The organism is Pseudarthrobacter sp. S6 (genome assembly GCF_050156575.1).
Taxonomy (GTDB): Bacteria; Actinomycetota; Actinomycetes; order Actinomycetales; family Micrococcaceae; genus Arthrobacter.
The window spans coordinates 227,074-453,286 of the sequence record NZ_CP189581.1; the positions used below are offsets into that span (position 1 = coordinate 227,074).

The following is a 226,213-nucleotide window of genomic DNA, read 5'->3' on the forward strand; positions in this document are numbered from 1 at the left end:
TGGTCCACACCACCGGCATTCCACGGATGGCAGCGCACAAGGCGGCGGGCCGCAAGCCAGCTGCCCTTCACTGCCCCATGGACAGTGATCGCCTCGAGGGCGTACGCCGAGCAGGAAGGAAAGAAGCGGCAAACCTGGCCATACAAGGGGGAAATCACCTTGCGGTAGGCCATGAGCAGCAGAATAAGAATGTTTCTGGGCAGGTTCCAGAGGAAGGTGCCCACAGCGGCAGCAACCGGCTGGAGGTAGTGGACGACGGCGGCAGTTACCTTACGCACGCGGTGTCCCCTCCTGTGTTGTACCGGTTGAACCGTTTACAGCAGCCCTCGGAAGGCGGCTGTCCAACCGGCTCATGGTTGATTCCAGTGCGGCGTTGTAGTCCGCCAGCAGTTGATCCCAGCTGGCGACAGCGGACGCAGGCAGGGCCCGGACCACTATGGCGAACCCGGTACCGTACTCGCGCAGCGAGGCAGCACCGGCTTCTCTCAGTCTTCTCTTAACGAGATTCCTGACCACAGCGTTCCCGACACCTTTGGAAACGATGAACCCGATCCGGCTGGGTTCGTCGGCAGCAATAGCTGCCGCATATAACACTACGTTCCGGCGTCCATTGCGGACACCGGAACGTACGGTTGTTGAAAAATCGGTTGCAGTCCTCAAACGGTTACGGGTGGCCAGCACCTTAAACTCGCAAAGAAAAGTTTACCGACGAGTCAGTATCTAGGCCGACAGTTCGGTGCGGCCCTTGCCACGACGGGCTGCCAGGATGGCACGGCCGGCACGGGTACGCATACGAAGGCGGAAGCCGTGCTTCTTGGCTCGACGGCGGTTATTCGGCTGAAAAGTCCGCTTGCTCACGTTAGTTACTCCAGTGGATCAAAGGTGCGCCCACCCGATCAGTAAAAGGGGAAGAACTGGCCGACGCTAAGTTTTGTATGTGCATGCTTCCCCCGGCTGCTCAAACGCGGTGCGTCAGAGAGATTCAGAAGAGGTCAAAAAGCGTACACAAAGGACTTCACAACGTTAGGGCAAAATGCCTGCCAGAGTCAAACCGGGGTACCCCTGGGTCCCTGGTCCAGGCTGTGGTTAACCTGACCCCACAGCCTGTGGATGAAGTGGCTCACAGGCCCTGTTTTCGAACCACAACGGTGTAATTATCCACAAGCTACTTCCCAGCTATCTTCTGGCCTTTTGATCCCCTAGAGTGACTCAGTGGCCGATTATCCACGGACTGTGCATAAACCTGTGGATGAAGCTGAACCAGCATCCTGGTTCGGGACTTGGGGCTGCACGTAATGCAGGCACGCAAGTTTGAGGAACTGATTGATGACAGTAGACGAAGCCAACCACGCCAATACTGTCGGAAGTTCCTGGCGTCGGGTTGTGAGCCTGCTTGAGCAGGACGACCGCGTATCGCCACGGCAGCGGGGCTTTGTCATCCTGGCGCAGGCGCAGGGCCTGATCGGATCCACACTCCTGGTGGCAGTGCCCAACGAACTGACCCGCGAAGTCCTCCAGACACAGGTCAAGGACGCCCTGGACGATGCCCTCCACAACGTCTTTTCCGAGGACATCCGCTGCGCAATCGACGTGGACACCGACCTGGTGCCGATCCACAAAGAGCCGGAACCCGTCGTCGAACCTTCCTACTCACCAGACCAGCTGATCGAACAGAAGCCGCAGCCGATGCTGCCGAGTACTTCGCACGAATTCGGCCGGCTGAACCCCAAGTACGTCTTCGATACCTTCGTGATCGGCTCGTCCAACCGCTTTGCCCATGCAGCCGCCGTGGCGGTGGCCGAAGCGCCCGCCAAGGCCTACAACCCGCTGTTCATCTACGGTGATTCCGGACTGGGCAAGACCCACCTCTTACATGCGATCGGCCACTACGCCCGCCGCCTGTACAGCGGAATCCGGGTCCGGTACGTGAACTCCGAAGAGTTCACCAACGACTTTATTAACTCCATCCGCGACGACGAAGGTGCCAGCTTCAAGACCACGTACCGCAACGTGGACGTGCTGCTGATCGACGACATCCAGTTCCTGGCCGGCAAGGACCGGACGCTGGAGGAGTTCTTCCACACGTTCAACTCACTGCACAACAACAACAAACAGGTGGTCATCACCTCGGACCTGCCCCCCAAACAGCTGGCAGGGTTCGAGGACCGGATGAAGTCCCGCTTTGAGTGGGGCCTGCTCACCGACATCCAGCCGCCCGAACTCGAGACCCGGATCGCCATCCTGCGGAAGAAGGCCCTCAGTGAAGGCCTTTCCGCCCCGGACGATGCCCTGGAATACATCGCCTCCAAGATCTCCAGCAATATCCGCGAACTCGAAGGCGCACTGATCCGGGTCACGGCATTCGCCAGCCTGAACCGCCAGCCGGTCGATGTGGCATTGGCCGAAATGGTCTTGAAGGATCTCATCACCGACGACGGTGCCCAGGAAATCACATCGAGCCAGATCCTGATCCAGACAGCCGAGTACTTCAAGCTCAGCATGGAAGAACTCTGCAGCAAGTCACGGACGCGCACGCTGGTGACCGCCCGGCAGATCGCCATGTACCTGTGCCGCGAACTCACGGACATGTCCCTGCCGAAGATCGGCCAGGAGCTCGGCGGCCGCGACCACACCACAGTGATCCACGCCGACCGCAAGATCCGTGAGCTGATGGCGGAGCGTCGTGTGATCTACAACCAGGTCACCGAACTCACCAACAGGATCAAGCAACAGCAGCGCAACTCCTGAGCCGTCGCCTCTATACCTTATTAACAGGTGCATGTGGATAACCCTGTGGATAGTTAAGGGGACAACCACGCTTAATGGGCTTAAAACCCTTAAGGCGCCTGTGGATCAGCCAAAACCCAAAAATTGTTATCCCCATCCACAGCCTGTTTAAAACCCGCTTCGCCCACAATCCATGAACAGGCATTGACCTCTGGATCCTGCGGCCGGATCGAGTTATCCACAGTATCCACAGCAGTTATTAACACTACTAATCCCAAGAAATTGATTTCCCTCAAATAACAACCTCGATGCGCACTCCGAACCGTCCCAGGCCCGAGGGCCTTAGGACCCCAGTCGTCCAGTCCGGGGATGGGTTAATCAGCGCTCTTCCAGCTAAGCTGTCAGCAGCGCTCCCATCCTCGGGTTTCTTAGTGGTTCAGCAATCGAAGAACCATGCAGGTTCCGTGTGTTGGGGCGCCCCCATTTTTGGGCTCCCTATGGAGTTTCCGGTTCAAACAAGGCAGCAGCAATGAAAGGCGGCACCCTTCCGTGAAGTTCAGAGTCGAACGGGACGTCCTGGCAGAAGCCGTCACCTGGACAGCCCGGTCGTTGTCTCCGCGGCCGCCGGTTCCAGTGCTGTCGGGCCTGCTCCTGAAGGCTGAAGCCGGCACGGTCAGCCTCTCGAGCTTTGACTACGAAACCTCCGCACGGTTGGAAATTCCGGCGGACATCACCGCCGAGGGAACCATCCTCGTTTCCGGACGCCTCCTGGCGGACATTTGCCGAAGCCTTCCATCCGCTCCTGTCGTTGTGGAAACCGATGGCAGCAAAGTCACACTGACCTGCCGCCGAAGCAGCTTCCACCTGGCCACCATGCCCGAGGCTGAATACCCGCCCCTGCCTGCCTTGCCCGCCATCAGCGGTACCGTCCCGGGTGACGCTTTTGCCCAGGCCGTGTCCCAGGTCATCATTGCGGCCAGTAAGGACGACACCCTCCCCATCCTCACCGGCGTCCGCATGGAGATCGAGGATGACCTCATCACGCTCCTGGCCACTGACCGCTACCGTCTGGCCATGCGCGAAGTGCCGTGGAAGCCCACCACACCGGGAATTTCCACCAGTGCCCTGGTCAAGGCAAAAACCCTGAACGAAGTGGCCAAGACCCTTGGCGGCAGCGGCGACATCAACCTTGCCCTTGCTGACGATGACAGCCGCCTGATCGGCTTCGAAAGCGGCGGCCGCACCACTACGTCTCTGCTCGTCGACGGCGATTACCCCAAGATCCGTTCGCTTTTCCCGGATTCCACGCCGATTCACGCAACCGTCCAGACGCAGGAACTTGTGGAAGCCGTCCGACGTGTGTCGCTCGTGGCCGAACGCAACACACCGGTTCGCCTCGCCTTCACCCAAGGACTGCTGCATCTGGACGCCGGCACCGGCGAAGATGCCCAAGCTTCCGAAGAGCTCGAAGCACAGCTCTCCGGTGATGACATCACGGTCGCATTCAACCCGCACTACCTGGTGGAGGGCCTTGCCGTCATTGAAACGAAGTACGTCAGATTCTCCTTCACCACTGCGCCGAAGCCCGCCATGATCACGGCCCAGGCAGACGCTGACGGTGAGGACCAGGACGACTATCGATACCTGGTCATGCCAGTACGCCTCCCCAACTAGTCCCCACCGCCCCCTCGCCTCGCAAGCTCGGCCAGGGAACCCTGGCGGCGTGGGTCCAGGCAGACGTTGTCGTTCTGGGCCCCAAAACGACAACCGACACCCACTGCAGAAATGAGACTCCCGTGCACATCGGACTGATCGGCCTTGGCAAGATGGGTTTCAACATGCGCGAACGCCTGCGCGCGGGCGGCATCGAGGTCACCGGCTTTGATCGCAACCCGGAGGTTACCGATGCTGCCTCCGTGGATGCGCTGATTGCGGCCGTTCCGGCCCCGCGGCTGATCTGGGTCATGGTTCCGTCAGGCGACATCACCGATGCGGTCATCAGCGAGCTCGGGGACAAGCTCGACGCCGGCGACCTGGTTATCGACGGCGGCAACTCCCGCTTCACGGAAGACCAGAAACATGGTGCCGCGCTGGCTGAGAAGGGCATCCGTTTCGCCGACTGCGGTGTTTCCGGTGGAGTGTGGGGTCTCAAAAACGGGTACGGACTAATGGCCGGCGGCGATGCCGCCGATATAGGACGGGCACTGCCGGTTTTTGATGTCCTGCGTCCCGAAGGCGAGCGGGCGGACAGCTTTGTCCATGTCGGCGGAATCGGTGCAGGACACTACGCGAAGATGGTCCATAACGGCATCGAATACGGCCTGATGCAGGCCTACGCCGAAGGCTACGAATTGTTGGCCGCCAAGGACATTATTGACGACTTGCCCGGTACGTTCCGCGCTTGGCAGAAGGGCACCGTGGTCCGGTCCTGGCTGCTGGACCTCATGGTCAAGGCGCTGGACGAGGACCCAGGGCTGGAATCCATCGATGACTACGTCGAGGATTCGGGTGAGGGCCGCTGGACCGTTGAGGAAGCCATCGCCAACGCTGTTCCTGCACCGGCCATCACTGCTGCACTCTTTGCGCGCTTTTCCTCCCGCGAAGAAAACTCGCCGGCAATGAAGATGGTTTCAGCGTTGCGCCACCAGTTCGGCGGGCATCCCGCCCGCCCCGCCAAATAACATCCACCCCGGGACCCGCCGGTTCCGAGAATTGTCGAACACCGCGTGTACCTAGAACACCTTTCGCTCACTGACTTCCGCAGCTACGCCCAGGTTGACCTACCCCTCGAACCGGGTGTCACCGTGCTCGTCGGGGCAAACGGCATCGGCAAAACCAACCTCATGGAAGCCATCGGGTACCTGGCCACGCTCAGCTCGCACCGGGTGAGTTCCGATGCCCCGCTGCTGCGGTTCGGCACGGACCGCGCGCTGGTCCGTGCCCGCCTGGTCCGGGGCGAACAGACCACGGTCCTGGAACTTGAGATCAACGCCAGCCGCGCCAACCGGGGGCGCATCAACCGAAGCAATCCAGTCCGGGCCAGGGACCTCCTCGGAATCTGCCAGACCGTGCTTTTCGCGCCCGAGGACCTGGCATTGATCAAGGGAGATCCGGCCAACCGCCGCCGATTCCTCGACGAGCTGCTGGTCAGCCTAGTGCCCCGCCATTCGGCGACGCGAACGGACTACGACCGTGTCCTGAAGCAGCGCAACGCCCTGCTCAAATCCGCGCGCGCCGGAAAGTTCACTGCCGGACATGAGGCCACCCTCGATGTCTGGGACCAGCACATGGCCCGGGCGGGTGCCGAGCTGCTGCACGCACGGCTGGAACTGGTTGACCTGCTGCGCCCGCACCTAGCCAAGGCGTATGCGCAGCTCACGGACGGCTCCAAGGAAGCCAACGCCATCTACCGTTCCACACTGCAAAACCTGATGGACGACGACGGCGGCGCGGCACCGGGTGCCGGCGGCAGTCTGATGGTGGAAGGGTGCGTAGCTGCCGAAGATCTGCGGGACCTGACCGTTGAGGACCTCACCGGACGCTATATTCAGGCCTTTGCAGCATCCCGCCGCAAGGAACTTGACCGCGGAATCTCCTTGGTGGGGCCGCACCGGGATGAGCTGGAACTGGTCCTGGGCGAAGCGCCTGCCAAGGGATATGCCTCGCATGGCGAGACCTGGTCCATGTGCCTCTCCCTTCGCCTTGCCTCGTACTACGTCATGCTCGATGACGCCAGGACCGGCGGGTCTGCCCCGATCCTCATCCTCGATGACGTTTTCGCCGAGCTGGATGTACAGCGCCGGCGTAAACTGGCCGCAATAGTCTCCGGCGCGGAACAGGTCCTGGTGACCGCCGCCGTCGACGCCGATATCCCGGAGGAGCTCTCCGGCCGGCGGGTGAAGGTCATTCCGGGAGGAATCGTTGAATAAGGATGAAAAGAGCGGGCTGCAGCCCGGCAGGGATCCTGACAACATCGATGCCCCGCAGGCTGCGCTGAACCGCATGCGGGAGGCTGCGGCAGCGCGCGGTGAAATCCGTCGCAAGGCACCCCCGAGGGCCGGCGCCGCTAAAACAAAGGGTGGGATCCGGGATACGCGAGGTTTCCGCCAGTTCCACTCCACCGGCCGGGATCCGTTGGGGCTCGGCAAAGTGGTGGGACGCTTAGTGGCCGAACGAGGCTGGAGCTCGCCGGTAGCGGTGGGGTCGGTCATGGCGGAGTGGGCCACGCTGGTTGGCCCGGAGATTTCAGCTCACTGCACCCCGGAGAGTTTCACCGATACCACCCTTCACGTGCGCTGCGACTCGACGGCCTGGTCCACGCAGCTGCGGCTGTTGAGTAACAGCCTGCTGGAGAAATTCCGCACGGAACTGGGCGATGGCGTGGTCACCAGCATCCAGGTGCTGGGACCGGCGGCACCCACCTGGCGCAAGGGTGGACGTACCGTCAACGGCCGCGGGCCGCGGGATACTTACGGCTAGCAGCCGCCGTCGGCTCTTGAATATTCGTCCGGCGGCGTGTAGGGCGGTCTAACGACCACGGAGCGTATAGGCATCCGGAGGCGGGACCTCGAGGGCGCCCAGGGCTGGATCAATGGCCTCGCATAGGCATATCCGGGTCCCGCGACGCCTGCTGGAATGCGGGTTTGGGGCTCATTTCACGATAGAATCACAGCAGATAACTGGGCGCCGGTGAAACGTTGACTGAGTCCGTTTTCCGCACGCTCCCCGCAGGCGGACTTCGGTCCCGCACGTCGATGTATCCGTCAGTGCCATCAGCTTGTGCCTGTTGGCGGATGCTTTCCCAAGGAAGGCCGCCGCCGGCCATCATCGAAAAAGAGGAGTCGACAGCACCTGTGGCTAACGACAATACAGATACCCAGGCAGTGGAACGCGCAGCGGAGGACGTACCTACCCCCGACACGCCGGCGGAGACCGTGACACCCCGGGAGTACGGCGCAAGTGACATCACCGTACTTGAGGGCCTCGAAGCCGTCCGGAAGCGCCCGGGCATGTACATCGGTTCCACCGGGCCGCGTGGCCTGCACCACCTGGTCTATGAAGTGGTGGACAACTCTGTTGATGAGGCGCTGGCCGGGTACTGTACGCACATCGAAATAGTCCTGCAGGCCGACGGCGGTGTCAAAGTTGTTGATGATGGCCGCGGAATCCCCGTGGACATGCACCCCACCGAGCACAAGCCCACTGTTGAAGTTGTTATGACCATCCTGCACGCCGGCGGCAAATTCGGTGGCGGCGGTTACGCAGTCTCGGGCGGACTCCATGGCGTGGGTATTTCCGTGGTGAACGCGCTCTCCAGCAGGGTGGACACCGAAGTCCGGCGGCAGGGCAATGTCTGGCGGATGTCGTTCGCCGACGGCGGCAAGCCCCAGGGAGGTCTGGTCCGGGGCGAAGAGTCCGCGACGACCGGCACCACCCAGACTTTTTACCCAGACGCTGGCATCTTCGAATCCACGGAATTTGATTTCGAGACGCTCCGCGCCCGCTTCCAGCAGATGGCCTTCCTGAACAAGGGCCTGCGGATCACCCTTACGGACGAGCGCACCGCAGCGGCGCACGGGGACGCCGATGAGGACCTTGACCTTGATGCTGTGGTCACCGAAGGTGAAGTCACTGCCGAACACCGCACCGTTGTGTACCAGTACGACGACGGCCTGCTGGACTATGTGAAGCACCTGAACTCGGGCAAAAAGGTTGATGTTGTCCACGAGGACGTCATTTCCTTCGAAACCGAGGACACGGAACGGCACATCGCACTGGAAATGGCGATGCAGTGGACCAACGCGTATTCCGAGAGCGTCCACACCTATGCCAACACCATCAACACCCACGAAGGCGGCACGCACGAAGAAGGATTCCGCGCCGCGATGACCTCCCTCATCAACCGCTACGCGCGGGAGAAGAGCATCATCAAGGAAAAGGATGACAACCTCACCGGTGACGATATCCGTGAAGGACTTACAGCGGTCATCTCCGTGAAGCTGGCCGAGCCGCAGTTCGAGGGCCAGACCAAGACCAAGCTCGGCAACTCCGAGGTCAAGGGTTTCGTCCAGCGAGTTGTCACCGACGGCCTGGGCGACTGGCTGGAACGCAACCCCGGCCCCGCCCGCGACGTCATCCGCAAGGCCATTTCCGCGGCTCAGGCGCGGATGGCTGCCCGGAAGGCCCGGGACAATGCGCGCCGCAAAAGCCCGCTGGAGTCTTTCGGGATGCCCGGAAAGCTGTCCGACTGTTCCTCTAAGGATCCCGCCCGCTGCGAGGTATACATCGTGGAGGGCGACTCCGCCGGTGGTTCCGCCAAGCGCGGACGCAATCCTGAAACCCAGGCCATCCTGCCACTGCGCGGCAAGATCCTGAATGTGGAGCGGGCCCGGCTCGACAAGGCCCTGGGCAACACCGAGGTCCAGTCCATGATCACTGCCTTCGGCACCGGCATCGGCGAGGACTTCGACCTCAGCAAGCTCCGGTACCACAAGATTGTGCTGATGGCCGATGCTGACGTTGACGGCCAGCACATCACCACGCTGCTCATGACGCTGCTGTTCCGCTACATGCGTCCGCTGATCGAAAACGGCTACGTTTACCTGGCGCAGCCCCCGCTGTACCGGATCAAGTGGTCCAACGCGCCGCACGACTACGTCTTCAGCGACAAGCAGCGCGATGCCAAGCTCCTGTCCGGGCAGGCCGCCGGCCGCCGTATTCCGAAGGACAACGGCATCCAGCGCTACAAGGGCCTGGGCGAGATGGACTACACCGAGCTGTGGGACACCACCATGGACCCGGACCACCGAACCCTCCTGCAAGTCACCATGGACGATGCCCTTGCAGCGGACCAGACCTTCTCCACACTGATGGGCGAAGACGTGGAGTCCCGCCGAAACTTCATCCAGCAGAACGCCAAGGACGTCAGGTTCCTGGATATCTGACCGGTTCACCGAGTAGATATTCCAAGTCCGACATATACCTGAAACGGAAAATATACGATGAGTGACGAGACACCCGAGAACCCGGCGGAATCCGCCGATCTTCCGGAAACCGTTCTAGAAGGCGATGTGCTGGTTGACCGTGTGGAGCAGGTGGACCTGCAGACGGAAATGCAGCGATCGTACCTGGACTACGCCATGGCCGTTATTGTGGGCCGCGCCCTTCCCGACGTGCGCGATGGCCTCAAACCCGTTCACCGCCGCGTGCTGTACGCGATGTTCGATGGTGGCTACCGGCCGGAACGGTCATTCAACAAATGCGCCCGTGTGGTGGGCGAGGTCATGGGCCAGTACCATCCCCACGGCGACACCGCGATCTACGATGCGCTGGTCCGCCTGATCCAGGACTGGACCATGCGGTACCCGCTGGCCCTGGGCCAAGGCAACTTCGGTTCGCCCGGCAATGACGGTGCCGCTGCCCCGCGATACACCGAAACCAAAATGTCCCAGCTGGCCATGGAGATGGTCCGGGACATCGATGAGGAAACCGTCGACTTCCAGGACAACTACGACGGCAAAAACCAGGAACCCACCATCCTGCCGGCGCGTTTCCCCAACCTGCTGGTCAACGGTTCCTCCGGCATTGCCGTGGGCATGGCCACTAACATTCCGCCGCACAACCTCCGCGAGGTGGCTGACGGCGTCCAGTGGTACCTGGCCCACCCGACGGCCAGCCGCGAAGAACTACTCGAAGAGCTGCTGCTCCGTATTAAGGGACCCGATTTCCCGACCGGCGCCACCATTCTCGGCCACAGGGGCATTGAGGACGCGTACCGGACAGGCCGCGGATCTGTCACCATGCGCGCCGTGGTCAACGTTGAGGAACTCCAGGGCAGGACGTGCCTGGTTGTCACCGAACTGCCGTACCAGGCCAACCCGGACAACCTGGCCATCAAGATCGCCGAACTGGTCAAGGATGGGAAGATCTCCGGCATCGCGGACCTCCGCGACGAGACCTCAGGCCGCACCGGCCAACGGCTGGTCATTGTGCTCAAGCGCGACGCCGTGGCCAAGGTGGTGCTGAACAACCTCTACAAGCACACAGAGCTGCAGAGCAACTTCTCCGCCAACATGCTGGCCATCGTGGACGGGGTTCCGCGCACGCTGAGCCTGGACGCCTTCATCCGCCACTGGGTAACGCACCAGCTAGACGTTATTGCGCGCCGCACCCGCTACCGCCTGCGCAAGGCCGAAGAAGAGGCGCACATCCTGCGTGCCCTCCTGAAGGCCCTGGACGCCCTTGACGAAGTCATTGCACTCATCCGTGCGTCCAACACCACCGAAGCCGCGCGCGACGGACTGATGCAGCTGCTGGACATCGACGAACTTCAGGCCCGGGCCATCCTGGACATGCAGTTGCGGCGCCTTGCAGCCCTGGAACGCCAGAAAATCCAGGACCGCCATTCCGAACTCGAGGCCCTGATCGCCGAGTACAACTCGATCCTTGCCTCCGAGGAACGCCAACGCGACATCATCAGCAGCGAGTTGGGCGAGATCGTGGCCAAGCACGGCGATGACCGCCGGACCAAGATCCTGATGGGCTTCGACGGGGATATGTCCATGGAGGACCTGATCCCCGAAGAGGAAATGGTTGTCACCATCACCCGCGGCGGTTACGTCAAGCGCACACGCAGCGACAACTACCGGTCGCAGCAGCGCGGCGGCAAGGGCATCAAGGGCGCCCAGCTCCGAGGTGACGACGTAGTGGAGCACTTCTTCGTGACCACCACGCACCACTGGCTCCTGTTCTTCACCAATCTTGGCCGGGTATACCGGGCGAAGGCCTATGAACTGGTGGAGGCCGGCCGTGATGCCAAGGGCCAGCACGTAGCCAACCTGATGGCTTTCCAGCCGGACGAACACATCGCCCAGGTCCTGGACATCAGGGACTACCAGCAGGCTCCTTACCTGGTGCTGGCCACCAAACGCGGACTGGTCAAGAAGACCCGCTTGGAGGACTACGACACCAACCGTTCCGCCGGTGTCATCGCGATTAACCTGCGCGACGAGGACGAACTGGTATCCGCCCAACTGGTCTCCGAAACGGATGACCTCATGCTGGTGTCCCGCATGGGACAGTCCATCCGCTTCACCGCCACCGACGATGCCCTGCGTCCCATGGGCCGGGCCACGTCCGGTGTCACCGGGATGAAGTTCCGCGAGGACGATGAACTGCTGGCGGCCGACGTCGTCACGGACGGATCCTTTGTCTTTGTCGTCACTGAGGGCGGGTACGCCAAACGCACCGCGGTGGAAGAATACCGCTTGCAAGGCCGCGGCGGCCTCGGCATCAAGGTGGGCAAGTACCAGGAGGAGCGGGGCCACCTCGTGGGCGCCCTGATTGTCCAGGAAGAGGACGAAGTCCTGGTGGTCATGGAAGGCGGCAAGGTTGTCCGTTCATCGGTGGCCGGCGTACCTGCCAAGGGCCGCGACACCATGGGCGTTATCTTCGCCAAGCCGGATAAGAATGACCGCATCATTGAGGTGGCCAGGAACAGCGAACGCGGCCTCGAGGGCGAAGAATCCGCGGACGATGACGTAACGTTGGCTGATGAGGCCGGGTCCGCCGAAGGATCCGGAGGGTCAGCATCAACAGCAGAAACATCACCGGATGTTGAGTCAGAGCACGCCTCCGGCGACGCTGAGCCGAACGAAGACTACACCGGAGGTAACGAGTGAGTAATCCCGACTCATATCCCAAACCGAGCAGCAATGTCCCCGGCGGCACGCCGCCGCCCGCGGCCGCCCCACGGGTGAACAACCCCGTCCGTCCGCAGCAGCGCCCAGCGGCTCCTACCGGTGCGCCGGGCCAGCGTCCCGCCGTTCCCGGCCAGCGCCCTGCGCAGGATCGGGTTCCGGCAGGCCAGAACGGCCAGCGTGCCGGGCAGGGCAGGCCTCCGGGAGCACAGACCAGCCATCGCCCAGTGGCGGGCCGGTCTCCGCAGGGCCAGCCCGGCCTGGTCAAACCTGCACCCAAGGCCAAGGTCAGGCGTGCACGGCTGCTGGTGAGCAAGGTGGATCCCTGGTCGGTCCTGAAGATGGCATTCCTCCTGTCGGTGGCGCTGGGAATCGTCACTGTCGTGGCCGCGATCGTCCTCTGGACGGTCCTGGACCTCACCGGAATCTTTGACCAGGTGGACAGCCTCCTGGGCACCCTGGCAGGTTCCGAAGGCGGCGGGTTTGAACTGAAGAAGGTCGCATCTCTGGGCCAGGTGGCCTCTTTTGCTACGATCATCGCCGTGGTGAACGTTGTCCTGCTAACGGCGCTGTCGATGCTCTCAGCGGTGCTTTACAACATCTCCGCAACGCTCGTTGGCGGCATCGGCGTCACCCTTACGGACGACTGAAAACCCATATTTTCACCGGAAATTCTCCGGCGAAATGCCTCGATTTGAGATCGGGCCGGGATGTGCTGTAAAGTCATGTCTCGGCCCGATGAGGCATCGGGGCGTATAGCTCAGGCGGTTAGAGCGCTTCGCTGATAACGAAGAGGTCCCAGGTTCAAGTCCTGGTACGCCCACGGAACCTGTGCAGGTTCGAAGGAAGGTTTGGTTTGCTTCACGGCAAACGGGACCGGAAAGGGGAGCATGTGAAGAAGTTGCTGGTACTTGCAGCTGCAATCGCAGGCGTCCTGCTCTACAGGAAAGCACAGGAATCCGAGGCCCGGAAAACAGTCTGGAGCCAGTCGACCGACAAGGTCGAATAGGCCGGATTCCCGGATCGGGAGCTTGTAGAATGGTCCTCGGTTCTAGGGTATGATTGACGGGTTGCTTCTTATGGGGGCATGGCGCAATTGGTAGCGCACCTGCTTTGCAAGCAGGGGGTTCGGGGTTCGAGTCCCCGTGCCTCCACCATAAGGAAGTCCCGGACAGCTGAAAAGCTGTCCGGGACTTTTTCGTTCACACAGAACAGTAGGGTTGAACGGTGAACCTCCTTCTTGCGGCCCTTGGGGTCCTGGGCGTAGCTTCGTCCGGGCCTTTGATCGCGGCCACCCTCGGCGCCACCACCGTCAGCGCCCTCGCCATCGCCTTCTGGCGCAATGCCATCGGGGCCGCAGTGATGGCCACCCCCACCCTGGTCCGCGAACCCCGGCAGTTCGGCCGGATCACCGGTCCCGAGTTCCGTTGGTCGCTGTTCGCCGCCATCGCCCTGGCCCTGCACTTTGCCTGCTTCATCACGTCCCTCCAGCTCACCTCCGTGGCTGCTGCCACCGCCCTGGTCTGCCTGCAATCGGCCTGGATCGCCGTATTCCAGCTCTTCCGCGGCATCAGGCACCGCTGGCAGGTGCTGGCAGGGCTCGGGACCGCCTTTGCTGGCGTTGTCACCATTACCGGGTTCGACATGGGGTCCTCACCGGACGCGCTTCTGGGCGATCTGCTGGCCGTTGCTGGCGGGGCTCTGGCCGGTCTCTACACGCTTGCCGGCGGCAGGGCCCGCCAGACCATGACCACGGGAACGTACACCACGCTCTGCTATGGGATGTGCGCGGCCTTCGTGGCGGTACTGGCGCTCTTCAGCGGCCAACCGCTGGTGGGGTTCGACGCCGCTGGCTGGGTAGGGGTCCTGGCCATCACCGTGTGTGCCCAACTAGTGGGCCACACCGCCTTCAATCACCTGCTGGCCACTATGAGCCCGCTGCTGGTGTCGATGATCATCCTGCTGGAAATCCCCGGCGCAGCCGTGCTGGCCGCGGTCTTCCTGCACGAGACCCTGCCGGGCGGCACCTACGGCGGGCTGGGGCTCATCCTGGTGGGGCTCGCCGTCGTGGTTCTGGGACAGATGTCAGGCTTACGGAATCGCAGGGACAGCTCCGGCCCGCATGCGGATGAGCCGCAGTCGGGCCGTCTGGCTGACCTTGGAACGGACTGAGGCCAGGCCCTCGAGGCAGGACGAGGGTTCGAGCTTACTGTCCGCCACGGCGGACAGGCTGGGCGGTGTTGACCGTGTGGATCGCCCGCAGGAGCTTCGCCGGGAAGTAAACCGAGAAGAACACCACCATGGGTGCCTTGAGGGCCATCTTCTTGACGTTGTGTGCCTTGTACGTGCGGTCGAAACGGGTCACGTAATACCGGTAGTCCCGCGGTGAATCCTCAAGCCGGCGGGCGGACATACCGGAGACCATCTGGGGCCAGTACTGGACCTTGAGTTCGTGGTCGGCGAGGTGCAGAGAGAGATCGATGTCCTCGTGCATCTCGTCCTTCGCGTCACGGCAGGTTTCGTCCCGGATGGTTTCCCATGCCGTGGCGCGCAGGGCCATGTTGGAGCCGAACAGGAAGTGGTACTGGTGCTTGGCGAGTTTGAGCATCAGCTGGCGCATCTTGTCGTCTGCCTTGAGCCCGAACCGGCGCATCGGCATGTCGTAGTAGACCACCGGTCCGGTGGCTGCCTGGACTGTCGGGTCAAAAAAGGCCTTCTGGACCTGTTCAACCCAGTCCGGCTCGACAACCGAATCCGCGTCAATGCGTCCCAGGATGTCGCCGGTGGCGTGGTTGAGGCCAAAATTCCGGGTGGGAATCAGGCCCTGGTCCCGGTCCTGGCTGAGCAGGATGATGGGACTTTCCGGATACTCCAGCTGCATCTGCGCCACGATGGCGGCGGTGCGGTCAGTGGAGAGGTTGTCCACCACGATGATTTCGTGGGCCGGCACCGACTGGTAGACGGCAGCGATGAGGCACTGCCTGATGACACTTTCCTCGTTGTACGCCGGGATGACAATGGACACGCGGGGCAGCTCTGCTGCGTCGTTCAAGGCATCCCCAGAGGATTGATCGGCTGACATCAGTCCAAATTTAGCACCGATCGTGATTCGACCTGCCAGCGGCTGGGTCCGGTCCGGACAAACACTGGGAAAACGCTGAAAGGGCCCCGCGCCAGGCGGAGCCCCTTCATATGGATGGCGCTGTGGCGCCGGACGTCCTAGTTGCTGCCCTTGTCCGCGGAACCGTTCATGTTGGCCGCGATGTTCTTGATGGCGGTCTTGGCATCCGTGGATGCCGCGTCTGCCGCGTCTGCCGCGTCTGCCGATTCATCGGCGACGTGCTTGGCCTTCTCGCCAGCGTCGTCCACGGTGTCCTTCGCGTCCGTTGCAGCATCCTGCGCCTGGTCGGCCGCGGCGCTGGCGGCCTTGCTGGCTGCGTCCTCGGCCGTGTCCTTGGCGTCGTTCACCGTGGTGGCAGGAACCGGCGCAGGGGTGACCGGAGAAGGGGTCTTCCACGGGTCTTCCACGGGCTTGGAGGCTTTCCAGGCGGCGACGCCGGCGGCGACGGCTGCGGCGATGATGCCGAATACCAGCCAGCCGCGCTTCCTGGGCTTCTGTGGCTGGGCGATCTGGACGCCGACAGCCTTACCGGCTTCATGCGCGGCGGCCTTCAGCTGGGTGCCGGCCGTCTGCGCCTGTTCCTGGAGGGAATGCACAACGCCGGAATCGGCAAACCGCTGGGCGACGGCATCCACGTGGGACGGCGCGCTTTCCAAGGTGCGGTGCACGGCGTCGGACGCGTGGCCGATCTGGTCCGAAAGGCGCGGCAGGTACTCCACCACCACGCGGTCCCGGGCGTTCTGGATAACGGGAGTGGCCTTGTCCAGTGCCTCATGCAGGCGTGGCGTGGCGACCTCAACGGCGTCGTGAATTTTCGGGGCGAGCTGGGCGAGACCCTCCTGGATGCGCGGTGTCACTGTTGCGACGCCGTCGGCAAGGTTGTGGGCCGCGGTCTTAAGCCCTTCCTGGATCCTGGGAGATGCGGTGTCCAGGCCATGCTGCAGGCGGGGAACTGCCCAATCCACTGCTGCTTCCACGCGGGGGGATGCCCAGTCCTTGGCGTTCTCAACTGCGCTGCTAACTGACTGTTCAAGGTCACGGGCAATACGATCCGATTTCTTCACAACTACCTCCCGATTAATGTGACGGTTCTGTTGTTAGCCTACGTGCCATGACCTGCACGGGCTATTCTTCCAGCGGATTTCCGGCTGATTTCACCCAGCGCGGAACTGCCCGTCCTGCCCCTTCCGCGTTGACCTGCCGTGAAAGAATGGGCGGTATGACTGCAATCGCAACTGCAAAAGCAACCATCCACACCAGCCTCGGCGACATCGTCGTTGATCTCTTCGGCAACCATGCGCCGAAGACGGTCAAGAACTTCGTTGGCTTGGCCACCGGTGAGCAGGCCTGGACCCACCCCGAGACCGGCGAGGACAAGACGGGCACGCCGCTGTACGACGGCACCATCTTCCACCGCATCATCAAGGACTTCATGATCCAGGCCGGCGATCCGCTGGGCCGTGGCGTGGGCGGACCGGGCTACAAGTTCGACGACGAAATCCACCCTGAACTCAGCTTCAACGCCCCGTACAAACTGGCCATGGCCAACGCCGGCATCCAGGCGGGCAAGGGCACCAACGGCTCACAGTTCTTCATCACCACCATCCCCACCGACTGGCTGCAGGGCAAGCACAGCATCTTCGGTGAGGTTGCTGACGAGGACTCCAAGAAGGTCGTCGACGCCATCGAGGGCGTCCGCACCGGTATGGGCGACCGCCCGGTTGAGGACGTCACCATCAACAGCATCGACATCGAGCAGCTCTAACCATCACATGAGCTACGGAATTCCGGCGGCTGAGCCGTCCGCGCAAATTCCGGTGTGCCCCAGGCACCCGGACAGGCCCTCCTATGTGCGCTGCCAGCGCTGCGGGCGCCCAGCATGCCCGGACTGCCAGCGGGCGGCCGCCGTCGGATTCCAGTGTGTTGACTGCGTCAACGAAACCAAGCGGACGACGGCGGCCGTCAAGACTGTCTACGGCGGCGCCGTGGCAACCGGCAAACCGGTGGTGACGTTTGGAATTATCGCCCTGTGTGCGGTGATGTACGTTCTGCAATGGATAGTTCCCGACGAGTGGATCTACCAGAACCTGGCGTTCGCCAATGTGTTCGCCAGCCCCGAATTTGGTGAGTTCGAACCCTGGCGGATGCTGACGGCGGCTTTCCTGCATTCACAGGGATTCATCCTCCACATTGTGCTGAACATGTACATGCTGTGGATTTTCGGCCAGGCACTCGAACCGCTCCTGGGCCGGGTCCCGTTCCTGGCTTTGTATCTCATCTCTGCCATCGGGGGGTCCGTAGGCTACCTTCTTCTGACCCCCGGCTATGTGCCGGGGGTGCCTCTTGCCGGCGTGGTGGGCGCCTCCGGCGCCATCTTTGGCCTGTTCGGCGCGATGCTTCTGGTGCAGCGGCACCGCGGCGGGGATACGCGGCAGTTGTGGATCCTGATCGCCATCAACGGCGTGATCGGATTTGTGGTCCCACAGATCGCCTGGCAGGCCCACCTGGGTGGCCTTGTCACCGGCGCCCTCTGCGCTGCCGTGATTGCTTACATGCCCCGTGGACCTCGGCAACGCCTGCTGCATGCGGCCGGACTGGCCGGAGTGGTTCTACTGCTGGCCCTGGTGAGCTGGCTCCGCGTCACGGCGGGCTGACTGCCCGGGTCCGCCGACCCACTTCTGGATTCCTTCCTAGACCCCGGTGTCCCATTGGACACCGGGGTTTTCGCTGCGCCCAGCAGGCCGTGGCAGTCGCAGGCCACGGCCGGTACTCCCAGTTATCCACAGGGCTTATCCACACTGTTGGTAACTTACACGGGTGTAGTTCAGGATTGCGATGTTTCCCTGGGCCCGGATGTCCGCTCTTTTCCCGGCATTGATCCTCCAGTTATCCACAATTGTGGACAACCCCTGGGGATGTGCCTGTGGTTAAGTGGAAAAACCCGCCTCTTTGACCCGACCTGTGGATAACATGGCCGTTTCCGGCAGTACAGCCCTGCACGAAGGGATTTGCGTGGCCCGTATCAACAGGGTTGTTCACACTTTTCACAACTTACAGACATGTAGTCAAACTTCGGTATTTACCGGGCTGGGGCATCTGAGGAGGTCGCCCCGACCCGCTCTGTGGATTGTTGTCCACAACTGTGGACAAGTTGTGGGTAGTCCAGTGTTAGTAAGTGGAAAACACCTGCCCGTGCGAGGGCCTTCGTACGCAGCAACCGAACACACAGGCTCCCAGCCAGGAGGACCGCCTTGAGCGCCGGCGCTACGACACAGCACATCTACCTCGACAGGCAGCACCCCGCGGTATGGCGTGCCCTCAACGGTCTTGGGGTGTAAGCGCGCGAAGCCGCCGGGATTGACCCGCGAAGCCGCCGGGAGTGACCGCAGGACCCTCGCCTGATCAATTCGCGGGAGACGGCGGCCCTGTTCACGGACAAGGATTGGGCGGCCCTGGCACTGCAATCACCAGTCACCATCCGGTTCGCCGCTACCGCTGAGCGGGCGATTATCCACAGCTAATCCACACTGTTAATAACTGTTCGTCCGAGCGACTTGGATCCGGGTCCCGTGGACCATGGCCTGCACGGGATGTCATGGCTTTCGGCCCGGGAAAGTTATGCACAGTGTGGATAACTTTCCCAACAGCTGGGGAGAACTTATCCCGGAGGAATGCTAGGTCAGCCGACGGCGGGGCCCCCGCCCACCAGCCCGGCTGTTGCCGGTCAACCCTGCCAGACGCCTGAGGAACCGCGCCGGTGGCTGTGCAGAAGATGGGTGTCCACCATGCCGATGGCTTCCATTAGGGCGAACATGGTGGTGGGGCCAACGAACGAGAACCCTTGCTTCCGCAGCGCCTTGGACAGCGCCACCGATTCCGGTGACTGCGTGGGGATCTCCGCGTGCGTTACCGGCTGGGGAGTGGTTGTGGGCTGGAACTGCCAGACGAAGGCAACCAGGCCTTGCCGCTCGCGCAGCGCGATGGTGGCCTGGGCATTGGCGATAGTGGCCCGGATCTTGAGCCGGTTGCGGACGATGGCGCGATTCTGGAGCAGGCGCTCGACATCCGCTTCCGTAAAGGCGGCAACAGCGTCCGGCTGGAAGTCGAGAAAAGCCTGACGGAAGGCAGGGCGCTTTCGCAGGATCGTGGCCCAGGAGAGGCCTGCCTGGAAACCCTCAAGACAGATGCGCTCGTAGAGGCCCTGTTCATCCCGGACGGGCAGGCCCCATTCGGAGTCATAGTATTCGCGCAACAGCGGATCCACGGCCGCCCACGGCGGACGGGTGAGGCCGTCGTCGCCCAAAACAGTTCCGTACATACCCTCGTTCCGTGGCTGGGCGGCGGCCGCGGGAGTCATGTGGGTCCTGCGGTCAGCGTCAGGAACGCCAGCGCGTGGTCATCAGGAAGCCAATGATGGCAATGCCGAAGCCGGCCACAATGTTCCACGACGCCCAGGCCTGGACAGGGAACCGGCCCTCGCTAATGTAAAACGTGATGATCCAGAAGAGCCCGATGATCATCAGGCCGAACATCACTGGCTTGAACCAGACAGCGTTGGGCTTATATGTCTGCGCCCCGGAAGCGGGCTGCGTGGCGCTGGAAGTCTTCTTGCGAGGCTTTGACTCGGGCACGTGCTCTCCTTGGCGGACTGGAGCAAGCTCGGCGTCGCGGGCTTGATATCCTGCAAGAAGGAAGTTGCCAGCGGTCAGCGCGATCTTGGTCAAATCTGGATTCTTACTAGCAGTCAATTCTAGCCGTAGTCAGGGCACGCAAATGCCCATCGCGGCCACCCCGGAGGAGAACGCGTGGTAGTGCAGGAAAAGGCGAGGCGCGCCGCCAGGAGGCCCGCCCGTGCGGCGTCCGCCCGCGCTTCCATTCTGCGTGGGACCGTGCAGGTGCTCGGCGAGCTGCTCATCACGGCCGGCATTGTTCTCCTGCTCTTTGTGGGCTGGCAGCTGTGGTGGACCAATATCGAATCCGACGCCAAGCAGAGCGCGGTCATCAAGGAATTCGCCCAGGGGCTCCGCGGCACAGTGGCCGCAGCCCCGGAACCGGACCCCACGGCAGCGCCCGTGGATTATGGCACTCCAGCCGTTTCCCCGGCGCCGGGCCATGCCGGCACCATCGGCATCATGTACATCCCGCGGTTTGGCCCGAACTATACCCGGCCCATCGTGCAGGGAACCACTGGGGATGTCCTGGATACGCTGGGGCTCGGCCATTACGCCAACACGGCGATGCCGGGCGCCGTCGGGAACTTCGCCGTCGCCGGTCACCGGCAGACCCATGGGGCCGTCCTGGACAACATCCACACCCTTGTTCCGGGGGACAAAATCTACGTCCAGACCAAGGACGGCTATTACATTTATGTCTTTCGCAACAACCAGATTGTGATGCCGTCCCGGACGGATGTCCTGGAACCGGTCCCCACGCGCCCCGGCGTCACTCCCACCGAAAGCTTTCTCACCATGACCAGTTGCAACCCGCGTTTCGGCGCCGAGGAACGTATCATCGCCTACGCGCGGCTGGACAGCTGGCGGCCTGCTTCGGCGGGGCCGCCGGCCGAGATCGCCGCACAGGTCGCGGCAGCCGTTGGAGGAAACTGAATATGTACGGCTGGATTTTCCGCCACCTTCCGGGCCCCCTCTGGCTGCGGATCATCACGTCGCTGGTGCTCATCTCCGGCGCACTGATCCTGATGGTTCAGTTTCTGTTCCCCTGGATGTCCGGGTTCACCGCATTCACCGACTCAACGATTGGTTCTGCAAGCCAGCCATGACCACAACTAAAATCCTGGTCGTAGACAACTACGACAGCTTTGTTTACACCCTGGTTGGCTACCTCCAGGAACTCGGCGCCGAGACCACAGTTGTCCGCAATGACGATGTGACCCTCGCTGAAGCTATCGAGATGGCCCAAACGCGCGACGGCGTCCTCATCTCACCCGGCCCGGGAAACCCTGCGGAGGCGGGTGTGTGCATTGAGTTGATCAAGTGGTGCGGCGCGAACAGCAAGCCGATGTTTGGCGTGTGCCTGGGCCATCAGGCCCTGGCTGAAGCCTACGGCGGCAGGGTGACGCACGCGCCGGAGCTGATGCACGGCAAGACCTCGCTGGTGGAGCACAACGGCACCAGCGTCTTCGCCGGACTCCCCTCCCCCGTGACAGCGACGCGCTACCACTCGCTGGCAGCGGTAAAGGACACCATTCCCGACGTTCTCGAGATCACCGCGGAAACAGCGACCGGCGTCGTGATGGGCCTACAGCACCGCACTGCACCGTTGTGCGGCGTGCAGTTCCACCCTGAGTCGGTCCTGACCGAAGGTGGCTACCAGATGTTGGGCAACTGGCTTGAGTCCCTGGGCATGGCGGGGGCCGCCGCCCGTGCAGCCACGCTGAGCCCGCTCATCCAGCACTGACAGGCACCCACCCTCAAACAACGCGGGGTCACTTCGCGCCCATGTTCCCCTTCGGGATGGGCGCGAAGTGACCCCGCGTTGCTCTTAAGGAGCGGGTGCGGGTCAGCCCTTCTTGGTAGCGGTGGGCGTGGCGGTTGGCGTAGGTGTGGGCGGCGGGGCCGGTTCCTTGGCCACCACAATGTTGATGGTCTTGCCCTGATCGACGACGGCGTTCACGGGGTCGCTTTGATCCGTGACCCGGCCCGCCTCCACCTGTGAGTTCTCCACTTCCTGGACGTTGGGGACCAGGCCAAGTTCCTTCAGCGCCGTTTCCGCCTCGGCACGCGTGCGGCCGCGCAGTTCAGGCATGGACACCTTGCCGGTGGAAATCACGATCTCCACCGTGGTGCCCACGCCCACCATCTGGCCCGGTGCCGGGCTCGTGGTAATCACCCTGCCGGCAGGAACGGTGGCGCTGTTGGCGGTGGTGGTGGACGCGGCGCCCTGCAGGCCGCTTTGGCGCAGGATGTCACGGGCCGCTGCCTCCGTTTGGCCCGGTAAGGTCTCCGGAATCTTGACGGCGCTTGGGCCCTCAGAAATGTTCAGGATCACCTCCGCGTTGGGATCAACCGACGTTCCAGCCACCGGGTCCGTGCCGATGGCCGTACCGCTGGGAATGGTCTCGTGCTTGTTCCGCTTGATCTTTGGGCTGAGTTTGGCAACATAAAGTTCCTGCAGGGCCGCCGATTCCGTCAGCGACGCCACCGCCGGGACCACCACTTGGGGCGGCGGGGGCGCAGGCCGGTTGACGATGCTGTACAGCCAGAAACCGCCGCCGCCAAGGATCAGCAGGGTGAAGATCACCAGGATAGCCATCCACGTACGACGACGTGACTTCTGCCGGGCGGTCCGCTCACGTTCCGGTGCGAAGCCCAGGGGAAGTTCGTCGACATCTGACGGTTCGTGTACGGCGGCCGCCATGACGCCGAATCTCCCGTCAGTGCGGGTGTCGTCCGCGTTACGCTGCCGGCCGGTGGGGACATCGTCGAGGAAACCTGCACCGGTGAGCCCGAACGCCTCTGTCACAGGCGGGCGTTCCGGCGCCGGAACATGATCGTTGGGATCGGTGGGGGCTTCGGTTGCGGCCAGCGCGGGCACGGACACGCCCGCCCGCGCGGCGCGTAGCGCACGCCGGAACGCAGCTGAGTCCTGGAAACGGTCCGTCCGGTTCTTCTGCAATGCCTTGGCCAGAACACTATCCAAGGCGGCCGAAACCTCCGGGTTCACAGTGCTGGCTGGCTCCGGAATTTCCCTGACGTGCTGGTACGCCACGGAGACGGGGCTGTCACCCACGAAAGGCGGCCGGGCGGTGAGCATTTCGTAGAGCAGGCAGGCAGCAGAGTAGAGGTCGCTGCGCGCATCCACTGTTTCGCCCCGGGCCTGCTCGGGCGAGAGGTATTGGGCAGTGCCCACCACGGCCTGGGTCTGCGTCATGGTGGCCGATGAATCGGCGATGGCCCGGGCAATTCCGAAGTCCATGACCTTCACGGAATTGGAGCCTTCGCAGATCATCACATTGGCGGGTTTGATGTCGCGGTGGACGATGCCTGCCTTGTGGCTGTATTCGAGTGCAGAGAGCACACCCAGGCAAAAGTCGATGGCCTGGTCAATGCTGACTTCCTTGGCCCGGATCAGGTCTCGGATGGTCCTGCCCTCGACAAACTCCATCACGATGTAGGGCACCCGGACACTGTCGTCCGAGCCATCCGGAACGGTGTGTTCGCCGGTGTCGTAAATAGCCACGATGGAGGGGTGGTTCAGCGCCGCTACCGACTGCGCTTCGCGTTTGAACCGCGCCTGGAACTGCGGATCCCTGGCCATGTCCGGGCGGAGAAGCTTGACGGCAACTGTCCGGCCCAACCTGGTATCGACTCCGCGGTGGACATCCGCCATCCCCCCGCGGCCGATCATTCCGCCGAGTTCGTAGCGGCCGCTCAGGACGCGCTGATTATCCACCGGGAGGCTGTCCTCCCGGTGCAGCGGAGTGCGGGGTGAGTCATTCACTGTCAGTCAATCCTGACGACTAGGGGCCGCAGGTAGGGGGCAAGCCCTGCACCTGGCCGGGGTTGCAGCTGGGCAGGACGGACGTCGGCCCGGCCGAGGCAGCCGGCGAGGCGGCCGGCGACGACGGCGGAGCGGTCGGCGTAGTGGCGGGGGCAGGAACGGCGTAAGTCACGGTCACTTCAGCCCCCTTGGGCACGGTGCCCGTGGGATTAACCTGCAACACCGTTCCCGCAGCGGAAGTACTCTGCTGCGGGATGACCCGCACGGACAGGCCCATGGTTTCAAGCGTCCCTTGGACCTGACGGTAGTCCTTCCCGAGGTATGCCGCCGAAATGATGTCCACGGTGCTGGGCGTGGGCGTCGGCGTGGGCGCGTCAGTGGTGCGGCTGGGGGTGGGCGTGGCGGACGCCGAGGTCTTTGACGGGCTGGCGCTGGTGGACGGCGGGTTGCTGGATGCCGGGTTAGTGGTGGTGTTGGCCGGGTTAAAAATCCCCTGCTGCGTCAGGAAGAACCCCACCAGCGCGAACAGAACCAGCACGATCAAGGCGACCAGCGGCCACGTCCAGGGGCTCCGGCCGCGACGCTCGGGCTCATCCTCCGGTTCGTCGTCGTACTTTTCTTCCTCCTGCACCCAACTGCGCTCCGCAGCCAGGGCGTCCGCACGCGAAAGCGTGCTGCCGGCTCCGGTGGCTGTGCCCGCGGCCGCGGCGCCGACTGCAGCGCCACCGGCAGCGGCACTAAGCACGGGCAGGGCGGACGTGGACGTCGTGTTGCTGTCCTTGTGGGCGATAACACCCGTGGGCGCTGTGGCAATGTCCACCGGTGCCGTAATGGGGCCGGTTGTCGCTTCGAAGAGCAACATGCCGGGAACCGCGGCATGCGCGGCATCAATGTCGCCGTTGCGGATGGCCTCGGCGGCTTCGGACAGCTTGATGGCGTTGGCCGGACGGTTCTTGGGGTCCTTGGCCAGCATGGACATCAGCAGTGCGCGGACCGGTTTGGGCAGGGTCTCCGGAAGCGGCGGCGGGGCGTCGTTGACCTGCGCCAGGGCAATGGCGATCTGGGATTCGCCGGAGAACGGCCGGTGCCCGGTGAGGCACTCGTAGCCGATCACGCCGAGTGAGTAGATGTCCGAGGCACCGGTAGCGGTCTGGCCGGTGGCCTGCTCGGGGGCGAGGTACTGGGCGGTTCCCATGACCTGGCCTGTCTGCGTTAACGGGACCTGGTCGGCCAGACGGGCGATGCCAAAGTCGGTGACCTTGACCCGGCCGTCGGGGGTGATCAGCAGGTTGCCCGGCTTGATGTCGCGGTGGACCAGCCCCTGGGCGTGGGCGACGGAAAGGGCGCGGGCGGTCTGCGCCATCATGGACAGCGTCCGGTCCGGGGACAGTACCTGCTCGTGCTCGATGATGCTGCTCAGCGGCTGGCCCGGAACGAGCTCCATGACCAGGTAGGCGGAGCCATCCTCCTCGCCGTAGTCAAAGACATTGGCGATGCCCACGTGGTTCAACAGGGCGGTGTGGCGTGCCTCCGCGCGGAACCTCTGGAGGAATCCGGGATCACCGGTGTATTCCTCCTTGAGTACCTTGATGGCGACAATCCGGCCCAGGACCTGGTCCTTGGCCTTCCAGACCTCGCCCATCCCGCCGATCGCAATCCGCGTGGTCAGCTGGAATCTGCCGCCGAGGGTGATTCCCGTTGTAGGCCTCACTTATTCAACACCGCCTCAAAAATCTTCTTCGCGTTCGGACTGGTTAGCTGTGCACCGGTGGTGATGTCTACGCCCTCCATGGCGATGGTGACGCTCACCTCCGGGTTGTTCGCGGGGGCAAACCCGGTGAACCAGGAGTTGTTCAGGCCGTTGCCCAGTTCGGCGGTTCCGGTTTTGCCGGCCACCTGAACACCGGGGACAGCCGCGCCGCGGGCGATGCCCTGGCTCACCGCGCTGGTCATCCATTCGGTGATCTGCCGGGCAATCTCCGGCGTGGTGGAAGTCCGGAGCGCTTCAGGCTTGGGTTCGTCAATGACACGAAGGTCCGGGGACCGCACGGTCTTGACAAGGCTGGGGCTCATCTGGACGCCGTTGTTGGCGATGGCGGCGGTCATCATTGCGATCTGCAGCGGCGTGGCGCGCACGTCCTTCTGGCCAATGGCGGACTGGGCCAGGCCTGGCCCGTCCAGTTCATCGGGGAAGCCGTTGCCCTTGGCGTAGGCGAGCTTGAGCTGATCGCCAAGTACCTCGCCGAAGCCGAACTTTGCCGCCTGCTCGGCGATGGCGTCGCGGCCCAGGTCGAGGGCAATTCTGGCGAACGGCGTATTGCAGGACTGCTGCAGGGCGAAGGCAAAGCTGGCCGTCTCCTGGGTGTAGCAGTTGCCCCCGGCGTAGTTCGGCAGCTTGTACTGGATCCCCGGGAACGGCATCTCGGCTGGGTTGGGGAGCACGCTGTCCTTGTTGTACTTCCCGGAGGCGAGGGCCGCAGCGGTATCCACCAGCTTGAACACTGACCCCGGAGCGAGCAGTTCGCCCGTGGGCCCGCTGACATTCTGGTTCAGGTTGATGCCGGGGACCTTGACCAGCTCATTGATGTTGGTGTTTTCGGCTTTCGAGTCCTGGGTGGCGATCAGGTTGGGGTCATAGGACGGTTTGGACACCATGGCCAGGATGGCGCCGGTCTTGGGGTTGGTGACCACAATGGAACCTCGCTGGCCGTCCGGAATGAGGTCGTAGGCAAGCTTCTGGATAGCGGGATCGATGGTGAGTTCCACCGAAGCCCCCTTCGGCTGGCTGCCCAGGAAGAGCTGGCCGATGCGGTCGAAGAACTGCTGGTCTGAGCTGCCAGCCAACTGGGCGTTCATCGCAACTTCCAGGCCGGTGGCACCATAGTTCTTCGAGAAGTAGCCCGTGATGCCTGCATACAGTGCCGGCTGCGCGTAGGTGCGCTGGAACTTGCAGACCTCGGAGGTGCCTTCCACCGATTGGGCGACCGGGTTTCCGCCCACGATGATGGCGCCGCGGTCGTTGCAGTAATTCTGCAGAATGGCGCGCTGGTTCAGAGGGTGGTCCTTGAGGTCATCGGCACCCACCACCTGGACGAAGCTGATAGCGCCGAAGATCAATGCAAACATGGCGATCGCTGCCACCCAGGAATTCCGGATTGCCTGGTTCACGCTTGTTTCACCGCCTCGGTGGGAGTATCAATTCCTGCAGATTCCGCAGCGCCGCCGGGAGGAAGTGGCGTGGTGTCCACCGGACCCCGCGCAGTATGGGAAATCAGCAGGAGCAGGCCCACGATGATCCAGTTGGCCAGCAGCGACGAACCTCCCGCGGCGAGGAACGGCGTGGTCAGACCGGTCAATGGAATCAGCCGTGTGACTCCGCCGATCACCACGAAGCACTGAAGGGCGATGGCGAAGGAAAGTCCGCAGGCCAGCAGTTTCCCGAAGGCATCCCGGGTGCCCAGCGCCGCCCGAAACCCTCGGGTGAACAGCATGACGTACATCAGCACCACGGCGAACAGTCCGATCAGGCCCAGCTCCTCGCCGATGGACGCGATGATCATATCGCTGTTGGCGAAGGGGACCAGGTCCGGCCGGCCCTGGCCCAGGCCGGTACCCACTAGGCCGCCGTTAGCCATGCCGAAGAGTCCCTCGATGACTTGCCGGCTGCCGGTCTCGTAAACGTCCGGGCTGAAGGCGTTAATCCAGCCGTAGATGCGTACTTCGACATGGGAAAATACCTGAGCTGCCACGAAACCGCCGCCTAAGATGAGGCCCAAGCCGATAACCACCCAGCTGATACGGCTGGTGGCCACGTAGATCAGCACGATGAACAGGCCAAAGAACAGCACGGAGGAGCCGAGGTCCCGCTGGAAGATCAACACGCCGATGCTCACCAGCCAGGCGGTTATCATGGGCCCCATGTCCTTGAACCGGGGGAACTGCAGCGGGCCGATCTTGCGTCCAGCCAACAGTATGAGGTCCCGGTTGGAGGACAGATAACCGGCGAAGAATATAGCGAGGGTGATCTTGGCAATCTCACCCGGCTGGAACGTCAACGGACCCATCCGGATCCAGACCCGGGCGCCCAGGATTTCGCCGGCCGAGATGCCGGGCACCAGCGGAAGAATGAGCAGGAGCGCGCTCACGGCCAGTGAGATGAAGGTGAAGCGGCGGAGCACCCGGTGGTCCTTTAGAAACCAGATCACGCCGACGGCCACTGCCATGGCGATCAGGGTCCAGCGGAGCTGGTTGTTCCCGGTGTCTTCCCCGGGGGCGTCGAGGCGGTGGATCATGGCAAGGCCCAAGCCGTTAAGTGCAACAACCAACGGAAGTATGACCGGATCGGCATATTTAGCCCGGATCCGCAGAACCACGTGGAAGAACAGGGCTGCCACCGCGAGGAGGCTGGACTGGAACCAGAAATCGGAGTCGAACGCCTTCTCCTGGTCAACGCCCACTAACATGTTGGCGCCGATGCCCACAGACAGGGCGAGAATCAGCAGCAACAGTTCCACGTTGCGCCGGGGTTTGGGTACGGTGCTGAGCTGGCTCACTGGCCTCCCTCACAAGCGGTAGTGGGGCTGGGCGAGGCGGACGGGGACGGCGTCGCCGCAGGAGTGGCTGCGTCCGACGATGGGGCAGGCGCCGTGGGTGTTGCAGCCGGCGCAGTAGTTGGGGCCGGAACGGGCGACGGGGTCAGGCACTCATCCGGCGGAGCAATGGTACCGGTGCCTTCGAGGTTCTTCACGATCCGCTGGGCATCGTAGAGATCACGCGCGGGAACTGTCTGGCGGACGCGCTGCTGGGAGAACTGGGGCAAGGAGTCCATCTGGATCTCTGTTACGGCTTCGAGGGTGGAAAGCTGGATGGGGCCAAGCCGCTGCGATACACCGTTATAGATGGCAACGCGGGAATCGTATTCCCCGATGTAATAGCGGGTCTGGGTCCAGGCATAGCCGAGCCAGAGGCCAACGGTCAGCACCACCAGCACGGATGCGGCGATGGACAAGGTGACCCAGCGGCGGGGTTTCGGCCGCCCCAGGGCGGCGTCATCCGCCTCTGCCGCGGGAGCGTCGGCCTTGTGCGTCAGGACGGTGGCGGCCCGCCTGGCCACGGTGCGGCCGGCAATGGTGGGAATGGAGCCGGACTCGGCCGCGGTGGCCGCAGCACCGACAAGTTCGTGCGGGCGCGATGCGAGTTCCTGCCGCAGGACTTCGGCCGAAAGGTGCTCGCCGAGATGGGGGTCGGTGGAGGGCGGGGGTTCCGCGGCCACTGGCTTTTCGGCGGCTTTGTCGGCTGCGGGGCTTTTGACGTCGGACGCCTCTGGGCCCGGTGAAGTGCTGGCCGCTTCGCTGTCAGCGGCAGGGGCTTCGGTGGCCGGCTGCGAGGGGACGATGTCGACGGCGGCGGTACTGACGTCGTCGGGCGTTTCCTCGGTGATTTCCACCATGACGACGGTGACGTTGTCCGGTGAGCCAGCTTCGAGCGTGAGGTTCACCAGGGTTTCGACGCACTCGCGGAGGTCCTTTGTCTCGCGGACCGTCCGCTCCACCACGTGTCCGGCCACGTAGTTGAGCCCGTCGGAGCAGAGCAGCCAGCGCTCACCGGGCTGGACGTCCAGGGTGTCCAGATCCAGCTCGGGGCTGGCGTCGACGTCGCCCAGGACGCGCATAAGGACGTTTTTGTGTGGGTGGGTTTCGGCTTCTTCGGGGCGGAGCCGCCCCTCATCGATCAGCCGCTGGACGAACGTGTGGTCAATGCTGATCTGGGCAAATTCGCCGTCGCGCAGGCGGTAGGCCCGGGAGTCGCCGATATGCGCGAAATGTAGCTTGCCTTCTGCCAGAAGCAGGGATGTAACGGTGGTGCCCATGCCGGCCAGCTTGGGGTTGATGTGGACCAGCTCGGAGAGCAGGGAGTTGGCCGTCTGGATTTCGTCGGCGAGGACCGTGCCAGCATCGCCGTCGTGGTCGTCGTGGTCCAGGTGCAGCATGTCCAGCACGGTGGCGGCAGAGGCGACATCGCCGCCCGCGTGGCCGCCCATTCCGTCCGCGACCACCGCCAAATGGCGTCCGACGTACGCCGAGTCATCATTTTTGGCTCGAATGCGTCCCACATCCGAGCGCGCTGCATAGCGCATGATGAGGGGCCGCTGGACGGGCGTGGCCTCGCCGGCGGGAAGATCAGCGGCCATTGTTATGGCCTCAATTCGATGACCGTCTTGCCGATTCTCACGGGTACGCCAAGTTCAACGGGCAGGGCCCGGGTAAGTTGCTGGTCGGCCAGGTACGTGCCGTTGGTGGAGCCCAGGTCCTCGATAAACCAGCGGCTGCCCTGCGGGAAAAGCCGCGCGTGGCGGCCGGAGGCGTAGTCGTCCTCGAGAATCAGCGTGGCTTCCTGCGCGCGGCCCAACAGGATGGGGCTGGCGGCCAAGGGGATGGTGGTTCCCTTAAGCGGGCCTTCGGTGACCACCAGTTGGTGGGCCTGCTGCCTGAGGGTCTGCGGCGGAGCCTCGGCCAGATCTGGATTCTTGCGGACCTGCCGGGCGGTCGGAGTGCCGGCGGCAGCTTTGCGGCCCACCATCAGGTCCCGGCGCATGGCCGAAACTATGCTGAAGATGAGGACCCAAAGCAGGATCAGGAAGCCAAACCGCAGCGCAGTGATGGTCAGGTCGCTCACGGGCGGCCCCCAGGGTTGGCGGGAAGCAGGCGGAAGATGATCTTAGTCCGTCCCATCGTGATGGTGGAGCCGTCGGTCAGTTCGGTGCTGTCCGCCACCTTGTGGCCATTGACGTAGCTGCCGTTAGTGGAGCCGAGGTCCACGGCGCTGGTGACACCGTTGGTGGTGCGGATCTCGAGGTGGCGGCGAGAGACGCCGGTGTCGTCAACCAGAATGTCAGCCTCGGAAGACCGGCCCAGGACGATGGATGCGGCATTGAGGGAGTAGCGCTGGCCGTCGATATCCAGAACGGGCTGCAGCCGCAGGGGCGGGCGGCCGGGGGCCGCTGGCAGGTTGGGCCTGGCTGGCGCGACGCCGGGGCCGGCTTTGGACTTCTCGGTGGAGGAGATGATCTCGAAGTCGCCGGCGCGCAGCTCCTCGGACCGGCGGAAGGAGATCCGTACCGAGCCCTGCAGGGTGTAGCCCTGGCTGCGGACGTGGTTGATGACGACGTCGCAGAGTTCTTCGGCGAGTGGTGTGCCCCATTCCTGCGCCCTCGTGAAGTCGCCATCACTGAGCTGGACGTCGAAGACGTTCGGAGCCAGGATGCGGCCGGCGGCGATCGTGAGGGCTTTGTTGTCCACCTCGCGGCGGAGGCGGCTGGCGATTTCCACAGGTTCCACCTGGGCGCGCGAACCGGTGGAGAAGACACCGCGGACGGCCTTTTCAATACCGCGCTCGACCTTGTCCAGCAATCCCATGGTCCTTCTCCTTTCCCCCCGGCTGCGGGGCAGTTTTCGTTCCGGAACTCAACCAACAACGCAGTTCAGAACCCAGTGGCCTGCCTGGCAGTGGCAGGCACTACTACATCAGATACTACTGGGCAGGCCTGTAAATGACCTTAATCCGCAACGGCCGGGCCGCTGGAAAAGCCCGTTCCGGGACCCCGGAAGGCGCACTCCCGGCGGGGAATTTGACCGCGTCCGGAGCTCAATTGGTGTTTTGCCGCCGATGTCCGTTATGCTTGATCTCGCTGCTTTTACACGGTTGCGGATCCGGTAAACCGGCCGTTATTCATGGAAAAGAAGTTGCGCGCGAGTGGCGGAACGGCAGACGCGCTGGCTTCAGGTGCCAGTGTCCGAAAGGGCGTGGGGGTTCAAATCCCCCCTCGCGCACGCAAATCCAGAAAAGCCCCGGTCTTAGGATCGGGGCTTTTCTGCGTCTAAGCTCCATCACGGGCGAAGTCCCGGGATTCGTGCCGGGTGGCAGCGGTTCTACTTCCTTAACGCCCCGAAGCCCACGATAAGGGCCTCAAGCCCCAGGCTGAACGCCTCGTCCGCAGGTTTCTCGTGCCCCTGCGCGGCGAGGCTCCGGACTGCTCCCGTGAAGCTCGGCGTCGATTCGGCCATCCGGCCGGATTCGAAAATGTCGGCGGGGGCGGTGACGTCGTAAGCGGATCCGAAGATGAATGATTCCAGGGCCACGATGGCGGACACGATCCGCTCCTCCGGGAATCCGGCTGTCCGGAATCCGGCGCTGACGGTCTCATACATGGCGAGGGTCTGGGGTGCGTCCGTCACGGGAAGTACTGCGATGACGGGAATCAAGGGCGTGTGTTCCGCGAAGACATCCCGGTAACTCCAGGCCCATTTCCGCACTGCCGACTCCCAGGGCTCCGCGGCGAACGCAGTCACGTCCACCAGGGCAGCGAGGTGGTCTTCCACGAGCAGGAGCACGTCCCGCTTGGATTCCACGTGGTTATAGAGGGCCGACGGCGCCACGTGCAGTGAGCGGGCCAGTGCGGCCATGGTGAGGCCGTCGTAGCCGTTCTTGCCGATGAGCCGCAGGGCTGCGGCGGTGATGCCCGCAAGGTCCAGGACGGCGGCGGCCGGCCGCCCCGCGCGACGTCGCGACGCACCGGTTTTCGGCGCGGGGTCGTGCTCCTGGATGCTGGGTGACTTGGCTGGTGACGCCGGCATTGCTGGCCTTTCTGCGGGCAGTATCCCCAGCATTATTCCACCGGTCTCTTCCTCGCGGGCCGCGCAACAGCTATAGTTCTACTAAATGAATGACATTCATTTAGTGGTTCGCATCACTCAAGTGACCACAGAGAGGACATCATGCTGAATCTTGACCGCGACGTTGTAATCGTCGGCGCGGGACCGTCCGGGCTCACCGCTGCCCGCGAGCTGAAGAAGGCCGGCCTCAGCGTGGCAGTGCTGGAAGCACGGGACCGCGTGGGCGGCCGGACCTGGACCGACACCATTGACGGGGCCATGTTGGAAATCGGTGGCCAGTGGGTCTCCCCGGACCAGACTGCACTGCTGGAGCTTCTGGACGAGCTCGGCCTGAAGACATACTCCCGCTACCGTGAGGGCGAATCCGTCTATGTCGGCGCCGACGGCACGAAGACCCGCTACACCGGCGATTCCTTCCCGGTCAGTGGAGCCACCGGGGCGGAAATGGACAAGCTGATCGGCATTCTGGACGTCCTCGCCGCGGAAATCGGCGCCACCGAACCCTGGGCGCACCCCAAGGCCCGTGAACTGGACACCATTTCCTTCCACCACTGGCTGCGCGCCAATTCGTCCGACGAGGAGGCGTGCAACAACATTGGCCTGTTCATTGCGGGCGGCATGCTCACCAAGCCGGCACATGCCTTCTCGGCGCTGCAGGCGGTGCTGATGGCAGCCTCCGCCGGGTCCTTCAGCCACCTCACGGATGAGAGCTTCATCCTGGACAAGCGGGTCATCGGCGGGATGCAGCAGGTGTCCCTGCTGCAGGCAGCGGAACTGGGTGCCGACGTCGTACTTAACAGTCCGGTGCGCACCGTCCACTGGGGGGACGACGGCGAAGACGGGCACCACGTCAGTGTCGTTTCGGAGCGTGCCACCGTGAATGCGCGCTTTGTGATCATGGCCGTGCCGCCGAACCTCTACGCGCGTGTCTCCTTTGACCCGCCGCTTCCGCGGCGCCAGCAGCAGATGCACCAGCACCAGTCACTGGGCCTGGTGATCAAGGTCCACGCCGTCTACAGCACGCCGTTCTGGCGTGAAGACGGACTCTCCGGCACTGGCTTCGGTGCCGGGTCGCTGGTCCAGGAGGTCTACGACAACACGAACCACGCTGATTTGCGCGGAACGCTGGTGGGCTTCATCTCGGACGAAAAGGCCGACGCCGTCTTCGAGTTGAGTGCCGCCGAACGGAAGCGCGTGGTCTTGGAGTCCATTGCCGGCTTCCTGGGGGATAAGGCCCTGGCACCAGAGGTCTACTACGAATCCGACTGGGGCTCCGAAGAATGGACCCGGGGCGCGTACGCAGCCAGCTACGATCTGGGCGGCCTGCACCGTTACGGCAAGGACCAGCACACCCCCGTGGGCCCGATCTACTGGTGCTCCTCAGACCTCGCAGCGGAGGGCTACCAGCATGTTGACGGGGCCGTCCGCATGGGCCGGCGCACGGCGGCGCGCATCGCTGCGGCGGCGGGTGTTGCAGCCAATGCGGGCGCATCCGGTGCAGAACATATGGCCGCTGTCGACTGACAGCAGCACCGGCTCCAATCCATTCAGCGTCGAATGAACTACGAGAGGCAAGGCCATGGTTCCCAAAGAAGTGACAGTACAGACAGTCAGCGGCGTGGACAAATGGCCTGGCTGAAAAGGGCCTGAGCGGGAAGGGCCTGAACGCCGGCGCGGTGGGGCTGGTGGGCGCCGTCGTGATCGGGGTTTCCTGTATCGCGCCTGCATACACGCAGCCCGCGGCGCTGGGGCCAACGGTATCGGAGGTGGGGGTTCAGCTGCCGGCGATCTTCCTGGTGGGCTTTATCCCCATGATTCTGGTGGCGTTCGGCTACCGGGAACTGAACTATGCCATCCCCGACGCCGGCACCTCGTTCACGTGGGCATCGCGCGTCTTTGGTCCGTGGATCGGTTGGATGGAAGGCTGGGGGCTGATTGCGGCCACCATCATTGTGCTGGCCGGTACGCCGATCCCAGCCGGTCCGCGACGTCCGCTACCCCGCCGCGGCCTACCGAGGCTTCCTTTATTCAGGAGCGTGGATGGGGGGAGCAATTAGGCTCTTGAGCATTTGTCGTTCTGCAACGTTCAGTCGGTCATTGAGGTTCTTTTGGGCCTCATCGATCTTTCCGGCCAGAACCAGGTCACAGAATTCCTGATGTTCGTGCAGTTCGTCGCCCATGACGTTCTCGTCAGCTTCCTGGTGTGTCATGGCGAGCCGGAGGCGTCTCATGAGCGAAGCGTGCGTCTCAGAGAGTATGCGGGATTTGAGGAAGCTGACGGTTGTTACATGGCTGAGCTTGTCGGCTTCAACGAACCCGACCACGTCACCGTTGGTCACGGCGTCCTTCATTTGGGCAATGGCGTCTTTGAGTTGAAGGAGTGCTTCCTCTGGAGCGCCGTCGGCAGCCTTCACGCCAGCTAGTTCAAGGACGCGGCGTGCTTGGTAAATCTCCCTAACGTCCTCGGGGTCCAGGGTGAGGACTTCCAGGACCCGGGAGGCAGGATTGCGAACGAGTAGCCCTTCTAGCTCCAGGGAGTTCAAGGCTTGGCGGACAGTGGCACGCGAAACGCCGAGTTCAGTTGCCACGGCATCTTCCGTGACCCGCGTTCCCGGGAGTATTTCGCGGGTCAGGATCTGCTGCCGAAGCGCCGCGGTGCTCAGCTCAGTTGCGGTCATACGTCGGATTTTGTTCACAGGGTGCTCCTACTGTCTTCGGCGGTGGCGGGTCCGTCCAGCCGGGACCCGCCACCACTTATCTAGTCACGATCCTAGGTGTTCCTGGAGCGTGGATTTATCGATTACTGTTGCCCGGGCTGGCGGGGCGCGGCCAGAACCTGGTGGGGGTAGCTGTCCAGGAGCCTGGTGGGCCGGAAACTATCGAACAGCGGCTCGGGCTCGTCAAACACTTCCGCAGCGACTGCCGATCCCAGGAACGGGGCCAGGGTCACGCCACTGTGGGTAGCAACGAGGTAAAGCCAGGGCCTGGAAGGGACGGCGCCGATGACACTTTGCCCATCAGCAGGCATTGCTCGGACTCCGACATGGAGTTCTGTGATTTGGGCGTTTTCGGTGTTTTTCAGGATGTGTTGGAGCCTGTCGATGAATTCCTTTGCCAAGTCCGATTCCAGAGCGGGGACCGAACCAACTGTCGCGGTCACATCGAGATCGAGTGCTTGCAGCAATAAACGACCACCGCCGTCGGGGCGGATGTTCAGCTTTGGGCTGGTGAGCATCCGGTCTATGGCTACGGGCAGGGGGTTTGTGACCGCAAGGTAGCCGACGGTCACATCGCCCGGCTCTTGGTACTCGGCAACAACCGGACCCAATCCCGCGGCTGCTGTGATGTCGTTTGTCCACCGTCCAACAGCGCTGATCACGTGGTCTACAACGATGTTGCTGCCGTCGCTAAGGCTGACGTTCACGCCGTCGGTCATCTCTTCGAAGGATTCCACGTTCGCTCCGATGCGCAGACGGACGCCGAGTTGTTTGGCCCGCTGGAGCTGGTGACGTATGTACAGGGTGGGGTAGCAGTGCGCTTCGTGCGGGAAGTAAACAGCAGCGCTGCAGTCCTCAGGGACGATCAGGTCAGGAACGAGTTCGTTGGCCGTTGAACTGCTGATGCCTGCTGCTTCGTACCCGAGCTGCACAAGCCGTTCCAATCGGTGTTGGAGTTCGTTGGCGTGCTCAGGCGTGGCTGCGAGTTCGATGTGACCGGTGGGCCGGAACCAGTCCGCGCCCGTGCCGGCAAGGCGGTGGTGTGCTTCGAGGCCGGCGCGGTTGAGTTCGTAGTAGCCTACGGGTTCCTTGCCATTCGAGTTTACCCATGCATATGAGGTCGAAGACGTCCCAGAGCCCGGGGCATTCTTGTCGATCAGGGTTACTTCAGCCCCACGGGCAGCTGCCTCGGCGGCGATGGACACGCCAATTATTCCCGCTCCGATTACGGCTATTTTCATTGATGGTTCCTTCTGCGGTGGTAATGCTGTGGTTTAGAGGACTTTGCTGAGGAAGGCTTGGGTGCGTTCCTCCTGGGGGTTGCTTAGAACATCTTTGGGCCGGCCGCTTTCGACAACGACGCCACCGTCCATGAAGACGACGGAGTCCGCGACTTCGCGTGCAAAACCCATCTCGTGCGTCACAACGATCATGGTCATTCCGGTGGAGGCGAGGTCATGCATGACATCCAGTACCTCCCCGACCAGTTCGGGATCCAGCGCCGAGGTGGGTTCGTCGAACAGCATGAGCTTGGGTTCCATTGCCAGCGCACGGGCGATGGCAATGCGCTGTTGTTGCCCGCCGGAGAGTGACCCGGGGTAGGCGTTGCGCTTGTCGGCAAGACCGACCCGCTCGAGCAGACGTTCGGCGCGTTCCCTAACCCTGGCCTTCGATTCCTTTTTCACGCCCACGGGCGCCTCCATGATGTTCTGGAGAACCGACATGTGCGGGAACAAGTTGAACTGTTGGAATACCATTCCCACTTCCGAGCGCATTTTCGCTATGGACTGGGGGCGGAGTTCGTGGAGAGCCCCGTTGTGTTCGCGGTAACCAACCAGGTCGCCGTCGACGGTGATGCGCCCCGCTGAGGCAGTGTCGAGGTGATTGATGAGGCGCAGGAAAGTTGACTTTCCAGATCCTGAAGGGCCGAGAAGGGTGGTTACTTCTCCGGCTTTGACTTCCAGGTTGATGCCTTTGAGTACTTCGTTGTGCCCGAAGGACTTCCATACGTTCGTTGCCTTAACCATCACTTTTGGTGTCTGGGTCATCGAGTTCTCCTAACGGGCCGGGGCATCATTGGTGCCGCGCCTTTTTTGCAGTTCAATAAATCGGCGCATGATGCTCAGACCCTGTGCACGGGTGCTTTTGTTGTAGTGGCGTTCGGTGTAGTACTGGCCGATGGTCATGAGGGTCGTGACGATCAGGTACCAAATGGATGCCGTGATCAGGAGAGGTATGGTCTGGAAGTTTTCGGCGTAGATGAGTTGGGTCGCGTAGAGCAGCTCAGGGAAGGACAGCACGCTGACCAGCGACGTCGTCTTCAGCATGGAAATGACGTTATTGGCCGTCGGCGGGACGATGACGCTCATCGCCTGGGGGAGTATTACTCGACGCAGGGTGCGCATGTTTGACATACCCAGCGCGTGTGCTGCCTCCGTCTGTCCCTTGCCGACCGAGACGATGCCTGCCCGGACGATTTCAGCCATGTAGGCGGCTTCGTTCAGTGCAAGCCCAAGGATCGCGGCTACGACGGGAGTGATCAGTGAGTTGGTGTCCGTCGAGAAGAGGGGTTCTGCTCCGGGGATGCCGAGGGCAAGCGTGGGATACAGGGCTGAGATGAAGCCCCAGAACAGCAACTGAACGAACACCGGAGTTCCGCGGAAGAACCAGATGTAGAGGCCGGCCGCCCCATAGAGCGCCGGGTTGGTGCTCAAGCGCATGACTGCCAGGATCACTCCGAGGACTACGCCCAGAAGCATGGCGATGAAGGTCAGTTGCAGGGTATTCACCAAGCCGTCAAGCACCCGGGGAGAGGCGAAGTATTCACCGACAATGGGCCAGCCGAAGTTGGGGTTCGTCGCGACGGACTGAATGACTAGAACCGCCACCAGACCCATCATTATGTAGGACGCCCAGCGGCCAGGCCGCTTGAGCTTCTTGACTTTCTCCGGGCTTCGCTGTCCGACGGAAACGTCGGGGACAGTGAGTCCGTTCATGCTTGTGTTCACGAAAGAGCTCCGTTGATTTCAGATTTTTCGATCTTGATATCGCCCAGGTTCCACTTGTTCAGGATGGATTCGTAGGTGCCGTTGCTGATCAGTTCATTGATCGCGGCGTTTATCGCTGCAGTCAGTTTGCTGTCCTTGGGAAGCGCCACGCCACCGGGGTTGGGGTTTTTCAAGAGAGGGCCCACGGACTCGAATTTTGCCGGATTCTTCTTCGCGGCATCGGCGATAGGCGGTGCGTCGGTCAGGACTCCATCGATCCTGTTGCTCTGCAGAGCGAGCTGGGCCTGCGGAGCCGTTTGGTAGACGTCGGCAGTGGGCGCGGCCTTGCCGGCGGCCTTGCAGGATTCCTCCTGGGCGGGCAGGAAGGTGGTCTGCTGTAGCGAGCCTCTGATCACGCCGATGCGTCCGCCGCATGTCTGTTCTGCGGTGAGTTCCTTGGGGTTGCCCTTGCTAATCAAGAGAAGTGTGCCGTTCCAGTAATAGGTAGCGAAGTCCACGGTCTCCTCCCGCTTCTTTGTGTCACCGATGGAAGACATGGCCATGTCCACTTTGTTTGCTGCCAGCGACGGGATCAGTGCGTCAAAGGATGTGGGAACGAGTTCAACGTCCAGGTCCAGCAGGCCGCCGATGGCTTTTGCCAGGTCAGGGTCGAGCCCAATGATGGTCTTTCCATCTGCGTCAGTGGATTCGAAGGGAGCGTAGGTCGGATCGGTACCAACGCGAATTTTTCCTGCCTGCCGGATGTTCTCGGGCACCATCGCCGCGAGCTTTGAATTCACCGCAGGGGCTGAGGACGTTGCAGACGATTGAGGAGTCGAGCCGCCGCAGGCAGTGATGGACATGACTCCGGCCGCCACTGCTGCGATGGCGATGTTGCGATATTTGGCTTGCATATTTCAGCCTATCTTCCTAGTATCAGACTGTCTGACAGTTCAAGTGTCAGACGTCACAGCCGATACGTCAAGATGCTCCCGAAAAAACACCACAAAGAGGATTGATTACCCATGCTCAAAGAAGAGATCAGGACGCCCGCAGCGCCCCTTCCGCTAGGAAGCTACTCCCAGGGGGTGCGGGTCGGGGATCACTTGTACCTGACGGGGCAATGCGGGTTCGACCCCGTTTCCCGTGAACTGGTGAGCGAGGATGCCGGCGAGCAGACGCGGCAGGCGCTGACAAACCTGCGGAGTATTATCGAGGCTGCCGGCGGAACGATGTCCAATCTCGTGACGGTCCGTGTGTATATCAGCAGCGATGACGACTGGCCGGAAGTCAACGCCGCGTACGGCGAATTCTTCGAACACCCCTTCCCCGCTCGCACCACGGTCCCTGTCGGTCTTGGCGACGGAATCAGGGTCGAAATCGACGGAATCGCTGTCTTAGCGTAGCCACGCATATCACCGATTAGGGAATTGCGACTCGTTCGTCGGTGTACGCTGGCTGAGGCTCCGTTGAGGGGCAATCTATCGACTTCATGTCAGCGGTTTGCCCGTCATAGCCGTACCTGGCACACGAACCGCCCGTTCGATGCTCCGCCCAAAACCCACCGCTTGTCGTCACATGATCCCGTAAATAGATGTCAGCCGTTGGGTAACCGCCGGTTGCCGGCGTGACCGAATAACACCCGGCATCGCCTTCTCCAATTGTCGAACCAGTTCAGTCGAACCAACTTCTGTGCCGTGAATTATCCGCGCGTATATTGCTTATTTATTTTAAGTCATGCAAAGGGTGGCCGAGCTTCTGTTTGTGACAGGAAGTCGAGGGGGTTTCTAGCCGGGCATGCTCACCGTCACTAGAAAAGAAGCATGCTTACCAATAGGCTGGCGGAGGGGAGTTTCCCCTTCGACCAGAACGAGGTGAGAGCATGACGGATACTGAGAACATCAGCAAAGTTACGGACATCATCAACGATGCGCACATCGGTATGTTGACCACCATCAACGAAGAGGGCGCCCTGGTCAGCAGGCCGCTGGCGGTCCAGGACGTGCAGGAGGACGGAGACCTCTGGTTCTTCACGGGCCGGGGCACCTCGCAGGTCTCACACATTCAGGCCGATCCGCGGGTCAATGTTTCCTTCGGCAGGCGCACCGAGTGGGTGTCGGTGGCCGGTACCGCCGAGGTGGTCACGGACCGGGCCAAGATCCACGAAATGTGGAACCAGGTAGTTGAAGCGTGGTTCCCGGACGGACCGGATACCCCGGAGGTTTGCCTGCTCCGGGTGGACTCGGAATCCGCAGAATACTGGACCAGTCCGGGCGGGACGGCCGCCACCGTCCTCCAGTGGGTTAAGTCCAAAGTGACGCACAGCCGCATGAGCGTCGGCGAAAGCGGCAAGGTGGAGCTTTAGGGACGGCAGGACTCCAGCGACGGCGACACAGTCGTTAACGTCCGACGGCGGGAAGTCCGGCGGGGATCCCGGCAGCCCGTTCCGCCGCAGCGAGGGCAAGGCCAAAGCGGACGACGGCGGGAGCGTAGCCCTGGTGCGGCACGGGCCGCAGCTGTTCCGCCTCCCTCATGGCGCGGATCAGTGCGGACGTCTCGGGCAGCCGGACGTCCGTCATGGCGGGGTAGTCGATGCAGCAGGCGGGGTCCAGCTCGTAGCGGCTCCACCGGGCCAGAAGTGCGTCATGTACAGCCTGCGCCGCGGTGTGCGCGGGCTTGTCCTGCCTTTGCTGGCGGCGGCGTTCCTGCCACGCCAGGATTTGGGGACTGCCCCAGTACGCGGCCACGCCCGCCCCTGTCCCCAGCACAGCCAGGATTGCGCCGGACCAAGGTGACGCAAGTGTGGGAATGAGGATCGCCGGGATTGCCACGGCAGACCCCATAAAAACGTCCCAGAATACGGGGTCAGGGGCGTGGACGGCAGGGTCCGGCGTCGAATGCCGGCGGACAGCCAGGACAGTGGCGGCCACGGCGCACACCAGCACTGCACCCCAGAAGCCCAGCTGCAATGCTCCAAACAGGACGGATTCTGCGAATGCCGGCACTGCGGCACCTCCCCGCGTCAGGCCCGGCCCAGGATTCCGGGTTGCTCCTTCCATTGCAACCCTTCCGGGCGCCGGGGTCAATGGCGGGACCTCCTGCGCCGGCCGTGATTCGTGCCGGAGGTTCCCGCGCCTGCCGCGGGCCGGTAGCTTGAGACCATGAGACTGAAAATGTGCAGCATCCATGTCCAGGATCCGGCCGCAGCCCATACGTTCTACATCGGGACCCTCGGGTTCGAGACGCTGATGGCGATGCCCGAGTACAACCTGTTCATCATCAAGGATCCCGGCGCCGATGCCGGGTCTGTGGGGCTGCTGCTGGAGCCCAGTGACAACCCGATCGGTGCGAACTACATGAACGCCCTCCATGAGGCCGGGATCGCGGCCATCACGTTCGGGGTTCCGGATGTGCAGGCCGAGTACAGCCGGCTGCTGGCCGCAGGCGTGACCTTCCAAGGCGAACCATCAGAGGATCCGTCCGGGATCAGTGCAGTCTTCGACGATGGCTGCGGCAACTTCGTGCAGCTGCACCAGGACTGACGTTCCCCAACGCCTATGAACGGCGCTGGCTACTCGGCCTGGGCGCGGGCCTTCTTGGCGTTCTTCTTGGCTGCCTCGTCCTTGACCCGCTGGGCTTCGGTACGGACGGTGGCGTGGGTGGAGCGCTCAGTGACCAGCCACGCCGGGGGAGCCTGCAGCAGCGCGGTGATTTCCGCCGTCGTGAGCGCTTCCTCAACACCGCCGCGGGCCAGACCGCTGATGGAGACGTTCAGCTTCTGGGCCACAACCGGGCGGGGGTGCGGGCCGTTGCGGCGGAGTTCCGCGAGCCACTCCGGCGGGTTGGTCTGGAGTTCGGCGAAATCGGCGCGGCTGATGGTTGAATCCTGGAACTCCTGCGGTGTTGCCGGTAGGTAGATGCCAAGCTTCTTGGCAACGGTGGCCGGCTTCATGGACTGGGAGTTTGCAGAGGTCATGATTCAAGGGTATCTGGCTGCCCGCCTGAAAGGCACCAATACTGCACCCGTCCCGCACCATCTCAGTACCAGTCCCGCCCCATCTCAACATCAGGTCCGGCATTGCGGGGCCGCGTGGGCGGTACTGTGAAGACGTGCCCGCAGTCAATGAATCCCCGCAGAACGCCACTCCCGACGAATCGCCGGAGCAGGAGGCGCCCCGCGTGCTCCGCTTCGCCTATGTGGCCGGCGTGACCCCGGGCAAGTGGATCCGCCGCTGGGAAGAGCGCGTGCTGGACATCCCGCTGGAGTCGTTTGTGTCCGACGACGGCGCCCAGCTTTCCGTATTGGGTGACGGTTCTGCCGACCTCAGCTTCGTGCGGCTTCCGGTGGAACGCGAGGGCCTCAATGTGATTCCCCTATATGAGGAGCAGCCCGTGGTGGTGGCGCCCAAGGGCCACGAAATTTCAGTGTTTGAGGAAGTGGCCTTGGCCGACCTGTCGGCAGAGACTTTCCTGGATGTCGCCGAAATGGGTGGCCCGGAGGCGGCCCTGCAGGTGGTGGCGTCCGGCGCTGGCCTGGTGATCCTTCCCATGTCCGTGGCCCGGCATTTCAATGTCAAGGACACTGTGGCCCGGCGGCTGACAGGTGCCCCGAGCACGGAGATCGCGCTGGCCTGGCCGAGCGATTCCACGGACGACATCATCGAGGAGTTCATCGGGATTGTCCGCGGCCGCACGGCGGCAAGTTCCCGGCAGCCTTCGGCCCAGCAGGAGAAGCCCAAGAAGGAACCGAAGCCGGACCGGCGCGGCCCCGCGGTTAAGAAACCGAAGGTGGCCCAGCGGTACGCCCCGAATCCGGACAAGGGCCGCGGCAAAGGCTCCCGCAAGAAGGGCAAGCGCTAAAGCGCTGCCCCAGGATCTGGCCTCTACTTGGTGCAGGCGTCCTGGAGGGCCTTGACGGAGTCGGCTGGAACCTGGTCGCCGGAGTCGGCGATCTGGCGCAGCGGGGTGGTGATCGTGGCGACCTGGGAGGCGCCATCGCTGACGGCCTTGTTCGCGGCGTCCTGCACCTGGCCGCAACCGTTCAGGGCAATCATGAGGGTGGCAGCGGACAGGGCGACGAGGTGAAGTTTCATCCACGCAAGACATCCACCGATGGGGTGAACTGGAGGACCTTCGGTGACGGGGTTAGTACCGCACCCAACACCAAGATCACGGGACTCCCTCGGGAAAACCGAATACCTGGTGCGGATCGCCGCGGTCAGCGAGCCCGGCACCGGAGCCTGGTTGACCACCCCGGCTACGACCAAGTAGCCCCACTTGCAGCCAGCCGGCGGCCGCTGCGACTCTGCCATTACGGAGAGGCGCGGCGGCCGTTCGCGTGTGCAGACATAACTCCGTACCCCCTCCGCCTAAGCACCGCTATGCGCCGCCGGCGGTGCAAGCGGCGCGGGGAGTCCCCGCTTCTTCTGTAGATTGGATCCATGCCGATGAATGCCGCGCTCGAAGGGATCTCCGACGAGGTCCAGGCCACCCACGCCCACACCGGATCGTGGGTGGCTGCGGTGCTGCGTTCGCGTATCTCGGCCGGCAAAATCGCCCCTGGAACGAAGCTCTCCGAGCAGAAGCTTTCCGAGGTCCTGGGCGTCTCACGGAATACGCTGCGGGAGGCTTTCACGGTCCTCGCCGGTGAGTCCGTGGTGCAGCGCATTCCCAATCGCGGCGTGTTCGTGTCCGCGCCCCAGGCCGAGGATGTCCGTGAAATCTACCGGGTCCGCCGGCTGATCGAGCCGGCGGCCGTGCTGTGGGGGGAATGCCCCGCACAGACCCTGGATGCCCTCGATGCCATCATCGACCGGGCCCGCGCCGCCCTGAGCGCGGGGGCCGTGACGGAGATGGCCGATGCCAATCAGGACCTGCACAAGGCGCTGGTGGCGCTCTCCGGGAGTGCGTCAGTAGATGAACTTATGGACAAGGTCCTCGCCCAGATGCGGCTGGTTTTCCACGCCATGGCAACCACGTCGGACTTCCACAGCCAGTACGTGGAACGCAACGCCGCCCTCGTAGCGCTGCTGCACGCCGGCCGCCGGGAAGAGGCCGCGGCAGAGTTGCGCCTGTACCTGGATGTTGCCGAGCACGAACTGCTGGCGCAAATCGGAGCCCAGTAGCCTACGGCACCTGATACGAGGTGTCCCGTGCGTCCGTAATCAGCATGTGCCCCGGGGCATGGCCAATGGCCAGTGCCGGCCGGGACTCCATCACGGCGGCCTGCGGTGTCACCCCGCACGCCCAGAAGACCGGGATGTGCCCGTCCGGGATCCGAACCGGGTCGCCGAAGTCCGGGAGGCCCAAATCCGCAATGCCCAGTTCGGCGGGGTTGCCCACATGGACCGGCGCACCGTGCACGGCCGGATAGCGGGAAGTGATGCGGACGGCGTCGGCCACCTGGGAGGCCGGAACGGGCCGCATGGAGACCACCAAAGGGCCGGCCATTTGTCCGGCCGGTTCGCAGCGGACCGACGTGCGGTACATGGGCACGTTCACTCCCTGGTCGATATGGGCCACCCGGATGCCGTTGTCCTGGAGAGCGGATTCGAAGGTGAAGCTGCAGCCCACAATGAATGTCACGAGGTCATCGCGCCAGTGGTCCGTGATGTCGGTTGGCTCGTCGACCTTCCGGCCCTCCCGGTACACCACGTACTTGGGCACATCGGTGCGGATATCCCCTCCGGCCAGCAGCGCACCGGAGGTCGCGCCGGCGTCCAGCACGCCCAGGACGGGGCAGGGCTTGGGGTTGCGCTGCGCGAACAGCAGAACATCGAAAGCCTGCGCCTTGGGCACGATGATCAGGTTGGCCTGCGCGTAACCGCTGCTCCAGCCGGAGGTGGGCGTCACGAGACCGCCGCGGAACAGGGCCCTCGCCTCCGCCGGGAGCAGCCCCGCCGGGTTTGCGGGATGGCCGACGGTGGACGGCACGTTCACCTCACGTAGTTTCATGGGTTCTAGGCCCACAGCTTGGCCAGGCTGGTCAGGGAGCTGTAGCCAAGGAACAAGGTCAGCAGCCAGGCCACGATGCCAATGACAAGCAGGCCCTTGGGGTAGACGTAGCCCTGCATGAGGTCCCGGCGGCGCCAGGCCACCCAGAGCAGCACTCCGAAACCGACGGGGAGGATGAGGCCGTTGAAGGCACCCGCGAAGATGAGGAGCTGCTGCGGGGCCTGGCCGATCAGCAGGTAGGCCACGGTGCAGAAACCGATGAAGCCGACGGTGATCAGGGATCGGGTGCGGGCTTTGGTGCCGGACTTCGTCACGAAGGAGACCGAGGTGTACGCCGCGCCGATCACGGAGGTGATGGAGGCAGCCCACAGGATGACACCGAAGACCCGCATGCCGATATCTCCCGCTGCGGCCTGGAACGCGGAGGCGGCCAGGTTGCTGCCGGTCAGGGCCACACCGCCGGCGACGACGCCGAAGATGGCCAGGAAGAGCAGGATGCGCATGACGCAGGTGACCAGGATCCCCACGATCGAGCTCTGTGTGATTTGTTTGACGTTTTCAACGCCGGTGACGCCGGTGTCCAGCATACGGTGGGCACCCGCATACGTGATGTAGCCGCCGATCGTTCCGCCGATGAGGGTTGTGATGACCAGGAAGTCGACCTTCTCGGGCATCACAGTGTTCTTGAGGGCCTCACCCAGCGGCGGCGCGGAAACCACTGCCACATACAGCGTCATCAGGATCATCAGGGCACCGAGGATCACCACGATCCGGTCGAGGGCCACGCCGGCCCTCTTGCTGAGGAAGATCAGGATCGCCAGGACGGCAGACACGGCCCCGCCGATTTTGGGATCCAGGCCCATCATGGCGTTGGTGCCGAGCCCGGTTCCGGCGATATTGCCGATGTTGAAGACGATCCCACCCGCAAAGACGAGCGCGGCGAGGAACCAGCCGACGCCGGGAAGGACCTTGTTGCCGAGCTCTTGGGCCCGCAGGCCGGAGACGCCGATGATCCGCCAGACGTTCGCCTGTACGGCAATGTCGACCAGGATGGAGACCAGGATCGCGAAGGCGAAGGCGGCGCCGAGCTGGACGGTGAAGGCTGTGGTCTGGGTGATGAACCCCGGGCCGATGGCACTGGTGGCCATGAGGAACATGGCGCCCAGCAGGGCGGAACGCCGGGCGGCCGGTTTGAGGGCGGCCTTGACGGGGGTGGTTTCCATGGGGGTCCCAACAGTTGGGTGACTGGCGTCACAACGATTGTCTCCCGCAACTGTACCGACTGTTGAACAATCTGCGCAAGGAATTGTTCAACAATTTTAAAGACACTGTTCCGGTCCCGGTGAACTGCTCGGCCCTGGGGGTAAGGTCGCTCAGTCGCCGTGGACGGCGCGCTGCTTCTCCTCCGAATTATTCAGGTAGGCCAGCAGCAGGTCCCCGGCGCGGTCCAGTTGGCCGGCCTCCAGGGCGTTGAAGATTTCCTCGTTATCGTCGAGGTAGCTGCGGTAGAAGTGCGCATCCACGGTGGCCTTGTGAAAGAACAGCCGCATCTCGGCCAGCACCTGGGCCATGATCGAATTGAGGCGCCGGCTCTCGGCCAGCGCCACGATGGCCCCGTGGAAATGCTGGTTCGCGCTACCGAGGGCCTCCTCGTCGTCCGCTGCCGCCGCGGCCCTGCCTTCCTCCACAGCCGCGCGGACAGCGGCCACCCGCTCGGGGCTTCCGCCGCCGCGGATCGCGGTCACCTCGATGAACCGGCGCACGGTGTAGACGTCATGGATCTCGCCCGGCCCCAGGGTCGCGACGAACACGCCCCGGTTGGGATGCCGGATCACCAGCCGCTCGGCCGCGAGCTCGGCAAAGGCCTCGCGGATGGTGTTGCGGGAAACGCCCAGCTCCTCGGAGATGGTCGATTCGGTCAGCCGCTCGCCCGGCAGCAGCAGCCCCTCCGCCAGCTGCAGCCGCAGCTCGGCCGCGACCCGGTCCGCCACGGAGGGGGTGGCCACCCGCAGGCGGGCCGCCGGCCCCAGGGTCGCGCTGGCCTTGCCGGAGGCCTTGCTGCTTCCGGCGGGGGCTGAGCCGGGAATGCCAGGGAATCCTGAGTCGGCGATCGTCATAGATGCGAATCTACACGATCGTCACATCGTGGAATTGTTGAACAATTCCAGGATTTGGTGCATCCTAGATAGAGGAACTTCATGAGACGAGGATCACAAATGGCAACCATCGACCTGAACAGCGACGTCGGCGAATCCTACGGACGCTGGAGCCTGGGAGACGACACGGCGATGTTCCGCTCGGTTTCCAGCGCGAACGTGGCCTGCGGATTCCATGCCGGCGACCCCAGCGTGATCCGGAAGACCTGCCGCGAGGCGGTGGCCGCCGGCGTCGTGATCGGCGCCCACGTAGGCTACCGCGACCTCGCAGGTTTCGGCCGCCGCTTCCTGGACATCGACCCGCTCGAACTCGCGGACGACGTCGTCTACCAGATCGGCGCGCTGCAGGCCCTGGCCGCCGCAGAAGGCGGCAAGGTGACCTACGTCAAGCCGCACGGCGGCCTGTACAACGCGATCGTGGCGCACACCGCGCAGGCGAAAGCCGTCGTCGACGCCGTAAAATCCGTCGACCCTAACCTGCCCATCCTGGGCCTGCCAGGCTCGGAAGTGCTCCGCCTGGCCGAGGCCGCCGGGCTCCGCGCCGTAACCGAGGGCTTCGCGGACCGGGCCTATAACCCGGACGGCACCCTCGTGTCCCGCACGCTGCCCGGGGCGGTCCTGCACGACCACGCGGAGGTCACGGAGCATGTCCTCCGGATGGCCTCCGATTCCGCCGTCCGCACCATTGACGGCTCCATCCTGAAGATCCGCGCAGAGAGCATCTGCGTGCACGGCGACTCCCCGGGAGCCGTCACGATGGCCGCCGCAGTCCGCGAGGCCCTGACCGCCGCCGGCATCGGCACGGCCGCATTCGCCCACGCCTAAGCGACGCGGATCCAGACCAAAGCACCGGCAACGATGAAGGTAGCTGATGATTGAGACAGCGGGGGAAACCCTGGCAGTACAAAAAGCGGCAGTACAAAAAGTCCGTTCTGTGCGGGCGGTGGGAACCCGCGCGGTGCTCGCCGAGCTCACCGGAACCCAGGACGTGCTGGCACTGCAGGCGCTGCTTCTGGAGAACCCGCTGCCGGGCCAGCTGGACGTCCTCGCCGCGGCCGAGACGGTGCTGGTCACGGCGGACTCGCCGGTCTCGGCCCGGCGGATCGCCGCGCGGCTTATCCGGTTCGACCTCATCGCGCCTGTGCAGCGGGACGGCGGGCTGGTGGTCATCGACACCGTGTACGACGGCGAGGACCTCGCCGAGGTGGGGGAGCTCACCGGCCTCGGAACCGAGGGCGTTATCGCAGCCCACACCGGGCAGATCTGGACCGTTGCCTTCGCCGGCTTCGCCCCCGGCTTCGGCTACATGGTGGGGGAGAACCAGGCCCTCGAGGTGCCGCGGCGCAGCTCGCCGCGCACCGCCGTCCCCGCCGGATCGGTGGCGCTGGCGGGCAACTACTCCGCCGTGTACCCGCGACGCTCGCCCGGCGGCTGGCAGCTGATCGGCCGCACCGGCGCCGCCATGTGGGACCTGGACCGGGAGCAGCCCGCCCTGGCCGCCCCCGGCCACCGCGTCCAGTTCCGAGAGGTCCGGGACGCCGTGTCGCTGGCCCCGGGACGCCCCGCCGAGGTTGCTGCTTCCGACATGACGTCTGGCCTGCGGGTCGTTTCGCCGGGCCTGCAGAGCCTGATCCAGGATCTCGGCCGGTACGGCCACTCCGGCCTGGGCGTCTCCGCCGCCGGCGCGCTGGACCGGGCGTCGCTGCGCCGGGCCAACCGCCTCGTCGGAAACGCGCCGTCGGCCGCCGCCATCGAAACCGTTGCGGGAGGCCTCGCGGTGCAGGCAGTCGGGGACCAGGTCCTCGCCGTCGCCGGTGCCCCCTCGGACCTGACCATCGCGTCGCCGTCCGGGGATGACCTCGAGCCGGCCTGGCGCACCGTCCCGATCGCCACCCCCTTCGCCCTGCTCGACGGCGAAACGCTGACCATTGGCGCGCCGCAGAGCGGTTTCCGCAGCTACCTCGCCGTCCGCGGCGGCGTGGACACCGCCCCGGTGCTCGGCAGCCGCTCCACCGACACCATGTCCGGGATTGGCCCGGCACCGCTGGCTGCCGGCCAGCTCTTCGCCGCCGGCGGGGAGACCGAATCCGGCGTCGTCGGGCACCCGGAACTGCAGCCCGACTTCCCGGGCGCCGGCGTCACCGTGCTCGACGTCGTTCCCGGCCCGCGCGCCGACTGGTTCGACGCCGCAGCGCTGGCGTCCTGCTGCGGCCAGGACTGGGAAGTGAAACCGCAGTCCAACCGCGTCGGCATGCGCCTGCAGGGAACCCCGCTGCAGCGCACCCGCCAAGGCGAACTTGCCAGCGAGGGCACCGTCGCCGGCGCCCTGCAGGTCCCGCCTGAAGGGCTCCCCGTGCTCTTCCTGGCGGACCACCCGATCACCGGCGGCTATCCGGTGATCGCCGTGGTGGTCGACTCCCAGCTGGACCTCGCAGCCCAGGTCCCGATCGGCGGTACGATCCGCTTCCGCTGGGCGGACGCCAGCACCACCGAACACACCACCCCGAAGAAGAAGTGAGTAACTGATGCGCAAGGTCCTGATCGCCAACCGCGGTGAAATCGCCGTCCGGATCGCCCGGGCCTGCAACGACGCGCAGCTGGCCTCCGTCGCCGTCTACGCGGACATCGACGCCGACGCCCTGCACGTCTCCGACGCGGACGAGGCCTACGCCCTGGGCGGCAACTCGCCCGCGGACACCTACCTGAACATCCCCAAGCTCCTCGCCGCCGCGGCCGAATCCGGCGCCGATGCCCTCCACCCGGGCTACGGCTTCCTGTCCGAGAACGCCGGCTTTGCGCAAGCAGTCCTGGACGCCGGCCTGACCTGGATCGGACCCGCCCCGGCGTCCATCCTCCAGCTGGGCAACAAGATCACGGCGCGCGAGATCGCCGTCCGCGCCGGTGCCCCGTTGGTGGCCGGCAGTGACGGCCCGGTGGATTCGGCCGCGGAGGTCCGCAGGTTCGCCGAGGAGCACGGCCTGCCGATTGCCATCAAGGCGGCCTTCGGCGGCGGCCGACGCGGGCTGAAAGTGGTCCGCGAGATGGACCAGATCGAGGAGTCCTTCGATTCCGCGGTCCGTGAAGCGGTGGTGGCCTTCGGCCGCGGCGAGTGCTTTGTGGAGCGCTACCTGGACCGGCCCCGCCATGTGGAGGCCCAGGTCCTGGCGGACCAGCACGGCAACGTGGTGGTGGTGGGCACCCGCGACTGCTCGCTGCAGCGCCGGCACCAGAAACTCGTGGAGGAGGCCCCGCACCCTTTCTGACCGAAGAGCAGACCCAACGACGCCGCCAAGGCAGTGTGCCGCGAAGCCTCTTATTCGGGGGCCGGGACGGTGGAGTTCCTGGTGGCCGCCGACGGTACCGTCGCGTTCCTCGAGGTGAACACGCGCCTGCAGGTGGAGCACCCCATCACCGAGGAGACCACCGGCGTGGACCTGGTCCAGGAGCAGTTCCGGATTGCCGCAGGTGAGCGGCTGCGCTTTACCGCCGATCCCACGCCGTCCGGCCACTCGTTTGAATTCCGGCTCAACGCCGAGGACGTGGGCCGGGGCTTCCTTCCGTCGCCCGGCACCATTGCCACCTTCAGCGGCCCGACAGGTCCCGGCATCCGGCTGGACTCCGGGGTCCGCTCCGGCTCCGTCGTGGCGCCGCAGTTCGATTCCCTGCTGGCCAAGCTGATCGTCACCGGAGCCGACCGCCAGCAGGCACTGCGGCGGGCCCGCCGCGCCCTCGCGGAAATGGAGATCACCGGCGTGGCCACCGTCCTGCCGTTCCACCGGGCCGTTGTTCGGGCGCCGGACTTCACGTCCGAAACCGCGCTGGGCATCCACACGCGCTGGATCGAGACTGACTTCGTGGATTCCATCGCGGCGGATCCGGAGTTCGGCACGTCCGTTCCGGACGGTGAGCGACGCACGATTACCGTCGATATCGACGGCCGGCGCCTCGCCGTCGGCCTTCCCGCTGACCTGCTGGATGGCTGGGCGCGCTCCGGTGCGGGCGTCCCGGCCGGGGTCTACCTTGATGGTGCTGGTCTGGATGGTGCTGCCGCCGGAGAGGCGGATTCCGGCGAGCTGCGCGCGGACATGGCCGGGACTGTGGTGAAGTGGCTCGTCGAGCCGGGCGCCGAGGTGTCGGCGGGCGACGCCGTCGTGGTTCTTGAGGCGATGAAGATGGAGACCCAGGTGACCGCGCACCGCGCCGGTACGCTGACCGGGATCCGCGCAGACGCCGGCGCCGTTGTGAGCGCCGGGGCTGTGCTGGCGATGATCGGCTGAGCCGTTCGGGCCTGGCTTCAGCAGGAAGGCCCGGCAGGAGGAATGCGCTGCCCTGGTCACAATGGGTGGCGTCGATTCGACAGCGGTCGCCCGGGGTGTTTCGCTGCGGGACTCTGATAGTCTTCAGTCATCCACGGGCCTCCCGGTCGCCTTTTGACCGGTTGTAGATAACGAGTGGGAGCTCGCGATTTATCGCGAATGATTGGGAGCCTTTAATGCATCTGACGCCACGCGAAAGCGAAAAACTGATGATCGTGGTTGCTGCCGACCTCGCACGACGGCGGCAAAAGCGCGGACTCAAGCTCAACCATCCGGAATCCATCGCGATTCTTACGTATGAGCTGGTCGAGGGCGCCCGTGACGGACGCCGGGTCGCGGACCTCATGAGCTACGGCACCACCATCCTGACCAGGGACGATGTCATGGAAGGTGTCGCCGACATGATCCATGACGTCCAGGTCGAAGCGACGTTCCCGGACGGCACCAAGCTCGTCACCGTCCACAACCCCATCCGCTAGGCGAAGGAGAACCCCCATGAAACCCGGCGAATACATCCTCCGCCCGGAGCCCATCACGTGCAATGCGGGCCTCATTCCCCGCTCCCTCCCCGTGATCAATCGCGGTGACCGCCCCATCCAGGTGGGGTCCCACTATCATTTCTTCGAGGTGAACGACGCCCTCGAGTTCGACCGGGATGCGGCGCACGGTTTCCGGCTGGACATCCCCGCGGGTACGGCGGTGCGGTTCGAACCCGGGGATGAAAAGACTGTCAACCTGCTCGCGTTCTCGGGCGATCGTGCAGTCTACGGATTCCGGAACCGGATCAACGGCCCGCTCGAGCCGAGCCGCGGCCTGATCTCCCTTCAGGATGACACCAAATGAGTTTCGAGCTGAGCCGCAAACAGTACTCGGACCTCTACGGCCCCACCACGGGCGACGCCGTCCGCCTGGCCGACACAGATCTGTTCCTCGAGATTGAACACGACCACACCAACTACGGTGAGGAAGTCGTGTTCGGCGGCGGCAAGGTCATCCGCGACGGTATGGGCCAGAACGGCCAGCTGGTCCGGGACGAAGACATCCCGGACACCGTGATCACCAACGTGATCGTGCTTGATTACTCCGGCATCTACAAGGCCGATGTGGCCCTGCGCGACGGGCACATCTTCAGGATCGGCAAGGCCGGCAACCCCCAGATTTCCCAGGGCGTGAGCATCACCATCGGCGTCGCCACGGATATCATCGCGGGCGAAGGCAAGATCCTCACCGCCGGCGGCATTGACACACACGTGCACTTCGTGAGTCCGGATCAGGTCCCGGTGGCCCTGGCGTCGGGGATCACCACGCTGATCGGCGGTGGCACCGGCCCGAGTGAAGGGACCAAGGCCACCACCGTGACGCCGGGCGCCTGGCACATTTCGCGCATGCTTCAGGCCGTGGAGAACCTGCCGATCAATATCGGCCTGCTCGGCAAAGGCCACGCCAGCGCAATCGAGCCGCTCGCGGAGCAGATCCGGGCCGGCGCCATCGGGCTGAAGGTGCACGAGGACTGGGGCTCCACCACGTCCTCGATCGACATGTCGCTGCGGGTTGCCGATGAGTATGACGTGCAGGTGGCCATCCACTCCGACACCCTCAACGAGTGCGGCTTCGTCGAAGACACCATCCGGGCCATCGATGGCCGCGTCATCCACACGTTCCACACCGAAGGCGCCGGCGGCGGGCATGCCCCGGACATCATCAAGATCGCGGCGCTGCCCAACGTCCTGCCGGCGTCGACCAATCCCACCCTGCCGTACACGGTCAACACCATCGACGAACACCTCGACATGCTGATGGTCTGCCACCACCTGAGCCCGGACATCCCCGAGGATGTGGCCTTCGCCGATTCGCGGATCCGCAAGGAGACCATCGCCGCGGAGGATGTGCTGCACGACATGGGCATCTTCTCCATCACCAGTTCCGATTCCCAGGCCATGGGCCGGGTGGGCGAGGTGGTCCTGCGGACCTGGCAGGTGGCGGACGCCATGAAGCGCCAACGCGGAAAGCTCGACGGCGATCCCGAGGTGGGAGACAACTTCCGGCTCAAGCGCTACGTGGCCAAATACACGATCAACCCGGCGATCGCCCACGGCATCGCGGACTCGGTCGGCAGCATCGAGGAGGGCAAATTCGCCGACCTCGTGCTCTGGGACCCGATGTTCTTCGGCGTCAAGCCCGAACTCGTGCTCAAAGGCGGGCAAGCGGTCATGAGCGTTATGGGGGATCCCAACGCCTCGATCCCCACCCCGCAGCCACGCACACTGCGCGGCAACTTCGGGGCACTCGGCACCGCGGTACACACCTCTTCGATCACGTTCCTTTCCCAGGCCGCCATTGCTGCCGGAGTCCCTGAACAGCTGGGCCTGCGCCGCGTGATCCGGCCAGTGAGCGGGATCCGAGCCCTCACCAAGGCAGACATGAAACACAACGGCGCGACACCGGATATCGGGGTCGACCCGGAAACCTACTCGGTGACTGTCGACGGCGAGCCGATCACGGCGGAGCCCTCGACGGTACTGCCCATGGCGCAGCGCTACTTCCTCTTTTAGACACATATCCCTAAGGGGGCATATATGATCATCGACCACATCATCGCCAACCGGCACGATCTCCCCGACGGCGAGCTGGCCGGCCTCCACGAGGAGCAGGTCCTGCTGCCGAGCGCGGAACTCGTCAAAAAAATCCAGCGCGTGACCACGGACCACGGGCGTGAGCTGGGCATCCGGCTCAGCGATGCCGCGGGCCCGGTGCAGGATCTCCGCGACGGCGACATCCTGTTCCGCGACCGCAAAACGGTCATCGTGGTGACTGCCCTGGCAACGGACGTTCTTGTTATTGCCGCACGCAGCATCCGTGAAATGGGGGTCGTGGCGCACAACCTCGGCAACCGCCACATGCAGGCGCAGTTCTTCGACGCCGACAGTGAATATGCCGCCGAGGTGATGGTGGTGCAGTACGACCACACGATCGAGGACTACCTGATCCACGTTGGCGTGCCGTACTCGCGCCAGGAACGTGTGGTGCCCGTGCCGTTCCGCCATGCCGAACACACCCACTGAGCGCGTGAACGAACCGCCGCCGTACCTGCTGCCGCTGTTGCAGCTCTCTGACTCCGCGCTCCCCACCGGCGGGTTCAGCCATTCCTTCGGGATGGAGACGTTCCTGGAACGCGGGCTCATCGACGGCGAAGCGAGCTTCGCCAGCTGGCTGAGCCAGTTTGTGAGCATCCAACTGACCTACAGTGACGGATTCGCCCTGCGCCTGGCGTTCGAGGCGTCCACCGTGGACGAGATTGCCAGGGTCGACCGGATGATCGCCGCGGCGGCACTGCCCCGGGAGGTCCGCGAAGCAGGGACCAAGATGGGCGCACGGATGCTGGCCATCGCCGGAACCGTGGCGCCGGGTACACAGCTCGCGGACTACGCGGCCGACGTCGGATCGGGGCGTTGTGCCGGGCATCCAGCTGTCGCGTTCGGTGTTGCCGGCCGGCAGCTGGGCGTCCCGCTGGAGGAATTGCTGGCAAGCTACCTCTTCACGGCGGTCACGTCCCTGACCCAAAATGCCATCCGCGCCATCCCCATCGGGCAGGATGCCGGGCAGCGTGTCCTGCTGGGAACGCATCCGAAGATCATGGACGCAGTCCGCCGGATCCAGGCACTCGATGCCGACGACTTCGGAATCACGGCCCCCGGCCTCGAAATCGCCCAGATGCGCCACGAACGCCAGCGCGTCCGCATGTTTATGTCTTAGCAGTCCGCGGTTCGCCGCACCCAATAGGTAGCAAGGAGCACCATGAAACTCATCAAAATCGGCGTGGGCGGACCTGTCGGCGCAGGCAAGACCCAGCTTGTGGAACGCCTGACCCGCCACCTCAGCGCCGAGATTTCGATGGCCGCGATCACCAACGACATCTACACCATCGAGGACGCCAAGATCCTCGCGGCCAACGGGATCCTGCCCCTGGACCGCATCATCGGAATCGAAACCGGCGGCTGCCCGCACACGGCCATCCGCGAGGACACGTCGATGAATTCGGCCGCTGTGGGGGAGTTGCGGCTGCGCCACCCCGGCCTCGAAGTCGTCTTCATAGAAAGCGGGGGAGACAACCTCTCTGCCACGTTCAGCCCGGAGCTCGTGGACTTCTCGATCTACATCATCGATGTGGCGCAGGGCGAGAAAATTCCGCGCAAGGCCGGCCAGGGCATGATCAAGTCCGACTTCTTCATCATCAACAAAAAGGACCTGGCCCCGTATGTGGGGGCTGACCTCTCCGTGATGGAGGCTGACACGCTCGAGTTCCGCGGCGACAAGCCGTACTGCTTCACCAACCTCAAAACCGACGAAGGCCTGGAGCACGTCATCAACTGGATCAGGCGCGACGTGCTCATGCTTGATCTCCGCCAGTGACGGTTGCGCCTGCGGCCGAACTCCCGGTGCGCCGCGCCGCCGTCGAACTCGCCGGTACGCTCGCGCTCACCGTGGGTGTGCGGGGCGAGCGCTGCATCGCCACCAGCCAGTACCACCAGGGGGCGCTGCGTATTCTCCGCCCACACTACCTCGATGACACCGGCCAGGTCTGCTACGTGGCGGTCAATCCCGGGGGCGGGTACGTCGGTGGCGACGAGTATGAAATCGACATCGCCGTGGAAGCAGGGGCCCGGCTCCTGCTGACCACGCAGTCAGCGACGAAGGTCTACCGCACGCCCGGGAATCGGGCCGAGCAGCGCACACACATCCGGCTCGGCCCCAACGCGAGCCTGGAATCTGTGCCGGACCCGCTGATCGCCTACCGCGGCGCAACCTACCGGCAGGCCACTGTGGTTGAGATGGATGGCAGCGCCTCGCTGGTGATGGCCGAGATCGTCACCCCGGGCTGGTCGCCGGACGGCGCCCTGTTCGGTTATGACGAGATCCGTCTGCGGAACGAGATCTCGGTCAACGGGCGCCTGGCGGTGCTGGACAACCTGCTGATCCGCCCGCTGACCGGTGCCGCCCCGCTGGACGGCATGGCTTTCCTCGAGGACTACACCCACGTCGGTTCCCTCCTGGTCATGGATCCCCGTGTGGACGCTGCGCTGCTGAACGAGCTGCATGAGGAGCTGCTGCCATTGGTCGGCGCGTGCAACCTGGGCATGTCACTGCTTGACGGCGGCCTGGCCATCCGGGCCCTGGCCCGCGCCACCGAGCCGCTGGACGCAGTCATCCGCGCCGGCATCGACTTCCTGCGCTTCCGCTGGCACGGCCAGCCCCGCCTTAACCTTCGAAAGTACTAAATGAAAGCGGTCTTGAACCACCACGAGCGGGAAGCCCTCCCGACGGCCCGCCGCTTGGCGGTGACGTTCGCGGCTGTCGCCGCCCTTCACGTGGTGATGCTCGCGCTGCTGGCCGATTCCCTGCGGACAAACCAAAACACTGTGGTGCTCGGCCTACTCATCACCGCTTACCTTGCCGGTGTGAAGCACAGCTACGACTGGGACCACATTGCGGCGATTGACAACTCCACCCGCCGCTTCGCGGCCCAGGGCCGCAGCCCCGTCAGCGTGGGCTTCGCCTTCAGCATGGGCCACAGCATGGTGGTTGTGCTTGCCGGGGTACTGGTGGTCAGCGGTGCCGGCATCATTCAGGACGCACTTAGTGACGGATCGTCCGCGAACATGGTTTTGAGTATTACCGGGGCATCCGTCTCGGGCCTGTTCCTGCTGACCATCGGCGTTTACAACGCCGACGCGTTCCGACGTACCGCCCTGTTGTACCGCCGGGTCAAGGACGGTGCCACCGTCACCCGCGAGGAATTGGCCCCGACCGGTCTGGTGGCCCGCCTGCTCGACAAGCCGCTCTCCCGGGTTAACCGCCCGCGCGACATTTTTGTCCTGGGGTTCCTTTTCGGCCTCGGCTTCGACACGGCCTCGACCATCGCGTTCCTGCTCCTCACGGCGACGGCCGCCCTGGCTGGCATCTCGCCGGTCGCGCTGATGGCCCTGCCCTTCGGCTTCATGGCGGCGATGACGCTGTGCGATACGGTGAACGGCGTCGCCATGATGAAGATGTACCGAAGCGCCGTTGTGGACCCCCGGCGCCGTATCGGCTTCAACATGGTCATCACCGGTGTGTCCGCAGCCTCTGCCCTCTTCATCTCGGTCATCACCATCGCCGGCGTACTGCACGCGATGCTCGGACTCACCGACCCGGTGACCACGTTCCTGGCCGAGCTCGAACTGGGCCACGCCGGGCTGGTCCTCGTGGCGCTGTTGCTGTTTATCTGGGCGGCGTATACCTGGGTCCGCCGCCCCGGCGGATCCGCCTCAGCCACAACGGGCGCAAACCCGCAGGGATAGGGCCCGACGGCGGGATCACGGCTTGGTCCCGCCAGCGGGACCGTTGGGCCGCGCTACTCGGCTGATGGCCGTTGCCGTTGCCGTTTCGTCGCCGACCGCTGTTCCTTGGCGGCGAGGCGACGGCGGTTCGAACCCCGGGTAGGTCTGGTCGCCCGGCGCTTGGGGCCTTCGGGTGCCAGGCCTTCTGCCACCAGCTCGGTGAGCTTGGCCAGGGCGGTCTCGCGGTTGCGCAGTTGGGAGCGCTGTTCGGAGGAGGCCACGGTGATGATTCCGGTAACGAGGCGTGGTCCCAGACGTCTCAGCAGCATCTGCCGTTGGTCATCCGAAAGGGCGGCGGAGCCGGCGATGTTCCAGGAGAGTTCGGCGCGGCTGTCCGTCGTGTTGACGTGCTGACCGCCTGGCCCGGACGAGCGCGAGAACCGCCAGCGCAGCTCCGACGCGGGAATCGTGAGCGCGGGTGACACCTCCAGATCCATGCAACCAGCGTTGCACACTATGGGCGTGATCCACGCCGTCCAGGCCCGGCCCCGACGCAGTTGGGCGCACGCTCTTAAACCTGGTGTTGGTAGATGTCGCGCCGGTGGCCCATGGCGACGACCAAGACGATCAGCTGTGCGTCCCGGATCTCGTAGATGATCCGGTAGTCGCCGGTACGGACACGCCAGTCGCCGCTGTTTCCGGAGAGCTTCTTGGCTCCTGGGGGACGCGGCGTCGCGGCGAGCAGTTCGATGGCGGCTTGGATGCGTCGGCGTGCGTCGGGCGGAAGCTTGCGCAACTGCCTGACAGCGGCCGGAGCAAGCTGCACGGCATAGCTCACGCCAGGCCCAGTTCCGCCTTGACTTCCTCCCAAGGCACGGGGCCGTTGCCCGTCTCGGCCATTTCGTTCCGCGCAGAGTTCGCCGCGCGGAGATCCTCCAGGTCCTCGGCAGCCTCGATCAAGCGGGCGAGATCCTCGGCGTCGATCAAAGCGGCCACGCGGCGTCCCCGGCGTAGCAGGTACACCGGTTCATGATTCACCCGCGCGGTATCGACCGCTTCCGAAAGCCGGCTGCGTGCGTCGGTCACAGTCATCTCACTCATGACTGTATTTTAGTCCCAATCCGCCGAAACGTACATAAGCGCTACTAGGGCGAAAATGACCCTCCGCCACGCCCGTCGGGTGCAGCGGAGGGAGGTACTGCCAGACCCCTGACAGGCAGGGCCCTCGCTAGGTCCGGTATGAACGGGTTGTATTGAACGTGAACCCCAGTCCTGCCCCTACCCATAGACCGGAGCCAGCGTGTCCGCCGTCGTAACCCCGATTTCCGCACGCGAGCAGGCAGTCGGCCGCCCCCTCGCGATTGTGCTTGGTTTGCTGACCATCTTCGGTCCCATTTCCATGGACCTCTACCTGCCGGTCCTCCCGGCGCTCACCGCCGAGCTTCAAAGCACGACGTCGGTGGCCCAGTTGACCATCACCGCGTGTCTGTTGGGCCTCGCCATCGGTCAATTGGTGGCCGGGCCCCTCTCCGACCGGCTGGGTCGGCGGATGCCGCTGCTGATCGGCGTCGTTGCCTACACAGTCACCTCGATTCTCTGTGCGCTGAGCCCGACCGTCGAGACGCTCATCATCGCGAGGTTCGTTCAGGGTCTGGCCGGAGCCGTGGGCATTGTCATTTCGCAAGCCGCCGGACGGGACGTCTACTCGGGTGCCAAGCTGATCCGCTACTACGGCCGCCTCACGGTTCTCGGCGGACTGGCCGCCATCATTGGTCCGGTCATTGGCGGGCAATTGGCCACCGTGACCGACTGGCGCGGAGTGTTCCTGTTCCTCGCCGCCGTCGGGGTCGCGGTCCTGGTGGCGTCATTGGTGGTCTTCAAGGAGACCCTGCCCGCGAAACGGCGGGTGACCGGAGGCCTCTCCCATACCATCCAGGATTTCCGCCGGCTACTTGCCGACCCGGTGTTCGTCGGCGCCGTGCTGATCACCGGGTTCACGTACTCGGCGGTCTTCGCCTATTTGAGCGGGGCAACATACATACTCCAGGGCACGTATGGGCTCTCCCCGCAGGGTTACTCGTTTGCATTCGGCCTGAATTCACTGGGCTTTATGGTTTTCGGGTTTATAGCCGGCCGGCTCGCCGAACGGGGGTCCGAACGTGGGACACTCACCGTGGGCCTGATCATGACTGCGGTTCGCGCCCTGGGGCTGCTGGCGACGGCGCTCCTGCACCTGCCGCTGATTGCAATTATTTTGTCCGTTTTCACCATGGTCAGCGGGGTTGCTGTGACCAGCCCGCCGGCCACCTCGCTGGCACTTAAGGATTATCCCGACATTGCCGGGACGGCCTCCTCATTGCTGGGGCTGGCCCGGTACGCCTTCGGAGGGATCGCCGCTCCCTTGGTGGGCATCGGCGGCGCCACCGACGCCGTTCCGTTCGGGACAGTTGCAGCCGTTTCCGCGGCAGCGGCCGTCCTTTGCCTCAGGCTGGTCAAAAGGGGCGGCGCAGCCCAAGTGTTATCGGCCGGAGGTAACTCACCCCGCCCGCTCCACCGCCGCCAGGATCGCCTGCCCCAGCTCCACGGGTTTGGTGAACTGGGGCCAGTGCCCGGTGGGAAGGTCCACGTACTCGACGTCGCGGATGCGAGCCAATTCCTCGGTGAAGGGGTGGCTGGCGTCGATCCATTCCGTCAGGAGCGATGACGGGAATTCGCACGCGATCACCGTGGCGGGGACGTTGTAACGGCGGATGTCATGCAGGCGCTGCCGGCCGTAGGCCACACCCTTGGGCTGCGGAATGGCTCGGGCCCGGAAAGACGCGCGGAGCTCGCCGGTGAGGTCCACCAGGTCGGCGTCCTCGAATCCGTCCCACGGCGGCAGCGGCACGTCGTCGCCGTCAGTGGGCAGCTCGTCATTTATGGCGCCGCCCTCGCCCAGAGGTCCGCTGTCCACGTAGATGTTCCTTGCCACCCGGTCTGGCCGCGCGTCCGCCACCGCGTGGATGATCGCGCCCCCGCCGGAGTGCCCCACGAGGACCACTTGCCCCTCGAGGCCATCAACGAAATTTACGACGGCGGCAATATGGTCCTGGAGGCTGATGCCGGCCCGGGGTGTATCGACAGATTCGAGACCGGGCAGCGTCAGCGGATGAGTTGCGTGCCCGGCCGCCTCCAAGGCAGGCGTCACCTCCTCCCACGATGAGGCGTCCAACCAGAAACCGGGGACCAGGATGATGTCCATGACGGAACCCTACTCCGCGCCCCCGGCACTCGGTAAGGCATTAAGCAAGGCGCCGGGTACAGCCGGCACAGACAAACCGCCGTCGCGCATTGCGGCGACGGCGTCGGTCAGCGGCACGAATTCCGTGTCGTGTGTGACCATCACGGTGGCCACTTTGAACTCGTCCGTGACCCGGCGAAGCAGCCCGACGATGGAGGCGCTGCGCGCGTGGTCCAGCGCGGCCGTCGGCTCGTCCACCAGCAGTACTTTTGGACTGCCCATCAGGGCCCGGGCAATGTTCACCCGCTGCCGCTGCCCGCCCGAGAGCTGATGCGGGCGCTTGTCCGCGGACTCCGCCAAGCCCACAAGGTCCAGCAGCTCAAGAGCGCGCGAACGCGCGGCCTTCAGGGACTTGCCGCGCAGGTGGTGGCCGATCATCAACTGCTCGACGCCGGTCAGGGAGGCCAGGAGGTTGGGCTGCTGGAAGATGATGCCCACCTTCTCCCGGCGCAGCGCGGTCAGTTCCTTGTCCTTCAGTCCCGCCGTGTTGGTCCCGTCAATGACCACGTCCCCACTGGTGGGGCGGACCAAGGTTGCCGCCACGGCCAGGAGGCTGGACTTGCCCGAGCCGGACGGGCCCACCAGCGAAACCATCCGGCCTGCCGCGACCTGGAGGCTGACGCTGTCCAGGGCCTTGACGGTTCCGCCGCCGTCCGGGTATTCGAGGGTGACGTTGGTGAGGGCCAGCGGCGGGCGGGCCAGGAGGGAGCCGGCAGTTGGCGTGGCCAGGAGTGCAGGTGTGACAGACATGGGAAGTACCTTTCGGAGGGTGAAAAAGGAGTTAGTTGCCGCCGAGAGCGATCAGCGGATCGACGGTGGTCACCTTGCGGACTGCCAGCGCGGCGCCTGCCATGCCCAAGGCCACAATTCCCAGCACGGGCAGCAGCGTGGTGGCTGGCGTAACCAGGAACGGCGCCGCCTGGGCTGCGGCGAACCCGCCAAGAATTCCGACCGCCCCGCCCAGGCCAGCACCGGCCAGCAGCACAATGGCGGCCTGGGTCATGGCGTCGCGGAGCACGTAACCTCCGGACGCGCCCATGGCCTTGAGGACCGCGATATCGCGGGTGCGCTGAACCGTCCAGACCGTCAGGAACGCCACGATCACCAGCGCCGAAATCCCATAGAGGAATGCCTGCATCAGCATCAGCGACCCGTTTTCGCTCTTGAAGGAGCCCAGCGCCTGGAACGATCCTGTGCGGGTGGTGCTGACAGTCTGCGCCATCGCATTGGCCGACTCCTGGTCCACCTCGGCGCCGTCTTGGTAGGTGACCGCCACGACGGTCGCCACCGGAGTGCTCCCCGGCGCGCTGCCGGCAACCGGAGCCAGATGCGCCACCTCGGCCCAGGTGGGTAGCGCTGTCCACACCACGCCGGTGTGCGAATACCACTGGTCATCCACGACGGCGGTGATGGTCAATTCAGTGCCACCCACCGTGGCCGTGTCTCCGACGTCGAGCGAGAGATCTGCGGCGACGGTCGCGCCGATCACTACCGATCCTGCCTTGACCGGCGACGGCGCCAACTGCCCGTCCTCGGCAACGCCGAACACCGCCACGTTGGTGGTGCCGCCGTCGCCGCCCTGGAGGCGGGACTGGCTGATACCCAGGGCCTCGGCCCGGGCCACCCCGGCGGTGCCCCTCCAGCTGTCCACCTGCGCTGCCGTCACCTCGCTCTCGGTGAAGGACGCCGTGGGCTGGTTGGCGCCCGGGGCGCCAAAAACGATGCTGTCCACCGGCTTGGCCTCAGCGCCGGAGCCAGGACCAGACCCTGCACCCAGCTTCCCGATGGCGGACGTGGACTGGTCGCCCAGCCCGGCGGTGAGCCCGGACAGCAGCACCAACAGCAGTGTCACCAAGGCCACCACGCCGCCCATCAGGGCAAACCTGCCCTTGGCGAACCGGATATCGCGAATAGCGAGAAACACGTTGTACTTCCTTCAAGTGGGGTGGATTTCCTTCTGATTCCACTCTCCGGCGCATCGGCCCAACCCACATCGGGGACTTGGTTGAGCCGGGCGGGACAAAGGGCTGACGGAGCGGTCAACCTTTTGGTTGATCCGTAGGCCCCCGCCGGCGCATAAGCTGATGAAATGCCTGCCGCGGACCCACAGACCACCACGTCGGGGGCTGCCATCCTGCGGTTCCTGCGGGTGACGCTTCATCTCAGTTTTGCCGTGCTGCTGCTGGTTGCCATCCTGCGGCTCCATTTGGCGGCTGGCGCGGTGGGCGCGGCAGCCGGCCAGCGCCTTGCCTGGTCCCTACTCGCACTTGCCTTGGCGGCCGCGTATCTCGCCGGCACCATCTTGGAAAAGCGCTTCGCCGCCGGCCGTTCCAGCTTCAACCCGCACCCCTACGCCGCCCCTTGGCTGGGCCTTGTCACGGTGCTGTGGGGCGTCCTCCTCGCGGGCAGCGCCGAGTTTTCCTGGGTCGCCTTTCCGCTTTTCTTCCTCCACCTGCACGTCCTCCCGCGACGGATTGCGCTGCTCACCATAGCCGCGATGACGGCCGCCGTTGTTGCCTCGCAGTGGGTGGCCAGCGGACTGCCGTCACCCACCCTCCCCATGGTCCTGGGACCGGGGCTGGGTGCCGTTTTCGCCGTGGTCACCGGGCTCGCATACCGCGCTCTCTACGAGGAGAGCGAGGCGCAGCGGCTGGCCGCGGACGAACTCCGGCGCACCCGGGCCGAGTTGGCCAAAACCCAGCACGACGCCGGTGTCGCAGCTGAACGTGAGCGCCTGGCCCGCGAAATCCACGACACCCTCGCGCAGGGCCTGTCCAGCATCGTCCTGGTGGCGAGGGCGGCGGAGAAGTCCCTGGCCGGCGGCGATCTTGCCGCCGCCGCCGAGCGGTTCGCGCTGGTGCAGCAGACGGCGTCGAAAAACCTCGCGGAGGCCCGCAGCTTTGTCCGCGGCCTCACCTCGCCGCAGCTCCAGGAGTCGTCGCTACCGGAGAGCCTGCAGCGGCTCTGCGCCGAAACCGAAACTATGGCGGCCGCCCGCGGTGACGGACTCCGCTGCCGCTTCGAGCTCGTGGGCAACCCCGCTGAGCTGCCGCCGCAGTACAGCGTCACCCTGCTCCGGGCCGCCCAGGCCAGCCTGTCCAACATCCGGCTTCATGCCAAGGCAAGCACCGCCGTCGTCACCCTCGCGTTCCTCGGGGACGAGGTCACACTGGACGTGTACGACGACGGCACGGGCTTTGTGCCGGAGGCGCCCGGTACCGGCGTGTCCGGCCGGGCGGACGGCAGTGGGTTCGGGCTGCGTTCGCTCGCTGCCCGGGTGGGTGAGCTGAGCGGCTCGGTGGACGTGGAGACGGCACCGGGCGAGGGGACCGTCATCGCCGTCCGGCTGCCGCTCACAGGCGGGGCGATACCCGGACAGCAGTTGCCCGGCCCGGGAGGGGAAAACTGATGGGGGAGCTCCGCATTCTGCTGGTGGATGACCACCCTGTGGTCCGCGCGGGCCTGCGAGCCATGCTGACCGAATTCGAGGACTTCAGCGTGGCTGCCGAGGCCGCCGACGGGGACGCTGCGCTGCGCGAACTCGCACGGCTGCGGACGCTGGGGGAGCGCGTGGACGTGGTGCTGATGGATCTGCAGATGGGCGCCGGGATGGATGGTGTTACCGCCACGGCAGCGATCCGCAAACTGGAATCCCCGCCACCGGTCCTGATCCTGACCACGTACGACACCGAGGCGGACATCCTGGCTGCCGTTGAGGCGGGCGCCAGTGGCTACATGCTCAAGGACGCCCCGCCGGAACAGATCCGCCAGGCGGTGTTGTCAGCGGCGGCCGGCCAGACGGCGCTGGCGCCCAAGGTTGCGGCACTGTTGATGTCTCGGATCAGCAGCCCGGAAACCGCCCTCACAACCCGTGAGGTCCAGCTCCTTGAACTGCTGGCCACCGGCCTGACCAACCGCGCCATCGCCCGGCGGCTCTTCATCTCCGAAGCCACGGTCAAAACACACCTCGTGCACATCTACGGCAAGCTCGGCGTGGACAACCGGACTTCCGCCATCGCCCTGGCCACGCAGCGGCGAATTATCCGCACGCCGGGCCTGTAACGGTTCCATATTCGGCGTGCATTGCTCCGTCGTCAGGGGAACTTTGAGGTGATCCGATCAGCTGGGGCCGCGTCATTAAAACTTCCTCACGAGCATTTATCAGCCGCGGGTGCTGGAGTCCTTTGCGGACTTAACGATCGCACCGTGGCCCTGAAGGAACATTTTTCGGCCGCCACCGTCATCGGTCCAGACCCAGATGATGGAGAAGTCCGCCGTGGCGGCATCCACAACCCCGGTGCCGGTGAGTGTTCCTTCGGCGAAGCTGACCTGCTCACCGACGACAAACCTCGGGTGGCGGATCCGGTTCTTCTTCCTGCGAGAGGATGTGAGGCTGCTAGGAGCCATCATCGGGTGGCTCCAGCGGCGCTGGGAGCGGTCATTTGGTGGTGATTCATAGGCATCCTTCGGTCGCATGTTGGCTCTGCCAGCTCATTACAACCCTGCCCGCTGCTCCCAGGTCACGCTCTGTGGACGTGGTGGGTCCAGCCTAACCGGGAGTAAGTTCGCGGTGCCTTCCGAACCCAATGCGACCAAGCATCATTTCCCTCTAGCTGGCTGACAGCAACGCGACCGTATATTCAATTGGTCGCGGATAACGTTACAGCCGCTCGCCGAACAGCGGCAGGCTTCGGGCGCTGCGGCGTGCAAAGGGCGGCGTGACGCCTCATTGTGTAACAGGGGGTCCGCCCGCCCCCAGCATGCTGGGGCAGGCCGCGGCCCAACTGCTAAAATGGCTGGGTTGTAGACCGGCCTATAGCTAGTCCAGCCAGCGCCGTAACGTAAGTAGGGGACCACACACGAGATGACGGCAGGCGGTTCGCACATCAGCACTACGAAGAAGTTCCCCGGTCCGTCGAAAAAGACAGCCGCCGGCGCGGAGTTCCCGAAGTCGGCTGCGACCGCCGTAGTTCCCCCCACGAAGCCCCGGGTGTACGTCGCCACCGGGCAGGGGTTCCTCGGCGCCCTCATGATGTTTGTTGGTTCGATAGGAACGGGCTGGATCGCCAACGGCTCACCCATGATCCGCCAGCCGGTGGTCATCGCCCTGCGGACCGAGGGCTGGGGCGTGACGCTGTCCACCGTGCTCCTGACCGTGGGGGCCATGCTCCTGATGCGGTCCTGGCTCAGGCTGGGCCAGCGGCTGGGTGACTGGGGCGAACACTCGCTGCGGTCGGTGGTCATAGCCATCTCCGCCTGGTCCCTGCCGCTCCTGCTGGCCGTCCCCATTTTCTCCCGTGATGTCTACGCCTACACCGGCCAGGGCCGCCTGGTCATGGAGGGGCAAAATCCCTACACCGTGGGCATCTCCACACTCAACAACTGGTTCGCCCTTGGCGCGGACCCGGCCTGGGCAGAGAACAGGACCCCCTACGGGCCCTACTTCCTGTGGCTCGCCCGCGGTGTTGTGCAGCTGACAGGGGCCCAGCCCGACGTGTCCGTGCTGCTTTTCCGCCTGATCGCCGGCTTCGGGGTTCTGCTCTGCGTCATCTACGTGCCGAAGCTGGCAGCACTGCACGGTATTAACGGCGCGCGGGCGCTCTGGATCGCGGTGGCCAACCCACTGTTCCTCATCAGCTTCGTGGCCAGCGCCCACAACGATGCGCTGATGGTGGGCCTCGCCGTCGCCGGTGTCTATTTCGCCGCGACGAAGCGCTACTTGGCCGGCATCCTGCTGGTCACCGCCTCCATCGGGATCAAACCGATCACCGTGCTGCTGCTCCCGTTCATCGGGGTGATGTGGGCTGGGCCCGCCGCCTCATGGACGCGGAAGTTCCTCATTTGGGGCGCGACGGCGGGAATTAGTTTCGCCGTGCTGGCCGTCAGTGGGATTCCCTACAACCTCGGGTTGGGCTGGGTGTGGGCCATTATGGACCCGACTCCTGGGTACACCGGGTATTCGCCGTCGGGGTTCCTGGGGCAGCAGGTCGAGTTCCTCGGCAATGTGCTGGGACTGCCGGGCGGCACCATCGCGGACCTTTTGCGGACGGGCATGAAGTGGGCGGCTATAGGCCTGGTGCTGCTGCTGATGTTCCGTGGCGATTACTCGCGGGCGGTGCGCCGGCTGGCCCTGGCGTTCGCTGCCGTCGTGATGCTTTCGCCCATCATCCAGCCCTGGTACATTCTCTGGTTTGTGCCGTTCCTGGCTGCCACCGGCATCCGGAACGACTGGCAGATCCGGTGCCTCTACGTGGGCGTGACGTTCTTTGTGGTGTTCGGCGCGCAAGACCAGCTCTCGGTCTGGTCCTTTGTAGAGCTGGCCGTTGACGCGTCGTCTTTGGCGTTCGTGACGGCGCTGCTGTTCACGTTCTACCTCCTGGTCCTGGACATCCACACGCGAAAGCTGCTGATCGAGGGCAAACCCTCGGACTGGGCCCGGCGTGGATGGGGCTGGGTGCAGGAGCAGAGGCGCAGGGCCCGCTGAGGCGCGCCCTGCTGGTTGCATCCCTTGCTCTATGTCGGCACGCAAGAAGGTAGAAGCTTGTCTGTTACAGCACGAATGTTCAAGTCAACCGTTCTTGACGAAGGGCCTGGGCCTTTTTTCGAACGCGCAGGCAATAGTCTTGAGGAAGTGTCCCTGACGGGCCGAAATCGGGAGACTGGAGAGTGAGCTATGCGGGTATCCGCTGAAGATCGAAAAGAACAGCTGATTTCAGCGACAGTTGAACTTATGCGTCGTGAGGGCGTTCAGTCCGTGACCATCCGGGCCATTGCCAAGGAGGCTAACGCTCCGCTGGCTACAGCACATTATTGCTTCAGCAACAAAGAAGAGCTGATGGAGGCGGCCGCCGAGGCTTGGTTTAAGAACTTGAGCCGCTTCTCAAGCGACGTCCCGGTCCATTTAGGCCTTCGCAAGGCTGTGGAACAAGTAGCCGAAGGCTACTGGCGCGCCCTTGAGGAAGAGCCCGAAAGCATACTTTCGGAGATTGAACTCATTTTGTGGGCAACACGCAATGCCGCCGTAAGCCCGCTGGCCGGGAGGATTTATCCCGCTTATGAAGTGGAGCTCGGAAATATGTTCGCTTCCGCCGCCCAAAACACCGGCGAACAGTGCCTCATGGAATTCGCTACGCTGGTCAGGATCTTTTTGATGATTTACGACGGAGCGGCCATTCAATACATGACCGACCCGAAGGCCGCCGATCATCGCGCCCACTTCTTTATGATGATTGACGCACTTCTCCTCAAAGCCGGCGTCTGAACCGGCGAGGCCTCAGGCGGGCACCTTGGTGTCGGAACGGTCGGCAGGGGACGTGGCGACCGCAGGCAGGGATTTCAGCCCGGCCGCGCAGCCCACAATCCCGGCGATGAAGAGCACTTTCAGGACACTGAAGGGTTCGACGCCGGTGGCCATCGCCCAGCCCACCGTCAGGGCCGCCCCGATTCCCACCCAAACGGCGTAAGCGGTGCCGAGCGGGATGCTGCGGATGGCCAGGCCGAGGCCGATCATGCTGAGGGTGGCCGTGACGGCGAAGACCAAGGTGGGCAGCAGGTGGGTGAATCCATCGGAATTGCCCAGGGCGGTGGCCCAGACGGCTTCCAGTACGGCGGAGGCGAGGAGCATCAGCCAGGCGGCGGAACGCTTGGTCATTACGCCACCACCTTGAGGCCAACCACGCACGCGGCGATGCCGGTGAGCAGCAGGAGGCGGGCCGTCGTCGGGGGTTCAGCCTTGGTGAGGATCGCGTAGGCGGAGGTCAGCACCACGCCCACGCCTACCCATACCGCGTAGGCGGTGCCGGTGGGGATGGACTGCATGGCGAGGGCGAGGCCGGCCATGCTGGCGAGGACGGAGACCAGGAAGAGGAGGGCGGGGGCGAGCCGGCGCCGGCCGGAGGCCTGGAAGGTCCGGTGCAGGGCTGCGGCCCAGACGGCCTCCATCGACCCGGAAAGAATGAGAATCAACCACGACATAACAGATCCTTTGGCCTCGCTTGCAGGAACCGACGGCGGGTGGCCGGGCCGGAAGTCAGTCTCAAGATCAATCTCCCCGTGGGTTGGTGCCGGGGCCTCCCGCAGTGTTCACCGGGGATCAGCACCTACGCCATGGTGGCGAACATGAGGGCCATGATGGCGGCGCCGAGGGCTTCGAGGCTGTGTTTTTTTCGGGGAGAGTGGGCGGTCTTGTTGGGATCCGTGGTTGCCGGTTTCCGGGTGCGCAGAAGGAGGGCGATGAAGATCAGCGCCGCGGTTGCGAAGATGATTGTCAGCGGGGCGGCGAGGCTGGGTAGGTGATCGAGGGTGGCAGTGGCGCGGGGTAGCTGGGGAATTGAGTGGTGGGCGTTGGGCAGTGGCATGGCTTCTGCGGCGCCGGGGGTGATGTGGCTCGTCATCATGGTGATCATGAGGGCGGCGCCGGCCATGCTGACGCTGTGGTAAACGCATTTCAGGCGGCTCAGGCTGCCTGTGCAGAGTATTTTGAATTCGGGCCGGGCGACGGCCTGGATAATGAACCAGAGCGCTGCGCCGGTGAGGACGGCGATCTGGGCGAGCATCGTGGAAGGTGCGAGGTTCCAGAGCATGGCGGCCATCAGGAGGTTCATGAGGGCGTGGAGGCTGTTGTTGATACGTTCGGTGAGTTGGTCGGGCTTGGTGGCCTGCAGGAGGTGGTAGCTTCCACTGAGCAGCAGGACGGCTGTGAGGGTCCAGGTAATTGCGGGGATATTGAACACGCGGATCACACTCTCGCTACAGGGTTTGGGTTAGGTGCAGGCGGTCCCCGGTGCTTTGGTTACAGCACCGGGGACCGCCTGTTTGAGGTTGTTCGTTTTTCCAGCTTTAGCTCAGATGTCTGCTTCTTGGCTTCCCTGAAGCTGGGCCGGGCTTATTTGTCGGTGGTGCAGCATGTTGCGGTGTTTGTTGTTTCGGTTCGGTTTTCGTTGGTGGGGAGGTTGAGGGTGGGGTTTTGGTCGAAGAAGCCGTGGGGTTCGAGCATGAAGCCGATGTTTTGGCGGGGCATGATGGGCCAGTCTTCGAGGCGGACGACGTGGTGCATGCCGAAGGTGTACCAGACTACGAGGTCCTGGTCCACGATGTTCCGGTCTGCTTGGGTCCAGATGTGCAGGCCGTCGTCGGCGCCGGTGGCCTGGTTGGGGAATTCGCCGGCGGCGAAGCGTTCGGTCCGGTCGTAGGCGGTGACCCAGAGGTTGTTCCGGGCGAACTGGGCTCGTTTGCTGACGTAGGACTCATCGCCGGCGGCGAGCTGGATGCCGTCGGTGGGGATGAGGCGGTAGGCGACGGGTTCGTCCACGATGTTGCGGCTGTCGCGGTTGGCGATCTTCCAGAAGCGGTGTTTGGAGGAGTCGGTCTTGCGGATGGCTGCCTGTTCGGTTTCGAGGAGCCGGTCCACGGCTTTGAACGCGGTGTGGGTGGGGTTGTGTTCGGGGATTTCCATGTCCACTTCGTAGACGGCGTTTGTGGGTCCGTCGATTTCGAAGTCCATGCGGACGTTGAACATGTGCTGGTGGATCGGGGCGTAGAGTCCGTCGTTGTTCAGGGTCTGGCCGTAGGGGCTCTTCTCGCCGGGCTTCTGGCCGGCGGTGGAGAGGATGCCGGTGGCCTTGACGAGGAACTCGATGCTGCCGTCGAGGAAGAGGTGCCAGTAGAAGGCGTACTCGTAGTTCGCGACGGTGGCGATGAAGGAGATCACGAGTTTGCGGCTGCGGCGGGTTTCGGTGGTGCCTTCGCGGAAGTCGAAGTGCTTCCAGAGGATCGAGTCGTCTTCCTCGTGCATGCAGATGGCGTTCTCGATGGTCAGCGGGTTGCCGTGGCTGTCGGCGGTGATGCCGTCGAAGTACTTGATCTCGCCCAGGCAGTCACAGCCCAGGGTCAGGGAGTTGGCCATGTTCCCGATGTTGTATTCGCCTGAGTCGAAGGCGTTCTTTTTGGCCTGGACGGGGGCGGTGTCGCCGTAGGGGACGACCATTTCCGAGAGTGAGGCCCTGTTGATCACGGGGCGTTCGACACCCTTGTTGCGGAACTTCAGCTGGTGCAGGACCAGGCCTTCGCGGGGGGTGAACCCGACGCGGAAGGACCAGTCGGCCCACTGGACGTGGTTGCCGGTGACGGTGAAGGACGCGCCTTCGGGCTGGGTGATGGAGATGGGCTTGAGGTCGGTGCGGGCCTCCCCGACGTACTTGGGCAGGTAGTTGCCGCTCGCGGACGGGACCGGGATCGCCTGGTCGTCTTCGACCTTGACGACCTCGCCGGAGTTCAGGTCCACGATGACGACGAAGTTCTCGATCGGGTGCGCGTACGGGCTGTCATCTGCCTCCTCGCGGACGAAGACCAGGGCGCGCATCAGGCGCCGGCCCTGATCGTCTTCGCCGAAGTAGCCCACGGACCAGGGCTCGAAGCAGACCAGGGACATGTCGGTGATGCCGCGCTTGGCCAGGGCGGCCTGGACCTCGGGGTCCTTGCGGCAGCTCTCTTCACCTTCGGCGAATTCGTCGAGCATGAACGGGGGGTGGATGTGCGCGGCCAGCTGCGTCCATTTGGAGACGATGCCCGAGTCCAGATCCACGATCGCTTCGTAGGAGCGTGCCTCGGCCCGGTCGACGAGGACCGCGTCGGCCTCGCGGACCGTTGCCGCGCCGGACCGGAGCAGTTCCTTCTCCGGCTCGCGCAGCTCAATACTGATGAAGCGGAACGATTCGGCCGCGGCCTGGCCATCCTTCAGGATCGCCGCGGCCCGGGAAATCTCCTCGCGGGAGAGCGGATCGAGAGGGTGTGCTACCCCTACCTCGGTGTGGATTTCAGTGGTGAGAGTCATGGTTTTCTCCTTGGTTCTTTCTTGAGGATGAGATCCCTAAGGACTGATAGGCGAGTTGCCCCGTGACATGGGTGGCGTTTTGCGAATACTTGGCAGTCCACTCATATGCTTGAAAGCCGCCTGGAGGATGCCGGGCCTTGCCGGCGGAGCTCAACTCCGAACTCCACTGACGTGATGCCGGTCACGTGTTCCTCTTGCAGCCAAGCTACGTGAAATAAATCATTTAGTCTAGCTTTTTTTATGCATATTCTTTTATTGCCTGTTTATGGCGCGATGCCGGGGTTTAGCGGGCGAGCAGCCAGTCAGATGCAGCTTTGCGGTAGCGGATGATGCCCTTGTATTCGGCCATGTCGTCCGGTAGTTCGGCCAGCACATGGCCCATCTTTTCCCGCCACGCAGGTACCCGGGCAATGTCGGTGAGCGGCAGGAGATGGGTCCGGACCAGGAACAGCAGGGCACCGGAGTGCGGGAGACGGATCAAATGCTGCACTTCCACCCGCAGGTGTAGCTTCTCCGGCATGGCAGGATCGTCGGCTATGGTGGTGCGGTCGGGGCCCCATTCAGGGTACGTTTCCGTGGAGGTATCCATACGCCGGCCTATGGTCATGGTCCAGTTGGTCCGCCGAAATTGTTCCCCGGGCTGCAGGCGCAACAGGAACTGCTCGGCCCGGCTGGTGATGCGTTCTTCCTTCACCCGCGGGACGGGATGGTGGATTTCAAGAAAGTTCATGCCGACGTCGAAACCGAATGACCAGTCGGCGGCGAAGGTCACCAGGCCGGCATCAAGCCACAACGTGTCTTCGCGGATATCAAGAAGAATGATGTCGTCCTGGATCTGTGTGCCGAGGAACCGCAGTGGCCCCTCCGGCAACGAGCTGTCGTCTCCGACGGTGAATTCCACCTCGAGGTCCTGCAGACCGTTACGCCAACGGCAGATGTTCCCTTCCCGGTGGAAAGACATCGTATCCGGGTAGTCTTCGGCCATGGAGGACAGCAGGGTGGTGAGGGCGTCCCACACCGCCGTTCGCATGTGGGGGAGGACATTCACGCGGGAAGGGTCGCGGGTCAGCACCTTGGCGCGCTCGGCCAGTTCATCCAGATAGTGTTCGTCGATGTCCACGAGATGGGCGCCCCAGGCGCCCGCCTCTGTCGGCGCTGTCTTGGTGGCTGGTTCGACGTTTGCGCTGTACCGGTAGGTGTCAGAGGCAAAAGGAAAGGGAAAGCGCCTGATCCGTTCCGGGAGGAGGGCGGCGTCAGGATCGGTTTCGATGATCGTGCTACTCAAAGGTCCAACTCCAATTCTGGGTCGTTGCTACGCGAAACGCAGCACATCATTGTGGTGTTCGCGGCCTTTTCCTGCTCGGATAGGTAAAGATCCCGGTGCTGGGGTGCGCCGCGAAGCACCGGCAGGACGCATTCGCCGCAGATGCCTTTGCGGCACATATTGGGGATGCTTTGCCCTGCTGTTTCAAGGGTCTCCAGCAGCGAAACGCCGGCTGGAACTTCCAAGCGAACGCCGCTGCGTGCCAGATGCACCGTAAAGGGTTCGCCCGCGTCCAGTTCAGCTGCGCCAAAGGCTTCTGAATGGAGCCGGGCGGATGACCAGCCATGGCCTCGGGCCTCTTCCAGGACCGCATCCATGAAGACAACCGGACCGCACACGTACAGGTGGGTTCCGACGGGCTGTGTTATGAGCGCTTCCGCCAGAACGTTTTGGAAACTGCCCCGGTCAGTGCACTCGACCAAAGCGGTCAATCCGGGCCCGAGCAGTTCCCGCGCTTCCGCTACGTGGGCGCCGGCGTCTGGCCGGTGCACGTAGATCATGGTTGCTGTGGAGCCCCGTTCCACCGCGGCCCTGGCATGTGAAAGAACCGGCGTGATCCCGATTCCTGCAGCAACAAGCAGATGATGCGTCGCTGTTGATGCGGGAGCAAAAGCACTCCGGGGGCGCGCAACATAAACACGATCACCGACGCAAAGCCGGTGCATGGCTAAGGAGCCGCCGGCTCCTTCGCCGACCCTCAGGACAGAGATGCTGTATTCGGACGGCGCGTTGCCTGAGCCTGTCAGTGAGTATGCATTGACGCCGTTTCCCCATTGGACCACAAGGTGGCTCCCCGGGACATAGGAGGGCAACCTTCCACCTTCCGGGGCAGCCATCGTGATGCTGACAATCGATTCCGTCTGGCGGCTGACGTTTGTGACCTCCAGCTGGAGGCCTCCTTCCACCGCCGGGTGGACGCGGGGCTGGAGCGCTATGGCGGTCATGCTGCCTCCTCGGCGTGGGCTGAGTAGCCCAGGTATGCGCCTCTTCGTCGGGAAAAATGATCAGCGATGGTCAAGGTGGTGGCGCATCCTTGACACTTCACCTCGGTGCCGGCCGCCTCATCAACGGTGGTGGTAAGGCAATGCGGGCAATAAACAAACCGGGGTCCGGTTTCCTGGGGCAGGAGGGTTACCTCCTCGCCCAGAAGTCCGCAGTCTGCGGCGGCTGCTGCGGCTGCACGGATATCCGTCGGAGGGCCTGCGAGTATCAGACGGACGCCTACACGGGAACCGCTGAACACAGACTTGAGTTCCGAGAGGCTCTCGGCGGTTGCCGATTCGAAATGGAGATCGTACCGGGGCTGGCCATTGGTGTCTGGAAGTGCGGTGTCATCTGAGGATCCGAAAGATACACAGATGACACCGCGGAAACCAGGTTCCAGGCCGTTGCCAGCTGCTGGCGGCATGGACGCGGAACGCATGGTCGGTCCTTAGGGTGCGAAGGTGCGGTCGCCGGCGAAGAACCCCAAGCCGTACTCCGGGGTTTCGAACTTGACGGTGGTGCCCTTGGGGAAGAACAGCACGTCGCGCTCCTTCGCGTGCGTCACTTCGCCCGTGGTCTGGTCCGTGAGGATGAATTCACCCTTGATGACGACCTTCATTTCGTCGTAGGTGTACGTGTACACCAGCGGCTCAGAGGCCTTCAGCTCAAAGAATCCGGCGCACATGACCGACCCCTCGGGGTTGTGGAGGGAATCGCCGATCGCGGCGACCGTCCCCGGCTCATCCATGGACGGGAGGCCGATAAAGCCGTTCTCTACCTTGTGGATCGATCCGGCCTTGGTCAGTGTTCCTACGAGGGTGGTTTCCATGGTGTCTCCTTTGACTAGTGGTGTGTGAAAGTGGGGGTTCGGGGAGAGGTCGTCCTCAGGGATAACCAACTGAGCTCTACTCCGAGCCCATCTGGTGTGATGCGAGTCACGCTCCTTGTCCCATCTGCAAAGCTACGGGACATAATTCATCTAGTCCAGTCTTTTTTAAGAAATTACGCCCTGGGATTTAGTTTTTCTTTTTATGGGCCGCTATTGACAGGCAAGGAACCGCCGCAAAGCGCAAACGGTGGATGCCGGGCCCTCGTAAGGCCCGGCATCCACCGTGAAACAAGCACCTACCACTGTCCGGCCGGGTGGGCCAGGGGGACCACGACGCCTCTACTACCCCGTCATGCGTCAACCCCGGTGGACATGATCAGGAAACGTGCGCAGGACTCTTCCGATGGAAGCCCTGGCCGGTTCCGTCAGCTGGGATTTGGAACCCTTTGAAGATCGCCGGCGTCCTCGTCTGACGAGGGAGCAGTGGCTGATTTGTCTTTCAACCGGCGGGATTCACGCTGGGTATAGAACCAGATGGGTATGTAGAGGGATAGTACGAGGAAACCAACCCAGGTCGAGGTCCAGCCGACCTCCAGGCTGTTCAGGTAGACCACGCCGGCCAAGCACAAAGGGAGATTGAACAGGCCAAAAAGCAGGGCGACCTTTTTCCAGCCCTTGGGTGCTCTGAACGGCCGTTCCAAATTTGCGAAGGCCGGGTGATTCTTAGCCCTCACATAGGCGAACAGGCTGATGCCGTTGGCGCAGGTGTAACCAATTGCGGACGCCGCAAGTATTGCCGCCGGGGTTCCCATGGAAATCAGCACCAAGTTGAAAGCCCCGATGACCAGCATGGCAACAAAGGGAGTCCCTTGGCGGTTTGTCTTGCCGAAAACCCTGGGGAGGTTGCCTTCGCTCGACATAGAGTGCATAGCGCGGGAGGAACCCAGGTACGCCGTCTGGATTATGAGGACCATGGCGGCGATCAGCATGATGATGGTGACCATAGTGCCGGCTTGCCCAAAGACGGCCTGGGCCACTGGAATCAGGGGCGATAGGGGTTCGGCGAGTACGCCCTCAACACCGAGCACGCCGATCACTGCAGATTGCACTAAAACAAACGAGAAGAAGCAGATGATGCCGCACGCATAAAGCGCTTTGGGAACATCCCTGGACGGGTTTTTGTATTCGGGACCGTAGATGGCTGCCGTTTCCCAGGCGCAGGCACTCCACTGTGCGATCGCAAAGATGCCAAAGAGAATCAGGATGTGGTGCATGTCCCAGGCCCAGTCGGCCGGCATCCAGCTGCCGGTGATGTTTGACAGCTCGACTTTCCCGGTAGCGAAAGGCGCTACGGTCAGGACAACTAGGGGAATTAGAGAGAATGCGGCCAGGACGTAACCCAGTTTGGCGCCATCCTTAAGGCCGAACCAGTTGACGACGAACAACCCGGTGAAAATCACCAGACCCGAGATCAGAGCGAGCTGATACTCGGTAAACGTCTCAGCCAGCACCGGAAACAGCCCATGCAGATAACCACCGACCAGGATTGAGAAAATTGCCAGTACAGGGTTCCAGGCAAACCAGTAGCTCCAGGCACTGAAGCCCCCGATCAGCTTGCCTTTGTCGTACTTGCCCTTGTAGTTCTCCGTCCGGAATACATGCTGGGCGAACCCCGGCAGGCCGGACGCCTTGGGAAAAGTGGTGGCCATCTCGGCATACGCGGTGCTCTGCATGAAACCCTGCAGGACCGATATCCCCCAGATGAGAATTGCTGCGGCAGACACATACATCGGCAGATAGCCCAGTGAGGGCAGAATCAGCAAGGGTACACCCAAGGCAATGGCCAAACCCTGCTTCCAGTCGATCGACCTTTCCAGGTCATCGCTGCCGTCTAAACGATTTTCACTCATAAAATCTCCCTAAAACTACTCTAGTCGTCTCTGACTTCTTCGTTATGGAACTCTTTTTCTTGAATCTTCCAGTGGCGGTGCAAGAACACATCTGTCCAGCCCGGCATGGGGTAACACGGCGCTACCCGGCAGCACGATCTTGCAACTGCATGAAGGTCCGGACGGCGGACTGGCAAGTACAACGAGGCAGGCTCCGGTGCGCGCAGTGGTAGCGCCAACGTGCTAGGCCGACAGGTGCGGCAGGGGGGTCGCTCGCAAAAACACCTTCAGGGTTGAGCTCTCGTGACGTGGACAAGGGTGTTGTCCGAGCCCGGGAAATTCTTCCTCTGGTGCCGAAAGACTCGTGACTGCTCCGATGTATGGCATGTGAAACAGATCACCACCAGAGGTTACATCCTAAAAGCTCTATTGCGATAGCTTTTATTCGCCGAACTTTTCCAGCTTCGGTGCAACCGACGTTGACCCGTGCCTGGGAAAGTTCGCCACTAGACAGCGAAAATCAGGGAAAGCCCAAGGTGGGGGACGTCCAGGGCCATCCGATGCTGGTCGGGAACGCCGGATTTAATCCGCTCACCAACGAGGTATAAACCGGAGTTGCCGAGAATGACGCGGTTGCTGGCATTGACGAGGGCCGCATCTCCGGGAATGGCGCGCAGAGTGGGCATGATGAGGGGTTCCAGGTCCCTGATCCGGATGTCGCATGCGGCCACGCCCGTGAAACGCCCGTGAACAGAAAGCGGGGCCGCAAATGTCAGGATGTATTCCTCGAAGCCGAGGAAATCCACATATGGCCCCCATACACTCTGCTCACCTGTGGAAGCGGCGGTGGAAAAGAACGGCAGCTTCTCATAGTCGTAATATCGGCTGCTGCCTGGAGTCATGTCGAGGTCGAGCCTGCCGATGGTGCCGTGTTCCTTGCGGGCCCACCAGTCCAAAGCCGGCACCCCCTCCTCGATGGTTTCCACGGCGAAGAAGGTCCCGGCCCCGGCTGCGTAACTGTTCTTCGTCAGGAAATCCCGGGGATATTCATCCAATCCCTTGAGGACCGCCTTGCCTGCTTTGGACTTGCCGGCGAGATTTCGTTCAAGGAGGGAAGAAACGTCGCTGGAGAGCTTCTTGACCTCCGTGCAGACGCCGCTCATCCAGGAAGAAAGGTCAGATGCAGCATGTACGACTTCAACGGTGGGCTTCATTGACCATCCTGGTTTGATTGGGCATAGCCGAGGGTCAGTTTCTGGTCTATCAGATGAAAAATGTTCCGCCTGATGTGCTCAAGGATAAGGTTTTGGGCCTTCTCCGGCTGGTCTTGGGCTACTGCCCGGACCAATTCCAAGTGTTCTGCGGTTGCCTGCTCGGGGTCAAATGCCACCGTGAGGGGAGTCCAAAGCTGCTGGACTGTTTCTTCCTGAAGCCGTATTTCCGCGTTGGCGAGCCTCGGCGATTGCGCGGCTATTGCCAGCTCGATGTGGAAGCGGCTGTCAGCCGGTGCACGCACTTCGGGGGTGTCGGCCAGAATTAATGCCCGCGCAAGTTCCTGAAGGCGCTCGAAGTCGTGTGCTTCTGCGCGCTCACAGGCCAGACGGACGGTGGTGGCTGCAATAGCGGAATGTTCGTCACCGATGTCACGTATTTCCGAAATTGACGTCGAGAGGAACCAATCCCGAATGACGTCCTTCTGCGTACGAGGCTGGTTGAGCACGAAGGTTCCCCCACTTCGGCCCCTGCGGGTCTCGACGATCCCCCGCTCGCGCAGATCCCCCAAAGCTTCGCGAAGAGTGGCGCCGCCAACCCCAAACATTTCCGAGAGGGCCGCTTCGGGTGGCAAGCGTTCGCCCACTTTAAGCAGCCCAAGGCCGATGGCTTTGGTAATTCTGTCCACAATCGCATCGGCCCTCTCGATTTCGGGCAGGGACCGATAAATCTGGGACTGGATTGATGACGGCGAGGCCAAAAGTCTGCGCTCCGGAAAATGGGTACGGGTCGATCAGTGACAAGCAGTCCCGAGTACGTGAGTGGACTTAACTTGTTCTCCAGAGTCTATGCAATGAATCCTTCAAAACTGCGGCTTTTCGGCACTCCCTGGCCTGCGGCTCGGCACCACCAATCCTAAAGTGTAGTCAGAACCGTCAAAAAACAGTGTTACCCCCGCCCTTTCGCTTCGGGAGTATGGATACCAACCACAAAGCATCGTTCGACCGGATCCCGGCCGACGACCGAATGGAAGGGACAAATCGTGACTCCGACAGCAAATGCAACGCTCACCGGATACAGCACCACCGGTGACATTGTCCGGAATCTCGCTCTTGTACAGGACGAGATCGCGGAGACAGCGGCCAAGATCGACGAGCAGCAGATCGCCGACGTGGCCCGCCACCTTAGCCACCCTGGCCGGGTATTCGTCGCCGGAGCCGGCCGAAGCGGCCTGGTCCTGCGGATGGCCGCCATGAGGCTGATGCACCTTGGCCTGAACGTCCACATCGCCGGTGACACCACCACGCCCGCAATCGCCTCCGGTGACCTGCTCATGGTGGCCTCGGGATCGGGAACGACCTCGGGAGTAGTCAAGTCAGCGGAAACAGCGGCGAAGGCCGGAGCGCGGATTGCCGCGTTCACCACCAACCCGAGTTCACCTCTCGCCGGGCTCGCTGACTCGGTGGTGATCATTCCCGCCGCACAGAAGACCGACCACGGCTCCAGCGTTTCGCGCCAGTACTCCGGCTCTCTCTTCGAGCAGGTACTGTTCCTCGCCACTGAAGCACTGTTCCAGTCCCTGTGGGACAACACCGATGTACCGGCCGAAGAGCTTTGGCTCAGGCACGCCAATCTCGAATAATCGAACCCTCAATTTTCCACACCCACCTGTAGTTCACGACAGAAAGAAAACAACACCATGAAGCTCCAAGTTGCTATTGACCTCCTGACCACCGAAGCCGCCCTCGAACTCGCTGGCCAGGTCGCCGAATTCGTTGACATCATCGAGCTCGGTACCCCGCTGATCAAGGCCGAAGGCCTCTCCGTCATCACCGCGATCAAGAACGCCCACCCGGACAAGGTCGTCTTCGCTGACCTGAAGACCATGGACGCCGGCGAACTCGAAGCCGACATCGCGTTCAAGGCCGGCGCTGACCTGGTCACCGTGCTCGGTGCAGCCGACGACTCCACCATCGCTGGCGCCGTCAAGGCAGCCAAAGCCCACAACAAGGGCATCGTCGTTGACCTCATCGGCATCGCAGACAAGGTCACCCGTGCCAAGGAAGTCCGCGCCCTGGGTGCGAAGTTCGTTGAGATGCACGCCGGTCTCGACGAGCAGGCAAAGCCCGGCTTCGACCTGAACGGCCTGCTCCGCGCCGGCGCCGAAGCCCGCGTTCCGTTCTCCGTAGCAGGCGGCGTGAAGCTGGCCACCATCGCAGACGTCCAGAAGGCCGGCGCCGATGTCGCCGTCGCCGGCGGCGCCATCTACGGTGCAGCCGACCCCGCACTGGCAGCCAAGCAGCTCCGCGCCGCCATCAGCTAACCAGCCGGTTGACGGTGTCGTCCCGCACTCCTAACAGCCGCGGGACGCCACCTCCTGGCTCCAGGACCTTGTGTTTGGGGCCTGCAGCCCGGAATATCTTTATCTGTACTGCCCGCGGAGATACGTCCCCGCGGGCAGTACGGTTCAGTGCTGAATTCGATTCCAAGGACACCACGCCCCAAATGATGTGGGGTTGGCGCATGGGCCCACTCAACCCCATGGGAAGGAACTGTTCATCATGCGTAGTCAGGCCACACACAATTTGGAAGTAGTTGTAACCGAGCCGAGCCGTCTTTACGAATCGCTCGACGATGCCGAGGCCGCCCTCCGGCAAGTAGCCAGGTCCCACGGCTATTCGGGCATTCTGGTCACCCGCCACACTCCCGGCCGGTACACCCTTGCGCTTAGCGACACCGTTCCCTACGGTGAGACCCGCGAGCTGATCCTCTCCTAACCGCCGGTCCGCGGCCGCACCACCCTGTCGAAAGTTAGAAGCCACCATGTCACTTACCAACGTTGATTCAAGTGCGAGGCTCGGGCACAAGTCCCGGGCCAATCCGTTGCGGGATCCGCGGGATCGTCGACTGAACCGGATTGCCGGTCCGTCCTCGTTGGTGCTCTTTGGAGTGACCGGTGACCTTGCCCGTAAGAAGCTCATGCCGGCGGTGTATGACCTGGCGAACCGTGGGTTGTTGCCGCCGAGCTTCGCGTTGGTGGGTTTCGGCCGCCGCTCCTGGTCTGATGCGGAGTTCGCGGCCGAGGTGAAGGCTTCGGTTCAGGCGTATTCCCGGACCCCGTTTGATGGGGCGGTGTGGGACCAGCTCGCCGAGGGTATCCGTTTTGTCCAGGGCGAGTTCGACGGCGATGATTCGTTTGAGCGGCTCGGTGAAGTCATTGATGAGCTCGATCAGACTCGGGGAACGCGGGGTAATCACGCGTTTTACCTCTCGATTCCGCCGAAGGCGTTTGAGCAGGTCTGCCGGCAGCTTTCCAAGCATGGGCTCGCGCAGGCCGAGGTGAGAAGTGGCGGCGGGTGGTGATCGAGAAACCGTTCGGGCATGATCTGGAGTCTGCCCGGGCGCTCAATGAAATTGTGGAGTCGGTGTTCCCGCCGGATGCGGTGTTCCGGATCGATCATTACCTGGGGAAGGAAACGGTCCAGAACATCCTGGCGTTGCGGTTCGCGAACCAGTTGTTCGAGCCGTTGTGGAACGCGAACTACGTGGACCACGTCCAGATCACGATGGCCGAGGACATCGGCACGGGCGGCCGGGCCGGGTATTACGACGGCGTGGGTGCGGCCCGGGACGTGATCCAGAACCATCTGCTGCAGTTGCTGGCGTTGACGGCGATGGAGGAGCCGATTTCCTTTAACGCGGACGATCTGCGGGCGGAGAAGGAAAAGGTCCTTGCCGCGGTGAAACTCCCGGAGGATTTGTCGACGCATTCGGCGCGCGGGCAGTTCGCCGGTGGCTGGCAGGGCGGGGAACAGGTCCAGGGTTATCTGGAGGAAGAGGGTATCCCGGCGGATTCGAAGACCGAGACGTTCGCTGCGATCCGGGTCGATATCCATACCCGCCGCTGGGCCGGTGTGCCGTTCTATTTGCGGGCGGGTAAGCGTTTGGGGAGGCGGGTGACGGAGATCGCGGTGGTGTTCAAACGCGCCCCGAACCTGCTCTTCCGTGACCATGGTGAGGATGACTTCGGCCAGAACGCCGTGGTGATCCGGGTCCAGCCCGATGAGGGTGCGACGATCCGGTTCGGGTCCAAGGTCCCGGGCACGCAGATGGAAGTCCGGGACGTGACCATGGACTTCGGGTACGGGCATTCCTTCACCGAATCGTCTCCGGAAGCGTATGAGCGGCTGATCCTCGATGTGCTCCTGGGCGAGCCGCCGTTGTTCCCGCGGCACGCGGAGGTGGAGCTGTCCTGGAAGATCCTGGATCCTTTTGAAGATTACTGGGCCGGGCTCACTGAACAGCCCGAACCCTACGCCCCGGGGTCCTGGGGCCCTGCTTCGGCGGACGAGCTCCTTGCCCGCGACGGACGAACCTGGAGAAGGCCATGATTGTAGATTTGCCGGACACCACCACCTCGAAGATTTCCAAGAAGATCACCTCCTTGCGCGAGCAGGGCGGTGTGATCGCCCTGGGCCGGGTCCTGACCCTGGTGGTCGTGACCCGGTCTGGGCTCGAGGAAGAAGCGATCGAGGCCGCGAACGAGGCCAGCCGGGAGCACCCCTGCCGGATCATCGTCCTCGCTGACGCCGGCTCTGAGGCCCCGGACCGGCTCGACGCGCAGATCCGGGTCGGTGGTGACGCCGGCGCCTCGGAGGTCATCGTGCTCCGCGGCTACGGCGAACTCGCCCACGAGTCCGAATCCCTCGTCGCGGCCCTGCTGCTCCCGGACGCCCCGATCGTGGCCTGGTGGCCGCACGGGGCACCGGCGAACGCCTGCGAAACCTCCGTGGGCCGGATCGCGCACCGCCGGATCACCGACTCCGCGAACGAAACAGATCCTCAACTGGCGCTGGAAAACATCCGGGCCACCTACAAGGCCGGGGACACCGACCTCGCCTGGACCCGGCTGACGAACTGGCGGATCCAACTCGCGGCGGTCCTGGACCAGGTGGACTCCTCACCCGTCACCGCCGTGGCCGTCGAAGGCGCTTCCGACTCCCGTCGTCACGATCCTGCTCGCGGCCTGGCTGACCCTGGCCCTGGACGCGCCCGTGACCATCGTCGCGGACCCCGCCGGGACCGGCATCCGCCGGGTAAGGCTCACCCGCCACACCGGCGACGTGCAGCTCTTCCGCCCCGGACTCTCCGTCGCGGAACTCACCCAGCCCGGCCAGCCCGCCCAACGCATCTCCCTGCCACGCCGCAGCCTCAAAGACTGCCTCGCCGAAGAACTCCGCCGCCTCGACCCCGACGAAGTATTCGGCGAAACGGTTCGCAGTCTAGGTAGTTCCAGAGTGCATCAAGCCAGCAGCGTGACATTCACCTGCAGCGGGGAGCCAGAACGTAACCGGGACCGCGTGTCACTGATCGCCGTATAAAGGGACCCCGACTCACCAGATCCACCCGGATCCAGAAAAGGAACACAAAGTAATGGTTCACAAAGTCAAAGCGGTCATCGCCAGGGAGAAGAATGCCCCGGTTTCGGTGGAGACTATCCTGGTCCCGGATCCCGGGCCGGGGGAGGCCCTGGTGGACATTCTCACCTGCGGGGTCTGCCACACCGACCTGCATTACAAGCAAGGCGGCATCGGCGATGAGTTCCCCTACCTGTTGGGCCACGAGGCCACCGGTGTGGTCAGCGCCGTCGGTCCCGGCGTCACCGAGGTGGCCCCCGGCGACCGAGTGATCCTGAACTGGCGTGCTGTCTGCGGTGAGTGCCGGGCATGTGCCAAGGGCCAGCCGCAGTACTGCTTCAACACGCACAATGCCACGCAGAAAATGACGCTCGAGGACGGTACGGAACTCTCTCCCTCGCTGGGCATTGGCGCCTTCGCGGAAAAGACGCTGGTTGCTGCCGGGCAGTGCACAAAGATTGATGACGACGTCGATCCTGCCGCCGTCGGGCTGCTCGGCTGCGGTGTGATGGCCGGCATCGGTGCCGCCATTAACACGGGCGAGGTCAAGCGCGGCGAATCCGTAGCCGTAATCGGCTGCGGCGGCGTGGGCATCGCCGCGATCGCCGGCGCAAGGCTCGCAGGTGCCACCACGATCATTGCGGTGGACATCGACGCCAACAAGGTGGAGATGGCTAAGTCCCTTGGAGCCACCCACGGGGTGAATTCCGGCGAGGAAGACCCCATCGAGGCCATCCGGGCATTCACGAACGGCAACGGAGCGGACGTGGTGATTGACGCCGTCGGACGTCCTGAAACGTACAAGCAGGCGTTTTACGCCCGCGATCTCGCCGGCCGCGTGGTGCTGGTGGGTGTCCCGACGCCGGGCATGTTGCTTGAACTGCCACTGCTGGACGTCTTTGGGCGGGGCGGTTCGCTGAAGTCCTCCTGGTACGGGGACTGCCTGCCTTCCCGCGATTTCCCGATGCTCGTGGCGCACTACAAGCAGGGCAACCTTGACCTGGATGCCTTCGTCACCGAACGGATCACCATCGATCAGGTGGAGGACGCCTTTGCCAGGATGCACGAGGGCAAGATTCTGCGCTCGGTTGTTGAAGTACAGACTCTGAAGGAGCTCTCATGACAGTCACCATCGAAAACCTGGTCACCTCGGGCACTTTTACGCTCGACGGCGGCACCTGGGACGTGGACAACAACGTCTGGATCGTGGGCAACGAGGATGAGTGCGTGATCATCGACTGCCCGCATGACGCCGAGGCGATCATCAACCAGGTCCGCGGCCGGAAAGTCCTGGCCATCCTGCTGACCCACGCGCACAATGACCACATTGGCGCCGCGCGGCAGGTCGCGGACGCTGTCGGCGCCCCGATAGTCCTGAACCCGGACGACCTGGTCCTCTGGAAGCAGGTCTACCCTGATTCTGAACCGGACCGGTACCACGGGGACGGTGACGTGTTCGAGGTGGGTGGCACCGCGCTGTTGGCCATCCACACCCCGGGCCATTCCCCGGGCTCCACCTGCTTTTACCTCGAGAGCGAGGGAACCGTCTTCACCGGCGACACCCTCTTTAACGGTGGACCGGGAGCGACGGGACGCTCCTACAGCGACTACCCCACGATCCTGATGTCCATCAGGGAACGTCTTTTGACGCTCCCGACCGAGACGGTGGTTCGCACAGGCCACGGCGACCACACTACGATCGGAGCTGAACGGGAAACGCTGGCTAAGGTTTCCCGTTAAGCAGGGCCCTTGAACAGCAGCATCCCGTTGAGGCGCGCCAGGACAGCTGGCGCGCCTCAATGGGCGTTTTGGACATGAACGGCGCGAGCCGCAAAGGAAGTTGGACCAATGAAGTTCGGTAAGCAGCCAGCCCCCGTAGCAGACATCAACGAGGACAACCTCGCAGTCCACAAACCCAAAACGGAAGCGGCCGGAGTCAAAGCCGTGATGGTGGCACTGGAGCGGGCCGTGGCCCAGGCTGGCGTGACACGGACGGCGCAGTCCCTGCTGCGGCTGAATCAGCAGGGCGGGTTTGACTGCCCGGGCTGCGCGTGGCCGGAATCTGCCACGAAGCGCAAGGCGGCCGAGTTCTGCGAGAACGGTGCCAAAGCCGTGGCTGAGGAGAACACCCTCCGCACGGTTGGGGCAGAGTTCTGGGCCAGGCATTCCATCGCCGAACTGTCCGGGAAAACGGAGTACTGGCTCGGTAACCAGGGCCGGCTGAGCGAGCCGGTGGTGATCCGGGAAGGGGAGACCCACTATTCGCCGATCTCCTGGGCCGAAGCGTTCGACCTGATTGGCGAGCACATCCGGGCCTCCACGCCGGACCGGTGCGTCTTCTACACGTCCGGCCGCACGGCGAACGAGACGGCGTTTATGTACCAGTTGTTCGCGCGGGCCCTCGGCACGAACAACCTGCCGGACTGTTCCAACATGTGCCACGAGTCCTCGGGCTCGGCGCTGAACCCGACCATCGGCATCGGCAAAGGGACCGTGTCCCTGGAGGACATCCACGACTCCGAACTGATCTTCGTCGTAGGGCAGAACCCCGGCACCAACCACCCCCGCATGCTCTCGGCGTTGAAGGAGTGTAAGGACAAGGGCGGCAAGGTGGTGGCGGTCAACCCGCTGCCGGAGGCCGGGCTGTTCAACTTCAAGGATCCGCAGACCGTCTCGGGCGTGGTGGGCGGCGGCACGCCGCTGGCCGATGAGTATCTTCAGATCAAGGTGGGCGGTGACCTGGCACTGTTCCAGGCACTGGGCCACCTGCTCCTGGCGGAGGAGGAACGGAACCCGGGCACCGTCGTCGACCGCTCATTTGTTGACGCTCAAACCGACGGGTTCGATGCCTACCGCGACGCCCGCGGCGAGCTGGACTGGGCGGACACTGAGAAAGCCACGGGCTTGTCCCGGGAACAGATCGAAACCGTAGCCGGGATGCTGGTCCGGTCCAAGGCCACCATCTTCTGCTGGGCCCTCGGTGTCACGCAGCAGCCGCACTCGGTGGACACCATTAAGGAAATGGTCAACGTCCTGCTCCTTCAGGGCAACTTCGGCAAGACCGGCGCCGGCGCCTGCCCGGTCCGCGGCCACTCCAACGTCCAGGGCGACCGGACCATGGGCATCTGGGAGAAACCGAAGGAATGGCTGCTCGAGGCACTGGACACCGAGTTCGGTATCCGGTCCCCGCGGCACCACGGACACGATGCGGTGGAAGCCATGGAGGCGTTCGAGCGTGACGAGGTGGACGTTTTTGTCTCCATGGGCGGCAACTTCTCGCTCGCCTGCTCGGACACCGAAACCCTGGAAGCGGGTATGCAGCGGATCGGCCTGACGGTGCACATCTCCACCAAGCCGAACAGGTCCCATGTGGTGCATGGCCGTACGTCCCTGATTCTGCCCACGCTGGGCCGGACCGACAAGGATGACAAGCATCCCAAAGGCGCGCAGTTCCTGTCCGTGGAGGACTCCATGTCCGTGGTCCACTCCACCCAGGGCAGGCTGGTGCCGGTCTCCGATCACCTGCTCGCCGAACCGGTCATCGTGGCGCGAATGGCAGAGGCCACCTTCGGGCCGGACCACCATGTGGCCTGGAAGGCGATGGCCGAGGACTATGACGTGGTCCGTGACCATATCTCCCGCGTCCTGCCCGGCTTCGAAGACTTTAATGCGCGGGTCCGGACTAAAAACGGCTTTGTGCTGCCTAACCCGCCGCGGGACACCCGCTCGTTCAAGACGGACATCGGGCGCGGCCGCTTCACGGTCAGCCCGCTGGAATACCTGACCCCGCCGGAGGGCCACCTGGTACTGCAAACCATCCGCAGCCATGACCAGTACAACACCACGTTCTATGGCCTGGATGACCGGTACCGCGGCATTTCGGGCGGCCGGCGCGTGATTCTGGTTCACCCTGAGGACCTGGCCGAACTCGGTTTCAAGGACCGGGACTTGGTGGATGTGGTGAGCACCTTCCGCGGCCACGACCGGCAGGCGGACAAGTTCCGCCTGGTGGCCTACCCGACGGCGAAGGGCTGCGCCGCGGCGTACTTCCCCGAAGCCAACGCCCTGGTCCACAAGGAAAATGTCGCCAGGGAATCCAACACCCCCGGCTTCAAAGCAATGTTCGTCCGGTTCGTGCCACACCCGGGTGAAGCCGGAGTGGCCGTTGAATCGGCTTCCCTTGAGGCTGCCGCTGCCGTCTAGGGAGCAGCAGAACGCCCCAGGGGCTCCTGACCTGGTGAGCCTGGTGCCGGGGGAGCGCGTTTTGGTGGTGCTGAGGTGCTGTCGGAGTAGGAGCCCGACTCCGCCCCAGCGGCCTCGCTGTCGGTACGCCGCAGACATTCCCCACAGCCTCCCGGCCACCGGCTTCACAGCTCCCGGAAGTTTCCTGTCGCTTGCCAGCGGGATGGGACCACCGCTTTGCCACGAGTATGGGACCACGTGCACCAGTGGTAGTTGTTAATACGGCGCCCCGGCTTTGTCAGCGCTGCTCCCACCCATACTGGCGCCTCCCGGAACAGACTGCCCTCAGCTCCTGCCAGCCCCGCTGCGACCGTCTGGCGGTGGTGGTCTCTCACCTCCACTCGAATCAACAGCGACTCACCGCGCACGAAGCCCGCTTTGAACGCCTTCGCCATCACTTTCAGCGACCGTTTCCCGGCAACTGAAAGCTACTAAATGAAACGCCGGATAATTGGGTCAGCCGCTGCGCTGTCGTGAACCGTCCGACTTTGTCACGGCTGCTCCCACCTTGACCACCAATCCGTGGATCAGGCTGCCGTCAGCTTCAGCCAGCAACTACGATTACCAGCCGACGAAGGCCTTCCACCTCCATTCGAACTACAAGCGCCTCGCGGCGCACCACCGTAAATGAGACAGTCACGTCCTGCGACAGAACATGATTAAAAGTCTTTGGCCAGCAAGAATGCCCGAAAACTCAACAAATCACCTACCCGGACCCTCGGTCACCGTCAGGAGCCCTGGTCCCCGAGTGAACCAGTTCAAAGGAGACGGGGCCGTTGTCGAGCCTGGCAGCGATTCGCGGCGTACGGAGTGCCGGGTTCGTTCTGTTTGGGCGTCTGATCAGAACAGGAAGGGTGCGAGTCGCGACGTCATTTCACGGGCCGCCTCCGTGTATTCGCAGATATGGGCAAAGCGTTCTGCCGGGCTGGAGAGGCAAAGGGCTGCGCCTGCCGGCCCGTTGGGCAGTCCTACTGGAAACGCCAGGCTGGCGGATCCCTGTTCTAGTTCGTTGATTTCCGAAGCATGCCCCTTCAACCTTATTTCCGCGAGTTGTTGTTCCAGTTGACCCCTGTCCGTGATGGTGTGTTGTGTCAGTTGCATCAGCGGCCCATTCGGGAATGGGGGGGCCGAATCGGCAAGTTCGGCAAGCATCAGTTTCCCTGCGGCAGAGCTGTGTGGGTACCGCAGCATTTCGTATACGGAGTGGATCCGATAATCCGGATCCTCATCTGCGATTCTGAGGGATGCGTTCCGGAACATAATTAGGTGCACTGCGAACCGTTTTCCACTCCGGAATTTCTCTATGACGTTACGGGCCGTGGTGGGAACGGTGGGGGGAGTCGCTGCCGTTATCAAACCCGAAAGGGCGTGCCCGAGGGCGAATCCGCGGAGGTCAGACGTGCGGACCAGATATTCGTCCGCGACGAGGGAGTTCAGTGTCCGGTAGACGGTCGTCTGGGGCATCTGCAAGGTATCCGTGATCTCTTTAGCCGTAGTCCCCGTTCCGAGCCGCGCCACGATCTCCAAGATTCTGAACGAGTTAAGCGCTGCACCGGAGTGCGTTGCCCTGTAGCTCATTGGCTGGGCCTGCCACGAAACAGGTCTAATTCACGAGTCTCGTCGTAGATGCCAACAGACGCCAGGCGCTCGGGTAACCGGATGCGAAGGAACATGGCATAAATGACGCTGGCGAGGATGACACCTCCGTAGATGACGGCATGCAGGTTGCCGGTGCGGGCCGATGCCGCCGCAGCCGTCCAGAGCACTGCCCCCAGGGTTACGGAGGAGGCTACCCCCAATATCCAGCTGCCGTAAGTGTTCTCTCCTATACGGCGCAGGAAGAAGGGTAGGGATGCGCTGGCAAGGATATAGGACCCAAGGTATCCGTAGGCACCTAGGGTGAAGAGGTCCACGAGGCCCCGCTCAGGACTGGTGCCAGAGAGAATGATTGCGATTGGAATGATGGCGACTGCCGGCATTATGCAAATGATTGCCGCCGACGGGGTTCGAAAGGCGGGATGGGTCCGGCCGAATATTCGCGGCGCAACCCCTTCTCTGCCCATACAGAAGATTATCCGGGCGAGGGCGTTCACTGATGCGATCGTGCACGCAAACCACGACGCTGCGATTCCCAAGTCAAGGACTGCGGCGAACAGGGGGGAAGTCTGGGAAAACAGGTCAGAAAGCGGTGTGGAACTGGCCGCGATGCTTGGAGCTGCCCCTTTGAGCGCCACGTCCTGGGCGGTCACCGCAAGAAGATAAAGCACGCCCGCCAGGATGGGGGTCCACGTGATGGCCCTTGGGACAGAGACGAAAGGCCTGTGCGCCTCGCCTCCCAAGGTGGTGGGGCTTTCAAAGCCGACAAAGGCACTGACGGCCACCACGATTCCGATCGGTAATACGTCGAAATTTCCGGTCCAGACAAACAAACTCTGGATACTCACCTTCGGTGCGTGAAAGATGAAATAGGCAAGCATGAGAACCGCGAGTACTCCAATTGAAATGATTTCCATTAGCAACGTGGACCACGCGGATATCTGGATTCCCCTAACCATAAGGAAACAGGCGACGCACGCCGTGGCAAGGATAACGAGCACATTGACAACCTTGGAATCTGCGGGGGTAACCCCGAGGTTGACGAAGAGCTGAACGACGTATGTACCGACAACCAGCAGACCGGCCATGGCCACGACAGCGTAACCGAACATTGCGGACCAGCCAGCCGTAATTGCAGTCCGCTGGCCAAGTCCTTTCGCCGTGTAGCTGTAGAGGCCGCTGACGGCGGCCATGCGCTTTGCCATTGGCCTCAGACAAAACGAAACCAAGACCATGACCGCCATGGCTACGCCGAATGTCAACACGAGGTTGGGTCCATTGGATCCAAAGACAAGACTCGGAATGACAGACATGGCCCCCGCAGGCGCCACGGCGGCTATTGCCTGTGCAAAAACCGGCAGGAAGGACAGCTTCCTGCGGTTCAGACCCTCCACTGGAGAGCGTGGAGTGATGAAGCGATCAGCACGGGCAGACACGGGGTACCAACTTTCCCTCAGGTAATAACGCTTGACTTGCTTGCTGGAGACGCAAGTCACAACCCTGAGGTGCCAAACATTAGCATCTGCAGCTCCCGCCACGATGCTCGGATACGTGTTCCGAAATGTTTCCAACATGTTAACTGCGGTGGGAAAACTTGACCCTGAAGTTCCCATGGCAATAGCCGCAAAAGGGTCGCCTACATGAACTCTTTGGCGTAATTTTTTCTACACGGACGGAATGTAAGTGACTGGCATCACGTCGACGGGGTTCAAGGTAGAGCTCCATTGGCCCTTAGCAACTTAAGGGATGCCGGTTCACCGGGGCCCGGAACTTGCAGGTCAGCTGCCGGCTGCCGCAAGCTCATGCCCGGCATCCTCCAGGCGGCTTTCAAGCATATGAGTGGACTGCCAAGTGTTCGCAAAACGCCACCCATGTCACGGGGCAACTCGCCTATCAGTCCTTAGGGATCTCATCCTCAAGAAAGAACCAAGGAGAAAACCATGACTCTCACCACTGAAATCCACACCGAGGTAGGGGTAGCACACCCTCTCGATCCGCTCTCCCGCGAGGAGATTTCCCGGGCCGCGGCGATCCTGAAGGATGGCCAGGCCGCGGCCGAATCGTTCCGCTTCATCAGTATTGAGCTGCGCGAGCCGGAGAAGGAACTGCTCCGGTCCGGCGCGGCAACGGTCCGCGAGGCCGACGCGGTCCTCGTCGACCGGGCCGAGGCACGCTCCTACGAAGCGATCGTGGATCTGGACTCGGGCATCGTCTCGAAATGGACGCAGCTGGCCGCGCACATCCACCCCCCGTTCATGCTCGACGAATTCGCCGAAGGTGAAGAGAGCTGCCGCAAGGACCCCGAGGTCCAGGCCGCCCTGGCCAAGCGCGGCATCACCGACATGTCCCTGGTCTGCTTCGAGCCCTGGTCCGTGGGCTACTTCGGCGAAGACGATCAGGGCCGGCGCCTGATGCGCGCCCTGGTCTTCGTCCGCGAGGAGGCAGATGACAGCCCGTACGCGCACCCGATCGAGAACTTCGTCGTCATCGTGGACCTGAACTCCGGCGAGGTCGTCAAGGTCGAAGACGACCAGGCGATCCCGGTCCCGTCCGCGAGCGGCAACTACCTGCCCAAGTACGTCGGGGAGGCCCGCACCGACCTCAAGCCCATCTCCATCACCCAGCCCGAAGGCGCGTCCTTCACCGTCACCGGCAACCACGTCCAGTGGGCCGACTGGTCCTTCCGCGTCGGGTTCACCCCCCGCGAAGGCCTGGTCCTGCACCAGCTGAAGTTCCGCAACAAGGGTGTCGAACGCCCCGTGATCAACAGGGCCTCACTCTCGGAAATGGTCGTCCCCTACGGCGACACCGCCCCCGTCCAGGCCAAAAAGAACGCCTTCGACTCAGGCGAATACAACATCGGGAACATGGCCAACTCCCTGACCCTGGGCTGTGACTGCCTGGGCGAGATCAAGTACTTCGACGGCATCACCGCCGACAGCCACGGCAACCCGCTGACCATCGAGAACGCCATCTGCATGCACGAGGAAGACGACTCGATCCTCTGGAAGCACTTCGACTTCCGCGAAGGCACCACCGAAACCCGCCGCAGCCGCAAACTCGTGATCTCCTTCATCGCCACCGTCGCGAACTACGAGTACGCCTTCTACTGGCACCTCTTCCTCGACGGCAGCATCGAGTTCCTCGTCAAGGCCACCGGCATCCTCTCCACCGCCGGCCAGAAGCCCGGCGAGAAGAGCCCCTACGGCCAGACCCTGAACAACGACGGACTCTACGCCCCGATCCACCAGCACATGTTCAACGTCCGCATGGACTTCGAAATCGACGGACCCACAAACGCCGTCTACGAAGTGGACATGGAAATCCCCGAACACAACCCCACCCACACCGCGTTCAAAGCCGTGGACCGGCTCCTCGAAACCGAACAGGCAGCCATCCGCAAGACCGACTCCTCCAAACACCGCTTCTGGAAGATCGCCAACCGCGACAGCCGCAACATCGTGGACGAACCCGTCGCCTACCGCCTCATCCCCACCGACGGCATCCAGCTCGCCGCCGGCGATGAGTCCTACGTCAGCAAACGAGCCCAGTTCGCCCGGAACAACCTCTGGGTCACCGCCTACGACCGGACCGAACGCTTCGCCGCCGGCGAATTCCCCAACCAGGCCACCGGCGCCGACGACGGCCTGCACATCTGGACCCAAGCAGACCGGAACATCGTGGACCAGGACCTCGTAGTCTGGTACACCTTCGGCATGCACCACGTCGTCCGCCTCGAAGACTGGCCCATCATGCCCCGCCAAAACATCGGCTTCATGCTCGAACCCCACGGCTTCTTCGACCAAAACCCCACCCTCAATCTCCCCACCAACGCCACTACACCTGCCTCCGGCGGCACCGGATGCTGCTCCGGACACGAATCATGAGTACCCAAAGTCCCCGCACGGATGCTCCCGCCAAGCGTGGCTCCCAGCCGGGCAAGCTGAAGGCCAACACCCTGGGCCTCTGGGATGTGGTGTTCATGGCGGTCGCGACGTCCGCGCCAATTACGGTGATGAGTGGAAATGTCCCGTTTGCGGTCGGCTATGGCGTAGGAACAGGAACCCCGGCAACATATATTTGGGCGACGGTTATCCTGACGGTCTTTGCGGTCGCTTATGTCTCCATGGCCCGCTATGTGACTTCAACAGCGGCCTTCTACGGATTTATTTCCCGCGGTTTGGGACGCGTGCTTGGCCTCGGGACTGGTTTCATGGTCACCTTCAGCTACATCGTCTTTGAAGCTAGCATCATCGGTATCTTCTCTTACTTCGGGCATCTGGCCTTCCAGGACCAACTCGGACTGGATGTTCATTGGGTTGTTTTCGCCGTGGTTGGGATCCTCCTCATCGGGTTTTTGACCTATTTCGAGATCAGCCTCGCAGCGAAAATTCTTACATTGCTGCTGGCCACTGAGATCGGGATACTCGCTGTCATGGCCTTCGGCGTGCTCTTCCATGGCGGAGGTCCGGACGGGCTGATGCCTGAGACGCTGAATCCGGTTAATATCTTCCTTCCGAACGGTCTGCAGGTCGCCGCGCCGGGTCTCGCGTTGTTCATCGCGTTCTGGTCCTGGACCGGATTTGAATCGACGGTCATGTACGGGGAGGAATCGAAGAACCCGAAGAAGATTGTCCCTATCGCAACGTTGATCGCGGTCACGGGAGTCGGCGTCTTCTACACGTTCGTCTCCTGGATGTCCGTCGCCGGGAACGGCGCCGACCAAGCCATCGCTTTGGCCCAAAGCGCCAATCCGCTCGACATGTTCTTCCACCCCACGGACGTCTTTGTCGGGCACGGTTGGGTCTTGGTCATGGAATGGCTGATGATGACCGGATCCTTCGCTTGTGCGATGGCCTTCCACAACGCCGCAGCACGGTACATGTACTCGCTGGGACGTGAAGGAATCCTGCCCAGCGTACTTGGCAAAACGCACCTGAAGCATGGGTCGCCGCACATCGCGTCATTCCTCCAGACGGGCATTGCAATCCTGTGGATTCTCGGGTTCTGGTTCTTCAATAAGGATCCGTACCTGGATGTCTTCGTTCTGCTGGCGGTGCTCGGGACATTTACGCTGCTGATTGTGCAGACCGTCACCATGGCCGCCGTATTCAACTACTTCCGGAAGCACCACCCGGAAGAAAACATATGGCGCACCAAAGTCGCACCCGTTCTCGGTGGAGTGGGGATGCTCGGTGTTGTCGTCCTGATGTGCATGAACTTGGACACCGCTGCCGGTCCTGCAGCATCGTCCCTGCTCTTCAAGCTCATCCCCTACATCGCTGTTGGACTCTTCGTCGCGGGGGCAGGCTTGGCCCTTTACCTGCGGAAGGCCAATCCGCTCAAGTACGAAACCATCGGCTACGTTGTTCTCGCCGAAGACGGTCACGGCCCGGTCCTGGACGAAGAAGAGCCAGAGCCGATGCGCCCGATCGATCTCGAACGCATCAGGGAACTGGAGCGGAAGAATCCGTTGGGCGTACTCGAACTGACTGATGAAGATGAACTAGAACTGGAGAGGCGAAAGCCTTAACGAGAGAGGCGCAAGCCTCAAACAGTCGGTCCCCGGTGCTGCGGCAGCATCGGGGACCGACCCCGTTACCAACTCAAACCCCACCAGCGAGAGCGTGATGCGCGTGTTCAATATCCCCGCAATTACTTGGACCCTCACAGTCTTCCTGCTGGTGAGCGGAAGCTATCAGGTCCTGCAGGCGGCCAAGTCCCAGCAGCGCACGGACCAGATCAACAAGTGCCTCTATGCCCTGATGAATGCCTTGACGGTGACCATGTTATGGAACCTTGCACCGTCGACCATGCTTGCTCAGGTCGCCGTCCTTGCCGTTGCGGCACTATGGTTTTTCATCCAAGCGGTTGCACGGCCGGAATTCAAGACAATCTGCGCGGGCAGTCATGGCCGCCTGAAATGCGCTTACCACGGCATCACCATGGCTGCCGCTGCTCTCATGGTCGCCGTGATGGGTCGCGTAACCATAGGGGAAAATGTCGCGCCAAGCGGAACGTCGATGCCCCACGCCCAGCACGCGATGATGGTCCAAATCCACCGGATGCCGTCCGCAACACTTGATCACTCACCTGACGTCGCCATCTTCTTGACGATAGTCTTCGGAGTAGCGGCGGTGGTTTTTACCGTTCTCCTCCTGCGTTTCCGGGTACCGGCAACCACACTCCCCAAAACAGCTGATTCCAAACCGTCTGTCAAGGCAGAACAAGCACTGGAAGCCCTCGGCGCCGCCGCCATGGCCCTAATGTTTGCCACCATGTCCGCATGATGGCATACTCACGGCGTCATAAGCTTGGCGGCCAAGAAACTCCTCCCGCCAAATAGCATCCATCCGGTTACCTCGAGCGCCCGGTCCCCAGCTTGCTACGTCCCGGGCCGTCGCTAAATTACGAAATAACCCGAGCCCGCATCCGGATGTTTCTCGAGCTGTTAATGGTCCGGTTGCCGGAATTCTGACCTGCCGGCCAGCCGGCGGTAGTGCAGCGATGGCCCCCTCCGCCAGTATTAGGCTGCCATTGCGTCGTAGTTCTTGGACGAGGCAGGCACGGCCCCGGTACCGCCGGGTTCCTTAAATCACTACCGGAGTCCGTGGCTGTGTGCCAGGGCGATAGCTTCGGTGCGTGAACCTACCTCGAGCTTCCTGAACAGGTTGCGCACATGGAACTTGACCGTGTTCTCGCTAATGCCGAGCGTGGAGGCGATGGTCCGGTTGCGCTCTCCGGCGACAAGGTGCTGGAGGACTTCGAGTTCCCGGGCGGCAAGGTCCCATCCCGCGACATCCCCGGCCGGGCGTGTCGTTTGCATGTCCAGGGGGAGAGTGACAAATACGTCCGCACCCCAGCCCGGCATGACGTCGATCCGCAGTGATCCGGTGAGCGCCTGGACCCTGCGGTCCAGGCGGGCGATGCTCGGCGCGTCGGCTTTGAGCGCACCCCGGCCGTCGTCGCGGACGTTGATCAGCAGGTTTTCGCCGTCGCAGTCCCATTGCGTCCGCACCCTGCTGACGTCCGGTTGTTCCGTCATGGCCAGCACAAGTCCGCGGACGATTGCCCGTGCCGCGTGGGCAACTTCGCCTGGCAGAGCCCGTCCATTCAGCGGCGGTTCGATAAATTCAATCTCAATGCCGCTGTAGCGTGTGAGCGGCCGCAGGTCCTCCCGCAGGCGCTCGAATGCCTTGGCCACGGGCTCTTTCACCAGGTCTGTAGTGCGGTCGCTGTGGGTCCGGATCCCGATCAGAGCTTTGGCGGTGAGGTCGATGACGGTTGTGCGGGCCGCCGCGTCCTCCAGCGAGGAGGAACGAAGGGCAGCCAGGAGTGTCTCCAGTGTGGTGGAGTGCACATCGGTCAGTTCCGCGGTCACGCGGAGGCGTTCAGCGGATGCCGCCCGCGATTCGAGCAGGTACGACGGCGGCGCATCGGCCACCTTCTCCCGGATCCGCCGCGCTGTAAGGCGCCACAGATACGTCACCAGGTCCAGGCCGGCGTTGCGCCCCGGAGCGGCAGGGGGATCGGTAAGGACCAGGAGGGCGTTGCTCGAGGCGTGTTTCAGGGCGAGCACGGGGCGGGTCTTGCTGGCGAGCTCGGCTTCCCCGAACCAAGGTCCCTCATCCTTAAGGGTGGCGCGGAGCGTATCCAGCTCGGCGATGGAGACCCGGGAAATGATGTCTTCGTCGCCAGCCTTCTTCTGCGGACGGCCTGTGCAGTCTTCCGTGAAGATCACAAGCGCGCTGCTTCCCATGTAGGGGAGCGTGGCATCACGCAGGCGCTCCGCTATCTGGGCCAGAGGGGCGTCGGCCAATGCTGCCACACTCTGCAAAAGCGGCCACGGCAGGTCTGGTAGGGCCACGGTGAGTTCTTTCAGGGATGGGTCCGGCGCTGCACTCATCCAGACATCATACCGGTGCGGAAACGTCCTTCCAACCCAAAAGGGTAGTAAGAACCGTCAGAAAACAGTGTTACCCCTGCCCATTTGGTTCGCGATTATTGATATCAACCAGAAAGTATCCGTCCGGCCGCTGCAGGCCGACCAGATCCGAAAAGGACAAACCGTGAACCCGACGACAAATGTGGTACTCCCCGGCACTGCCAATTCAGCAACACTCAACTGGACGCCCGAGGACGAGCGCGCCGTAGACACCGCCCGTGTTCTGGCGGCGGACGCTGTGGAGAAGGTCGGCAACGGCCACCCCGGCACCGCCATGAGCCTGGCCCCGGCCGCGTACCTTCTTTTCCAGAAGCTGATGCGCCACGATCCCCGCGACCCGGACTGGCTGGGACGTGACCGTTTCATCCTGTCACCCGGCCACTCCTCCCTGACCCTTTATGTCCAGCTGTTCCTGTCCGGCTACGGCCTGGAACTGGACGACCTCAAGGCGCTTCGCACCTGGGATTCGCTGACCCCGGGCCACCCGGAGTACAAGCACACCGCCGGTGTCGAAATCACCACCGGCCCGCTGGGCCAGGGTCTTGCTTCCTCGGTGGGCTTCGCCTACTCACAGCGGCGGATGCGCGGCCTGTTCGACGCCGACGCTGCCGAGGGCACGTCCCCGTTTGACCACACCATCTGGGTCATCGCCTCCGACGGTGACATTCAGGAAGGCGTGACCTCCGAGGCTTCCTCGCTGGCCGGCCACCAGGAACTGGGCAACCTTGTAGTTGTCTACGATGAGAACCACATCTCCATCGAGGACGACACTGACATCTCCTTCACCGAGGATGTCCTCAAGCGCTACGAGGCCTACGGCTGGCACACCCAGCGCGTCGACTGGACCGAGACGGGCGAGTACGTCGAAGACGTCCAGGAGCTGTACTCTGCACTGCTCGCCGCAAAGGCCGAGACGTCCAAGCCGTCCATCATCTCGCTGCGCACCATCATCGGCTACCCGGCACCCAAGAAACAGAACACCGGCAAGATCCACGGTTCAGCCCTGGGCGCCGAGGAAGTCGCAGGCCTCAAGGAGGTCCTGGGCTTCGATCCGGAGAAGTCCTTCGAGGTGGACCAGGACGTCCTGGCCCACGCCCGTGCCGTCGTCGACCGCGGCGCTGCCGCCCGCAGCGAATGGGATTCCTCATTTGAGGCGTGGCAGTCGGCCAACCCTGAGGGCGCCGCATTGCTGGAGCGGATCGAAGCCAAGACGCTTCCCGCCGGACTTGATGCAGTCCTGCCGGTCTTCGAAGCTGGCAAGGATGTCTCCACCCGGGCAGCGTCGGGTAAGGTCCTGAACGCACTCGGACCGGTCATGCCGGAACTCTGGGGCGGTTCGGCTGACCTCGCCGAGTCCAACAACACCACCATCGAAGGCTCCGCCTCCTTCATCCCGGTTTCCCGCTCCACCGATGCATGGAAGGGCAACCCTTACGGCCGCGTCCTGCACTTCGGCATCCGTGAGCACGCCGCGGCGTCGATCGTGAACGGTATCTCGCTGCACGGCCGGACCCGGGCGTTTTCCGGTACGTTCCTGATCTTCAGTGACTACCAGCGCCCGGCCATCCGCCTCTCGGCTCTGATGGGTGTCCCGTCCATCTACGTGTGGTCCCACGACTCCATCGGCCTGGGCGAAGACGGTCCCACCCACCAGCCGGTGGAGCAGCTCTCTACACTGCGCGCCATTGTGGGCCTGGACGTAGTCCGCCCCGGCGACGCCAACGAGGTGGGCATCGCATGGAAGACCATGCTGGAGAACCACGAAAACCCGGCCGGCATCGTCCTGACCCGTCAGAACATCCCCACCTACGCCCGCGGCAACGGTGCAGCACAGGGTGAGACCTTTGCTTCCCCGGCGGGCGTCGCCAAGGGCGGCTACGTCCTCGCCGAAGCGGCCAAGGACGGTGCAACCGTTCCGGCCGACGTGCTGCTGATCGCTACCGGCTCCGAGGTCCAGCTGGCCGTCCAGGCCCGCGAAGCCCTCCAGGCCGAAGGCATCGCCGCCCGCGTCATCTCCATGCCCTGTGTCGAGTGGTTCAACAAGCAGGACGCGGCCTACCGCGAATCCGTGCTCCCCGCAGCTGTCAAGGCACGCGTCTCGGTCGAAGCCGGCCTGGCCCTGGGCTGGAGGGAATTCGTTGGCGATGCCGGCCGTTCCATCTCGCTCGAGCACTACGGCGCTTCGGCAGACTACAAGCGCCTGTTCCAGGAGTTCGGCATCACCGCGGAGGCTGTCGCCGCCGCCGCCAAGGACTCCCTGGCCGCTGCCCGCAACTGACCTTTACCTGCACTGCGGCCAGCGCCGCGGGACGGCCTCATGGGGGACGTCCCGCGGCGCGGCCGCGAACTGTCACCTGTCCACAATTTTTGAAGGAAGAAGCCATGACCAACGCAACCCCCACCGCCCAGCTGTCCGACGCCGGCGTGTCCATCTGGCTCGACGACCTCTCCCGTGAGCGTCTCGCCAGCGGCAGCCTGCAGAAGCTCATCGACCAAAAGAATGTGGTGGGCGTGACCACCAACCCGTCCATCTTCCAGGCTGCGATCACCTCCGGCTCTGACTACGACGCAAAGATCGCCGCACTTGCCGCGCAGGGTGCCGGCGTCGAAGAGACCATCTTCGAAATCACCACCACCGACGTCGCTGACGCCTGCGATCTCTTCGCACCGGTGGCAGCAGCCACCAACGGTGTTGACGGACGCGTTTCCATCGAAGTTGACCCGCGCCTCGCCTGGGACACGGCCGGCACCATCGCCGAAGCCAAGAACCTCTACAAAAAGGTGGACAAGGACAACGTCCACATCAAGATCCCGGCAACCCTTGAAGGCCTCGAAGCGATCACCGCTACCCTGGCCGAGGGCATCAGCGTCAACGTGACCCTGATCTTCTCGCTCGAGCGCTACCGCGCCGTCATCAACGCGTTCCAGTCCGGCCTGGAGCAGGCTAAGGAAAACGGCCACGACCTGTCCACGATCCACTCGGTGGCCTCGTTCTTCGTCTCCCGCGTGGACTCCGAGATCGACAAGCGCCTCGACGCCATCGGCACCGACGAGGCCAAGGCCCTCAAGGGCAAGGCAGGCGTAGCCAATGCACGCCTGGCCTACCAGGTCTACGAGCAGCTCTTTTCCACCGACCGGTGGGAAGTCCTGGCCGAAGCCGGCGCCCGTCCGCAGCGTCCCCTGTGGGCCTCCACCGGTGTCAAGGACCCGGCCTACCCCGACACCCTGTATGTCACGGGACTGGTTGCTGCCGACGTCGTCAACACCATGCCGGAGAAGACCCTCGACGCCACGTTCGACCACGGCGTGGTTACCGGTGACACCATTACCGGCGCCTATGCCGAGTCCAAGGCCGTCCTGTACGCACTGGACGCACTGGGTATTTCCTACAACGAGGTGGTTGCCCTCCTCGAATCCGAGGGCCTGGAGAAGTTTGTAGCCAGCTGGAAGGAACTGCTGGCCGACGTCGAAGGCGCCCTCGCCGCCGCCCGGAAGGCATCCTGATCCGAGCTCTGACAGCTACCGAAAGGCAGACACCATGTCCGCATCACCTCTGAAATGCTGCATCAACCCCAGCATCCTCTCGGCCGACTTCGCCAACCTCGAGGCCGAGCTTGCCCGCATCAGCAACGCAGATGCCGTGCACGTGGATGTCATGGACAACCACTTTGTGCCAAACCTGACCATCGGCCTGCCTGTTGTGGAACGGCTGCAGAAGGTCAGCCCCGTCCCGTTGGACGCCCACCTGATGATCGCCAACGTGGACCGCTGGGCGCCGCTGTACGCCGACGCCGGCCTGAGCTCTGTGACGTTCCACGTGGAGGCATCAGATGCCCCCATCAAACTCGCCCGGGAACTCCGCGCCCGCGGAGCCAAGGCGGGCATGGCACTTCGCCCGGCCACTCCGGTGGAACCGTACCTGGACATGCTCTCCGAACTGGACATGCTGTTGATCATGACGGTGGAGCCGGGCTTCGGTGGCCAGGCATTCCTGGACGTCATGCTGCCCAAGATCCGTCGTGCCCGCGCGGCAGTGGACGGTTCGGGGGTGAACGTGGCCATCCAGGTGGACGGCGGCATCACCGAGGAAACCATCACCCGCGCCGCGGAGGCCGGTGCCAACGTCTTTGTGGCCGGATCTGCCGTATACGGCAAGGCCTCACCTGAGGACGCCATCGAGTCGCTGCGCGCCAACGGGCAGCTCGCTTTCGGCTAACTACGCCGCACAACAACAACACCGCACCCCACCAGTCTGAAGGACCCTCATGCGCGTTCACATCGCAACCGACCACGCCGGTATGGAGCTTAGCTCTCACCTCATCACCGCACTGTCAGCCAGCGGCTATGAGATGGTAGACCACGGGCCAGCGGCCTACGACGCCGAGGACGATTACCCGTCGTTCTGTATTAACGCAGCAGCAGCCGTTGTGGCCGATCAGGCCGCCGGCGTTGACGCCCTCGGGATTGTGCTGGGCGGCTCGGGCAACGGTGAACAGATCGCGGCGAACAAGGTCAAAGGCGTGCGCGCGGCCCTGGCATGGAACCTCGACACAGCGAAACTGGCCCGCGAACACAACAACGCCAACGTTGTGGCAGTGGGTGGCCGCCAGCACACCGTTCAGGAAGCCACCGAACTGATCAAAGCGTTCCTGGCAGAACCCTTCAGCAACGCCGAGCGCCACGAACGCCGCATCGGCAAGATCGCCACCTACGAATCCACCGGCGAGGTTGCCGAGTAGCTTCATTTCACCGAGGCCCCGCGCAATCCTTTCGAAGGACTGCGCGGGGCCTTGGGACTGTTTGGCACGTGCTTGTGGCAGGCGCGCCCAAAAACAAAATCCACTTGAGGAGTCACCATGCCCATTGCAACGCCAGAGATTTACTCCGAGATGATCGATCGTGCCAAGGCCGGGGGTTTTGCGTTTCCGGCGGTCAATGTGACGTCGTCGCAGACCCTGAATGCGGCCATTCGCGGGTTCGCCGAGGCTGAGTCCGATGGCATTATCCAGGTTTCCACCGGTGGCGCAGCGTACTGGTCCGGCGCATCGGTGAAGGACATGGTTGCCGGTTCGCTCGGCTTCGCCGCCTTTGCCCGCGAAGTGGCCAAGAACTACAACGTCAACATCGCGCTCCACACCGACCACTGCCCCAAGGACAAGCTGGACAGCTTTGTCCTGCCGCTGCTGGCCGCTTCCGAGGCCGAGGTCAAGGCCGGCCGCAACCCGATCTTCAACTCGCACATGTGGGACGGCTCGCACGAGGCCCTCGAGGACAACCTGCGCATCGCCCGCGAACTGCTGGCGCGTGCCGCCGCCGCCAAGATCATCCTCGAGGTCGAAATCGGTACCGTCGGTGGCGAGGAAGACGGGGTGGAGAACGAGATCAACGAGAAGCTGTACACCACCACCGAAGACGCCCTGGCGACCATCGAAGCCCTGGGTGCTGGCGAGAACGGCCGTTACCTGACGGCGCTGACGTTCGGCAACGTCCACGGTGTGTACAAGCCCGGCGGCGTGAAGCTGCGCCCGGAGCTGCTCAAGCAGATCCAGGCCGAGGTGGGCGCCAAGATCGGTAAGGAGAACCCGTTCGACCTCGTGTTCCACGGCGGTTCGGGCTCTTCCGATCAGGAAATCGCTGACGCGGTCTCATATGGCGTGATCAAGATGAACGTCGACACCGATACCCAGTACGCGTTCACCCGTCCGGTGGCCGGGCACATGCTCGCCAACTACGACGGCGTGCTGAAGATCGACGGCGAAATGGGCAACAAGAAGACCTATGACCCCCGCGTCTGGGGCGCCTCAGCCGAGGCCGGCATGGCTGCCCGCATCGTCGAGGCCGCCCGCCAGCTCGGCTCCCTCGGCAAGACGTTCTAGCCCAAGAGGGCTGGGAGCCAAGATCCCTCACTTCAGTACGATCCGAACCCACTAAACTGCGATCGGGCATGAAGCCGCACTTCCGGGGCAGAGAGCCTGAAAAGGAGTATTCAATGAGCGAGAAATTGCGTTGGGGTGTCCTGGGCACCGCACGCGTCGTCCGCAAGACCATTCCGGCGCTGCAAGAAACAAAAAACGGTGAAGTCGTAGGTATTGCGTCCCGTACCGAGGAAAAGGCCAGGGAGTACGCCGATAAGCACGGCGTGCCCCAGGCGTTTGGTTCGTATGAGGCGCTGCTCGCTTCCCCGGACATCGACGCTGTCTATATTGCCCTGCCGAATGCGTTGCACCTCGAGTGGATTCTTAAAGCCTTGGATGCAGGCAAGCACGTCCTCTGTGAGAAGCCTTTGGCGATGAGCGCCGTCGAGTGCGAGGAGATTGCGCGCAAGGCCGACGAGACCGGGCTCAAAGTCTTAGAAGGCTTTATGTACCGTTTCCACCCACGTTTCGAAAAGCTGCAGGAGTTGCTTGGAGCCAGTGCGGTGGGCACGTTGACCTTTGTCCACGTTGCGCACTCCTTTGATGCGGGCGGGGACGACAACATCCGCTGGTATGCAGGGCTCGGCGGCGGCGCACTTTTCGATGCTGGGTGCTACTGCGTCAACATGAGCCGGATGGTCACGGGGCGGGAGCCGGCTCATGTCGCCGCCTTTGGCAACTACCGTGACGCCAACGACGACGGTCGAATCGACACCAGCATTGCGGGCATGCTCCGCTTTCCCGCCGGCGCCACCGCGCTTTTTGATACGGGAGTGAACCTCGAGCGCCGTAACTTCTTGGAAATCACGGGCACCGGGGGCCGGCTTTACCTGGAGAATCCTTTCGGGCTGCTGGAGGAGGATTCGGTCCTGGAGGAGCATCACTTCGGGCAGGACACGATTTTTCACAAGATCAAGGGCGGAAACCACTTCGTCCGGATGGGCGAACACTTCGCCGGCAGCGTTCTCAACGGAACCCCGCTCCGCTACGACCTCACGGACGCGGCAAACAACGCCCGGGTGTTGGAAGCTCTCGACCAGGCAGCGAGGAAGCAAGAGGAGGCGTGACCCAGAGCAGCAAGCGCACCACAGACTCAACTCCCGCGACCTACGTAGGAACCCCAGTTAGCAAAGGACACACTATGGCGTCTCATGACCGCTTCGCACGGCTCGACCGGCCCGTTGACGAGCACACGCCGGAGCTGCGCAGCACAACGGGCGGGGCCCGCACCGTGACTGTCCTGCGCTGCACTGCCGTCCTGTTTGACTGCGACGGGGTGCTCGTCGATTCGGACACCGCCGTTGTGCGTTCCTGGACCCGATGGGCGCACGAGATGAACCTGGACCCAGAAGAAGTCCTCCCTACCGTTTACGGACGACGATCGGTCGATACCGTCGCACAATTCGTCTCCCCGTCGAAGCGCCCAGCCGCCGTGGAGCTGATCGACGCACTGGAAATTGAAGACGCAGCTACCGCCACCGCGATCCCCGGCGCCGCCGAGCTCCTGGCAGCAATACCCGCTGGCCGGTGGGCTACAGTGACCTCCGCGTCACGCGACCTGGCCCACGCCCGCCTGTCGGCCGCCGGGCTCACCGCTCCCGAGGTACTGGTAACCGCCGGCGACGTCAGACACGGCAAACCGCACCCAGAAGGCTATCTGGCCGCAGCACAACGTATTGGCGTGCCGGCAGATCAGTGCGTCGTGGTGGAAGACGCCCCCGCCGGCATTCGCGCGGCGCGTGCGGCTCAGGTGGGACACGTCCTTGGCGTCGGTAGCCGTGGCTTCGGCGAACATCAGCCGGACGCCGCAGTACCTGATCTGCGGTCCGTGGGCTGGACCAGTGCCGGCCTCGAAATCCAGTAAACAAACAAATATTAGGTACACGCCAGCCTGACGTCCGGCTCGTGATGGACGCCCAGAAGAATCCTGCTGACCGGAGAGGGGCCTGCACTCGTATCGGTGCGCAGCCGGGCCCCCCGGCCGACACGAGCCGCGGCTGGGTCCGGACGGAAGAGATCGATCAGGGCGTGCGTCCCGGCACCACCACCGATAACGCCACCCGGTTGGCAGAGTTGGAGCGCGAGGTTAGCTGAGTTGCGGCGGGCGAACGCGCTCCGGAGATCAGCGTCGGCTTTCTTCGCGGCGGAGCTCGACCGCCCACTCCGCTTACTCCGGAGCCTAGGCACGCCCCGAGTACAAACGGGCCGTCAGCGACGCTGTGAAGCCGGAGGCGATCATCCTAGGTGCACAGCGAAAATTACAGTGTCTACGCGGCCAGGAAAGTATACGCAGGTCGCAATCGTGCCAGCCACAAGGTGGCTCGCTGCCCCGTGGAACGGCTGATGCGCCGGTCCGGGCTCCAAGGCGTGCGTCAAGCCAAGCGACCCCGCACGACCGTGCCAGGTCCTTTGTCTCAGCGACTGGCAGACCTGGTCCGGAGGCAGTTCAATGCGCCGGCTCCGAACTGCCTGGGGGTCGCAGACGTATATTCGAACGTTTTCCGGATGGGTGTACGCGGCCTTCGTGCTCGATGTTTTCTCCCGCCGCGTGGTCGGCTGGCAGCTCTCCACCACCATGCGCACAGCCCTGGCGCCGGATGCGTTGGAGAGGGCTTCAAGACCGAGCAACGACTGGAACGCCGCCATCACGCGGGGCAGGACGGGGTCCGTGGCGCCGGCCTTTTTGGGGGCCCGCTGGTTGTGGGTGAGGATGGCCCGGAGGTGCTCGACCGCCGACGTCTTGGGAATATCGTCGAAAGCTTGGTGCGAGAGCTCGATCTCTCGGTCACCGATCTGTTTGAGCAGCGCCGCGGACCGGCCACCGTGGCTGCGCAGCCACGGTGCAGATGCTCTCGGGTCGCGTGGACCCGGTCAATATCTTGATCAGGCGTTTTAGCCGCAGGTCGGGCAAGTCATTCGGCCTCGCGGCCGCAGTTGTCACAGGTGAGGTCAGTCGTGATGCTGGCGCACTCGCGACAGGTGTCTTCGCCTGCATCGGTCCGGCACGGAAGCATCCTGTCGGCACCGCAGAGCGGGCATTGATCGTATTGCTGGGTTGCGTTCGTGAAGCAGATGCCGCAGGTGCGTCCGACTGGACAGGAGACCCGGATCTTGCCGGTGGTCTACCCGCAGCGGTCGCAGCCCTCGCTCGTCCTGTTTGAGCGGGGATTTCGTTGGCCTCGACCTTGAAAATGTCGCAGAGTGCGACCAGGACCTGGAACCAGCTGGAGGGGCCCTTGGTGCATTCCAAAATGCCTGATTCGGCATCTTTCTCGTCCCTCCGCAGATGGCTTTCGCGAGTGTCCATCTGCTGTCCGGTCGCTTCAGGGCAAGGACCCCGATCGTCCAGTTCCGTGACGTTCGCCGCAGTCGCTTCTCGCATCGATATGCCATCGAGGGGTGGCGGTGGAGATATCAGGGCTCAGAGCTCGGCGTATTTGAAGGAGTGTGACTCCAGGCCTTCGGGGTTGGGGCCGTAAATGGTGACCATCCGAGCGTAGACGGGTGCCCAGTAACGGCCTGCTCGTCCGGGATTTACGCGTGCAGAATCTCCCGGCCTCAGGATGACAGTCTCGCCTTCGCTCTGGATATGAAGTTCGCCCTCCAGTACAAAGTTCGTCTCTGAATGGGGGTGGAAGTCCTCCCAGGCGCATGCGTCCAGTTCCCACTCGGAGAGTATGAAGTCGTCCCATGGGCCTTTAGGATGAGAATTTATGAACCTGCAGCGCAATCCCTGCCATTTGTCCTGCATGGCTTCCAGGGACTTCGCTGGCCAGAAATCGATCGCTTCGCCCGTCGTCACTGTCGGGAGCTGAGGAGTGTATGTAGCCATATCTTTTCACCGTTTCTTTAATAGGGAATCTACTTCTGGCATACCTTGTTGAATGTGAGGAACGTGTACCAACGTGACGCAGGTCACTGGTGTTAAAACTGTGACATGAACGTGCGTTCAAGTCAACGGTTCAACGCGAAGATGGCGAACCTTTCTTGGGTCACCCGATAGGCTTATGGAAGCTCCGCCGGTTGGCCGAAAGGGAGACTGGAGAGTGAGCTATGCGGTTACCCGCACGAGAACGAAAAGAACAGCTGATTGCAGCGACGATTGAACTTATGCGTCGTGAGGGCGTTCAGTCCGTGACCATGCGGGCTATCGCCAAAGAGGCTAATGCCCCCTTAGCCATGGCAAATTATTGCTTCAGCAATAAAGAAAACCTCATGGATGCTGAAATCGAACTCATTTTGTGGGCCACACGCCATGCCGATGTCAGCCCGTTGGCCACTAAAATCTATCCTGCCTGTGAAGTTGAGCTGGGAAATATATTCTCCTCCGCCGCCCAAAGCAGCGGGGAACGGTGTCTCATATTCGCTGTAAGGGCCTTTTTGATGATCTACGACGTAGCGGCCACTCAGTACCTGACCCGGCCCGAAGGCTGCTGATTCACGAGCCTTGTTCAGGGGCGGGCAGTTAGAGGCCTTGTGGTCCTGGCCCACCAAAGAGCGGCCCGCACGGGAAGAGCCGTCCGGAACGTGCTTTCGGACGTGTTCATCGCACGGGGTGTAATGGGCCTCAAATGGCGTGGACGTGATGCGGTTGGTGAGCGAACATGGTGGGCAACAAAGTTGCCCACCATGTTCAGAGTGATTTCGGCGTCACCGAGCGAACCTGCCGTTGCGTGTGGCCATTGAGGAACTGGATGGCTTCATCACGAACGTCCCCATCCGTGTCCTGCGCCGCCTTGAATTGGGGACTGCGTAATCAGTCACTGCCTCAACCCGTACTGTCATCATTTCCGGCTGCCAGCTCATCCGCAGGCTCCGCCTATGCGAGGGTACCGGTGGTCGGCGGTGCCGGCTGGGTGATGAGGGTGGGGTGGTCGTACTCGTTCGAGTAGGTCAGGAAGCTGTGGTGGGCCTCGTAACGGATCAGTATGTCCTCCATGATCTGCTGCGGTGTCACGCCCATCAGGTCATAGCCCTCCGAACCGGTCTGCGAGAACACTTCCACGCGGTAGTAGACATCGGTTTCATGGCTCTTATGCCTGCCAAATTTCGGCACCGAAGCTTCCACGGCCTGTATCTGATAGTGGAAGTCGCGGTGGTCCGGGATGGTTACCACGATCACATGGCTGGGGACGCCGGTGTGTTCGTTCGGGAGGGTTTGCAGGGTTGCCTCATGGCCCTGTTTCGTGAACTCCTCGAGAGCTTCGGCAAGCGCGGGTTTGGCGGTGGCTTCAATAAACGCTGCCACGTCGTTCTTGGACGGGTAGGAGCGTACCCGTGCCAGCCGCTGGCCCCAGGTGCGGTCCGCCACGTGACCGCCGTGCACCGCCATCGATTGCCGCCGCAGCGCCCGGCCCTCACGATCGGCCTTCTCCATCCGCAAGGCCTTTGTGAAGGAGGCCATGACCAGCCAGGCGATGATCGTCACCGGCAGACCGAAGATCAGCGTGGCGTACTCCATGGTGGTCACGCCGCCGGCCACCAGCATCGCGATGGTCAGCATCGCGGTAACCAGGGCCCAGAAGATCCGGAGCCACTTGGCGCCATCCTGGGTCGCATTGGTGATGTGTGAAGAGAAGTTGGACATCATCATGGCGCCGGAGTTGGCGCTGGTGAGGTAGAACAGCATGCCGGACAACGTGCCCAGCCCGATCAGAAGAGGCGCTCCGGGGAACATCCCAAGCAGCGCGTACCAGCCTTCCTGCGGGCTGGTAATGGCCAGCTGCGCGAACGCCTCATTCCCGTTCAGTACCTCGTGCAGGGCACTGTTACCGAAGATGCTCACCACCAGGAAGTCGCACAGAACCGGGAAGGTGATGGCGGCGATGACGAACTCCCGCAGCGTACGTCCACGCGAGATGCGGGCCAGGAAGAGCCCCACGAACGGGCCCCAGGCCAGCCAGAATGCCCAGAAGAACAGGGTCCAGCCACCCATCCATTCCGAGCCGCCTTCCTGGTACGCGAAGGTCTGCAGGGTGCGTTCGGGCAGGGTGAAGACAAAGCGGCCGATGTTCTCCACCAGGGAGTTGAGCAGGAAGGAGGTCTGGCCGGTAACCAGCATGTACACCAGAAGCGCTGCGGCGCTCCAGATGTTCAGCTCCGCGACCCAGCGGATCGCTTTGTCAACGCCGGAAGTGCACGCGGCGATGGTCAGTATGACGGCGACAATCACCAGCGCGATCTGCAGCGCCAGGCCTTCTTCGAGACCGAACATGATGGAGAAGCCGACGTTCAGCAGCACCACGCCGATCCCCATGGCCGTCGCCACACCAAAGACGGTGCCCACCAGGGTGATGATGTCGATCGTGTCGCCTAGGCCGCCCTTGACGCGCTTGCCGAGCAGTGGATACAGGGCTGCGCGGATGGACAGCGGAGTGCCCCATCGGTAGGCGAAGTAGCCCATGGCCATGCCAAGGAGGGCGTACATGGCCCAGCCCGCAACACCGTAGTGGAACATGGTCCAGACTACGGCTTCGTGGGCTGCCTCGGCCGTCTGGCCTGCGCCCTCCGGTGGATTCATGTACTGGGTGATGGGTTCGGTCACGGAGTAGAACAGCATGTCAATGCCCACACCCGCCGCGAACAGGTAGGCCACCCAGGTGAAGAGCTTGTACTGCGGACGGGAGTGGTCCGGGCCCATCCGGACCGAACCAACCTTGGACAGCGCCACCCACAGGACAAATCCTATGACTACGGTGACAGTTAGCACATAGAACCAGCCGACGTTCTCCGCGATCCAGCTCACCACCGTCTTCATGGTGGACTGGGCGCCGGCAGGCACCAGCATCGCCCAGATAGAGAAAGCAATAATAATGACTGACGCGATGATAAAGACCCGCCAGTTGACCTTGGGCGCGGGTTCCTCAGTGAGTTCGGGGGACGCGGTGTCAGGTTTTTTATCGATATTAATGATGCTCAAATGTCCAACTCCAATTCGTGGTTCACGCCGCGCGGAACGCAGCACATCATGGTGGTTTTCTCGGTCTCTTACTGATCGGTCGGATAGACGTCCGGGTGCAGGGGTGCCCGGCGAAATACTGAGAGGAAACGTTCCCCGCAGATGCCGCTGGGGCAGATAACGTGATGCTTTTTCCTGCGTTTTGTAGGATGCTGCGAAAGATTCATCTAAGAACTGTTCATCACTTGTGTGGGGACTGCGCTGAAGATCACCTCTGAAGCCCGGTCAGGGCTCCCGGAGAAGATTGCTGCGAACCATGCATCCTCTGATTCCCAGAGGGCCAGCCGGGCTCTGCTTTGAGTTCGGCTGGTGTGATGCCAGTCACGCTGGTCGTCCACATACTGTGACAGGAACGAGTGTTCAAGTCAATGGTTCAACTGAAGATTTCGCGACCCTGTTTCCCGACCGAAGTCATTTTTACTGGATCTAGCATGAACGCTTGACTTGAACAATTGTTCATGTAGTGTCTATCGCAGCACGGTGGTCTACCTCACAATCAAGCGATGTAACTGACATTCACCGGGCACGTCTTAATAGAAGATTTCCGACTCTTGAAACGGTTGAAGCCATGAATGATGCAGGCACCATTCAGTCCCCGCCAGTGACGACGGGGAATGCAGTGGATTTCTGGGCAGCAAAGCCCTTGGAGGCCTTGGGCGGCGAATACGGGCGACTACGCTGCCGGTTTATCAATTCCCACCCGGTAGGCAGCTGGGACGACTTTATCCTCTCGGAATGGACGCTGGAGTCCTGTGCATGGGAGGACTTCCACCCGCACAGTGAAACCGCTTTCGTGCTGGAGGGTGAACTCCATATTGAGAGCCAGGGCAAGACTGTCATCCTGAGGCCGGGCGATTCGGCACGCGTCAACCCGGGCGGCCTGGGCCGGTACTGGGCGCCCGTTTACGCGCGGATGATCACCATTTACGGACCCAACCCCGAAGGCTTGGAATCACACTCCTTCCGGTACTCCGAAGTCTGATCCCGACATTTCCCTAAATGCCGAGACGCCCCGGACGCCGCCGAAACCCTTCAGCGCAAACCGGACCGCAATGAATCAAAAACCTCCGTCACCAGTAAAAGTCACATAACTTTTGAAAGGTAAATCACATGACACAACAGAAAGCCTCCATCTCCGCAGCCCTCATCAGCGACGCGAAGAACGCTACGGATCTGGACGATTGGGGACCCTGTCCTGAGGCGACCGGACCGCAGACGATGGACACCCGCGGAATCTATCTGTGGAAAGACGGGAAAGGTGCCGAATCCGGCATCTGGGAATGCACTGCAGGACCCTCCCGCTGGGTACTCGAAACGAACGAATTTGTGCACGTCCTCTCAGGCTCCATGACCATCACGCCCGACGGCGGGGAGCCCGAGCGCGTGGGTCCAGGCGACACGATCTTCATCCCCCGTGGCTGGAGCGGCAACTGGGAGCTTCACGAGACACTGCGCAAGCTCTACGTGATCTTCTAATCACAGATAAAAGCTATCAACAGAGCACCAATCCAAAGATGGACGGTTCTGGCAAAGATAAACAGTTCTGACAAAGACAAGTCAGAATTTCATAACACTATCCACAGGAGAGATCATGGAAACCACAACACTCGGAACATTCACCAAGGCCGGATCCATCCACAAAGTGGAAAACGGCTTCATCGGGCTGCCGTCAATGAACGTCCCGGGCGTCGATGCCGCCATCGGCGACTCCCTCACGCACCCCAACGGTTCGGTCATGAGCTCCGGATTCTTCGAGCTCAAGGCCTCCGAGCCGCTGGTCTACACGTACACCTGCGACGAAATGAAGGTTGTCGTGAAAGGTGAATTCATCCTCACCGACCGGGCTACAGGAGAAGTGACCCACGCCAAGGAGCGCGACGTACTCTTCTTCCCCAAGGGAGCAGAAATCACCTTCGAGACCCCCGACTACGGCCTGGGCTTCTTCACCGCCCACGGCTCCATGTCTTAAGCGACACGATTCGAGGCCTCCCCATCAGGCGGTAATGAATCAGATCACTGGAACCGCCACTTGCCCCTGCAGCAACAGCTAGCCAACACCCTGCTGCTGCAGGGGCAAGGACGTCCCATGGCGCGCATCACGAGATCTTTGGAGAACCCAAAGAAAACAATTGACTTGAACACCTGTTCATGTGCAAAATAGTCACAACATAGTGGTCCCCATCACAAGAAAGTCCTGCCATGAGTCGTCAGACAGCTGAGTCCCTGGAAGTCCTCGTCAATAGGCCTGAGGAACTTTACGAGTTGCTTAACGAGGCAGAAGCCATGCTCCGGCAAGCAGCAATGGCCCATGGGTCTGCCGGCATTAGGGTCACCCGGCATGATCCTGCCCGCTACACCTTTGAACTCAGCGACACGGTTCCGTTTGGCGAAACCTGGGAGCAGACAGCTCGGTGACCGGCGTCGCGGGCCTCGCTGCCAGTTTGGTCCATGCGGCAACAACGGCTCCCTCCTAGCGGACACGCACGGGATCAGCCTGTGTCCCGTACGCCCCTCGAGGCATCGTCATCGAACTCAAAACAGGCAAGTTTCAGCCTGAGTACGCTGGCTGACTTAACTTTGGCTCTCAGCGGGACTTGCGGTGGCACAGCCACAACCAATGTCACCGTCACCTCCTGCAGTGAGAGGTTCCCGCCGTCCGCTGGAGTCAGTCCATGCGGCTAAACAAACAAGAAGGAAAAAATTGTGGCTTCAGGGATGAATCGAGTGGGAGGGTCCGGCTGGGACGATGTCCAAGTTGGAGACAAGGTGCAGCTGGTCGGCAGCGGGCGCCCACAGTATGTCGGACTAGTAGACGCCCGGACAGCGGACGGTGAAATCATTTGGGTCCACGACCCTGTTGATGGCCGCCGCCTGTTCCACATTCAGGATGGCTACGAACTCCAGCTGGCCGCATCATGACCGAGGCGGTGTTCTGATGACTGTCACTACCGCTCAGGACCGGAAGTCGACCAGCTGCCAGGCCAGAAACGGAATGCCTCTTTCCGGAACAGAATGAATTATGGCGTATCGCCTAAGCGTCCGTGCCTCCCAGCTTGGGTTTACAGGATGATTGACACTGAAATTCGCGTTTGTTGTGCAGGAACTTATACCGCCGTGGCAAATGATGTTCTCTGAGCTCAGCACATTCAGGCGATAGGTTGTTGCCTTGCAAGCGTGTGGTGTCACATACGGTATGAAGGGTTTGGGCTGCCAGTCGCTAATCCCAATCACAGCGATTTGGATGCTAGTAAAAATCGCACGGCGTGCCCCAAGCGTTTGGTTCGTATGAGGCGCTGCTCGCTTCCCCTACGTGTCAGGCTGGAACGGTACCAGGGGCTCGTAGCAAGTCCGTTTAATCGCGTGGGGCGAGAGCCAGGAATCCAGTCATCATGTCCAGTCCAGTTTTGAGTGCAGTACGCGAAGATAGTGCTGTGAGTAGTAGTAGTAGTAGTAGTAGTAGTAGTAGTAGTAGTAGTAGTAGTAGTAGTAGTAGTTCTGGGCCGCGGGCCGGCGGGCCGCGGCCTCGCCGGTCATTCACCCCGGCCCAGAAGCTCGAGTTCTTGGCGGCATATGAGAATGCCTGCGAGAGCAATGAGGGTGGTGCTTTCCTGCGCACAGAGGGCCTGTACTCGTCGCAGATGACCGAATGGAGGCGGCTGAGGGACGCCGGCGTCCTGGCCGGAAAGAAGGCCGGGGAATCGATCGGGAAACTCTCGGCGGACCAGGCCGAGAACGCGCGTTTGCGCCGCCAGTTAGAGGTGAGCGAGAGCCGGTTGAAGAAGACCGAGGCAGCCCTGGACCTGATGGGAAAACTACAGGCGTTCTTAGAGAGCGCCTCAGAGGATATGCCGGACGAGCCCCGATCCAAGAAACGCTGATGGCAACGTACCGGTCGATGCTGGAACTGAAGATTCCATCACGCCGGGCGGCGGCATTGACCGGCGTTTCCAGGACGACCGCGAACCGCAAACCGGCACCGCCGCGGGACCACCATGCGGTGTTGCCGCAGAACAAGCTCAGCGCCGCTGAGCGGGCGGAGATCCTGGCCGCGCTGAACTCGCTGGAGTTCGTGGACCTGGCACCCATGCAGGTCTATACGAAGCTGCTGGACGAGGGAATCTATCTGGGATCCCTGTCGACCTTCTATCGTGTGCTGGAGGAAAACAAGCAGGTCAAAGAACGCCGCCGGCTGGCTAAGCACCCGCCCCGGACGGTTCCTGAACTGGTCGCCACCGCCCCGGGGCAGGTGTTCACGTGGGATATTACAAAGCTTGCGGGCCCGGTCAGGGGCAAGTACTTCGACTGCTACATGATGATCGATATCCATTCCAGATTCATAGTCGGCGCGCACGTCCACGCCACCGAATCCGGGGCGCTGGCGGTGGAAATGATGAAGGGAATCTTCGGAATCCACGGCATCCCCCAGGTCGTGCACGCGGACCGTGGAACGTCCATGACATCCAAAACCGTCGCCGCGCTGCTCTCGGATCTGGAAGTCACCCGATCCCATTCCAGACCCCGGGTGAGCAATGACAATCCCTACAGCGAGGCGCTGTTCAAGACGCTGAAATACGGTCCGGAATTCCCCGAACGCTTCGCCTCAGTCCACGATGCCGGCGCATTTATCAGCGGGTTCGTGGACTGGTATAACCATCATCACCAGCACTCCGGCATCGGCTTCCACACGCCCGCCAATGTCCATTACGGCCACGCCTCCACCGTGGCCAAGGAACGCTCTGCAACCCTCGCTGCAGCCCGCGCGAGACACCCCGAACGCTTCACCAAGAAAACAGATCCCAAAATCCTCGCACTCCCAGGACCAGCCTGGATCAACCAGCCAAAGGAAATCACCGAACAGTCAGCCGCCTAACTCCCACTGGTACCGCTCAGCTTGAAAAATTCCGCTTCCCCGGACATCGACGCTGTCTATATTGCCCTGCCGAATGCGTTGCACCTCGAGTGGATTCTTAAAGCCTTGGATGCAGGCAAGCACGTCCTCTGTGAGAAGCCTTTGGCGATGAGCGCCGTCGAGTGCGAGGAGATTGCGCGCAAGGCCGACGAGACCGGGCTCAAAGTCTTAGAAGGCTTTATGTACCGTTTCCACCCACGTTTCGAAAAGCTGCAGGAGTTGCTTGGAGCCAACGCGGTGGGCACGTTGACCTTTGTCCACGTTGCGCACTCCTTTGATGCGGGCGGGGACGACAACATCCGCTGGTATGCAGGGCTCGGCGGCGGCGCACTTTTCGATGCTGGGTGCTACTGCGTCAACATGAGCCGGATGGTCACGGGGCAGGAGCCGGCTCATGTCGCCGCCTTTGGCAACTACCGTGACGCCAACGACGACGGTCGAATCGACACCAGCATTGCGGGCATGCTCCGCTTTCCCGCCGGCGCCACCGCGCTTTTTGATACGGGAGTGAACCTCGAGCGCCGTAACTTCTTGGAAATCACGGGCACCGGGGGCCGGCTTTACCTGGAGAATCCTTTCGGGCTGCTGGAGGAGGATTCGGTCCTGGAGGAGCATCACTTCGGGCAGGATACGATTTTTCACAAGATCAAGGGCGGAAACCACTTCGTCCGGATGGGCGAACACTTCGCCGGCAGCGTTCTCAACGGAACCCCGCTCCGCTACGACCTCACGGACGCGGCAAACAACGCCCGGGTGTTGGAAGCTCTCGACCAGGCAGCGAGGAAAGCAAGAAGGTAGCGTCTGAGCGGGCCCCGTTCAGACGCTGGCAGGATCGCCGCGGTCAGCGAACCGATTTTCCTCGGCCCGCTGGCCGCCGTGCGACCAGCCTGGGCAGCTCAGCCGAACAGGACTGCAGCCTCGTCGTAGCGGTTCTGCGGCACAGTCTTTAGCTGGCCCAGGGCTTCCTTGAAGCCCACCTGCTCGATCTCCGTGCCCTTCAGGGCCACCATGGTGCCCCAGAAGCCTTCCACCACAGAGTCGACGGCTGCCATGCCCAGTCGCGTGGCCAGGACTCGATCGAAGGCTGACGGCACGCCGCCGCGCTGGATATGGCCCAGAATGGTGGCACGCGTTTCGATGCCGGTCCGGGCTTCCAGTTCCGGGGCCAGCTGGTCCGCGATCCCACCGAGCCGGGGCCGCCCAAAGTTGTCCAGGCCACGCTCGGAGTGCGGGGATTCCATATGGTCCGGGACAAACCCTTCGGCAACCACTACCAGTGGTGCGCGGCCCCGAGCGTGGGCTTCCTTCACCCACTGGGCAATCTGTTCGATGCTGACCTTCTGCTCGGGAATGAGAATGGCATGGGCGCCTGCCGCCATGCCGGCGTGCAGGGCGATCCAGCCCACGTGACGGCCCATCACCTCTACGATCATGCACCGGTGGTGCGATTCGCCGGTAGTGCGCAGCCGGTCGAGGGCCTCGGTGGCGATCTGCACGGCCGTGTCGAAACCGAACGTGTAATCCGTGGCGTCAAGGTCGTTGTCCACGGTCTTCGGGACGCCCACAATCTTCAACCCGGCGTCGGTAAGGCGCTTCGCAGCAGCCAGGGTTCCCTCACCGCCGATGGCGATGATGGCGTCGATGCCCAATCGGTCCATGTGCGCCTTGATGACCTCGGGCCCGCCGCCGTTCTCAAACGGGTTGGTGCGGGAGGTGCCAAGGATGGTTCCGCCCTGCTTCGCGATGCCCCGGACCAAAGTGCGGGGAATATCGATGATGTCGCCCTCAACCACACCGCGCCAGCCGTCCAGGAAACCCACGAATTCGTGTCCGTGGATGGTAATGCCCTTCAAGACGGCGCCGCGGATAACGGCGTTTAAGCCGGGGCAGTCGCCACCGCTGGTGAGGATTCCAATTTTCATGTTTCGGCTCAAATCATAGGAGAAGGTTTACAGCAGGGCACCTGAATGCCTTTTGATGGTGCGGCACGTGCCAAAATCTGTCAGGCCCGGGGATACCCCCGGGCCTGACGCGGCACAGCTAATGCGGTTAGGACGTGAAGATCACAAAGAACTTCCTGATCCGTTCCTGGATCTCCCACGTCCCCTGCCAACCGATCGGGAAGATAGCGGCTGTTCCGGCCTCCAGGGTGATCGGTTCAGCGCCGTCCTCGGTGACCACCATGCGGCCTTCAAGGACATGAATCGCCTCACCGCGCTCAAGGAACTCCCACCGGGAGAGGCCTGGCTCGGCTTCCCAGACTCCGGAGAGGATGCGGGAGTCGTCGCTGGTAAAGGGAATGGCAATTCGCGTCGGTATCTCGTCGCCGAGTACCTCGGCCAACGGCGCGCCGAGCAGGGATTCGTCGAGTTCCCCTGCGAAGAGCTCGCTGGGCTGGAAGGTGATGCTCATGTTGATGTACCTTTCTGTTGCTGCCCGCCGGTAGCGTCTCCGGCCGGCTGGTGGTGGCCGCGGCTCGAGATAAGCGGCGGTTGAATTTAGGCCAGTGCGGCGAGCACCGACATGGCTTCCTCAACGACATCCGTAGCGGGGAAGGAGGGGCGCTTCATGCCGGCCATCTCTTCCATGACGCGGACTACCTGGCAGCTGTAACCGAACTCGTTGTCGTACCAGACGTAGAGGACGAGGTTCTTGCCGTTGGCGATAGTGGCCAGGCCGTCCACGACGCCAGTGCGGCGCGAGCCGACGAAGTCGGTGGAAACGACCTCAGGAGAATCGACGTAATCGATCTGCCTGCGCAGGTCCGAGCGCAGTGACATTTCCCGAAGGAAGTTGTTGACCGCGTCCTTGGTGGTGCCGTTTTCCAGGCTCAGGTTCAGGATGGCCAGCGAAACGTCGGGGGTGGGGACCCTGATGGAGCTGCCGGTGAGCTTGCCCTGGAGTTCGGGGAGGGCCTTCGCTACTGCGGTGGCGGCACCGGTTTCGGTGATGACCATGTTCAGCGCGGCGGAGCGGCCGCGGCGGTCACCGTTGTGGAAGTTGTCGATCAGGTTCTGGTCGTTGGTGAAGGAGTGGACGGTTTCCACGTGGCCGTGGATCACGCCGAACTTGTCGTTGATGGCCTTCAGGACCGGGGTGATGGCGTTCGTGGTGCAGGACGCTGCCGAGACGATCCGGTCCGTATCCTCGATACTGCCGTGGTTGATCCCGTGCACGATGTTCTTGACCGGGCCCTTGCCCGGCGCCGTCAGGAGAACCCGGGCAGCACCCTTGCTCTGCAGGTGCTGGGACAGGCCTTCGGCATCGCGCCAGCGTCCCGTGTTGTCCACCACCAAGGCGTTGTGGATGCCGTACGCGGTGTAATCGATCGTGGCAGGATTGTCCGAGTAGATGACCTGAATCCGCACACCGTTGGCGGTGATGGTGTTGGCGTCCTCGTCCACGCGGATGGTGCCTCGGAAGGGGCCGTGGACCGAGTCGCGGCGCAGGAGGCTGGCGCGCTTGGTGAGGTCGTTATCGGAGCCGCGGCGAACCACGACGGCGCGCAGGCGCAGGCCTTGGCCGCCACCGGCCTTTTCGATGAGCAGGCGCGCCAGCAGGCGGCCGATCCGGCCAAAACCGTACAGCACGACGTCGGTGCTGGTCCGGTCATCGCCACCGCGCTTGCCCACGACATCGGCAAGCTCGGCACGGAGGAACTCTTCCAGGGTGGCGCCGTCGCCTTCTGCCTTGAACTTTTGGCTCAGGAGGGCGATATCGATCGCGGCCGAGCCGGGCTCCAACCGCAGCAAGGTCTCCAGCAGCGGGGCGGTCTCTTCCGGACGCAATTCGTCCTTACTGATCCGGCGCGCGAACCGGTGCGCCTTGAGGATGTCCATGGTGGACTTGTTGACCAGGGTCCGGCCATGAATGGTGGTGACCACGTTGTTTTCGCGGTACAGCCGGCCAATCACCGGAATCATGGCCTCGGCGAGAGCCTCCTGGCCCATCCATGTATCAAGGCAAGAATCTTTAGTTTGTAGCATCGGGCTGCCTTTCCAATGGGGGTCGGATCTGGATGAGCTTCAGCTCCTGAGATGGTCCAGGAGACCCGCCGGTCTTTCCGAGGGGTGGTGGTTAGTTGATGGCGGCGCGGAGCTGCTTGGCTGCCAGTGCGGGGTCGGCTGCACCGTAGATGGCGCCGCCGGCGACGGCGACATCGGCGCCGGCCTTCTGGACGTCTGCGATGGTGGCCAGCTTCACGCCGCCTGCTACGGAGAACGGAACGCGGGCTTCGGCGCCGGCGCGGAGCAGGCCGTTCAGGTCGAAGCCGGGCTTTGCCTGCTCGTCCAGGCCGGCGTGCATCTCAACGAACTTCGCACCCAGGGCGCGGACTTCCTTGGCACGGGTGACCTTGTCTGCGATGCCGATGAGGTCAACGACGATGCCCTTGTTGTGGGCTTTGGCTGCCTTGACGGCGCCAGCGATGGTGGAGTCGTCGGCTGCACCGAGCACGGTGACCAGGTCAGCGCCGGCCTTGAACGCGATGTCGGCTTCGAGTTCGCCGGCGTCCATGGTCTTCAGGTCAGCGAAGACAACCTTGTCCGGGTGGGCGTTCTTGATCGCGGTGATGACGGAGAGGCCTTCGGCCTTGATCAGCGGGGTACCGAGCTCGATGATGTCAACGAATTCGGCGACCTGGCCAGCGAGTTCGAGGGCGGCTTCGGTGGTCAGGAGGTCAATAGCAACTTGGAGCTTCATGGTGTTGTTTTCTTTCTGCCGTGAACTACAGGTGGGTGTGGACAGCTAGTCCTGACATCCATCGTCCAGTCTTTTGCAGGCAGGCGAAACGCCAATTCGGGATGGTTCAAACTACCTTTTTGGGTAGGCTCCTCCGGCCGCCCGGGGGAAAGTATGGTTCTGTTTTGTGGCACGGGAAACGGCGGTGTTGCCCCGAAACTCGACGGGGAGTGCCACCTCAGGCGGCCTGCGCCTGCGGGGCCGCCTGAGATTTGCGGCCAAGCTCCGCGGTCCTCTTCACCGACCACCACAGCAGCACCACCAGGAGAACATTGCGTGTTGTCAGGATGGCAGCCATGACCGGGTGGGCGTGGATGAGCGGTGTGTAGAACAGCGGGTAGATCACAAACGTGGTCATCGCGATTCCCATCATCAGCGCAGCAGGTACCTTCCACCGCTCCCAGTCGTGCGTGAGGCCCGCGATGATCACCGGCGCCAGCCAGATGATGAACTGTGGCGAACCCACCTTGTTGAACACGATGAACGCGGTGGTCATCATCAACGCGCCCTCGAGGAAGAGCTCCTCCCGCTCGGCGCCGCGGTTCAGTGCCCGGACCAGCAGGACGGCCGCCACCATGGCCGCGAGGATCAGCAGCGGCTGCATCAGGAACGCGGCCACGTCGGCGCCGGGGCCGTAGACCTCGGTGGAGTTGATGGCCGTGTTGTCCGCCATCTTGGACCCGGCAATGTTGAAGACGCTGAGCCACACCCACGGCGTGGAAAACGTGGCCTCAAGCTGCATGCCACGCTCGCCCTGGTTGGTCAGGAAGTCCATGATGTGCGTCAGGCCGCCGGACAGGTACGCGCCCAGGCCCACGACGGCGGTGACCGCCACCCCGGAGGCCAGCACCTGGATCCGCTTACGGCTGGCAATAACGATCGGCACCAGTGCCGCTGCCGGCCACACCTTGAGCCAGGTGGCGATGCTCAGCAGGATCCCCGCCACCACGGGGCGTTCGGCCGCGTACAGCAGGGCAATCAGCACGATGGGGGCCGTGATGCCCTCCACCCGGGCGAAGCTGAGGTAACCCATAAAGACGGTGAAAAACAGCCACCACCAGGCCGGGGCGATGCCCTTCACCTTCCGCGGTCCGCGGGTCAGGAAAGCAAGCCCGACGGCGTTGAGGGCTGTGATGATCAGGAACCAGCACAGGAGGTACAGGCTGGGTCCGGCAATATTCGCGAGGAAGATCGGGATCTGCGCCAGCACCGGGTACACCCAGGGGCTGATCTTGCCGTCAAGACTGTCCGGGTTGTAGCCGTCCGTGGCCCACTGACGGTACTGCTCGGTGTCGCTGAACGTATCGCCGTTGAGGAAGAACGACGCCATCCAGCCCAGGAAATACAGGTGGATGACCGCAAAGCCCCACCAGACGCTGGAAGGACGGGTAAACCAGTCCGCCACTCGCGCGGGCAGGACGGTGCTGCGGACGCTGACCAGCCGGTCGAAGAACTTCGTGGAAATCTCAGGACTCCTTGAGCACGGGGACGGACGCGGACGTCTTCTTGCCCAACGAGTACAGGCGCCGGACCGACCACAGGAACAGGACGACCAGGAGGACGTTGCGGATGGTCAGCACGCCGGCCATGACTGGGTTGTTGTGGCTGAGGGCATCGTAGAAGAGCGGGTAGATGAAGAACGTTGCCACCGCGATGGCGATGAGCATGGCCGCGGGGACCCGCCACTCACGCCAGCTGTGCGCCAGGCCCACCGCCACGGCCGGGGCCAGCCACACCATGAACTGGGGCGAGCCCACCTTGTTGAACACCACAAAGGCGGTGGCCAGGGTGAGTGCTCCGGCCAGCAGCAGCTCGGTGCGGTCCACGCCGCCGTCGGCCTTGCCGGTGCCATTGAGCTTGCCGTTGTGCAGCGCCCAGAAGGTCAGTCCGGCCACGAGCAGCGCGGCAAGGATGAGGAGCGGCTGCATCAGTACGGACATCACCGCGGTGCCGGGGCCGTCCACCTGCATGGAGTTGATATCGGTGTTCATGTACATCCGGGAATCGCCGATGTTCAACACGGAGAGCCACAGCCACGGGGTGGTGAACGTCGCCTCAAGCTGCATGCCCCTGTCACCCTGCTGGGTGAGGAAGTTCAGTAGCTTGGGCACGCTGCCAACCGCGGCGGCGAGTGCCACCACCACCGCTGACGTGGCCACGCCGGCAAGCACCACCAGCAGGCGGTTCTTGACGACGGCGAAGAGGGCCAGCATCACTGCTGCCGGCCAGACCTTCACCCAGGTGGCCGTGGCGAGCAGTATCGAGGCGATGAACGGCCGGCCCACGCCGTAGGCCAGGGCCACCAGGACGATCGGTGCTGTGAGGCCGTCCACGCGTGCGAAGCCGAGCCAGCCCATCAGCAGCGTGAAGATCAGCCACCACCAGCCTGCGGGGATGGCGTTCTGGTTGCGGCCGCGGTCAGTGAGCTTAGCCAGGCCCCAGCCGTTGAGGATGGTGGTCATCAGCACCCAGAGGAAGAAGAACGGTCCGGGACCGGCAAGGCCTGCCAGCGCCATGGGGATCAGCGCGAGGATGGGGTACACCCACGGGCTGGGGCCGCCGCTGAGGTTCGCTTCGTCGAAACCCGCCCGGGCCCAGTCGCGGTAAATGAAGGTGTCGCTGAAGGCTTCGCCGCGCAGGGACAGCAGCGCAGCGAAGATCAGGAAGCCCAGGTGGACCAGGATGAAGCCGGTGAGGAGCCCCCGCGGCGTGTTCAGCCAGTACCGTGCGGCCGCAGGCAGGACGACATTGCGGATCCGTGTGAGCGTGGCGAAGAATGCGTCCGTGGAAATGGCGGAATCCTTGTCAGAGAGGGGCAAAAACAGGTGCCGGATCTTGCCGCTGGGCTGGAACCGGGAGCATCGGAGGTCCGCTTACAACAGCCTCCACCTTGAGTCAAGGGTAGTTGAATGTCACGGGTGCCCAATAATCCTGCGGCTCCGCGATTGACCTACTCGGACTTGGTCTGGCGGTAGCGCTCGATCTGTTTGAGCCGCCGCAGGAGGCTGTCGCGCCGAGGGTGCGGGACGGTGTCGGCCGTCTCTGCGGTGAGGTCAATGTGTTTGGTGCCGTACTGCCAGAGCAGGAGGTCATCCAGCAGGCGGTCCGGGCCGGGGGAGTAGCGGTGGTCCAGCGCCTTGCGGACCTTGGTGATCCGCTGGGCGCTGAGCAGGCCGGCGAGCTGGACGGTCTGGTTGAGTCCGTGGGCGGCCATGAGCTCGGCGGCCCAGCCCCAGTCATCATCGACTTTGCGGTCCACGTGCGGCAGCAGCGTGCGCCAGACGTCACGGATCCGGTTGGGAGTGAGCTGCGCGGCCCCCTCACCCTCGACATCCCAGTAGCTGCGGACTTCCTCGTAACGTTCGTGCAGGTCCGCAAAGGCGCTTTCCACGGTTTCCAGCATGGCGGCGGTGGCGGTGAACTGCCGATCGAAATGGGGGGTCCAGGCGCGGGGGTCCTCGGCCTTGAAGCGGATGTCGTGCTCGATCTCGCTCCAGGCGTGGGCGAAGACGGTGCGGATCTGGCATTCGAAGAAGTAGCTGCCGTTGGCCGGAATCTCCGGGTTGACGGCTTGCTGGTAATTCTTGACGGCCTCGTTCTGGATTGTGCGCAAGATGAGGTGGCGGCTGGAATAACCGTAGGTGCCGGACTCGATGGAACCGATGTCCTTCTCGCGGTCACCGCGGCAGTCGAATACCTGCCGCTGGCGCTTGATGATGTTGGCCACCAAGGCGTTCTCGGTGGGCAGTTTGGTGATGACGCGCACGCCGACCATATCGTTGAGGGTGCGGAACGGGTCCGGGAATTTCAACACCGGGGGGCCGCCGGGTTCCAGCGGTTCCTCAATCCGGGAAATCTTCTCCCGGAACGATTCCACCGACTTGGTGCGCCCGGTGACAAACAGCGGTGTGACCTCGGTGTCCTTCAACATGTCGCGGAGGATGTGGAGAACGTCCTTGGTGACCAGCTTCAGGGCAGGGCGGACGCGCTCGTAGATCTCCACGTTCTCCTGTACGGATTCACGCAGGCTGATGTCCAGGCTGTCCCAGTTACTCGGCATGCACACAGCTTACGGCGGGCGTGTGACAGTGGCTTGTCATGCCTGGCGCAGTGTTATGCCGAAGTGGAGTTGCGGACCACCAGAGAGCTTTCCAGCGTCAGCTGCGGCTGCTCCAACCGGTGGCCTTCCATTAGCCGTCGCAGCTGCCCACCTGCCTTCAGCCCCAGCGAGGTTGCCGGAAGGTGGACGCTGGTCAGGCTGGGATTACTCGTCGCGGAATACGGCAGATCATCGAAGCCGGCGATGGCCAGCTGGCCCGGGATTTGCACGCCTGCCACGCGTGCTTCCTGCAGCACCCCGTAGGCGTGGGTGTCTGTGCAACAGACGACGGCGGTCACCCCGGAATGCTGCCACGCCGGCCAGGCGGCGGCGAATGCGGCGGCGGACGCGCCGACGTCGATGGTGGTACTGATGATGCCGTCAGCGGGCACCGACATTCCGTGTGCGTTGGCCGCGGCCAGGAAGGCGCGGCGTCTGACCTCGAATGTGGCCGTGCCTGTCACGCTGTCCACGTAGGCCACCCGGCGGTGTCCAACATCCGCCAAATGCGCGGCCAGCTGGCGCGCGCCGTGCGCAACGTCCAGATTAACGGACGGGGCGTAGGCCTCAAGCCCCGGCGCGTCCAACAGGACTACGGGGCCGGCGGCGGACAGTTCTTCCAGGAATTCGGCGTTGGGAGCGTCAACCAGAAGCCCGGCCGGCCGGAGCGCCATCAGCTTCCGGACGTCGTCCGCCTGCGGGAACTCCCCGGCGTCGGTAACGGACAGCAGCAGCTGGTAATTAGCCCCGAGCGACTCCCGGACACCCGCGATCACCTTGGCGAAAAACGGGTTGGAGATGTCCGGGGCCACGAGTAAAACCATGGAGCTGACGCCTTTGGCCAGCGAGCTGCCCAGGCTGTCCACGACGTAGCCGAGCTCGGAAATGGCCTCCCGCACCCTGGCGATGTTGTCCTCGGAGACGCGGCCGGCAGTCTTGCCATTGGCCACCAGGGAAACCGTCGCCGCCGAGACGCCGGCGCGGGCCGCGACCATGGCCGCCGTGATCCGCCGCGGGCGGACGGATGGCTGCACCTGCTCCGCGGATTCCATACCTCGATCGTAGTAGGCCGGTGAAGCGAAGCCACCCACCACTACGTTAAGCGCTTGATCTGCAGGCACGTCAAGCGCTTGACGCGTGGCCCCGACGGGTGCCATGATCACACTGAATACTTTCGGCCACTGCCTCGGCAGGCCCCAATGACGTGGAGATTTAGCGTGGAATCCAAACCGATAAAACCCGCCCGTAAAAAGATCATTCTTGACTGTGACCCGGGGCATGACGACGCCGTGGCTATCCTGCTTGCGCACGGCAACCCTGACATTGAGCTTCTGGCAGTCACCACTGTCGTGGGCAACCAGACGCTCGAAAAGGTCACCCGGAACGCGCTCGCAGTCGGGACCATCGCCGGTATCACCGGAGTGCCTTTTGCCGCCGGTTGCGGCCGGCCCCTGGTCCGCACCATCGAAACCGCGCCGTCCATCCACGGCGAGACGGGCATGGACGGCCCGGCGCAGCCCGAGTCCACCATCGAACTGGACCCGCGCCACGCCGTCGACCTCATCATTGAAACCGTGATGGCCCACGAAGCCGGCACGGTCACGCTTGTTCCCACCGGCGGCCTCACCAACATCGCGCTGGCAGCCCGCAAGGAACCGCGCATTGTGGAACGCGTCCAGGAAGTTGTCCTGATGGGCGGCGGCTACCACGTGGGCAACTGGAGCGCCGTGGCCGAATTCAACATCATCATCGACCCCGAGGCCGCCCACATCGTGTTCAACGAGAAGTGGCCGGTGGTGATGGTGGGCCTGGACCTCACTCACCAGGCCCTCGCCACCCCGGACGTCGTCGAGAAGATCGCCGCCGTGGGCACCGGACCCGCCAAGTTCGTGATGGAACTGATGGAGTTCTTCACCCAGACCTATAAGGACGCCCAGGGCTTTGACTTCCCGCCCGTCCACGATCCGTGCGCCGTGGCCTACGTGATCGATCCCAGCATCGTCACCACCCGCAAGGTTCCGGTGGACATCGAGCTCCAGGGCACGCTGACCCTTGGCATGACCGTGGCCGACTTCCGGGCCCCCGCGCCGGACGACTGCACCACGTCCGTGGCCGTTGACCTGGACCACGCCCGTTTCTGGGAACTCGTCACAGATGCCCTGGAGCGGATCGGCGAACCGGCCGTTCTTGAAGCTGCCAGCCGTGCAGCAGCCACGGGAGGCAAGTAGATGAGTGCCACCCTCACCGAGGCAAAGACCAGCCGGGGCAACGTCACCGCCCTGATGGTCGCCCTTCTGGCCGCGTGCGTCGCCTTCCAGCTCAACGCCTCCATGCTCAGCCCTGCACTGGTCACCATGGGCAAGGAACTGAACACCGATCAGGCCGTGATCGGCCTCTCCCAGACCTGGTTCTTCACCGCAGCCGCCCTGTTCTCCCTCTTCCTGCCCCGGCTGAGCGACATCATCGGCCGCAAGAAGATCCTGATCGCCATGATGCTCCTGATGGCCGTCGGATCCGTCATTGCGGCCATGGCCCCGGACGTCACCTGGCTCTTTGTGGGCCGCATCATCCAGGGCGTCAGTGGCCCCACCGTGCCGTTGTGCCTGATCATGCTGCGCTCCGCAGTCAGCAACCCGCGCAAATACGGGACGCTTATGGGCCTCATCACCGCGGTCAACGGCGGCGTGGCCGGCGTGGACTCGTTTGTGGGCGGCTACTTCGCCGAGCACTTCGGGTTCCGCAGCATCTTCTGGCTGATGGTGGTCCTGGCCGTCGTCGCCACGGCCCTGATCGCTTTCCTTGCCGGCGAAAGCAAGCCGGCCGCCGGCACCTCCATGGACTGGCTGGGCGTGTTCTTTATCGTGGTTGCTGTGGGTGCGTTGCTCACGGCCCTCAACGAGGGCTCCAAGCTGGTGGGCGCCTTCGCCCCCGGCACCCTCCTGCTGTCCATCGGGCTCGTGGTGGTTGCCGCCGTCGCCTTCTTCTGCTTCTGGACCGTGGAAAAGCGGGCCAAAGAGCCCATGGTGGAAACCGTGCACCTGCGCCAGCGCTCCACCTGGGCGCCGCTGCTGACCACCACGCTGACCATGACCGGTATTTTCGCCGTCATCAACGGAATCGTGCCGGCGTATGTGCAAGCGGCGGACCCGGGGTTCGGCATCGGCCCGACCGAAATGTCGCTCATCATCCTCACCCCGTACGCCCTGCTCGGCTGGCTGGTGGGCCCCATCAGCGGCAGGCTCGCGCCTATTCTCGGCTACACCAAGGTCCTGCGCATGGGCATGCTCGGCAGCATCGCCGCCCTGGCCATCATCGCGTTCTTCGGCCTCAGCAGCCTGCCCATGATGATCGCCGGAACCGTCTTGCTGGGCATCATGTACGCCGGTACGGTCAACATCATGTTGAACGGACTCGGAGTTGTCCTCTCACCCGCCGGAAATCCCGGCTTCCTGCCCGGCATGAACGCGGGCGCCTTTAACCTGGGTGCCGGCCTGAGCTTCCTGGTGTTGCCTGCCGTGCTGGTGGCCACCTCGGCCCTCGGCGATGCCGCGGCGTCGTACATGACCGTTGTGGTCACCGGCCTGGTCATTACCGTCCTGGCGTTTGCCGCGTCGCTCCTCATCCCCAAGCCCGTCGAGGCTGAGGTAGCCGAATGAGTTCCGCAACAGCCGGCTCCCAGGCCAGGATCGTCGTCGTCGGGTCCCTGAACGCTGACCTGACCATCTATTGCGAGCGGCTGCCGCTGCCCGGCGAGACGGTGCACGGCAACGGATTCGCCGTGAACCCCGGTGGCAAGAGCGCCAACCAGGCCGTCGCCGCCAGCCTGCTGGGCGGAAACGTCAGCCTGGTAGGCGCCGTCGGTGCGGACGCCAACGGCGACATGCTCCAGTCATCCGCTGCCGGCGCCGGGGTGGACATCTCCGGCGTACGGACCTCAGCAACTGAAGTCACCGGCGTCGCCGTCATCGCCGTGGATTCCAACGGCGAGAACAACATCATCATCTCGGCCGGCGCCAACGGCACCCTCTCGCCGGCGGACGTCGCCGTCGAGGCTGAGGCGTTCGACGGCGTCGCGGTGGTCTGTCTCTGCCTGGAGGTCAGCCTTGACACGGTTGAGGCCGCCGCCCGGGCAGGGCACGACGCCGGCGCCACAGTTCTGCTGAATCTCTCGCCTTACGCGGAAATCCCGCAACAGCTGGCGGACCTGACCGATGTCCTGCTGGTCAACGCCCATGAGGCGTCGCTGTTCCTCGGCTCCGCCGCCATTCCCGGCAGCGACGCGGATCTAAGCGACTGGGAAGCGGTCAGGCTGCACTTCGCCGAGCGGGGCCTCCAACGCGTCCTGGTCACGCTGGGGGCCAACGGCTCAGTGGTGCTGGATTCGCTGGCGCCTTCCGGGCAGCAGCTAGTCCGGGTGGCGCCCATCAAGGTCAAGGCCGTGGACACCACCGGCGCGGGCGACGCCTTCACTGGGGCGGTAGCCGCCCGCCTGGCAGCCGGGGCGCCATTGGCTGACGCCGCCGCTTTCGCCTCGATTGCCGCCGCGCTGGCCACCACCCGCAAGGGAACCCAGGCAGCCTATCCGGAGGTAGCGGACGTGGAGCGCGTGGTCGCTTCGGATGGACACCCTCTGTGTTGGCCGGGCCTTCGATGACTCCGCTGCCGGTAACCCACCGGCTCCACGCCGACCTTGGCGAGAGCTTCCAGCCCGCGGCCGATGTACCGGGCCTCGGTCCCCGCGTCGATCCCCTGCATGGGTTCGTGCAGGTAACCGTGGTGGGCCACCTCGTGCCCGGCGTCCACGATGCGCCGGACCGTGTCCGGGTAACAGCCTGCCGTGAAGCCGGGAACGAAGAAGGTGGCCCGAATGTCCTGCCGCTGGAGAATTTGCAGCAGGCGCGGCACCGCCACTTTGGGCCCGTAGGACTGGTGGGTCATGAGGGACATCCGGCGCGTGCCCGCTTACCCCAATTGAGGCATGGGATGATCCCCGACGAGGTAAAAAGAAGTCTCTGGCGTCGGAGCGTAAGCGCGCGTACCGTCGATCAGAGAGTTAGCTTCGACGGCAGCGGCCCGATCATAAAGCCGAGCTGGCACGGGTGTTAGTTTTTGAGGAGGGCAGGATGGCTGGGTGGAACTCTGAGACGGCGGCTGGTCCCTTGGGAGCTGGGGTCACCCTTGTAGAGGGATCGTCGTTCTGCATCTCTTTGCCGAACGGCGACATCCACCCGGAACATCCCCATGGCCTTTTCGTCCAGGACACCCGGATCCTGTCCAAGTGGAGCCTGACCATTAATGGGCAGCAGTTGGAGCCACTGACGGCAGAGACGAAGGAGCCGTATCGTGCGTTGTTTGCCGGGCGCGTTCCCCGCTCGGACGGGTATGCCGACAGCCCCCTGATCGTTGAACGGCTCCGCGAGGTCGGAGCCGGTATTCAGGAGCAGGTTACTGTCCGGAATTTCTCGTTGGCCCCTGTCCAGTGCTTGATCTCTCTGACGGTTGAAGCGGACTTCGCCGATCTCTTTGAGGTGAAGGAAGCGAGGATTCAGCGGCACTGGGATGAACGCCGCCAAGCGGCGGCAGGAGTACTGACCATCCGTGCTCTCTGGCAAGACGTGCGGAAAGGCGTTGTGATCCAGGCCCCGGGAGCGCATGTAGCGCTCGACGCCATCACATACCGGACTTCCATCGCCGCCCACGGCCAGTGGAGCACCACCCTTACGGCGGTGCCCGGCATGGAGGGAGTCAGCGCCCCCTCGTTCGCCCATGCTGAGGGTGACGGATTATCGCAAAGTGACAGGCGCCGGCGGGAGTGGGTGGCGAAGATCCCCGTGCTCCACCTGGGAAGCCCGTCAATCGAACGCACGCTGCGTCGCAGCTACGATGACCTCGGCGCCCTCCGCATCGAGGACCCGAAGCACCCGGACAGGGTCGTGGTAGCCGCCGGGGCACCCTGGTTCATGACCCTATTCGGCCGCGACTCACTTTGGGCCTCGCAAATGGCCCTGCCAGTGGACCCCTCCCTGGCCTTAGGCACCCTTCAAACGCTGGCCGACCGCCAAGGCACCGTGGTGGACCCCATGAGCGAAGAGGAACCGGGAAAAATCCTCCATGAGGTTAGGCTCGACGTCTCCAGCGGACTATCACTCGGAGGCAAGTCCACTTACTACGGCAGCGTCGACGCGACCCCACTGTTTGTAGACGTCCTCGGGGCTGTTAGCCGCTGGGGATTCGCCAAGGACACCATCGCCGCCCTGCTGCCCCACGCCGACCGGGCGCTGGACTGGATCCGCGACTACGGGGACAAAGACGGCGATGGGTTCGTCGAGTATCAACGCCTCAATCCGCAGGGCCTGATCAATCAGGGCTGGAAAGACTCCTGGGACGGCATCAACTTCGCGGACGGCACCCTGGCTGAACCTCCAATCGCTCTCTGCGAGGTACAGGCCTATGTCTACGCCGCCTACCTCGCCAGGGCATGGATGGCATACGACGCCGGGGATGCGGACCTGGCGGACGGGCTCGCCGAACGAGCAGCGCAACTGAAAAAGCAGTTCAACGAACAGTTCTGGCTCCCTGAGCTCGGCTACTACGCCGTCGCCCTCGACGGGAAGAAACAGAAAGTCGACGCATGCGCTTCCAACATGGGCCACTGCCTATGGCTGGGCCTCATTGACGAGGACAAGGCCCCGATGGTGGTTGAACATCTGATGTCCCCGGAGATGTTCAGCGGCTGGGGCATCCGCACCCTGGCCAGCGACATGGGCGCCTACAACCCGGCCAGCTACCACAACGGCTCGGTGTGGCCACACGACAATGCGATTATCCAGGCCGGCCTGGTGCGTTACGGCTTCGTGGCGGAAGCCCAGCGGATCTCCACCGCCCTGCTGGAGGCGGCCGAGTACTCCGGAGGCCGGCTGCCGGAACTGTTCTGCGGTTTCAGCAGGGACCACTTCGCCGAGCCCGTGCCCTACCCGACAGCATGCTCGCCCCAGGCCTGGGCAGCGACTTCTCCGATCCTGCTTTTGACGAGCCTGATGCGCTATGACGCCCACGTATCCCGGGGCGGCGTATGGATGGACCCGGTGCTCCCGGAATCCTACGGCGACCTCCACATCACCAACGCACCCATGGCCGGAGGCCGTATCACCATAGACATCAACAATTCAGTCCCAGTCGTCCAAGGCCTGCCCCAAGGAATGGAATTCCACAGCGGGCACCGCCCATGGATGACAGAACTGGTGGAGAAGGCCAGCCAGCGCCGAAGGCCGATGCAATAACTGGAACCAAGGACGGAATGCTGCCCTTTCCGAGGCTTATCGAAGGTGTTGGCGCGGGAAGGAGTCGCGTCGATCAGGTCGGACCGATCGTTACGAGGGCTGTCAATCAGTCTGATCTCATCGTGTGGCCTACCAGCCGCGCTGGGCGAGGCGGTGGGGCTGCGGGATGTCGTCGACGTTGATGCCGACCATGGCTTCGCCGAGGCCGCGGGAGGCCTTGGCGATGACGTCGGGGTCGTCAAAGAATGTGGTGGCCTTGACCACGGCAGCGGCCGCGCTGGGCGGGGTTGCCGGACTTGAAGATACCGGAACCGACGAACATGCCGTCAGCGCCGAGCTGCATCATCATCGCAGCGTCAGCCGGGGTGGCAATGCCGCCCGCGGTGAACAGCACCACGGGGAGCTTGCCGGCGGCGGCAACTTCCTTGACCAGTTCGTACGGGGCCTGCAGTTCCTTGGCCGCGACGTAGAGCTCGTCCTCGGGCAAGGCGGCAAGCTTGGCGATCTCGGCGCGGATCTGGCGCATGTGCCCGGTGGCGTTGGAGACATCGCCGGTGCCGGCCTCGCCCTTGGAACGGATAATGGCCGCGCCCTCGTTGATGCGGCGCAGCGCCTCACCGAGGTTGGTGGCGCCACAGACGAAGGGAACCGTGAAGTTCCACTTATCGATGTGGTGGACGTAGTCGGCCGGGGTCAGGACCTCGGACTCGTCAATGTAGTCCACGCCCAGCGACTGCAGGACCTGGGCTTCGACGAAGTGGCCGATCCGGGCCTTGGCCATGACCGGCACGGAGACGGCGTCGATGATCGCCTCGATCATGTCCGGGTCCGACATGCGGGACACGCCGCCCTGGGCGCGGATATCGGCCGGAACACGTTCCAGGGCCATGACGGCAACGGCACCGGCGTCTTCGGCGATGCGGGCCTGTTCAACGTTGACGACGTCCATGATGACGCCGCCCTTGAGCATCTCAGCCATGCCCCGCGTGACGCAGCTTCTGCCGTGCTTCTGGCCGGACAGCTATCAGCGCAGTACGACGGTCCTGTTGCCCTGCAGGATCACGCGGCCTTCGCAGTGCCAGCGCACGGCGTTGGACAGTGCCTTGCACTCGGTGTCCCGGCCGGCAGCGACCAGGTCCTCGGGGCCGTAGGTGTGGTCTACCTCAACGGTCTGCTGGGAGATGATCGGACCTTCATCGAGCTCGGCGTTGACGTAGTGGGCGGTGGCCCCCACGGTCTTCACACCGCGCGCGTACGCCTGGTGATACGGCTTGGCGCCCTTGAAGCTGGGCAGGAACGAGTGGTGGATGTTGATGGCGCGCCCGTCGAGCTTGCGCGTGAGTTCGTCGCTGAGCACCTGCATGTAGCGGGCCAGCACCACCAGTTCCACGTCGAATTCGTCCACCAGTTCCAGCAGCCGGGCCTCGGCGGCGGGCTTGGTGTCGGCGGTGACGGGCACGTGGAAGAACGGAATGCCGTGCCATTCCACCAGCGTCTGGTGGTCCGTGTGGTTGGAGACCACAGCGGCGATCTCCACGGGAAGCTCGCCGGTTCTGGCGCGGAACAGCAGGTCGTTGAGGCAGTGGCCGAACTTGGACACCATGATCAGCACGCGGCGCTTGGCGCCGTGCCGCTCCAGCCGCCAACTCATCCCGAACCGCTCCGCCACCGGGCCAAAAGCGGCCCGCAACGCCTCAGCGGTGGAGGCATCGCCGTCGGACGCGAAGTGCACGCGCATAAAGAAGTGCGCCTCCGACCGTTCGCCGAACTGCTTGCTGTCCACGATGTCGCAGCCATGCTCCAGCAGGAAACCTGAGACGGCGTGGACGATGCCCGGCGTCTCGGGGCAGTCCAGCGTCAGGACGTGTTCCACGGTGGTGACCGGTAACGGGCGTGTTTCAGTCTGGATGTCGGTCATGGCTCAGCACTCGATCACGTTGACGGCGAGACCTCCGCGGGAGGTCTCCTTGTATTTGGTTTTCATGTCCGCTCCTGTCTCACGCATGGTTTTGATGGCCTTGTCCAAGGACACTTTGTGGCGGCCGTCCCCGTGAAGGGACAGCCGCGCGGCGTTGATCGCCTTGACGCTGGCGATGGCGTTCCGCTCGATGCAGGGGATCTGCACCAGGCCGCCCACCGGGTCGCAGGTCAGCCCGAGGTTGTGCTCGATCCCCACTTCGGCGGCGTTTTCCACTTGTTCGGGGGTGCCGCCGAGGACCTCGCACAGGCCCGCTGCAGCCATGGAACAGGCAGAGCCCACTTCGCCCTGGCAGCCGACTTCGGCGCCGGAGATGGAGGCGTTGATCTTGAAAAGAATCCCGACGGCGGCCGCCGCGAGGAGGAAGCGGACCACACCGTCATCGTCGGCCCCCGGAACAAACTTGACGTAGTAGTGCAGGACGGCAGGCACGATGCCGGCCGCGCCGTTGGTGGGAGCGGTGACAATCCGCCCGCCCGCGGCGTTTTCCTCGTTGACGGCGAGGGCGAACAGGTTGACCCATTCCATCGCCCGGAGGGGATCGGTGACGCCCGTATCCGCGGTCAGGGTCTTGAATAACGACGGCGCGCGCCGCCTGACGTTGAGCCCGCCGGGAAGGATTCCTTCCGCGGCGCAGCCGTTGTCCACGCACTCGCGCATCACGGCCCAGAGTGCCAGCAGCTTCTCGCGGAGCTCCGCTTCGCTGCGCCAGGTGAGTTCGTTGGCGAGCATCACGTCGGAGATGGACATGCCCTCGCGCTTGCAGATCGCCAGGAGTTCGTCGGCGCTGGTGAACGGGTATGGCAGGGCGGTGTCATCGGCCACCACCCTGTCGCCGGAATCGGCGTCGCCGTCCACTACAAAGCCGCCGCCGATGGAGTAGAAGCTCCGTTCGCTAAGGACGGTCCCGGTGTGGTCCAGGGCCCGGAAGCTCATGCCGTTGGGGTGGGCGGGGAGGGACTTGCGGCGGTGCAGTACTACGTCCTCATCCCAGTTGAAGTCCACCCGGTGATCCCCGCAGATCATAAGTTCGGCGTCGAGGGCGGCTGCGGCCACCTGGTCGTCGGCGGTGGAGGTATCCACCGTCTCCGGGTCCAGGCCCTGCAGGCCCAGTACCACCGCCTTGTCGGAGCCGTGGCCCCGCCCGGTGGCACCAAGGGAGCCGAACAGTTCGGCCCGGACCCGGGTGGTTGAGCTCAGGAGCCCACCGCTCTTAAGCCCGTCAGCGAACAGTTTTGCCGCCCGCATCGGGCCGACCGTGTGTGAGGACGACGGCCCGATGCCAACGGAAAACAGGTCCAGGGCGCTAAGCGCCATCAGGGCACCTCGGGGGAAGCGAACTCCCTCATTGCGTCCAGGAGCCAACGGCCCAGGAACTCCGCGAACGAGGCCCGGGGGAAGATCCGGTAGCTTTCCTCCCCGGTCTTCTGCAGGACCACCGGGATATTGCCTACCTCGGTGGACAGGGCTGCACCCGTGGTGAAGCTGCGGGGGTGCAGGTCCAGGGCGCAGCCCTTTTCCAGGACGGCCCGGGCACGCGGACCGGAGAGTTCGAACGTGGTGCGGTTGGCGGAGAGGTCCACAACCTGGCCCGGCGCGTCGCCCAGCGCGGCCACGAGAGAGCCGATGAGGTCACCGCCCAGGGAATCGTGGGCTTCTTCCGGTGCCACCACCAGGAACTCGGAGGGTCCCAGCCAAAGAACGGTGACGCGGTCCGTGCCGCCCACGTCGCCGCAGCGTGCCGGCAGGCCGCCGGTGACGGCGGCGATCCGTAAGCCTTCTTCGGAGCGGGGATCCACCCGGACGCCGGCCATGGTCTGGAACAGGCCTTCTTTCAGGACCACCGTTCCCTGGATGGAGCCGGCATCCATTGCCGCGGCCAGGTGTGAGGCAGGGCTGCGGCGGATGTCGCGGAGTCCATTGATGCCGTCGAGTGCTGCTGTGTTAGCCATCTTTGCGGGTCCCTTCGGGGTCAAAAAGTACGGTTTCTGCCACAACAACGTCAACGAGCTGGTCGCCGGCTGCGGCCACCAGGGTCTCGCCGATGCGGTTGCGGCCATTCTTGATCAGGGCCAGCGCGAAGGACCTGCCCAGGGCGGCGCTGTGGTAGCTCGAGGTCACGAACCCCTCCATGGGGACCGGGCCGTAGGCGGGGTTCGTGGCGATGCCCTTTTCCACAAGCTGGGTGCCTTCGGGCAGCCTCAGCGTTCCGTCCACGGGCAGGACGCTGACCAGGTGCTTGCGGTCCGCGCGCTGGGCGTCGGTCCTGGCGTAGGAGCGTTTGCCGATGAAGTCCTTGGCCTTCGAGACCACCCATTCCATCCCCGCGTCCTGCGGGGTGACCGTACCGTCGGTGTCCTGGCCAACGATCGGGTAACCCTTCTCTGCGCGGAGCACGTGCATTGTTTCGGTGCCGTAGGGGGTGATGTTGAATTCAGCCCCGGCTGCGGCCACCGCTTCCCAGGTGTTCAGCCCGTACCAGGACGGCACGTTGATCTCGTAGGCCAGTTCGCCGGAGAACGAGATCCGGCAGATCCGTGCCTGGACGCCGGAAGCCAGTGTGGTTTCCCGGAATGTCATGAACGGGAAGGCATCTGCTTCGAGTCCGCCGTCTGCTGCCAGTTCCGGCGCCACCTTGGCGAGCACCGCCCGGGATTTGGGCCCGACGACGGCAATGGTGGACCACTGCTCGGTCACCGAGGTGCAGTGCACGTCCAGCTCAGGCCATTCGGTCTGCAGCCATTCCTCCAGCCAGTCCAGCACCTTCGCGGCGCCGCCGGTCGTGGTGGTCATGAAGAACCGGTCCGCATCCAGGCGCAGGGTCACGCCGTCGTCGAAAATCATGCCGTCCGCCATGCACATCACGCCGTAGCGGGCGGAACCCGGGGCGAGCTTTTTGAACGCGTTCGTGTACATCCGGTTGAGGAACTCACCGGCGTCCTTGCCCCGGATTTCGATCTTGCCCAGGGTGGTGGCGTCCATAAAACCGACGGATTCGCGGACGGCGGCGCACTCCCGGAGCACGGCAGCGTCCATATCCTCCCCGGCCTGAGGGTAGTACCAGGGCCGCTTCCACTGCCCCACGTCCTCGAACAGGGCACCCTGCCCGACGTGCCACGGGTGGACCGACGTGAGGCGGGCGGGATCGAAGAGTTCGCCGCGCTGGCGTCCGGCGAGGGCCGAGAACGCCACCGGGGTGAACGGTGCACGGTAGGTGGTGGTGCCGATGTCGCCGATGCCACGGGAGGCTTCGCCGGCGGTCCGCAGCGCCGCTGCGATAACGCCGATCGCGTTGACCCCTGAGGTCTTGCCTTGGTCGTTGGCGGTGCTGATCGAGGTGTAGCGCTTGATGTGCTCCACGGACCGCATGCCGGCGCCGGTGGACCGCAGGACATCGGCCACGGACTGGTCGCGCTGGAAGTCCACGAAGTGGTGGTGCCAGTCATCCGGGCCGCCGGTCTGACCGGGCACCAGCCACAGCTGGCGGGTCGGGGCGGAGGCCTTCGGCTCGCCAAGAGTGGTCGGCTCGGTTTCCGAGGCGAAGCCCGCCGCAATGGCAGCCGCGGCTCCGGCGGAGATGCCTTCGTCGACGCAGTCAAGGAGTTCGAAGCTGCCGCGGCCGGAGCCGATGGACTGCTGGTTCGGGACCACGGTGCTCGGCACGAAAGCGGCCAGGTCCTCGTCCCAGCGCAGCTTGCCCTGGCGCTGGGAGTGGAGGTGCACCAGCGGGCTCCAACCACCGGAAACTGCCAGCAGGTCGCAGGCGATTTCCTCGACGCCGGAGGTGAGTTCGCCGTCGTCGTTGATGCTGCGGACGGTGACGCCCGCAACGCGGCCATCTGCACGGCTGGATGCGGTGTTGGCAACGGCGCTGCCGATCAGCACCCGGGTGCCGGCTTCGACGGCGGCACCTGCCACGGCGGTGAGCTGCGGGCGGGCGTCGACGACGGCGGCAACCTTCACGCCGGCGGCGCGGAGGTCCGCGGCGAGGGCGTAGGCGCTGTCGTTGGTGGTGCTGATGACCACGCGCTGCCCGGCGGCGACGGCGTAGCGGTTGAGGTAGCTGCGGACGGCCGAGGCGAGCATGATGCCGGGGCGGTCGTTGTTCTCAAACACCAGGGGCCGTTCGTGGGCGCCGGGGGCCAGCACCACCTGCTTGGCACGCACGTGCCAAATCCGCTGCCGGGATACACCGGGCGCTGCCGGGCTGGACAGGTGGTCGGTGCGGTTCTGGACCGCGATGACGTAGTTGGCGTCGTAGGCGCCGAAGGCCGTGGTGCGGTTCAGGACCGTGCTTTCGGCTCCGGAGACGAGTTCGGCTTCCACGTCGGCGACCCATTCCAGGGCGGGTTTGCCTTCGATGTCCTCGGCCAGTCCGGACGCAGTGGATCCGGACAGGAGGGATCCGCCCAGTTCGGGCTGGTCGTCCATGAGCATCACGCGGGCGCCGGTGCGGACCGCTTCGCGGGCCGCGGCCAGGCCGGCGGGGCCACCGCCGATCACCAGCACGTCGGTGTGGACGTACTTCTTGTCGTATTCAGCCCGATCTTCCTCGGGGTCCAAGCGGCCCAAACCGTTGAGCAGGTCCGCTTTCAGGCCGTCCACCAGAGTGATTGTGGTGGCGGGGAGCATGGATTCGGCCACATGGCCCGGGAACCGTGCTTCGACCCGGACCAGTGCGTTGGCTTCCTCCACCCCGGCGGACATGATGCCGCGGGGCCGGTCCTCGTAAAGCGAGTTTCCGGCGGCGATCCGGCCGTTGGCGAGCAGGGCCGAGGCGAGGGTGTCGCCGGGGTGTCCGGTGAATTCCTCGCCGTCCACGGTGAAGCGCCAGGACATGGTGCGGTCGATGCGTCCGCCGGCGGCGAGGCGGGCGTTCTGGGAAGTCACTTGGTTGCTCCCTTCGGGGCAGTGGTGCTGGGGGCGGAATCGGCCGGGGCAATGCTGGTGCCCGAGATGCTGGGCGCGGCGGTACCGGTGGTGGTGCTGTCAGCGGCGGTGCTGGCAGTGCCTGAGTCCGGGACGGCCGGGTTGGCCGGTGCTGGCCGGGGCGTGCCCATCGGGTAGACGGCCTGGATGTCGTAGGTGACGGTGTCGCGGAGCATGTTGAACCACTGGCGGCAGCCGGTGCTGTGCAGCCAGCGTTCGGCGAAGGCGCCCTTGGTGTTGTCCCGGTAGAACAGGAATTCGGCCCATTCGCGGTCGTTCAGCTCGGTGGGGTTTTCCGGGTAGGCCACGTGGGCCTGGCCGCCGTAGTGGAACTCGGTCTCGTCGCGCGAGCCGCAGTTGGGGCAGGGGATGAGCAGCATGTGCGTCTTCTTTCTGGGGGACGGCGGCTAGTGGGCGACGGCGGCTGCGCCGTGTTCATCGATCAGGGCGCCGGTTTCGAAGCGTTCCAGCGCAAACGGCTTGTTCAGCTTGTGCGGGGTCCCGGTGGCGATGTTGTGCGCGAAGGTGAGGCCTGCGGCCGGGGTGCCCTTGAAGCCGCCGGTGCCCCAGCCGCAGTTCACGAACATGTTCTCCACCGGGGTGTTGCCCACGATGGGGGAGGCATCCAGGGTGGTGTCCACGATGCCGCCCCACGTCCGGAGCACGTGTGCCCGGGCAAAGATGGGGAAGAGTTCGACGGCGGCAGCCATCTGGTGCTCGATCACGTGGAAGGAGCCGCGCTGGCCGTAGCCGTTGTAGGAGTCCACGCCGGCACCCATGACGAGTTCGCCCTTGTGTGCCTGGGAGACGTAGACGTGCACGTGGTTGGACATGACCACGGTGGGGTGGACCGGCTCGTGCAGTTCGGAGACCAGCGCCTGCAGCGGGTGCGACTGGATGGGGAGCCGGAAGCCTGCCATTTCGGCCAGGACCGAGCTGTGCCCGGCAGCACACAGGCCCACCTTTTCGGTGTTGATGGTGCCTTGATTGGTCTTGACGCCCACCACGCGGTTGCCGTCCTTGACGAAGCCGGTGACTTCGCAGTTCTGGATGATGTCCACGCCGAGTTCGTCGCATTTGCGGGCGAAAGCCCAGGCCACGTGGTCGTGCTTGGCGATGCCCGCACGGGGCTGGTACGTGGCGCCCATCACGGGGTAACGGATGTTGTCGTTGATGTTCAGGATGGGGCAGAGTTCCTTGACCTGCTGCGGATCCAGCCATTCCGCGTCCACGCCGTTGAGCTTGTTCGCTCCGACCCGGCGCATGCTTTCACGGACGTCACCCAGGGTGTGGGCGAGGTTCATCACGCCGCGCTGGCTGAACAGGAAGTCGTATTCGAGCTCCTCCGGCAGGATCTCCCAGAGCTTGAGTGCGTGCTCGTAGATGGCCGCGCTCTCGTCCCAGAGGTAGTTGGAACGGATGATGGTGGTGTTCCGGGCCATGTTGCCGCCGGCCAGCCAGCCTTTTTCCAGGACGGCGATGTTGGTCATCCCGTGGTTCTTGGCCAGAAAGTAGGCGGTAGCCAGGCCGTGCCCGCCGCCGCCCACAATCACGGCGTCGTAGGAGGACTTGGGTTCCGGATTCCGCCAGAGGAAATCCGGGTGCTCCGGGAGCTGTTGGTTGCTCACTGGGCTGCTCCAATCATGTCTGCCTCAACGCCCGCCAAGGCGGCGTCGGCGGTGAGGTGGGGGTAAAGGGGGAATTGTTCTGCCAAGGCCGTCACCCGGGCGCGGAGCTCGACGGCGGTGTCCTCGCTAAGCGATGCAGCGCTGGCAGCGGCGATGAGCGCCGTCGCGATGATGTCCGCAACCTCGGCGAACTCCACGGCACCAAAGCCCCGGGTGGCCAGGGCTGGTGTGCCGATGCGGAGTCCGGATGACACCATCGGCGGGCGTGGATCGAACGGTACGGCGTTGCGGTTCACCGTAATGCCGATCCGGTGCAGCGCGTCTTCGGCCTGCTGGCCGTCCAATTCCGAGTGGCGGAGGTCCACCAGGACCAGGTGAACGTCCGTGCCGCCGTTGACCACGGAGATGCCGGCCGCGGCAACGTCCTCACGGAGCAGCCGTTCGGCCAGCAGCTTCGATCCTTGCAGGACGCGTTCCTGGCGTTCCTTGAATTCAGGGGTGCCGGCGAGCTTGAAGGCCACGGCCTTGGCAGCGATGACGTGCTCCAGCGGGCCGCCTTGCTGGCCGGGGAACACGGCGCTGTTGATCTTGCGGGCGTACTTTTCCTTGGCGAGGATGACGCCGCCGCGAGGGCCGCCGAGGGTCTTGTGCGTGGTGGTGGTGACGACGTCGGCGTAGGGCACCGGATTCGGGTGCAGCCCTGCAGCCACCAGGCCGGCGAAGTGGGCCATATCCACCATCAGGTAGGCGTCCACGAGGTCCGCGATCCGACGGAACTCGGCGAAGTCGAGCTGGCGGGAGTAGGCGGACCAGCCGGCGACGATCAGCTTCGGGCGGTGTTCGAGGGCGAGTGCCTCGACCTCGGCCATATCCACCCGGAGGTCCTCTTCACGCACGTGGTACGGGACTACGTTGTAGAGCTTGCCGGAGAAGTTGATCTTCATGCCGTGGGTGAGGTGGCCGCCGTGGGCCAGGCTCAGACCCATGATGGTGTCGCCCGGGTCCAGCAGGGCGAACATGGCCGCGGCGTTGGCCTGGGCGCCGGAGTGCGGCTGCACGTTGGCGAATTCCGCCCCGAACAATGCCTTGACCCGGTCGATGGCGAGCTGTTCGATGACGTCCACGTGCTCGCAGCCACCGTAGTAGCGCTTCCCGGGGTAGCCCTCGGCGTACTTGTTGGTCAGGACCGAGCCCTGCGCCTCCATGACGGCGGACGGGGCGAAATTCTCCGAGGCGATCATTTCCAGCGTGGACTGCTGGCGGAGCAGCTCATTGCTAATGGCCTGCTGGACCTCGGGATCGACGAGGGAAAGTCGATCGTTCAACTGCTCAACCACGGAATGCTCCTTTGAAATACCACTGTTGTAGTAACTGATATATCAGTGTTGACTCAATGGTATGATTGGAATCACACAATAGTCAATAGCCGGTGGCAAGATGGCTTCGAGCTTCCGGTTGGAAGCTCGAAGCCGCACACGCGAAGAATGGAGCGGCACCTTGAATGCACTTCCTCTACTGCCTCCCGCCGAGGTTGAAGCGCCGTCGCAGGCGGAGGCCGCCTACCGGCAGCTGCGCGACAAGCTGATCATGCTCGAAATCCGCCCCGGCGAGCCGATCAATGACGCGCAGTTGGCGGCAGAGCTGGGCTTCGGCCGCACGCCGGTGCGAGAGGCCATCAAGCGGCTGGAGGTAGACCATCTGGTGGTGTCCTATCCGCGCCGCGGTACTTTTGCCACGAATGTGGACTTCACGGAACTGGCCGATGTCTCGGCGATCCGGGAACTGCTGGAGCCCTTGGCCGCACGCCGAGCCGCAACGAGGGCAAGCGAGTCCATGCGGCGGGAACTGCTGCAGGTCGCCGATGCCATTGCGGGGTTGGCGCCCGGCCTGGCGGAGTCGCGGGACCTCATGAGGTACGACCTGACGGTTCACCGGCTGATCTACAAGGCGGCCGCCAACCCGCACCTGGAAGATACGCTGATCCGCTACGACAACCTGGCTACGCGCATCTGGTGCCTGGTCCTGGACAAGGTTCCATCGGTCAGTGGCCACATCACCGAGCACGTGGACCTGCTCAAGGCCGTGGCCGCGGGCGACGCCGACAGGGCGGCCGAGCTTGCCCTGCACCACGTCACCAGCTTTGAGGAAACCATCCGCAAGGTGCTCTAGCAGCCCGGACCCCCGAAAGCTTGCCCGGTTGACGCCCCTTGAAGCCTCCTCGCGAAGGGACGCGGTCGCGATGGCACACAATAGCGGTCTGCGCCGACCTCCGGCCGCCGTAACGCAATCCCGGCTCCCATGCGCCTGGCGGCATAGGATCGAAAGCATCGAACTAACCGAGAGGACGCTCTAAGCGGCCTTCGTGGCGGGCAGGCAAGCCGCACACTACTTGAGAGTATGGATCATGGCTTCGAACAATGACCGCGAATCCGACGTCGATGCGGACACAGGCCAGCACGGCGGTGTCCAGTCCGTGGACCGGGCCCTCGCGGTCCTGGAGATCCTGGCGCGGGACGGCCACGCCGGCGTAAGCGACATCGCCGAAGAGATGGGCATCCACAAATCCACCGTCTCCCGGCTGCTGGGCTCGCTGGTGAGCCGGGAAATGGTCCAGCAGAACAGCGACCGGGGTAAGTACCAGCTGGGCTTCGGCATCCTCCGGCTGGCCAGCTCCATCCCCGGCCGGCTCAGCCTGGTCCGCGAAGCCCGGCCGGTGCTGGAAAGCCTGGCGGAGGAATTCAAGGAGACGGTGAACCTTGCGGTCCTGCGCTCCAACTACGCCGTCAACGTGGACCAGGCGATGGGCCCGTCCACGCTGGCCACGTATGACTGGGTGGGCAGCCTGACACCGCTGCACGCGACCTCAAGCGGGAAAGTCCTGCTGGCCGCGCTGCCCGCGGACGAGCGGGACCGCGTCCTGAAGGAGACCGGGCTGCCGGCCCGGACCCCGCGCACCATCACCAACAGGAAGGAGCTCGAAACCCAACTGCTCGACGTCGCCAGTGATGGCTACGGGGTGGTGCGGGAGGAGTTTGAAATCGGGCTCCACTCGATCGCCGTGCCTGTGTTGAACCATGTGGGAGCGGTCATCGGTGCAGTCAGTATCTCCGGGCCAGCCTTCCGCTTCGATCCGGAAACGGAGCCGGGCCTCCTCGAAGCCCTGAAGCAGGCCGGCCTGCAGATCAGCGCAAACATGGGCTATACCCGGCGGTAAAACTGATGGAGCCCGCCGAAACCAGGGTTTCGGCGGGCTCCATCAGCGGAAGCAGGGCCTAATGGCCGGGCGTGACGTCCCCCACCTTCTCCTGTACCCAGTCGTGGAACGCGCCGATGTGGTGCTCGCTCGGCACCAGCACGCCGCCCTTGGCATACACCTTCGAGCCCATGGCCGGCTGGCAGCGCTCGCAGGCGTCGAAGTCCTGCTGGTTGACGCGGTGGAACAGTTCCACTGAGGCAGTGACGTCCTTGCCGCTCTCCACAACACTGGGCAGGTACAGCCAATCGCATTCCACGATGGTGTGGTCCGCGGCCATGGGGAACATCCGGTGGATGATCACGTGGTCCGGGACCAGGTTCACAAACACCGTGGGCTTGATGGTGATGGCATAGTAGCGGCGGTCCTGGCCCTCCTCGATTCCCGGAATCAGGTCGAGCCCCTCGGAGCCATCTATGGTGAAGCCCTTGATGTCCTCGCCGAATTCGGCGCCGTGGCCCACGAAGTACTGGGCGGCCAGCCCGTCCGCGAACTCCGGCAGGACCTCCGTCAGTTCCGGATGGATGGTGGCGCAGTGGTAGCACTCCATGAAGTTCTCAATGATCAGCTTCCAGTTCGCCTTTACGTCGTAGCGGATGCGGCGGCCCAGGCTGAGGTTGGCCACATCGTAGCCTTCGATCGCCTTCAGGTCCCCGAGCCGTTCCTCGATGGCGCCCATCACGTCCTCTTCGAAGGACGGCGGCTCGTCCGCCAGGCACACCCACACGTAGCCCAGGTATTCGCGGACGTGGACCTTCACGAGCCCGTACTCGTCCCGGTCGATGTCCGGCATCTTGGTCAGGTTGGGAGCCGCAATGAGCTTGCCTTCGAAGTCGTAGGTCCAGGCGTGGTAGGGGCACTGGAACGAGCGCGCAGCTTCGCCTTGCTCCTCCATGCACAGCTTGACGCCGCGGTGACGGCACACGTTGTAGAAGGCGCGGATGCCGCCCTTGCGGGTGCGGCTGATCAGCACGCTCTCCCGCCCGATCTGGACCGTTCGCCAGGCGCCCGGCTTGTCCAGGTCGGCCGAGCGGACGGCACAGAACCACATCTGCTCGAAGATCCGTTCCTGCTCGGCCCGGAACACGCCCTCATCCACATATGTGTAGCCGGGAAGGGTGGGGATCAGACTCGGGGCACTTACCTCAACAGACAATTTGTCCTCCTAGCGAACAAAGATCAACAACAAAGGCCATAATTTAGGCCGGGTTTTCAGGTTTAGAGCTTCGGAACAGTGCTTTCAGGACACGGCGGCGGCTCCCATGAGTCCGGGAACGTCCAGGCGGACGGGTGCCGCCACATCGGGTGCCGGCGCCGCGAGGCTCCGGCGCCACTTGGTAAACAGGCGGGGTTGGTTCATGCCAAGGACCGCCACTGCCATATCGTCGCGGTAGTAGACGGCGAGGCAGCTGTGCGCGTGGACGTCGCCCACCTCGATCTCCACCCGGTCGTAACCGGCGGAATGGCCGGCAAACTGCAGCTTGACGCCGTACTGGTCGGACCAGAAATAGTGCGGCTTGGCCGGCCTCGGAGCGGCGTCCGCGTCCAGGAGTGCCTCGACGGCGACGGCTGCCCGCTCAAGGGCGCCGGTCCAGTGTTCCATCCGGCGGTGCGTGCCCGATGCCAGGTCGAACCAAGCGGCGCAGTCACCCACGGCCACTATTCCCGGCATGCCGGTGCGTCCCATGGCGTCGCACAGTACCCCGCCGCGCAGCTCCAGGCCGGAGCCTTCCAGCCACCCGATGTTGGGCTCGGCCCCAATGCCAACCACCACGACGTCGGCGGCCACGTAGCGTCCGCCGGCCAGCCGGATTCCGGTGACGTTTCCTTCGCCGCTGTAGAAGTCCTCGATCACGGCGGAAGAAATGAGCTCCACCCCGTTGGCTGCGTGGAGTCCGGCGACCACGCCGCCCATCTCCGTTCCGAGCTGCGCGGCGAACGGTACGGGCTTCGTATCGATCATGGTCACTTCCATGCCCCGCGACGCAGCCGCGGCGGCAACCTCGGCGCCGATGAAGCCGGCCCCGATCACGGCCATCCTGCTGCCGGGCACCAGCTCGGGGGCAAGACTCTGTGCGTCGGCGAGCGTACGGAGGGTAAAGACATTGCTCAGCCCGGCAAGGGTGGGCAGCCGCCGTGCCCTCGCTCCTGTGGCTATGACAATGCCATCCGCCTGTATGGTGCGGCCGTCCTTAAGGAAGACGGTCCGGGAGGACGCGTCCAGGGAAGCGGCCTCTGCCCCCAGCACCCATTCGGCCGCCAGCTCATCGGCGTCGGTTTCCAGGAATAGGTCCTCGGCCCTGATCGCGCCCAGCAGGAAGTCCTTGGACAGCGGCGGGCGGTCGTACGGACGGTGGGGTTCATCGCCGATGATGACCAGCCGTCCGGTAAAGCCTTGGGCGCGGGCCGCCCGGGCGGCGGAAAGTCCCGCCAGGGAGGCTCCGATAATCGCAAGCGTCTGCATCAATACGGCCTCTTTCAATTGCTTTGTGCGCAACAACAATCGCTATATGCAACAGAGTGATCTATGCCACGGTCACTGTCAAGGGTGGAAAGCCAGGAAGTCTGGAGAACGCAACAGAAGAAAAAACTCTTGACAAGCACTGTGAGCTGGCGCACTGTGTTGCATATGGCGATTGCTGTTGTTCACTACGGAACGTTGCGGCCATCGCGGGAGACGCCGGGTCCCCGAAGAAAACAAGAGGTCCAACTATGCACAAGGCATGCCCGCTCAGTGAATTGGCTCCCGGGGAAGCGCTGCGGCTCAATACGTCGCCGCCCATCGCCGTCTTCCACACAGAAGAAGGCGAGCTCTTTGCCATCGACGACACATGCACCCACCAGGACGCCTCGCTGGCGGACGGCTGGGTGGAGGACTGCTGGGTGGAATGCCCGCTGCACGCCTCCAGGTTCAACCTGCGCACGGGAAGCGTAGACGCGCCGCCGGCCAAGCTGCCGGTGCGCTCCCATGAAGTAACAGTGATCGACGGCGACATCATGATCGCCGAATCCACGGAGGTTCCCAACCTCCCCCCTGGCCTGACAGTAGACGGCCACGTCTAACAGCAAGCCCATGTATCCGAACCAAAGGACTGGCTCATGGCTTTGAATAGCGAAACCCGCACAGTCGACGAAATCCGCGTTGACACAGATTCCCTTCCCTTGACCGTCCAAGATCAGCTCGCAGAGGCCGAGGACACCGAGCAGATCATGCAGGAACTCCGCCAGGCCCGGTCCGAACAGTCGGTGACAAACCGCCGGAACCGTAAGCTCACTCTCGATAAGGCCACCTTCGGTATCACCGGCGCCGTCGCCCTGGCTTTCGTGGCCTGGGGCTTCCTCGGGCGGGATAGCCTGGCCGCCACCTCAACCACCGCCCTGAACTGGGTTATGGAGTACACCGGTTGGCTCTTTATGGTCCTGGCCTCGTTGTTTGTTGTCTTCGTCCTTTGGCTGGCCCTTGGTAAATGGGGCAACATTCCCCTAGGCAAGGATGGCGAAAAACCGGAGTTCAAGACGGTCTCGTGGGTCTCCATGATGTTCGCGGCAGGCATGGGCATCGGCCTGATGTTCTACGGCGTAGCGGAGCCGCTCTACCACTACATCTCCCCGCCGCCCGGAACCGTGGACGGAAGCACTCCCGCAGCCATCCAGACGGCCATGGCCACCTCCATCTTTCACTGGACCCTCCACCCCTGGGCCATGTACGCCGTGGTGGGAATTGCCATGGCCTACGGCACCTACCGCCTGGGCCGCAGGCAGCTGATCTCCGCAGCGTTTACTTCGCTGTTCGGCATCAGGACTGTGGAAGGACCGGTGGGGAAGTTCATTAACATCCTTGCGATCTTTGCCACGCTCTTCGGCACGGCCGCGTCCCTCGGCCTGGGTGCACTGCAGATCGGCAGTGGCCTGACATCGAACGGCTGGATCGGCGAAATCGGCACCCCCGTCCTGGTGGGCATCGTCGCCATCCTGACGGCCTGTTTCGTTGCCTCGGCAGTGTCCGGCATCAGCCGCGGCATCCAGTGGCTGTCCAACATCAACATGGTCCTGGCCGTGGTCCTGGCGCTCATCGTCTTCATCGCCGGCCCAACCCTGTTCATCCTCAACCTCATCCCCGCCGCAGTAGGAGACTACGCCAGGGACCTGGCCGAAATGTCGTCCCGCACGGAGGCCGTCGGTGACGAGGCGTTGCGCAAGTGGATGTCCGGCTGGACCATCTTCTACTGGGCCTGGTGGGTATCCTGGACGCCTTTTGTCGGCATGTTCATCGCCCGGATCAGCCGGGGCCGGACTATCCGCCAGTTCGTTACCGGCGTCCTGCTGGTCCCCAGCATCGTCAGTGTCATCTGGTTCGGAATCTTTGGCGGAACAGCCTTCCACGTCCAGCAGGAAGCGGACAAGGCGGGCACCGCCGGCCTGGTGTCCATGGTTAACGGGGCACCGTCCATCGACTTCGACGGCGCACTGTTCGACCTGGTGAAGAACATGTCCATGCCTGCCTGGCTGACCACTGCGGTCATCATCCTGGCTATGGTCCTGGTTGCCATCTTCTTCATCACCGGGGCCGACTCGGCGTCGATCATCATGGCGTCACTGAGCTCCAACGGGTCCTCTGACCCGAAGCGGGGCCTGGTGATCTTCTGGGGCCTCCTCACCGGTGCTGTGGCGGCGGTAATGCTGCTGGCCGGCGGCGACGAGCCTTCGGAAGCGCTCTCGGGCCTGCAACGCATCACCATTGTGGCGGCGCTGCCGTTCGTCCTGGTCATGCTGCTGCTGTGCTTCGCCCTCGTCAAGGACCTGCGCCGCGACCCGATGTCACTCCGGCGCCGGCTAGCGGACTCAGTGGTAGAACGTGCCATCCGCGCCGGCGTAGACCAGCACGGCGGAGTCCAGTTCGATCTCGTGACCAAACATGAATGCGGCGAACGCTGCCCGGACGGGATCCGCTGCCCCGGCGATGTCCCCAGCACCGAGTCCGCCAATCCCACACGCACGCTTTAGGAGCAACAACCGTGACCATCCTCATTGAGAGCCGCGCCCCGGGCAACGCCACTGCCGCAGCGGGCGCCGCGACGGCAGCGGCCACCACCCGCCCCGCCCAGTTCGTCCTTACCCTGTCCTGCCCCGAGCAGCCCGGAATCGTCCGCGCTGTCACGGCGTTCCTGGCGGACCGCGGCTTCGACATCGTGGAGCACCAGCAGTTCGACGACCACGTCAGCGGGAATCTCTACCTGCGCACCGCGTTCACCGGCGGCCGTGGCCCCGAGCTCAGCCCCCGGGAGGAACAGGGAGGCCCCCTGGACGAGAACAACGTGGAGAACCTGACCGCGGCCTTTGCACCCATCGCCGGGGAATTCGGCATGGACTTCAGCATCCACGACGGCCGGCCGCAACGGCTGTTGGTGATGGTCTCGAAGTTCGGGCACTGCCTCAACGACCTGATCTTCCGGTGGCAGGCGGGCAGCCTGGGCGCGGAGATCGCCGTCGTGGTTTCCAACCACGAGGACCTGCGCGCCATGGCCGAAGCCGCTGGCTTGCCCTTCATCCATGTGCCGGTGACGGCGGACACCAAGCCGGAAGCCGAGGCGCGGCTGCTGGACCTCGTGGCCGAGTACAACGCGGACCTGGTGGTCCTGGCCCGCTACATGCAGGTGCTGTCCAATGACCTGTGCACCAGCCTGCGCGGCCGTGCCATTAACATCCACCACTCGTTCCTGCCCGGTTTCAAAGGCGCCAAACCCTACCACCAGGCTTATGACCGCGGCGTGAAACTCGTCGGGGCAACGGCGCACTACGTGACCCCGGACCTGGACGAAGGTCCCATCATCGAGCAGGAGGTGTTCCGGGTGGACCACAGCCTGGATGCGAATGCCCTGGTGACCGTTGGCCGGGACGCAGAAACACAGGCACTGTCCCGGGCGGTCAAATGGCATTGCCAGCACCGCGTCCTGCTCAACAACACCCGCACCGTCGTCTTCCGCTAACGCGAACGTCCGCCAAGCTAAACAGGAGAATCACTTATGAGCGCATCCCCACGCGTTGTCATCATCGGCGCCGGCATCGTCGGCACCAACCTTGCGGACGAACTCGCCAGCCGCGGCTGGAACAACATCACGGTCGTCGAACAGGGTCCGCTGGAACTGGCCGGCGGCTCCACCTCACACGCGCCCGGCCTGGTCTTCCAGGCCAATCCGTCCAAGACCATGACCGAATTCGCCAGCTACACGGTGGACAAGCTGCTCTCCCTCAGTGCCGACGGGGTGTCCTGCTTCAACCAGGTAGGTGGGCTCGAGCTGGCCACCACCGAGGCGCGGCTGAAGGACCTTGAACGCAAGCTCGGCTACGCCACTTCCTGGGGCATCGAAGGCCGGATCATCGACCCGGATGAGTGCCGGAAGCATTACCCGCTGCTGAACTCCGGCACGCTGGGCAACGGCAACACCGTTCTCGGAGGTCTCTACGTTCCCACCGACGGCCTGGCCTCCGCGGCCCGCGCGGTCCAGCTGCTGATCAGCCGCGCACGGCAGGCAGGCGTGACATTCCTCGGTTCCACAGCGGTGACCGGCATCGAGCAGGCACGCGGCAAGGTCACCGGCGTTGAAACGGCCGACGGCGTGATCCCGGCAGACCTCGTGGTGTCCTGCGCCGGCTTCTGGGGCCGAGAGCTCGGCAAAATGGTGGGCATGAAGGTCCCGCTGCTGCCGTTGGCACACCAGTACGTCAAGACCACCCCGCTGGACGGGCTGCGCGGCGTCAACGAGATGCCCAACGGGGCCAGTAAGCCCATCCTGCGCTACCAGGACCGCGACCTGTATTTCCGCGAACACGGTAACCGGATCGGCATTGGCAGCTACGCACACAAACCGATGCCCGTGGACATGGAACAGCTGCCACGCGTCGGCGCTGAAGACATGTCAGAGCACCACATGCCGTCCCGCCTGGACTTCACGCTGGAAGACTTCGCCCCGGCCTGGGAGGACTGCCAGGACCTGCTTCCGGCCCTGCGCGCAACCCGGATCGAAGACGGCTTCAACGGCATCTTCTCGTTCACTCCCGACGGCGGCCCGCTGATGGGGGAGTCGCCCGACGTCGAAGGCTTCTTTGTGGCCGAGGCAGTCTGGGTCACCCATTCGGCCGGCGTCGCAAAGGCCATGGCCGAGCTGCTGACCGAGGGCCAGTCCCGCACCGACCTGCACGGCTGCGAGCTCACGCGGTTCGAGAAAGTCCAGACCAGCGACCAGTACGTCAGCGAAACCTCCCAGCAGAACTTCGTGGAAATCTACGACGTGATGCACCCGCTGCAGCCCAGGGAATCCCCGCGTGACCTCCGGCTCAGCCCCTTCAACGTCCGGCAAAAGGAACTCGGGGCGTTTTTCCTCGAGTCCGCGGGCTGGGAGCGTCCGCACTGGTTCGAGGCCAACCGTGGGTTGCTGGCCGAGCTTCCGGTCGAGTGGCAGGCGCCTGAGCGGGACGAGTGGGCAGCCATGTACTCGTCCCCCATCTCCGCGGCCGAAGCGTGGAAGACGCGCACCGCCGTCGGGCTTTATGACATGACGCCGCTGAAGCGGCTGGAGGTCAACGGGCCGGGTGCTCAGGCGCTGCTGCACCGCCTGAGCACCGGAAACATCGCCAAGAAGCCCGGCGCCGTGACGTACTGTCTGCTGCTGGCGGACGCCGGCGGCATCCTCAGCGACGTGACCGTTGCCCGGCTCGCGGAGGAAAAGTTCCAGCTGGGTGTGAACAGCAACGTGGACTTCGACTACCTGCGCGTTGAAGCCAGGCGGCAGTCGGCCGCGGATCCTGCCCAGTGGGTGCACGTCTCCGACATCACCGGCAGCACCTGCTGCATCGGGCTGTGGGGACCCCTGGCCCGCGAGGTGATCGGGAAAGTCAGCGGGGACGATCTCAGCAACGACGGCCTGAAGTATTTCCGGACCAAGGAAATCTCGGTGGGCGGCATCCCCGTCACGGCCATGCGCCTGTCCTACGTCGGCGAACTCGGCTGGGAGCTCTACACCACCGCGGAATACGGGCTGAAGCTCTGGGACCTGCTGTCTGAGGCCGGGCGGGAGCACGGCATCATCGCAGCCGGACGCGGAGCCTTCAACAGCATGCGGCTTGAGAAAGGCTACCGGCTCTGGGGCACGGACATGACGTCGCAGCACCACCCCTACGAGTCCGGGCTGGGCTTCTCGATCGCCAAGGATAAGGAAGGCTTCGTGGGCTGGGAGGCGCTGGCCGCCCGCAAGGAGCAGCCCGCCACCCGGGCGTTGCGGTGCCTGACCGTCGACGACGGCACCTCGGTCGTGCTCGGCAAAGAACCGGTGTATGTCAACGGCGAGCCTGCCGGGTACGTCACGAGCGCAGCGTACGGCTACTCCGTGCGCAAGCCGATCGCGTACGCCTGGCTGCCGGCGTCGGTTTCTGTCGGCGACCCGGTGGAGATCGAGTACTTCGGGAAGCGTATCGCCGCGACCGTCACGGCCGAGCCGCTCTTCGATCCCGGCATGGAGCGCCTGCGCGGCTGAGTGAAACCCCGAAGCCCGCCGGCCTGCTTACGCAGGCCGGCGGGCTTTTGCGTGCCCGGCGAAACCCGGTTCCGCCTTGGATATCAGACCCGCGCAGGTCTCGTTCAACGCAACTTAAAGTCAATCTACGCAACCACTTGCCATGCCGTCCCATGTAGAGGCTTGCTGCTTGTCGTCGCCAATCAGGTACCGACCGTGCCGGGGAGCTTCGGGCCTAGTCGCAAAGGAAGTATTGACTGTGGCGTGCATCACGCCTATTCTGGTGCAACAGCGTTGCGCTGATTGCAACCCCAAAACAACCTTGGTGGACACATGAGTAACGAAACTTCCTCTCCCGCTTTTGCGGGAGGCCCTGGCCCCAAGCCGCATGGTGCACAGGACGGCCCCGGCCGCAGCACTATGAGTGGCCAAAACTATGAACCCGCTGACAACGCCGTCAGCAAGGAAACCCGCCGCCGGGTCATCGCGGCCAGCTTTATCGGCAACTTTGTTGAGTGGTTCGACTACGCCGTTTACGGCTATCTGGCTGTCACGATCGCGGCAGTCTTTTTCCCCGGATCGGATCCCCAAACCGGGCTTCTGCTGACTTTCGCACTGTTCGCGATCTCGTTCCTGGTACGCCCGCTGGGCGGGTTCGTCTGGGGCCACATCGGTGACAGGGTGGGCCGGCGGACAGCACTCTCCCTCTCGATTTTGATCATGTCCGGTGCAACGTTCTGCATTGCCCTTATTCCGGGCTACGACACGATCGGCATCTGGGCTCCCATCCTGCTCCTGATCATCCGGGTGGCGCAGGGCTTCTCCGCCTCTGGTGAGTACGCCGGAGCGTCGGCCTTCCTGGTAGAGTACGCCCCTGCCAATAAGCGTGGACTGTACGCAGCGGTTGTTCCCGCCAGCACCGCAGCCGGCCTGCTCCTCGGGTCTTTGCTCGCGGGCCTGTTGACCGTCCTGCTCAGTTCGGACGCGATGCACAGCTGGGGCTGGCGCTTGCCGTTCCTGCTGGCGGCCCCGATGGGGCTGATCGGCCGTTATATCCGGACCAAGCTCGAAGACACTCCGGTGTTCCGTGAATTGGCAGCCGAGGACGAGGCCATCAAGGCGCCGGTGTCGAGTCTGTTCCGGAAGCACTGGCGGCAGCTGCTTCTGGCCGTTGGAGCCGTGTTGCTCAATGCCGTCGGCTTCTACGTGATCCTCAGCTACATGCCGACCTACCTGTCCGCTGAGCTGGGCCTCGGGGGAACAGAATCGTTCCTCGCCACAACCATTGCGCTGGTGACGTACATCGGATTCATCTTCCTGACCGGGATGCTTTCGGACCGCTACGGGCGCAAGAAGGTGCTGATCAGTGCATCCATCACGTTCATTGTGCTGACCGTACCCGCCTTCGCACTGCTGGGAACCGGAAATTTCCTGGTCATCGTCCTCGTCCAGATCCTGCTGGGTGCCATGCTCACCCTCAATGACGGAACACTTCCGAGCTTCCTCGCCGAAATGTTCCCCACCCGTGTCCGCTACAGCGGCTTCGCGGTCAGTTTCAACCTCTCCAACGCCCTGTTCGGCGGCACCGCCCCGTTCATGGCCACACTCCTGATCGCAGCCACGCACAACAACCTGGCTCCTGCCTGGTACCTGGTCGCAGCCGCAGTCATCTCCCTGATCGCCGTCGCACTCTCCAGAGAAACGGGCAAGGAACCGCTGCGCCACGAATAGCCCGGCCGGCGCCGAAGACTTTCCATCCCCGCAAACCGCAGTAAAGAAAGGCACCACCCACAATGACCAGCACAACATCCGAGAACGCCACATCCGTCGCCGAACTGGAGCGGACCAAGGTCCTGAAGAACGGTAAGAAGGTCAGCCTGACTTTCTCCGACACGGAGTTTGAGCGCCGGCTCGCCGGCCTGCGCCGGATCATGGCCGAAAAGGAACTGGACGCCGTCGTCCTGACCAGCTACCACTCCATCAAGTACTACTCGGACTTCCTGTTCACCACCTTTGGCCGCTCTTACGCCATGGTGGTCACCAAGGATGACAACGTCACTGTCACGGCGAATATCGACGCCGGGATGCCGTGGCGCCGCAGCTTCGGCGACAACCTGGTTTACACGGACTGGCGCCGGGACAACTACATCTTCGCCATCCAGGAAGTCCTGCGGACCCGCGGTATCAACCCGCGCCGGCTCGGCGTCGAGGACGACTCCCTGCCCCTGGATAACCGCAACAAGATCCAGGCCGCTTTCTCCGGTGCCACTCTGGTGGACGTGGCCCATGCCGCCATGCGCCAGCGCATGATCAAGTCCGCCGAAGAAATCGAGGTCATCAAGCACGGCGCCCGGATCGGTGACCTGGGCGGCGAAGCCATCCGCCACGCCATCACTGCCGGTATCACCGAGTACGAGGTCGCCCTGATCGGCACCGAGGCCATGGTGCACGAGATTGCGCGCACCTTCCCGGACTCCGAAATCCGCGACACCTGGGTATGGTTCCAGTCCGGCATCAACACCGACGGCGCCCACAACTGGGCCACCACCCGCAAAATCCAGGAACACGACATCCTGTCCCTGAACTGCTTCCCCATGACCAGTGGCTACTACACAGCACTGGAACGCACCTTGTTCTACGGCGAACCCGATGCCCGCTCCCTGGAACTGTGGAACATCAACGTCGAAGTCCACAAGCGCGGCCTCGAGCTGATCAAACCCGGCGCCGTCTGCAAAGACATCGCCGCCGAGCTCAACGAAATCTACGTCGGCCACGGACTGCTGGCCAACCGCACCTTCGGCTACGGCCACTCCTTCGGCGTCCTCAGCCACTACTACGGCCGCGAAGCCGGACTGGAGCTCCGCGAAGACATCGACACCGTACTGGAGCCGGGCATGGTCGTGTCCATGGAGCCCATGATCACCGTCCTGGATGGCCAGCCGGGTGCCGGCGGCTACCGCGAACACGACATCCTCGTCGTCGGTGAAGACGGTGCCGAGAACATCACCAAGTTCCCGTTCGGACCGGAATACAACATCATCGGGGCCTAACCCCTCCGCGGGTAGCGGCGCCGTGTAACGCGGCGCCGCTTTCCGCTGACTATGCGCAATGATAGTGAGCATCATGACCACACCAGATTCCCGTGACACCAACGGCGCCGACTCCAACGGCATTGACACAAACGGCAAGGGCGACACCAAGGGCGCCTCAGTCATCGTCAACGCCATCGCCGTCCTTCGATCATTCACGGCCGATGACCCGTTGCTCGGCGTGACGGAGATCGCCAACCGGGTGGGCTTGCATAAGAGCACGGTGTCACGGATCCTGGCTACCTTCGAACAGGAAAACCTCGTGGAGCGTGATGCGGACACCCGCCGGTTCCGCCTTGGACTGGGCCTGATCTCCGTCGCCGGCCCGTTACTGGCCGAGCTGGAGGAGCGGCGGGTCGCCTATCCCGTCCTGCGCGAACTCACGGAGCTGACGGGCGAAACCAGCGCCCTGATGATGTGGGAGGGCAACGAGTCAATCTGCGTGGAGCAGATTGCCAGCCGTCACCAGATCAAGCACACCGCCCCGCTAGGGGCACGGTACAACGACGCGTTGAGTTCCTCGGTCCAGGTGTTCCTGGCAACGCAACCGGAGGAGCGGGTGCGTTCCCTTCTGCACGGTGGAGCCATTACTTACCCTGGACTGGACGAAGCCTCACTCGAGGATTATCTGCGCCGCCTTAAAGACGATTCCAGCAGGGGATGGGCCATCAATTACGGCGAATCGTCCATGGATGAAGTCGGCGTTGCCGCCCCGGTCTACGATCATCGCGGCGACGTCGTGGCAGCAGTCCTCATCCCGGCCCCACGGTTCCGAGTCTCCATGGAACGCCTGCAGATCCTGGGCGAATCCTGCATGGCAGCGGCGGACAAAGTCACTGCACGGCTGGGTGGCAAAGCATCCGGCGCCGGCCGGGAAGGCCGCTAGCCGGCAAGTCCAGAAATGATGCCGGCGGCCACCTCCTTTAATTTTTGTGTTTCGGTGACTGGATGCCTTGACCAAGAGCGGACCCCCGCGAGGCACGCTGTAGGCTCGGCACATGGCTGATCTACGGCGTCGGACGTTTGTATTCCGCACGCTGGTTGGCGCGGCGGCCGCGGCCGCCTTTGGAACTCTCGGCACCGCGTGTTCGCCCGGCGCCGAGCGGAACGGTACCGCCGGCGGCGGCGCCGAGGGGGATGCAGTGAAGCGGCACAAGTACCAGTACGGCGAGGACGCCAGCCAATGGGGTGAGCTATTCCTGCCGGAGCTGCCTGCTGGCGGTGAGCACCGCGGCGTGGTAGTGGTGATCCATGGCGGCTACTGGCGCTCGCAGTACGGCGCAGAGCTGGGTGAGCCGATCGCCCGTGATCTGGCCGCCCATGGCATGGCCGCCTGGAACCTTGAATACCGGCGGGCCGGAAACGGCGGCGGCTGGCCAAACACGTTCATCGACGTGCTCGCCGGAATCGACAAGCTCGGCGACCTCGCGGCGAGCCACGCCCTAAACCTTGGCCCGGTGGTGGCGCTGGGTCATTCGGCTGGCGGACATCTGGCTGCCTGGGCTGCTGGCCGCGGCAAGCTTGCTCAGCTGGGAATGCCGGACGCCGACCGCCAGGTGCCGCGCAAGTCGGACGCCTCCGCAGTGCATCTGACCGGAGTGGTCAGCCAGTCCGGCCTTCTTAACCTGGCCGAGGCGGAGAAGCTGAACCTCAGCAACGGTGCGGTGAGCAACCTGCTGGGCGGGTCGTCGTCGAAGTATCCGCACCGCTACCGGTACGCGGATCCGATGAGTGCCCTTCCACTGGCCGTTCCGGTTGTCGCGGTCCATGGATCCGAGGACTCCACCGTTCCGCTGAGCCAGTCCGACTCCTATGTCACCGCTGGTACCGCCGCGCACATGGAGACCCGGTTGATCAGGGTTCCCGGGGACCACTACGCCCTGATCGATCCCAAAACCCCTGGTTACCGGGCGTGCCGCGAGGTGGTGCAATCCCTTTTGGGTTAGATTCGGTCCCTCCGAAATAAAAATGTTCGAAAAGGTGAGTAACTTTCGGACATTGGACGTCCCATCTCCTGTACCATTGAGAGGTAGGACGAGTCGCGACCCTTAAGCGCGGCAAGGAGGAGACCCCGTGGCCATCGCATCGCAAGAAGTATCGCCCGCCCGTTTCAGCGCGCAGCTCCGTTCGTCTGCCCTACAGACGCGGATCATGGATCTTATTCTGGAGCGCGGCCTGGACGTTGGGGACGCACTGCCCACCGAAAGTGAACTCTCCGCCGAACTGGGCGTGGGCCGCAACACCGTTCGTGAATCCCTGAAAGTACTGCAGGCGCTGGGCGTTATCGAGATCCGGCACGGCTTTGGCATGTTCGTTGCGCCCAACAACTTCAGCGCCCTGGTGTCGGGCCTGACCTTCCGTGGCCGGCTCTCCCTACGCCACAAGGGCGAAGAAGCCATGGAGCTCATCGATGTGCGTCAGGCCCTTGAGTCTGGACTGATCGGACCGGCCATTAACCTGCTTACCGACGAACACCTGGCGGATCTGCGCTCCACCATGGAAGCCATGGAGACCGCCGCCAAGAATGGGGAGCCGCTGCATGATCACGACGCCGAGTTCCACCGCCGCCTGTACGCCCCCCTGAACAATGAGCTGCTGATCAACCTCATGGATGTCTTCTGGCAGGTTTACCGGAAGATCCACCTGGCCCTCGGTACCGGCCCGGTCAACCTCGAGCAGCAGACGCAGGACCACTGGGACATCTTCGATGCCGTGGCCAACAAGGACAAGGCCCTTGCGTCCGAGCGTCTCCAGCGCCACTTTGACGGCATCCGCCTGAAGCTCAAGGACGTCGCGGCCGCTTAGCCTGTATTCCCTCTGCCTTTTCCTTCGCCGCCCGCGCTCCGGGCGGATTTAGCCCTGCCCTTTTCGTAGAGAGTGCCATTGCCGTGGAAATTTTCGTTGTTCCTACCGCCTCAGCCACCGGTTCAGTAGCCGCCGGTATCCTTGCTGCCGTCATCCGCAGCAAGCCCGACGCTGTCCTGGGCGTGGCCACGGGTGGATCGCCGCTGCCCATCTACGCGGCGCTCGCCAACCACCGGCTCGACATGTCCGCTGTCCGCGCCTTCGCCCTGGACGAGTACGTGGGCCTACCCGCCGGACACCCCGAAAGCTACGCCGAAGTTGTGCGGCGCGAAGTCACTGAGCGGCTGCACCTGGATCCCGTCAACGTAGCGGTGCCGGAAGGAAGCGCCGCGGACCCCGAAGCCGCCGCCGCTGACTACGACGCCGCCATTGCCGGCGTTGGCGGCATCGACGTGCAGATTCTCGGCATCGGCCACAACGGTCACCTGGCTTTCAATGAGCCAGGCTCCGCCCTGGACTCCCGGACCCGGGTGGAAGTCCTCACCGAACGCACCCGCGAAGCCAACGCCCGCTACTTCAGCACACCGGAGGAGGTGCCGCTGCGGTGCATTACACAGGGGCTGGGCACCATCCTCGAAGCCCGCCATCTCCTGCTGGTGGTCAACGGCGCGGACAAGGCCGGCATCCTGGCCGCCGCCCTCAACGGACCCGTCACTGCCGACTGCCCGGGCTCGGTCCTGCAGCTGCATCCTCACGTGACGGTGGTGGCCGACGAAGCCGCAGCGTCCCAGCTGTCGCAGGGGAGTGGGCAGGTTGCCGTGCGCGTGTCCGGGGCGGCTGCCAGCGTCTAGGTGTACTCAGCCAGCGCCGGGCGGGTCCGTGCCTGAGGCCCCGGGAAGGTGTGGGTGGCGGCAGGGAGCGGCGGTCACCCGTAGCCCCGGCCCTCGCCGGGCCGGGGGCACGGCCCTCGTCAGTGCGCTGCTGCCAGAGCCGCGGGAAGTTCGGTCAGGGCTGTGATGATTAATTCAGGAGCTTCAAAGTAGCCAGGGTAGCTGCCCCCGGTCCTGTTCAGCCACGCTGTATGCAGCCCGGCACGGGCGGCGCCGTGAATGTCCCAGGGATGCACGGCCACCAGCAGCATGCCGGCTGGGTCGGCCTTGGAAGCGGCGGCGACATATTCATAAGAGGCACGGGCAGGCTTCCAGGCGGGCGCGTCTTCGACCGAGCGCAGGGACTCAAACGCTTCCCGGATCCCGGCCTCGCTGAACAGATTCCCTGCGATCTGGGCTGAGCCGTTGCTGAGCGTAATCAGCCGGAACCCTGCAGCGGCGAGGGCCCTGATCCCCCCGGGGACATCCGGATGTACCCCAAGGCCGGCCATACCGCCCATGACATGGTCGACCGCCGCCTCGAGAGGGCGGTTAAGCTTCATCCCGGTCAGAAGTCCCCGGAGTGCGTCGGCCCCGATGGCGGCGAACGATCCGTTGTCTCCGCTGGCCGTCAGTGCGAAGCCGTCACGCAGCAGCGAAGCGAACCAGAGTTTGGCCAGTTCGGCCGGAGCCCCCACCTCGCTGAAGCGTTCCCCCATGGGCGACATATCTGACAGGGTTTCGTTGACATCAAAGACAATGACAGAGATTGCGGTGGTCATGGGTTCTCCTTCTGGTCGCGTGTACGTCTCGGGTGCAATTCTGCCGGGCGCTGGGGAAATTCAGTAGCGGCGAACTGGCATTGGCCCTCGTTAGAGGTAGCTGCAGATGCGGTCGGGGTCGCAGGATACGGGGTCCCCTGCTGCCGCGGCGTGATGGAGTTCGGCGACGGTTGCCCGCAGTGCGGACAGTTCTGCGATCTGGGTGTCGAGGTTGCGGAGCTGTTTGGCCAGCAGATCCTTCACGTGTACGCAGGGGGCCTGGCCGGTGTCCCGGACGGAGAGGATGTCTCCGATCTGGGCCAGTGTCAGCCCGGCGGTGCGGCCGCGGCGGATGAATTCCAGCCGGCTGACCGTTTCCTGGGGGTAGTCGCGGTATCCGTTCGGCGCCCTGTCGGCGGCCGGCAGCAGGCCCCGGTCCTCGTAGAACCGCAGGGTCTTGGCCGTCAAGCCGGCGGCTGCGGCGGTTTCGCCAATACGCATCATGCACCTCTTGTCCCGGGGGGATTTCCCTCTTGACCTTCCAGTTTAGTGGAAGGTCAAGAACGGGCACAGGACCCTGTGTGCGCCGCCCCGGGCCTAGGGAAGCCCACCTTTTCGGGTGAGTGAAGGCGGGTCAGGGCTCCGCGGTTCCCTGCGGGTGCGGGTACGCCTCTTGACCTTCCCCCTTGGTGGAAGGTGCAGACTGGGGGCAGACCCACACACGAGGCACCGTCGCGGGCTTGCGGGACGGCGCTGCAGTACGACTTTGGAGGATTCATGTCTGAACCAACACCTGATTTTGATCTGGCCGTCATCGGCTCCGGGGGCGGGGCGTTCGCCGCCGCGATCCGGGCGACCAACCTCGGCAAACGGGTTCTGATGATCGAGCGTTCCACCGTGGGCGGGACCTGCGTGAACACCGGCTGTATTCCCTCAAAGGCACTCCTCGCGGCGGCAGAGGCCAGGCATGTTGCCCTGGACGCATCCGGCAGGTTCCCCGGCATCAGCACCTCCGCCGCTCCCGTGGACATGGCCGGGCTGATCGGCGGGAAGCGTTCCCTGGTGGAGACGATGCGGTCGGATAAGTACGTGGACCTGATCGCGGACTACGGCTGGGAGCTGCGCCAGGGCAATGCCGTGTTCGCCGGCACCCAGAAAGATCCGGTCCTGGAAATTACCGGACAGGACGGTGCCCGGGAATCCGTAAGGGCCGCGCACTATCTGGTGGCCACCGGGTCCGCCCCGTGGGCACCCCCGATCGAGGGACTGGCGGACACCGGCTACCTGACCTCCACCACCGCGATGGAACTCGAGGAGGTCCCAGACTCCCTGCTGGTCATCGGCGGCGGGTACGTGGCCCTGGAACAGGCCCAACTCTTCGCCCGGCTCGGGTCGAAGGTAACCATGCTGGTCCGCTCCCGGCTGGCCTCGGCCGAGGAACCCGAGGCTTCCCGGGCCCTGATGGGTGTCTTCGCCGATGAGGGTATCCGCGTCGTCCGCCGCGCGGCCGTGTCCTCGGTGCGCACGGACCCGGCCACCGGCGGAATCGTCGCGACCGCGGCCGTCTCCGGCGGCCAGGAGGAATTCCGGGCCGCCAGGGTGCTGGTCGCCACGGGACGCCGACCGGTCACGGACGGCCTGAACCTGGACACCGTCGGTGTCAAAACCGGTGACCGGGGCGAAATCCTCGTGCAGAACACCCTGGCCAGCTCAAATGACCGGATCTGGGCCGCCGGGGATGTGACCGGACACCGCGAATTCGTCTACGTCGCAGCCTCCCACGGCTCCCTGGTGGTGGAGAACGCCTTCAACAACGCCGGCCGCGAGGTTGACTACCGGCACCTGCCCCGGGTCACCTTCACCAGCCCGGCCCTGGCCGCGGTCGGGATGACGGACAAGGAAGCCAACGACGCCGGCATCCGGTGCGAATGCCGGGTCCTGCCTCTGGAGTACGTTCCCCGAGCCCTGGTGAACAGGGACACCCGCGGCTTCATCAAGATCGTCGCGGACACGGACACCGGACGCATCGTGGGAATCACGGCCGTCGCCAAGGACGCCGGGGACCTGGCCGCGGCCGGGGTCTACATCCTGGAAGCCGGGATGACCGTGGACCAGGTAGCAAACCTGTGGAGCCCCTACCTGACCATGGCCGAAGGGATCAAGATCGCCGCCCAGTCCTTCACCACGGACGTCTCCAAACTTTCCTGCTGCGCATCCTGACCCCGGCCCCCGCCACGCCGGAAGAAGGAACCGCCATGAACCACTGGCTTCATCCAACTCACCGACCGTCTGACCCCACCGGACAGAGCCAGCGAGGGCACTCTCGCTGCCAGCATGTCGGGCTGACGGTTTGAGACCATGCCCGTGCTTTACCGAGTCAAAAGACCGGACGCCTGCTGCTGACAAGGGACTGAGATACATGTCGAACCACCTTGAAAGAAGGTGTTGCTTCGATCAACAGAATCCGGTGGGGGGATAGCCGGTACGTTCAAGACCATGACCGGGCTGCTGAACGGTCACGCTCGCGTATCCACCAACGGCCAAGACCTCAATGATGGCGAATCCGGCCCGGTCGAAGGCCTTCGAGACGGCGGCGAAATGGCCCTGTGCGCGCTTTAGGGGGTTGATCACAGGGTGAGTTGTGTGGGATTCAGCTCCAAGGGATGCTCCAGAATAGCTCGCGGGTGTTTCATGACTTTATACCCCCCAGGGTGTTTTGACTACCCCGGGGGGTATCTGTAATATCGGTGGGTATCCACCCGACCCCTCCCGAGAGGCCTTCAATGACGTCCCCTTCCAAAGCAGCCGCCGTTAAGGCACTTGCCCCGGAGACCCTTCAGTCCTGGTTTAAAGAGCACCGGGATTTGGTGGTAATCGATGTGCGTTCCGCCGCGGAGTTCGAGTCCATGCATATCCGCGGCTCCTACAATGTGCCGCTGCCGTTGCTGTCCGAGCACACTGACGAGCTCGCCGCGCGGCTGGGTTCGCGAGTGGTTCTGGTCTGCCAGTCCGGGGTACGGGCCGAGCAGGCCCGCCAGCGCATGGCGACCGTCGGCTTGGACACTGCTTACGTCCTCACCAGCGGCGTTCCTGGCTTCGACGCGGCCGGCGGCGACGTGGTCAAGGGCAAGGACCGCTGGGACCTTGAGCGCCAAGTCCGCCTGGCCGCGGGTTCCTTGGTGGTTTTGGGCCTGGCCGGGGGCAGGTTCGTCTCCCCGAAGATCCGCATGCTGGCCGGCGCCATCGGCACCGGCCTGACGTTCTCGGCCGCGACCAACACCTGCGCCATGGGCAAGGCCCTCTCGGCCATGCCGTGGAACAAGGCAGCCACGGAGCCCACCCGAGAAAGCGCTATCCTGCAGCTTCCCGTTCCGGCCGCAGAAGAGGACGCCGCGGCATGATTCCGGCCCTGGGTCTGGGGCTCGTCGTCGGGATCGTCCTGGGCGTAGTGGGCGGCGGCGGGTCGATCATCGCCGTTCCAGCTTTGGTGTACGGGATGGGCATGAGTCCGGCGCAGGCCATCCCCACCTCTCTGCTGGTAGTGGGGGTGTCTTCGCTGGCAGCCCTGCTTCCCCGGATCCGGGAGGGCCTGAACTGGCCCGTGATCGCATTGGTCGGGGCCGCCGGTATTCCGGCGGCCTGGGCCGGCGCGGCCGTAGGCAAGCTGCTGGATCCGAATATCCTGATGCTGGGGTTTGCCGTGATCATGGTGGCTGCGGGCATCCGGATGCTGATGAAGCCCCGCGAGTCCGAAGGGTCCTGCAGCACCGGCCCCCACCGGGCTTTCCGGTCCTGCGCCCCGAAGGCCGTGGCGGTGGGCCTGCTCGTAGGATTCCTCACCGGACTGCTCGGGGTAGGCGGCGGGTTCCTCATCACCCCCGCGCTGACCATCTTCCTGGGCCTGCGGATGAAGCAGGCTGTCGGAACCTCCCTGGCGATCATCATCATTAACTCCGCCGCCGGCTTCAGCGCCCACGCCGCCGGCTACACCATCGACTGGGCCACCACCCTGGCGTTCGCGGTCCCGGCCATCCTGGGTTCCGTCCTCGCCGCCCGCCTGGCCCGCCGCCTGCAGGACAAGCACATCCGCATATCCTTCGCGGTACTCATCTTCGCTGTCGCGGCGTGGGTTACCGCCGGCACCCTCACCGCCTGACGCCACCCAACAAGTACAACACCCGAACATCACCTCCATCCCCACCCTCATGGCCTCCAAGGACAACACCCTCGTCTTCTCCCAGCCCGGAGCACTCAACGCCGCCGGACTCGACGAAGTCATCCAAGCCGTCAAGAACCTGGACGTGGACAAACTTGAACGAGCTATCCAGTAGGGAATCCGATTTGGCACCTACTCAATTGCGGGATACCCCTGGGGGTATATACTAGGTTGAGAACTGAACCTCCCGATCCCCTTTCACCTGAAGGAGAACAACAGATGCTTATCGAGCGTATTTACGACGAGGACCTTGCCCAGGCCAGCTACCTGATCGGCTGCCAGGCCAACGGCACGGCCGTCGTTGTCGACGGCCGCCGCGACATCGCCGTTTACCAGTACTTGGCCGAGAAGAACGGCATGAAGATCGTGGCCGTCACCGAAACCCACATCCACGCCGACTACCTCTCCGGCACCCGCGAACTCGCAGCCGCCACCGGCGCGAAAATCTACGTCTCCGGTGAAGGCGGGCCGGACTGGCAGTACGAATTCGACGGCGAACGCCTTCACGACGGTGACAAGATCACCGTCGGCAACATCAGCATCCAGGCTGTTCACACCCCGGGCCACACCCCGGAGCACCTGTCCTTCCTGGTCACCGACGGCGCATTCAGCGACCAGCCCGGCTACCTGCTCTCCGGGGACTTCGTCTTCTCCGGTGACCTGGGCCGCCCTGACCTGCTCGACGAAGCCGCCGGCGGCGTCGACACCCGATTCGAGAGCGCCAAGCAGTTATTCGCCAGCTTGCGGGATAAGTTCCTGACCCTGCCGGACTACGTCCAGGTCCACCCTGCTCACGGCGCCGGCAGCGCCTGCGGCAAGGCACTCGGCGCCATCCCCTCCTCCACCGTCGGCTACGAGCGTCTCTACGCCTGGTGGGGCCCCTACCTCGCCACCAACGACGAGCAGGGCTTCATCGACGAACTCCTCGAGGGCCAGCCCGACGCCCACGCCTACTTCGGCCGGATGAAGCGCGAAAACCGTGTGGGCCCGGCCGTCATGGGGGAACGCGCTCCGCTACAGGAACTGAATCCCGAAATGGTCGCGAAAGACCTCTCCGAGGACAAGGTCACCTTCATCGACAGCCGCCCGAACAGCGAAGTCCACGGGGGCACCGTGGCCCGGTCCCTGAACGTTCCGGCCGCGAAGTCCGGGGCCAGCTACGGCGCCTGGGTGGTAAACCCGGAGACGGACAAGAACCCGCTGGTGCTCCTGGCCGCCGACCAGGAATCCGCGCACGACATGTGGGATCACCTGGTCCGCGTGGGCATCGACAACGTTGCCGGCTACCTCACCAGCATCGACGGTCTGCCCACCTTCATACCCAAGCTTATCCAGGCCGAGGACCTCGCCGGCTTCGAGGCGGCCATGGTCCTGGACGTCCGCAACCGCACCGAGCACACCGCCGGGCACATCCCCGGCTCACACCAGCTCAGTGGCGGCCGCGCCATGTGGCACCTCGACGAACTCCCGGCCGAGGGCACCATCGTGAGCTACTGCCAGTCCGGCGTACGGAACTCCGTGGCTGCCAGCGCCCTCCGCCGCGCCGGGTACGACGTCGTCGAACTCGACGGCAGCTACGCCGCCTGGAACGCCTGGCAGAACAGCGTTCCTGCTGTCTAAGCAGGCGTAGCGGTGCGAACACCAACTAAGTAAAACCAGGGTGCGGTTGTGCGGGTGCGTTCCACCCGTGCCACGCACCCCCCTGTTCAGCGACTTACCAACCAAGGAGAATCACATGTGCCGGGCAGTGAAATGCGATAAATGCCACAAGACGGCGTGGGCCGGATGCGGCCAACACGTAGACGAAGTCCTGCGCGGAGTTCCCAGCTCCCAGCGCTGCCTCGGTCACGCGCGGGAGAGCCGGTCCGCGAGGGGCTTTTTCGCCAAACTCTTCGGGCGGTAGAGCTCCTTAGCCGCCCCGGAGATCGTCAGCTACGGCAGTACCAGCAGGTAGCCGGACGGTCCGAGCTGCTGGGCACGATCGGCCCACGTGCCGCGTTAAACGCCGACGGCGGGGCGTCCCAGAGTGCGGCCGGCGCGCAGGACCAGGACGCGGCGGAAGCTGCGGTCCACTACGAGGACGTCGGCACGCAGGCCCGCGCGGAGGCTTCCGATTTCGTGTTCCCGGCCGATGATGGCCGCCGGCACCGCCGTGGCTGACAGAACAGCGGCGGCCGGCTCCACCCCGGATTCAATGGTCCGCCGCAGAACGTCCAGCATTGTGGCCGTCCCGCCGGCGAGCGTGCCGTTGCTGAGCCGGGCCACGGCACCGCTGACGGAGACGGCTGCGGGGCCCAGCTCGTAGTCGCCGTCGGGCAATCCGGTGGCGGCCATGGAGTCGGTCACCAGGACCACGTTCTCCGCGCCTACCAGCTCGAAGACCATCCGGACCGTTTCGGGGTCCAGGTGCGCGCCGTCGGCGATGAGTTCGACGGCAATCGTGCCGGCACCGGCCAGCCGGAGGCACGCGGCGACGGGTCCGGGGCTGCGGTGGTGCAGCGGTGGCATGCCGTTAAAGAGGTGCGTGACGGTGGGGCGCGATACGGTCCCCAGACCGGAGGCCGCCAGCAACTCCGCCGCCTCGGTGAGGGAGGCCGCCGTCGTCCGTGCGTCCGCGTCAGTGTGGCCCAGCGACGGTGTGACGCCGTGCTCGGCGAGCGTGCGCACCACGGCGCCGGCACCGGGAAGTTCAGGCGCGTAGGTCATTGTCCGCAGGTGGCCGCCGGCCGCGGCCAGCAGCTCGGCCAGCATGGGGAGGTCCGGCTTGAGCAGGTACCGCGGATCCTGGGCGCCGCAGCGTGCATGGGAGAGGAACGGCCCTTCGGCGTGGATGCCCGCGATGAGTCCTTCGTCGGCGAGCTGCCGCAGGGTTGCCAGGCTACGCATCAGGTCCTCGCGGGACGCCGTAACCATGCTTGCCAGCAGCGTGGTGGTGCCGCTGCGGTGCAGGAAGTCCACGGCGGTCCTGGCAGCCCCGCTATCGCCGCTGGGGAAGTCGCCGCCCACGGCGCCGTGGCAGTGCAGGTCTACGAGGCCGGGCAGAATCATGCTGCCCGGCGGAAGGTTAAGTTCTTCAAGGCCCGGCAGCGATGCCTCGTCCAGGCCCGCACGGGGCCCCACATACGCGATCCGGCCGTCCGCGACGGCCACCACGGCGTCGGCCTGGGCCGAGCCGCCGGTCAGGACCGTGCTGGCCAGCAAATAGGTCCCGGCCTCGGCGGCGGTGGGCTGTGTCTGTTCCCGCGGCGGATTCACTTCAGGGCCTCGGCGAACCAGCCGGTGATGGTGGCCGGGTGCGTGATCGCGGTTCCGACGACGACGGCGAACGCGCCGGCGTCGAGGCACTGCCGGGCCTGGGCGGGGGAGTGGAGGCGGCCTTCGGCGATGAGCGGCACGCCGAAGCTGGCAGTGGCGATCTGCTCCAGCAGTTCCAGGTCGGGGCCGTGCGTCTTGGGGCGCTCGCCGGAGTAACCGGAAAGCGTGGTGCCGATCAGGTCGGCCCCGGCCGCGACCGCTGCGGCAGCGTCGTCGAACGAGCCGCAGTCCGCCATGACCAGCGCGTGGGAATCCTGATGGATGCCCGCCACCGTCTGGGCCAGGGTCAGGCTGTCCGGACGCTCCCGTCGCGTGCCGTCGATCGCCACCACGTGTGCGCCCGCGTTGGCCACCGCCAAAGCGTGGCAGAGCGTGGGAGTGATGAAGACGCCGTCGTGCCCGTCCTTCCAAAGCCCGATCACCGGAACCTCAACCGCTGCCCGCGTGAACTGCACATCGGCCAGGCCTTGGACGCGGATAGCAGCGGCGCCGCCGATCACGGCGGAGGCGGCCACCTGCGCCGTGGTGCGCGGGTCCCGCATGGGCTCGCCCGGATACGCCTGGCAGGAGACGATGAGTTGCCCGCGCAGGGCTTCGAGGGCTTCGGGGGTCAGAATCACGGTCGGGTCCTCTGGAAGGTTTGGCGGAGCGGGTTGAAGATCGGGTTGGGGCGGGGTGCTTAGGACGGAGTGGTGAGCACCAGGCGCGCGGCGCCCACCATTGCTGCTGCGTTGCCGAGTTTAGCGGGCAGGACCGGGAGGCTGAGCAGGGCCGGCAGGAGTTCGGCGCGTAAGGCCCGTTCCATGGGGCGCCACCAGGGGGCGCCGGCGTCGGACAACCCGCCGGAAACCACCACTACCTCGGGGTCCAGGATATTCGCGAGACCTCCCACCGCCTGCCCTGCCGCGGCGGCGCCCATGCCCACAGCTTTGATGGCCACGGCATCGCCGGCGCCGGCAAGGGCAAAGACGCCGCGGGCGTCCAGCGCCGGCTCGTTGCCGCCCAGACGCACGTACGCCTCACGGATGGCAGGCCCGGAGGCGATCGCCTCAACGTGCCCGGCGCCGCCGCAGACGCAAGGAACGGGCAGACCTTCGTCGAAAGCGTACGGGGAGGCGAAGTGGCCCACGTGTCCGCCCGCGTACCGGTGACCCAGGACCGGGTGCCCGGCCAGGACAAAACTGCCGCCGACGCCGGTGCCGAACGCCACCAGGAGCGAACTGGTGGTTCCTGCGGCGGCACCCGTCCACGACTCGCCCAGGGCGTGCGCGTGGACATCGTTTACTGCCTGCACAGCCCCGGGCGCCAGGCCAAGCCGGGCGGCCAACCCTGCGGTCAGCTTGGTTCCGGCCCACCCGAGAATGGCATCCGTAGCCGACACCACCACACCTCGTCCGGCATCGATGACCCCTGCCGAGCCAACCCCGACCCCCACCATGTCCAGGTTCTCTGCTTGAGCCCGGGACATGAGGGAAGAAATGAGCGCCGCAGTAGCGTCCAGGATCGCGTCGCCGCCGTCCCGGTTCAGGGTGGGAATGGTTTCTGAAAACAAGACCTCCCCGTCCCCGGACACAACCCCGGCAGCAGTCTTAGTACCCCCAAGGTCGACACCGATCGCGTACATCATTTTCTACACCAGGCCGTTGCGTTCCAGGATGACGCGGATTGCCTTGGTCTCGGCCTCGTCCAGGGAGAGCATGGGGGCGCTCATGACGTTCGTCTTGATGATGCCCATGAGCTGCAGGGCGGTCTTGAAAGCGCCCAGACCCGCGGCGTTGCCGGACATGCGGCCGGCCTTGGGGGTGTAGACGATCTCGAAGACGTCGGCCAGGCGGTCCTGCTCGGCTGCGGCCTGGGCCCAGTCGCCGGCCTGCGCGGCGTCGAACAGGCGGCGGTAGCCGGCGGGGTCAACGTTGCCGAGGCCCGGAACAACACCCTGGGCGCCGCCCAGGAGGGCGCCGTCCACAACCACTTCGTGGCCGGTGAAGATGTCGAAGTTGGGGATGTCCTTGGCGGCCAGCAGCAGCTGGCGGAACGAGACGTCGTCGCCGGAGGAGTCCTTCACACCGGCAATGACGCCGTCGCGGCCCAGCTCGACCAAAAGGTCGGTGGGCAGCTTGAAGTGGGTGCGCACCGGCACGTCGTAGGCGAAGACGGGAACGTCGACGGCGGCGGCGATGGAGCGGAAGTGCGTGTTGTTCTCCTGGGCGTTGGAGATGGCGTAGTACAGGCTGGTGGCCACGATCGAGTCGGCGCCCAGCGCGATGACGCGCTTGGCTTCCTCAATGACGCGGTTGGTGGTCTGTTCTACTGCGCCCACGATGACCGGCACCTGGCCCGCGTTCACGCCTGCCACGGTCTGCACGACGAGGTCGCGCTCGCTGTTGGTCATGTGGGTGACCTCGCCGGAGGAACCCAGCACGAACAGGCCGCTGACGCCGCCGTCGAGCAGGTGCTTGGTGACGTTTTCCAGCGACGCTACGTCGATGGCGCCTTCGGCGGTGCGTGGGGTTACGACGGGCGGAATGACGCCCTGGAAACGGGAAGCGACGGTGGTCACAGAGTTCTCCAAATATTGATGGTTTAGACGAAAATTTATGGCGGGAAGGCTAGATGTGGAGCAGACTCGGGGCGGCGCCCAGGAGCTTCTTGGTGTAGTCGTTGGTGGGGCTGTCGAAGACCTGGGTCGCGGTGCCCTGCTCGACGATCTTGCCGAAGTACATAACGCAGATGCGGTCCGAGACGTAGCGGACGGTCTGGATGTCATGCGAGATGAAAACCATGCCGAGGTTCAGCTGGGTCTTCAGGTCCGAGAGCAGGTTCAGCACCTGGGCGCGGACGGAGACGTCAAGGGCCGACGTCGGCTCGTCCGCCACGATAATGTCCGGATCCAGCGCCAGGGCGCGGGCAATCGCCACACGCTGGCGCTGGCCGCCGGAAACCTGCGACGGCGTGACTTCTGCAGCGGACTGCGGCAGGCCCACGACGGCCAGCAGTTCCTTGACCTTCGCCGCACGGGATGCGGCGTTGCCGATGCCGTGGATCTGCAGCGGGTCGGTGAGGATGTCCTGGACGGTCATGCGCGGGTTCAGCGCCGTGGCGGGGTCCTGGAAGACCACGGACACGGAGCGGCCGAATTCCTTGCGCATTTGTGCGTTGCGCTTGATGGCGGGCTTGCCGTGGAACAGGACCTCGCCCGACGTCGGCGGCTGCAGTCCCACAAGCACGGACGCGAGTGTGGACTTACCGCAGCCGGACTCACCCACGATGCCCACGGTTTCGCCGCGGCTGATGGTGAAGTCGACGCCGTCGACCGCTTTGACGATGTTCGGGCGGAAGAGCCCGCCGCCACGTGCGTGGTGGTAGACCTTGACGCCCTTGAGCTCGATGACCGGTTTGCCGGTTGATTCGCTCACTTTGCATCCTCCTTCAGATGGCTCGCCCAATAGTGGTCCGCGTCCCCGCCGTTGGCGGCTCCCGCCGACGTCAGGACCAGCTGCTGGTTGGGGTCGGCGTCGGACCGCAGTGAACGCGGGGCGAAGCGGTCTCCCGGGGCGAAGTCCCGCGGGGACGGGACGGTGCCGGGGATCTGGTGCAGGCGCACGGCGTCGGCCTCGATGGAGAGGACAGCGCCGAGCAGGCCGCGGGTGTACTCGTGCTTGGGGTTCTGCAGCAGTTCCGAAGCCTGTGCGGATTCCACCACCTGGCCGGCGTACATCACGGTGATGCGGTGGGCCAGGGAGGCCACCAGGGCGAGGTCGTGGCTGACGAAGACCATGGCGAAGCCGAGCTGTTCGCGCAGTTCGTTGAGCAGGTCCACTACCTGTTTCTGGACCGTGACATCCAGTGCGGTGGTGGGCTCATCGGCAACCACGATCTTCGGCGAACGGGACAGGGCCATGGCGATCAGGACGCGCTGGCGCTGGCCGCCGGAGAGCTCGTGCGGGTAGCTGGCAAGCGTCCGGACCGGATCGAGCCTGACCAGTTCCAGCAGCTCGGTGGGGGTCTTGCGGCCGCCGCGCTTGGTCAGCTGCTCCATCTGGTCCTTGATCTTCATGGACGGGTTCAGGGAGCTCAGGGCGTCCTGGTAGACCATGGCGATCTGCTCGCCGCGCAGGCCTTCGTAGGCTTTGACGCTGCTGTGGCTGGTGGCCGGATCCAGCAGTTCCTTGCCGTCGAACTTGATGGACCCGGTGACCTGCGCGGTCTTGGGCAGCAGGCCCATGACCGCGAGGGACGTGATGGACTTGCCGCAGCCGGATTCGCCCACCAGGCCCATGGTTTCGCCTTCGCGGACCGTAAAGGAGACGTTGTCCACAATCGCGGTGTCGCCGAAGCGGCCCGGGAAGCGGATGGACAGGTTCCTGACCTCGAGGACGTTGCGCGCTCCGGCCGGTACCTGGGGGAGTCGGTCGGTGCGCGTAGCCTCGATGGCGGAAAGCAGTTCCAGTTCCTTGTCCAGCAACAGGTGCGGGTTCGCCGCGGCCAGCTTCGGATCGGAGAGGATGGCTGCCTCGTTGTAGTGCTCCTCGGTGAGGACGTCACCGTAGGCGGCGCGCACGCCGTCGAGCTCGTGTTCTTCCACCACCGAAGGCTGGGCCACGGAAGTGCCGATCTGGGTGTCGACGCCGGCACCCACCGCTGCGCCGGACACAACAGCCGATGCGCCGTCGTCGTCCTTTACTGCAGGTGCCTTGCGCAGTTTCGGGTTCACCATGGCGTCGGTGAGGCCCTCGGCGAGGATATTCAGCGAGAGGACGGTGAGCAGGATGGTCACACCGGCGAAGGTGGTGGCCCACCAGCCGCCGGACAGGACCAGGTTGCGGCCGTAGGAGATCACATTGCCCCACGACGGTGCGGGGTCCTGGACGCCGGCGCCGAGGAAGGACAGTGAGGCTTCGAGGATGATGGCGTCGGCCACCATCACCGTGGCGAACACCAGTACGGGGGCCGCGGTGTTGCGGACGATGTGCTTGAGCAGGATGTAGAAGCGGCCTGCGCCGATCACACGCTCGGCGCGGACGTAGTCTTCGCCGTACTGGGAGAGCACGTTGGCGCGGACCACGCGGGCCAGCTGCGGGGTATAGATGATGGCGATCGCGATGATGATGGTGGGAACCGAGTTGCCGAACGCGGCCAGCAGCACTGCGGCCAGGGCGATGCCCGGAAACGCCATCAGGATGTCCATCAGGCGCATGATCAGTTCGTTGACGGCCTTGCTGGATGTGGCGGCGAAGGAACCCAGCAGGGCGCCTGCCAGGATGGCCAGAATGACGGCGCCGAGGCCGATCATCAGTGAGGACTGGGCGCCGAAGAGCAGGCGGGAGAAGATGTCGCGGCCCAACCGGTCGGTGCCGAAGAAGTGCTCAGCTCCCGGCGGGGTAGCGGGGATGAAGGTCTCGAGCGGATCGTGCGGCGCGATGACGGGCGCGAACACGGCGGAGAGGACGATCATAATGAGGAAGAGGAGGGCGATGCGGGAGCCCCAAGGCAGGGCCTTGAAACGGAGGCCCGGGGCACTCAGCCGTTCAGCAAGCTTGCTACGCATGGGCTATACCGTCCTGATTCGGGGGTTGATGAGCAGGTACAGGAGGTCCACCACGATGTTCACCAGAACGAAGGTGACCGAGATGGTGAGCACCACGCCCTGGACCAGGTTGACGTCCAGGTTGGTGATGCCGTTGAGGATCAGCTGGCCCATGCCGGGCAGGGCGAAGATCATTTCAATCACGACGGCGCCGCCGAGCAGGTAGCCCACGCGGAGTCCCAGCACGGTCACCGGAGTCACCAGTGCGTTGCGGAGGACGTTCTTGGAGACCACTTCGCGGTAGGGGACACCGTTGCCGATGGCGGTGCGGACGTAGTCGCGGTCCAGCTCCTCCACCATCGAGGTGCGGACCACGCGGATCAGCGAGGCGGAGACCGGGATGCCGAGGGCCAGGGCCGGGAGGGCCATCGAGTTGAGCCAGCCGCCGAAGCCGGATTCCGGCGTCGCGATTCCCCCGGAGGGGAACAGGGGGCTGGCGCCGAGGGCAAACCACTGGATGAGCAGGATGCCCAGCCAGAACGAAGGCGTGGCGATCGCGGCGATCGAGAAAACGCGGACCAGCTGGTCCTGCCATTTGTCGCGGTAGAGGGCGCCGAGGATGCCGAAGGTCAGGGACAGGACGATTGCGATCAGCACGCCCAGGAAGGTCAGCTGCAGCGTCAGGGGGAACGCGGAGCCGATCATGGAGGCCACCGACTTTGCCGGCGGCGTGGTGACGCCGAGGTCCAGCTGCAGCAGCTTGCCGAGGAAGCTGAAGTACTGGATGACCAGCGGGTCGTTCAAGCCGTTTTCCTGGCGGTACTGCTGCTTCGCTTCTTCGCTGGCGCCGTCGCCGAGGGCGGAGCTTGCCTGGTCGCCGGGAGCGGCCTGCAGGACAAGGAAGACGAGCAGGGTGATGCCCAGGATCATCAATGGCAGTGCTGCGAGTCTGCGGCCAAGCAGACGCAATATCGTGACCAATTTGTTCTCCGGTTTGTTTGGTTGTGCCGCGGGGGCCGCTGCACGGGTGGTGCTTTCGAGCCCAGAGAGGCCATGGCCGGCGGGCCACAGCCCCTCCGCTGCGTCGAGTTCGTGATGCCGTTTCCCCGGGAGGCCCCGGGGTGCTGCGCTGGTTCTCAGCGCAGCTTAGGCGGTGCGGCCGACGTCGATGAACGACATGCCGGTGGTGGGCAGCGGCTTGAAGCCGTTGAGCTTCTTGTCGTCCCAGGCGGAGGGCAGCTGGCGGTGGAAGATCGGGTACAGCGGAACTTCATCGGAAACGAGGTCCACAATTTCGCCGGTGATCTTCTTGGCGTCTGCTGCGGCAGCCTGGGAGCCCTTGTTCATGAGCTCCTGCAGCTTGGCGCGTTCCGGGGCGGTCCAGTAGGCGCGCTTCTCCATCCAGGTGGCGCCCGAGTAGAACCAGCTCAGGAGCAGGTCCGCGTCGTTGCCGAAGACTGAGGGGTCGCCGGGGGCTGCGACCACTGAGTAGTCGCCGGTGCCGACGCGGTCGGTGTACAGCGCGCCGGACTGGATGCTCTTGACGGAGACCTTGACGCCCGGGATCTTGTTCCAGGATTCGAGGATCAGCGGGGCAACGTCCTTGACCCAGGCAGTGTCCGTGGTGAGCAGCTCGAATTCGAGGCTCGTGACACCGGCCTGCTTGAGCAGGTCTTCGGCCTTGTTGACGTCGTAGCCGTAGACGTTCTTGGCCTTGACGTAGTCCGGGTGGCCTTCCTGGAAGTAGGAGCTGGCGGGCTTGGCGTTGCCGAACAGGGCCTTCTTGATGATGGCTTCTTTGTCCAGGCCGTAGTGCAGTGCCTGGCGGACCAGCTTGTTGTTGAACGGGGCCTTGTTGCAGTTGAACATCAGGAACATCAGGCCGAAGGACTGGACGGATTCAACCTTGACCTTGGACTTCAAACCGTCGATGTCCAGATAGGGGACGTCCTCGATGGCCTGGACGCGGCCGGACTGGACGGCGGTGACGCGGGCAGCGGCGTCGGAGAGCAGGAGCCAGGTCATGCCCTTGGCCAGTGCCGGCTTGGGGCCGTTGTAGTCTGCGAACGCTTCGAAGACGATCTTGTCGTCCTTGGCGGCGGAGATGAGCTTGTAGGGGCCGGTGCCGACGGGCTTGGCGTCGAAGGCCTTGAGGTCCTGGGCCAAGGCCTTGGGAACAACCTTGACCACGGAGATGCGGGGGCCGAAGCCGGGGAAGGCGTACTTGAGGGTGAACTCAACCGTCTTGGCATCCAGGGGCTTGACGTCCTGGATGAACGGGATGAACTGCGAGAACAGGGACTTGTTCGCCGGGTCCATCACGCGGGTGAAGGAGAAGGCGACGTCTTCGGTGGTGACCGGGGTGCCGTCGTGGAACTTGGCGCCTTCGCGGATGGTCACCTGGTAGGTGGTGTCGTTGACCTTCTTGGGGTCCGAGGCCGCCAGCGCGTTGTACGGCACGCGGGTGGCCGGGTGCAGTTCGATGAGGCCTTCGAAGATGTGCAGGTTGGCGGCCATCGGAGTGGCGCCTGAGGAGCTCAGCGGGTCGAAGCCGGTGGAGAGGGCATAGGAGATGCCCGCCTCGATGGTGAGGTCCTTGTTGACTGCCGCAGCGCTCGCGGAGTCGCCGGTGGTGGTAGCTGCCGGGCTGCCGCACGCGGCGACAGAGGCGGTGAATGCTGCAGCGGCGCCCATGGCACCGGTGAGCTTGAGGAAGTTCCGGCGGCTGGCGTCATTGACCAGCGGCAGGTTCTTGGTGATGTTGTTCATGAGGGCCTCGCCATTCCAGAAGGTTTATCGGATGTAGGACGTCCGAGCTCGTATGTCGACTGTAAGCGTCATCACAGGTTCACGTCAAGCGCCAACTTCGTAACGCTTTCCACTTCCTGCGGGCTTTCGGCGAACGCTCTCTCACCCGGTCGCGCTGACGTCGCCTGAGACAGTGTCAAACCTGAAAGCACGACGGCGGCGCTCGGCAGTGCCGCCGCGCTCGCCGGTCACTTCAAACGTCACCTCGTAGGCCACCTCGGCGTAGCCGCGCGCCACATCGGCCCTGGTGACGGTGTACACCGGGGTGAAATACAGGGCTTCTTCCCCGGGGTCAAGATCCGTCGCGGGAAAGGCGTCCGAGCTGGGACCGGACAGCCGGACCGCGGCCACCGGCAGGGATCCGTCATTGCGCGCCCTGCCCGTGAAGGCCAGGATGTCCCCGGCCTTGTAGCCGGGAATGATGGGGCCGTAGTTCAGGTCCTGCGCCTCCCGGGTGCCGATGACCTGCGCAGCCTCGGCCGAGTAGCCCTGTCCGATTTCCTTCCAGGTGTGCACGCCCCAGTCCTCGCCGCCGGACTGCAACAGGTGGAACTCGCCGGCGTTCTGCCAGACCGTCGGCCGGCCGGGCGTGATGGACCGCAGTTCCATGTCGAACACAAGGCCGTCGCCGTCATTTGGCGCGCTTACCCCGCCGGTGGACCCGGGCGGGGTGCCCCCGGCGGGGCTCCCAGTGTCGGCGCTGCCGGAGCCGCCGGGAATGCGGGCGGTGAGCTGGGCGGTGAGTTGCAACGCAGGCACCGAGGCGAACACGATTTCCCGGTAGCCCTGGCGCTCGTAGAGGACGCCGATGTTGCCGTCGGGGAGCCGGGTTGCCGTCGAATACGCCGAGCTGCCTGGGCACAGGACCAGCTTGGCGGGCCAGCTGCGCCCGTTATCGGTGGACAGGCTAATCACCGTGTTCCGCCGCAGCGCGGTGTCCTGGTTGTTGGTTGCCAGTAGCCATGTATCCGTGGCCTCGCCGGCGAATGCAGTCAGGGACGGCAGGCCGTCAAAGCGGACCAGTGAGCCGTTATCGCCCGGGTCCGGGAGGTCCTCGACGGCGCGAAGGGCGCTCCAGGTGGCCCCGCCGTCGTCCGATAGTGCCGCAAGGCGGCGCGGTGTGCCGCGGCTTTGCAGCAGCAGCCGGCCGTCCTGGAGCGCGGCAACCTTGTTTTCGTTGGGGGCATGGCCGTGCGTCCCGGCGCCGATGAGCTCCCCGAGCGTCCAGGTGCTGCCGTGGTCGTCGCTGTACGCGGAAGCGGCCATGATCTCGCCGCCGGCCAGGACCACAAACTGCTGGACCAGCCGGCCGCGGTACGGGCCCGTGTGGATCTGGATGCCCTGCCCGGCCGCGGCGAAGATCCCGGTGATGTCCGGCTCGTCCGTACTAGGCTCACGCGGGCGGAGGGGCGGCCGGAGCTTAAGCTGGGCGGTGATCCGGCGGTGCTGCCAGGTCAGGCCGTCGTCGTCCGAGTAGCTGAGATCGCAGTGCTGCACATCGTCGTCGGGCTCCAACCCGGCCGCGGCTTCGAAGAATCCGGCGTGCGTTCCGGCGGCGTGGAACAAAAGGATCCGGCCGGTCTCAGCGTCCACCAGGAGGCTCGGATCGCCGTAGCCATTGAGGCCGCGGCCAGTCCTTACTACCTGCTGTTTGCCCCAGGTCCGGCCGTTGTCCGTGCTGCGCCGGAGCAGGAGGTCAATCGGGTTGGGCAGGTCATCGAGGTTGGGGCGGCCGTCGTAGGCGGCCAGCAGGGTGCCCTGCCGCGAAACGGCGAGGGCGGGGATCCTGTATTGCCGGTAGCCTCCGGCGCCCCGGACCGCCAGCACGTGTTCGACGTCGGGCATGGCAGCCGACATTGGCTGCAGGACATGGGATGTCATATCTCCATGATAGGGGACGCGTAACACGCCTGTGTAGGCGGATTCATGTCTGGCAGAGTATGAGCATGCTCACAGTAATAGGCGAGGGCCTTGTTGACGTTGTCCAGCGCGCCTCCGGAATCGAAGCCCACGTGGGCGGCAGCCCCCTTAACGTCGCGGTGGGCCTGGCCCGCCTTGACCATCCCGTGCAGTTCATCGGCCGCTACGGCCGCGACGCCTACGGGGAGTCGGTGGCGGCGCACCTGCGCTCCAGCTCCGTTATGCTGCCGCTTGGCCCCGATGAGCTGCCTACCAGCGTGGCCACCGCCGTAATTGACGACGACGGCGCCGCCACCTACACGTTCGACCTCGCCTGGGAGCTTCCCGGCCTGGCGGACCGCCTCGCCTATATGCTGCAGGGAACCACGCTGCTGCACACCGGCTCCATCGCTACGATGCTGGCGCCGGGCGCCGCGGCTGTGCTGGCCGCCGTCGAGCACGCCCACCCCGCCGCCACGATCAGTTTCGATCCCAACTGCCGGCCCAGCATCATCACCGACGTGGATTATGCGCGGCAACAGGCGGAGAAATTTGTCACCCTTTCGGACGTGGTCAAGGCCTCGGACGAGGACCTGGAGTGGCTGTACCCGGGTGTGGACGTGCTGGAATCGGCGCGCCGCTGGCTGTCGTTGGGCGGTTCCGAGGGGCCTGCCCTGGTAGTGGTCACGCGCGGCGCGGCCGGTCCGTGGGGAATTACGGCTGCCGGTGAAGCGGCGATTGACGCGCCTCGTGTGGAAGTGGCCGACACGGTGGGCGCTGGTGATTCCTTTATGGCCGCGCTGCTTTCGGGGATCGTGGATCGGGGCCTGGACGGCGCGCAGAACCGAAAGGACCTGCGCGAGCTTCCGGCCGAGGGCCTGGCTGAGCTCCTGGCCCACGCTGCCCGCGCGGCGGCCGTCACGGTTTCCCGCCCGGGGGCCAACCCGCCCTCGCGTGCCGAGCTGAACTCGGTTCCGGGGGAGTGAGGAAGAAATGCAGAAGAAACTGCAGCGCTGGCCCGGAGCTCCATAGGATTTGGCCACGCGGAGGCAACGGCACGCAATCCGATGAGACATCTGCCCTCACCGCAACCGGAGCGCTTGGGGATCCTTATGCGTGGCGCAATTCCGAAGGCGACGTGCCGCAGGTCAGCCGGCATACGCCAGGATCGAGAGGCTCCTGACGCCGTACTTCGTAGTCGCCGCACGGGCGCTGTCGGAGAGGAACTCATAAGGATTCGTCCGGAGCGTTTCCAGCGCGAACCCGCTGCCGGCGATCAATTCCTGGTAGGTGTCTTCCTGCGTGGCGCCACCGATGCAGGCGGCCCAGAGATCAATGTTGCAGTCGAAGCTGGCATCGTCGAAGGGGAGTTCTTCGATGTACCCGTGCGCGAAGGCGACCTGGGGAAAGCCGCCCTTTCCGCAGGCCGTCGGCCTTCTCCAGTTGCCCGCAAGACCGCGTCCATCTTGAAGTGGTACTTGCCAACGGGGTTTTGGGCCACCGCCCTGTAGACCTGCTTGACCTTGTCCTCAAGCTCGCTTCGGTCAACTGCAACTGTTCCCATGTCCATGGCTCTACCCGTGCTTCATACGATTTCGAGGGTGGTTTCAACCGGAACCGGGTTGGCCAGGCAGTCGCGGACCGGTGACGTGTCCTGGACATACCGGCACAGGGACTGAAGCTGCTCCGGGGTGGCATTCGGGCTGGAGACCCGTGCCTGCGCACGGATGGCGGTGAATCCGGGCCGAGGTCCTTCGAGGCCGAGGAAGGGCCGGGCGTCCAGATCGCCTTCGACGTGGAACTCCAGTGAACTGATTTCTATGCCCTGGGCGGCCGCATTGGCCGCGTATCCGACGGCGTAGCAGAAGCCCAGGGCCTGCAGCAGCAGTTCGACGGCGTTGGGTCCGGCGTTGTTTCCGAGGAGCACGGGAGGTTCGTCACCCTCGATCGTGAAGTCTCCGGTCCGGGTGGTGTCGGGTTCCCCCGCATGGGTGAATCCCAGGATCTTTCCCGAGTTGTGGGTGCCGCCGCGCCAGGTGCTGGTGGCTCTGAACGTAAAGCTGCCCTGGGTGGGATCTGCCTGGATCGCATCGATGGTCCCCAGTAGCTGGTCGACGTCAATGCCATTGCGGATGGTCGCTGTCGATTCCATCGCAATTCGCCTCTTTTCCGGGTTGTCCCGGGTCCGTGGCGCGGCCCCGGGGGTATTCAAGTGAATACTTGAATACCACACCCGGTGGGTATATCTTGTCAAGTACCTACTTGAATATGATTTGCGGAGGATCGGGCATGAGTGACAGGCCGGCAAAGGACAAGCTGTTTGATGCATTTGCTTCCGTGGCCAAGGTCCTTGGCAGTGGTCGGCGCGCCGAGATAGTGGATGTCCTGGCCCAGGGTGAGCGCCCTGTGGACGAAATTGCCGAGGAAATCGGGCAGAGCATCGCCAATGCTTCGCAGCATCTTCAGCAGCTCCTGCGGGCGGGCCTGGTGCGCACCCGTCGCGAAGGAACGCGGATCTATTACCGACTCAGCGGCACCGCGGTCACGCGACTCTGGGCGGCCGTGCGGGAGGTTGCAGCCGAGCATGTCGCAGAACTCGACGAACTCGCCGAGGCCTACCTGGGGGACAGGGCGGCCTTGGACTCCCTGACCCGGGCTGAGCTGACCAACCGAATGGCCGCGGGAGATGTAGTAGTTCTCGATGTGCGGCCTGAGCGCGAATTCCGCTCCGGCCACATCCGGGGCGCGGTTTCGGTTCCTGTCGGAGAGCTGGCGGGGAGGATGAAGGACCTGCCGCACGGCCGCATCATCGTGGCGTACTGCCGCGGACGGTACTGCGTGTTCGCCGACGAGGCGGTGCGGACGCTGCGGGAACAGGGTATGCCTGCCGCCAGGCTCGAGGAGGGCTATCCCGAGTGGGCTGAGGCCGGGCTGCCCGTCGAGGATGGCGCGCCGCGCAAGTCCGGCGCGCCGGGATAGCCGCCGCCTTCGAGCGCGTCGCTGCGGTCGCGCACGGTGTAGCCTGGTCGCCGAGTAGCTGGGTTCTGGCCTCATCCATTGCTCCGTAACCGCCGTTGTGAGGGGTCAAAAGGGCGAGGGGGCCGGTGAGGAGCAATCGATGAAGTCCTGGCTACTCCTTGCGTGCAGCGTTGATGACGCTGGCCTTCTCGCCGGCAGCCGCGCCGTTCAGCCACTCGACAGATTTAACGTGGCCGCGCAGCAGTGGCCTCACGGTGTCCGGGTGTTCGCGCGGACGTTCACGCAACGACGCGCAGGCTCAACAGAACGTAGCGCGGCGTCAAAGAACGTCGTGGGCCGACTCCAACGGCCCAGTCGTCCGGGACGAAGCGGCACGGACCGGGAAACCCCAAGCCCCACGTAGACTGGCAGGATGCGGCTGGTAGCAAGTGATATTGACGGAACGATTCTTGGGCACGATGGAAAGATCAGCGACCGCACCGTCCGGGCCTTCCATGCCTGCCGGGAGGCCGGCATCGAGCTTGTTTTTGTCACCGGCCGCCCGCCGCGCTGGCTCCACCCGCTGGAGGAACAGCTAGGCCACACCGGCACGGTCATCTGTTCCAACGGCGCCGTGGTGTGGGACCTCGAAGCGGACCGGCTGGTGTCCGCTCGGACGCTGGGCATGGACGCGGTGCTGGAACTGCGGCGGATCATCAAGGAACTGCGCCCCGCCGCGTTCTTCGCCGCGGAAACCCTGACCGGATTCCATCTGGAGCCCGGTTTCATCGAGAACGGTTCGAGCGAGCTGCTGGCCGAATTTACCCCCGCCCCGCTGGCCGAAACGCTCACCCCGGACGACGCCGTCGTGAAGTTCCTGGCAATTGTCAGGGATGGCACCGCGGACGACTTCCTGGCAGCCGTGCGGCCCGCCGTCACCCATCTCGCGTCCGCCACGCACTCCGCACCGACGGTGGCGTTGCTTGAACTGTCTCTTCCCGGCGTCAACAAAGCCGTCACCCTGGCCGAATACGCCAAGGCGCTGTCCATTGACGCCGCCGACGTCGTGGCGTTCGGGGACATGCCCAACGACGTCGAGATGTTGCGTTGGGCGGGCCACGGGTACGCCATGGCCAGCGGCCATCCGGACGCCATCAGCGCGGCCGGGCAGCAGGCACCGCACTTTGACGACGATGGCGTGGCCCAGATCCTCGAAGCCAGGCTCGCGGCGCTGGGGGTAAAGCTCTCCTGACCCCGGCTTCCGGGCCAGGAATTCACAGCTGCCGCTCACCTTCCGTTCACATTTGCCACCTACCGTGGGTTACGGACAATCATCCGCAGCTGAAGGGGCAGTCATGGCAAGGAACGGTAACCAACGCGCGGTCGACGAGCCGTTGCGCCCGGCAGAGCCGGCTGCGCACTGGAAGGCACTGAAAGAGGGTGACCGCGTGCGCGTCCGCCTCACCCCAGGATACGAAACCGGCGGGTTCGTGGATGCCATCACGTGGGACCACACCGCTGTGTGGGTGGACCTCGACGACGGCCACGGCCGTACGCTGCTGCACTGCAGCGACAGCGTGGAGATTGTGCCGCAGGACGCATAGCCCGGCGGCTCCGGTACGCTCGAAAACGTGACTGAGCCGTTTTTTGATGCTTCTGACGGTGCTGGCCGTCCCCCGCGTCCCATTGCCCTGGCCCACCGCGGATTCTCCCGGGCAGGGCTGGAGAACTCGATGGCCGCGTTCCGGGCCGCCGCCGAACTTGGCTATGAGTACCTTGAGACGGATGTGCACACCACCTCCGACGGCGTGCTGCTGCTCTTCCACGACGACACCCTGGACCGGGTCACAGACGGCCGTGGCCGGATTTCGGAGCTGACCGCCGCTGAGGTTTCCACCGCGCGGATCGGCGGGCGCGAGCCCGTGCCGCTGTTTGACGACCTGCTGACAGCTTTCCCGGCTGCCCGGCTGAACCTGGACGTCAAAGACTGGAAGTCGGTGCAAAGCCTGGCTGCCGGCATCGAACGGCACGGTGCGCATGACCGGGTCCTGGTGGCCAGTTTCTCAGACCGCAGACGCCGGGCGGTGCTGAAAATGCTGAGCCGTCCGGTGGCCTCCTCGGCAGGGATGGTGACAAATGCGCTGTTTGTCCTGCTGGGCCCGGTGCTTCCGGCGGCCTGGCTGCGCCTGGCGCTGCGGGGGCCGTTGCGCGATGTCCAGGCCCTGCAGGTTCCGGTCCGCTACGGGGCGGTCCGCGTGGTGACGCCTGCCTATGTGCGGCGGGCGCACGCCCTGGGCCTGGTGGTCCACGTGTGGACCATCAACCACCCGGCTGAGATGCACCGGCTGCTTGACCTGGGCGTGGACGGGATCGTGACGGACCGCGCGGATCTCCTGAAGCAGGTCTTGCGGGAACGTGGCCAGTGGCCCGGCGGCTGACCCGGTTCCAGGGAGCCTGCGCCGAGGCCACTGCGCAGGACTGCGGTGCATTTCCGCGCAGTTAGGAGCCGCCGGGACCCTGGATGGCGTGATTGGCAGCGAGGTGGCGGAGCCCATCGGGGTCTAAAGGCGTATTCCACGCCGCCCAGTCCTTAGGCCGCACGGAGGGCCGGCCCAGCAGGTAGCCCTGGCCGGCACTGAAACCCAACTCCGTAAGGACCCTCAGTTCCTCGGCGGTTTCAACACCTTCGGCCACCAGGACACTGCCTATCTGCTCCGCGAAGTCCACCAGGCACGCGGCCAGGGCGTGCTGGGAGGTGTCCGTGTCCACGCCGCTGATCACATTCCGGCCCAGCTTGATGAAATCAGGCCGCAGATGGAGCATTCGGCTCAGGGCGCCCGCGGTTGGGTGCGAATCATCGATTGCAATGCGCAGCCCCCGTTCACGGAGCGGCGTAATTGCGGAAATGAAATGCGAGTATTCTTCGTCCGGAATTTCGTCCGTCAATTCGAGCACAATACGGTCTATTGGCAGCTCGATGTGTTCAAACAATTCGGGGAGCCGGGGATCCAGGCACGACACGGGGGAGATGTTCAGGGACACGTAGAGGTTCGCGGGCAGTTTCGCGGCAGCTAAGGCTGCGGACGCGAGGGCAGAGAATTCCAGGTTGGCGCCCAAGCCAACGGCGGCCGCCTCGGCAAACCAGATTTCCGCGCCTGCGCCGTCGTCGCTGACAAAGCGTGACAACGCCTCTACACCCACTACGACCTTGGATTCGAGGCCGTAGATCGGTTGGAATGCGGTCATCAGCATCTGGTTTTCCAGCAGCGAGCTGATTCGCGACAGGCTGCGGAAGGAATCCAGCCGCTCGGCCAGCTGCGGCGGCATGGCGCTGAGAGGCTGCGGGAAACGGGCAGTGTCCGGAGCGCTGGCTTCTGCGCTGTCCTGTTGTTGGCGCTCCAGAAGATACTCCAGCAGGGCCCGTTCCGGCGCGCCTGGGTTTTCTCCCAGGCGGTCGCTAAGGCGCTGACGTATTGCCGCCCCGGCAGGATCAGAATCCCCGAGGACCCCAGCAATAACTCCCCAAGCTTGTATCCGAACCGTCATTAGCAACGCCCCCAGTTGACGAAGTAATGGCTCCTTGGTCTCTTTATTTTCAAATTTCCAGATACCTTCGGAATGCGCTACTTCTGATTAATACCGATCTTCCTGACCGCGAAGAATCGGATGCCGCCACTTGATCGTATATCGGGATGATCGAAAGCGCAGCCCAAAATCGATTAACCCCTATTACTCCCGGATGAAGTTTCTGCCAACAGCGCAGGAAGCTCTTCGGGCGGGACGGGTTTGCTGAAGAAATAGCCCTGTGCGCTGAGGCACCCGAGGTTCCTGAGGTGCTCGGCCTGATCCGCTGTTTCCACGCCCTCCCACACGGCTTCGAGCCCGCAGGCGCGCACCAGTTGAAGGACTGCGGCCACCAATGCAGGCTGGCTGGGGTCCGTGCCCAGTCCCTCAATCAGGGACCGGTCCACTTTGACCCGGTCCACTGGGAGCCTGCGCAGGTAACTGATGGAGGAATACCCGGTACCGAAGTCGTCGATTTCGATTCCGACGCCCAGTCCGCGCAGCCCGCCCAGGGAGTACCGGTCCAGTTCGTTGCCCCTGACGATGGCCGCTTCCGTCAGCTCCAGGACAACCTGCTCGGGGCGGACGCCCGTCTGCTTGAGCACGGCGCGGACGTCCTCGATGAACTGCAGGCTCTGCAGATCAGTTGCGGAGATGTTGATCCGGACGGAAAACCTGCTGTCCACCAGTCCGGCATCAATCCAGCGGCGTAGCTGGCCGACAGCTGTGCTGAGCACCCACAGGCCCAGCTCGGAGATCAGTCCCGCATCTTCTGCCAGCGGGATGAACTCGTCGGGCATGATGCGGCCGCGGGTTGGGTGGTCCCATCGGATCAAGGCCTCCACGCCTTCGATGCGCCCGGTGCCCAGTTCAATCACGGGCTGGTAGTGCAGCACCAGGCCCTGGCCCTTGATGGCGGTCCGGAGGTCCTCCAGCAACTGGCTGCGGAGCTTGCGGATGAGCAGAAGCCCGGGTTCGAAGACGTGGAGCCGGTTCTGCCCCTCGGCTTTGGAGGCGTACATGGCCACATCGGCCTCCATCAGCAGGTCCTCGGCCTGCCGCCCGGACGCCCCGACGCTGAGTCCAACGCTCGCCCCGCAGCGGACGGTCCGGTCAGGAAGGTCAATGGGTTCCCTAATGGCTGCCAGGATGCGCTGGCCTACGACGGCGGCCTGGTCGGCGCCCGTGGCCGGCATAACGATGGCGAACTCGTCCCCGCCCAGCCGGGCCACAACGTCGTTGGTCCGGACGGCGCGGCGGATGCGTTGTCCCACGGTGACCAGTACCTGATCCCCGGCAGAGTGGCCGAGGGTGTCGTTGATGGATTTGAAGGCGTCAAGGTCAAGGAGGAGGATAGCTGGCTGGCTGAGGGCATCGCCGTCGTGGTCCTGCGCGGACTTCAGTGCAGCCAGAAGCGCCGAGCGGTTGGCAAGGCCGGTGAGGGGATCCTGCATGGCCATCTTCTGCATCTTGCGGTGGGCGTCGTGCAGCAGTTGCGTGCGGACCTCAACACGCTGCTCAAGCTCTTCGTAAATGATCTGGAGGTCCTCGGCCAGGAGGTTGGTGCCCATGATGATGGCGTCGAGCTCGTCCCGGGCCGGTGAAACTTCTATCCGCGACTGGAGGTCGCCGGAGGCGAGCCGGACGATGCCATCGAGCAGCTGGGAGAGCCTGGGGTCATCGTCAGCGAACATCTGTTGCCTCCTTCCCGCGTTCAGATTTCCTGGGGCCCGTGGGCTCCTAGGGGGAGGCTTACGGTGACAGTGGTGCCAACACCCAGCTCCGAGGTTACGCCAATGCGGCCGCCGTGACGCTGGACGATGTCCTGGGTGATGGCGAGCCCCAGTCCGGTACCTGGAACCGCCCCGGACATCGCGTTCGAGGCGCGGTAAAAACGCGTGAAGACGTGGGCTATCTCGTCACTGGATATCCCAATCCCGGTGTCCGAGACGCTGACCGTCGCCCAGCGTGCGCCGGCTGCATCTTCCCGCGTCAGACTGACCACGTCGATCTGTCCTCCGCCGGGGGTGAACTTGATGGCGTTGGAGACCAGATTCGTAAAAACCTGCTGCAGCTGCACTTCGTCTGCCAGGAATTCGAGCTCGTCCGAGGCCATCGACGTGGCAATGGCGACATTCTGCACTGTTGCGAGCGGCCTCAGCGCAGCGGTGACGATCTCAAGTGTCCGCGCCAGCCGGACGGGGCTCAGATGCAGCGGACTTTGCTCGTGCCCGTTGCGGGAGACGCTGAGCATGTCCTCGATCAGCAACCGGAGCCGTTCGGTGTTTCTTACAACGATGTCCAACATTTGGTGGACCTCGCTGGACACGGGGTCGGACGTGTTCTCCTGGATCATGTCCAGGTAGGCCATGATCGATGTCAGCGGCGTGCGGAGCTCATGGTTAACGGTGGCCAGGAAGTCGGTCTTGGCTTTGTCCAGCTGCTGGAGTTGCTTGACCACCTGCTGCTGGCTGGTGATCAGGTGGCTTTGGATCAGGCCGTGGACGGTATTGCCAGCAACGTGCTGGATCAGTGCCAGCTCAGCCCGCGACCATTCCCTGGGGGAGTCCAGCAGGGCGATCCAGATAATCCCCAGCGACGAGCTGCCGTCCCCCATCGGGACGGCAACGGACGCGGCGGCGCGCAGTTGCGCGAGCTCGGCTGGCAGCCGGACATCGCCGGCACCGTACGGTGCAAACGCCCCGTCCGCAGTGAGGACCTCGGCCCGCGCCCACAGTACGTCAGCGGTCTTGCGCACCGGGCCTTCGTCCGTGCACAATCCTTCAGGCAGCGGGCCCAGACCGGGCCGGTGCCACTGGGCGGTAATCGGCGGCACCTTGTCGTCGTCGAACGTGGTCAGCCAGACCCGGTCCGCGCCGAAAGTCTCACCGAACCCCCGGACCACAACATCGGCGATCTGTTGCGGATGGTTGGTTCCGCGGACCAATGCGGACACCTCCCGCAGCCTTTCGCGTAACGTCTCCGCTTCCTGCCGGGCTTCATTCCGGCGGGAGACCAGGTTAATTAGGGCAGTGGCGCGGTGGACGAGTTCCTTGGGAGCAGGCGGTTTGGCGATGCTGTCCCGCACGCCGGCATGCTCCACCGCCTTGACTTCGGCCGGGCTGTCGAGATCAACGAGAACCAGCACAGGGGCGGTCGCGTCGACGTCGGAGAGTGAACTGTCCAGGACCAGGACGGAGGCCTCGCGCTGTTCCAGAAGGGTCGAAAGGCCGGTGGCGTTGTCCACAACGCTCACCGTGAAGCCCGCCGCCTCCAGTGCCGCCGTGGTGGATTCCCGGCGCCCGGCGTCGGGATCCGCAACGACAGCCAGGTACGGCACGGTTGCGAAATGTGGTGTGTCCGCTGGCAACCTGTCCCCCTTTGCTCCTGAGTGAGCACCCGTTTGCTCCTGACTGAGTACATTGTAGGGTGACGGAGCACACCTGCTCCTATAAAATGCGCGGAGGGTATCGTGACGAGTCAGCCTGCAGAAGCAGCAAAGGCGGACCTGACGCTGGATGAACAGGGTGTTATCCAGCTCAAGTGGCCGCGGGGTGTGTCCATCGCGGAATCGGACGCCGTGGCCGCCATGCAGAACGTGAACGACCTGTGCGGGGCCGGCCGCCATCCCATGCTGGTGGACATGGCCACCACGGCCCAGGTGAGCCGGGGAGCCCGTGCCGTTTTTGGCCGCCCCTGCCAGGCCTCCCGGATTGCGCTGCTCGGGGCGTCGCCGGTTGATAAAGTGCTGGCCAACTTCATTCTGGGCATCAACAAACTGCCCTGCCCCACCCGGTTCTTTACGTCCCGCGACGACGCCATGGCCTGGTTGTTGAAGGAACCCGCGGCCACAAGCTGAACGGAACAGCCCGAGAACGGCTGCGGCGCGTTCGGGGTCCTATATTTGTCCTATGTCATCCCGCGCGAAACAGGTACTCACCGCCTTGCGGCAGTACCTGATCCTGCCCAAGCTGATGAGGCTGTCCATCTCTGCTCCGAAAGACAGAACCGTGGCCTGGGACAGGTATTGGGCCGGGATCACGAGGACGGGCGCCCGGAGTGACGTGCTGTGGGATTCCGGCACTGACCACGAGCTGCTGGGCTACGGGGACGTCCTGCGGCGGCACTTCGATCCAGGCCTTCCCGTGGTGGATGTGGGGTGCGGGCATGGCGCATTCAGCCGCGCCCTGACGGCGTATTCACCGAAGGTCCTGGGCGTTGACGTGTCTGCGCACGCGGTGGCCCGTGCCCATGACGAATCGGCCGGAGTTGACGGTGTCAGCTACCTGGCCCGTGACATGACCGAGCCTGGAGCCGGCGCGAGTCTGGTGGAATCCACGGATGCCAACGCCTTTGTCCGTGGCGTGCTTCACGTCCTGGCGCCGGCCGATCAGGCCGCGCTGATGGAAAATCTGCGGCAGATCGTAGGTGCCCGCGGCACCGTTTTCCTGGCGGAGACGAATTTCCAGGGCAACCCAGTGGAGTACGTCGCGCACCTGGGGGCGTCACTCCGCAGCATCCCGGCCCCGCTGGAGCTGGCTATCCGGAAACTGCCCATGCCGGGTCGCTTTGGACCGGAGGAGCTGGCCCGCGTGATGCCGAAGGGCCGGTGGACGCTGGTGGAAGACGGTGCCGCAACCATCGAAACCAACCCGCTGATGGATGCGGCGGGGAACAGCAGAATACCGGGCTACTTTGCGGTGCTCAAGCCCAAAAATTCCGACGCTGGCCGGTAGGGTTCGTCCTAAGCTGTCCGCATACCGGATTAGGCAAGCGCTTTCCCGGAAGCGGCTGGCATGATGGACGGCATGCGCATTCTCATCGCTCCGGACAAGTTCAAGGGCTCGCTCACCGCCGCGGAGGCCGCCGCCGCCATCGCCGAAGGTGCGCTGCGCGTATACCCGGACGCCGTCGCCAACCAGTTTCCGATCGCCGACGGCGGCGAGGGCACCCTGGAGGCTGCCGTTTCGGCCGGCTACGAGGAGCGGCTCAACGCCGTTGTGGGCCCCATTCTTGCCCCCGTCGGCGCTGCCTGGGCCATCCGGAAGAACGCTGGCGGCGGGGCGACCGCCGTCATCGAAACAGCCCAGGCCTCGGGCCTGGCTGAGATGGAACCCACCCCGGCCAACGCGCTGCGGGCGCACAGCTACGGCTGCGGGCAGCTGATCGCGGCGGCGCTCGACGCCGGGGCTACCGAGGTTGTGTTGGGGCTGGGCGGATCAGCCATGACCGACGGCGGCAGCGGCGCCCTGCGTGCGCTGGGCCTCAAGCCGCTGGACGCCGCCGGCAACGTTGTTCCGTTGGGCGGCGGATCACTGGCCGACGTTGCAGCCCTCGATACCTCCGGGCTGGACCCGCGACTCTCCGCAACCTCCTTCAGGATCGCCGTGGACGTCCAGAATCCGCTGTATGGCGCCACCGGCGCGGCTCACGTCTTCGGCGCCCAGAAGGGTGCCGACGGCGAGGCAGTTGAACAGCTCGACGCCGGTCTCCGCAACTGGGCGTCCGTACTCCGGGGGGCCACTGGCCGGGACGTTAACATCCCGGGAGCCGGGGCGGCAGGCGGCTTCCCGGCGTCGTTCCTCGCCTTCACGAACGCCCGGCTGGAAGGAGGGTTCGCGCTTGTCGCAGGGCTCACTGGGCTCGCAGGTCAACTGGACAACGCAGACCTGGTGATCACGGGGGAGGGTTCCCTGGACTCGCAGTCGCTGACAGGCAAAGCTCCCATCGCCCTCGCGGACGCAGCCCGGGACCGAGGGATTCCGGTGATCGTGGTGGCGGGGCGGATCCTGGTCACACCCGAGGACCTGGCCGGGCACGGCGTGGTCGCCGCAGCGCAACTGCTCGATGTTGCGGCCAGCCAGGAAGACGCCGTGGCCCACGCCGCAAAATACTTGGCCTGGGCCACAAGCCAGGTCCTTGAAGGCGCCTGAAGCCACAGCCCGTGTTCCGGTAATTACCCATTTGCGCCTGTGCACTCCGTCGACAGGATCCCCGGCGATTTGCTGGCTTGGCGGCCTGCTACCGTCCCGCTGCGCGTCTGTTGAGCCGCAGCGGGACGTAGATCAGCAGCACCAGGAGGACGGACAGCAAGATTCCGCCAGCAGTCAGGCCGGCGGTGCGGCCGCCGGTTACGTCAAAGACCAGTGTGGCTGTCCCGACGCTGAGCATCCCCACGCCGGCCAGGGCGATCTTGGTGATGGTGTCGGCGCTGGAGACCAGGGTTTCCTTGAGCCGTTGGCGGAAGAGCCTGCGGTGGACGCTGACCGGAAGCAGGATAAAGGCAGTGGTCAGCGTCGCGACCACCACGTTGACGAGATAAAGGCCCACCTGGAAAGCATCCAGGGTCTCGAACCGGTTCTGGAAGGGCAGGGTCAGGAGGAAGCCGGCCAGGATCTGGACCCCGGTTTGCAGCACCCTGAGTTCCTGCAGCAGCTCAGCCCAGTTGCGGTCCAGCTGTTCCTCACGGGTTTCATTCCGCCCGGAGCTTCCGGTGAAGTCCTCAACACCAGACATGCTATTCCTCGCTCCCGGGGCATATCCGCGTATTCCTCGCTCCCGGGGCATATCCGCGTGATCCAAAGCTAGGCCCGAGTTGCGCCAAAATCAACATTTGATAAGTTTACTTATTTATTTGCTCCGGATGGTGGACTTGCGCCTCCGTGCGGGATAGTTTCGAAGGGCCGGCGCAGGCAGGAGCCCTTCGAAAATCGATCCAATGAAGAGGTGGACTATGAGCGAAGCGCAGAAACGGACAGACCCGCCCACCGACCCCCGGGACGGTTTTCATTCCGGGCCCTTCCCGAAGCAGGAACAGAAGAAGCCGGGCCTGACTGCACTCATGGATCCGAAGCCAGACCACGGCGAACTTAGCTACGAGGGGCGCGGTGCGCTGCGGGGTAAGGCGGCGCTCATCACCGGCGGCGACTCAGGAATCGGCAAGGCAGCGGCCATCGCGTTTGCCCGCGAGGGGGCCGACGTCGCAATTTCCTACCTTCCGGAAGAAGAGGAAGATGCTCAGGACACGGCCGACTGGATCCGCAAAGCGGGCCAGCGCGCGCTGCTGTTGGCCGGGGACGGCCGGGAAGAGGCCTTCAGCACCCGGATCGTCGCTGATGTCGTGGCGGAATTCGGCGGTCTGGATGTGGTGGTGCTCAACGCTGCCTACCAGAAGAACCGCGAAAGTTTCGAGTCCCTGCCGACCGAGGAATTCGACCGCGTGCTCAAGACCAATCTGTATTCCCTGATCTGGACGGCCCGGGCCGCGGTTCCGCACCTGAAAGCCGGCTCCTCAATCATCACTACGGCTTCGATCCAGGCTTTCAATCCGTCGCCGGGGCTGATCGACTACGCCATGACCAAGGCAGCGCAGGTTGCCTTCACCAAGGCGTTGGCCCAGGAACTTGGACCAAAAGGGATCCGCGTCAACGCGGTGGCCCCCGGACCCATCTGGACCCCGCTGATCCCGGCCACGGAGTGGCCGGACAAGCTGCCCACCTTCGGGCAGGATACGCCGTTGCAGCGGGCGGGTCAGCCGGCAGAGCTCGCCGCGGCCTATGTGCTGCTCGCGTCCGATCAGGGGTCCTACATCTCCGGAGCAGTGCTGCCGGTGACCGGCGGCAAGGGCCTGCAACGAAGTTTGCACGTCAGATTCACATCTACTACAGGAGGAACCATGAGTCAGGACAACCAGCGCACGGAACCCGCCGAGGAAGTGGGCGGCTACGGCACGCCGACTGCGGAACAGGAGATGGGCGGGACGGACAGCAAGCAGTATGCTCAGCCCCGCGACGAAGAGGATTTTGATGCCGCCGGGCTCAATCAAAACAGCCCTGACGGCGAGACGTTCGACACCGGCACACCCAATCTCAGCCACTTCGATGAGGAAGACAAAGACAGCGCCGGCGAGCCGGGTGCCGGCCGATTCGGCGGCACTGATGACCAGCACCACGCCGAAAGCGACACCAATGATCCCGGTTTTGAGCCGGGAGAACCGCTCATCCCGCGCGACGCCGACGTTCCCTCCGCCGATGCCGAGATCAACGAGGCCAACGCCGACGCGCAGGGCTCTGAACCCTTCTCGTCGGAATCGGGACAGGAGGCTGCCGGCCTGCCGGACGGCAGCGGAGCTGACCTGCCCAAGGACAAGTCACCGAAGGATGACGACGAGGAGAGTTTCGATGCCGGATAGGCGGTGTTCTCCGCCGGGACTGCGGTTTTTGTGTGGGTGGATCTTGCCCACGGAGCGGTCGCCGGACGTATCCTAGAAACAGGTTTTGCAGTGGGCCACGCGTTTCGAGCCTAGGCGTGGAACATGGCCGCGGAGACACAAGGGGAACCGGGCCGGGAATCACTTCCGGACCCCCAGGAGATGGTGTTCGACAGCACGGATGTCGAAGACTTCCTTGTGGCGGTTACCCGCGAGTTCATGCGCGACATCGACGGCGATTCCCGTGGTATCAGCTGGGCCGTCACCTTCTTCCGCCCCGGATCGGCCCGGACTGCAGCCGCGGGGAGCGCCGCCGCGCGCGCCGCGGACGAAGAGCAGTGCTCGTTTGCGGACGGACCAGTGCTGGAAGCTGTTCGCGCGGGTGATTTTGTGCATCTGGCCGACGTCGGCCGCGACCGGCGCTGGCCGGGCTATGCCAGTGCTGCCGCGGACCACGGCGTCAGGTCGCTGCTGTCCACTCCGGTTGTTGCCGCTGCCGAATGGAGTGCAGCAGTGAGCCTCTACGCGTCCACTCCCCACGCCTTCACCAGCGAGGACATCATCAGGACGCGCAGGTATGCGCGTCAAGTGGCCCGGTCGCTGTTGATGGTGGTGTGTGTGGCGGAGCGGGCCGCAGCCGGCGCACAGCTGGCGGTGGCCCAAAGCTCCATGGTGCTTATGGACCTGGCCGTGAGCACGCTTGAATCCGATTACGGGCTCGGCCATGATGCGGCACTGCAGTACCTCCGGACCGTCGCGCGGCACACCCGCCACGGGCTTCGCGAGACAGCCCTGAATATTGTGGCTGCCTCGCGTTCCGACCACGCAGGGCGCGGCCGTGAAAATGCCTCCTTCCGGGGACTCGCCGCCCTTGAAGCACCCGCGCTCCGCCAGGGTCACTACAAAACAGGGAGTACGGCATGAACGTCTGGAAGCAGGACATTGCAGCCGCGAGGGCCGCTTCGGATCCGGCGCCCCACCCGTGGCACCGGCTGGTTGCGTTGGGTGACTCCTTCACTGAGGGCATCGGTGACCCCGAGCCGCGCAGCGAGGGTGGCTTGCGCGGCTGGGCAGACCGAGTGGCCGAGGAACTCAGCGCGAACCAGCCCGATTTCGCCTATGCCAACCTGGCCGTACGGGGCCTGCTGGTACAGCAGATTTTAGACCAGCAACTCGCTCCGGCGCTTGCGCTGAAGCCCGATCTGGTCACGCTCTCCGCCGGCGGCAACGATATCGTTTTCCGTCGCAGCGACCCTGACCGGCTCGCAGAAACGATCGACAACGGCGTGGGCCAGCTGGCCCGGTCCGGCGCCACCGTGGTCCTTTTTGCCGGGCCGGACTGGGGCGCGACGCCAGTCTTCAGCCAGATCCGCGGCAAAGTGGCCATCTTCAACGAGAACCTCCACGCGGTGGCCGCCCGCCACGACGCGGTCATGGTTGACCTGTGGTTCCTGCGTGAATTGTCGAGCGCGGGCATGTGGGACCCGGACCGGCTGCACTTCTCACCGCTGGGGCACCACACCATCGCCGCGGCCGTGCTGAAGGCCCTGGGTGTCTCGCACACACTGGAGCCGTTCGAGCCTAAGCCGCCGCTGCCCCACAGCTGGAAGGAAGCCCGGACCGAGGACCTCATCTGGGCGCGCGAATATCTGGTTCCGTGGGTGATCCGGCAGTTGAGGCACCCGCCGGAAGCGGAGCTGACCGCCAAGCGTCCCGAGCCGCGCCCGGTTTTCGGCGTCGGAACCCGGCCCGGACCGTTTATCAGCGGCGGTCACGCAGCCTGACGCAGCTGTGGCCGGGTCAGCGCTTCTTCGGCGCCCGTTTCGCTGCTGCGTTGACGGCTGCCTTGACGGCGGGAGGCAGGCCCGCCTGCTCCGTTTCCGGTTCAGCCACAGAGCCGCGGGCCTTCGCGATGGCTTTCATGCCGTGGTAGATCACCAGGGCCGCGGCTGAGCCGAGGGCGATGCCCGTGAACGTCAGTTCCCCGATGGTCCAGGTGTAATCCGCGATGCCGATGATCAGCGCGACGGCGGCGGTGGTCAGGTTCACGGGATTGGAGAAGTTCACCTTGTTCTGCACCCAGATCTTGACGCCCAGGATGCCGATCATGCCATAAAGCATGGTGGCGGCGCCGCCCAGAACGCCCGGCGGGACCGTAGCAATCAGTTCGCCGAATTTCGGCGAGAAGCTCAGGACAATAGCGAAGACGCCGGCAACCCAGTAGGCCGCCGTCGAATACACCTTGGTGGCCGCCATAACGCCGATGTTCTCCGCGTACGTGGTGGTGCCGGAACCGCCGCCGAAGCCGGCAAGGACCGTGGCAGCGCCGTCCGCCATCAGCGCGCGGCCGGAGACGCCGTCGAGGTTCTGGCCGGTCATGGCCGCGACGGACTTCACGTGCCCGATGTTCTCGGCTACCAGGACCAGCACGACGGGGACAAAGAGGCCAATCACGCCCACATGGAACTCGGGGGTCTGGAAGTGAGGGAGCCCGATCCAGGCGGCGGCCTCCATTTTTTCGTAGCTCACTTCGCCGCGCAACATGGCCACGAGGTAGCCCACCACCACGCCCACCAGGATGCTGAGCCGGCCGACGATTCCACGGAAAAGTACGCTGACCAGGATGATGGTGACGAGTGTGATGGCGGCGGTGAAGGGGGCGGCGTCGAAGTTCATTTTTGCGGCGGGGGCCAGGTTCAGGCCGATCAGCGCCACGATGGCGCCGGTGACGATGGGTGGCATCAGCCGGTTGATCCAGCCGGCGCCGAACTTCTGCACGATCGCACCGATGAGGGCCAGTGCGACGCCGGCGAGCACCACTCCGCCCAGCGCGCCGGGCACACCGAACTGCTGTTGAGACGCCATGATGGGCGCGATGAACGCGAAGCTGGAGCCGAGATAGCTGGGAACGCGTCCCTTGGTGATCACCAGGAACAGCAGCGTGCCAATGCCGGAGAAGAAGAGGGTGGTGGCTGGCGGCATGCCGGTGATGATGGGAACCAGGAACGTGGCTCCAAACATGGCCACGACATGCTGCATGCCCACGCCGATGGTCAGGGGCCAGGCCAGCCGCTCATCCGGAGCAACCACGTGGCCGGGCTTAATTGATTTGCCGGTGCCGTGAAGCTTCCATTTCATTCCGAGCATGCTCATGGTCGGGGCCTTTCAAAGGGGGTTGCCGCTGGGCTGGGATCTTCCGGTGCAACAATACCGCGCGGCCCAGCTGTGGTGAACGTCACGTGCGGATTGGGAAGAGGACGGGCGTGCTTGAAGTTACAACTATGGAAAGCAGACCGCCGGCTCATCATTTGAGATGAGCGGGCCCAGCGAAAGGTACGCCATGACTATTGCCCACGAAGAAGCGGTTATCGATCCGGCCGCCGTCGACGCCATTTTTGCCGAGGCCCGCACGGCCAACTCCTTCACCGGCGAGGTGACCGAGGACCAGGCCCGCGCCATTTACGAACTTACCAAGTTCGGCCCTACGGCTTTCAACTCCCAGCCCCTCCGCGTGACCTACGTCCGCTCTGACGAGGCGCGTGCCACCCTGGTTGACACCCTGGCCAACGGCAACAAGGCCAAGACCGCCTCCGCGCCGCTGGTTGCCGTCCTTAGCTACGACACCGCCTGGGCCGAGCAGTGGGACAACTTCCTGCCCGAGTACAACGCTCCGAAGGCCATGTACGACGCCGCCCCGGACCTGGCCGCGTCCACCGGCAACAACAACGCCCACCTGCAGGCCGGCTACTTCATCCTGGCCGTCCGGTCCCTCGGGCTCGCGGCCGGCCCGATGACCGGAGCCGACTTCAGCGCCCTCGACGCCGCCTTCTTCCCCGCTGGTGACCAGAAGAGCTTCCTGGTGGTCAACATCGGCCAGGCCGGCGAAAACGCGTGGGGCGCAGCGAAGCCCAAGTTCAGCTACGAGGACGTTGTCCGCACCGTCTAACCAAACCCAAGATGCTCTATCACTTTTGGTCCCCATCCGGGTTGGATGGGGACCAAAAGTGATAGAGCATCTGCTTTTTAAGGTTACGCGATGACGCCGTCCACCAGCGCTTTGGCTTCCGCCTGGACCTGCTTGAGGTGCTCCTCGCCCTTGAAGGACTCGGCGTAGATCTTGTAGACGTCCTCGGTCCCGGACGGGCGCGCCGCGAACCAGGCGTTCTCCGTGACCACCTTGAGCCCTCCGATGGACGCGCCGTTGCCAGGCGCCTCGGTCACCTTGGCGGTGATGGTTTCGCCGGCCAGTTCCGTTGCGGTGACGTCCGACGGCGAGAGCTTGCCGAGTGCCGTCTTCTGCTCCCGCGTGGCTGCTGCATCAATGCGCGCGTAGACGGGGGCGCCGAACTGGTCGGTCAGCCCCGTATACAGCTGGGACGGCGACTTGCCGGAGACTGCGGTGATCTCCGAGGCCAGCAGCGCCAGCAGGATGCCGTCCTTGTCGGTGGTCCAGACGCTGCCGTCCAACTTATTAAAGGAAGCGCCTGCCGATTCCTCGCCGCCGAACGCGCCTTCGCCGGACAGTAGTCCCGGCACAAACCATTTGAAGCCCACGGGGACCTCAACCAGTTTGCGGCCCAGGCTTTCCGCCACACGGTCGATGATGGACGACGAGACCAGGGTCTTGCCCACCACCGAGTTGGGGTTCCAGCCGCTGCGGTTGCGGTAGAGGTAGTCGATGGCGACGGCGAGATAGTGGTTCGGGTTCATCAGGCCGCCGTCGGGCGTGACAATGCCGTGCCGGTCGGCATCGGCGTCGTTGCCGGTGGCGACGTCGAACGCCGCTGAACTGCCGCCGTCGGACATCCTGTTGATCAGGGAAGCCATGGCGAACGGTGAGGAGCAGTCCATCCGGATCTTCTCGTCCCAGTCCAGGGTCATAAAAGCCCACTGGGGATCTACGGTGGGGTTCACCACGGTCAGGTCGAGGTGGTGGCGCTCGCCGATCTCGCCCCAGTAATCCACGGCGGCACCGCCCATGGGGTCCGCGCCGATGCGGACGCCGGCCTCGCGGACGGCGTCCAGGTTCAACACGGACGGGAGGTCGTCAACGTAACTGCTGAGGAAATCGAACTTTCCGGTGCTGTCCGCGGCAAGGGCGTCGGAGACGGGGATGCGCTTCACGCCCCGCAGGTCGTTTTCGAGGAGTTCGTTGGCGCGGTTGGCGATCCAGCCTGTGGCGTCCGAATCGGCCGGGCCGCCGTGCGGAGGGTTGTATTTGAAGCCGCCGTCTCCGGGCGGGTTGTGGCTGGGCGTGACCACAATGCCGTCCGCTTCCGGAGTGCCGGGCTGGCGGTTGTTGTTGTAGGTGAGGATCGCGTGGCTCAGTGCGGGTGTAGGGGTGTAGCCGTGCCGTGCGTCGATCAGCACGTGCACGCCGTTGGCCGCGAGGACCTCGAGGGCGGAGTTCTGCGCCGGTTCGCTGAGGGCGTGGGTGTCCTTCGCCAGGAAAAGCGGGCCGGTGATGCCCTGCCCGGCGCGGTATTCCACGATTGCCTGCGTGATCGCGACGATGTGTTTTTCGTTAAACGACGCCTTGAGGCTGGAGCCGCGATGCCCGGAAGTACCGAACGCCACGCGCTGGCCGGGGTCACCCAGATCCGGCGTGATGTCGTAATACGCGTCGAGGAGCGCAGTGATGTCAACAAGGTCCTGGGGTTGGGCAACTGTGCCCGCGCGGCTAGCCATGGCACCAGCATGCCAGACCTGGGCTGGAGTCAAGACGCCGGGTCCACAATCCGGGCCCCTATGACGCGGAAAAGTCCCCTCCAGACTGTTGGCAGCAAGTAGTTAAAGCAAGTACCGGCCCCAAAAGTACCTATATACCGGCTCCCTGCGGCGCTGCTACTTTCGGAAAACTCAGGAAAGAATGCCCGACGGCGGGGAGCGCCGCCGTCGGGCACTGCAGTTAGCGTCGGGCACTGCAGTGAGTCGGCACGCGGGAACCAGGGGGCAAGGTCATGGGGGCAGGAGACGGCGCGGCCGAGCAGTCCAGGCTGGCTGCGGAACGTGTTCAACGGCTGAAACGCCAGCTCGATCAGGCCGAGCGTGCCACGAAGTCGTGGGATGCCGGTGCAGTGGGCGAGCGTCTGGTGGCGGACAGGCTGAGCCGGCTCATTCCGCACGGCTGGTACCTGCTGAACGATGTCCACTGGCCCGGGCGGCCCAAAGCCAACCTGGACCATGTTCTTGTGGGGCCCGGCGGTGTGGTGGTGATCGATGCCAAGAACTGGACCGGCGAGGTCCGGGTCTCCGCCGGTGTCCTGTGGCAGGGCCGCTTTGCCAGGACGCAGTCCGTGGACGGCGCATTAGCACAGTGCGCCGCCGTCGCGTCCGTGCTGGCGCCGCCCCACCGGCGGTTCGTCCGCCCGTTGATCTGCCTCGCCGGGCAGCCGGACCTCTTCGGCATCACCAATTCCGACGTCGCCGTGGCAGGCGCCGACCGCGTTGTTGCAGCTGTCCTGGCGCTGCCCCCGGTGCTCGACCAAAAGACAGTGGTGGGCCTCTATGCGCACCTTGGCGAGCAGCTCACGCAGGAATCTGCTGCTCAAACTCCTGCGGTGAACTCGCTGACCGTGAAGTCACCAACCGCGAAGCCGCTGACCTCGAAACTGGCGTCAGGACAGGCGGGCGGCGTCGGATCCGGACGTGCCAGGAAGCCGAGGGCACACCAACACGCCGCAGGTGGGTTGACCCGGGTGATGTTCCTGGCTGCCTTTGTGGTTTTTGCTGTCTACGTGCTGCCCTATTGGGGGCGGTAGGACGGGATGGCGGCGCCGGTAGGCCTGTATTGCAGGCGGCGGTAGGCTGGGAATCGAAGACTTCGAATGGGGAAAAACATGACTGGCCAGCCAATTCCGCGCCCTGACTCGGAAGGGTCCGCCGCCCAGGGACCAGTCGATTCGCCGGCAGGCTACGAGCCGCCGCAGTTTGTGCCGCCGCAGGGCCCCAGCATTCCGGCGCCGCCTTTGTATGACCAGAATCAGTTCTTCTTGGCTGGTTCATGATTCCGCAGATCGCTGCAATCATCACCGGCCATCTGGCCCTCCGCCGCGAACCGTCGGGCAAGGGCATGGCCATCACCGGGCTTGTCCTGGGCTACCTTTGCCTGCTCGGCTACGGAGCGTTCTGGCTGCTCCTCATCATCGGGCTGATGTCATACGGCACCACCTACGGGTACTGACTCCCGGTCGAAACCGGGGTCGGAGAGCGGGGCAGGCTGGCTCCGCCCGCCGCAGACTCCCAAGCAGCGGAAAGGCCCCCGACAGGGGGCCTTTCTTCAGTCGGGGCTGAATTACAAATTCAGACTCTCTCGCGCCGGCGTTCAGCGGCCGGTTTCTGGGCTTCGTGGGTCCTTCCCCGACGCGGGAAGGCCCAGAAGGTGAAATCCTGGGCCGTGTAATGCGGCTCCGGACGGTCCGGCGGTGTTTCCTGGCGTTCTTCGGGTTTCCGGTCGGCTTGCTTCTTGGCACGCCAACCGAAATCTTCCATCGATGAATAGCACATCACAGACCTCCTCATAGTGACTGCCCCTTAATCGTCCTCCGGATCGGCCCCGGAGTCGACCCCCGGAGCGGTTCAAACTGTCATCAGAAGCCGAGCTGGGCCGCCACCTGGAGCAGGACCAGTTCGGAGCCCGCCGGCCCCACGAGCTGGATTCCCATGGGCAGGCCGTGCGCTGGCCGCCCACCGGTCCAGTACACGGGAATCGTGATGGCCGGCAGGCCGCAGACGTTCACCATGGAGGACCACGGCGCGAATTCGCACTGCCTGCGGTAGTCGCCGTCGGCGTCCCCGGGCCAGTCCGCGGCCGGCCACGGTTCGTCGCCGTGCGTGGCGCCGGTAAACCAGCCCACTGGGCGGGGCGTCTGAGCCAGGGCCGGCATCAACATCAGGTCCCAGCCGCCGTACTGCATGATGGTGTCGCGTTCGAATTGCCGGAGGAAAGCCAACGCTTCATTGAGCTTTAGTGCGCTGCGCTGCTGGGCCCGGCGTCTGAACGTGCGGGTCAGCGGGGCCAGGAGCGCTTCGCGGTGCGGACTGATCCGGGCGGTTCCGACGGCGGCGGTCCACGCAGTGGTGAAGGCGTCGGGGTAGCGGTTGTCGTAGCGGATGGCGGCTTCGCTGACGGCGTGCCCGGCGTGCTCCAGCATTTCCAGGCCCGCCTGCAGCGCGGCTAAGGTCTCGGGTTCCGGGGTCAACGGGAAGGTGGTGGACCAGGGGCTGTCCAGGGTCAGGCCGATGCGCAGAGGACGCGGTTCGTGTCCCACAGCGTCGAGATAAATGTTGTCAGGGGACGGCACCAGAGCATCCATCAGCAGGGCCGCGTCGGCCGCGTTGCGGGCCAGGGGCCCCGCTACCACCAGCCGGGCGGGATCGCTTGAACTTTCGCCGGACGGCACCACGCCACGGCCGGGTTTGAGGCCCACCAGGCCGCAGGCGGCGGCCGGGATACGGACGGAACCGCCGCCGTCGGTCCCCGGCGCGAACGGAAGCAGGCCCGCGGCCACCGCGGCAGCGCTGCCTCCCGTGGAGCCACCGGAACTCCGGCTCGGGGCATGCGGGTTGCGCGACGGCGGTGCGATGCGGTTTTCGCTGTACGCCGTCAGCCCAAACTCCGGAACCTGCGTCTTGCCCAATGAGACAACGCCAGCGGCCTTGAGGACTGCGGCCAAGGTGCCGTCGGCGAGGGCCGGTTTGTGGTCAAGTGCAGCGCTGCCGTGGGTGGTCACCACGCCGGCGACGTCGGTCAGGTCCTTGAAAGCCACCGGCATGCCATGCAGGAGCGGCAGGCCGTCCGTCCTGGCCCCGGAGGCCTCTGCAGAGCCGGTTCCGAAGTCTTTCCGGAACCGGGTGAACCGGGCATCGGCGGCGTCCGCATCGGCCATGGCCTCTTCTGCAGTGACCGTGACAAAGGCACCCAGCAGCGGATTCTGATCGGCAATGCGGGCCAGGAAATGTGCGGCGACGTCCCGAGCTGAGAGCTCTCCTGTGCGGAGCGCATCCCGCAGTTGGACGGCGGTCAGTTCGTGGATGTCAGCGGTGGAACCGGTTGTCTGCTCAGCGGGCAAAGCCCCTCCTCAGGGTCATTTAGAAGCGTAGCCTGCGTCAGCTTTCGGCAGGCACGGCAGGGCGGCTGACGCTAGGCTGGAGGGAGACCCGTGATTCTCTGAAAAAGGACTCCCATGAGCGATTTCGATTCTGTGCCCGTCATCGACGTCCCGGCAGACGCCGTGATTCTGGACGTCCGCGAAGACTACGAATGGGTAGCCGGACATGCCGCGGACGCTCTGCATGTCCCCCTGGATCAGCTTCCGGCACGGTTTGGCGAGTTGGACCCGGACCAGGATATCTACGTTATCTGCCGCACGGGCGGACGGTCCTTCCGTGCGGCGCAGTGGCTCACCGGCCAGGGCTATACAGCCATCAACGTGGCTGGCGGAATGGACCAGTGGCTCGAGTCCGGCAAGCCGCTTGTGTCCGATAACGGCCTCAAGCCCCTCGTTCTGTAGTCCAACCCGTATCTGTGTCCATCACCCAAGAGGAATCAATGCCCGCGATGCCCGTTACGTACGCTTTCCTTGGGCCTGAGGGCACGTTCACTGAAGCGGCACTGATGCAGGTACCGGACGCCGCCAACGCCACGCGTAATCCGGCCTCCACCGTCAATGCGGCGCTGGACATGGTCCGCGACGGCTCTGCGGACGCAGCGATGGTGCCTATTGAGAATTCGGTCGAGGGCGGCGTCACCGCCACCCTGGACGCTATCGCCGGCGGACAGGAACTCCGGATCATCCGCGAAGTCCTGGTGCCCATCAGCTTTGTCCTAGTAGGCCGTCCCGGCGTGGAGGTGGAGGATATCCGCCGGATCTCCACCCATGGCCATGCCTGGGCGCAGTGCCGTCTGTGGGTGGATGCGAATATTCCGGGTGCGGAATATATTGCTGGCTCCTCCACCGCTGCGGCCGCAATGGGGCTACTGGGCGACGAAGCCCACTACGATGCCGCGATTTGTGCGCCCATCGTTGCACAGGAGCAGCCGGGGCTGACCGTCCTGGCAGAGAACATCGGCGACAACCCGGGGGCCGTAACGCGGTTCATCCTGGTGAGCAGGCCGGGCGTACTGCCCGAACGGACCGGTGCGGATAAGACCACAGTGGTAGTCCCGCTGCCGGAAGACCGTCCGGGTGCCCTGATGGAAATCCTGGACCAGTTCGCCACGAGGGGCGTGAACCTCAGCCGGATCGAATCCCGGCCGACAGGTCAGTACCTTGGCCACTACTTTTTCAGCATCGACGCAGACGGGCACATCGCGGATGCCCGTGTGGCCGACGCCTTGGCTGGGCTTCACCGCATCAGCCCGGCCACCCGCTTCCTGGGCTCCTACGGGCGGGCAGACGCCCAAAGCCCCAGCGTCTCGCAACACACCTCGGACGAGGCATTCCGGTCCGCACATGAATGGGTCGGGAAGATTCTGCAGGGGGAATGAACGCGGCTGGACGACGACCAGGGCTTCGCCCACAGCGTAGGTCAAGGTACTTCCGCGGGATAGTTACTGTGCGTATGCTTGCCTGATCCACCTGGGGGATGGACCCCTAACGAAGGGAGCAGGTCATGAATACCAGCAGCACAGACAATGACGGCCAGGGCATGATCGTTAATCCCAAGCCCGCTGTCGACAACCAGGACTGGGACGGCGACGATGCGGACCGCGCTGACCGCCTGCGCTTCGAAGAGGAACAGGCCATGATCCGTGAGCAGTCCGAGGCGCGTGCCGCGAAGGCCGCCGCCGAGGCTGAGGCGGTCAAGAAGGCAACTGCCTGAGGCCAGGCCTGCTTAGCCCTGCTGGCCTTTCACCCTGATCAGGAGAGACCGCGGCTCCACCCGGACGGTGAGCTTCGTGGCCAAACCGGATGTGTCGCCGTCGATTTGTGTGGGCATAGGCTCCGGGCACTTGATGACGATACGGCCGGCCCGGTACATCGTCATGATGGGCAGGTTGCCCTTGTGTTTGAAGAGGATTTTCGCATACATGGCGAGCCAGCCGATGGCGCTGCGGGGGCTCATGACCACCACGTCCAGCATGCCATCGTCGATCATGGCTTCCGGGATGAAATCGATCCCGCCCGGGACCAGCCCACAGTTGGCAAACAGGACGCTGCGGATATTCCGGACCTGCTCCGGCTTGCCATCCAGCGCCACTGATACCTTCCTTCGCCGCCCGGGCAGGTGGCGCATTCCGGCTTCGGTGTAAGCGAGCCAACCCACGGCTTTCTTCAGGCCGTCGTTGGTGTCCGCGAGAATTTCGGCGTCCATGCCGATCCCGCCCATCACCAGGAACGCGTGCTCGGAAGAGTGCCCCGTGCGGGAATTTTCGATGCCCATCCGCGCGGTATCAATGTAGCGCTGGTGGCCAAAAAGCGCTGTCTGCACGTTGGCGTGGAGGTCGTTGACATTCAGATCCACGTTTCGAGCCAGGAGGTTTCCCGTCCCCAGGGGAATCAGGCCCATGGCCACATCCGTATGTGCGAGAGACTCAGCCACCACGCGCACAGTACCGTCGCCACCGCCCACCAGAACGACGTCGGCCTTGTAATCCAGCGCCGCCCGGGCCTGGGAGTACCCGGGGTCCTCGGCCGTCGTCTCGATGAAAAGAGGATCGTCCCAGCCGGCGGCCAGGCAGGCGCGCTGGATGGCTTCCTTCGCCTCCGGGGCACGTGCCTTGACGGGATTAAGGATGACCACGACGCGTTGCTGGGTGAGGCCGGTTTCGTGTGCTTCTTCGTGGACTGCGCTGCGGATGTGCAGGGCTTTGAGCCTGCGGACGCCCCACCAGCTGGAGACGGCGAAGGCCAGCGCCGCCGCGCTCAGGACGTAAAGAAGCCAGTCGTTCATGGTGCTTCAACAGTAGCCCGGCCGCGGCGCCGCGATTCCCGCCGTCCGGCCAGAAGGTGTTGGGTCCGCCGGATTCGATACTCTTGTCTGGTGATCGACGTAAAAGAGCTCAGCGAAAACCCGGACAAGTTCCGTGCCAGCCAGCGCGCCCGCGGCGCAGACGAATCAGTGGTGGACGCGATCATCGCCGCGGACTCCGCCAGGCGTGCCGCCCTGATCCGCTTTGAAAACCTCCGCGCCGAGCAGAACGTTTTCGGCAAGAAGGTGGCGCAGGCCAAGGGCGACGAGAAGAAGGCCCTGCTCGCCGAGGTCAAGGAACTGGCCAACACTGTGAAGGCCGCATCGGCCGAAGCGGACGCTGCCCAGGCCAAACAGGACGAACTGCTGCGCACCATCCCGAATCTTATTGAAGACGGTGTCCCCGAGGGCGGCGAGGAGGACTACGTGGTGGTCAAGACCGTTGGCACGCCCCGAGGGTTTCCCGATTTCGAGCCGAAGGACCACCTGGAAATCGGTGAGCTGATCGGCGCAATCGACATGGAGCGCGGTGCGAAGGTGTCCGGCTCCCGCTTCTACTTCCTGCGCGGCGTGGGTGCACGCCTGGAGATGGCGTTGCTGCAGATGGCCATGGACCAGGCCATCGAGGCGGGCTTCGTACCCATGATCACGCCTACTCTGGTGCGCCCCGAAACCATGCAAGGCACCGGCTTTGACGTAAAGCACGACGCCGAGATCTACCGTCTCGCTGAGGACGACCTTTACCTGGTGGGCACCTCCGAGGTTGCCCTGGCCGGTTACCACGCGGACGAGATCCTGGACCTGACGGCCGGCCCCATCCGGTTTGCCGGGCAGAGCTCCTGCTACCGCCGCGAGGCCGGTTCGCACGGCAAGGACACCCGCGGCATCATCCGCGTGCACCAGTTCAACAAAGTGGAGATGTTCGTCTACACCACGGTGGAAAAAGCCGCAGCCGAACACGAACGGCTGCTGGCGTGGGAAGAGGAGATGCTGGCCAAGTGCGAGCTTCCGTACCGGGTGATCGACACCGCTGCCGGGGACCTCGGCATGTCTGCGGCCCGCAAGTTTGACTGCGAAGCCTGGGTTCCCACGCAGGGTGCCTACCGTGAGCTCACATCCACCTCGAACTGCACCACGTTCCAGGCCCGGCGCCTGAACATCCGCGAGCGTGTGGTCAACGACGAAGGCGTAGCCAAGGGAACCCGTGCCGTGGCCACGCTGAACGGCACGCTGGCCACCACCCGCTGGATCGTGGCCATCCTGGAGCACCACCAGAACGCCGACGGCTCGGTCAACGTCCCGGCCGGACTGCAGAAGTACCTCGGCGGGATGGAAGTCTTCCCGGTCCTGTAGCATTCGCTGATCCCTGGACGCAGGATTCATGGGCTTGCCGGATGTTAACACTCACACCGTGGATAACCCTGTGAGTATTAACCGGGTGTTCATGGGCGCTGTGGCCTGCGTCCTAGCCGGTGCAGGGGGTCTCTGGTCTACTGGATGTATGACTACATTGACTGAAACCACAGTCGCTGGCATCGATGACCAGCGGATCGCAAACGAATACACCACCAAGTTCATGATTGCCCTGGACGTGGACGGAACCTTGGTGGACCACGACGGGCACATGTCCGTGCCCGTCCGGGAGGCCGCAAAGGCCGTGGTCGCGGCAGGGCATGACGTTCTGATCGCAACCGGCCGCTCGCTAAACGCCACGCTGCCCATCATCGAGCAGATCGGCATCCAAAGCGGTTACGCCGTCTGCTGCAACGGCGGCGTGACACTGCGGCTGGATCCGGACCTGGCTGATGGCTACGAAATCATCCATAAGGCCACCTTCGATCCGGCCCCGGCGCTCCGGGCGTTGCGGGAGAAACTGCCCACCGCGAAGTATGCGCTGGAAGACGAGGACGGCAACTTCCTGTCCACGGAGCGATTCCAGGACGCCAGCTTCGGCGTAGAGGCTATCGGCGTTGACTTCCAGACACTGCTGGAAGCCACCGCCGTCCGGCTGGTGGTGTTCAGCACCGAAAACACCCCGGAAGAATTCACCGCAACCATCCAGGAGATCGGCCTGGCCGGTGTCACGTACTCGGTCGGATGGACCGCATGGCTGGACATCGCCGCGGAAGGCGTCACCAAGGCCAGCGCGCTGGAACGGCTCCGCGGCCAGTTGGGGACTGAACCCCACCGGACTGTGGCCATTGGCGACGGCCGCAACGACATCGAAATGCTGGGCTGGGCCGGGCGCGGAGTCGCCATGGGCCAGGCCGCGGAGGAAGTCATCGCCGCCGCGGATGAGGTCACGCATTCAGTATTCGACGACGGCGCCGCGCACGTGCTGCGCAGCCTCCTGGTGTAGGGCTGCTTCCGCCGCGCCTCGTCTCAAGTTTTTGGCCAGATGATGCCGTCTGATTGCCTGAAACGGGCACTATCTGGACAAAAACTCCCAAGCGGGGGCAGGATGGGCTAGTTCTCGTCCGTCCAGTTCGGTGGCCAACGCCGTCAATGGACCCACACCGTCCAAGTCCAGATTCTTGAGATCGGTCAGCCCCTTGGACTCGCCGATCCGCCGCCCGTAATTCAACCGGCTCGGGTCGTCCACCAGGACATGCAGCAGCCCCCCGCTGGGAATCACGATGGCACGCTCGCCCAGTTCACAGCTGAGCGTGCCGAGCGGGAGACCGTCAAGGGAGAACTGCCCCCGGTAGCGGACCTCCCCGAAGGCCAGAACACCGCCGCGCTCCAGGGTGCGCCCGTTGAGGCAGAAGACGCGGTACTGCCGTGACCGCTGACTCCGGCCGGGCCGGCCGTACCGCCTGGTAGACCCGTTTGCCGGGGCCTTACGGCATCGCAGCGTTAGCTGACGCGCCGCCGTCGCAACCGGAGCGCACGGTGCAGGACACGGCCCGCTTCCTGCCCGGACTTTCGGTCCTTCGTGCCGGACTGGCAGACGCCGATCCGGCGACCGCTTTCGAGGCGCTGTTGGCCGAGGAGGATATCCCGGTGGGCGAGCTGGCTCACCGCCTGGGCATCAGCCCGCTCCTGGCCTCGCCGGCTACTACGACCAGCCCCACCTGATCCGCACCTCCCGGCGCTTCAACGGATTTACGCCGTCGGTATACCTCCGGCTCATCCGCCAGCACGGCCCCGAGTACGCCACCTTCGTTCCCTTGGAAACCCCGACGGCGGTCCGCTGAGCGGGTGCCCATCGTGCCCGCTGCGGGCTGCGGCTTTTCTACAAGACAGTGCGGTGTTTGTGGGAACATTCCTGCTCGCCGTGGTGATGGCCGTGGTGCTAGCCGCCTTCATCGGCAACGGCGGCGTGAGCCAGCTGTGTTCAGCGCACCTCGAGGATGAGGGCCAGCAGCCGTGCGGCGGCGGGACGGGCAGCGTGTTCCTCGTTCCACTGGGCCCTGGCCACTCCCTTGCTAACGGCCTGGGTGGTAATTCCGAGTTCCTGGGCCACCGCCTTCTGCTGTCCGCGGACCCCGGGGGTCATGAGGTCAAGAACGCGCCATTCAGCCCCGGATCTGTTTCGCACAATATGGCCCAAGAGCCGCAGCACAGCCTCGGCCTCGTGGGCGATTTCCGCCAGCGGTCCTTCCACGGCGACCGGGATGCGTTCTTTGCTGTTCCGGAGCCGGTCCACCGCGCGCCGGGCGTAGATCAGGCCGTGACCGGAGGCATCCTTGATCTGGTTCGGCAGCGGTTCGTTGACTGGCCCGACGCCCAGCCCCACGTACCAGGAACCGCATCGCAGGGCGATCAGGGCTGCCTCCACGGCTTCGTGCGGGCAGTCCACAATGCCTTGGACTTCATCCTCCACAGAGCGGTCGAAGTCCAGGCGCGCGGGGATGTGCCGCAGGTCCTTCAGCAGCTGAGGGACGCGGTCGCCGTCGCGCCGGCTGTCGGTCTGGTTGATGGTCAACGTGAACATGTGGATCAAAGACTACCGGTTAGTAGTTGGCCCAAGGCAAGTCGGCGAGGGGTCTTGATTCAGGCAAGGTCAAGACTCGTGGCCGAGCTGATCTGAAGGGGACGCAGCGCCTGCAGTCCGGGAAACCGAACAGATCAGGCCCATGATTGCCGTGGGCTTCTTCGGAGCAGCCCTGCCTTTGTAGCTACGGGCCAACATGCCCCCGGCCTGCCGCCGTCCCTCGATGCCGTCGTGGTCCAGGACCGGCTGGACATCAGGGTTCCGGGGCCCGGCGAGGAATGGCAGAGAGGCGTCCGGCTAGCCAACCGGATAGTCGCTGCCGGTTTACTGCGGGGGTCATGCAACCGACCTTACCGCCGCCATGCTGGACGCTCCGTGACACGCGGACGGGGTTCTGAGACGCTAGTGTGCGGAGGGCCGGCGGCCCGGGGCCCGGAGGGACACATACACATGCCGTGGCTTGATGTGCTTGGCAATGACATCCACTACACGGCAGGACCTTCTGGTGGCGGCCATCCGCGACGTTGTATCCGGCACCTGAGAAAGCTCCCCGGGCTTACAGCGAGCGGTACTCGAGTGCCCCGGGAATCCCGCCAGCCTGACCAAGGCCGTCGCCGCGGGCAAAGTCCGCCCACAGCCGGCGCACCTCACGGCCCACGGCGTCGATCTCATCCCAGGTTGCGCCCTTGAGGAGTCCTGCGTCGGCCCAGGTCTGCTGGTTTCCGAACAGCAGCGGCAGGTCAACGGTGTGTGCGGCGCGGTAAAAGTTTCCCGGTGCGCCCCAGGACAGCAGGTAGCTGTAGGCCTTGCCTCCCGCGCGGGCGTGGCGGCGGGCAAATTTGCGGGCAGATCGGCCGTAGACTGCCTCCGTCACCGCCCAGTTGATGGCTTTCACGGCGACCGCACCCAGCCCCGGGACCTTGCCCAGAAGGCTGACCACGGGACTCCGGGGAAGGAACAGGCGGGCCTCGTCGGAGGTGTGCCCGATCAGCACCTCGATGCCCGGGGCCGTGGCGTTCCAGGCCGCCTCAACGCGTGATTCAGGTGGCAGCGGGGCGTGCCCGTATTGGGTGCCGAACGGCATGGCTGCCATCAGGCCGTATTTCCGGGCCACCTGGGACACGTGGTCTTCGATGTCCACCACGTCCAGCATCGGGGTGTCTTCCGTGACGGCTTCGGCCGCGATGCCCATGGCGCGGCTCATCTTGTGCCGGCCGCGGGTGATCCCCAAAGGTGCACTCTGGATGATGGCCCGCTGAAACAGGGACGGCGCCTCCGGAGTGGCCATGAGGTGGACTACGGAGTCACCGCCTGCGGACTGCCCGAACGCGGTGACCCGCCCCGGGTCGCCGCCGAAGGCCGCGATGTTGCGCTGCACCCACCGGAACGCTTCCAGTTGGTCCAGGAGGCCGAGGTTCGCGGGTCGGCCGGTGCCGGTGGACAGGTAGCCGAACAAGCCCAGCCGGTAGGTCACGGACACCACGACGACCCGGTTCTCGGACACCAGGGACTTGGCGTCAAAGATCGCCAGGTCGCCGGAGCCCGACGTGTAGGAACCGCCGTGCAGCCACACCATGACCGGGACGTGCTCGCCGTCGGCAAGCCCTTCCGGAACGGTGATCGATAGGCGCTGGCAGTCTTCACTTCCGGGGAGCTCGCCATACCGGGTACCCAGGACGTCGTCCAGGAACGGAACAGGGCCCTGCGGGCAGGCGGGTGCGAGGGTGGTGGCGGCATAGTCGGCGGTCCAATCGGACGCGGTCACCGGAAGTTGAAAACGGCCCGCGGTGGCGTAGGGAATGCCGGTGGCCCGCAGCACCGAACCGTCCCGCCACCCGGTGATCGGTCCGCACGGAGGATTAAACGAAGGCTCGGAACTCACAGGGCAACGATTCCACAGAAACGCCGCGGCCGGTTAACGGGCAACGCGGGGTCACTTACGGCCCTTGTCCGTCGTCCGGATGGGCGTTAAGTGACCCCGCGTTGCAGTTGCGGAGCGGTGGCTAGTGCGCTGCCGGCACGAAACGCTTGATGGAAGCTTCCAGCTCGGCCTCGGCGGCGGCGCGGTCGCCCCAGCCCTCGGCCTTGACCCACTTGCCCGGCTCCAGGTCCTTGTAACGGGTGAAGAAGTGCTCGATTTCCTTGATCAGGAATTCGCTGACATCGCTGATTTCCTGGATGTGGTCAAAGCGGGCGTCAACCGGGACGCACAGGACCTTGGCGTCGCCGCCGCCGTCGTCGGTCATGTTGAAAACCCCGATGGGGCGGGACTCAACAATGACGCCGGGGTGCAGGTCGAAGTCCTGCAGGAGCACCAGTGCATCCAGCGGATCGCCGTCTTCGCCCAGGGTGTTCTCGAAGAACCCGTAGTGCGTGGGGTACTGCATGGAGGTGAAGAGGACGCGGTCCAGGCGGACGCGGCCGGTCTCGTGGTCAACTTCGTACTTGACTCGTGATCCCTTGGGGATCTCGATGGTCACGTCGTGCTTCATGGAATGCTCCTCGGCAATTGCAGGGGGGGGGGGGGTCGCGGCACAGGAGACGAACAACAAAAAAGGAGTGTCGGTGCCGCCGACTACTATTGAGGATATAGCGACAGGCCCAGGTTTCAGGAACTTGCGGGGAAATTTCAGGACTTGAGGACCAGCACCAACATGAAGGAAACATCGGGCGCAGGCGCGTTCCGGCGCACGGTTCAGCGCGGGCTGCAGGCCTGGCCCACCGCGCTGCTCTTGGCCGTGATCGTTATCCTGGCACTCCCCGCCGTGTGGCTGGTTGCCCCTGCTTTCGTCGTCCCGCCGCCGGCAGCGACGCCGGTGGTGCCCGCCTGGCAGCAGCTCCCGGCCACGCTTTCCGCCCGTCAGGGCCTGGCTCCGCTTACGGAGTCGGCGCCCGTTCCGCTGCCCGCCGCTGTCGCCGCGCAGTTGGACGCCTTGTTAAAGCCCGACGGCGACGGCAGCTTCACTGGGCTTGTCCAGGATGCGCTCACTGGCCAGGTCCTGTTTGACCGGGGCGGTTCGGAGAGCCGGATCCCTGCCTCCAATATGAAGCTGCTCACCGCTGTGGCCGCACTCCGGGCGATCGGGCCGGACCGCCGTTTCGGCACCAGGGTTCTAGCTGGGCCCGCCCGCAATCAGGTGGTGCTGACCGGCGGCGGCGACGTCCTCCTGGGCGCCGGTGAGTCCGCGCCCAACCAGGTGATGGGCCACGCAGGGCTCGCCACCCTGGCCACCGCCACCGCGGACGCGCTCCAGGCCATTGGAACAACCGGCGAGCTGAAGCTTCTGGTGGACGATTCCCTGTTCAGCGGCCCTGCACTGAACCCAGCCTGGGCTGACGGCGACGTTGCAGCGGGCGAGGTGGCCCCCTTGTACCCGCTGGCGCTGAACTCGGCGCGCTTTGACCCGGCCGTGACGACCGGCCTGCGCCCCCAGGACTCTGCAATCACCGCCGCGGAGGCGTTTGCCGCGCAGCTCAAGACGGCAGGCGCCGCTGCGGGACTCACGGTAGCGGCCGGCGTCGAACGTTACACGGAGCCTTCCGGCGATGCGCTCCCCGCTGAAGAGCCGGGGGTCCTTGCCGAAGTCCAGTCCGCCACGGTGGGCCAGCAGGTGGACCTGATGCTGCAGACCTCGGACAACTATCTGGCGGAGGTCCTGGGTCGGATGGCTGCGTCGGCGGCCGGGGAGCCCGCCAGCAATGACGGCGCCACCTCAGCAGTCCGCACACAGCTCGTGGACCTGGGGATCCCCACTGACACCATGCGTCTGGCCGATGTGTCCGGGCTGGCGTTGGCGAACCAGGTCTCTGCCCGCCAGTTCGCGGAAGTGGTGCGTGCCATCACCTCCGGTACCGACACCAGGTTGCTGGCTGCGCTGGATGGATTTCCGGTCGCCGGGCTGACCGGAACGCTGGACAGCCGCTACGGGGATGGCACCACTGCCCGCGGCGCCGGCCTGGTGCGGGCCAAGACCGGGACCCTAAACTCGGTGATCGCACTCAGCGGATACGTGGTGGACGCAGACGGGCGGCTCCTGGTCTTCTCGTTCATCGGCAACGGTTTGACGCCTGGCGCTGCAGCTAACAGGGAGGCCCTGGACCGGGCCGCCACGGCGCTCGCCGCGTGCGGCTGCCGCTAAGGCTGGCAACTCGCTAGGACGTAGCGGAATGTCCCGAGTTCGCGGCAGGAGTTGCCTGTGCCGCCGCCGAAACCGAGGACTCCCCGGACAAACGAGCGCTGGGGCGGTACGGATCATGGGGTTCTCCTCGATGCGGGGCGGTTCTGTGGTCCCTACTTTGCCCGCGCTTGCTAGCAGGGCGCTTTCGGCATCCTGTGCGCCGGATGTGCCTGCGGACATCGCCTGAGGCCCGATGCGCCGGTGACCGTTCGCCGGTCAGCGAACTTAAGGACCATCTGCCGTCCGCTGTGATGTGATGGGGACTATGGAGACCACTGCGCGTGATTCGTCAGCCCCGGCATCGTCCAGCCCCGCCCAGGCCCTGATCAACTGGGACTTGGCCGCGTCCACAGCGGCCCGGTTGGCCTCCTCGGGGCCCACCCTCAACTCTGCGGAAATCGGCGAAGCCGTGGACAGCCTGCGCCGCCTCGCGGACGCCTCCGTCCCGCACGTCCACGAAATCACGGGCCTCGAAGCCGCAAGGGACCTCCGCGACTCCTCTGTCCTGGTGGTGGACCGGGCCAGCTGGGCCAAAGCCAACACGCAGAGCTTCGCCGTGATGCTCAAACCCGCGATGGAAAAAATGCTCGAAAGCCGCCGCGGCAACGTCAGCCCGGCGGCGGCCAGCGTCAGCGGCGCCGTCACCGGCAGCCAACTCGGCGCTGTCCTGGCGTTCCTGTCCAGCAAGGTTTTGGGCCAGTACGATCCGTTTGCCGCGCTCGCCGAAGGTTCCAAAGCGCCGGCAGCCGGCCGCCTGCTTCTTGTGGCGCCCAACATCGTGGCTGTGGAGCGCGAACTCAACGTCACGCCGGAGGATTTCCGGCTCTGGGTCTGCCTTCACGAACAGACGCACCGCGTGCAGTTTGCCGCCGCGCCCTGGCTCCGCCACCACATGCTTTCCGAGATTGACAACCTCAGCGGGCACCTGCTGGGCAACGTTGATTCGCTGATGGAGCGCGCGTCCGCCGCCGCACGTTCCCTCAGAGACCGGACCGCCACCGGCGATACTCCCGGCCGCGGCGCCATCCTGGACCTGCTGCAGAATCCCGAGGAGAAGGCGTCCCTGTCCCACCTGACGGCAGTCATGAGCCTGCTGGAGGGCCACGCCAATGTGGTGATGGATTCCGTCGACGCCAGCATCGTCCCCTCGGTCAGGACTATCCGGCAGCGCTTCACCGACCGTGGCAAGGAGCGCGGCGTGATGGAGAAATTCATCCGCAACCTCCTGGGCTTGGACGCCAAGATGCGCCAGTACTCCGACGGCGCCAATTTTGTCCGCGCCGTCGTGGCGGTGGCCGGCATGGAGGGCTTCAACCGGGTGTGGGAATCCGCCGAAAACCTCCCCACCGAGCCCGAAATCCATGACGCCAAGCTGTGGGTTGACCGGATGGGTCTGTAGGTGCCCCACGCCCCGAATGTGCCGGACGCCCGTACGGCTTTACCCGGCCGACGGCGGCCCGGCAGGCTCGCGCCCGTCGTCGGCAAGGCGCGCAAGATGGTCCAGAACGCCCTGGCAGAGGCCGGCTATCCGGGGCACGTGCTGGTGGCCTGCAGCGGTGGTCCCGATTCGATGGCCCTCGCGGCGGTGGCGGCCTATTTTGCCCGCCGCGGCCACGTTGACGGGCACGCCCTGACGGTGGGCGCGGTGGTGGTTGACCACCAGCTGCAGGAAGGCTCGGCCAAGGTGGCTGCCGCCGCAGTCCGGACATTGCAGGAACTGGGCCTCTCCCCGGTGGACCTCCGGACCGTTACCGTCGCCAGCACCGGGATGGGCCCGGAAGCGGCCGCCAGGGATGCCCGCCACGCAGCGCTGGAGGCTGCGGCCGGGGATCACGGGGCCACCGCTATCCTGCTCGGGCACACTCTGGATGACCAGGCCGAACAGGTCCTGCTGGGGCTTGCCCGCGGCTCCGGCACACGCTCGCTGGCCGGTATGCGCCCTGCCCGCGGCCTGTTGCTGCGGCCGTTCCTGGGCCTGCGCCGCGCGGATACCCTGGAGATCTGTGTCGTCGAGGACCTTGAGCCCTGGCACGATCCCAGCAATTCGGACCCGTCGTTTGCCCGCTCCCGGACCCGGGTGGAAGTACTGCCGCTGCTCGAGGAAAAACTCGGCCCCGGCGTGGCTGAATCGCTGGCCCGGACCGCGTCCATCCTGCAGCTGGACGCTGACTATCTGGAGGACGTGGCAGATCGCACATTTGCCGCCTTGGCCGAGCGGTCCGGACTCGAGATCGGCCTCCCGGAGGAGGCCCTGGGGGATCTTTCCCCGGCCATCAGGTTCCGGGTCATCGCCAAGGCAGCGGCCGACGTCGGGGGCCAACAGCCCAGCTACCAGCGCCTTCTGGCAGCGGAAGCGCTGCTGCGCCGGCAAGGTTCTGCCGGTCCCGTGGAGCTGCCAGGCGGGGTGAGCGTGTACCGGCTGTCCCTCGCCGAGCTGGCCCAGCGGGACGCGGCGGAAACTCGGCCCGCGACCCCAGACAGCGGCGCCCCCGTTCCCCGTGAAGCGGCCCGCTGTGGGAAGCTAGTATTCCGGCCTCAAAAACCGCCCCAAGAATAGTCGCACCCCGCATCTACACAGGAGCCATTGGTGGATTCAAACGACGTCCAGGCAGACCTCAAGCACGTTCTCTACACCAAGGAACAGATCCAACAGCGGATCGCTGAGCTCGCCGCGCAGATCGACAAGGACTACGAAGGCCGCGAAATCCTTCTGGTCGGTGTACTCAAGGGCGCTGTGATGGTTATGGCCGATCTCGCCCGCGCGCTCCACAGCCACGTTTCGATGGACTGGATGGCAGTGTCCTCCTACGGCTCCGGCACCCAGTCCTCGGGTGTTGTCCGGATCCTGAAGGACCTGGACACGGACCTGATGGGCAAGGACGTCCTGATTGTCGAAGACATCATCGACTCCGGCCTGACCCTGTCCTGGCTCAAGACCAACCTGGAATCCCGGGGCACCGCTTCTGTGGAGATCTGCACCGCCTTCCGCAAGCCCACGGCCGCCAAGGTGGAGATCGACGTCAAGTACATCGGCTACGACATCCCCAACGAGTTCGTGGTGGGCTACGGCCTGGACTACGCCGAGAAGTACCGCAACCTGGACTTCGTGGGCACGCTCGCCCCGCACGTTTACGAGTAAAGATTTAGGCACGGCAATGCCGGCGGCGGCCTCTTCGGAGGCCGCCGCCGGCATTTAAGCTGCCGAACCTACAGGATCCGCCCGTGCCGCCGTCGGAATCCTCCTGGCGGCCGGCCACACCCGCATCGGCTTCCTTAACAACACCAACGACGTCCCCGCCACCCGGGACCGCCTCCGCGGCTTCCGGGCAACACTCACGCAGGCAGGGCTCGACGGCGACGCGGCACCTGTCGAAGCGGAGATCTCCGCAGTGCAGGGAGGCTATGAGGCGCCCCACCCGACCATCTTGGACTGCCCGCCGGTGCTGCGCGATTCGGTGGCGGCGCCCGCGCGCTGACCGCTGCCGCGTTGCGCCAGTTACAAGGGCCAAGGCCAGAACCTACCCACACCGTGCTCACGCTGCGCATCGTCGTCGACCATTGCATGGTTGAGGTGTTCGCGCAGGGCGGGAAAGCGGTCCTGACCGACCTGGTCTTTCCGCGCGTTGGAAGCAGGGTTCGTCCATGTTTACCGCGAGCGGCACGGCCATCCTCCGGAAACTGGCTGTCGCCGCAGCCGGGCTGACCTGCGGAGTTCCGCTTTTGCCGTCCGCATCCCGCTACGCCCAGAGGGAACTTTTGCGCAGCACCGTGCGTGAATTACTCCGAACGGTGTATAGCTAGTAGCTGATGCAGGACCACACGCGCGCAGACTCACTCGCCGTGCAGCACTACCAGGAGGGACGGGGCCAGCCCCCGAACAGATGAAAGCTAAGAGTTTCTTGAAGGGCCCGGGCATCTGGATCGTTGTTGTGATCGCCATGCTCCTTGTGGCTTTTGCAACACTGGCTCCCGGTGGTGCGGCACGGATCGATACGGACAAGGGCCTTGAGCTCCTTGCCGACAGCGGCAAGGTTGAGCAGGCAAAAATCTTCGACGGCGAAAACCGCGTTGACCTGACCCTCAAGGACAACCTGGATGTCAACGGGCAGGACAAGGGCAAGAGCGTCCAGTTCTTCTTTGTCGACGCCCGCGCCGCCGACGTCGTCAAGGCCGTCACGGCTGCCAAACCCGCCAACGGCTACACGGACCAGCCGATCGAAAGCAACTGGTTCTCCGGCCTGCTTTCGCTGCTTATCCCTGTCATCCTGCTCGGTGCGCTGTTCTGGTTCCTGATGACCCGGATGCAGGGCGGCGGCTCGAAGATCATGCAGTTCGGCAAGTCCAAGGCCAAGATGGTCAACAAGGACATGCCGCAGGTGACTTTCGTGGACGTAGCCGGCGCGGACGAGGCCGTGGAGGAGCTCCAGGAAATCAAGGAGTTCCTGCAGGAACCCGCCAAGTTCCAAGCTGTGGGCGCCAAGATCCCCAAGGGCGTGCTGCTCTACGGCGCTCCGGGAACCGGCAAGACTCTCCTGGCCCGCGCGGTCGCCGGCGAGGCCGGCGTGCCGTTCTTCTCCATCTCCGGCTCGGACTTTGTCGAAATGTTTGTCGGCGTGGGCGCGTCCCGTGTCCGCGACCTTTTTGAGCAGGCCAAGGCCAACTCTCCGGCCATCATCTTTGTTGACGAGATTGATGCGGTCGGACGGCACCGCGGTGCCGGGATCGGCGGCGGCAACGACGAACGCGAGCAGACCCTGAACCAGTTGCTGGTTGAAATGGACGGCTTCGACGTCAAGACCAACGTCATCCTGATCGCGGCCACCAACCGTCCCGACGTCCTGGACCCGGCACTGCTGCGTCCCGGCCGTTTTGACCGCCAGATCTCGGTGGACGCCCCGGACCTGATCGGCCGCGACCAGATCCTGCAGGTGCACGCCAAGGGCAAGCCGATGGCCCCGGGCGTTGACCTCAAGGCCGTGGCGAAGAAGACTCCGGGCTACACCGGCGCAGACCTCGCCAACGTCTTGAACGAGGCAGCCCTGCTGACCGCGCGCTCCAACGCCAACCTCATCGATGACCGCGCCCTCGACGAGGCCATCGACCGCGTTATGGCAGGCCCGCAAAAGCGCAGCCGCGTGATGAAGGAACACGAACGCAAAATCACCGCATACCACGAAGGCGGACACGCCCTGGTGGCGGCTGCCCTGAGGAACTCGGCGCCGGTCACCAAGATCACCATCCTTCCCCGTGGCCGGGCCTTGGGTTACACCATGGTGGTCCCGGAGAACGACAAGTACTCCATCACCCGCAACGAACTGCTGGACCAGATGGCCTACGCAATGGGCGGCCGCGTGGCGGAAGAGATCGTCTTCCACGATCCCTCCACGGGAGCCTCCAACGACATCGAAAAGGCCACCTCCACGGCCCGCAAGATGGTCACCGAGTTCGGTATGAGCGAGCGTGTCGGCGCGGTACGCCTGGGCCAGGGCGGCGGCGAACCCTTCCTGGGCCGCGACGCCGGGCACGAGCGCAACTACTCGGACCAGATCGCCTATGTGGTGGATGAGGAAGTGCGCCGCCTGATCGACCAGGCGCATGACGAGGCGTACGCCATCCTCACCGAAAACCGGGACGTCCTGGACCAGCTGGCCCTGGAACTCCTGGAACGGGAGACCCTCAACCAGGCCGAGATCGCGCACATCTTCACGGACATCCGCAAGCGTGACTTCCGCGAGGTATGGCTGTCCAAGGAGACGCGACCGGTCCAGCAGGCCGGCCCCGTTGAGTCCCGCCTGGAGAAGTCTGAGCGCGAAGCCCAGCAGGAAGCCAAGGAAGCCCGCCTCGAGGAACCGCTGGACGCGCTGCCGCCGCACCCGCAGGGTGTCCCGGATGACGCTGCGTTCCAGGGCGGCATCCCCGACTCGGGGCCTGACGCCACGCACGGCTAAGCTTTCTTCTGTGACTCACATCGACGACGACGACGCACCCGCCTCCGCCGGACACCCGGCGGAGGACGGATCCCACCACAATAAGCACGAGAAGGTGGACCGGCCCCGGATCGAGGCGGCCGTCCGTGAAATCCTCCTGGCCATTGGCGAGGACCCGGACCGCGGAGGCCTCGTAGACACCCCCAAGCGGGTGGCCAAGGCCTACGCCGAAGTGTTCGCGGGACTGCACCACGATCCCGCTGACGTCCTCTCCACCACGTTTGACCTGGACCACGAAGAACTGGTCCTGGTCAAGGACATCCCGTTCTACTCAACGTGCGAGCACCACCTGGTGCCGTTCCACGGGGTTGCCCATGTCGGCTACATTCCCTCCCACGACGGCAAAGTGACCGGGCTCAGCAAGCTGGCACGCCTCGTGGATATCTACGCCCGACGCCCCCAGGTGCAGGAGCGGCTCACCACCCAGATCGTCGAAGCAATGGTCAGCCACCTCAAGCCGCGTGGCGCGATCGTCGTTGTCGAATGCGAACACATGTGCATGTCAATGCGCGGTGTCCGCAAGCCCGGAGCAAAGACCGTCACCAGCGCGGTCCGCGGGCAGCTTCATGACCCGGCCACCCGTGCCGAAGCCATGAGCCTCATCCTCGGAAGGTAAGTAACAGACCATGGACTCACTCGCTGCAGCCCCGGGAACCGGGCCCGCAACATCTCCGCTGCCCATCCTGCGCAAACCGCGCCCGGCCGCGACATTCGCGGACCTGCCCACCGGCCGCACCCTGGTGATGGGCATTCTGAACGTTACCCCGGACTCCTTCAGCGACGGCGGAAAGCACCCGACGGCGGACACCGCCATCGCGGCGGGCCTGCGGATGTTCTACGCCGGAGCGGACATCATCGATGTCGGCGGCGAATCGACTCGTCCCGGCGCGGAGGATGTAACCCTGGCGGAAGAACAGCGCCGGGTGATCCCAGTCATCGAAGCCCTGGTCAAGGCGGGCGCCCTGGTCAGCATCGACACCACTCACGCGGCCACGGCCGCTGCCGCCCTGAAGGCCGGCGCCGCCATCATCAACGACGTTTCCGGGCTGACCATCGAGCCGGAGATGGCCGAGCTCGTAGCCGCGTCCCAGGTGCCGTATATCCTCACGCACCGCCGCGGCGACGCCCGCACCATGGACTCCCTGGCCCAGTACCACGACGTTGCCGGCGAAGTGGTGGCTGAACTGGCCGGCGTCCGCGACAAGCTCTACGCAGCCGGGGTGGGCAAAGAGCAGATCATCGTGGACCCGGGCCTGGGCTTCGCCAAGAACGACGCCCAGAACTGGGAGCTCCTGCAACACCTGGACCAGCTGGACAGCCTGGGGCACAAGCTCCTGGTTGCCGCCTCCCGTAAGCGCTTCCTGGGCACACTCCTCACGGTCGCCGGCAAGTCCGCCGTCCCGGAGGAACGCGACGACGCCACGGCCGCGATCACCGCGATCAGCGCGGCCCGAGGGGCCTGGGCCGTCCGTGTGCACGACGTCGGTCCCAGCCTTGACGCCGTCAAGGTGGCCGCGCGGATGGCTCACGCCCCTACCACCACCTAGGCCGGGCACCCATGGACAGGATCACGCTGAGCGGTGTCACCGCCGTCGGCCATCACGGAGTCTTCGATTTCGAGCGCCGTGAGGGCCAGCCGTTTGTGGTAGACGCCGTGCTGCATCTGGACTTCGCCAAAGCGGCAGTATCCGACGACGTCCGGGACACCGCCCACTACGGCGAGGTGGCTGAGCGGATCACGGACTGGATCACGGGGGAGCCGCTGAACCTGATCGAGGCACTGGCCGTACGGATCGCGGATGGCTTGCTCGCCGAATTCACCATCCAGGCCGTGGACATCACCGTCCACAAGCCCAAGGCGCCCATCGAGGTGCCCTTCGGCGATGTGGCCGTCAGCGTGCACCGGGAGCGACCATGAGCGGCGGGTACACCAAAGCCGTCCTGGCCCTCGGGAGCAACCTGGGCGAGCGGAACGACACCCTGTCCGAGGCCGTTGCTGACCTGGTGGACCCGCCGGAGGTTCGCCTGCAGGCCGTTTCCCCGGTGGTGCAGACCAAGGCCGTGGGCGGCCCGGCCGGCCAGCCCGACTTCCTGAACATGATCATCACCGTGGAAACCACGCTGTCCCCGGCGGAGCTGCTGAAGCACTGCCAGGCTGTGGAAAACAAGCACCTCCGGGTTCGTGAAGTGCGCTGGGGACCCCGGACGCTCGACGTCGACATCATCACCTACGGCGACCTCACCAGTGACGACCCGGTCTTGACCCTGCCGCACCCGCGCGCCGCCGAACGCGCCTTTGTGCTGTATCCGTGGTCGCTCATCGAGCCGGCGGCCACCCTCGGCGGGGAACGCATCAGCGAGCTGGCTGCCCGCGCCCCCGACTTTGGCGACCTCACCCCGTTCGACGGTTTCGGCGACTACGACGGCGTCCCCACAGCCGGGACGGTCGAGTAACCCGTGAAGCCCATCAACCCCGTGCGCCTGCTGCTGATCGGCGTGGTCCTGACCGTGGCCGGCTGGTCTGCCACCGTGGTGACCACCCGCTACAGCATGGCCACGCCCGTTCTTCCGGCCACCGCGTTGGCCACCATGGGCGTGATTGTTGCCATCACCCTGGTTCTTGGCATCCGCGTGCTCCGGTGGCGCAACAGCACCAAACGCAAGAAGGCGCTGGACCCGATCCTTGCCGCCAGGACCTTGGTGCTCGCCCAGGCGTGCGCCTACGCCGGCACCGTCCTGCTGGGCTGGCACGCGGGGATCTTCCTGGACCAGCTGCGGATCTGGAACCTGCGCAGCGACCAGGACATCACCTGGGTGGCAATCGCGGTTGCTGCCGGCGGCTTGGTGATGATCGTCGTCGGCCTGCTGGTGGAACGGTTCTGCAAGATCCCGCCCGAAGATACCGATGCAGCGCCCGGTGACGGGAAACCCGGCCGAGGGGTACGTGGCGAAGCCGCAGGGGAAGGCGAATATGCGTACAGAGGCGATTGATCCGCCGGGCATCACCTGGCAGCGGGTATCCCCGAAATACGTCACGGTGCGGCTGGTGGAGTGGGCGATCGGCAACCTGATCACGGTGATTGTCCTGACCCTGCCACTCATCTTTGTCCTGCTCGGCTGGTGGCGGTGGCCGCCGCTGTGGCTGGCCATCACCGTCCCGGCGGTGACCCTGGTGCTGGCCATCTGGCGGCTGCTGCTGATCCCGCGCCAGGTGCGCGCCATCGGTTACGCCGAGCGGGACGATGACCTGCTGATCCGCGGCGGCATTTTCTTCCAACGGACCATGACGGTTCCCTATGGCCGCATGCAGTACGTGGACATCGGCGTGGGCCCGGTGGAACGCGGGCTGGGACTCTGCACGCTCAAACTCCACACCGCCTCACCCGGAACCAACGCCACCATCGCCGGCCTGCCCGCTGCGGAGGGGACACGCCTGCGCGAGCAGCTCGCCGCCCGCGGCGAAGCCAGGCTGGCAGGGCTGTGACGGCAGACGTTCCCGGGACAGGCGCGCGGAGTGCAGTTCCGGTAGCGCCCGACGGCGAGTGGCTGCGTGTGCACCCGGCGTCCCCCTTTGTGCGCGGCTGGGTGGCCCTGGCGGCCATCGGGTTTTTCTTCGGCCGGGACTTTTTCGAGCGGTTGCTGCAGGGCCGTCCGCTCTTCGAGGAGGACTTCGCCGGCCGGGCACCCTGGCTGGTGGCCGGCGGTGGCATCGTCCTGGTGGTGACCGTGCTCGGCTTCATCCTGACCTGGTACTTCACCAAGTACCAGGTCTCCGAAGGGTACGTCCGGGTCAACTCCGGATTCCTCTTCCGCCAGCAGCGGCAGGCCCGGCTGGACCGCGTCCAGGCCATAGACATCGTGCAGCCCCTCCTGGCCAGGATCTTCGGCCTGGCCGAACTCAAGTTCGAGGTGGCCGACGCCGGCGAATCGGCCGTCAAGCTGGCCTACCTGCGGATGGACGACGCCCGCCAGCTCCGGGCCACCATCCTGGCACGGGCCGCCGGCGTGGTCCCGGACCCGGCCCGGCCGCAGGAGGCCGCACCCGAGGCACCCGAATACCCGGTACTGTCCGTGCCGCCGTCGCGCCTTATCGGTTCGCTGTTGCTCAGCGAGCAGAGCTTCTTTGTGGTGGTGGGCGGCATCGCCTCCGGGATCCTGTCCGCGGTGACCGAAAACCGCGGCTTCTTCTTCTACCTGATCCCCGCGGTGCTGGGCCTAGCCGCCAGCTACTGGGGCTCCTTTAACAAGGGCTACAACTTCACCGCGGCCATTTCGCCGGACGGGATCCGGCTCCGCTATGGGCTCTTGGACACGCAGGCGCAGACGCTGCCCCCGGGCAGGGTCCAGGCGCTGAAAGTTGCCCAGTCCCCGCTTTGGCGGATCTTCGGCTGGTACCGGATCCAGGTCAACGTGGCCGCTTACGGGGCGGCCGGAAGCAACGGCGAGACTGCGTCCCGGACCACCCTGCTGCCCGTGGGCAAGCTGCCCGACGTGATGAGCATGCTGGCACTCGTGCTGCCGGATCCCGGAACGCCGAAGCCCGGACGCGTATTCGAGGCCGGGCTTTCAGGCCTGGATTCCGACGGCGGTTTCGTCACCACCCCGCACCGCGGCCGGTTCCTCGCGCCGCTGGCCTGGCGCCGCAACGGCTTCGCCACCACGGACACCGCCCTGCTGCTCCGCTCGGGCCGGTGGTGGCGGGAACTGGTGGTGGTCCCGCACCAGCGCACCCAGTCAATGGCACTGCACCAGGGCCCCCTTGCGCGGCGGTTCCGTGTGGCGGACCTTGTCCTGCACACCACGGCGGGACCGGTCTCGCCGCGGCTCACCCAGGCCGGACTTGACGAGGCCCGGGCCCTTTTTGATGCCCAGTCCGCCCGCGCCCGGCTCGCCCGCAAGCGGCAGACCAGCGAACAATGGCTGGCAACGGTGGTTCCCGCACCGGTGGTCGCGCCCGTCGTAACCCCTGTGGTTGTGCCGACCCAAACCCCCCTGCCGCAACAAAGTCCCCAACAGGAAGGCCCGCAACGTGGCTAAGCCCGGACGCCTTGGCGTCGGAATCATCGGTGCCGGGAAAGTGGGTGCCGTCCTTGGTGCGGCGTTGCGCTCGGCCGAGCACGCCGTCGTCGGGGTTTCCGCGGTGTCTGAAGCCAGCCGTGAGCGTGCGGAGACTCTGCTGCCGGGCGTTCCCATCCTGGAGATCCAGGAGATTGTGGAACGATCCCAACTGGTGCTCCTGGCCGTGCCCGACGACGCCTTGGCCGGGCTGGTGGACGGCCTCGCCAAACTCGGGGCGTGGCAGCCCGGACAGATCGTGGCGCACACCTCAGGCCGGTTCGGCGTGGGGGTGCTCCGCCCGGTGCGCGCCGCCGGAGCCATTCCCCTGGCGCTGCACCCCGCCATGACGTTCACGGGCATGAGCCTGGATTTGACGCGCCTGCTGGACTGCACGTTCGGCGTCACGGCGGACGCCGCGATGCTGCCCATTGCGCAGGCACTGGTCGTTGAGATGGGTGCCGAGCCCGTGGCCATCGCCGAGGGGGACCGGACGCTGTACCATGCGGCGCTGGCCCATGGCTCGAACCATATGGTCACCCTGGTGGCGCAGGCTTCCCAGCTGCTCCGCGACGTTGGCGTGGACGCGCCGGAGCGGATGCTGGGACCCTTGCTGCGGGCCACGCTGGAGAACGCGCTCGCCTCCGGGGAATCGGCGTTGACCGGGCCTGTGGCCCGAGGTGACGTCGGGACAGTGGCGGCCCATGCTGAGGTGCTGCGGGAGTACGACGCCGGCGCGCATGGCGATGTGCTGGAGGCCTACCTCGCCATGGCCCGCGCCACAGCACGGCGGGCAAGCAGCCGGGGGCTGCTCAAAGCGGATCAAGTGGCGGCCATCCGCGCGGCCCTGGAAGAGGAGAACTGACATGGCCACGCAACTGGTGACAACTGCCGCAGAGCTCCGCGAAGCGAGTGCCCGGCTGCTCGCCCAGAAGGCGGGCAGATCCCAGGGCCTCGTGCCCACCATGGGCGCGCTGCACGAAGGGCACGCCCGCCTGGCGCGGACCGCCGTCGAACAGAACGACGTAGTGGTGGCGTCGATTTTTGTGAACCCGCTGCAGTTCGGCGATGCGGTGGATTTGGACCGGTACCCGCGGACCCTTGACGCCGACTGTGCCCTGCTGGAAGAACAGGGCGTGGACCTCGTGTTTGCGCCGCCGGTGGAAGAGGTCTATCCCGGCGGCGAGCCGCTGGTGCGTGTGACCGCCGGCTCCCTGGGGGAAAAATGGGAAGGCGCCTCACGGCCGGGACATTTCGACGGCGCCCTCACAGTGGTTGCCAAACTGCTGCACTACGGCATCCCGGGCTCAGGGCTTCCGCCTGCCGGTGCTTTTGCTTCCGGCGGCGGGGGACTGCCGGCCTACCGGGCTTACTTCGGGCAAAAGGATGCCCAGCAGCTGGCTCTCGTGCGACGGATGGTGGCGGACCTGAACTTCCCGGTCGACATTGTTGCCGTTCCCACGGTCCGGTCCGAGGACGGGCTGGCCCTCTCAAGCCGCAACCGGTTCCTATCAGACGAGGAGCGGGAAGCCGCCCTGGTGTTGTCGCGGGCGCTGCGGCTCCTGGCGGAGCGGGCGGACGCCCACCAGCCGCTTGATCTGGAATCCGCCCAGGCCTTGGTGGAATCCCAGCCGTTGGTCGGACTGGATTATTTCGACGTAGTGCATCCCGGCACCCTTGAGCCTTTGGCCGAAAACTGCCGGAAAGTCCCGTTCCGTGGCGAGGGCCTGGCTATCATCGCGGCCAAGGTGGGGCCGGTCCGGCTGATCGATAACGTGCCGCTCAGCAGCTGATATGTTGCGTCCGGCTCCAGGCGCGTAGGGCCTCGGATCCCTGTCCGACTGTGCGCGTATGGGCTATGCTGAAATTGTTGCCCCAGACCTTGGCATCGCCCTATTCGGCGTACTCTAGGAGGACCAGTTCCACGCAGGGCGCCCCACACTTCCTCCGCAGTTAGCCCGGGCCTTATGTGTTGCCCGGTGCATCTGTCCAGTGCAGCCTTATGCACGGCCAGCGGGACGCCGGCCTGCATTGCCCGTTCCCGTGGCAGACCGGCCACGCTCAAGTCAGGAGCGCATCCAATGATCCGCACAATAGATGACGGACGGTCGTATCTCGTCAAAGTGAATGACGCGGGCGTCCTGGACGAATATTTGAATTCGGCCGTTGACCTGGCCCGCCAGTATGCCTCCAGCACTGCCCTGTGCGGGATTCTGGTAACCCGCCACGCGCTGAATACCCGCGTGCTGATTGAGCAGGCGAAAGGCGTCATTGCCCATACGGCCGGGGTGGACATGGATGCAGCGTTCAACCTGCTGCGGAGCCATGCACGCGCCAACAGCCAGAGCCTGCATACGACCGCCGGACAGATTGTGGACCGCAGCCTCACCTTGCAAAGCCGTCCGCTCTAAGCCTTTCTACGGCGGTTGCCTCATGCTGAATCGCGGGCGGGCGCACATTGCGGCGCAGGAGCGTGTTGCTCTACTGCGTTGATCCACCCTGCGGGTCGCGGTTGATCATCAGCTGCTGCAGAAGTGCGCGCTCGGGTTTCCCAGGATTCCGGGCGACGCAACGGCGTAACCTGGCCCGGGCAAGTTCCTCGCCGGGGGCTGTTCCGCGGAGCACTTCATCGATGATTTCCTGCGCCTGCCACCGCAGGGATTCCCGGGCGAAGTAACGGATCTCGGCGGACGCAGCCGTACTTTCTATCCACGGGTCAGTGTCGTTACACGGGATAAAATCGAACGTTCGCTCTGCTGGCATCGGGGCCTCCTTGCACCAAGCCGACGAGGCCTTTTAAGGGTACCGTCGGCGTCATAGCACTGCGTTGGAAAAAACATTACAGCGAGTAAGACCGGTCTGTCTGCACCTGGAGTAAACTATTCCTACGATGATTTTTGATGCAGACCACGCTGCAGAGCCCCCCCTGTCTCCTGCGGATTTACCCGCCGAGGCGGCAGTTGCTCCTGCCGATTCCAGGGGCCGGATCCTGGCTGTGGCGTATGAACTGTTTTCCCGCCGCGGGGTGCGGGACGTAGGTGTTAACGAACTGATCGAACGTTCCGGCGTCGCCAAGGCAACGTTTTACCGGCACTTCCCGTCCAAGGACGCACTCGTCCTGGCGTTCCTGGAGCAGCGGGACCAAATATGGACAGTTGATGCCATCGTCGGCCAGGCCAAACTGCGCGGCACAACCCCCGCCGAACAACTGCTTGCTATCTTCGACGTCTTCGGCGACTGGTTTCTCCGC

Annotated in this window: 206 protein-coding genes, 3 tRNA genes and 11 pseudogenes (2 of these 220 running past the window's edge); 127 read left to right on the plus strand and 93 right to left on the minus strand. The window is 64.3% G+C overall.

The window, feature by feature from the left end; genetic code table 11:
• The 3 genes in view from yidD to rpmH are tightly spaced (at most 39 nt apart) and all read right to left on the minus strand, a layout consistent with a single transcriptional unit that may run on beyond the window.
• Positions 1 to 278: the 5' portion of a membrane protein insertion efficiency factor YidD gene (gene yidD / locus ACQCS0_RS01155; protein ID WP_354155908.1), read on the minus strand. 118 nt of this gene lie to the left of the window's left edge; only the first 278 of its 396 coding nucleotides appear in the window; it begins with the start codon at positions 276 to 278; its stop codon lies off the left edge, out of view.
• Entirely contained in the window at positions 271 to 681 is a 411-nt protein-coding gene (rnpA, locus tag ACQCS0_RS01160) for a ribonuclease P protein component (RefSeq protein ID WP_354155909.1), read from the minus strand. The genes yidD and rnpA overlap by 8 nt, the downstream gene beginning before the upstream one ends.
• A 39-nt stretch (positions 682 to 720) precedes the next feature.
• Complete coding sequence (gene rpmH, locus ACQCS0_RS01165) at positions 721 to 858, minus strand: 50S ribosomal protein L34 (protein ID WP_003800212.1); 138 nt, start codon at positions 856 to 858, stop codon at positions 721 to 723.
• Between the two features lie 468 nt (positions 859 to 1,326).
• Here rpmH and dnaA point away from each other — a divergent pair, with 468 nt between their 5' ends.
• The 12 genes from dnaA to ACQCS0_RS01225 all read left to right on the plus strand — a co-directional run bounded on the left by dnaA (position 1,327) and on the right by ACQCS0_RS01225 (position 14,597).
• Complete coding sequence (gene dnaA, locus ACQCS0_RS01170; RefSeq protein WP_185262049.1) at positions 1,327 to 2,748, plus strand: chromosomal replication initiator protein DnaA; 1,422 nt, start codon at positions 1,327 to 1,329, stop codon at positions 2,746 to 2,748.
• Between the two features lie 528 nt (positions 2,749 to 3,276).
• Entirely contained in the window at positions 3,277 to 4,401 is a 1,125-nt protein-coding gene (gene dnaN / locus ACQCS0_RS01175) for a DNA polymerase III subunit beta (protein ID WP_354155910.1), read from the plus strand.
• Positions 4,402 to 4,523: 122 nt separating this feature from the next.
• The gene (gnd, locus tag ACQCS0_RS01180; RefSeq protein ID WP_354223812.1) at positions 4,524 to 5,408 is read left to right on the plus strand and encodes a phosphogluconate dehydrogenase (NAD(+)-dependent, decarboxylating); all 885 of its coding nucleotides are present in this window, start codon (positions 4,524 to 4,526) and stop codon (positions 5,406 to 5,408) included.
• Positions 5,409 to 5,453: 45 nt separating this feature from the next.
• Positions 5,454 to 6,656 carry a DNA replication/repair protein RecF gene (gene recF / locus ACQCS0_RS01185; protein WP_354223814.1) on the plus strand — a complete coding sequence of 401 codons (1,203 nt, stop codon included), beginning with the start codon at positions 5,454 to 5,456 and terminating at the stop codon, positions 6,654 to 6,656.
• Complete coding sequence (locus ACQCS0_RS01190) at positions 6,649 to 7,206, plus strand: DciA family protein (RefSeq protein ID WP_354155913.1); 558 nt, start codon at positions 6,649 to 6,651, stop codon at positions 7,204 to 7,206. The genes recF and ACQCS0_RS01190 overlap by 8 nt, the downstream gene beginning before the upstream one ends.
• A gap of 374 nt (positions 7,207 to 7,580) precedes the next feature.
• Entirely contained in the window at positions 7,581 to 9,671 is a 2,091-nt protein-coding gene (gene gyrB, locus ACQCS0_RS01195) for a DNA topoisomerase (ATP-hydrolyzing) subunit B (protein ID WP_354155914.1), read from the plus strand.
• Positions 9,672 to 9,728: 57 nt separating this feature from the next.
• Positions 9,729 to 12,407 carry a DNA gyrase subunit A gene (gene gyrA / locus ACQCS0_RS01200; RefSeq protein ID WP_426939015.1) on the plus strand — a complete coding sequence of 893 codons (2,679 nt, stop codon included), beginning with the start codon at positions 9,729 to 9,731 and terminating at the stop codon, positions 12,405 to 12,407.
• On the plus strand, positions 12,404 to 13,075 hold the full coding sequence (locus ACQCS0_RS01205; protein ID WP_426939016.1) for a DUF3566 domain-containing protein: 672 nt from the start codon (positions 12,404 to 12,406) through the stop codon (positions 13,073 to 13,075). The genes gyrA and ACQCS0_RS01205 overlap by 4 nt, the downstream gene beginning before the upstream one ends.
• A gap of 99 nt (positions 13,076 to 13,174) precedes the next feature.
• Positions 13,175 to 13,248: transfer RNA gene (locus ACQCS0_RS01210), tRNA-Ile, on the plus strand.
• Between the two features lie 69 nt (positions 13,249 to 13,317).
• Entirely contained in the window at positions 13,318 to 13,434 is a 117-nt protein-coding gene (locus ACQCS0_RS01215) for a DLW-39 family protein (RefSeq protein ID WP_210412373.1), read from the plus strand.
• Positions 13,435 to 13,506: 72 nt separating this feature from the next.
• A tRNA-Ala gene (locus ACQCS0_RS01220) sits at positions 13,507 to 13,582 on the plus strand.
• Positions 13,583 to 13,652: 70 nt separating this feature from the next.
• Positions 13,653 to 14,597: a DMT family transporter gene (locus ACQCS0_RS01225; protein WP_354155917.1), complete on the plus strand. Its 945-nt coding sequence runs from the start codon at positions 13,653 to 13,655 to the stop codon at positions 14,595 to 14,597.
• 34 nt (positions 14,598 to 14,631) lie between these two features.
• Here ACQCS0_RS01225 and ACQCS0_RS01230 read toward each other — a convergent pair whose 3' ends face one another.
• Complete coding sequence (locus ACQCS0_RS01230) at positions 14,632 to 15,507, minus strand: glycosyltransferase family 2 protein (RefSeq protein ID WP_354155918.1); 876 nt, start codon at positions 15,505 to 15,507, stop codon at positions 14,632 to 14,634.
• Between the two features lie 137 nt (positions 15,508 to 15,644).
• The gene (locus ACQCS0_RS01235) at positions 15,645 to 16,610 is read right to left on the minus strand and encodes a hypothetical protein (protein WP_426939987.1); all 966 of its coding nucleotides are present in this window, start codon (positions 16,608 to 16,610) and stop codon (positions 15,645 to 15,647) included.
• A gap of 155 nt (positions 16,611 to 16,765) precedes the next feature.
• Here ACQCS0_RS01235 and ACQCS0_RS01240 point away from each other — a divergent pair, with 155 nt between their 5' ends.
• Together ACQCS0_RS01240 and ACQCS0_RS01245 are read left to right on the plus strand one after the other, a co-directional pair.
• Positions 16,766 to 17,311, plus strand: a complete 546-nt coding sequence (locus ACQCS0_RS01240) for a peptidylprolyl isomerase (protein ID WP_185262060.1) — start codon at positions 16,766 to 16,768, stop codon at positions 17,309 to 17,311.
• Between the two features lie 7 nt (positions 17,312 to 17,318).
• A complete protein-coding gene (locus ACQCS0_RS01245) occupies positions 17,319 to 18,200 on the plus strand; it encodes a rhomboid family intramembrane serine protease (protein ID WP_354155920.1) in 882 nt (293 codons plus the stop codon).
• 1,070 nt (positions 18,201 to 19,270) lie between these two features.
• Here the strand turns inward: ACQCS0_RS01245 and ACQCS0_RS01250 are convergent.
• Together ACQCS0_RS01250 and ACQCS0_RS01255 are read right to left on the minus strand one after the other, a co-directional pair.
• Complete coding sequence (locus tag ACQCS0_RS01250) at positions 19,271 to 19,903, minus strand: DNA-3-methyladenine glycosylase I (RefSeq protein WP_354155921.1); 633 nt, start codon at positions 19,901 to 19,903, stop codon at positions 19,271 to 19,273.
• A gap of 19 nt (positions 19,904 to 19,922) precedes the next feature.
• The gene (locus ACQCS0_RS01255; protein ID WP_282331611.1) at positions 19,923 to 20,177 is read right to left on the minus strand and encodes a cell division protein CrgA; all 255 of its coding nucleotides are present in this window, start codon (positions 20,175 to 20,177) and stop codon (positions 19,923 to 19,925) included.
• Between the two features lie 174 nt (positions 20,178 to 20,351).
• Here ACQCS0_RS01255 and ACQCS0_RS01260 point away from each other — a divergent pair, with 174 nt between their 5' ends.
• From ACQCS0_RS01260 to ACQCS0_RS01270, 3 genes are read left to right on the plus strand one after another with little or no spacing between them, the layout of a single operon-like run.
• Entirely contained in the window at positions 20,352 to 21,152 is an 801-nt protein-coding gene (locus ACQCS0_RS01260; RefSeq protein ID WP_354155922.1) for a class E sortase, read from the plus strand.
• Between the two features lie 2 nt (positions 21,153 to 21,154).
• The gene (locus ACQCS0_RS01265) at positions 21,155 to 21,325 is read left to right on the plus strand and encodes a hypothetical protein (protein WP_185262063.1); all 171 of its coding nucleotides are present in this window, start codon (positions 21,155 to 21,157) and stop codon (positions 21,323 to 21,325) included.
• A complete protein-coding gene (locus tag ACQCS0_RS01270) occupies positions 21,322 to 21,963 on the plus strand; it encodes an aminodeoxychorismate/anthranilate synthase component II (RefSeq protein ID WP_354155923.1) in 642 nt (213 codons plus the stop codon). Before ACQCS0_RS01265 ends, ACQCS0_RS01270 begins: the two co-directional genes overlap by 4 nt.
• Before the next feature lie 102 nt (positions 21,964 to 22,065).
• Here ACQCS0_RS01270 and pknB read toward each other — a convergent pair whose 3' ends face one another.
• Genes pknB through ACQCS0_RS01305 form a run of 7 tightly spaced genes read right to left on the minus strand, consistent with a single transcriptional unit; the run spans position 22,066 to position 31,421 of the window.
• The gene (pknB, locus tag ACQCS0_RS01275; protein ID WP_354155924.1) at positions 22,066 to 24,006 is read right to left on the minus strand and encodes a Stk1 family PASTA domain-containing Ser/Thr kinase; all 1,941 of its coding nucleotides are present in this window, start codon (positions 24,004 to 24,006) and stop codon (positions 22,066 to 22,068) included.
• A gap of 19 nt (positions 24,007 to 24,025) precedes the next feature.
• A complete protein-coding gene (locus tag ACQCS0_RS01280) occupies positions 24,026 to 25,717 on the minus strand; it encodes a protein kinase domain-containing protein (protein WP_354155925.1) in 1,692 nt (563 codons plus the stop codon).
• Positions 25,714 to 27,174, minus strand: coding sequence for a penicillin-binding protein 2 (locus ACQCS0_RS01285; RefSeq protein WP_354155926.1), 1,461 nt, complete (start codon positions 27,172 to 27,174; stop codon positions 25,714 to 25,716). Before ACQCS0_RS01285 ends, ACQCS0_RS01280 begins: the two co-directional genes overlap by 4 nt.
• Positions 27,171 to 28,559, minus strand: coding sequence for an FtsW/RodA/SpoVE family cell cycle protein (locus tag ACQCS0_RS01290; protein ID WP_354223824.1), 1,389 nt, complete (start codon positions 28,557 to 28,559; stop codon positions 27,171 to 27,173). Before ACQCS0_RS01290 ends, ACQCS0_RS01285 begins: the two co-directional genes overlap by 4 nt.
• Positions 28,556 to 30,196, minus strand: a complete 1,641-nt coding sequence (locus ACQCS0_RS01295) for a protein phosphatase 2C domain-containing protein (RefSeq protein WP_354155928.1) — start codon at positions 30,194 to 30,196, stop codon at positions 28,556 to 28,558. The genes ACQCS0_RS01290 and ACQCS0_RS01295 overlap by 4 nt, the downstream gene beginning before the upstream one ends.
• A 2-nt stretch (positions 30,197 to 30,198) precedes the next feature.
• Positions 30,199 to 30,681 (minus strand): FHA domain-containing protein FhaB/FipA, encoded by a 483-nt coding sequence (locus ACQCS0_RS01300; RefSeq protein WP_426939988.1) that lies wholly within the window; start codon positions 30,679 to 30,681, stop codon positions 30,199 to 30,201.
• On the minus strand, positions 30,678 to 31,421 hold the full coding sequence (locus tag ACQCS0_RS01305; protein WP_354155929.1) for a DUF3662 and FHA domain-containing protein: 744 nt from the start codon (positions 31,419 to 31,421) through the stop codon (positions 30,678 to 30,680). Before ACQCS0_RS01305 ends, ACQCS0_RS01300 begins: the two co-directional genes overlap by 4 nt.
• 331 nt (positions 31,422 to 31,752) lie before the next feature.
• Between ACQCS0_RS01305 and ACQCS0_RS01310 the strand changes: the two genes are divergently transcribed.
• A tRNA-Leu gene (locus tag ACQCS0_RS01310) sits at positions 31,753 to 31,835 on the plus strand.
• 99 nt (positions 31,836 to 31,934) lie between these two features.
• Here the strand turns inward: ACQCS0_RS01310 and ACQCS0_RS01315 are convergent.
• The gene (locus ACQCS0_RS01315) at positions 31,935 to 32,672 is read right to left on the minus strand and encodes a TetR family transcriptional regulator (protein ID WP_354155930.1); all 738 of its coding nucleotides are present in this window, start codon (positions 32,670 to 32,672) and stop codon (positions 31,935 to 31,937) included.
• 108 nt (positions 32,673 to 32,780) lie between these two features.
• Between ACQCS0_RS01315 and ACQCS0_RS01320 the strand changes: the two genes are divergently transcribed.
• Together ACQCS0_RS01320 and ACQCS0_RS01325 are read left to right on the plus strand one after the other, a co-directional pair.
• Positions 32,781 to 34,202, plus strand: coding sequence for an NAD(P)/FAD-dependent oxidoreductase (locus tag ACQCS0_RS01320; RefSeq protein ID WP_354155931.1), 1,422 nt, complete (start codon positions 32,781 to 32,783; stop codon positions 34,200 to 34,202).
• A gap of 107 nt (positions 34,203 to 34,309) precedes the next feature.
• Positions 34,310 to 34,639 (plus strand): annotated as a pseudogene (locus ACQCS0_RS01325) (amino acid transporter); the annotation flags it as partial.
• A 63-nt stretch (positions 34,640 to 34,702) separates the two neighbouring features.
• Here ACQCS0_RS01325 and ACQCS0_RS01330 read toward each other — a convergent pair.
• The 5 genes from ACQCS0_RS01330 to ACQCS0_RS01350 form a co-directional block, all read right to left on the minus strand.
• The gene (locus ACQCS0_RS01330) at positions 34,703 to 35,356 is read right to left on the minus strand and encodes a GntR family transcriptional regulator (RefSeq protein WP_282337323.1); all 654 of its coding nucleotides are present in this window, start codon (positions 35,354 to 35,356) and stop codon (positions 34,703 to 34,705) included.
• Positions 35,357 to 35,478: 122 nt separating this feature from the next.
• Entirely contained in the window at positions 35,479 to 36,636 is a 1,158-nt protein-coding gene (locus tag ACQCS0_RS01335) for an FAD-dependent oxidoreductase (RefSeq protein ID WP_354155932.1), read from the minus strand.
• Between the two features lie 33 nt (positions 36,637 to 36,669).
• Positions 36,670 to 37,443 (minus strand): amino acid ABC transporter ATP-binding protein, encoded by a 774-nt coding sequence (locus ACQCS0_RS01340; protein WP_282331589.1) that lies wholly within the window; start codon positions 37,441 to 37,443, stop codon positions 36,670 to 36,672.
• Between the two features lie 9 nt (positions 37,444 to 37,452).
• Positions 37,453 to 38,391: an amino acid ABC transporter permease gene (locus tag ACQCS0_RS01345; RefSeq protein WP_354155933.1), complete on the minus strand. Its 939-nt coding sequence runs from the start codon at positions 38,389 to 38,391 to the stop codon at positions 37,453 to 37,455.
• Positions 38,392 to 38,399: 8 nt separating this feature from the next.
• Complete coding sequence (locus tag ACQCS0_RS01350) at positions 38,400 to 39,296, minus strand: ABC transporter substrate-binding protein (RefSeq protein WP_354155934.1); 897 nt, start codon at positions 39,294 to 39,296, stop codon at positions 38,400 to 38,402.
• Positions 39,297 to 39,407: 111 nt separating this feature from the next.
• Here ACQCS0_RS01350 and ACQCS0_RS01355 point away from each other — a divergent pair, with 111 nt between their 5' ends.
• On the plus strand, positions 39,408 to 39,788 hold the full coding sequence (locus ACQCS0_RS01355) for a RidA family protein (protein ID WP_354155935.1): 381 nt from the start codon (positions 39,408 to 39,410) through the stop codon (positions 39,786 to 39,788).
• Between the two features lie 476 nt (positions 39,789 to 40,264).
• Positions 40,265 to 40,747 carry a pyridoxamine 5'-phosphate oxidase family protein gene (locus tag ACQCS0_RS01360; protein ID WP_354155936.1) on the plus strand — a complete coding sequence of 161 codons (483 nt, stop codon included), beginning with the start codon at positions 40,265 to 40,267 and terminating at the stop codon, positions 40,745 to 40,747.
• Positions 40,748 to 40,781: 34 nt separating this feature from the next.
• Here the strand turns inward: ACQCS0_RS01360 and ACQCS0_RS01365 are convergent, their stop codons facing one another.
• Complete coding sequence (locus ACQCS0_RS01365) at positions 40,782 to 41,387, minus strand: hypothetical protein (protein ID WP_354223829.1); 606 nt, start codon at positions 41,385 to 41,387, stop codon at positions 40,782 to 40,784.
• Between the two features lie 156 nt (positions 41,388 to 41,543).
• On the opposite strand from ACQCS0_RS01365, the gene ACQCS0_RS01370 reads away from it, so the two are divergent.
• Positions 41,544 to 41,924, plus strand: a complete 381-nt coding sequence (locus ACQCS0_RS01370) for a VOC family protein (RefSeq protein WP_354155938.1) — start codon at positions 41,544 to 41,546, stop codon at positions 41,922 to 41,924.
• Between the two features lie 29 nt (positions 41,925 to 41,953).
• Here ACQCS0_RS01370 and ACQCS0_RS01375 read toward each other — a convergent pair whose 3' ends face one another.
• The gene (locus ACQCS0_RS01375; RefSeq protein WP_354155939.1) at positions 41,954 to 42,358 is read right to left on the minus strand and encodes a DUF5997 family protein; all 405 of its coding nucleotides are present in this window, start codon (positions 42,356 to 42,358) and stop codon (positions 41,954 to 41,956) included.
• 134 nt (positions 42,359 to 42,492) lie between these two features.
• On the opposite strand from ACQCS0_RS01375, the gene ACQCS0_RS01380 reads away from it, so the two are divergent.
• Complete coding sequence (locus ACQCS0_RS01380; protein ID WP_354155940.1) at positions 42,493 to 43,242, plus strand: LysR substrate-binding domain-containing protein; 750 nt, start codon at positions 42,493 to 42,495, stop codon at positions 43,240 to 43,242.
• A gap of 23 nt (positions 43,243 to 43,265) precedes the next feature.
• On the opposite strand, the gene ACQCS0_RS01385 is transcribed toward ACQCS0_RS01380, so the two are convergent.
• Positions 43,266 to 43,475: a hypothetical protein gene (locus ACQCS0_RS01385; RefSeq protein ID WP_354155941.1), complete on the minus strand. Its 210-nt coding sequence runs from the start codon at positions 43,473 to 43,475 to the stop codon at positions 43,266 to 43,268.
• A 348-nt stretch (positions 43,476 to 43,823) separates the two neighbouring features.
• On the opposite strand from ACQCS0_RS01385, the gene ACQCS0_RS01390 reads away from it, so the two are divergent.
• Complete coding sequence (locus tag ACQCS0_RS01390) at positions 43,824 to 44,507, plus strand: GntR family transcriptional regulator (protein ID WP_185262108.1); 684 nt, start codon at positions 43,824 to 43,826, stop codon at positions 44,505 to 44,507.
• A gap of 1 nt (position 44,508) precedes the next feature.
• Here the strand turns inward: ACQCS0_RS01390 and ACQCS0_RS01395 are convergent, their stop codons facing one another.
• The 3 genes from ACQCS0_RS01395 to ACQCS0_RS01405 all read right to left on the minus strand — a co-directional run bounded on the left by ACQCS0_RS01395 (position 44,509) and on the right by ACQCS0_RS01405 (position 47,453).
• Complete coding sequence (locus tag ACQCS0_RS01395; RefSeq protein WP_354155942.1) at positions 44,509 to 45,336, minus strand: putative hydro-lyase; 828 nt, start codon at positions 45,334 to 45,336, stop codon at positions 44,509 to 44,511.
• A gap of 5 nt (positions 45,337 to 45,341) precedes the next feature.
• Positions 45,342 to 46,559, minus strand: coding sequence for an NRAMP family divalent metal transporter (locus ACQCS0_RS01400; RefSeq protein WP_354155943.1), 1,218 nt, complete (start codon positions 46,557 to 46,559; stop codon positions 45,342 to 45,344).
• A 150-nt stretch (positions 46,560 to 46,709) separates the two neighbouring features.
• On the minus strand, positions 46,710 to 47,453 hold the full coding sequence (locus tag ACQCS0_RS01405) for a GntR family transcriptional regulator (protein WP_354155944.1): 744 nt from the start codon (positions 47,451 to 47,453) through the stop codon (positions 46,710 to 46,712).
• Positions 47,454 to 47,552: 99 nt separating this feature from the next.
• Here ACQCS0_RS01405 and ACQCS0_RS01410 point away from each other — a divergent pair, with 99 nt between their 5' ends.
• The 11 genes and pseudogenes from ACQCS0_RS01410 to ACQCS0_RS01460 all read left to right on the plus strand — a co-directional run bounded on the left by ACQCS0_RS01410 (position 47,553) and on the right by ACQCS0_RS01460 (position 58,146).
• Positions 47,553 to 48,317, plus strand: a complete 765-nt coding sequence (locus ACQCS0_RS01410; RefSeq protein WP_354155945.1) for a 5-oxoprolinase subunit PxpA — start codon at positions 47,553 to 47,555, stop codon at positions 48,315 to 48,317.
• A 46-nt stretch (positions 48,318 to 48,363) separates the two neighbouring features.
• Entirely contained in the window at positions 48,364 to 50,010 is a 1,647-nt protein-coding gene (locus ACQCS0_RS01415) for a 5-oxoprolinase/urea amidolyase family protein (protein WP_354155946.1), read from the plus strand.
• Positions 50,011 to 50,017: 7 nt separating this feature from the next.
• Positions 50,018 to 51,769: pseudogene (locus tag ACQCS0_RS01420) on the plus strand (acetyl/propionyl/methylcrotonyl-CoA carboxylase subunit alpha).
• Positions 51,770 to 51,984: 215 nt separating this feature from the next.
• Positions 51,985 to 52,287 carry an urease subunit gamma gene (locus tag ACQCS0_RS01425; RefSeq protein ID WP_104060294.1) on the plus strand — a complete coding sequence of 101 codons (303 nt, stop codon included), beginning with the start codon at positions 51,985 to 51,987 and terminating at the stop codon, positions 52,285 to 52,287.
• 16 nt (positions 52,288 to 52,303) lie between these two features.
• Positions 52,304 to 52,651, plus strand: coding sequence for an urease subunit beta (locus tag ACQCS0_RS01430; protein ID WP_354155947.1), 348 nt, complete (start codon positions 52,304 to 52,306; stop codon positions 52,649 to 52,651).
• The gene (ureC, locus tag ACQCS0_RS01435; protein WP_354155948.1) at positions 52,648 to 54,360 is read left to right on the plus strand and encodes an urease subunit alpha; all 1,713 of its coding nucleotides are present in this window, start codon (positions 52,648 to 52,650) and stop codon (positions 54,358 to 54,360) included. The genes ACQCS0_RS01430 and ureC overlap by 4 nt, the downstream gene beginning before the upstream one ends.
• Before the next feature lie 24 nt (positions 54,361 to 54,384).
• Entirely contained in the window at positions 54,385 to 54,870 is a 486-nt protein-coding gene (gene ureE / locus ACQCS0_RS01440; RefSeq protein ID WP_354155949.1) for an urease accessory protein UreE, read from the plus strand.
• A complete protein-coding gene (locus ACQCS0_RS01445; protein ID WP_354155950.1) occupies positions 54,851 to 55,561 on the plus strand; it encodes an urease accessory protein UreF in 711 nt (236 codons plus the stop codon). Before ureE ends, ACQCS0_RS01445 begins: the two co-directional genes overlap by 20 nt.
• Positions 55,562 to 55,603: 42 nt before the next feature.
• A complete protein-coding gene (ureG, locus tag ACQCS0_RS01450; RefSeq protein ID WP_354155951.1) occupies positions 55,604 to 56,218 on the plus strand; it encodes an urease accessory protein UreG in 615 nt (204 codons plus the stop codon).
• A complete protein-coding gene (locus ACQCS0_RS01455) occupies positions 56,215 to 57,084 on the plus strand; it encodes an urease accessory protein UreD (protein ID WP_354155952.1) in 870 nt (289 codons plus the stop codon). The genes ureG and ACQCS0_RS01455 overlap by 4 nt, the downstream gene beginning before the upstream one ends.
• Entirely contained in the window at positions 57,085 to 58,146 is a 1,062-nt protein-coding gene (locus tag ACQCS0_RS01460; RefSeq protein ID WP_354155953.1) for a nickel transporter, read from the plus strand.
• Between the two features lie 53 nt (positions 58,147 to 58,199).
• Here the strand turns inward: ACQCS0_RS01460 and arfB are convergent, their stop codons facing one another.
• The 3 genes from arfB to ACQCS0_RS01475 form a co-directional block, all read right to left on the minus strand.
• The gene (gene arfB, locus ACQCS0_RS01465) at positions 58,200 to 58,622 is read right to left on the minus strand and encodes an alternative ribosome rescue aminoacyl-tRNA hydrolase ArfB (RefSeq protein ID WP_354155954.1); all 423 of its coding nucleotides are present in this window, start codon (positions 58,620 to 58,622) and stop codon (positions 58,200 to 58,202) included.
• A 74-nt stretch (positions 58,623 to 58,696) separates the two neighbouring features.
• Positions 58,697 to 58,963: a type II toxin-antitoxin system RelE/ParE family toxin gene (locus ACQCS0_RS01470; protein WP_354155955.1), complete on the minus strand. Its 267-nt coding sequence runs from the start codon at positions 58,961 to 58,963 to the stop codon at positions 58,697 to 58,699.
• Positions 58,960 to 59,226: a type II toxin-antitoxin system Phd/YefM family antitoxin gene (locus ACQCS0_RS01475; protein ID WP_354155956.1), complete on the minus strand. Its 267-nt coding sequence runs from the start codon at positions 59,224 to 59,226 to the stop codon at positions 58,960 to 58,962. Before ACQCS0_RS01475 ends, ACQCS0_RS01470 begins: the two co-directional genes overlap by 4 nt.
• Positions 59,227 to 59,425: 199 nt before the next feature.
• On the opposite strand from ACQCS0_RS01475, the pseudogene ACQCS0_RS01480 reads away from it, so the two are divergent.
• A pseudogene (locus tag ACQCS0_RS01480) lies at positions 59,426 to 60,634 on the plus strand (multidrug effflux MFS transporter); the annotation flags it as partial.
• 27 nt (positions 60,635 to 60,661) lie between these two features.
• Here ACQCS0_RS01480 and ACQCS0_RS01485 read toward each other — a convergent pair.
• Genes ACQCS0_RS01485 through ACQCS0_RS01495 form a run of 3 tightly spaced genes read right to left on the minus strand, consistent with a single transcriptional unit; the run spans position 60,662 to position 63,329 of the window.
• Positions 60,662 to 61,366: an alpha/beta hydrolase gene (locus ACQCS0_RS01485; protein WP_354155957.1), complete on the minus strand. Its 705-nt coding sequence runs from the start codon at positions 61,364 to 61,366 to the stop codon at positions 60,662 to 60,664.
• 9 nt (positions 61,367 to 61,375) lie between these two features.
• The gene (locus ACQCS0_RS01490; RefSeq protein ID WP_354155958.1) at positions 61,376 to 62,155 is read right to left on the minus strand and encodes an ABC transporter ATP-binding protein; all 780 of its coding nucleotides are present in this window, start codon (positions 62,153 to 62,155) and stop codon (positions 61,376 to 61,378) included.
• Between the two features lie 31 nt (positions 62,156 to 62,186).
• On the minus strand, positions 62,187 to 63,329 hold the full coding sequence (locus ACQCS0_RS01495) for an FtsX-like permease family protein (RefSeq protein ID WP_354155959.1): 1,143 nt from the start codon (positions 63,327 to 63,329) through the stop codon (positions 62,187 to 62,189).
• Between the two features lie 165 nt (positions 63,330 to 63,494).
• Between ACQCS0_RS01495 and ACQCS0_RS01500 the strand changes: the two genes are divergently transcribed.
• Positions 63,495 to 64,814: a sensor histidine kinase gene (locus ACQCS0_RS01500; RefSeq protein ID WP_354155960.1), complete on the plus strand. Its 1,320-nt coding sequence runs from the start codon at positions 63,495 to 63,497 to the stop codon at positions 64,812 to 64,814.
• The gene (locus tag ACQCS0_RS01505; RefSeq protein ID WP_354155961.1) at positions 64,814 to 65,467 is read left to right on the plus strand and encodes a response regulator transcription factor; all 654 of its coding nucleotides are present in this window, start codon (positions 64,814 to 64,816) and stop codon (positions 65,465 to 65,467) included. Before ACQCS0_RS01500 ends, ACQCS0_RS01505 begins: the two co-directional genes overlap by 1 nt.
• Before the next feature lie 99 nt (positions 65,468 to 65,566).
• Here the strand turns inward: ACQCS0_RS01505 and ACQCS0_RS01510 are convergent, their stop codons facing one another.
• Positions 65,567 to 65,815, minus strand: a complete 249-nt coding sequence (locus tag ACQCS0_RS01510; protein WP_354155962.1) for a hypothetical protein — start codon at positions 65,813 to 65,815, stop codon at positions 65,567 to 65,569.
• A 454-nt stretch (positions 65,816 to 66,269) separates the two neighbouring features.
• Between ACQCS0_RS01510 and mptB the strand changes: the two genes are divergently transcribed.
• Together mptB and ACQCS0_RS01520 are read left to right on the plus strand one after the other, a co-directional pair.
• Positions 66,270 to 67,889 carry a polyprenol phosphomannose-dependent alpha 1,6 mannosyltransferase MptB gene (mptB, locus tag ACQCS0_RS01515; RefSeq protein ID WP_354155963.1) on the plus strand — a complete coding sequence of 540 codons (1,620 nt, stop codon included), beginning with the start codon at positions 66,270 to 66,272 and terminating at the stop codon, positions 67,887 to 67,889.
• 189 nt (positions 67,890 to 68,078) lie between these two features.
• The gene (locus ACQCS0_RS01520) at positions 68,079 to 68,666 is read left to right on the plus strand and encodes a TetR family transcriptional regulator (RefSeq protein WP_354155964.1); all 588 of its coding nucleotides are present in this window, start codon (positions 68,079 to 68,081) and stop codon (positions 68,664 to 68,666) included.
• Positions 68,667 to 68,678: 12 nt separating this feature from the next.
• On the opposite strand, the gene ACQCS0_RS01525 is transcribed toward ACQCS0_RS01520, so the two are convergent.
• The 11 genes from ACQCS0_RS01525 to ACQCS0_RS01575 form a co-directional block, all read right to left on the minus strand.
• Positions 68,679 to 69,056 carry a multidrug efflux SMR transporter gene (locus tag ACQCS0_RS01525; protein WP_354155965.1) on the minus strand — a complete coding sequence of 126 codons (378 nt, stop codon included), beginning with the start codon at positions 69,054 to 69,056 and terminating at the stop codon, positions 68,679 to 68,681.
• Positions 69,056 to 69,379: an SMR family transporter gene (locus ACQCS0_RS01530; RefSeq protein WP_354155966.1), complete on the minus strand. Its 324-nt coding sequence runs from the start codon at positions 69,377 to 69,379 to the stop codon at positions 69,056 to 69,058. Before ACQCS0_RS01530 ends, ACQCS0_RS01525 begins: the two co-directional genes overlap by 1 nt.
• Positions 69,380 to 69,504: 125 nt before the next feature.
• Positions 69,505 to 70,137, minus strand: a complete 633-nt coding sequence (locus ACQCS0_RS01535; RefSeq protein WP_354155967.1) for a DUF5134 domain-containing protein — start codon at positions 70,135 to 70,137, stop codon at positions 69,505 to 69,507.
• Positions 70,138 to 70,289: 152 nt separating this feature from the next.
• Positions 70,290 to 72,236, minus strand: coding sequence for a primary-amine oxidase (locus tag ACQCS0_RS01540; RefSeq protein WP_426939030.1), 1,947 nt, complete (start codon positions 72,234 to 72,236; stop codon positions 70,290 to 70,292).
• Positions 72,237 to 72,519: 283 nt separating this feature from the next.
• Positions 72,520 to 73,521: a DUF3445 domain-containing protein gene (locus ACQCS0_RS01545; protein WP_354156474.1), complete on the minus strand. Its 1,002-nt coding sequence runs from the start codon at positions 73,519 to 73,521 to the stop codon at positions 72,520 to 72,522.
• Entirely contained in the window at positions 73,518 to 74,504 is a 987-nt protein-coding gene (locus ACQCS0_RS01550; protein ID WP_354156475.1) for a PDR/VanB family oxidoreductase, read from the minus strand. The genes ACQCS0_RS01545 and ACQCS0_RS01550 overlap by 4 nt, the downstream gene beginning before the upstream one ends.
• On the minus strand, positions 74,501 to 74,983 hold the full coding sequence (locus ACQCS0_RS01555; RefSeq protein WP_354156476.1) for a dimethylamine monooxygenase subunit DmmA family protein: 483 nt from the start codon (positions 74,981 to 74,983) through the stop codon (positions 74,501 to 74,503). The genes ACQCS0_RS01550 and ACQCS0_RS01555 overlap by 4 nt, the downstream gene beginning before the upstream one ends.
• Positions 74,984 to 74,992: 9 nt before the next feature.
• Positions 74,993 to 75,373 (minus strand): cupin domain-containing protein, encoded by a 381-nt coding sequence (locus tag ACQCS0_RS01560; protein WP_185262135.1) that lies wholly within the window; start codon positions 75,371 to 75,373, stop codon positions 74,993 to 74,995.
• Between the two features lie 425 nt (positions 75,374 to 75,798).
• The gene (locus ACQCS0_RS01565; protein ID WP_354156477.1) at positions 75,799 to 77,283 is read right to left on the minus strand and encodes an APC family permease; all 1,485 of its coding nucleotides are present in this window, start codon (positions 77,281 to 77,283) and stop codon (positions 75,799 to 75,801) included.
• A gap of 485 nt (positions 77,284 to 77,768) precedes the next feature.
• Positions 77,769 to 78,476 (minus strand): cache domain-containing protein, encoded by a 708-nt coding sequence (locus ACQCS0_RS01570; RefSeq protein ID WP_354156478.1) that lies wholly within the window; start codon positions 78,474 to 78,476, stop codon positions 77,769 to 77,771.
• Positions 78,473 to 79,162, minus strand: coding sequence for an FCD domain-containing protein (locus ACQCS0_RS01575; RefSeq protein ID WP_354156479.1), 690 nt, complete (start codon positions 79,160 to 79,162; stop codon positions 78,473 to 78,475). The genes ACQCS0_RS01570 and ACQCS0_RS01575 overlap by 4 nt, the downstream gene beginning before the upstream one ends.
• A gap of 354 nt (positions 79,163 to 79,516) precedes the next feature.
• On the opposite strand from ACQCS0_RS01575, the gene hxlB reads away from it, so the two are divergent.
• From hxlB to ACQCS0_RS01615, 8 genes and pseudogenes are all read left to right on the plus strand, one after another.
• Positions 79,517 to 80,116, plus strand: a complete 600-nt coding sequence (hxlB, locus tag ACQCS0_RS01580; protein ID WP_354156480.1) for a 6-phospho-3-hexuloisomerase — start codon at positions 79,517 to 79,519, stop codon at positions 80,114 to 80,116.
• Positions 80,117 to 80,173: 57 nt separating this feature from the next.
• A complete protein-coding gene (gene hxlA, locus ACQCS0_RS01585) occupies positions 80,174 to 80,797 on the plus strand; it encodes a 3-hexulose-6-phosphate synthase (protein WP_354156481.1) in 624 nt (207 codons plus the stop codon).
• A gap of 238 nt (positions 80,798 to 81,035) precedes the next feature.
• A complete protein-coding gene (locus ACQCS0_RS01590; RefSeq protein ID WP_354156482.1) occupies positions 81,036 to 81,251 on the plus strand; it encodes a hypothetical protein in 216 nt (71 codons plus the stop codon).
• Positions 81,252 to 81,297: 46 nt separating this feature from the next.
• A pseudogene (gene zwf / locus ACQCS0_RS01595) lies at positions 81,298 to 82,865 on the plus strand (glucose-6-phosphate dehydrogenase).
• Positions 82,862 to 83,855 (plus strand): annotated as a pseudogene (locus ACQCS0_RS01600) (glucose-6-phosphate dehydrogenase assembly protein OpcA). Before zwf ends, ACQCS0_RS01600 begins: the two co-directional pseudogenes overlap by 4 nt.
• A gap of 52 nt (positions 83,856 to 83,907) precedes the next feature.
• On the plus strand, positions 83,908 to 85,014 hold the full coding sequence (locus ACQCS0_RS01605) for an S-(hydroxymethyl)mycothiol dehydrogenase (RefSeq protein ID WP_354156501.1): 1,107 nt from the start codon (positions 83,908 to 83,910) through the stop codon (positions 85,012 to 85,014).
• Positions 85,011 to 85,631, plus strand: a complete 621-nt coding sequence (locus ACQCS0_RS01610) for an MBL fold metallo-hydrolase (protein ID WP_354156500.1) — start codon at positions 85,011 to 85,013, stop codon at positions 85,629 to 85,631. The genes ACQCS0_RS01605 and ACQCS0_RS01610 overlap by 4 nt, the downstream gene beginning before the upstream one ends.
• Positions 85,632 to 85,739: 108 nt before the next feature.
• Positions 85,740 to 88,094: an FdhF/YdeP family oxidoreductase gene (locus ACQCS0_RS01615; RefSeq protein ID WP_354156499.1), complete on the plus strand. Its 2,355-nt coding sequence runs from the start codon at positions 85,740 to 85,742 to the stop codon at positions 88,092 to 88,094.
• Between the two features lie 879 nt (positions 88,095 to 88,973).
• On the opposite strand, the gene ACQCS0_RS01620 is transcribed toward ACQCS0_RS01615, so the two are convergent.
• Together ACQCS0_RS01620 and ACQCS0_RS01625 are read right to left on the minus strand one after the other, a co-directional pair.
• Positions 88,974 to 89,711 carry an IclR family transcriptional regulator domain-containing protein gene (locus ACQCS0_RS01620; protein ID WP_354156498.1) on the minus strand — a complete coding sequence of 246 codons (738 nt, stop codon included), beginning with the start codon at positions 89,709 to 89,711 and terminating at the stop codon, positions 88,974 to 88,976.
• Positions 89,708 to 91,165, minus strand: a complete 1,458-nt coding sequence (locus tag ACQCS0_RS01625; RefSeq protein WP_354156497.1) for an APC family permease — start codon at positions 91,163 to 91,165, stop codon at positions 89,708 to 89,710. The genes ACQCS0_RS01620 and ACQCS0_RS01625 overlap by 4 nt, the downstream gene beginning before the upstream one ends.
• 504 nt (positions 91,166 to 91,669) lie before the next feature.
• Here ACQCS0_RS01625 and ACQCS0_RS01630 point away from each other — a divergent pair.
• From ACQCS0_RS01630 to ACQCS0_RS01640, 3 genes are all read left to right on the plus strand, one after another.
• A complete protein-coding gene (locus ACQCS0_RS01630; RefSeq protein ID WP_426939989.1) occupies positions 91,670 to 93,616 on the plus strand; it encodes a primary-amine oxidase in 1,947 nt (648 codons plus the stop codon).
• Positions 93,613 to 95,262 carry an APC family permease gene (locus ACQCS0_RS01635; protein ID WP_354156483.1) on the plus strand — a complete coding sequence of 550 codons (1,650 nt, stop codon included), beginning with the start codon at positions 93,613 to 93,615 and terminating at the stop codon, positions 95,260 to 95,262. The genes ACQCS0_RS01630 and ACQCS0_RS01635 overlap by 4 nt, the downstream gene beginning before the upstream one ends.
• 97 nt (positions 95,263 to 95,359) lie before the next feature.
• Positions 95,360 to 96,019: a DUF5134 domain-containing protein gene (locus tag ACQCS0_RS01640; RefSeq protein WP_354156489.1), complete on the plus strand. Its 660-nt coding sequence runs from the start codon at positions 95,360 to 95,362 to the stop codon at positions 96,017 to 96,019.
• Positions 96,020 to 96,327: 308 nt separating this feature from the next.
• Here the strand turns inward: ACQCS0_RS01640 and ACQCS0_RS01645 are convergent, their stop codons facing one another.
• Entirely contained in the window at positions 96,328 to 97,635 is a 1,308-nt protein-coding gene (locus tag ACQCS0_RS01645) for a helix-turn-helix transcriptional regulator (RefSeq protein WP_282332030.1), read from the minus strand.
• Between the two features lie 163 nt (positions 97,636 to 97,798).
• On the opposite strand from ACQCS0_RS01645, the gene tkt reads away from it, so the two are divergent.
• The 7 genes from tkt (at position 97,799) to ACQCS0_RS01680 (ending at position 105,453) form a co-directional block, all read left to right on the plus strand.
• Positions 97,799 to 99,952, plus strand: coding sequence for a transketolase (tkt, locus tag ACQCS0_RS01650; RefSeq protein WP_354156484.1), 2,154 nt, complete (start codon positions 97,799 to 97,801; stop codon positions 99,950 to 99,952).
• Positions 99,953 to 100,056: 104 nt separating this feature from the next.
• Entirely contained in the window at positions 100,057 to 101,178 is a 1,122-nt protein-coding gene (tal, locus tag ACQCS0_RS01655; protein WP_354156485.1) for a transaldolase, read from the plus strand.
• A 34-nt stretch (positions 101,179 to 101,212) separates the two neighbouring features.
• Positions 101,213 to 101,890 (plus strand): ribulose-phosphate 3-epimerase, encoded by a 678-nt coding sequence (gene rpe / locus ACQCS0_RS01660; protein WP_354156486.1) that lies wholly within the window; start codon positions 101,213 to 101,215, stop codon positions 101,888 to 101,890.
• A gap of 49 nt (positions 101,891 to 101,939) precedes the next feature.
• Positions 101,940 to 102,413: a ribose-5-phosphate isomerase gene (locus tag ACQCS0_RS01665; protein WP_354156487.1), complete on the plus strand. Its 474-nt coding sequence runs from the start codon at positions 101,940 to 101,942 to the stop codon at positions 102,411 to 102,413.
• Positions 102,414 to 102,530: 117 nt separating this feature from the next.
• Positions 102,531 to 103,550, plus strand: coding sequence for a class II fructose-bisphosphate aldolase (fbaA, locus tag ACQCS0_RS01670; RefSeq protein ID WP_426939990.1), 1,020 nt, complete (start codon positions 102,531 to 102,533; stop codon positions 103,548 to 103,550).
• A 113-nt stretch (positions 103,551 to 103,663) separates the two neighbouring features.
• Positions 103,664 to 104,656, plus strand: a complete 993-nt coding sequence (locus ACQCS0_RS01675) for a Gfo/Idh/MocA family oxidoreductase (protein WP_354156417.1) — start codon at positions 103,664 to 103,666, stop codon at positions 104,654 to 104,656.
• A 74-nt stretch (positions 104,657 to 104,730) separates the two neighbouring features.
• A complete protein-coding gene (locus ACQCS0_RS01680; RefSeq protein WP_354156418.1) occupies positions 104,731 to 105,453 on the plus strand; it encodes an HAD-IA family hydrolase in 723 nt (240 codons plus the stop codon).
• Between the two features lie 1,557 nt (positions 105,454 to 107,010).
• On the opposite strand, the gene ACQCS0_RS01685 is transcribed toward ACQCS0_RS01680, so the two are convergent.
• Positions 107,011 to 107,421 carry a cupin domain-containing protein gene (locus ACQCS0_RS01685; RefSeq protein ID WP_354156419.1) on the minus strand — a complete coding sequence of 137 codons (411 nt, stop codon included), beginning with the start codon at positions 107,419 to 107,421 and terminating at the stop codon, positions 107,011 to 107,013.
• A 221-nt stretch (positions 107,422 to 107,642) separates the two neighbouring features.
• On the opposite strand from ACQCS0_RS01685, the gene ACQCS0_RS01690 reads away from it, so the two are divergent.
• The gene (locus ACQCS0_RS01690) at positions 107,643 to 108,026 is read left to right on the plus strand and encodes a TetR family transcriptional regulator (RefSeq protein WP_354156420.1); all 384 of its coding nucleotides are present in this window, start codon (positions 107,643 to 107,645) and stop codon (positions 108,024 to 108,026) included.
• Positions 108,027 to 108,408: 382 nt separating this feature from the next.
• Here the strand turns inward: ACQCS0_RS01690 and betT are convergent, their stop codons facing one another.
• Positions 108,409 to 110,508: a choline BCCT transporter BetT gene (gene betT, locus ACQCS0_RS01695; RefSeq protein WP_354156421.1), complete on the minus strand. Its 2,100-nt coding sequence runs from the start codon at positions 110,506 to 110,508 to the stop codon at positions 108,409 to 108,411.
• Positions 110,509 to 111,115: 607 nt separating this feature from the next.
• Between betT and ACQCS0_RS01700 the strand changes: the two genes are divergently transcribed.
• The 6 genes from ACQCS0_RS01700 to ACQCS0_RS01725 all read left to right on the plus strand — a co-directional run bounded on the left by ACQCS0_RS01700 (position 111,116) and on the right by ACQCS0_RS01725 (position 116,254).
• On the plus strand, positions 111,116 to 111,529 hold the full coding sequence (locus ACQCS0_RS01700) for a cupin domain-containing protein (RefSeq protein WP_354156422.1): 414 nt from the start codon (positions 111,116 to 111,118) through the stop codon (positions 111,527 to 111,529).
• Positions 111,530 to 111,657: 128 nt separating this feature from the next.
• Positions 111,658 to 112,023, plus strand: coding sequence for a cupin domain-containing protein (locus ACQCS0_RS01705; protein WP_354156423.1), 366 nt, complete (start codon positions 111,658 to 111,660; stop codon positions 112,021 to 112,023).
• Between the two features lie 115 nt (positions 112,024 to 112,138).
• Positions 112,139 to 112,516 carry a cupin domain-containing protein gene (locus ACQCS0_RS01710; protein ID WP_282331776.1) on the plus strand — a complete coding sequence of 126 codons (378 nt, stop codon included), beginning with the start codon at positions 112,139 to 112,141 and terminating at the stop codon, positions 112,514 to 112,516.
• 230 nt (positions 112,517 to 112,746) lie between these two features.
• Positions 112,747 to 112,962 (plus strand): hypothetical protein, encoded by a 216-nt coding sequence (locus ACQCS0_RS01715; RefSeq protein WP_354156424.1) that lies wholly within the window; start codon positions 112,747 to 112,749, stop codon positions 112,960 to 112,962.
• 1,016 nt (positions 112,963 to 113,978) lie between these two features.
• Positions 113,979 to 115,417 (plus strand): IS3 family transposase gene (locus ACQCS0_RS01720; RefSeq protein ID WP_426940210.1). Its coding sequence is split into 2 segments (ribosomal slippage): positions 113,979 to 114,360 and positions 114,360 to 115,417, totalling 1,440 coding nucleotides; the frame shifts between segments, so codons are not numbered across the junction.
• 21 nt (positions 115,418 to 115,438) lie between these two features.
• On the plus strand, positions 115,439 to 116,254 hold the full coding sequence (locus ACQCS0_RS01725) for a Gfo/Idh/MocA family protein (RefSeq protein WP_426939991.1): 816 nt from the start codon (positions 115,439 to 115,441) through the stop codon (positions 116,252 to 116,254).
• A gap of 98 nt (positions 116,255 to 116,352) precedes the next feature.
• On the opposite strand, the gene ACQCS0_RS01730 is transcribed toward ACQCS0_RS01725, so the two are convergent.
• The 8 genes from ACQCS0_RS01730 to ACQCS0_RS01765 form a co-directional block, all read right to left on the minus strand.
• A complete protein-coding gene (locus ACQCS0_RS01730) occupies positions 116,353 to 117,378 on the minus strand; it encodes an ATP-dependent 6-phosphofructokinase (RefSeq protein ID WP_354156426.1) in 1,026 nt (341 codons plus the stop codon).
• A gap of 127 nt (positions 117,379 to 117,505) precedes the next feature.
• On the minus strand, positions 117,506 to 117,868 hold the full coding sequence (locus ACQCS0_RS01735) for a cupin domain-containing protein (RefSeq protein ID WP_354156427.1): 363 nt from the start codon (positions 117,866 to 117,868) through the stop codon (positions 117,506 to 117,508).
• 86 nt (positions 117,869 to 117,954) lie between these two features.
• The gene (locus tag ACQCS0_RS01740; RefSeq protein ID WP_354156428.1) at positions 117,955 to 119,442 is read right to left on the minus strand and encodes a glyceraldehyde-3-phosphate dehydrogenase; all 1,488 of its coding nucleotides are present in this window, start codon (positions 119,440 to 119,442) and stop codon (positions 117,955 to 117,957) included.
• A gap of 91 nt (positions 119,443 to 119,533) precedes the next feature.
• Positions 119,534 to 120,157, minus strand: coding sequence for a 3-hexulose-6-phosphate synthase (gene hxlA / locus ACQCS0_RS01745; RefSeq protein ID WP_354156429.1), 624 nt, complete (start codon positions 120,155 to 120,157; stop codon positions 119,534 to 119,536).
• Between the two features lie 217 nt (positions 120,158 to 120,374).
• The gene (locus tag ACQCS0_RS01750; protein WP_354156430.1) at positions 120,375 to 121,601 is read right to left on the minus strand and encodes a glycosyltransferase 87 family protein; all 1,227 of its coding nucleotides are present in this window, start codon (positions 121,599 to 121,601) and stop codon (positions 120,375 to 120,377) included.
• A 61-nt stretch (positions 121,602 to 121,662) separates the two neighbouring features.
• On the minus strand, positions 121,663 to 122,988 hold the full coding sequence (locus ACQCS0_RS01755) for a glycosyltransferase 87 family protein (RefSeq protein WP_426939505.1): 1,326 nt from the start codon (positions 122,986 to 122,988) through the stop codon (positions 121,663 to 121,665).
• A gap of 158 nt (positions 122,989 to 123,146) precedes the next feature.
• Entirely contained in the window at positions 123,147 to 124,256 is a 1,110-nt protein-coding gene (locus tag ACQCS0_RS01760; protein WP_354156432.1) for a (p)ppGpp synthetase, read from the minus strand.
• Between the two features lie 53 nt (positions 124,257 to 124,309).
• The gene (locus ACQCS0_RS01765; protein WP_426939506.1) at positions 124,310 to 125,347 is read right to left on the minus strand and encodes a LacI family DNA-binding transcriptional regulator; all 1,038 of its coding nucleotides are present in this window, start codon (positions 125,345 to 125,347) and stop codon (positions 124,310 to 124,312) included.
• 147 nt (positions 125,348 to 125,494) lie between these two features.
• On the opposite strand from ACQCS0_RS01765, the gene ACQCS0_RS01770 reads away from it, so the two are divergent.
• From ACQCS0_RS01770 to ACQCS0_RS01780, 3 genes are read left to right on the plus strand one after another with little or no spacing between them, the layout of a single operon-like run.
• Positions 125,495 to 126,523: a nucleoside hydrolase gene (locus ACQCS0_RS01770; protein ID WP_354156433.1), complete on the plus strand. Its 1,029-nt coding sequence runs from the start codon at positions 125,495 to 125,497 to the stop codon at positions 126,521 to 126,523.
• Positions 126,524 to 127,951: an MFS transporter gene (locus ACQCS0_RS01775; protein ID WP_354156434.1), complete on the plus strand. Its 1,428-nt coding sequence runs from the start codon at positions 126,524 to 126,526 to the stop codon at positions 127,949 to 127,951. It abuts the gene before it with no gap.
• Entirely contained in the window at positions 127,948 to 128,949 is a 1,002-nt protein-coding gene (locus ACQCS0_RS01780; protein ID WP_354156435.1) for a ribokinase, read from the plus strand. Before ACQCS0_RS01775 ends, ACQCS0_RS01780 begins: the two co-directional genes overlap by 4 nt.
• Positions 128,950 to 128,957: 8 nt before the next feature.
• On the opposite strand, the pseudogene ACQCS0_RS01785 reads toward ACQCS0_RS01780, so the two are convergent.
• Positions 128,958 to 129,251 (minus strand): annotated as a pseudogene (locus ACQCS0_RS01785) (polysaccharide deacetylase family protein); the annotation flags it as partial.
• Between the two features lie 167 nt (positions 129,252 to 129,418).
• Between ACQCS0_RS01785 and ACQCS0_RS01790 the strand changes: the two are divergent.
• Entirely contained in the window at positions 129,419 to 131,575 is a 2,157-nt protein-coding gene (locus tag ACQCS0_RS01790; protein ID WP_354156436.1) for a glycogen debranching N-terminal domain-containing protein, read from the plus strand.
• Between the two features lie 129 nt (positions 131,576 to 131,704).
• On the opposite strand, the pseudogene pdxS reads toward ACQCS0_RS01790, so the two are convergent.
• From pdxS to glyA, 8 genes and pseudogenes are all read right to left on the minus strand, one after another.
• Positions 131,705 to 132,554, minus strand: a pseudogene (gene pdxS, locus ACQCS0_RS01795) (pyridoxal 5'-phosphate synthase lyase subunit PdxS).
• A 45-nt stretch (positions 132,555 to 132,599) separates the two neighbouring features.
• Positions 132,600 to 133,493 carry a formyltetrahydrofolate deformylase gene (purU, locus tag ACQCS0_RS01800; protein ID WP_282331797.1) on the minus strand — a complete coding sequence of 298 codons (894 nt, stop codon included), beginning with the start codon at positions 133,491 to 133,493 and terminating at the stop codon, positions 132,600 to 132,602.
• A gap of 3 nt (positions 133,494 to 133,496) precedes the next feature.
• Complete coding sequence (locus ACQCS0_RS01805; RefSeq protein WP_426939992.1) at positions 133,497 to 134,870, minus strand: L-serine ammonia-lyase; 1,374 nt, start codon at positions 134,868 to 134,870, stop codon at positions 133,497 to 133,499.
• The gene (locus ACQCS0_RS01810) at positions 134,870 to 135,505 is read right to left on the minus strand and encodes a sarcosine oxidase subunit gamma (protein ID WP_426939993.1); all 636 of its coding nucleotides are present in this window, start codon (positions 135,503 to 135,505) and stop codon (positions 134,870 to 134,872) included. Before ACQCS0_RS01810 ends, ACQCS0_RS01805 begins: the two co-directional genes overlap by 1 nt.
• Positions 135,498 to 138,443: a sarcosine oxidase subunit alpha family protein gene (locus ACQCS0_RS01815; protein ID WP_426939994.1), complete on the minus strand. Its 2,946-nt coding sequence runs from the start codon at positions 138,441 to 138,443 to the stop codon at positions 135,498 to 135,500. Before ACQCS0_RS01815 ends, ACQCS0_RS01810 begins: the two co-directional genes overlap by 8 nt.
• Complete coding sequence (locus ACQCS0_RS01820; RefSeq protein WP_354156511.1) at positions 138,440 to 138,862, minus strand: sarcosine oxidase subunit delta; 423 nt, start codon at positions 138,860 to 138,862, stop codon at positions 138,440 to 138,442. The genes ACQCS0_RS01815 and ACQCS0_RS01820 overlap by 4 nt, the downstream gene beginning before the upstream one ends.
• 27 nt (positions 138,863 to 138,889) lie before the next feature.
• Positions 138,890 to 140,110 carry a sarcosine oxidase subunit beta family protein gene (locus ACQCS0_RS01825; protein WP_354156512.1) on the minus strand — a complete coding sequence of 407 codons (1,221 nt, stop codon included), beginning with the start codon at positions 140,108 to 140,110 and terminating at the stop codon, positions 138,890 to 138,892.
• A complete protein-coding gene (gene glyA / locus ACQCS0_RS01830) occupies positions 140,107 to 141,447 on the minus strand; it encodes a serine hydroxymethyltransferase (RefSeq protein WP_426939995.1) in 1,341 nt (446 codons plus the stop codon). Before glyA ends, ACQCS0_RS01825 begins: the two co-directional genes overlap by 4 nt.
• 160 nt (positions 141,448 to 141,607) lie before the next feature.
• Here glyA and ACQCS0_RS01835 point away from each other — a divergent pair, with 160 nt between their 5' ends.
• Both ACQCS0_RS01835 and ACQCS0_RS01840 read left to right on the plus strand, forming a co-directional pair.
• The gene (locus ACQCS0_RS01835; RefSeq protein WP_354223445.1) at positions 141,608 to 142,279 is read left to right on the plus strand and encodes a GntR family transcriptional regulator; all 672 of its coding nucleotides are present in this window, start codon (positions 141,608 to 141,610) and stop codon (positions 142,277 to 142,279) included.
• Between the two features lie 235 nt (positions 142,280 to 142,514).
• Positions 142,515 to 143,324 (plus strand): IclR family transcriptional regulator, encoded by an 810-nt coding sequence (locus tag ACQCS0_RS01840; RefSeq protein WP_354223447.1) that lies wholly within the window; start codon positions 142,515 to 142,517, stop codon positions 143,322 to 143,324.
• A gap of 58 nt (positions 143,325 to 143,382) precedes the next feature.
• Here the strand turns inward: ACQCS0_RS01840 and ACQCS0_RS01845 are convergent, their stop codons facing one another.
• Complete coding sequence (locus ACQCS0_RS01845; RefSeq protein ID WP_354161003.1) at positions 143,383 to 144,519, minus strand: aromatic ring-hydroxylating dioxygenase subunit alpha; 1,137 nt, start codon at positions 144,517 to 144,519, stop codon at positions 143,383 to 143,385.
• A gap of 84 nt (positions 144,520 to 144,603) precedes the next feature.
• Positions 144,604 to 145,827 carry an NAD(P)/FAD-dependent oxidoreductase gene (locus tag ACQCS0_RS01850; RefSeq protein WP_426939996.1) on the minus strand — a complete coding sequence of 408 codons (1,224 nt, stop codon included), beginning with the start codon at positions 145,825 to 145,827 and terminating at the stop codon, positions 144,604 to 144,606.
• A gap of 248 nt (positions 145,828 to 146,075) precedes the next feature.
• On the opposite strand from ACQCS0_RS01850, the gene ACQCS0_RS01855 reads away from it, so the two are divergent.
• The 10 genes from ACQCS0_RS01855 (at position 146,076) to ACQCS0_RS01900 (ending at position 158,618) form a co-directional block, all read left to right on the plus strand.
• Entirely contained in the window at positions 146,076 to 146,426 is a 351-nt protein-coding gene (locus ACQCS0_RS01855) for a bifunctional 3-phenylpropionate/cinnamic acid dioxygenase ferredoxin subunit (protein ID WP_354155525.1), read from the plus strand.
• A 36-nt stretch (positions 146,427 to 146,462) separates the two neighbouring features.
• A complete protein-coding gene (locus tag ACQCS0_RS01860; RefSeq protein ID WP_354155524.1) occupies positions 146,463 to 148,367 on the plus strand; it encodes a BCCT family transporter in 1,905 nt (634 codons plus the stop codon).
• 11 nt (positions 148,368 to 148,378) lie between these two features.
• Complete coding sequence (gene purU / locus ACQCS0_RS01865; protein WP_354155523.1) at positions 148,379 to 149,350, plus strand: formyltetrahydrofolate deformylase; 972 nt, start codon at positions 148,379 to 148,381, stop codon at positions 149,348 to 149,350.
• Between the two features lie 36 nt (positions 149,351 to 149,386).
• A complete protein-coding gene (locus ACQCS0_RS01870; RefSeq protein ID WP_426939066.1) occupies positions 149,387 to 151,894 on the plus strand; it encodes a GcvT family protein in 2,508 nt (835 codons plus the stop codon).
• A 312-nt stretch (positions 151,895 to 152,206) separates the two neighbouring features.
• Positions 152,207 to 153,604, plus strand: coding sequence for an MFS transporter (locus ACQCS0_RS01875; RefSeq protein ID WP_426939067.1), 1,398 nt, complete (start codon positions 152,207 to 152,209; stop codon positions 153,602 to 153,604).
• A gap of 62 nt (positions 153,605 to 153,666) precedes the next feature.
• On the plus strand, positions 153,667 to 154,923 hold the full coding sequence (locus ACQCS0_RS01880; protein WP_354155521.1) for an aminopeptidase P family protein: 1,257 nt from the start codon (positions 153,667 to 153,669) through the stop codon (positions 154,921 to 154,923).
• 73 nt (positions 154,924 to 154,996) lie between these two features.
• Positions 154,997 to 155,848 carry an IclR family transcriptional regulator gene (locus ACQCS0_RS01885; protein ID WP_354155520.1) on the plus strand — a complete coding sequence of 284 codons (852 nt, stop codon included), beginning with the start codon at positions 154,997 to 154,999 and terminating at the stop codon, positions 155,846 to 155,848.
• A gap of 256 nt (positions 155,849 to 156,104) precedes the next feature.
• Entirely contained in the window at positions 156,105 to 156,908 is an 804-nt protein-coding gene (locus ACQCS0_RS01890) for an alpha/beta hydrolase (RefSeq protein WP_354155534.1), read from the plus strand.
• Positions 156,909 to 157,041: 133 nt separating this feature from the next.
• Positions 157,042 to 157,767, plus strand: a complete 726-nt coding sequence (locus tag ACQCS0_RS01895; protein WP_426939508.1) for a FadR/GntR family transcriptional regulator — start codon at positions 157,042 to 157,044, stop codon at positions 157,765 to 157,767.
• Between the two features lie 83 nt (positions 157,768 to 157,850).
• Entirely contained in the window at positions 157,851 to 158,618 is a 768-nt protein-coding gene (locus tag ACQCS0_RS01900; protein ID WP_354155518.1) for a glucosamine-6-phosphate deaminase, read from the plus strand.
• 119 nt (positions 158,619 to 158,737) lie between these two features.
• On the opposite strand, the gene ACQCS0_RS01905 is transcribed toward ACQCS0_RS01900, so the two are convergent.
• Positions 158,738 to 159,418 (minus strand): haloacid dehalogenase type II, encoded by a 681-nt coding sequence (locus ACQCS0_RS01905; RefSeq protein WP_354155517.1) that lies wholly within the window; start codon positions 159,416 to 159,418, stop codon positions 158,738 to 158,740.
• Between the two features lie 90 nt (positions 159,419 to 159,508).
• A complete protein-coding gene (locus ACQCS0_RS01910; protein WP_354223488.1) occupies positions 159,509 to 159,898 on the minus strand; it encodes a heavy metal-responsive transcriptional regulator in 390 nt (129 codons plus the stop codon).
• Positions 159,899 to 160,174: 276 nt separating this feature from the next.
• Here ACQCS0_RS01910 and merA point away from each other — a divergent pair, with 276 nt between their 5' ends.
• The 6 genes and pseudogenes from merA to ACQCS0_RS01940 all read left to right on the plus strand — a co-directional run bounded on the left by merA (position 160,175) and on the right by ACQCS0_RS01940 (position 165,233).
• Positions 160,175 to 161,617, plus strand: coding sequence for a mercury(II) reductase (gene merA / locus ACQCS0_RS01915; protein ID WP_426939068.1), 1,443 nt, complete (start codon positions 160,175 to 160,177; stop codon positions 161,615 to 161,617).
• Between the two features lie 276 nt (positions 161,618 to 161,893).
• A complete protein-coding gene (locus ACQCS0_RS01920) occupies positions 161,894 to 162,016 on the plus strand; it encodes a hypothetical protein (RefSeq protein WP_426939069.1) in 123 nt (40 codons plus the stop codon).
• A 164-nt stretch (positions 162,017 to 162,180) separates the two neighbouring features.
• A complete protein-coding gene (locus ACQCS0_RS01925) occupies positions 162,181 to 162,798 on the plus strand; it encodes a rhodanese-like domain-containing protein (RefSeq protein WP_426939070.1) in 618 nt (205 codons plus the stop codon).
• On the plus strand, positions 162,795 to 163,553 hold the full coding sequence (locus tag ACQCS0_RS01930; RefSeq protein WP_354160974.1) for a sulfite exporter TauE/SafE family protein: 759 nt from the start codon (positions 162,795 to 162,797) through the stop codon (positions 163,551 to 163,553). Before ACQCS0_RS01925 ends, ACQCS0_RS01930 begins: the two co-directional genes overlap by 4 nt.
• A 25-nt stretch (positions 163,554 to 163,578) precedes the next feature.
• Positions 163,579 to 163,728 (plus strand): annotated as a pseudogene (locus ACQCS0_RS01935) (thiol reductase thioredoxin); the annotation flags it as partial.
• A gap of 104 nt (positions 163,729 to 163,832) precedes the next feature.
• Positions 163,833 to 165,233 (plus strand): MBL fold metallo-hydrolase, encoded by a 1,401-nt coding sequence (locus ACQCS0_RS01940; protein ID WP_426939071.1) that lies wholly within the window; start codon positions 163,833 to 163,835, stop codon positions 165,231 to 165,233.
• Positions 165,234 to 165,611: 378 nt separating this feature from the next.
• Here ACQCS0_RS01940 and nagA read toward each other — a convergent pair whose 3' ends face one another.
• The 9 genes from nagA to ACQCS0_RS01985 all read right to left on the minus strand — a co-directional run bounded on the left by nagA (position 165,612) and on the right by ACQCS0_RS01985 (position 177,144).
• Complete coding sequence (gene nagA, locus ACQCS0_RS01945) at positions 165,612 to 166,868, minus strand: N-acetylglucosamine-6-phosphate deacetylase (RefSeq protein ID WP_426939072.1); 1,257 nt, start codon at positions 166,866 to 166,868, stop codon at positions 165,612 to 165,614.
• Positions 166,865 to 167,548 carry an N-acetylmannosamine-6-phosphate 2-epimerase gene (locus ACQCS0_RS01950; RefSeq protein WP_426939073.1) on the minus strand — a complete coding sequence of 228 codons (684 nt, stop codon included), beginning with the start codon at positions 167,546 to 167,548 and terminating at the stop codon, positions 166,865 to 166,867. Before ACQCS0_RS01950 ends, nagA begins: the two co-directional genes overlap by 4 nt.
• A 59-nt stretch (positions 167,549 to 167,607) precedes the next feature.
• Positions 167,608 to 168,555, minus strand: coding sequence for an ROK family protein (locus ACQCS0_RS01955; protein WP_426939074.1), 948 nt, complete (start codon positions 168,553 to 168,555; stop codon positions 167,608 to 167,610).
• Positions 168,556 to 168,558: 3 nt separating this feature from the next.
• Positions 168,559 to 169,500 carry a dihydrodipicolinate synthase family protein gene (locus ACQCS0_RS01960; RefSeq protein ID WP_354223461.1) on the minus strand — a complete coding sequence of 314 codons (942 nt, stop codon included), beginning with the start codon at positions 169,498 to 169,500 and terminating at the stop codon, positions 168,559 to 168,561.
• Positions 169,501 to 169,537: 37 nt separating this feature from the next.
• Positions 169,538 to 170,344: an ABC transporter ATP-binding protein gene (locus tag ACQCS0_RS01965; RefSeq protein ID WP_354155507.1), complete on the minus strand. Its 807-nt coding sequence runs from the start codon at positions 170,342 to 170,344 to the stop codon at positions 169,538 to 169,540.
• Positions 170,341 to 172,476, minus strand: coding sequence for a dipeptide/oligopeptide/nickel ABC transporter permease/ATP-binding protein (locus tag ACQCS0_RS01970; RefSeq protein WP_354155506.1), 2,136 nt, complete (start codon positions 172,474 to 172,476; stop codon positions 170,341 to 170,343). The genes ACQCS0_RS01965 and ACQCS0_RS01970 overlap by 4 nt, the downstream gene beginning before the upstream one ends.
• A gap of 3 nt (positions 172,477 to 172,479) precedes the next feature.
• Positions 172,480 to 173,436 (minus strand): ABC transporter permease, encoded by a 957-nt coding sequence (locus tag ACQCS0_RS01975; protein WP_141139074.1) that lies wholly within the window; start codon positions 173,434 to 173,436, stop codon positions 172,480 to 172,482.
• A 165-nt stretch (positions 173,437 to 173,601) separates the two neighbouring features.
• The gene (locus tag ACQCS0_RS01980; RefSeq protein ID WP_354155505.1) at positions 173,602 to 175,224 is read right to left on the minus strand and encodes an ABC transporter substrate-binding protein; all 1,623 of its coding nucleotides are present in this window, start codon (positions 175,222 to 175,224) and stop codon (positions 173,602 to 173,604) included.
• 141 nt (positions 175,225 to 175,365) lie between these two features.
• Positions 175,366 to 177,144 (minus strand): sialidase family protein, encoded by a 1,779-nt coding sequence (locus ACQCS0_RS01985; RefSeq protein WP_426939997.1) that lies wholly within the window; start codon positions 177,142 to 177,144, stop codon positions 175,366 to 175,368.
• A 65-nt stretch (positions 177,145 to 177,209) separates the two neighbouring features.
• On the opposite strand from ACQCS0_RS01985, the gene ACQCS0_RS01990 reads away from it, so the two are divergent.
• Positions 177,210 to 178,148 (plus strand): PfkB family carbohydrate kinase, encoded by a 939-nt coding sequence (locus tag ACQCS0_RS01990; RefSeq protein ID WP_354155503.1) that lies wholly within the window; start codon positions 177,210 to 177,212, stop codon positions 178,146 to 178,148.
• A 599-nt stretch (positions 178,149 to 178,747) separates the two neighbouring features.
• Here ACQCS0_RS01990 and ACQCS0_RS01995 read toward each other — a convergent pair.
• On the minus strand, positions 178,748 to 179,314 hold the full coding sequence (locus ACQCS0_RS01995) for an OsmC family protein (protein WP_354155501.1): 567 nt from the start codon (positions 179,312 to 179,314) through the stop codon (positions 178,748 to 178,750).
• Between the two features lie 137 nt (positions 179,315 to 179,451).
• On the opposite strand from ACQCS0_RS01995, the gene ACQCS0_RS02000 reads away from it, so the two are divergent.
• The gene (locus ACQCS0_RS02000; RefSeq protein WP_354155500.1) at positions 179,452 to 180,141 is read left to right on the plus strand and encodes a metalloregulator ArsR/SmtB family transcription factor; all 690 of its coding nucleotides are present in this window, start codon (positions 179,452 to 179,454) and stop codon (positions 180,139 to 180,141) included.
• Positions 180,142 to 180,292: 151 nt separating this feature from the next.
• On the opposite strand, the gene ACQCS0_RS02005 is transcribed toward ACQCS0_RS02000, so the two are convergent.
• Positions 180,293 to 180,427 (minus strand): hypothetical protein, encoded by a 135-nt coding sequence (locus tag ACQCS0_RS02005; RefSeq protein ID WP_354155537.1) that lies wholly within the window; start codon positions 180,425 to 180,427, stop codon positions 180,293 to 180,295.
• A gap of 126 nt (positions 180,428 to 180,553) precedes the next feature.
• Here ACQCS0_RS02005 and ACQCS0_RS02010 point away from each other — a divergent pair, with 126 nt between their 5' ends.
• From ACQCS0_RS02010 to ACQCS0_RS02020, 3 genes are all read left to right on the plus strand, one after another.
• Positions 180,554 to 181,372: an HAD family hydrolase gene (locus tag ACQCS0_RS02010; protein ID WP_354155499.1), complete on the plus strand. Its 819-nt coding sequence runs from the start codon at positions 180,554 to 180,556 to the stop codon at positions 181,370 to 181,372.
• Between the two features lie 103 nt (positions 181,373 to 181,475).
• Positions 181,476 to 181,724 carry a hypothetical protein gene (locus ACQCS0_RS02015; RefSeq protein ID WP_354155498.1) on the plus strand — a complete coding sequence of 83 codons (249 nt, stop codon included), beginning with the start codon at positions 181,476 to 181,478 and terminating at the stop codon, positions 181,722 to 181,724.
• Positions 181,725 to 181,751: 27 nt separating this feature from the next.
• Positions 181,752 to 182,558, plus strand: coding sequence for a glycerophosphodiester phosphodiesterase (locus tag ACQCS0_RS02020; protein ID WP_354155497.1), 807 nt, complete (start codon positions 181,752 to 181,754; stop codon positions 182,556 to 182,558).
• A gap of 61 nt (positions 182,559 to 182,619) precedes the next feature.
• Here ACQCS0_RS02020 and ACQCS0_RS02025 read toward each other — a convergent pair whose 3' ends face one another.
• The 3 genes from ACQCS0_RS02025 to ACQCS0_RS02035 all read right to left on the minus strand — a co-directional run bounded on the left by ACQCS0_RS02025 (position 182,620) and on the right by ACQCS0_RS02035 (position 187,024).
• Positions 182,620 to 183,666 carry an EAL domain-containing protein gene (locus tag ACQCS0_RS02025; RefSeq protein ID WP_354155496.1) on the minus strand — a complete coding sequence of 349 codons (1,047 nt, stop codon included), beginning with the start codon at positions 183,664 to 183,666 and terminating at the stop codon, positions 182,620 to 182,622.
• Between the two features lie 173 nt (positions 183,667 to 183,839).
• A complete protein-coding gene (locus ACQCS0_RS02030; protein WP_354155495.1) occupies positions 183,840 to 185,378 on the minus strand; it encodes an EAL domain-containing protein in 1,539 nt (512 codons plus the stop codon).
• A gap of 20 nt (positions 185,379 to 185,398) precedes the next feature.
• Positions 185,399 to 187,024 carry an ATP-binding protein gene (locus tag ACQCS0_RS02035; RefSeq protein WP_426939077.1) on the minus strand — a complete coding sequence of 542 codons (1,626 nt, stop codon included), beginning with the start codon at positions 187,022 to 187,024 and terminating at the stop codon, positions 185,399 to 185,401.
• A gap of 132 nt (positions 187,025 to 187,156) precedes the next feature.
• Here ACQCS0_RS02035 and ACQCS0_RS02040 point away from each other — a divergent pair, with 132 nt between their 5' ends.
• The 3 genes from ACQCS0_RS02040 to ACQCS0_RS02050 all read left to right on the plus strand — a co-directional run bounded on the left by ACQCS0_RS02040 (position 187,157) and on the right by ACQCS0_RS02050 (position 189,617).
• Positions 187,157 to 187,543 (plus strand): STAS/SEC14 domain-containing protein, encoded by a 387-nt coding sequence (locus ACQCS0_RS02040; protein WP_354155493.1) that lies wholly within the window; start codon positions 187,157 to 187,159, stop codon positions 187,541 to 187,543.
• A gap of 52 nt (positions 187,544 to 187,595) precedes the next feature.
• Positions 187,596 to 188,420 (plus strand): class I SAM-dependent methyltransferase, encoded by an 825-nt coding sequence (locus ACQCS0_RS02045; protein WP_426939998.1) that lies wholly within the window; start codon positions 187,596 to 187,598, stop codon positions 188,418 to 188,420.
• 72 nt (positions 188,421 to 188,492) lie between these two features.
• Positions 188,493 to 189,617, plus strand: a complete 1,125-nt coding sequence (locus tag ACQCS0_RS02050) for a glycerate kinase (RefSeq protein ID WP_354155491.1) — start codon at positions 188,493 to 188,495, stop codon at positions 189,615 to 189,617.
• 88 nt (positions 189,618 to 189,705) lie between these two features.
• Here ACQCS0_RS02050 and ACQCS0_RS02055 read toward each other — a convergent pair whose 3' ends face one another.
• Complete coding sequence (locus ACQCS0_RS02055; RefSeq protein ID WP_354155490.1) at positions 189,706 to 190,200, minus strand: DUF6328 family protein; 495 nt, start codon at positions 190,198 to 190,200, stop codon at positions 189,706 to 189,708.
• Positions 190,201 to 190,417: 217 nt separating this feature from the next.
• Between ACQCS0_RS02055 and ACQCS0_RS02060 the strand changes: the two are divergent.
• The 3 genes and pseudogenes from ACQCS0_RS02060 to ACQCS0_RS02070 all read left to right on the plus strand — a co-directional run.
• Positions 190,418 to 191,314: pseudogene (locus ACQCS0_RS02060) on the plus strand (SDR family oxidoreductase); the annotation flags it as partial.
• A 684-nt stretch (positions 191,315 to 191,998) separates the two neighbouring features.
• Entirely contained in the window at positions 191,999 to 192,817 is an 819-nt protein-coding gene (locus ACQCS0_RS02065) for a GAF domain-containing protein (RefSeq protein WP_354155489.1), read from the plus strand.
• Positions 192,814 to 193,677 (plus strand): SGNH/GDSL hydrolase family protein, encoded by an 864-nt coding sequence (locus ACQCS0_RS02070; RefSeq protein ID WP_354155488.1) that lies wholly within the window; start codon positions 192,814 to 192,816, stop codon positions 193,675 to 193,677. Before ACQCS0_RS02065 ends, ACQCS0_RS02070 begins: the two co-directional genes overlap by 4 nt.
• 16 nt (positions 193,678 to 193,693) lie before the next feature.
• On the opposite strand, the gene ACQCS0_RS02075 is transcribed toward ACQCS0_RS02070, so the two are convergent.
• Positions 193,694 to 195,046: a solute carrier family 23 protein gene (locus ACQCS0_RS02075; protein WP_354155487.1), complete on the minus strand. Its 1,353-nt coding sequence runs from the start codon at positions 195,044 to 195,046 to the stop codon at positions 193,694 to 193,696.
• A 187-nt stretch (positions 195,047 to 195,233) separates the two neighbouring features.
• Between ACQCS0_RS02075 and ACQCS0_RS02080 the strand changes: the two genes are divergently transcribed.
• The gene (locus ACQCS0_RS02080) at positions 195,234 to 195,839 is read left to right on the plus strand and encodes a malonic semialdehyde reductase (RefSeq protein WP_354155486.1); all 606 of its coding nucleotides are present in this window, start codon (positions 195,234 to 195,236) and stop codon (positions 195,837 to 195,839) included.
• A gap of 83 nt (positions 195,840 to 195,922) precedes the next feature.
• Here the strand turns inward: ACQCS0_RS02080 and pgm are convergent, their stop codons facing one another.
• Positions 195,923 to 197,581, minus strand: coding sequence for a phosphoglucomutase (alpha-D-glucose-1,6-bisphosphate-dependent) (pgm, locus tag ACQCS0_RS02085; RefSeq protein ID WP_354223478.1), 1,659 nt, complete (start codon positions 197,579 to 197,581; stop codon positions 195,923 to 195,925).
• Between the two features lie 272 nt (positions 197,582 to 197,853).
• Here pgm and ACQCS0_RS02090 point away from each other — a divergent pair, with 272 nt between their 5' ends.
• Positions 197,854 to 198,654, plus strand: coding sequence for a nuclease-related domain-containing protein (locus ACQCS0_RS02090; protein WP_354155484.1), 801 nt, complete (start codon positions 197,854 to 197,856; stop codon positions 198,652 to 198,654).
• A gap of 233 nt (positions 198,655 to 198,887) precedes the next feature.
• Positions 198,888 to 199,076, plus strand: a pseudogene (locus ACQCS0_RS02095) (DUF4190 domain-containing protein); the annotation flags it as partial.
• 406 nt (positions 199,077 to 199,482) lie between these two features.
• On the opposite strand, the gene ACQCS0_RS02100 reads toward ACQCS0_RS02095, so the two are convergent.
• A complete protein-coding gene (locus ACQCS0_RS02100) occupies positions 199,483 to 200,964 on the minus strand; it encodes an amidase (protein ID WP_354155482.1) in 1,482 nt (493 codons plus the stop codon).
• A 114-nt stretch (positions 200,965 to 201,078) separates the two neighbouring features.
• On the opposite strand from ACQCS0_RS02100, the gene ACQCS0_RS02105 reads away from it, so the two are divergent.
• From ACQCS0_RS02105 to ACQCS0_RS02115, 3 genes are all read left to right on the plus strand, one after another.
• Positions 201,079 to 201,405 (plus strand): rhodanese-like domain-containing protein, encoded by a 327-nt coding sequence (locus ACQCS0_RS02105; RefSeq protein WP_354155481.1) that lies wholly within the window; start codon positions 201,079 to 201,081, stop codon positions 201,403 to 201,405.
• Positions 201,406 to 201,443: 38 nt separating this feature from the next.
• On the plus strand, positions 201,444 to 202,382 hold the full coding sequence (gene pheA, locus ACQCS0_RS02110; protein ID WP_354155480.1) for a prephenate dehydratase: 939 nt from the start codon (positions 201,444 to 201,446) through the stop codon (positions 202,380 to 202,382).
• Between the two features lie 125 nt (positions 202,383 to 202,507).
• Positions 202,508 to 202,717 (plus strand): hypothetical protein, encoded by a 210-nt coding sequence (locus tag ACQCS0_RS02115; protein ID WP_185262232.1) that lies wholly within the window; start codon positions 202,508 to 202,510, stop codon positions 202,715 to 202,717.
• 12 nt (positions 202,718 to 202,729) lie between these two features.
• Here the strand turns inward: ACQCS0_RS02115 and ACQCS0_RS02120 are convergent, their stop codons facing one another.
• Positions 202,730 to 203,788 carry a diacylglycerol kinase family protein gene (locus ACQCS0_RS02120; protein WP_354155479.1) on the minus strand — a complete coding sequence of 353 codons (1,059 nt, stop codon included), beginning with the start codon at positions 203,786 to 203,788 and terminating at the stop codon, positions 202,730 to 202,732.
• Between the two features lie 90 nt (positions 203,789 to 203,878).
• On the opposite strand from ACQCS0_RS02120, the gene serS reads away from it, so the two are divergent.
• From serS to ACQCS0_RS02140, 4 genes are all read left to right on the plus strand, one after another.
• A complete protein-coding gene (gene serS / locus ACQCS0_RS02125; RefSeq protein ID WP_354155478.1) occupies positions 203,879 to 205,159 on the plus strand; it encodes a serine--tRNA ligase in 1,281 nt (426 codons plus the stop codon).
• A 148-nt stretch (positions 205,160 to 205,307) separates the two neighbouring features.
• Positions 205,308 to 206,165 (plus strand): HAD family hydrolase, encoded by an 858-nt coding sequence (locus ACQCS0_RS02130; RefSeq protein ID WP_354155477.1) that lies wholly within the window; start codon positions 205,308 to 205,310, stop codon positions 206,163 to 206,165.
• A gap of 249 nt (positions 206,166 to 206,414) precedes the next feature.
• Complete coding sequence (locus ACQCS0_RS02135; protein WP_354155476.1) at positions 206,415 to 206,591, plus strand: hypothetical protein; 177 nt, start codon at positions 206,415 to 206,417, stop codon at positions 206,589 to 206,591.
• Between the two features lie 107 nt (positions 206,592 to 206,698).
• The gene (locus ACQCS0_RS02140) at positions 206,699 to 206,884 is read left to right on the plus strand and encodes a hypothetical protein (RefSeq protein ID WP_354155475.1); all 186 of its coding nucleotides are present in this window, start codon (positions 206,699 to 206,701) and stop codon (positions 206,882 to 206,884) included.
• Positions 206,885 to 207,143: 259 nt separating this feature from the next.
• Here ACQCS0_RS02140 and ACQCS0_RS02145 read toward each other — a convergent pair whose 3' ends face one another.
• The 3 genes from ACQCS0_RS02145 to ACQCS0_RS02155 form a co-directional block, all read right to left on the minus strand.
• On the minus strand, positions 207,144 to 207,743 hold the full coding sequence (locus ACQCS0_RS02145; RefSeq protein ID WP_354155474.1) for a hypothetical protein: 600 nt from the start codon (positions 207,741 to 207,743) through the stop codon (positions 207,144 to 207,146).
• A 556-nt stretch (positions 207,744 to 208,299) separates the two neighbouring features.
• Positions 208,300 to 209,625, minus strand: a complete 1,326-nt coding sequence (locus ACQCS0_RS02150) for a carboxylesterase family protein (RefSeq protein ID WP_354155473.1) — start codon at positions 209,623 to 209,625, stop codon at positions 208,300 to 208,302.
• Between the two features lie 121 nt (positions 209,626 to 209,746).
• Positions 209,747 to 210,235, minus strand: coding sequence for an inorganic diphosphatase (locus ACQCS0_RS02155; protein WP_354155472.1), 489 nt, complete (start codon positions 210,233 to 210,235; stop codon positions 209,747 to 209,749).
• Positions 210,236 to 210,397: 162 nt separating this feature from the next.
• Between ACQCS0_RS02155 and dacB the strand changes: the two genes are divergently transcribed.
• From dacB to ACQCS0_RS02240, 17 genes and pseudogenes are all read left to right on the plus strand, one after another.
• The gene (gene dacB / locus ACQCS0_RS02160) at positions 210,398 to 211,882 is read left to right on the plus strand and encodes a D-alanyl-D-alanine carboxypeptidase/D-alanyl-D-alanine endopeptidase (protein ID WP_354155471.1); all 1,485 of its coding nucleotides are present in this window, start codon (positions 210,398 to 210,400) and stop codon (positions 211,880 to 211,882) included.
• A 304-nt stretch (positions 211,883 to 212,186) separates the two neighbouring features.
• Positions 212,187 to 213,320: a zinc-dependent metalloprotease gene (locus ACQCS0_RS02165; protein ID WP_354155470.1), complete on the plus strand. Its 1,134-nt coding sequence runs from the start codon at positions 212,187 to 212,189 to the stop codon at positions 213,318 to 213,320.
• Between the two features lie 96 nt (positions 213,321 to 213,416).
• A complete protein-coding gene (gene tilS / locus ACQCS0_RS02170) occupies positions 213,417 to 214,478 on the plus strand; it encodes a tRNA lysidine(34) synthetase TilS (RefSeq protein ID WP_354155533.1) in 1,062 nt (353 codons plus the stop codon).
• Positions 214,479 to 214,508: 30 nt separating this feature from the next.
• On the plus strand, positions 214,509 to 215,060 hold the full coding sequence (gene hpt / locus ACQCS0_RS02175) for a hypoxanthine phosphoribosyltransferase (RefSeq protein WP_282329812.1): 552 nt from the start codon (positions 214,509 to 214,511) through the stop codon (positions 215,058 to 215,060).
• 73 nt (positions 215,061 to 215,133) lie between these two features.
• Positions 215,134 to 215,331: pseudogene (locus ACQCS0_RS02180) on the plus strand (substrate-binding domain-containing protein); the annotation flags it as partial.
• 119 nt (positions 215,332 to 215,450) lie between these two features.
• A complete protein-coding gene (locus tag ACQCS0_RS02185) occupies positions 215,451 to 215,624 on the plus strand; it encodes a GH32 C-terminal domain-containing protein (protein ID WP_426939083.1) in 174 nt (57 codons plus the stop codon).
• A 178-nt stretch (positions 215,625 to 215,802) separates the two neighbouring features.
• Entirely contained in the window at positions 215,803 to 217,869 is a 2,067-nt protein-coding gene (gene ftsH / locus ACQCS0_RS02190) for an ATP-dependent zinc metalloprotease FtsH (RefSeq protein ID WP_282329811.1), read from the plus strand.
• 10 nt (positions 217,870 to 217,879) lie between these two features.
• The gene (folE, locus tag ACQCS0_RS02195) at positions 217,880 to 218,524 is read left to right on the plus strand and encodes a GTP cyclohydrolase I FolE (RefSeq protein ID WP_354155469.1); all 645 of its coding nucleotides are present in this window, start codon (positions 217,880 to 217,882) and stop codon (positions 218,522 to 218,524) included.
• Between the two features lie 10 nt (positions 218,525 to 218,534).
• Complete coding sequence (gene folP, locus ACQCS0_RS02200) at positions 218,535 to 219,455, plus strand: dihydropteroate synthase (protein ID WP_354155468.1); 921 nt, start codon at positions 218,535 to 218,537, stop codon at positions 219,453 to 219,455.
• A gap of 11 nt (positions 219,456 to 219,466) precedes the next feature.
• A complete protein-coding gene (gene folB / locus ACQCS0_RS02205) occupies positions 219,467 to 219,826 on the plus strand; it encodes a dihydroneopterin aldolase (RefSeq protein ID WP_185262250.1) in 360 nt (119 codons plus the stop codon).
• A complete protein-coding gene (gene folK, locus ACQCS0_RS02210; RefSeq protein ID WP_354155467.1) occupies positions 219,823 to 220,362 on the plus strand; it encodes a 2-amino-4-hydroxy-6-hydroxymethyldihydropteridine diphosphokinase in 540 nt (179 codons plus the stop codon). The genes folB and folK overlap by 4 nt, the downstream gene beginning before the upstream one ends.
• A 3-nt stretch (positions 220,363 to 220,365) precedes the next feature.
• On the plus strand, positions 220,366 to 220,899 hold the full coding sequence (locus ACQCS0_RS02215; RefSeq protein ID WP_160676747.1) for a DUF3180 domain-containing protein: 534 nt from the start codon (positions 220,366 to 220,368) through the stop codon (positions 220,897 to 220,899).
• Positions 220,880 to 221,392 (plus strand): PH domain-containing protein, encoded by a 513-nt coding sequence (locus ACQCS0_RS02220; RefSeq protein WP_354155466.1) that lies wholly within the window; start codon positions 220,880 to 220,882, stop codon positions 221,390 to 221,392. Before ACQCS0_RS02215 ends, ACQCS0_RS02220 begins: the two co-directional genes overlap by 20 nt.
• The gene (locus tag ACQCS0_RS02225; protein WP_354155465.1) at positions 221,389 to 222,945 is read left to right on the plus strand and encodes a PH domain-containing protein; all 1,557 of its coding nucleotides are present in this window, start codon (positions 221,389 to 221,391) and stop codon (positions 222,943 to 222,945) included. The genes ACQCS0_RS02220 and ACQCS0_RS02225 overlap by 4 nt, the downstream gene beginning before the upstream one ends.
• Positions 222,938 to 223,828, plus strand: coding sequence for a DUF2520 domain-containing protein (locus ACQCS0_RS02230; protein ID WP_354155464.1), 891 nt, complete (start codon positions 222,938 to 222,940; stop codon positions 223,826 to 223,828). Before ACQCS0_RS02225 ends, ACQCS0_RS02230 begins: the two co-directional genes overlap by 8 nt.
• 1 nt (position 223,829) lies before the next feature.
• A complete protein-coding gene (locus ACQCS0_RS02235) occupies positions 223,830 to 224,756 on the plus strand; it encodes a pantoate--beta-alanine ligase (RefSeq protein WP_354155463.1) in 927 nt (308 codons plus the stop codon).
• A 288-nt stretch (positions 224,757 to 225,044) separates the two neighbouring features.
• Positions 225,045 to 225,374, plus strand: a complete 330-nt coding sequence (locus tag ACQCS0_RS02240) for an ANTAR domain-containing protein (RefSeq protein WP_354155462.1) — start codon at positions 225,045 to 225,047, stop codon at positions 225,372 to 225,374.
• Between the two features lie 70 nt (positions 225,375 to 225,444).
• On the opposite strand, the gene ACQCS0_RS02245 is transcribed toward ACQCS0_RS02240, so the two are convergent.
• Complete coding sequence (locus tag ACQCS0_RS02245) at positions 225,445 to 225,726, minus strand: hypothetical protein (RefSeq protein WP_354155461.1); 282 nt, start codon at positions 225,724 to 225,726, stop codon at positions 225,445 to 225,447.
• A gap of 127 nt (positions 225,727 to 225,853) precedes the next feature.
• Here ACQCS0_RS02245 and ACQCS0_RS02250 point away from each other — a divergent pair, with 127 nt between their 5' ends.
• Positions 225,854 to 226,213: the 5' portion of a helix-turn-helix domain-containing protein gene (locus ACQCS0_RS02250; RefSeq protein ID WP_354155460.1), read on the plus strand. It continues 273 nt past the right edge of the window; the window shows 360 of its 633 coding nt (coding positions 1-360); the start codon lies at positions 225,854 to 225,856; its stop codon lies off the right edge, out of view.

What these genes read in the sequence shown, in the direction of transcription:
- dnaA (WP_185262049.1), top strand. Translation starts at nt 1,327, where the DNA reads ATGACAGTAGACGAAGCCAACCACGCCAATACTGTCGGAAGTTCCTGG.
- pgm (WP_354223478.1), bottom strand. Translation starts at nt 197,581, where the DNA reads ATGGCTAGCCGCGCGGGCACAGTTGCCCAACCCCAGGACCTTGTTGAC.
- ACQCS0_RS01395 (WP_354155942.1), bottom strand. Translation starts at nt 45,336, where the DNA reads ATGAAACTACGTGAGGTGAACGTGCCGTCCACCGTCGGCCATCCCGCA.
- ACQCS0_RS01320 (WP_354155931.1), top strand. Translation starts at nt 32,781, where the DNA reads ATGCTGAATCTTGACCGCGACGTTGTAATCGTCGGCGCGGGACCGTCC.
- ACQCS0_RS02050 (WP_354155491.1), top strand. Translation starts at nt 188,493, where the DNA reads ATGCGCATTCTCATCGCTCCGGACAAGTTCAAGGGCTCGCTCACCGCC.
- ACQCS0_RS02015 (WP_354155498.1), top strand. Translation starts at nt 181,476, where the DNA reads ATGGCAAGGAACGGTAACCAACGCGCGGTCGACGAGCCGTTGCGCCCG.
- ACQCS0_RS01560 (WP_185262135.1), bottom strand. Translation starts at nt 75,373, where the DNA reads ATGGAAACCACCCTCGTAGGAACACTGACCAAGGCCGGATCGATCCAC.
- ACQCS0_RS01370 (WP_354155938.1), top strand. Translation starts at nt 41,544, where the DNA reads ATGAGACTGAAAATGTGCAGCATCCATGTCCAGGATCCGGCCGCAGCC.
- ureE (WP_354155949.1), top strand. Translation starts at nt 54,385, where the DNA reads ATGATCATCGACCACATCATCGCCAACCGGCACGATCTCCCCGACGGC.
- ACQCS0_RS01415 (WP_354155946.1), top strand. Translation starts at nt 48,364, where the DNA reads ATGATTGAGACAGCGGGGGAAACCCTGGCAGTACAAAAAGCGGCAGTA.
- ACQCS0_RS01905 (WP_354155517.1), bottom strand. Translation starts at nt 159,418, where the DNA reads ATGACCACCGCAATCTCTGTCATTGTCTTTGATGTCAACGAAACCCTG.
- ACQCS0_RS01685 (WP_354156419.1), bottom strand. Translation starts at nt 107,421, where the DNA reads ATGGCTACATACACTCCTCAGCTCCCGACAGTGACGACGGGCGAAGCG.
- ACQCS0_RS01705 (WP_354156423.1), top strand. Translation starts at nt 111,658, where the DNA reads ATGACACAACAGAAAGCCTCCATCTCCGCAGCCCTCATCAGCGACGCG.
- ACQCS0_RS02220 (WP_354155466.1), top strand. Translation starts at nt 220,880, where the DNA reads ATGCGTACAGAGGCGATTGATCCGCCGGGCATCACCTGGCAGCGGGTA.
- rpe (WP_354156486.1), top strand. Translation starts at nt 101,213, where the DNA reads ATGTCCGCATCACCTCTGAAATGCTGCATCAACCCCAGCATCCTCTCG.
- mptB (WP_354155963.1), top strand. Translation starts at nt 66,270, where the DNA reads ATGACGGCAGGCGGTTCGCACATCAGCACTACGAAGAAGTTCCCCGGT.
- ACQCS0_RS01940 (WP_426939071.1), top strand. Translation starts at nt 163,833, where the DNA reads ATGCTTATCGAGCGTATTTACGACGAGGACCTTGCCCAGGCCAGCTAC.
- ACQCS0_RS01425 (WP_104060294.1), top strand. Translation starts at nt 51,985, where the DNA reads ATGCATCTGACGCCACGCGAAAGCGAAAAACTGATGATCGTGGTTGCT.
- ACQCS0_RS01840 (WP_354223447.1), top strand. Translation starts at nt 142,515, where the DNA reads ATGGCTTCGAACAATGACCGCGAATCCGACGTCGATGCGGACACAGGC.
- ACQCS0_RS01550 (WP_354156475.1), bottom strand. Translation starts at nt 74,504, where the DNA reads ATGACCGCCATAGCGCTCCAGCCCCGCGTCCACCCGGCGGTGGAAGGA.
- ACQCS0_RS02030 (WP_354155495.1), bottom strand. Translation starts at nt 185,378, where the DNA reads ATGTTCGCTGACGATGACCCCAGGCTCTCCCAGCTGCTCGATGGCATC.
- ACQCS0_RS01525 (WP_354155965.1), bottom strand. Translation starts at nt 69,056, where the DNA reads ATGACCAAGCGTTCCGCCGCCTGGCTGATGCTCCTCGCCTCCGCCGTA.
- ACQCS0_RS01245 (WP_354155920.1), top strand. Translation starts at nt 17,319, where the DNA reads ATGAGCTACGGAATTCCGGCGGCTGAGCCGTCCGCGCAAATTCCGGTG.
- ACQCS0_RS02115 (WP_185262232.1), top strand. Translation starts at nt 202,508, where the DNA reads ATGAATACCAGCAGCACAGACAATGACGGCCAGGGCATGATCGTTAAT.
- ACQCS0_RS01760 (WP_354156432.1), bottom strand. Translation starts at nt 124,256, where the DNA reads ATGCCGAGTAACTGGGACAGCCTGGACATCAGCCTGCGTGAATCCGTA.
- ACQCS0_RS01305 (WP_354155929.1), bottom strand. Translation starts at nt 31,421, where the DNA reads ATGGGATTGCTGGACAAGGTCGAGCGCGGTATTGAAAAGGCCGTCCGC.
- ACQCS0_RS02240 (WP_354155462.1), top strand. Translation starts at nt 225,045, where the DNA reads ATGATCCGCACAATAGATGACGGACGGTCGTATCTCGTCAAAGTGAAT.
- ACQCS0_RS01995 (WP_354155501.1), bottom strand. Translation starts at nt 179,314, where the DNA reads ATGGAATCGACAGCGACCATCCGCAATGGCATTGACGTCGACCAGCTA.
- ACQCS0_RS01265 (WP_185262063.1), top strand. Translation starts at nt 21,155, where the DNA reads ATGTACGGCTGGATTTTCCGCCACCTTCCGGGCCCCCTCTGGCTGCGG.
- ACQCS0_RS02065 (WP_354155489.1), top strand. Translation starts at nt 191,999, where the DNA reads ATGGCCGCGGAGACACAAGGGGAACCGGGCCGGGAATCACTTCCGGAC.
- pheA (WP_354155480.1), top strand. Translation starts at nt 201,444, where the DNA reads ATGCCCGCGATGCCCGTTACGTACGCTTTCCTTGGGCCTGAGGGCACG.
- ureC (WP_354155948.1), top strand. Translation starts at nt 52,648, where the DNA reads ATGAGTTTCGAGCTGAGCCGCAAACAGTACTCGGACCTCTACGGCCCC.
- ACQCS0_RS01510 (WP_354155962.1), bottom strand. Translation starts at nt 65,815, where the DNA reads ATGATGGCTCCTAGCAGCCTCACATCCTCTCGCAGGAAGAAGAACCGG.
- arfB (WP_354155954.1), bottom strand. Translation starts at nt 58,622, where the DNA reads ATGGATCTGGAGGTGTCACCCGCGCTCACGATTCCCGCGTCGGAGCTG.
- hxlA (WP_354156481.1), top strand. Translation starts at nt 80,174, where the DNA reads ATGAAGCTCCAAGTTGCTATTGACCTCCTGACCACCGAAGCCGCCCTC.
- ACQCS0_RS01810 (WP_426939993.1), bottom strand. Translation starts at nt 135,505, where the DNA reads ATGGCTAACACAGCAGCACTCGACGGCATCAATGGACTCCGCGACATC.
- ACQCS0_RS01715 (WP_354156424.1), top strand. Translation starts at nt 112,747, where the DNA reads ATGAGTCGTCAGACAGCTGAGTCCCTGGAAGTCCTCGTCAATAGGCCT.
- ACQCS0_RS01410 (WP_354155945.1), top strand. Translation starts at nt 47,553, where the DNA reads ATGGCAACCATCGACCTGAACAGCGACGTCGGCGAATCCTACGGACGC.
- ACQCS0_RS01340 (WP_282331589.1), bottom strand. Translation starts at nt 37,443, where the DNA reads ATGACCCAGACACCAAAAGTGATGGTTAAGGCAACGAACGTATGGAAG.
- tal (WP_354156485.1), top strand. Translation starts at nt 100,057, where the DNA reads ATGACCAACGCAACCCCCACCGCCCAGCTGTCCGACGCCGGCGTGTCC.
- ACQCS0_RS01630 (WP_426939989.1), top strand. Translation starts at nt 91,670, where the DNA reads ATGACTCTCACCACTGAAATCCACACCGAGGTAGGGGTAGCACACCCT.
- ACQCS0_RS02235 (WP_354155463.1), top strand. Translation starts at nt 223,830, where the DNA reads ATGGCCACGCAACTGGTGACAACTGCCGCAGAGCTCCGCGAAGCGAGT.
- ureG (WP_354155951.1), top strand. Translation starts at nt 55,604, where the DNA reads ATGAAACTCATCAAAATCGGCGTGGGCGGACCTGTCGGCGCAGGCAAG.
- ACQCS0_RS02130 (WP_354155477.1), top strand. Translation starts at nt 205,308, where the DNA reads ATGACTACATTGACTGAAACCACAGTCGCTGGCATCGATGACCAGCGG.
- ACQCS0_RS01985 (WP_426939997.1), bottom strand. Translation starts at nt 177,144, where the DNA reads ATGACATCCCATGTCCTGCAGCCAATGTCGGCTGCCATGCCCGACGTC.
- ACQCS0_RS01735 (WP_354156427.1), bottom strand. Translation starts at nt 117,868, where the DNA reads ATGAGCATCACCTTCCAGCCCAGCGAGCTCTTCGCAGGGGAACTCGAC.
- ACQCS0_RS01355 (WP_354155935.1), top strand. Translation starts at nt 39,408, where the DNA reads ATGCTCAAAGAAGAGATCAGGACGCCCGCAGCGCCCCTTCCGCTAGGA.
- ACQCS0_RS01880 (WP_354155521.1), top strand. Translation starts at nt 153,667, where the DNA reads ATGACCAGCACAACATCCGAGAACGCCACATCCGTCGCCGAACTGGAG.
- ACQCS0_RS01620 (WP_354156498.1), bottom strand. Translation starts at nt 89,711, where the DNA reads ATGAGCTACAGGGCAACGCACTCCGGTGCAGCGCTTAACTCGTTCAGA.
- ftsH (WP_282329811.1), top strand. Translation starts at nt 215,803, where the DNA reads ATGAAAGCTAAGAGTTTCTTGAAGGGCCCGGGCATCTGGATCGTTGTT.
- ACQCS0_RS02075 (WP_354155487.1), bottom strand. Translation starts at nt 195,046, where the DNA reads ATGAGCATGCTCGGAATGAAATGGAAGCTTCACGGCACCGGCAAATCA.
- ACQCS0_RS01740 (WP_354156428.1), bottom strand. Translation starts at nt 119,442, where the DNA reads ATGCTACAAACTAAAGATTCTTGCCTTGATACATGGATGGGCCAGGAG.
- ACQCS0_RS02145 (WP_354155474.1), bottom strand. Translation starts at nt 207,743, where the DNA reads ATGTTCACGTTGACCATCAACCAGACCGACAGCCGGCGCGACGGCGAC.
- ACQCS0_RS01610 (WP_354156500.1), top strand. Translation starts at nt 85,011, where the DNA reads ATGACAGTCACCATCGAAAACCTGGTCACCTCGGGCACTTTTACGCTC.
- ACQCS0_RS01605 (WP_354156501.1), top strand. Translation starts at nt 83,908, where the DNA reads ATGGTTCACAAAGTCAAAGCGGTCATCGCCAGGGAGAAGAATGCCCCG.
- ACQCS0_RS01970 (WP_354155506.1), bottom strand. Translation starts at nt 172,476, where the DNA reads ATGCGTAGCAAGCTTGCTGAACGGCTGAGTGCCCCGGGCCTCCGTTTC.
- ACQCS0_RS01230 (WP_354155918.1), bottom strand. Translation starts at nt 15,507, where the DNA reads ATGTCAGCCGATCAATCCTCTGGGGATGCCTTGAACGACGCAGCAGAG.
- ACQCS0_RS01500 (WP_354155960.1), top strand. Translation starts at nt 63,495, where the DNA reads ATGCCTGCCGCGGACCCACAGACCACCACGTCGGGGGCTGCCATCCTG.
- ACQCS0_RS01930 (WP_354160974.1), top strand. Translation starts at nt 162,795, where the DNA reads ATGATTCCGGCCCTGGGTCTGGGGCTCGTCGTCGGGATCGTCCTGGGC.
- ACQCS0_RS01330 (WP_282337323.1), bottom strand. Translation starts at nt 35,356, where the DNA reads ATGACCGCAACTGAGCTGAGCACCGCGGCGCTTCGGCAGCAGATCCTG.
- ACQCS0_RS01565 (WP_354156477.1), bottom strand. Translation starts at nt 77,283, where the DNA reads ATGAGTGAAAATCGTTTAGACGGCAGCGATGACCTGGAAAGGTCGATC.
- ACQCS0_RS01385 (WP_354155941.1), bottom strand. Translation starts at nt 43,475, where the DNA reads ATGAAACTTCACCTCGTCGCCCTGTCCGCTGCCACCCTCATGATTGCC.
- ACQCS0_RS01360 (WP_354155936.1), top strand. Translation starts at nt 40,265, where the DNA reads ATGACGGATACTGAGAACATCAGCAAAGTTACGGACATCATCAACGAT.
- folP (WP_354155468.1), top strand. Translation starts at nt 218,535, where the DNA reads ATGGACTCACTCGCTGCAGCCCCGGGAACCGGGCCCGCAACATCTCCG.
- ACQCS0_RS01955 (WP_426939074.1), bottom strand. Translation starts at nt 168,555, where the DNA reads ATGATGTACGCGATCGGTGTCGACCTTGGGGGTACTAAGACTGCTGCC.
- ACQCS0_RS01730 (WP_354156426.1), bottom strand. Translation starts at nt 117,378, where the DNA reads ATGAAAATTGGAATCCTCACCAGCGGTGGCGACTGCCCCGGCTTAAAC.
- fbaA (WP_426939990.1), top strand. Translation starts at nt 102,531, where the DNA reads ATGCCCATTGCAACGCCAGAGATTTACTCCGAGATGATCGATCGTGCC.
- ACQCS0_RS01790 (WP_354156436.1), top strand. Translation starts at nt 129,419, where the DNA reads ATGGCTGGGTGGAACTCTGAGACGGCGGCTGGTCCCTTGGGAGCTGGG.
- ACQCS0_RS01875 (WP_426939067.1), top strand. Translation starts at nt 152,207, where the DNA reads ATGAGTAACGAAACTTCCTCTCCCGCTTTTGCGGGAGGCCCTGGCCCC.
- ACQCS0_RS01780 (WP_354156435.1), top strand. Translation starts at nt 127,948, where the DNA reads ATGAGTTCCGCAACAGCCGGCTCCCAGGCCAGGATCGTCGTCGTCGGG.
- ACQCS0_RS02070 (WP_354155488.1), top strand. Translation starts at nt 192,814, where the DNA reads ATGAACGTCTGGAAGCAGGACATTGCAGCCGCGAGGGCCGCTTCGGAT.
- ACQCS0_RS01765 (WP_426939506.1), bottom strand. Translation starts at nt 125,347, where the DNA reads ATGGAATCCGCGGAGCAGGTGCAGCCATCCGTCCGCCCGCGGCGGATC.
- ACQCS0_RS01405 (WP_354155944.1), bottom strand. Translation starts at nt 47,453, where the DNA reads ATGACGATCGCCGACTCAGGATTCCCTGGCATTCCCGGCTCAGCCCCC.
- ACQCS0_RS01710 (WP_282331776.1), top strand. Translation starts at nt 112,139, where the DNA reads ATGGAAACCACAACACTCGGAACATTCACCAAGGCCGGATCCATCCAC.
- tilS (WP_354155533.1), top strand. Translation starts at nt 213,417, where the DNA reads ATGGTCCAGAACGCCCTGGCAGAGGCCGGCTATCCGGGGCACGTGCTG.
- ACQCS0_RS01700 (WP_354156422.1), top strand. Translation starts at nt 111,116, where the DNA reads ATGAATGATGCAGGCACCATTCAGTCCCCGCCAGTGACGACGGGGAAT.
- ACQCS0_RS01920 (WP_426939069.1), top strand. Translation starts at nt 161,894, where the DNA reads ATGACCGGGCTGCTGAACGGTCACGCTCGCGTATCCACCAACGGCCAA.
- ACQCS0_RS01980 (WP_354155505.1), bottom strand. Translation starts at nt 175,224, where the DNA reads ATGAACAACATCACCAAGAACCTGCCGCTGGTCAATGACGCCAGCCGC.
- ACQCS0_RS01990 (WP_354155503.1), top strand. Translation starts at nt 177,210, where the DNA reads ATGCTCACAGTAATAGGCGAGGGCCTTGTTGACGTTGTCCAGCGCGCC.
- ACQCS0_RS01910 (WP_354223488.1), bottom strand. Translation starts at nt 159,898, where the DNA reads ATGCGTATTGGCGAAACCGCCGCAGCCGCCGGCTTGACGGCCAAGACC.
- ACQCS0_RS01400 (WP_354155943.1), bottom strand. Translation starts at nt 46,559, where the DNA reads ATGGAAACCACCCCCGTCAAGGCCGCCCTCAAACCGGCCGCCCGGCGT.
- ACQCS0_RS01675 (WP_354156417.1), top strand. Translation starts at nt 103,664, where the DNA reads ATGAGCGAGAAATTGCGTTGGGGTGTCCTGGGCACCGCACGCGTCGTC.
- ACQCS0_RS01520 (WP_354155964.1), top strand. Translation starts at nt 68,079, where the DNA reads ATGCGGGTATCCGCTGAAGATCGAAAAGAACAGCTGATTTCAGCGACA.
- ACQCS0_RS02105 (WP_354155481.1), top strand. Translation starts at nt 201,079, where the DNA reads ATGAGCGATTTCGATTCTGTGCCCGTCATCGACGTCCCGGCAGACGCC.
- ACQCS0_RS01870 (WP_426939066.1), top strand. Translation starts at nt 149,387, where the DNA reads ATGAGCGCATCCCCACGCGTTGTCATCATCGGCGCCGGCATCGTCGGC.
- purU (WP_282331797.1), bottom strand. Translation starts at nt 133,493, where the DNA reads ATGACCGACATCCAGACTGAAACACGCCCGTTACCGGTCACCACCGTG.
- ACQCS0_RS02090 (WP_354155484.1), top strand. Translation starts at nt 197,854, where the DNA reads ATGGGGGCAGGAGACGGCGCGGCCGAGCAGTCCAGGCTGGCTGCGGAA.
- ACQCS0_RS02055 (WP_354155490.1), bottom strand. Translation starts at nt 190,200, where the DNA reads ATGTCTGGTGTTGAGGACTTCACCGGAAGCTCCGGGCGGAATGAAACC.
- ACQCS0_RS01240 (WP_185262060.1), top strand. Translation starts at nt 16,766, where the DNA reads ATGACTGCAATCGCAACTGCAAAAGCAACCATCCACACCAGCCTCGGC.
- hxlA (WP_354156429.1), bottom strand. Translation starts at nt 120,157, where the DNA reads ATGAAGCTCCAAGTTGCTATTGACCTCCTGACCACCGAAGCCGCCCTC.
- ACQCS0_RS02135 (WP_354155476.1), top strand. Translation starts at nt 206,415, where the DNA reads ATGCAGCAGCCCCCCGCTGGGAATCACGATGGCACGCTCGCCCAGTTC.
- ACQCS0_RS01490 (WP_354155958.1), bottom strand. Translation starts at nt 62,155, where the DNA reads ATGTCTGTCACACCTGCACTCCTGGCCACGCCAACTGCCGGCTCCCTC.
- ACQCS0_RS01445 (WP_354155950.1), top strand. Translation starts at nt 54,851, where the DNA reads ATGCCGAACACACCCACTGAGCGCGTGAACGAACCGCCGCCGTACCTG.
- ACQCS0_RS01690 (WP_354156420.1), top strand. Translation starts at nt 107,643, where the DNA reads ATGCGGTTACCCGCACGAGAACGAAAAGAACAGCTGATTGCAGCGACG.
- ACQCS0_RS01635 (WP_354156483.1), top strand. Translation starts at nt 93,613, where the DNA reads ATGAGTACCCAAAGTCCCCGCACGGATGCTCCCGCCAAGCGTGGCTCC.
- ACQCS0_RS01805 (WP_426939992.1), bottom strand. Translation starts at nt 134,870, where the DNA reads ATGGCGCTTAGCGCCCTGGACCTGTTTTCCGTTGGCATCGGGCCGTCG.
- ACQCS0_RS01430 (WP_354155947.1), top strand. Translation starts at nt 52,304, where the DNA reads ATGAAACCCGGCGAATACATCCTCCGCCCGGAGCCCATCACGTGCAAT.
- ACQCS0_RS02045 (WP_426939998.1), top strand. Translation starts at nt 187,596, where the DNA reads ATGTCATCCCGCGCGAAACAGGTACTCACCGCCTTGCGGCAGTACCTG.
- ACQCS0_RS01530 (WP_354155966.1), bottom strand. Translation starts at nt 69,379, where the DNA reads ATGTCGTGGTTGATTCTCATTCTTTCCGGGTCGATGGAGGCCGTCTGG.
- ACQCS0_RS01390 (WP_185262108.1), top strand. Translation starts at nt 43,824, where the DNA reads ATGCCGATGAATGCCGCGCTCGAAGGGATCTCCGACGAGGTCCAGGCC.
- ACQCS0_RS01645 (WP_282332030.1), bottom strand. Translation starts at nt 97,635, where the DNA reads ATGAGTGCAGCGCCGGACCCATCCCTGAAAGAACTCACCGTGGCCCTA.
- ACQCS0_RS01775 (WP_354156434.1), top strand. Translation starts at nt 126,524, where the DNA reads ATGAGTGCCACCCTCACCGAGGCAAAGACCAGCCGGGGCAACGTCACC.
- dacB (WP_354155471.1), top strand. Translation starts at nt 210,398, where the DNA reads ATGAAGGAAACATCGGGCGCAGGCGCGTTCCGGCGCACGGTTCAGCGC.
- ACQCS0_RS01860 (WP_354155524.1), top strand. Translation starts at nt 146,463, where the DNA reads ATGGCTTTGAATAGCGAAACCCGCACAGTCGACGAAATCCGCGTTGAC.
- ACQCS0_RS02025 (WP_354155496.1), bottom strand. Translation starts at nt 183,666, where the DNA reads ATGACGGTTCGGATACAAGCTTGGGGAGTTATTGCTGGGGTCCTCGGG.
- ACQCS0_RS01615 (WP_354156499.1), top strand. Translation starts at nt 85,740, where the DNA reads ATGAAGTTCGGTAAGCAGCCAGCCCCCGTAGCAGACATCAACGAGGAC.
- ACQCS0_RS01375 (WP_354155939.1), bottom strand. Translation starts at nt 42,358, where the DNA reads ATGACCTCTGCAAACTCCCAGTCCATGAAGCCGGCCACCGTTGCCAAG.
- ACQCS0_RS02000 (WP_354155500.1), top strand. Translation starts at nt 179,452, where the DNA reads ATGAGTGACAGGCCGGCAAAGGACAAGCTGTTTGATGCATTTGCTTCC.
- merA (WP_426939068.1), top strand. Translation starts at nt 160,175, where the DNA reads ATGTCTGAACCAACACCTGATTTTGATCTGGCCGTCATCGGCTCCGGG.
- ACQCS0_RS01885 (WP_354155520.1), top strand. Translation starts at nt 154,997, where the DNA reads ATGACCACACCAGATTCCCGTGACACCAACGGCGCCGACTCCAACGGC.
- folK (WP_354155467.1), top strand. Translation starts at nt 219,823, where the DNA reads ATGAGCGGCGGGTACACCAAAGCCGTCCTGGCCCTCGGGAGCAACCTG.
- ACQCS0_RS01350 (WP_354155934.1), bottom strand. Translation starts at nt 39,296, where the DNA reads ATGCAAGCCAAATATCGCAACATCGCCATCGCAGCAGTGGCGGCCGGA.
- ACQCS0_RS01315 (WP_354155930.1), bottom strand. Translation starts at nt 32,672, where the DNA reads ATGCTGGGGATACTGCCCGCAGAAAGGCCAGCAATGCCGGCGTCACCA.
- ACQCS0_RS01570 (WP_354156478.1), bottom strand. Translation starts at nt 78,476, where the DNA reads ATGAAGCCCACCGTTGAAGTCGTACATGCTGCATCTGACCTTTCTTCC.
- ACQCS0_RS01270 (WP_354155923.1), top strand. Translation starts at nt 21,322, where the DNA reads ATGACCACAACTAAAATCCTGGTCGTAGACAACTACGACAGCTTTGTT.
- ACQCS0_RS02120 (WP_354155479.1), bottom strand. Translation starts at nt 203,788, where the DNA reads ATGAACGACTGGCTTCTTTACGTCCTGAGCGCGGCGGCGCTGGCCTTC.
- ACQCS0_RS01345 (WP_354155933.1), bottom strand. Translation starts at nt 38,391, where the DNA reads ATGAACGGACTCACTGTCCCCGACGTTTCCGTCGGACAGCGAAGCCCG.
- ACQCS0_RS01295 (WP_354155928.1), bottom strand. Translation starts at nt 30,196, where the DNA reads ATGGCCGCTGATCTTCCCGCCGGCGAGGCCACGCCCGTCCAGCGGCCC.
- ACQCS0_RS01680 (WP_354156418.1), top strand. Translation starts at nt 104,731, where the DNA reads ATGGCGTCTCATGACCGCTTCGCACGGCTCGACCGGCCCGTTGACGAG.
- ACQCS0_RS01485 (WP_354155957.1), bottom strand. Translation starts at nt 61,366, where the DNA reads ATGGACATCATCCTGGTCCCCGGTTTCTGGTTGGACGCCTCATCGTGG.
- ACQCS0_RS01770 (WP_354156433.1), top strand. Translation starts at nt 125,495, where the DNA reads ATGACGTGGAGATTTAGCGTGGAATCCAAACCGATAAAACCCGCCCGT.
- ACQCS0_RS02155 (WP_354155472.1), bottom strand. Translation starts at nt 210,235, where the DNA reads ATGAAGCACGACGTGACCATCGAGATCCCCAAGGGATCACGAGTCAAG.
- ACQCS0_RS01925 (WP_426939070.1), top strand. Translation starts at nt 162,181, where the DNA reads ATGACGTCCCCTTCCAAAGCAGCCGCCGTTAAGGCACTTGCCCCGGAG.
- ACQCS0_RS02245 (WP_354155461.1), bottom strand. Translation starts at nt 225,726, where the DNA reads ATGCCAGCAGAGCGAACGTTCGATTTTATCCCGTGTAACGACACTGAC.
- ACQCS0_RS01855 (WP_354155525.1), top strand. Translation starts at nt 146,076, where the DNA reads ATGCACAAGGCATGCCCGCTCAGTGAATTGGCTCCCGGGGAAGCGCTG.
- folB (WP_185262250.1), top strand. Translation starts at nt 219,467, where the DNA reads ATGGACAGGATCACGCTGAGCGGTGTCACCGCCGTCGGCCATCACGGA.
- ACQCS0_RS02080 (WP_354155486.1), top strand. Translation starts at nt 195,234, where the DNA reads ATGACTATTGCCCACGAAGAAGCGGTTATCGATCCGGCCGCCGTCGAC.
- ACQCS0_RS01555 (WP_354156476.1), bottom strand. Translation starts at nt 74,983, where the DNA reads ATGCGTTCCGCGTCCATGCCGCCAGCAGCTGGCAACGGCCTGGAACCT.
- ACQCS0_RS01820 (WP_354156511.1), bottom strand. Translation starts at nt 138,862, where the DNA reads ATGCTGCTCATCCCCTGCCCCAACTGCGGCTCGCGCGACGAGACCGAG.
- ACQCS0_RS01460 (WP_354155953.1), top strand. Translation starts at nt 57,085, where the DNA reads ATGAAAGCGGTCTTGAACCACCACGAGCGGGAAGCCCTCCCGACGGCC.
- ACQCS0_RS01250 (WP_354155921.1), bottom strand. Translation starts at nt 19,903, where the DNA reads ATGACTCCCGCGGCCGCCGCCCAGCCACGGAACGAGGGTATGTACGGA.
- ACQCS0_RS02010 (WP_354155499.1), top strand. Translation starts at nt 180,554, where the DNA reads ATGCGGCTGGTAGCAAGTGATATTGACGGAACGATTCTTGGGCACGAT.
- ACQCS0_RS01335 (WP_354155932.1), bottom strand. Translation starts at nt 36,636, where the DNA reads ATGAAAATAGCCGTAATCGGAGCGGGAATAATTGGCGTGTCCATCGCC.
- gyrA (WP_426939015.1), top strand. Translation starts at nt 9,729, where the DNA reads ATGAGTGACGAGACACCCGAGAACCCGGCGGAATCCGCCGATCTTCCG.
- ACQCS0_RS01590 (WP_354156482.1), top strand. Translation starts at nt 81,036, where the DNA reads ATGCGTAGTCAGGCCACACACAATTTGGAAGTAGTTGTAACCGAGCCG.
- ACQCS0_RS01540 (WP_426939030.1), bottom strand. Translation starts at nt 72,236, where the DNA reads ATGACTCTCACCACTGAAATCCACACCGAGGTAGGGGTAGCACACCCT.
- ACQCS0_RS02165 (WP_354155470.1), top strand. Translation starts at nt 212,187, where the DNA reads ATGGAGACCACTGCGCGTGATTCGTCAGCCCCGGCATCGTCCAGCCCC.
- ACQCS0_RS01505 (WP_354155961.1), top strand. Translation starts at nt 64,814, where the DNA reads ATGGGGGAGCTCCGCATTCTGCTGGTGGATGACCACCCTGTGGTCCGC.
- ACQCS0_RS01475 (WP_354155956.1), bottom strand. Translation starts at nt 59,226, where the DNA reads ATGAGTGAGATGACTGTGACCGACGCACGCAGCCGGCTTTCGGAAGCG.
- ACQCS0_RS01850 (WP_426939996.1), bottom strand. Translation starts at nt 145,827, where the DNA reads ATGCAGACGCTTGCGATTATCGGAGCCTCCCTGGCGGGACTTTCCGCC.
- ACQCS0_RS01640 (WP_354156489.1), top strand. Translation starts at nt 95,360, where the DNA reads ATGCGCGTGTTCAATATCCCCGCAATTACTTGGACCCTCACAGTCTTC.
- ACQCS0_RS01665 (WP_354156487.1), top strand. Translation starts at nt 101,940, where the DNA reads ATGCGCGTTCACATCGCAACCGACCACGCCGGTATGGAGCTTAGCTCT.